The sequence below is a fragment of the Oceanipulchritudo coccoides genome (assembly GCF_010500615.1).
Classification (GTDB): domain Bacteria; phylum Verrucomicrobiota; class Verrucomicrobiia; order Opitutales; family Oceanipulchritudinaceae; genus Oceanipulchritudo; species Oceanipulchritudo coccoides.
In genome coordinates this window covers 861762-1035443 of record NZ_JAAGNX010000002.1, presented here as the reverse complement: position 1 = coordinate 1035443, position 173682 = coordinate 861762, and the positions used below count along the sequence as shown (strand labels likewise).

The 173682-nt window shown below is 54.4% G+C and carries 162 protein-coding genes and 2 tRNA genes (1 of these 164 cut by a window edge); 69 read left to right on the top strand and 95 right to left on the bottom strand.

Annotated features, from left to right (window positions below; translation table 11 throughout):
* Nucleotides 1-62 precede the first annotated feature (62 nt).
* The gene (locus tag G0Q06_RS10140; RefSeq protein WP_163965334.1) at nucleotides 63-422 is read left to right on the top strand and encodes a DUF4212 domain-containing protein; all 360 of its coding nucleotides are present in this window, start codon (nucleotides 63-65) and stop codon (nucleotides 420-422) included.
* An 18-nt stretch (nucleotides 423-440) separates the two neighbouring features.
* On the top strand, nucleotides 441-2279 hold the full coding sequence (locus G0Q06_RS10135; RefSeq protein ID WP_163965331.1) for a sodium:solute symporter family protein: 1839 nt from the start codon (nucleotides 441-443) through the stop codon (nucleotides 2277-2279).
* A 23-nt stretch (nucleotides 2280-2302) separates the two neighbouring features.
* On the opposite strand, the gene G0Q06_RS10130 is transcribed toward G0Q06_RS10135, so the two are convergent.
* From G0Q06_RS10130 to G0Q06_RS10110, 5 genes are all read right to left on the bottom strand, one after another.
* On the bottom strand, nucleotides 2303-4483 hold the full coding sequence (locus tag G0Q06_RS10130; protein WP_338045126.1) for a TIM-barrel domain-containing protein: 2181 nt from the start codon (nucleotides 4481-4483) through the stop codon (nucleotides 2303-2305).
* 21 nt (nucleotides 4484-4504) lie between these two features.
* The gene (locus G0Q06_RS10125; RefSeq protein WP_238710479.1) at nucleotides 4505-8092 is read right to left on the bottom strand and encodes a TonB-dependent receptor plug domain-containing protein; all 3588 of its coding nucleotides are present in this window, start codon (nucleotides 8090-8092) and stop codon (nucleotides 4505-4507) included.
* 209 nt (nucleotides 8093-8301) lie between these two features.
* The gene (locus G0Q06_RS10120) at nucleotides 8302-9063 is read right to left on the bottom strand and encodes a hypothetical protein (RefSeq protein ID WP_163965327.1); all 762 of its coding nucleotides are present in this window, start codon (nucleotides 9061-9063) and stop codon (nucleotides 8302-8304) included.
* A gap of 152 nt (nucleotides 9064-9215) precedes the next feature.
* Complete coding sequence (locus tag G0Q06_RS10115) at nucleotides 9216-11504, bottom strand: hypothetical protein (protein ID WP_163965325.1); 2289 nt, start codon at nucleotides 11502-11504, stop codon at nucleotides 9216-9218.
* Nucleotides 11505-11691: 187 nt separating this feature from the next.
* Nucleotides 11692-12783, bottom strand: coding sequence for a LacI family DNA-binding transcriptional regulator (locus G0Q06_RS10110; RefSeq protein WP_163965322.1), 1092 nt, complete (start codon nucleotides 12781-12783; stop codon nucleotides 11692-11694).
* Nucleotides 12784-12906: 123 nt separating this feature from the next.
* On the opposite strand from G0Q06_RS10110, the gene G0Q06_RS10105 reads away from it, so the two are divergent.
* The 3 genes from G0Q06_RS10105 to G0Q06_RS10095 are packed head-to-tail and all read left to right on the top strand — an operon-like array spanning nucleotide 12907 to nucleotide 20290.
* Complete coding sequence (locus G0Q06_RS10105) at nucleotides 12907-14373, top strand: MFS transporter (protein WP_163965320.1); 1467 nt, start codon at nucleotides 12907-12909, stop codon at nucleotides 14371-14373.
* A gap of 48 nt (nucleotides 14374-14421) precedes the next feature.
* On the top strand, nucleotides 14422-17697 hold the full coding sequence (locus G0Q06_RS10100; protein ID WP_163965317.1) for a right-handed parallel beta-helix repeat-containing protein: 3276 nt from the start codon (nucleotides 14422-14424) through the stop codon (nucleotides 17695-17697).
* A 13-nt stretch (nucleotides 17698-17710) separates the two neighbouring features.
* Nucleotides 17711-20290 (top strand): right-handed parallel beta-helix repeat-containing protein, encoded by a 2580-nt coding sequence (locus G0Q06_RS10095; RefSeq protein WP_163965314.1) that lies wholly within the window; start codon nucleotides 17711-17713, stop codon nucleotides 20288-20290.
* Between the two features lie 26 nt (nucleotides 20291-20316).
* On the opposite strand, the gene G0Q06_RS10090 is transcribed toward G0Q06_RS10095, so the two are convergent.
* Nucleotides 20317-21180, bottom strand: a complete 864-nt coding sequence (locus G0Q06_RS10090; RefSeq protein ID WP_163965312.1) for a hypothetical protein — start codon at nucleotides 21178-21180, stop codon at nucleotides 20317-20319.
* Between the two features lie 171 nt (nucleotides 21181-21351).
* Here G0Q06_RS10090 and G0Q06_RS10085 point away from each other — a divergent pair, with 171 nt between their 5' ends.
* On the top strand, nucleotides 21352-23607 hold the full coding sequence (locus G0Q06_RS10085) for an endo-1,3-alpha-glucanase family glycosylhydrolase (RefSeq protein ID WP_163965308.1): 2256 nt from the start codon (nucleotides 21352-21354) through the stop codon (nucleotides 23605-23607).
* Nucleotides 23608-23612: 5 nt separating this feature from the next.
* Here G0Q06_RS10085 and G0Q06_RS10080 read toward each other — a convergent pair whose 3' ends face one another.
* The 5 genes from G0Q06_RS10080 to pgmB form a co-directional block, all read right to left on the bottom strand.
* Nucleotides 23613-26585, bottom strand: coding sequence for an SGNH/GDSL hydrolase family protein (locus G0Q06_RS10080; protein ID WP_163965305.1), 2973 nt, complete (start codon nucleotides 26583-26585; stop codon nucleotides 23613-23615).
* Nucleotides 26586-26765: 180 nt separating this feature from the next.
* Nucleotides 26766-27686, bottom strand: coding sequence for a hypothetical protein (locus G0Q06_RS10075; RefSeq protein ID WP_163965303.1), 921 nt, complete (start codon nucleotides 27684-27686; stop codon nucleotides 26766-26768).
* Between the two features lie 101 nt (nucleotides 27687-27787).
* The gene (locus G0Q06_RS10070) at nucleotides 27788-30103 is read right to left on the bottom strand and encodes a glycoside hydrolase family 65 protein (RefSeq protein ID WP_163965300.1); all 2316 of its coding nucleotides are present in this window, start codon (nucleotides 30101-30103) and stop codon (nucleotides 27788-27790) included.
* Between the two features lie 13 nt (nucleotides 30104-30116).
* The gene (locus G0Q06_RS10065; RefSeq protein ID WP_163965297.1) at nucleotides 30117-32462 is read right to left on the bottom strand and encodes a glycosyl hydrolase family 65 domain-containing protein; all 2346 of its coding nucleotides are present in this window, start codon (nucleotides 32460-32462) and stop codon (nucleotides 30117-30119) included.
* Nucleotides 32462-33136, bottom strand: coding sequence for a beta-phosphoglucomutase (gene pgmB / locus G0Q06_RS10060; RefSeq protein ID WP_163965294.1), 675 nt, complete (start codon nucleotides 33134-33136; stop codon nucleotides 32462-32464). The genes G0Q06_RS10065 and pgmB overlap by 1 nt, the downstream gene beginning before the upstream one ends.
* Nucleotides 33137-33272: 136 nt before the next feature.
* On the opposite strand from pgmB, the gene G0Q06_RS10055 reads away from it, so the two are divergent.
* Entirely contained in the window at nucleotides 33273-36629 is a 3357-nt protein-coding gene (locus G0Q06_RS10055; RefSeq protein WP_163965292.1) for an alpha-amylase family glycosyl hydrolase, read from the top strand.
* On the opposite strand, the gene G0Q06_RS10050 is transcribed toward G0Q06_RS10055, so the two are convergent.
* Entirely contained in the window at nucleotides 36623-37651 is a 1029-nt protein-coding gene (locus G0Q06_RS10050; RefSeq protein WP_163965668.1) for an NAD-dependent epimerase/dehydratase family protein, read from the bottom strand. The two genes, G0Q06_RS10055 and G0Q06_RS10050, sit on opposite strands and share 7 nt — an antisense overlap.
* A gap of 132 nt (nucleotides 37652-37783) precedes the next feature.
* Between G0Q06_RS10050 and G0Q06_RS10045 the strand changes: the two genes are divergently transcribed.
* Both G0Q06_RS10045 and G0Q06_RS10040 read left to right on the top strand, forming a co-directional pair.
* Nucleotides 37784-38128 carry a DoxX family protein gene (locus tag G0Q06_RS10045; protein WP_163965289.1) on the top strand — a complete coding sequence of 115 codons (345 nt, stop codon included), beginning with the start codon at nucleotides 37784-37786 and terminating at the stop codon, nucleotides 38126-38128.
* A 32-nt stretch (nucleotides 38129-38160) separates the two neighbouring features.
* A complete protein-coding gene (locus G0Q06_RS10040; protein ID WP_163965287.1) occupies nucleotides 38161-38523 on the top strand; it encodes a DoxX family protein in 363 nt (120 codons plus the stop codon).
* Nucleotides 38524-38539: 16 nt separating this feature from the next.
* On the opposite strand, the gene G0Q06_RS10035 is transcribed toward G0Q06_RS10040, so the two are convergent.
* Both G0Q06_RS10035 and G0Q06_RS10030 read right to left on the bottom strand, forming a co-directional pair.
* Nucleotides 38540-38971, bottom strand: coding sequence for a DUF5069 domain-containing protein (locus G0Q06_RS10035; RefSeq protein WP_163965285.1), 432 nt, complete (start codon nucleotides 38969-38971; stop codon nucleotides 38540-38542).
* 75 nt (nucleotides 38972-39046) lie between these two features.
* Nucleotides 39047-39133 (bottom strand) — tRNA-Tyr (locus tag G0Q06_RS10030).
* Between the two features lie 129 nt (nucleotides 39134-39262).
* Here G0Q06_RS10030 and G0Q06_RS10025 point away from each other — a divergent pair.
* The 4 genes from G0Q06_RS10025 to G0Q06_RS10010 are packed head-to-tail and all read left to right on the top strand — an operon-like array spanning nucleotide 39263 to nucleotide 44678.
* Complete coding sequence (locus G0Q06_RS10025; RefSeq protein ID WP_163965283.1) at nucleotides 39263-39955, top strand: ABC transporter ATP-binding protein; 693 nt, start codon at nucleotides 39263-39265, stop codon at nucleotides 39953-39955.
* A gap of 9 nt (nucleotides 39956-39964) precedes the next feature.
* On the top strand, nucleotides 39965-42583 hold the full coding sequence (locus G0Q06_RS10020; RefSeq protein WP_163965281.1) for an FtsX-like permease family protein: 2619 nt from the start codon (nucleotides 39965-39967) through the stop codon (nucleotides 42581-42583).
* Nucleotides 42583-43704 (top strand): lipocalin-like domain-containing protein, encoded by a 1122-nt coding sequence (locus G0Q06_RS10015; protein WP_163965279.1) that lies wholly within the window; start codon nucleotides 42583-42585, stop codon nucleotides 43702-43704. The genes G0Q06_RS10020 and G0Q06_RS10015 overlap by 1 nt, the downstream gene beginning before the upstream one ends.
* Entirely contained in the window at nucleotides 43704-44678 is a 975-nt protein-coding gene (locus G0Q06_RS10010) for a PfkB family carbohydrate kinase (protein WP_163965278.1), read from the top strand. Before G0Q06_RS10015 ends, G0Q06_RS10010 begins: the two co-directional genes overlap by 1 nt.
* Nucleotides 44679-44698: 20 nt before the next feature.
* Here G0Q06_RS10010 and acs read toward each other — a convergent pair whose 3' ends face one another.
* Nucleotides 44699-46660: an acetate--CoA ligase gene (gene acs / locus G0Q06_RS10005; protein WP_163965277.1), complete on the bottom strand. Its 1962-nt coding sequence runs from the start codon at nucleotides 46658-46660 to the stop codon at nucleotides 44699-44701.
* A 166-nt stretch (nucleotides 46661-46826) separates the two neighbouring features.
* On the opposite strand from acs, the gene queA reads away from it, so the two are divergent.
* Genes queA through G0Q06_RS09985 form a run of 4 tightly spaced genes read left to right on the top strand, consistent with a single transcriptional unit; the run spans nucleotide 46827 to nucleotide 49870 of the window.
* Entirely contained in the window at nucleotides 46827-47909 is a 1083-nt protein-coding gene (gene queA / locus G0Q06_RS10000; protein WP_163965275.1) for a tRNA preQ1(34) S-adenosylmethionine ribosyltransferase-isomerase QueA, read from the top strand.
* A gap of 6 nt (nucleotides 47910-47915) precedes the next feature.
* Nucleotides 47916-48422 (top strand): RNA polymerase sigma factor, encoded by a 507-nt coding sequence (locus G0Q06_RS09995; RefSeq protein ID WP_163965273.1) that lies wholly within the window; start codon nucleotides 47916-47918, stop codon nucleotides 48420-48422.
* 35 nt (nucleotides 48423-48457) lie between these two features.
* The gene (locus G0Q06_RS09990) at nucleotides 48458-49255 is read left to right on the top strand and encodes a hypothetical protein (protein WP_163965271.1); all 798 of its coding nucleotides are present in this window, start codon (nucleotides 48458-48460) and stop codon (nucleotides 49253-49255) included.
* Nucleotides 49256-49279: 24 nt separating this feature from the next.
* Entirely contained in the window at nucleotides 49280-49870 is a 591-nt protein-coding gene (locus G0Q06_RS09985) for a YceI family protein (RefSeq protein ID WP_163965268.1), read from the top strand.
* On the opposite strand, the gene G0Q06_RS09980 is transcribed toward G0Q06_RS09985, so the two are convergent.
* From G0Q06_RS09980 to rpsP, 6 genes are all read right to left on the bottom strand, one after another.
* A complete protein-coding gene (locus G0Q06_RS09980) occupies nucleotides 49864-50757 on the bottom strand; it encodes an aldo/keto reductase (RefSeq protein WP_163965264.1) in 894 nt (297 codons plus the stop codon). The two genes, G0Q06_RS09985 and G0Q06_RS09980, sit on opposite strands and share 7 nt — an antisense overlap.
* Before the next feature lie 50 nt (nucleotides 50758-50807).
* Nucleotides 50808-51272, bottom strand: coding sequence for a Fe-S cluster assembly sulfur transfer protein SufU (gene sufU, locus G0Q06_RS09975; protein WP_163965262.1), 465 nt, complete (start codon nucleotides 51270-51272; stop codon nucleotides 50808-50810).
* 58 nt (nucleotides 51273-51330) lie between these two features.
* Nucleotides 51331-51939, bottom strand: coding sequence for a hypothetical protein (locus tag G0Q06_RS09970; RefSeq protein ID WP_163965259.1), 609 nt, complete (start codon nucleotides 51937-51939; stop codon nucleotides 51331-51333).
* Nucleotides 51940-52014: 75 nt separating this feature from the next.
* Complete coding sequence (gene rplS / locus G0Q06_RS09965) at nucleotides 52015-52386, bottom strand: 50S ribosomal protein L19 (RefSeq protein ID WP_163965256.1); 372 nt, start codon at nucleotides 52384-52386, stop codon at nucleotides 52015-52017.
* Between the two features lies 1 nt (nucleotide 52387).
* A complete protein-coding gene (gene trmD, locus G0Q06_RS09960; RefSeq protein WP_163965253.1) occupies nucleotides 52388-53068 on the bottom strand; it encodes a tRNA (guanosine(37)-N1)-methyltransferase TrmD in 681 nt (226 codons plus the stop codon).
* Between the two features lie 78 nt (nucleotides 53069-53146).
* Complete coding sequence (gene rpsP, locus G0Q06_RS14635) at nucleotides 53147-53518, bottom strand: 30S ribosomal protein S16 (protein WP_163965250.1); 372 nt, start codon at nucleotides 53516-53518, stop codon at nucleotides 53147-53149.
* A gap of 220 nt (nucleotides 53519-53738) precedes the next feature.
* Here rpsP and G0Q06_RS09950 point away from each other — a divergent pair, with 220 nt between their 5' ends.
* Nucleotides 53739-54125, top strand: coding sequence for a hypothetical protein (locus G0Q06_RS09950; RefSeq protein WP_163965247.1), 387 nt, complete (start codon nucleotides 53739-53741; stop codon nucleotides 54123-54125).
* Between the two features lie 30 nt (nucleotides 54126-54155).
* Nucleotides 54156-54467: a helix-turn-helix transcriptional regulator gene (locus G0Q06_RS09945; RefSeq protein WP_163965245.1), complete on the top strand. Its 312-nt coding sequence runs from the start codon at nucleotides 54156-54158 to the stop codon at nucleotides 54465-54467.
* A 15-nt stretch (nucleotides 54468-54482) separates the two neighbouring features.
* On the opposite strand, the gene kdsB is transcribed toward G0Q06_RS09945, so the two are convergent.
* The 7 genes from kdsB to aspS all read right to left on the bottom strand — a co-directional run bounded on the left by kdsB (nucleotide 54483) and on the right by aspS (nucleotide 63346).
* Complete coding sequence (gene kdsB / locus G0Q06_RS09940; RefSeq protein WP_163965242.1) at nucleotides 54483-55217, bottom strand: 3-deoxy-manno-octulosonate cytidylyltransferase; 735 nt, start codon at nucleotides 55215-55217, stop codon at nucleotides 54483-54485.
* Nucleotides 55218-55290: 73 nt separating this feature from the next.
* A complete protein-coding gene (locus G0Q06_RS09935) occupies nucleotides 55291-56211 on the bottom strand; it encodes an amidohydrolase family protein (protein ID WP_163965239.1) in 921 nt (306 codons plus the stop codon).
* 125 nt (nucleotides 56212-56336) lie between these two features.
* Nucleotides 56337-56630 (bottom strand): hypothetical protein, encoded by a 294-nt coding sequence (locus tag G0Q06_RS09930; protein ID WP_163965236.1) that lies wholly within the window; start codon nucleotides 56628-56630, stop codon nucleotides 56337-56339.
* A gap of 88 nt (nucleotides 56631-56718) precedes the next feature.
* Nucleotides 56719-59481 carry a valine--tRNA ligase gene (locus G0Q06_RS09925; RefSeq protein ID WP_163965233.1) on the bottom strand — a complete coding sequence of 921 codons (2763 nt, stop codon included), beginning with the start codon at nucleotides 59479-59481 and terminating at the stop codon, nucleotides 56719-56721.
* A gap of 124 nt (nucleotides 59482-59605) precedes the next feature.
* The gene (locus G0Q06_RS09920) at nucleotides 59606-59944 is read right to left on the bottom strand and encodes a P-II family nitrogen regulator (protein WP_163965217.1); all 339 of its coding nucleotides are present in this window, start codon (nucleotides 59942-59944) and stop codon (nucleotides 59606-59608) included.
* Nucleotides 59945-60009: 65 nt separating this feature from the next.
* The gene (locus G0Q06_RS09915) at nucleotides 60010-61365 is read right to left on the bottom strand and encodes an ammonium transporter (protein WP_163965215.1); all 1356 of its coding nucleotides are present in this window, start codon (nucleotides 61363-61365) and stop codon (nucleotides 60010-60012) included.
* A 190-nt stretch (nucleotides 61366-61555) separates the two neighbouring features.
* Entirely contained in the window at nucleotides 61556-63346 is a 1791-nt protein-coding gene (gene aspS / locus G0Q06_RS09910; RefSeq protein ID WP_238710474.1) for an aspartate--tRNA ligase, read from the bottom strand.
* A gap of 131 nt (nucleotides 63347-63477) precedes the next feature.
* Here aspS and G0Q06_RS09905 point away from each other — a divergent pair, with 131 nt between their 5' ends.
* The 4 genes from G0Q06_RS09905 to G0Q06_RS09890 all read left to right on the top strand — a co-directional run bounded on the left by G0Q06_RS09905 (nucleotide 63478) and on the right by G0Q06_RS09890 (nucleotide 65178).
* Entirely contained in the window at nucleotides 63478-63792 is a 315-nt protein-coding gene (locus tag G0Q06_RS09905) for a hypothetical protein (RefSeq protein ID WP_163965211.1), read from the top strand.
* A gap of 23 nt (nucleotides 63793-63815) precedes the next feature.
* A complete protein-coding gene (gene mnmM / locus G0Q06_RS09900; RefSeq protein WP_163965208.1) occupies nucleotides 63816-64403 on the top strand; it encodes a tRNA 5-(aminomethyl)-2-thiouridylate-methyltransferase MnmM in 588 nt (195 codons plus the stop codon).
* 71 nt (nucleotides 64404-64474) lie between these two features.
* Complete coding sequence (locus G0Q06_RS09895; RefSeq protein ID WP_163965204.1) at nucleotides 64475-64750, top strand: antitoxin; 276 nt, start codon at nucleotides 64475-64477, stop codon at nucleotides 64748-64750.
* Nucleotides 64747-65178 (top strand): TA system VapC family ribonuclease toxin, encoded by a 432-nt coding sequence (locus G0Q06_RS09890; protein WP_163965200.1) that lies wholly within the window; start codon nucleotides 64747-64749, stop codon nucleotides 65176-65178. The genes G0Q06_RS09895 and G0Q06_RS09890 overlap by 4 nt, the downstream gene beginning before the upstream one ends.
* A 21-nt stretch (nucleotides 65179-65199) precedes the next feature.
* Here the strand turns inward: G0Q06_RS09890 and G0Q06_RS09885 are convergent, their stop codons facing one another.
* The 4 genes from G0Q06_RS09885 to G0Q06_RS09870 all read right to left on the bottom strand — a co-directional run bounded on the left by G0Q06_RS09885 (nucleotide 65200) and on the right by G0Q06_RS09870 (nucleotide 70023).
* Complete coding sequence (locus tag G0Q06_RS09885) at nucleotides 65200-66513, bottom strand: ABC transporter permease (protein WP_163965197.1); 1314 nt, start codon at nucleotides 66511-66513, stop codon at nucleotides 65200-65202.
* The gene (locus G0Q06_RS09880; RefSeq protein WP_163965193.1) at nucleotides 66506-67438 is read right to left on the bottom strand and encodes an ABC transporter ATP-binding protein; all 933 of its coding nucleotides are present in this window, start codon (nucleotides 67436-67438) and stop codon (nucleotides 66506-66508) included. Before G0Q06_RS09880 ends, G0Q06_RS09885 begins: the two co-directional genes overlap by 8 nt.
* Before the next feature lie 25 nt (nucleotides 67439-67463).
* On the bottom strand, nucleotides 67464-68054 hold the full coding sequence (locus G0Q06_RS09875) for a thioredoxin family protein (protein WP_163965191.1): 591 nt from the start codon (nucleotides 68052-68054) through the stop codon (nucleotides 67464-67466).
* Between the two features lie 88 nt (nucleotides 68055-68142).
* Nucleotides 68143-70023 carry an alpha/beta hydrolase family protein gene (locus tag G0Q06_RS09870; RefSeq protein WP_163965190.1) on the bottom strand — a complete coding sequence of 627 codons (1881 nt, stop codon included), beginning with the start codon at nucleotides 70021-70023 and terminating at the stop codon, nucleotides 68143-68145.
* A 104-nt stretch (nucleotides 70024-70127) separates the two neighbouring features.
* Between G0Q06_RS09870 and cysE the strand changes: the two genes are divergently transcribed.
* From cysE to pdxH, 12 genes are read left to right on the top strand one after another with little or no spacing between them, the layout of a single operon-like run.
* Nucleotides 70128-70922, top strand: coding sequence for a serine O-acetyltransferase (gene cysE, locus G0Q06_RS09865; RefSeq protein ID WP_163965188.1), 795 nt, complete (start codon nucleotides 70128-70130; stop codon nucleotides 70920-70922).
* Between the two features lie 52 nt (nucleotides 70923-70974).
* The gene (gene uppS / locus G0Q06_RS09860) at nucleotides 70975-71736 is read left to right on the top strand and encodes a polyprenyl diphosphate synthase (RefSeq protein ID WP_163965186.1); all 762 of its coding nucleotides are present in this window, start codon (nucleotides 70975-70977) and stop codon (nucleotides 71734-71736) included.
* Nucleotides 71733-72539: a phosphatidate cytidylyltransferase gene (locus tag G0Q06_RS09855; protein ID WP_163965184.1), complete on the top strand. Its 807-nt coding sequence runs from the start codon at nucleotides 71733-71735 to the stop codon at nucleotides 72537-72539. The genes uppS and G0Q06_RS09855 overlap by 4 nt, the downstream gene beginning before the upstream one ends.
* A gap of 6 nt (nucleotides 72540-72545) precedes the next feature.
* Complete coding sequence (gene dxr / locus G0Q06_RS09850; protein ID WP_163965181.1) at nucleotides 72546-73664, top strand: 1-deoxy-D-xylulose-5-phosphate reductoisomerase; 1119 nt, start codon at nucleotides 72546-72548, stop codon at nucleotides 73662-73664.
* Between the two features lie 19 nt (nucleotides 73665-73683).
* Nucleotides 73684-75165 (top strand): RIP metalloprotease RseP, encoded by a 1482-nt coding sequence (gene rseP, locus G0Q06_RS09845; RefSeq protein WP_163965178.1) that lies wholly within the window; start codon nucleotides 73684-73686, stop codon nucleotides 75163-75165.
* Between the two features lie 10 nt (nucleotides 75166-75175).
* On the top strand, nucleotides 75176-77233 hold the full coding sequence (gene ispG, locus G0Q06_RS09840; RefSeq protein WP_163965175.1) for a (E)-4-hydroxy-3-methylbut-2-enyl-diphosphate synthase: 2058 nt from the start codon (nucleotides 75176-75178) through the stop codon (nucleotides 77231-77233).
* 17 nt (nucleotides 77234-77250) lie between these two features.
* Complete coding sequence (locus G0Q06_RS09835) at nucleotides 77251-78009, top strand: ABC transporter ATP-binding protein (RefSeq protein ID WP_163965172.1); 759 nt, start codon at nucleotides 77251-77253, stop codon at nucleotides 78007-78009.
* Entirely contained in the window at nucleotides 77981-78790 is an 810-nt protein-coding gene (locus G0Q06_RS09830; RefSeq protein ID WP_163965169.1) for an ABC transporter permease, read from the top strand. Before G0Q06_RS09835 ends, G0Q06_RS09830 begins: the two co-directional genes overlap by 29 nt.
* On the top strand, nucleotides 78791-80119 hold the full coding sequence (locus G0Q06_RS09825; RefSeq protein WP_163965166.1) for an MFS transporter: 1329 nt from the start codon (nucleotides 78791-78793) through the stop codon (nucleotides 80117-80119).
* A gap of 33 nt (nucleotides 80120-80152) precedes the next feature.
* Nucleotides 80153-80401: a hypothetical protein gene (locus G0Q06_RS09820; protein WP_163965164.1), complete on the top strand. Its 249-nt coding sequence runs from the start codon at nucleotides 80153-80155 to the stop codon at nucleotides 80399-80401.
* A 48-nt stretch (nucleotides 80402-80449) separates the two neighbouring features.
* Nucleotides 80450-81454: an undecaprenyl-diphosphate phosphatase gene (locus tag G0Q06_RS09815; protein WP_238710472.1), complete on the top strand. Its 1005-nt coding sequence runs from the start codon at nucleotides 80450-80452 to the stop codon at nucleotides 81452-81454.
* A gap of 11 nt (nucleotides 81455-81465) precedes the next feature.
* The gene (pdxH, locus tag G0Q06_RS09810) at nucleotides 81466-82101 is read left to right on the top strand and encodes a pyridoxamine 5'-phosphate oxidase (protein WP_163965161.1); all 636 of its coding nucleotides are present in this window, start codon (nucleotides 81466-81468) and stop codon (nucleotides 82099-82101) included.
* Between the two features lie 97 nt (nucleotides 82102-82198).
* Here the strand turns inward: pdxH and G0Q06_RS09805 are convergent, their stop codons facing one another.
* Nucleotides 82199-83314: a DegT/DnrJ/EryC1/StrS family aminotransferase gene (locus G0Q06_RS09805; protein ID WP_163965159.1), complete on the bottom strand. Its 1116-nt coding sequence runs from the start codon at nucleotides 83312-83314 to the stop codon at nucleotides 82199-82201.
* Nucleotides 83315-83422: 108 nt separating this feature from the next.
* Here G0Q06_RS09805 and G0Q06_RS09800 point away from each other — a divergent pair, with 108 nt between their 5' ends.
* The 4 genes from G0Q06_RS09800 (at nucleotide 83423) to G0Q06_RS09785 (ending at nucleotide 87873) form a co-directional block, all read left to right on the top strand.
* On the top strand, nucleotides 83423-84334 hold the full coding sequence (locus G0Q06_RS09800) for an enolase C-terminal domain-like protein (RefSeq protein WP_163965156.1): 912 nt from the start codon (nucleotides 83423-83425) through the stop codon (nucleotides 84332-84334).
* Nucleotides 84310-85416, top strand: a complete 1107-nt coding sequence (locus tag G0Q06_RS09795) for an AMP-binding protein (RefSeq protein ID WP_163965153.1) — start codon at nucleotides 84310-84312, stop codon at nucleotides 85414-85416. Before G0Q06_RS09800 ends, G0Q06_RS09795 begins: the two co-directional genes overlap by 25 nt.
* 11 nt (nucleotides 85417-85427) lie before the next feature.
* The gene (locus G0Q06_RS09790) at nucleotides 85428-87008 is read left to right on the top strand and encodes a hypothetical protein (protein WP_163965151.1); all 1581 of its coding nucleotides are present in this window, start codon (nucleotides 85428-85430) and stop codon (nucleotides 87006-87008) included.
* A 160-nt stretch (nucleotides 87009-87168) separates the two neighbouring features.
* The gene (locus G0Q06_RS09785) at nucleotides 87169-87873 is read left to right on the top strand and encodes a hypothetical protein (protein ID WP_163965148.1); all 705 of its coding nucleotides are present in this window, start codon (nucleotides 87169-87171) and stop codon (nucleotides 87871-87873) included.
* Nucleotides 87874-87979: 106 nt separating this feature from the next.
* On the opposite strand, the gene G0Q06_RS09780 is transcribed toward G0Q06_RS09785, so the two are convergent.
* Entirely contained in the window at nucleotides 87980-88492 is a 513-nt protein-coding gene (locus tag G0Q06_RS09780) for a fasciclin domain-containing protein (RefSeq protein WP_425496123.1), read from the bottom strand.
* Between the two features lie 203 nt (nucleotides 88493-88695).
* On the opposite strand from G0Q06_RS09780, the gene guaB reads away from it, so the two are divergent.
* Nucleotides 88696-90273, top strand: coding sequence for an IMP dehydrogenase (gene guaB / locus G0Q06_RS09775; RefSeq protein ID WP_163965143.1), 1578 nt, complete (start codon nucleotides 88696-88698; stop codon nucleotides 90271-90273).
* A gap of 49 nt (nucleotides 90274-90322) precedes the next feature.
* The gene (ispH, locus tag G0Q06_RS09770) at nucleotides 90323-91216 is read left to right on the top strand and encodes a 4-hydroxy-3-methylbut-2-enyl diphosphate reductase (protein ID WP_163965141.1); all 894 of its coding nucleotides are present in this window, start codon (nucleotides 90323-90325) and stop codon (nucleotides 91214-91216) included.
* Nucleotides 91217-91220: 4 nt separating this feature from the next.
* Here ispH and rdgB read toward each other — a convergent pair whose 3' ends face one another.
* From rdgB to G0Q06_RS09755, 3 genes are read right to left on the bottom strand one after another with little or no spacing between them, the layout of a single operon-like run.
* On the bottom strand, nucleotides 91221-91823 hold the full coding sequence (gene rdgB / locus G0Q06_RS09765; RefSeq protein ID WP_163965138.1) for an RdgB/HAM1 family non-canonical purine NTP pyrophosphatase: 603 nt from the start codon (nucleotides 91821-91823) through the stop codon (nucleotides 91221-91223).
* Nucleotides 91824-91845: 22 nt separating this feature from the next.
* Nucleotides 91846-92967: a bifunctional diaminohydroxyphosphoribosylaminopyrimidine deaminase/5-amino-6-(5-phosphoribosylamino)uracil reductase RibD gene (gene ribD, locus G0Q06_RS09760; RefSeq protein ID WP_163965136.1), complete on the bottom strand. Its 1122-nt coding sequence runs from the start codon at nucleotides 92965-92967 to the stop codon at nucleotides 91846-91848.
* 7 nt (nucleotides 92968-92974) lie between these two features.
* Nucleotides 92975-93613 carry an MBL fold metallo-hydrolase gene (locus tag G0Q06_RS09755; protein ID WP_163965134.1) on the bottom strand — a complete coding sequence of 213 codons (639 nt, stop codon included), beginning with the start codon at nucleotides 93611-93613 and terminating at the stop codon, nucleotides 92975-92977.
* A 142-nt stretch (nucleotides 93614-93755) separates the two neighbouring features.
* On the opposite strand from G0Q06_RS09755, the gene thrS reads away from it, so the two are divergent.
* The 4 genes from thrS to nspC all read left to right on the top strand — a co-directional run bounded on the left by thrS (nucleotide 93756) and on the right by nspC (nucleotide 99938).
* Complete coding sequence (gene thrS / locus G0Q06_RS09750) at nucleotides 93756-95597, top strand: threonine--tRNA ligase (protein WP_163965130.1); 1842 nt, start codon at nucleotides 93756-93758, stop codon at nucleotides 95595-95597.
* Complete coding sequence (gene speA, locus G0Q06_RS09745) at nucleotides 95598-97529, top strand: biosynthetic arginine decarboxylase (RefSeq protein ID WP_163965127.1); 1932 nt, start codon at nucleotides 95598-95600, stop codon at nucleotides 97527-97529.
* A 97-nt stretch (nucleotides 97530-97626) separates the two neighbouring features.
* The gene (locus G0Q06_RS09740; protein WP_163965124.1) at nucleotides 97627-98805 is read left to right on the top strand and encodes a saccharopine dehydrogenase family protein; all 1179 of its coding nucleotides are present in this window, start codon (nucleotides 97627-97629) and stop codon (nucleotides 98803-98805) included.
* Nucleotides 98784-99938: a carboxynorspermidine decarboxylase gene (gene nspC / locus G0Q06_RS09735; RefSeq protein WP_163965121.1), complete on the top strand. Its 1155-nt coding sequence runs from the start codon at nucleotides 98784-98786 to the stop codon at nucleotides 99936-99938. Before G0Q06_RS09740 ends, nspC begins: the two co-directional genes overlap by 22 nt.
* Before the next feature lie 9 nt (nucleotides 99939-99947).
* Here the strand turns inward: nspC and G0Q06_RS09730 are convergent, their stop codons facing one another.
* The 4 genes from G0Q06_RS09730 to pspF are packed head-to-tail and all read right to left on the bottom strand — an operon-like array spanning nucleotide 99948 to nucleotide 104290.
* The gene (locus G0Q06_RS09730; RefSeq protein WP_163965119.1) at nucleotides 99948-100799 is read right to left on the bottom strand and encodes an aldehyde dehydrogenase family protein; all 852 of its coding nucleotides are present in this window, start codon (nucleotides 100797-100799) and stop codon (nucleotides 99948-99950) included.
* Nucleotides 100800-100831: 32 nt separating this feature from the next.
* Nucleotides 100832-102283 (bottom strand): aldehyde dehydrogenase family protein, encoded by a 1452-nt coding sequence (locus G0Q06_RS09725; protein ID WP_163965116.1) that lies wholly within the window; start codon nucleotides 102281-102283, stop codon nucleotides 100832-100834.
* 56 nt (nucleotides 102284-102339) lie between these two features.
* Nucleotides 102340-103239 carry a deoxyribose-phosphate aldolase gene (gene deoC, locus G0Q06_RS09720; RefSeq protein ID WP_163965112.1) on the bottom strand — a complete coding sequence of 300 codons (900 nt, stop codon included), beginning with the start codon at nucleotides 103237-103239 and terminating at the stop codon, nucleotides 102340-102342.
* Nucleotides 103226-104290, bottom strand: a complete 1065-nt coding sequence (pspF, locus tag G0Q06_RS09715) for a phage shock protein operon transcriptional activator (protein WP_163965110.1) — start codon at nucleotides 104288-104290, stop codon at nucleotides 103226-103228. The genes deoC and pspF overlap by 14 nt, the downstream gene beginning before the upstream one ends.
* A 217-nt stretch (nucleotides 104291-104507) precedes the next feature.
* Between pspF and pspA the strand changes: the two genes are divergently transcribed.
* The 4 genes from pspA (at nucleotide 104508) to G0Q06_RS09695 (ending at nucleotide 107077) form a co-directional block, all read left to right on the top strand.
* Nucleotides 104508-105179, top strand: a complete 672-nt coding sequence (gene pspA / locus G0Q06_RS09710; RefSeq protein ID WP_163965107.1) for a phage shock protein PspA — start codon at nucleotides 104508-104510, stop codon at nucleotides 105177-105179.
* Between the two features lie 55 nt (nucleotides 105180-105234).
* A complete protein-coding gene (locus G0Q06_RS09705; protein ID WP_163965104.1) occupies nucleotides 105235-105492 on the top strand; it encodes a hypothetical protein in 258 nt (85 codons plus the stop codon).
* A gap of 12 nt (nucleotides 105493-105504) precedes the next feature.
* A complete protein-coding gene (gene pspC, locus G0Q06_RS09700) occupies nucleotides 105505-105891 on the top strand; it encodes an envelope stress response membrane protein PspC (protein ID WP_163965101.1) in 387 nt (128 codons plus the stop codon).
* A 91-nt stretch (nucleotides 105892-105982) separates the two neighbouring features.
* Complete coding sequence (locus tag G0Q06_RS09695; protein ID WP_163965099.1) at nucleotides 105983-107077, top strand: ATP-binding protein; 1095 nt, start codon at nucleotides 105983-105985, stop codon at nucleotides 107075-107077.
* Nucleotides 107078-107097: 20 nt separating this feature from the next.
* Here the strand turns inward: G0Q06_RS09695 and G0Q06_RS09690 are convergent, their stop codons facing one another.
* A complete protein-coding gene (locus G0Q06_RS09690) occupies nucleotides 107098-112203 on the bottom strand; it encodes a hypothetical protein (protein ID WP_163965096.1) in 5106 nt (1701 codons plus the stop codon).
* 129 nt (nucleotides 112204-112332) lie between these two features.
* Here G0Q06_RS09690 and G0Q06_RS09685 point away from each other — a divergent pair, with 129 nt between their 5' ends.
* Nucleotides 112333-112800: a transcription elongation factor GreAB gene (locus tag G0Q06_RS09685; protein WP_163965094.1), complete on the top strand. Its 468-nt coding sequence runs from the start codon at nucleotides 112333-112335 to the stop codon at nucleotides 112798-112800.
* Between the two features lie 42 nt (nucleotides 112801-112842).
* Here G0Q06_RS09685 and G0Q06_RS09680 read toward each other — a convergent pair whose 3' ends face one another.
* Genes G0Q06_RS09680 through G0Q06_RS09655 form a run of 6 tightly spaced genes read right to left on the bottom strand, consistent with a single transcriptional unit; the run spans nucleotide 112843 to nucleotide 117843 of the window.
* Nucleotides 112843-113139: a hypothetical protein gene (locus G0Q06_RS09680; RefSeq protein WP_163965092.1), complete on the bottom strand. Its 297-nt coding sequence runs from the start codon at nucleotides 113137-113139 to the stop codon at nucleotides 112843-112845.
* Nucleotides 113120-113398 carry a BrnT family toxin gene (locus G0Q06_RS09675; protein ID WP_163965090.1) on the bottom strand — a complete coding sequence of 93 codons (279 nt, stop codon included), beginning with the start codon at nucleotides 113396-113398 and terminating at the stop codon, nucleotides 113120-113122. The genes G0Q06_RS09680 and G0Q06_RS09675 overlap by 20 nt, the downstream gene beginning before the upstream one ends.
* 41 nt (nucleotides 113399-113439) lie before the next feature.
* The gene (locus G0Q06_RS09670) at nucleotides 113440-115374 is read right to left on the bottom strand and encodes a type II secretion system protein GspD (protein WP_163965087.1); all 1935 of its coding nucleotides are present in this window, start codon (nucleotides 115372-115374) and stop codon (nucleotides 113440-113442) included.
* Between the two features lie 11 nt (nucleotides 115375-115385).
* Nucleotides 115386-115904, bottom strand: coding sequence for a hypothetical protein (locus G0Q06_RS09665; protein WP_163965085.1), 519 nt, complete (start codon nucleotides 115902-115904; stop codon nucleotides 115386-115388).
* Nucleotides 115901-116554, bottom strand: a complete 654-nt coding sequence (locus G0Q06_RS09660) for a hypothetical protein (RefSeq protein WP_163965082.1) — start codon at nucleotides 116552-116554, stop codon at nucleotides 115901-115903. Before G0Q06_RS09660 ends, G0Q06_RS09665 begins: the two co-directional genes overlap by 4 nt.
* On the bottom strand, nucleotides 116551-117843 hold the full coding sequence (locus tag G0Q06_RS09655) for a hypothetical protein (RefSeq protein WP_163965079.1): 1293 nt from the start codon (nucleotides 117841-117843) through the stop codon (nucleotides 116551-116553). The genes G0Q06_RS09660 and G0Q06_RS09655 overlap by 4 nt, the downstream gene beginning before the upstream one ends.
* Nucleotides 117844-117921: 78 nt before the next feature.
* On the opposite strand from G0Q06_RS09655, the gene G0Q06_RS09650 reads away from it, so the two are divergent.
* The 4 genes from G0Q06_RS09650 to G0Q06_RS09635 all read left to right on the top strand — a co-directional run bounded on the left by G0Q06_RS09650 (nucleotide 117922) and on the right by G0Q06_RS09635 (nucleotide 122098).
* On the top strand, nucleotides 117922-118449 hold the full coding sequence (locus G0Q06_RS09650) for an NUDIX hydrolase (protein ID WP_338045123.1): 528 nt from the start codon (nucleotides 117922-117924) through the stop codon (nucleotides 118447-118449).
* Between the two features lie 131 nt (nucleotides 118450-118580).
* Complete coding sequence (gene pdhA, locus G0Q06_RS09645) at nucleotides 118581-119720, top strand: pyruvate dehydrogenase (acetyl-transferring) E1 component subunit alpha (protein WP_338045122.1); 1140 nt, start codon at nucleotides 118581-118583, stop codon at nucleotides 119718-119720.
* A 43-nt stretch (nucleotides 119721-119763) separates the two neighbouring features.
* On the top strand, nucleotides 119764-120753 hold the full coding sequence (locus G0Q06_RS09640; protein WP_163965074.1) for an alpha-ketoacid dehydrogenase subunit beta: 990 nt from the start codon (nucleotides 119764-119766) through the stop codon (nucleotides 120751-120753).
* A gap of 34 nt (nucleotides 120754-120787) precedes the next feature.
* Complete coding sequence (locus G0Q06_RS09635; RefSeq protein ID WP_163965071.1) at nucleotides 120788-122098, top strand: dihydrolipoamide acetyltransferase family protein; 1311 nt, start codon at nucleotides 120788-120790, stop codon at nucleotides 122096-122098.
* Between the two features lie 15 nt (nucleotides 122099-122113).
* Here the strand turns inward: G0Q06_RS09635 and panC are convergent, their stop codons facing one another.
* Nucleotides 122114-122959 carry a pantoate--beta-alanine ligase gene (gene panC, locus G0Q06_RS09630; RefSeq protein WP_163965068.1) on the bottom strand — a complete coding sequence of 282 codons (846 nt, stop codon included), beginning with the start codon at nucleotides 122957-122959 and terminating at the stop codon, nucleotides 122114-122116.
* A 131-nt stretch (nucleotides 122960-123090) separates the two neighbouring features.
* On the opposite strand from panC, the gene G0Q06_RS09625 reads away from it, so the two are divergent.
* Nucleotides 123091-124317 carry an LL-diaminopimelate aminotransferase gene (locus G0Q06_RS09625; RefSeq protein ID WP_163965066.1) on the top strand — a complete coding sequence of 409 codons (1227 nt, stop codon included), beginning with the start codon at nucleotides 123091-123093 and terminating at the stop codon, nucleotides 124315-124317.
* A gap of 5 nt (nucleotides 124318-124322) precedes the next feature.
* Here the strand turns inward: G0Q06_RS09625 and G0Q06_RS09620 are convergent, their stop codons facing one another.
* Complete coding sequence (locus G0Q06_RS09620) at nucleotides 124323-125024, bottom strand: arylesterase (RefSeq protein WP_338045121.1); 702 nt, start codon at nucleotides 125022-125024, stop codon at nucleotides 124323-124325.
* Between the two features lie 12 nt (nucleotides 125025-125036).
* Between G0Q06_RS09620 and G0Q06_RS09615 the strand changes: the two genes are divergently transcribed.
* Complete coding sequence (locus G0Q06_RS09615; RefSeq protein WP_163965063.1) at nucleotides 125037-125705, top strand: ABC transporter ATP-binding protein; 669 nt, start codon at nucleotides 125037-125039, stop codon at nucleotides 125703-125705.
* Nucleotide 125706: 1 nt separating this feature from the next.
* Complete coding sequence (locus G0Q06_RS09610; protein ID WP_163965060.1) at nucleotides 125707-128274, top strand: ABC transporter permease; 2568 nt, start codon at nucleotides 125707-125709, stop codon at nucleotides 128272-128274.
* A gap of 2 nt (nucleotides 128275-128276) precedes the next feature.
* Here the strand turns inward: G0Q06_RS09610 and G0Q06_RS09605 are convergent, their stop codons facing one another.
* From G0Q06_RS09605 to G0Q06_RS09580, 6 genes are read right to left on the bottom strand one after another with little or no spacing between them, the layout of a single operon-like run.
* Nucleotides 128277-130484 carry a glycosyltransferase family 39 protein gene (locus G0Q06_RS09605; protein ID WP_163965058.1) on the bottom strand — a complete coding sequence of 736 codons (2208 nt, stop codon included), beginning with the start codon at nucleotides 130482-130484 and terminating at the stop codon, nucleotides 128277-128279.
* A gap of 58 nt (nucleotides 130485-130542) precedes the next feature.
* Complete coding sequence (locus tag G0Q06_RS09600) at nucleotides 130543-131283, bottom strand: class I SAM-dependent methyltransferase (RefSeq protein WP_163965055.1); 741 nt, start codon at nucleotides 131281-131283, stop codon at nucleotides 130543-130545.
* Nucleotides 131273-132265, bottom strand: a complete 993-nt coding sequence (locus G0Q06_RS09595) for a glycosyltransferase family 2 protein (protein WP_163965053.1) — start codon at nucleotides 132263-132265, stop codon at nucleotides 131273-131275. Before G0Q06_RS09595 ends, G0Q06_RS09600 begins: the two co-directional genes overlap by 11 nt.
* 28 nt (nucleotides 132266-132293) lie before the next feature.
* Complete coding sequence (locus tag G0Q06_RS09590; protein WP_163965051.1) at nucleotides 132294-132479, bottom strand: hypothetical protein; 186 nt, start codon at nucleotides 132477-132479, stop codon at nucleotides 132294-132296.
* A gap of 13 nt (nucleotides 132480-132492) precedes the next feature.
* Nucleotides 132493-132864 (bottom strand): MazG-like family protein, encoded by a 372-nt coding sequence (locus G0Q06_RS09585; RefSeq protein WP_238710469.1) that lies wholly within the window; start codon nucleotides 132862-132864, stop codon nucleotides 132493-132495.
* Entirely contained in the window at nucleotides 132864-134603 is a 1740-nt protein-coding gene (locus tag G0Q06_RS09580; RefSeq protein ID WP_163965050.1) for a hypothetical protein, read from the bottom strand. Before G0Q06_RS09580 ends, G0Q06_RS09585 begins: the two co-directional genes overlap by 1 nt.
* Nucleotides 134604-134759: 156 nt before the next feature.
* On the opposite strand from G0Q06_RS09580, the gene G0Q06_RS09575 reads away from it, so the two are divergent.
* Nucleotides 134760-134844: transfer RNA gene (locus G0Q06_RS09575), tRNA-Leu, on the top strand.
* A 57-nt stretch (nucleotides 134845-134901) separates the two neighbouring features.
* A complete protein-coding gene (locus G0Q06_RS09570) occupies nucleotides 134902-136458 on the top strand; it encodes an adenylosuccinate synthetase (RefSeq protein WP_163965047.1) in 1557 nt (518 codons plus the stop codon).
* 8 nt (nucleotides 136459-136466) lie between these two features.
* Here the strand turns inward: G0Q06_RS09570 and G0Q06_RS09565 are convergent, their stop codons facing one another.
* Genes G0Q06_RS09565 through G0Q06_RS09550 form a run of 4 tightly spaced genes read right to left on the bottom strand, consistent with a single transcriptional unit; the run spans nucleotide 136467 to nucleotide 140506 of the window.
* Complete coding sequence (locus tag G0Q06_RS09565; protein WP_163965044.1) at nucleotides 136467-136784, bottom strand: hypothetical protein; 318 nt, start codon at nucleotides 136782-136784, stop codon at nucleotides 136467-136469.
* Nucleotides 136781-138745: a phospho-sugar mutase gene (locus tag G0Q06_RS09560; protein WP_163965041.1), complete on the bottom strand. Its 1965-nt coding sequence runs from the start codon at nucleotides 138743-138745 to the stop codon at nucleotides 136781-136783. Before G0Q06_RS09560 ends, G0Q06_RS09565 begins: the two co-directional genes overlap by 4 nt.
* A 22-nt stretch (nucleotides 138746-138767) precedes the next feature.
* Nucleotides 138768-140198 carry a UTP--glucose-1-phosphate uridylyltransferase gene (locus G0Q06_RS09555; RefSeq protein ID WP_163965038.1) on the bottom strand — a complete coding sequence of 477 codons (1431 nt, stop codon included), beginning with the start codon at nucleotides 140196-140198 and terminating at the stop codon, nucleotides 138768-138770.
* Nucleotides 140199-140251: 53 nt separating this feature from the next.
* Nucleotides 140252-140506, bottom strand: a complete 255-nt coding sequence (locus G0Q06_RS09550; RefSeq protein ID WP_163965035.1) for an FtsB family cell division protein — start codon at nucleotides 140504-140506, stop codon at nucleotides 140252-140254.
* A gap of 129 nt (nucleotides 140507-140635) precedes the next feature.
* Here G0Q06_RS09550 and G0Q06_RS09545 point away from each other — a divergent pair, with 129 nt between their 5' ends.
* The 4 genes from G0Q06_RS09545 to G0Q06_RS09530 are packed head-to-tail and all read left to right on the top strand — an operon-like array spanning nucleotide 140636 to nucleotide 144181.
* Nucleotides 140636-141445 (top strand): ExeA family protein, encoded by an 810-nt coding sequence (locus G0Q06_RS09545; protein ID WP_163965032.1) that lies wholly within the window; start codon nucleotides 140636-140638, stop codon nucleotides 141443-141445.
* Nucleotides 141442-142110 carry a hypothetical protein gene (locus tag G0Q06_RS09540; protein ID WP_163965030.1) on the top strand — a complete coding sequence of 223 codons (669 nt, stop codon included), beginning with the start codon at nucleotides 141442-141444 and terminating at the stop codon, nucleotides 142108-142110. Before G0Q06_RS09545 ends, G0Q06_RS09540 begins: the two co-directional genes overlap by 4 nt.
* Nucleotides 142079-142870, top strand: a complete 792-nt coding sequence (locus G0Q06_RS09535) for a hypothetical protein (RefSeq protein ID WP_163965027.1) — start codon at nucleotides 142079-142081, stop codon at nucleotides 142868-142870. The genes G0Q06_RS09540 and G0Q06_RS09535 overlap by 32 nt, the downstream gene beginning before the upstream one ends.
* A gap of 27 nt (nucleotides 142871-142897) precedes the next feature.
* On the top strand, nucleotides 142898-144181 hold the full coding sequence (locus tag G0Q06_RS09530; RefSeq protein ID WP_163965024.1) for an MgtC/SapB family protein: 1284 nt from the start codon (nucleotides 142898-142900) through the stop codon (nucleotides 144179-144181).
* Between the two features lie 6 nt (nucleotides 144182-144187).
* Here G0Q06_RS09530 and G0Q06_RS09525 read toward each other — a convergent pair whose 3' ends face one another.
* From G0Q06_RS09525 to G0Q06_RS09510, 4 genes are read right to left on the bottom strand one after another with little or no spacing between them, the layout of a single operon-like run.
* Nucleotides 144188-145426: an anti-sigma factor gene (locus tag G0Q06_RS09525; protein WP_163965023.1), complete on the bottom strand. Its 1239-nt coding sequence runs from the start codon at nucleotides 145424-145426 to the stop codon at nucleotides 144188-144190.
* Nucleotides 145419-146006: an RNA polymerase sigma factor gene (locus tag G0Q06_RS09520; RefSeq protein WP_163965020.1), complete on the bottom strand. Its 588-nt coding sequence runs from the start codon at nucleotides 146004-146006 to the stop codon at nucleotides 145419-145421. Before G0Q06_RS09520 ends, G0Q06_RS09525 begins: the two co-directional genes overlap by 8 nt.
* Entirely contained in the window at nucleotides 146003-146410 is a 408-nt protein-coding gene (locus tag G0Q06_RS09515; protein ID WP_163965017.1) for a MauE/DoxX family redox-associated membrane protein, read from the bottom strand. Before G0Q06_RS09515 ends, G0Q06_RS09520 begins: the two co-directional genes overlap by 4 nt.
* Complete coding sequence (locus tag G0Q06_RS09510) at nucleotides 146407-146829, bottom strand: rhodanese-like domain-containing protein (RefSeq protein ID WP_163965014.1); 423 nt, start codon at nucleotides 146827-146829, stop codon at nucleotides 146407-146409. Before G0Q06_RS09510 ends, G0Q06_RS09515 begins: the two co-directional genes overlap by 4 nt.
* Before the next feature lie 178 nt (nucleotides 146830-147007).
* On the opposite strand from G0Q06_RS09510, the gene G0Q06_RS09505 reads away from it, so the two are divergent.
* The 5 genes from G0Q06_RS09505 (at nucleotide 147008) to G0Q06_RS09485 (ending at nucleotide 151507) form a co-directional block, all read left to right on the top strand.
* Complete coding sequence (locus G0Q06_RS09505) at nucleotides 147008-147562, top strand: RNA polymerase sigma factor (protein WP_163965011.1); 555 nt, start codon at nucleotides 147008-147010, stop codon at nucleotides 147560-147562.
* A 13-nt stretch (nucleotides 147563-147575) separates the two neighbouring features.
* Nucleotides 147576-148064 (top strand): hypothetical protein, encoded by a 489-nt coding sequence (locus G0Q06_RS09500; RefSeq protein ID WP_163965008.1) that lies wholly within the window; start codon nucleotides 147576-147578, stop codon nucleotides 148062-148064.
* 5 nt (nucleotides 148065-148069) lie between these two features.
* Nucleotides 148070-148681: a hypothetical protein gene (locus G0Q06_RS09495; RefSeq protein WP_163965005.1), complete on the top strand. Its 612-nt coding sequence runs from the start codon at nucleotides 148070-148072 to the stop codon at nucleotides 148679-148681.
* A gap of 319 nt (nucleotides 148682-149000) precedes the next feature.
* Nucleotides 149001-149888: an FKBP-type peptidyl-prolyl cis-trans isomerase gene (locus G0Q06_RS09490; protein ID WP_163965001.1), complete on the top strand. Its 888-nt coding sequence runs from the start codon at nucleotides 149001-149003 to the stop codon at nucleotides 149886-149888.
* A gap of 140 nt (nucleotides 149889-150028) precedes the next feature.
* On the top strand, nucleotides 150029-151507 hold the full coding sequence (locus G0Q06_RS09485; RefSeq protein ID WP_163964998.1) for a butyryl-CoA:acetate CoA transferase: 1479 nt from the start codon (nucleotides 150029-150031) through the stop codon (nucleotides 151505-151507).
* 49 nt (nucleotides 151508-151556) lie between these two features.
* Here G0Q06_RS09485 and G0Q06_RS09480 read toward each other — a convergent pair whose 3' ends face one another.
* Both G0Q06_RS09480 and G0Q06_RS09475 read right to left on the bottom strand, forming a co-directional pair.
* Nucleotides 151557-152735 carry a sensor histidine kinase gene (locus G0Q06_RS09480; RefSeq protein ID WP_163964995.1) on the bottom strand — a complete coding sequence of 393 codons (1179 nt, stop codon included), beginning with the start codon at nucleotides 152733-152735 and terminating at the stop codon, nucleotides 151557-151559.
* A complete protein-coding gene (locus tag G0Q06_RS09475) occupies nucleotides 152719-153420 on the bottom strand; it encodes a phosphopantothenoylcysteine decarboxylase domain-containing protein (RefSeq protein WP_163964992.1) in 702 nt (233 codons plus the stop codon). The genes G0Q06_RS09480 and G0Q06_RS09475 overlap by 17 nt, the downstream gene beginning before the upstream one ends.
* 30 nt (nucleotides 153421-153450) lie before the next feature.
* Here G0Q06_RS09475 and G0Q06_RS09470 point away from each other — a divergent pair, with 30 nt between their 5' ends.
* Nucleotides 153451-154188, top strand: a complete 738-nt coding sequence (locus tag G0Q06_RS09470) for a VC0807 family protein (RefSeq protein ID WP_163964989.1) — start codon at nucleotides 153451-153453, stop codon at nucleotides 154186-154188.
* 9 nt (nucleotides 154189-154197) lie between these two features.
* On the opposite strand, the gene G0Q06_RS09465 is transcribed toward G0Q06_RS09470, so the two are convergent.
* The 29 genes from G0Q06_RS09465 to rpsS form a co-directional block, all read right to left on the bottom strand.
* The gene (locus G0Q06_RS09465) at nucleotides 154198-155493 is read right to left on the bottom strand and encodes a citrate synthase (protein WP_163964987.1); all 1296 of its coding nucleotides are present in this window, start codon (nucleotides 155491-155493) and stop codon (nucleotides 154198-154200) included.
* Between the two features lie 51 nt (nucleotides 155494-155544).
* On the bottom strand, nucleotides 155545-156213 hold the full coding sequence (gene hisH / locus G0Q06_RS09460; protein ID WP_238710465.1) for an imidazole glycerol phosphate synthase subunit HisH: 669 nt from the start codon (nucleotides 156211-156213) through the stop codon (nucleotides 155545-155547).
* A gap of 48 nt (nucleotides 156214-156261) precedes the next feature.
* Entirely contained in the window at nucleotides 156262-156492 is a 231-nt protein-coding gene (locus tag G0Q06_RS09455; protein WP_163964974.1) for a hypothetical protein, read from the bottom strand.
* A gap of 59 nt (nucleotides 156493-156551) precedes the next feature.
* Nucleotides 156552-157151, bottom strand: coding sequence for an imidazoleglycerol-phosphate dehydratase HisB (gene hisB, locus G0Q06_RS09450; RefSeq protein WP_163964971.1), 600 nt, complete (start codon nucleotides 157149-157151; stop codon nucleotides 156552-156554).
* Entirely contained in the window at nucleotides 157133-158218 is a 1086-nt protein-coding gene (gene hisC, locus G0Q06_RS09445; RefSeq protein ID WP_163964968.1) for a histidinol-phosphate transaminase, read from the bottom strand. Before hisC ends, hisB begins: the two co-directional genes overlap by 19 nt.
* 1 nt (nucleotide 158219) lies before the next feature.
* Nucleotides 158220-159524, bottom strand: a complete 1305-nt coding sequence (hisD, locus tag G0Q06_RS09440; RefSeq protein ID WP_163964964.1) for a histidinol dehydrogenase — start codon at nucleotides 159522-159524, stop codon at nucleotides 158220-158222.
* A gap of 48 nt (nucleotides 159525-159572) precedes the next feature.
* Nucleotides 159573-161111, bottom strand: a complete 1539-nt coding sequence (guaA, locus tag G0Q06_RS09435; protein WP_163964961.1) for a glutamine-hydrolyzing GMP synthase — start codon at nucleotides 161109-161111, stop codon at nucleotides 159573-159575.
* 352 nt (nucleotides 161112-161463) lie between these two features.
* Nucleotides 161464-162027 carry a 50S ribosomal protein L17 gene (gene rplQ, locus G0Q06_RS09430; RefSeq protein WP_163964958.1) on the bottom strand — a complete coding sequence of 188 codons (564 nt, stop codon included), beginning with the start codon at nucleotides 162025-162027 and terminating at the stop codon, nucleotides 161464-161466.
* A gap of 38 nt (nucleotides 162028-162065) precedes the next feature.
* Nucleotides 162066-163067 (bottom strand): DNA-directed RNA polymerase subunit alpha, encoded by a 1002-nt coding sequence (locus G0Q06_RS09425; RefSeq protein WP_163964956.1) that lies wholly within the window; start codon nucleotides 163065-163067, stop codon nucleotides 162066-162068.
* 76 nt (nucleotides 163068-163143) lie between these two features.
* Nucleotides 163144-163752 carry a 30S ribosomal protein S4 gene (gene rpsD / locus G0Q06_RS09420; RefSeq protein WP_163964952.1) on the bottom strand — a complete coding sequence of 203 codons (609 nt, stop codon included), beginning with the start codon at nucleotides 163750-163752 and terminating at the stop codon, nucleotides 163144-163146.
* A gap of 39 nt (nucleotides 163753-163791) precedes the next feature.
* Nucleotides 163792-164346 (bottom strand): 30S ribosomal protein S11, encoded by a 555-nt coding sequence (gene rpsK / locus G0Q06_RS14520; protein ID WP_163964937.1) that lies wholly within the window; start codon nucleotides 164344-164346, stop codon nucleotides 163792-163794.
* 20 nt (nucleotides 164347-164366) lie between these two features.
* Complete coding sequence (rpsM, locus tag G0Q06_RS09410; protein ID WP_163964934.1) at nucleotides 164367-164738, bottom strand: 30S ribosomal protein S13; 372 nt, start codon at nucleotides 164736-164738, stop codon at nucleotides 164367-164369.
* 127 nt (nucleotides 164739-164865) lie between these two features.
* A complete protein-coding gene (map, locus tag G0Q06_RS09405) occupies nucleotides 164866-165639 on the bottom strand; it encodes a type I methionyl aminopeptidase (protein WP_163964931.1) in 774 nt (257 codons plus the stop codon).
* A gap of 101 nt (nucleotides 165640-165740) precedes the next feature.
* Nucleotides 165741-167243, bottom strand: coding sequence for a preprotein translocase subunit SecY (secY, locus tag G0Q06_RS09400; RefSeq protein WP_163964927.1), 1503 nt, complete (start codon nucleotides 167241-167243; stop codon nucleotides 165741-165743).
* A 60-nt stretch (nucleotides 167244-167303) separates the two neighbouring features.
* Nucleotides 167304-167780, bottom strand: a complete 477-nt coding sequence (gene rplO, locus G0Q06_RS09395) for a 50S ribosomal protein L15 (RefSeq protein ID WP_163964924.1) — start codon at nucleotides 167778-167780, stop codon at nucleotides 167304-167306.
* A 44-nt stretch (nucleotides 167781-167824) separates the two neighbouring features.
* On the bottom strand, nucleotides 167825-168520 hold the full coding sequence (gene rpsE, locus G0Q06_RS14515) for a 30S ribosomal protein S5 (RefSeq protein WP_163964921.1): 696 nt from the start codon (nucleotides 168518-168520) through the stop codon (nucleotides 167825-167827).
* Nucleotides 168521-168535: 15 nt separating this feature from the next.
* Entirely contained in the window at nucleotides 168536-168901 is a 366-nt protein-coding gene (rplR, locus tag G0Q06_RS09385; RefSeq protein ID WP_163964918.1) for a 50S ribosomal protein L18, read from the bottom strand.
* 62 nt (nucleotides 168902-168963) lie between these two features.
* Complete coding sequence (rplF, locus tag G0Q06_RS09380) at nucleotides 168964-169506, bottom strand: 50S ribosomal protein L6 (RefSeq protein WP_163964916.1); 543 nt, start codon at nucleotides 169504-169506, stop codon at nucleotides 168964-168966.
* Between the two features lie 15 nt (nucleotides 169507-169521).
* Complete coding sequence (rpsH, locus tag G0Q06_RS09375) at nucleotides 169522-169911, bottom strand: 30S ribosomal protein S8 (protein WP_163964913.1); 390 nt, start codon at nucleotides 169909-169911, stop codon at nucleotides 169522-169524.
* A 35-nt stretch (nucleotides 169912-169946) separates the two neighbouring features.
* Nucleotides 169947-170252 carry a 30S ribosomal protein S14 gene (gene rpsN / locus G0Q06_RS09370; protein WP_163964909.1) on the bottom strand — a complete coding sequence of 102 codons (306 nt, stop codon included), beginning with the start codon at nucleotides 170250-170252 and terminating at the stop codon, nucleotides 169947-169949.
* 16 nt (nucleotides 170253-170268) lie between these two features.
* Nucleotides 170269-170835, bottom strand: coding sequence for a 50S ribosomal protein L5 (gene rplE, locus G0Q06_RS09365; RefSeq protein ID WP_163964907.1), 567 nt, complete (start codon nucleotides 170833-170835; stop codon nucleotides 170269-170271).
* A gap of 69 nt (nucleotides 170836-170904) precedes the next feature.
* On the bottom strand, nucleotides 170905-171162 hold the full coding sequence (rplX, locus tag G0Q06_RS09360; RefSeq protein WP_163964904.1) for a 50S ribosomal protein L24: 258 nt from the start codon (nucleotides 171160-171162) through the stop codon (nucleotides 170905-170907).
* A complete protein-coding gene (gene rplN, locus G0Q06_RS09355; protein ID WP_163964901.1) occupies nucleotides 171162-171527 on the bottom strand; it encodes a 50S ribosomal protein L14 in 366 nt (121 codons plus the stop codon). Before rplN ends, rplX begins: the two co-directional genes overlap by 1 nt.
* 42 nt (nucleotides 171528-171569) lie before the next feature.
* Nucleotides 171570-171836: a 30S ribosomal protein S17 gene (gene rpsQ / locus G0Q06_RS09350; RefSeq protein WP_163964898.1), complete on the bottom strand. Its 267-nt coding sequence runs from the start codon at nucleotides 171834-171836 to the stop codon at nucleotides 171570-171572.
* A 34-nt stretch (nucleotides 171837-171870) separates the two neighbouring features.
* A complete protein-coding gene (gene rpmC, locus G0Q06_RS09345; RefSeq protein ID WP_238710463.1) occupies nucleotides 171871-172083 on the bottom strand; it encodes a 50S ribosomal protein L29 in 213 nt (70 codons plus the stop codon).
* 17 nt (nucleotides 172084-172100) lie between these two features.
* A complete protein-coding gene (rplP, locus tag G0Q06_RS09340) occupies nucleotides 172101-172514 on the bottom strand; it encodes a 50S ribosomal protein L16 (RefSeq protein ID WP_163964895.1) in 414 nt (137 codons plus the stop codon).
* Nucleotides 172515-172559: 45 nt separating this feature from the next.
* Nucleotides 172560-173198, bottom strand: a complete 639-nt coding sequence (gene rpsC, locus G0Q06_RS09335) for a 30S ribosomal protein S3 (protein ID WP_163964892.1) — start codon at nucleotides 173196-173198, stop codon at nucleotides 172560-172562.
* A 6-nt stretch (nucleotides 173199-173204) separates the two neighbouring features.
* Entirely contained in the window at nucleotides 173205-173543 is a 339-nt protein-coding gene (rplV, locus tag G0Q06_RS09330) for a 50S ribosomal protein L22 (protein WP_163964889.1), read from the bottom strand.
* Nucleotides 173544-173554: 11 nt separating this feature from the next.
* A protein-coding gene (gene rpsS / locus G0Q06_RS09325; RefSeq protein WP_163964886.1) for a 30S ribosomal protein S19 crosses the window boundary here: on the bottom strand, nucleotides 173555-173682 show its 3' portion. The gene runs 142 nt beyond the window's last position; the window shows 128 of its 270 coding nt (coding positions 143-270); its start codon lies off the right edge, out of view; it ends in the stop codon at nucleotides 173555-173557.

Below are 173682 nucleotides of genomic sequence, written 5' to 3'. Positions count from 1 at the left end.
CCGACTCACTGGCTCGATTACTTTTTATGTGACAAGGCGTCGATATCTTGCCAGAAGACGGTATGAGCACGGAAACGACTCCACTACCCCAATCAAAACTACAAACCCGTGAGCAGGCCATCCTGCGCAGCTATTGGCGGAGCAATTTACGCCTGATGTCGGTCCTTCTGGCAATCTGGGCCTTTGTTGGACTCGGCTGCGGGGTACTCTTTGCCGACGTGTTGAATCAATATACTCTCCCCGGGACCGGCTATCCGCTGGGTTTCTGGTTTGCGCAGCAGGGATCCATTGTGACCTTCGTAGTCCTGATTCTTGTTTATGCCTTGGCGATGAACCGTCTTGACCGGATCCACCACGAGGAACGGGCAGAGCTTGGTCCGGTCAAGCCGGAGGAGGAATCTTTCACAGGCGAAGGCATTTAACACCCGGAGAGCACTGACATGACCGTACAAATCTGGACTTATCTCTTTGTCGGAATGACTTTTGCGCTCTACCTGGGCATCGCCTGGTATAGCCGGGTCAAGGATACCGGCGGCTTTTACGTTGCCGGGCGTGGTGTCCCGGCCGCTGCAAACGGCATGGCCACCGCTGCCGACTGGATGAGCGCCGCCTCATTCATCTCCATGGCGGGGCTTATCTCAACGATGGGTTATGCCGGCGGCGTCTATCTGATGGGTTGGACCGGTGGGTTCGTGCTACTTTCGCTTCTTCTGGCCCCTTATTTGAGAAAGTTCGGGCATTACACGGTCCCGGATTTTGTCGGAGACCGCTACAACTCCCGCGTTGCCCGGCTGATTGCGGTCCTCTGCGCGCTCTTTATCAGTTTCACCTATGTGGCGGGCCAGATGCGCGGCGTCGGGGTTGTCTTCAGCCGGTTTCTGGAAGTCGACATTACCATCGGCGTCATCATCGGGATGATGATTGTCTTCATCTATGCGACGCTTGGCGGGATGAAGGGCATCACATGGACCCAGGTCGCGCAGTATTGGGTTCTCATTACAGCGTTTCTTGTTCCAGCCATCGCCATTTCATTGAAGCTGACCGGACACTTCATGCCGCAGGCAGGACTTGGTGCGGAACTGCACGGGGAATCCATCAGCCTGTTGGCAAAACTCGATGGAATCCAGAAGGAGTTTGGCTTTGGTCCCTACACGGATACGTTCACTGGAAAATGGGACAAGGTGAATGTTTTCTTTGTCGCTCTTGCATTGATGGTCGGGACAGCCGGCCTGCCGCATGTGATTGTTCGTTTCTACACAGTGAAAAGCCCGAAGGCGGCCCGTTGGAGCGGCTTCTGGGCGCTCTTCTTCATTGCCGGGCTCTACCTCACCGCACCGGCGGTCGGCGGCTTTGCCCGCTATTACATGCTCGAATCCCTCAACGGGGCGACGGAAGAGTCTATCCCGGACTGGTTCCAGAGCTGGGAAAAGACGGGCCTTATTCTCTGGTATGATGACGGTGACGGGATTCTTCGTTATACTGGTGATGAGAGGAACGAAATTTTCCGGGCTGGTAATCTTAGCCCTGTCGAGCAAACACAGATTGCCCGCGATCACCAACGCTGGCTCGATTCGGAAGGGCTTCAAGGAAAGGATGCCCGGGCGCTGTTGAGTGCGCGCGGCCTAAGCGGACCAGACCGGGACATCATTGTTCTTGCCACGCCCGAAATGGCCGAGCTGGCTGACTGGATAATCGCCTTTGTTGCCGCCGGTGGACTGGCGGCCGCCCTTTCCACGGCCAGCGGACTCCTTCTCGTCATCTCCTCAAGCGTTGCCCATGATTTATACTACAAGGTCCTGAATCCAAGGGCCTCGGAAAAGAAGCGACTCCTTGTCGGTCGGGCTACCATCGGCGTGGCGGTCATCATCGCCGGTCTCTTCGGGATTTATCCGCCCGCCTTTGTCGGGCAGGTCGTCGCATTTGCCTTCGGGCTCGCCGCAGCGAGCTTCTTCCCAGCCATTGTCTTGGGAATCTTCTGGAAGCGGGTCAGCATGATCCCGGCTGTCACGGGCATGCTCTGTGGAATCGGACTGACAGGATTCTACATCATCCAGGTCGTCTTCCTCGGCATGGACAAGTGGACCTTCGGGCTCAGCGACCAGGGAATCGATCCGCAGGGAATCGGTACCATCGGAATGTTTGTCAACTTTGCCGTGACGATGATCCTGACCCCGTTCTTCCCGGCCCCACCAGCCCGGATACAGGAGCTTGTCGACAAGGTCCGCGAACCGGAAGGCTGGTCACCAGCAGTCGATATCGAGGCCGGGCCGGAACACTAGTCTTTCTGGCACTGCCAAGGCGCCTATGGTTGGGAAAGCGGGATATTGATCCCCTCGGTGGGATTGCCGCTTGCCGAATAAACTCCCTTGTCCGTGATCAAACGGACCCATACCTCTCTTGATGAGTCAGGGAGAGCCCCGTGACGGAAACCCAGTTTTACCGTTACCGTATCACCGTTCGTTTGGGCTTCGAAGATACTGCGCAAAAACACTCCTTCCCTGTAAGCAAAGCCATCCCCATCATCCTCATACAGGGTGCCATCGGCCCGGCCCGATTCATCGAGTGAAACCACAAGAGTCAGGGAATCCGGTGCATATCCCTCCGTACTCTGCACGACGGGTCCAAGGGGCACGATCGCGCCAGGGCGGATACGCACAACCGGCTGGTAGGCGTCCCTTTCGCGATCACCATCAAGTAGCTGGATAACCCGCCAGTTGCCCTCCGGCAAGTCAGGGCTCTTCGCCCAAAGGGGAACCACAAGGAGATCCTCGCCGAACAGAAAAGCTTCCTGCTCGTCCCTCAAGTGGGGATCTGACGGATCAGCAAAAAAAAGTGGCTGCATCACAGGCATCCCGGTCCGTGAGGCTTCCTCCATGGCCGTGTAGATGTAGGGAAGAAGTCGATACCGTCGAAAAAGGGCAGTTTGGGCAACCCGCTCAATATCGGAACCGAACATCCATGGCTCGTTTCCCGGTGAATGATTGTCCGCATGTGCCCGGCTGAAGGGATAAAAGGCCCCGAGGGCAATCCAATGACCGTAGAGAACCGGATCCGGACCCCCGGAAAACCCACCAATGTCGGGTCCATTAAAGGGCTGGCCGGACAGGCCAAGGTTGAGGGACATGGGGACAGACATCTTGAGGTGCTCCCAAATGGCGCGGTTGTCTCCGGTCCATGTGGCGGCATATCGGTGCCCCCCGAGAAAGTTGGCCCGGGAAAGGACAAAGGGACGCTTCTGCGGACGGGCAGCCAGGATGCCCTCAAATGAGGCGCGTACCATGAGCATGCCGTAGACATTGTGGTAGCGTAAATGGGGACCCGGTGGCAGCGCATCACCGCCCCGGTGAAGGGCGTCGACTGGCATGGTCCCGTCGGGACCATCAAAGACCGCTGGCTCATTCATGTCGTTCCAAACACCATCGATCCCCGTGGCGAGAAAGTCCGTGTAGAGCCCGGCCCACCAGTCCCGGGCAGACGGTATCGTAAAATCCGGGAACACACAGGGCCCCGGCCAGACCTCGCCGATGAAAGGTTCGGTTCCCTCCGTACCACGGACCCAGACATCCGCGGCCGTCCCCGTGTCAAATACGGAATAGCCCGGCTCCGCCTTTACGCCCGGGTCGATCATCCAGATTGATTTGAATCCCTTTTCATGCAGATAACCGTTAGTTCCGGCGGGATCAGGAAAGCGGCTCTCATCAAAAGTGAAGATCCTGAATCCATCCATGTAGTCGATGTCCATCCAGATGACATCGCAGGGAAGCTCCCGTTCACGGAATTCATCGGCAATCTCACGGACACGCTGGTCAGGGAAATACGAGTACTTGCATTGATGGTACCCAAGCGCCCATGGAGGCGGCAGGGGCATGTGCCCGGTCAGCGAGGCAAGTGACTCCATCACGGCCTGCGGGGAATCCTGATCGATCACAAGGACCTGGAAGGGTGGCCCTTCGCTGGTGAAAACAATTTTCGTATCATGCGTTTCAAGGCTTGCACGCCAGGTTGAGTCGAAGATCACTCCGAATGAGCTCCCATCCTCACGCATCCCCATAACCCAGGGATGCGACTGGTAAAGGCGCTTGCCATCGTCGCGGTGATAGCCCCAGTTGTCGGTGTTCCAAAGTGTAATGACAGTATCATTACGTCGCAGCGGCCCAGTCACCTCGCCGGTTCCGTAAAGATCGGTTCCGGGGGGCAGATTAAGAATCGTCTGGAAATTGCCGTCCACGCTGGAAAACGAAGGAACGAGGCTCCAGTCGTCAGGAAGGGGTCCAATTTCCACGGGCAAAGCTTCGAGGGCGAGGGAGGGAAGATTCCCCTCGTCAACTCCCTCTGGAAGAAACCATGCAATCCCCTCCCCGACCAGGGCGGCACGTTCCAGCGGTACCGGTGAAGCAAGGAGCCCGCCCGCACACAGGACATGCCAGAACAATGCTATTGCCCCCGGAGCCCGGAATAGGCGATTCGCTCGATACCGCTTCACGATTTCAGCATGCTGAGAGGATTACCAGGTAAAGGTATTCGTGATGGTCCAGGTAGTGGCAGCCCCAAGACGCCACGCCCCGACTGTTCCATCGGGATGGGTATTGATCGGGATGAGATCCTTGTCGGCGAAGACGTTGCGGACGTTCAGCTGGACATGCCAGTCAAGCCAGTCGCCGATACGCTTGTAGTAACCGATCCAGAGATCGATGTTACTTTCCGAGGGACCGTAGTAGGGCTTGTCGAGGTTGTAGACCATGGAGGTCATTGACTCGTCCGTATACTCCGGCTCGAATCCGATGATGACCTTGTCCTGCCAGCGGTATCCGCCGCCAATATTGATCCCACTCAGGAAGCCGTCGACAAAGTGATAATTCGTCACAAGGTTGAACCGCCACTTGCGGATTTCGGGGGCGGGATTGCCTTCGAGCTGCTTCCGGAACTGGTAGTTGCCATTGAGGATTGAATTCCACTCGGTGAGCGCTGTCGGGGCGCTTGGCCAGCCTCCGTAAATTCGCAGCATTCCGGCATCTGTGTTATTCAGGTCATCATTGACCAGGTCAATGTAGCGGATGAGGGCCTCGTCGCCCCAGTTGGTGCGTGTGGACTCAACCTTGGAGGCGTTGAAGGTAATATCCCAGTCCTTTGTCGGACGCGCGGTGAATTCAAACTCCCAGCCCTCGGACTCGACATCCTCGGTGATCGTAAAGCCTGCTGGCTCAGTCACCGTGATACCATTGTAGGTCGTGTTCGAACGGTCCAGTTGATACGCTTGGTCGAATGCATCGGGATTACCCGTGAGCTCAGCCGAGAGGGCGCGCAGGTTTTCGATATGTTGTTTCCAGCCTTCGACCGCAGCGGCTTCCTCAGCCCGCGCATCCGCCTGTGTCTGTCCAGCACGGGGTGCGTAGGTATTGAAAATGGTCCGACCGGTACCGTCAGTTCCCTGGATCGTGTCGAGCTCGAAGATGTTCTTCCAGTTCTCGCCCCATGCCTGGAAGTTACCCAGGAACCACTGCCCGTAAAGGTAGTCGCTGGAAGCGTTGGTCACCTTTGTGGTGTAATGGGTGGCCTTCAGGCTGTATTTCCCGTCCTTGGTCTGGAGGAGGACCGAGCGGTCAACCGTATCGCCAATGGCCGGGTCGTGGGCCCGTCCAAAAAGATCGAGACGATTGGCGTTGGGCTGGAAATTCTCACTCTCGTTGTAGTAAAGGCTCACATTGATCGGGAGGATATCCATGAACCAAGGCAGGCGATGGAGATGGACCACCGCACTCCAACTGCTGGTCTCCTGCTCCCATTCATTGTTCGGTGACGACGGAAGGACCATTTTCTCAATTTCCGCACGCTGGGTAACAGGATTGATATATGCGTTTGTATTGTAGGCGCGCACTTCATCACGGCGCCACCCGTAGGTGCCGACCACTGCGCCGTCCCAAAAGTAGTTCTGCAGCACAAGCGCCTCGGAATCGACAATACCGCGGGTCAAGCTGCCGGCACGGGCCAGGGCTTCAGGGTTGCGCGGGCCAACCTTTTCGATGCTGAAGGAGCGCTCGTTCCAGCCTACGTAATTGGCCGGGTTTTCCGACTGGGTGGAGAGGTAGCCACCCGGATGTTGCCAGGAATCACCCGGGTTAACACTTGGCGCATTCCAGGTGTCATCCCAGAAGCGGATTGATACTTCATCGGGGATCTGGATTCGCGACTTGAGCGGCTGAATCTGCACGTCCGAGACGGAATCGGCGCCGATAACGGAAGGGCCGAGATACACCACCGGGCTGAAGGCATTGACGTTATCGACAATGCTCGGGTTACCCATGAAATCGCGGTAGTCCTGGCCCATGGCAAACATCTGCCATGACAGGTTCCGCGTCTCGGCCTCCTCGCGCGAAAGCAGGAAAGTCAGGTTCTGACGACCGAGCAGGCGATTCAGGAAGCTGTCCTTGTAGTCGTTGAAATCGTGCTCCGCAAACGCCGTGAATCGGGTCACATCACGGTCGCGCTCATAAGACCAGTTGCCGAACTGCCCACTGTCGGAAATGAACGGGCGCCCGACGTTGGGGTTGGGTGTCCCGTCGATCAGGGTCTCCGTGACATCAACCAGGATCGCCTGTCGGTCGTCGACCAGCAGGCGAGTGCTGTAGTTGTAGTAGCTCTGTTTGTCCTTGGACAACTCAAAGCCGAACTTGTTGTCCAGGAAGGTCTGCCTCCAGGAAATATTCAGGTTATCAAATTCCTGTCCCTCCTCCTTGTTCGGCCCGTCAAGGAGGTTGTTGTAGAAATCAAAAACAGAACGGTCGGTAAAGGTCTTCTGCTTGTACTGGCCAAACTCGGCAAAGGGCAAACCGGCTTTGCGGGCAAACTCGTTGAAGGTGTCGATACTCGACGGCTGCTCAAAGTAGTTCCCGTCAATCTTGCCGTCGATCTGCCCGTCCGGGCCCAAACCGTTCTTCTCACGGTACTGGAGGATCTGGCTGTTCGTCACGACCCCGGTTGCCGGGTCGGCGACAAAGCCCGCCGGCCCGCCGTAAACAGCGCCGAACGATCCGAGCGAGGGGATGTGATACGGGTTGGGCGAACCGTCCTCGTAGTAGGAATAAATTTGTCCCGCGTTCGGTGTCGGGGGCAGGCGGTTGTTCCACAATTGACTCGCGGTGAAAAACTGCCGGCCAACCCCACCCTCCGGATTGAAGGGGGAAGTCAGGTCGTTCTCCACCGTGCGAACAGGACGAAACCATGGGGAAATACGGTCGATCGGCGTGATCGTGCGCGGATAGTTCGAATCAATGCTACCGTCCTCGTAGTAGATGTTGAAGGTCGTGCGGGACCATTTCTTTTTCAGGAAATCCGGCTGCCACTCGGCGCCCGCCCAGATGCGTTCGTCATTTTCGAAAGCCGGATCCTGACGGAATTTTTCCCGCTCCTTCACGCCGGCCACCCGGACGGCCAGCTCGTTCTCAAGGATCACTTTGTTGAAATCAAAATTACCGCGTATGCTGTCGTTGCTGTCCGTCATCACCTGAATCTTGTACTTGTCTGCCATCTGCGGCTTGATCAAGCCGGTGTTGATGATCCCCGCAGGGCTCCCGAAGCCAAAGAGGATCGCGTTCGGCCCGCGCTGGATGTCCACGCGCTCGACGATGTAAACATCCCACGGAATGTCCGAGAGGAAGTAGTTGCGCGTGTTGTCCGCAGCAGCAAGACCGCGTACCCGTGTCTCGTTCGATGGATTACCAAAGCTTTCATACACCCCAGGACCGTCCCCCGCTCCGCCGAAATTTCCGTCCACGCCGCCCACTTCCGTGTTCGCGGTGTACTGCAGCAGCGACTGGTTGTCCGTCGCACCGGTATCCTCGAGGAAGTCCGCAGTGATTACCGAGACCGACGCCGCAACGTCCTCGAGTTGCGTCCGGATACGCGTGCCCCCTAGGGTCTGCGTTGCCGTGTAGCCAACATTGCCGTCCTCCTCCACCACAAAGGGACTCAAGTCGAAGACGTCATCGTCCGCTTCGTCTTCCACAACAGCGTCTTGTGCCGTCGTCACGTTTGTCGCCAAGACCAGGAGCGCCATCAAAAGCGGCAAGCTCAATCGGGGTAGTTCGGCTTTCATCTTCATTTGTTTTAATTTTGTTATGGGGTTTTACAAGTGATTAGCACCAGCTTCCAAGTACCTATGTGCCCAGTTTTCATTACATGTTCCCCCCTTACAGCACAATCAGGAGTTTACGTAAATTAGGGAGGCAGAGAAAAGGGCCCGGAGCAGATCACCCCGAGCCCATTGTTAATACCCTAATTACCCTAATCCAGGTGAGAAAAAAATCAGTCCTTGAGGCGGCGGCGGAAAAGAATCATCCCGAGGGCCAGGAAGCCCGCATACAGCGCGTAGGTCGACGGCTCGGGAACCTCGGTGATTTGCATCGCATTCAAATATCCGCTGTTACCCCCGGAACCGGCAAACTCAACATACAGAATATTACTCGTTTGGGGGGAAAGTCCTGTAAGGCTGGCCACCGTATCTTGATTGTGTAGCCAAGGGGAACCAGGTGTCTGCACGTTCAAACTCACAGAGGCAACTGACGTGGTGTAAGTGTTGTCTGTATACACAGTATAAACTGTGGCATCGTCCGTGCTAAATTTGTGTGACCCAAAAAACGCCAAATCATAGGTCTTGGTGGGATCGAGGCCCTGAATCTGGAAACGACCGCTTACATAATAGTCATACACGGCTTCATCCGCACCGAGGTCCCCTAATGCTGTCGCATTGTAAACCGTCGCCGTTGGATCCGCTGTGGAACCAGACGGACCGTTGAAATAATCGGTACCAGCCGGCGCTCCATCAAATCCAAAATCAATGGTAGTAGCAGAACCAGTGGAATCAACCATATTGGGATAGAAGGCTCCCGACCAGACGCTTGTCCAATAGTTGCCATTTTCATCAATGCCAGCACCTCCAGCATCCACACTCGCTCCGCGAAAGCTCGAGTCATTTCCAAAATCAACAAGCACAGTCACCTGTGCGCTGAGAATCGAGGCACCCAGCAAGGCACCGGCGAGAAGAAGGGTACGTGATGTGTTATTCATCGTGTTAATTAGAATTTAATTGAGATTTATTGGTCCGTTGAGAGCTGATAATTGAAATAGAAACGAGGTGAGGATAAACAGCATTCTCAGCCCGCCGGAAGGTGTTTTACGCTTTACGTAAAACACCCACCGGACGGGAGAAAAAAGGAAGATCAGGGAGCGGCAGTGGCCTCGACGCGATAAAAGGACTTGGCGCCGGAGGCGGGTGTACTGCGGGTGAAGTCCTGCGGGCCTCCATCGCCGGATTGTGGCGTGCCATCGTTACTCCATGAACCAACTCCAAGGGTAGTGCTGGACTGGAGCTGGTAATCAACCCCGGACTGGGAATTGTAGGCGATGGTGAGGGTACCCCCACTCTCGGAAATGGAAACCTCGGGGGCCACAACGGGTGCCGCCCCAACTGCCTCGATGGAGAGGGCATTGAGATAACCTTTTGTTGGATCGGTAGCGCCTTCCCATTGGATAAAGAACTGACCGGAAGCCGGAGCAAGGAGGGTCAACTGCCCGACGCTGGAGAGGTTCCCATAACCACTGCCATCCTCGTGGGTGACGGAGACCGTCCCAATCTGATTTGTGAAGGTATTGTCATCAAAGATGCGGACGAGGGTCTGTGTTTCGCCGCTGAACTGCTTGCTGCAGTAGAAGGACAATTCGTAGGACTGACCCGGAGTCACATCTTCAAGAGCGACGCGGCCAACCCCGCCGTTAGCGACATTGTTGGAATTAACAAAGTCGATGGCAGCCTGAGCCACGTTGAAGGTCGTTCCTGACAAGGAGCCAACCGTGTTGAGCAAATAATGAGCATTGTTGAGCTCGTCTGCGGTCAACGGGTTGGTTGTCCCGAATCCGAGGGAATTTGTGCTGTCGAATCCGCCTGTGCCATAGCCATTGCCAGACCAGTTGATTGGAGTGACATAGCCGTTTGAGTCGACAAGGTCTTCCACAAAACCTGCTCCCACACTGTTCCAGTGGTTTCCATTGATGTCCGGGCTGGGGGCAGTTGCGCTGCGGAAGTTGCTGTCGGAACCAATGTCAATCAAGACAAGTCCTGTCGGGAACTTGAATTTTTTGATGGACATGGCGTTGAGGATGCCGTCACCGGAAACTGTCGTTCCTTCGAAGCGGATGTAGATGGTATTGTCCGTGTTGGCCGGACCCGTGACGATGATCTGACCGACATTGGGAGTCGGCGTCCCCGATCCATCCCCTTGGGTAATCGTGGTCGAGCCGAGCAAATTGGTGAAGGTGGCATCATCGTACACCTGAACAAGTGTGGAATCGCCAGTAAATGCATGGGCGGCCAGGAATGAGAGTTCGTAAGTGGATCCTTCTTCCAATTGGCTGATCTTGAATTCGCCTTTGAAATAATCCGGGATATTGTCCGAATCGGTATCAATTGAGGAGTTGTAAAAGTCCATTGCAACCTCGGCGATATCGAAGTCCGTTCCACTGATTGAAGAGCCGTCGACAGCAGTCTGGACATCTGCAATCTCAAGAGCAGTCGGGGGATTCGAAGTAGTGAGCCCCCATGATCCCGAGCTACCGGTTCCCCAGAGGTTGAGGTCCTCAAAGTCGAGGGTGGTGGCACTGCCGTTGGAATCCACCATGTTGTTCAATGCGGAAAAGGCCGTGCTGTTCCAGATGTTGCCATTGGCGTCCGGGCTGGCTGGAGTTGCACCCTGGAATGTGCCGTCATTGCCAAAATCAATGAGTACCAAATCCGTCGGGGATGCGGGAATGGGGGGTGCCGGTACTTCCTCGATCGAAAAAGCATTCAGGTAACCACTGCTCGAGCCATCATCGGCTACCCAGCTCAGATAAACAGAACTGTCCAGACCGACTGTGATTGTGGCCACACGGTCTTCGTTGTGCTGCCACTCCGCTCCCGTTATCGGGTCATTGTTGACCGCCAAACTGGCTGAGCCCAGGACTTGTGCCCCGTTTGAATTGTCCAGTCCACCGGGGTTGTCAGCATAAATGGTATAAACCGTTGTACCCGGTACATTGAATTTGTGGGACCCATAGAGCGTGATCTTGTAGAACTTGTCCGGATCAAGGCCGCCTATCAGACAATACGAGTTCGTATAATAATCGTAAACCGCCTCGTTCACGCCAAGATCGCCAAGGGCTGTGGCGTTGTAGACTGTGGCAGTTGGATCCTGTGTCGCCCCGGAAGGACCATTGAAATAGTCGGAACCACCTGCAGCCGTAAATCCAAAGTCGATCGTTGTGGCGGTCCCAGTGGTGTCCACCATGTCGGCATAGAAGGCGCCCGACCAGACACTGTTCCAGTGATTGCCATTACCATCCGGGCTGGTCACACTCGCACCCCGAAAACTGGAGTCGTTGCCAATATCGATCAGGACTTTCGTTTGACCATGTACAAAGCTGCTACCAGAGAAAAGGGCAGCAAGCGTCAGGGTAAGGAGTAGCTTTTTCATAGGATTTAGATTCTGAGAAGATTGAGGTTTAGCAGGCCGCTCTCGACCTATACCCGAAACTTTTCAGGAAATTCCGCCCGAGTTGAAGCGCGCCCTGAGTTTACGTAAATCGCACATGCTGGATTGCGATTTCAAGCATTCAGGTTATCTAAAAACTCAGAAGGAACCCTCTATCTTTATGACAAAGCTACTTTTTTGACCTACTGGCAGGTTTACGCCGCGTGTTCGGTTTTTTTCTTTTTGGGGTCGAGGGGCCCAGCTTCCAGGTTCCCTCGACCTGCATGACGAAGGGGACCTCGGGTGCGCCGAGCTGGTTGCGGTTGAGGCTGGAAACCACAAGGTCGACGGCGGCCATGCCGAGCATGCCGGAATTCTGTACAATCCCGCTGATATGGCGGTGACTGGGATTATCAATATCCAGATCAAGATCCGCATAGGCGAGATCCTTGCCCATCTGCAATCCCATCTCTTGAAAGAACCGCGGCATGCGCAATTCCGCGCCGATGATCGCATCGAGCTGATTGTTATCGATCCATTCCTGAATGGCAGAGGCCGAGAGGTCGCGAACGATAAGGGGCTCAATCCGCTCAATTGGATGGTTGGCCCGGTAGACCCGGTAACCGGCCTGCCAGCGTTGATTAACCGTCAAGTCCATGTGCTCGGTCAGGCACAGGCCGATGCGTCGGTAACCCAGCTCGATCAACTTGTCCATCGCGGTTAGAATGGATGCGTAGTGGTCGTGGATCACCCTGTTCAATTCGGGCGAGGTAAGCATGTCCCCAATCGTCACTGCGGCAAACTTCTGCCAGTTGAAGGCGAGCTTCACATGCCTGATCTTACCCGTTAATGTCCGCACCATCGGAGGCACAATGATTCCCTTTACTCCACGGTTCCACAAAATGTCACTCAGCCGCCGCTCCGTCATCCGCGGTTCGTCCATCCAGTGCTCCTCGAGGTAATAGCCGTAGGTCTTAGCCCGGGCTGAGGCCCCGTCCCAATACGCCAGTTCAGTCGGTGAATTGCGCCAGAAACTCCGATTCTCCCCGGTCGTCACGTAAGCCAACGGCAAGCCCTGGTCATCCGAGGTGTCCTTGCGGATCGCGCTCATCAGTTGTGCCACTTCCGGGTTCGGCTTGTAGCCCAGCTCCCCCGCAACTTTCTTTACCCGTTCCTGCGTCGCACGTGGAATCCTTGGATGCTCGCGAAGGGCAAGCGACACGGTCATCTTCGATACACCGACTTTATCGGCGATCTGTTGCAGGCTGATACGTTTTGGCATGGGGCGTAAGGAAAGGGATTCAGAAAAGCGTCTAAAGTTTACGTAAACAATCAGGTCGATGGCAAGATTGCAAGGCATGAAAACACTCTTAAAACAGTTACCCAAAACAGCTACCCCCTCTAAATGAAAACCAACCCCCACCATCAGACCTCCCCGGAGGACCGCATCCCCCTGCCGCAGAAGATATTTTATGGGACCGGGCAGATCTCGAACATCATTCTGGCGCTGGCGATCGTGAATCTTGCGCCTTTCGTCCTGACAGTGGAATTAAAGGTGGACGCCTTTCTGGTTGGGTTGGCCCTTGGGCTTCCGCGGCTGTGGGATGCCTTCACGGACCCGGTGGTCGGGTACATGTCGGACAACTGGCGGTCACGCTGGGGCCGGCGCAAACCCTTTCTTCTACTTGGCTCGGTCTCGGTCGGGATCTGTCTGATGCTGATGTGGCAACTGCCGCAAGGTTGGAGCGAGATGGCCTACTTCTGGTTTTTCCTGGGGATGTCCCTGATATTCTATCTGGCCTACACGGTGTATGCGACGCCGTTTGTCGCGATGGGATACGAGTTGACACCGGACTACCATGAACGGACGCGCCTCATGGGGACGATGAACTTCATTGGCAGCTTGGCCGCCATCCCAATGGCCTGGTTGTTCGCGATCACGCAATGGGACATCTTTGAAGACGGGGTACAGGGGGCACGAGTGCTGGCATTGGGGCTTGGTGTGATGGTCATTGCCCTGGCCATGGTACCCATCACCCTGTTGAAGGACCCGACAAAGCACCGCTTTCTTAAAAAGGATCCTGATGCACGCACGCACGACGGAAAAGAGAAGCTGCAATTCTTTGCCGGACTAAAGACAACCTTGAAAAACCGTAATTTCCGGATGCTTTGTTTTGCGACATTTTCCTTCTTTCCGGGACTTATCCTTATCCAGAACTTCAGCTCCTTCCTCGTCATCTATTATGTATACGGAGGCGACAATGCAGCGGCATCCGTCCTGCTGGGCTGGTCCGGATCGCTGGCTGCCTTTCTCGGAGTTGTCTTTATCCCCTTGGTCACGTTCATGGGAACACACCTTGGCAAGCGTAAGGCCTTCATAGTTTGTGCCGGTCTGGCGCTGTTTGGGACCCTGATCAAGTGGTGGTGCTACCAACCATCCATGCCTTACGTGAATCTCATACCTGGTCCCTTTATCGGTATAGGATTCTCCGCCCTGTGGGTCTTGATGGGTTCCATGATGGCAGATGTTTGTGATGAGGATGAGCTTCACACAGGGGAACGGCGTGAAGGCACCTACAGCGCGGTCTTCTGGTGGATCGTCAAGCTTGGCCTCTCCGCTTCCCTCGCCACATCAGGCCTCCTCCTCAACGCGACCGGATTCAATGAGGATCTAGGTGCCTCGCAGGCGGACGGCGTCTATTTTGCCATGCGGATCTGTGACATTGTCTTCCCGGCCCTTTTCATCAGTGCGGCCATCTACTTTACCTGGAAATTCCCTCTCACGGAGGAACTTTCCTATCAGATCAAGGCGGAACTCGAAGCAAAGCGGGGCAAGGTTGCCATGTTACACGAGGAAGGCGCCCAAGCCTGATTTCCTTAACCAAGGATCATTCGGATCATACGAAATCATTTTTTAATCATGTCACAAAAAACTCGCTACATTTTTTACATAAATGTTTTTCTCCTTGCCGTAGCTTCTTTGACCGGTGCGGGAATCAGTGATTTTGTCGGAGAATTCGACACTGAGTACCTGCGTATGAAATGTGCCTGGAAGGGGAATTACCTATATGGGGACAATTCGACCAGTCTTGTGCGCTGGGAGGAAAGCCGGGATTTGCGCGAGCTCGACACGCACTGGTACCTTCAGGAATCCGGTACTGCCGGAGAGTACTGGATACGGAGCCGGCCAACCGGCCAGGCCATGCACGTGGCCGGCCAAACCGGGGAGGTACAATTCGGCTCGCTCAACACGGGTGATCCGGCCTATCGCTGGATCTTCGAGCAGGACGGCGGGATTTTCCGAATCCGAAGCGCCGAAATTGCCAATCAATACCTTTCCACCGAGATTGAGACCGATAACATTCTGGACTATGCAGGACTGGTTACAGGCTGGTTAAGCCAGCAATTTATTGTGGAACCTATTGATCGAGGAGCCACCCTGCCTTGGCTCAGCTACGATGAGGATAATTATTCGAGTCTTGTCGCACCGGCTTACATCGAGAGTGTCTCCTACGCCTCCGAGGCCGCTTTCAACCGAGACCTTGCCGCGTCCGAGGCACAAAAACTGGCGTGCATTGTTCTGGATGCCGAAGGGACGAGTGTCTCGTGGGTTATTCAGGAGAGTGCCAATGCCGCGGTCATCCGTTACAGTCTCCAGGACGGTGACGCGGGAAACATCACCCTCACGATCACGCCGGGCGGTGGCGGCGGCTCCACCAGTACCAATGTTCCTGTGACATCCGCCCAGACATGGGTCTATTTTGATGGCGGTACGGAGTACGACTCTCCTGCCCCAGGACGGATTCCAGCCAAGCGCTTCGCCGAGGCACGCGTCCTTCTCAGTACGCCCGTCGATGCGGGCGACACACTGACGATCTCCCGCGAAACGGGAGATGAGTTGATCTGGATTGACGTTGTCGAACTGGAAACCGCCAATGAGTTCATTCCGGCAAACCCGGGTGACTACTATTATGTGACCAGTTTCGGCGCCGTTCCCAATGACAGTGGAGATGACTACTACAATTTCCTGAATTGCCTGACGGCGGCTGATGCCGCGGGCAAGAAGGTCTATGTCCCCGCTGGGCGCTACAACCTGTCCGATCGACTCGAACTTCCATCCGGGGCACACCTTCAGGGTGCAGGAATGTGGTACACCGATCTTGTTTTCACCAGCACCACCCCGGGCGACGGAAACGGAGGTGTCTACGCAATGGGCGATAACCGTACCTTGAGCGATGTCTACATCACAGGTCCGCAAACAACCCGCGACGGTGGTTACAAGGGTATTCAGGGCTCATGGGGAACAGGATCACTGATTGAGAACGTCTGGGTGGAAAACACTGCCACTGGGGTGTGGACTGCAGACTTCAACGCGCCCATTCTGGTCACCGACGGACTCATTGTCCGGAATTCCCGCTTCCGCAACATCTATGCCGATGGTATCAACATGTCGAGCGGGACAATCAATAGCATCGTGGAAAACTGTCATTTCCGTAGCAACGGGGACGACGCCCTCGCCTCATGGGCGGCCGGGCAAACCAACGGAGCCGGCCCGACAACAAACCAGCAGTTTCGGTACAACACGATTGAGTGCATCTACAGGGCAGGAGGCATCGGGCTCTTCGGGGGTGGTGCCCACAAGGTTCACCACAATGTAGTGAGCGACCAATACACTGGTGCTGGAATCCGCCTGAACACAATCTTCATTTGGGTCGACGGCATCCAAAAGGGTTACCCGTTTAACTCAACCGGCGACCCAATCAGGATCTACGACAACACCCTCATTCGTACAGGCGCTCGTGGACTCTTCGGTGGTGAAATTGCTGCAATTGACATGGTTACCGAGGACGACGACATGATAAATGTCGAATTCAGGAATATCACAATTGACGGTTCACTCTTCAGCGGAATCCGATTCAATGGACAATTCTCGACCTATGCATCCAATCCGGTCTATTCCAATATCGTTCTGGAAAACATCATCATGGACAATGTTCCCGTTGGCACAGTGGCTTCGGGACTGGCCAACGGAACGGTCGATTACCTGAACGTGTCAGCACTTCTTCCCGCAACCGAGTTTAGCCTGGTGGGGGCTTTCTCCATCAATTACACAACAGCGACTGAGGCATGGCAGACAATATGGTTTGGAAGCCCAACCGCGCCAAATGCGGACCTTGCCTTGGATCCCAACCTGAATGGACTGGTCAACCTCCAGGAATTCGCATTCCTAAACGACCCAGTGACAGGCGGTCCACTTGCCGGCCTGTCGCCAGCATCATCAATTTATCAGTCTGGTGGACAATCCTACCTTCAAATGGACTATCGCCGGCGGGTTGGCGAAGGTCTTGGCAACGCTATCAATGGATACCATGTTGATGGGATCATTTATACACCGGAACTTTCTTCGACTCTTGAAGAAGGCAGCTGGCAGTCAGGCTCTGCGGCTTTCCAGCAAATCGGGAAGGCCCGGTGGAATGGTGACGGAACGGAATCCGTCACTATCCGCTCCGTCAGCCCCCTTTCAGGGGGGTCCAAATTCGCCCGTCTGAAGGTTGATCTGCTGGGAACAAATCCCCCGCCGCCACCTCCTGAATCTGTCACCCTCCTGATCGATTTCGGAAATGATTCCAGTTTCAGGGGAGCTTCTGTTTCCAGCCCTGACCTGAACGGAAATCACTGGACCAGCGTCTGGTCGGGTTCGTTTTATACCAACCTGGTCGACCTGAATGGAGATCCCAGCAGTATCGATCTTGGCTTCTCCACTGCCACGGGAACAGATTATTATAATGGCCCGTCAGGGGTCACCCAGGACCCGGCGGCCTGTGTATACGTGGCAAGCTCTCTTGGGGAGCTGGGCGTGGATGAGGCTGTTTACGATTATTATGTTTCCCCGGTATTCCAGATTCAGGGTTTGAATCCGGCCAAAACCTACGACCTCACATTCTTCGGTTCTCACAAGTTTAACTCAGCTGGAAATGATTCCACAGTATTTACCATCTATACCGATTCCAGCCTGACAACCGCAGTGGCTTCGACCAGCCTTCTGGTTGGCGCCGGGGCATCACACAATCAGGATACTGTAGTCACCCTTTCCGGGTTGTCCCCACAGACCGGCAACATCCTCTATGTTGAGGTTCTTGGCGCAAGTGGTGGGAATGGTTACCTGAATGCCTTGAAGATTACCGAGAATCCGTGATAGTGCAAAACCAATGCCGTTGAATATCAAGACCAAGGTTCTGGTAGTCCTGGCCCTGGTCCTTTGCCGGGCTCTTCCATCGGCGTTGGCGGATTCTGTCAGCTATTATCTCGGCGTACACGATCTTGAATACCTAAGAATTCAACGAGTTGTGGATTCTGCATTCATTTACGCAGATCAGGAGGGACATCTTAATTATGCCGTTGACGGTGGCGATGCCCGAGACCTTCGCTCCCATTGGTACCTGGAACCGGCCCTAGCGAGCGGCTCATACTGGATCCGCAACCGCCTGACCGGTGAAGCCTTGCAGGCGGACGGGCAAACTGGGCCGCTAAAGTCAACAGACCCCGCCCAGCGCTGGATCTTCGAGCCGGCTCCCCCGCATTTCCTGCTTCGCACAGCCTCGCAGTTACCCGAGCAGGCGCAAATTGTGGATCTGGATGCCCTGCCGCGCGGAGCCATGCTGCCCTGGATAAGCTACGATGAGGAGAACTACAACACGTTGACCGAGCCAGCGCACGTGGACAACACCTCTTACAATGCCGGTTTTGAACGCTTTTCCCCTGCAGCGGAAGCCCAGAAAAACGCCTGCATCGTGCTCAACGGCTTCGGCACACGGGTCGAATGGACGGTCAAGGAAACGGCGAATGCCCTCTCTATCCGCTACAGCGTGCAGGATGGTAGTGAAGGAACCATTACACTGACTCTTCGACCCCAGGGCGGCGGATCCGACCGGGTCATAAAGGTCCCGGTGACAAGCAATCAGGCGTGGGTTTACTTCGATGGTGGCACCGAGCATGACAATGACGCCCCCGGGCGCCTCCCCGCCAAGCGCTTTGCCGAGGCGCGCGTTCTGCTTGACGCCCCCGTGCAGGCGGGCGACACGCTTCGACTTTCCCGGGAGTCGGGCGACGAGCTTATCTGGATTGATGTGGTTGAGCTGGAAAGCACCACGGAGTTTATCCCTTCAGACATTTCCGGCTACTATGATGTGACAAGCAGTCCTTGGAACGCCAAGGGAGACGGCGTGAGCAACGATTACTTTGCCCTTGTGAACTGCCTGAACGATGCCGCCAACGCCGGAAAACAAGTCTACTTGCCTGCAGGCCGCTACAATATCCCATATGAGTTGATCCTGCCGGAGGGAACCGGGCTGCAGGGTGCGGGAATGTGGCATTCCGAGCTCTTCTTCTCCGGGGTCGGCGGCCAGACTTCCGGCGGCGTCCGTGCCGATGGCAACAACATGACTCTGAGGGATCTCTATATCGAAGGTTCCCAGACCACCCGCTCCAACGGCTACAAGGGGATCAAGGGGAATTGGGGAACGGGTTCATTAATTGAGAATGTTTGGATTGAAAACACCGAGACCGGGATGTGGATCGCCGATTACTACGGCCAGCCTGGCGTCACCGACGGCCTGGTGGTCCGCAATTGCCGCATCCGGAACACTTTTGCCGACGGAATCAACATGGCGGAGGGCACCGTCAACACGGTTGTGGAAAACTGCCACTTCCGCTCAACCGGGGACGACGCCCTTGCCTCATGGGCCTCCGGCAAGGAGCGTGGGTTCGGCCCCACCCAGAATCAGCGCTTCCGGTATAACACAATCGAGTGCGGTTATCGTGCCGGAGGCATCGGAATCTTCGGTGGCGGCGCACACAGGATCCACCACAATGTAGTGAGCGATCAGTACATTGCCGCGGGTATCCGACTCAACAGCGTCTTCATTTGGGTCAATGGCAGCGAGAAGGGTCACCCGTTCAACGAGTCCGGTGAGCCGATCCGCATCTACGACAACACCCTGATCCGCACAGGTGCACGCAGCCTCTTTAACGAGGAAACCGCCGCCATCGACCTGGTGATCAAGGACGCCGATGTGCAGAATATATGGTTTCGCAACATTGTCATCGATCAGTCCCAGTTCACCGGCATCCGTTTCGAAGGGTACTTTACACAAACCTCCCCGGCCCCCGAATTCCGCAACCTGTCCTTTGAAAACATCCAGATGAGGGAAGTCCCGTTCGGCACCCGCGCGACAAATAGTGCCAGGGGTTCGGCCAGTTACAGGGATGTCAGTGTCGCCACGGGAGTGAACGACCCCTCCCTGAACCGCAACTTCATATTAACCCAACACAACAGCCTTGAAGACTGGCAGGTGCTTCACTTCGGCAGCCCGGATTCTCCCGCGGCCGCCCTTGGCGCGGACCCCAATGGCAATGGCATTCCCAACCTCTTCGAGTTTGCCAGCGGAATGGATCCAAAGTCCGCTGTGACCGACAAGTCAAAACTCCCACAGGTGGAACTGGTGAGGAACGGGGAACAGACCTACATGCAGTTTTCCTTCCATGCCCGATCAGGCGGCGGAAACGGAGACGCCTTGAGTGGATACGCCATCGATGGCATTAGCTGGCTGCCACAGGTCTCCACCACCGCCTCTTTCGGCGATTGGACATCCGGCGGCAGTGTGATTCAACAGTTCGGGAGCCGGATCAACAACGGCGACGGGACAGAATCCATAACCTACCGACTGGCTGATCCTGATCCAGTCTCCGCCTTTGCCCGCCTTAAGGTCAAGGCTTCCACGGCCCCATAGCCGGTTCCCGAGCTGAGCAGGTGCCTCTATTTGATGACAAGCTTCAGCTGTTTGCCATCCTGCTTGATTTCAGCCCTTGAGCCCAGCCCCTCAATTTTGATCTCAGCCGGTTTCCCGACAATCTTATCAGCGATGATAAGCGGAAAGGTTTTGGCTTCGCCTTCATAACGGCCGCCGTCGATTATGATCTTCACACGGTCACCGTCTCCAAGATTGGCTTCCCCGCGAACGTAAATCGGCACGACGCCCGCCTCGGTGAGGATGTAGTTAATTTCCGCCGGTTGCCATTGGTCCGCCTTTCCGGCTTCGAAAGTGATCGAATCCGCAATCACCTTCGGCAAGGTCCCGAAAATCGTGAGACGGCTTTTGCGCTCATTCCTCAAATTAAACCGCAGCTTTCCAATCGCCGATTGTCCTGCCGCAAAAGTCGCCAGCAAGTAGCATTCCCCGGTCGGATTATTTGCCGGGTTTCCAATCTCAAATCCCAGTTCTTTCGTGTTGTCGATCTTGAGCATTCCCCCGGCCTGGATAAAAGTGCCACTGGCATTGGCAGCATCACCCACGACAATGAATTTCGCATTCAGGTATGACTGCTCAATCTGCAGGGTGGGCATTCCGCCTCCATCCGGTGTGCGGCTCAGGCGAACTCCATGGACTTCCCGCTTCGCTTTTTCCTTCATGGAAACTTTGGCAACATTCTGGATGTACACAGTGTCTTCACTGGAGGGCAAACCGTGACTCCAATCAGCTGAAACCCAGTCGGTCTCTCCTTCCAATACTTCCGTCACCCCCCAACCGTGGGTGGCGTTGTGGAAACAGCACAAGCTCAATGCCATGGGGATCAGCCACTTTGCGATGGCTCTGGAGCTGGGGGTGCAGTTCTTTTTCATTTCTCCAAGACCGTTGGTCTGCATAATACCATACTCAAGGCAGGCAAATGAAGAAGTCCACCCCCGCTAGAGGTTTACGTAAATTGTCAATGGGCCTTTACCTGACCTGCCATGGCGGGCCATATTAACAAGGTTAACCCTTTCTTGAACATCCCCTTGGATATCCAGCATATGAACAGTTCCTTTAAACACTCCCCCGGCATGGACTTCTCCACATCCCTCACGGGATCGTTACGCCTTGTTGGAGTACTAAGCTTGTTCAGCGTTGTTGCTTCGACAGGCTATTCGGCTGATCAGTCCTTCCTGGAATCCTTCGAGGACAGTGAATCGGCGATTGTCCCGCGATTCAGTGGCGGGCATGGGATTGCCCATCAGGAACTCTCGATCAGCCGGGAAAAATCCAAGCGTGGAGACGCCTCCTTGAAGTGTGAATTCTCCTTCAAGGAAAAAGGATGGATCATTTACCAGGCGGCCCGCTATTTGCCTGGTGGGGCATACCCGGGAAGCTTGAAGAAGGGCGATCGCCTGAGCTTTTACACCAACTCGGAACCCCTTCCGGCAATGGTCAATGTCCAGGTTGTTGATGCCAACGGGGAATTTTTCCAGCAGAATTTCGACCTGTCCAGCCACGGCTGGACCAAGCGCCGCCTCAAGCTGACTGAATCGGGACTACCCCACCACTGGAACGGGGATGGCAAACTGGACTTCCCGCTGAGCCAGATCAACCTCACCGTCAACATGGACCATGCAGGGTCCGGCCTGGTGTACATTGATGAATTTATGATTGAAGGAGACGACCTCACGAATGTCTGGCCCCCTGTTGACCACACCGCCGGTGGCAAGTACTCGCAGGAGCGTGTGGATGCGGCCCTCGCGCTGTTCAACCGTCCGATTCTGGATAAACCCCTTGTCGAGGGAAAGCACATCCTCGCACACAACATGGCGAGCCTGTTTGACGACCACACGCCAGACCTGGCCTTTCTTGTGCGGGAATATTATGACAAGGACGGCTCAACCGCGGAGCTTGGAGGATATATCCAGTATCTTCCATACATTGATTTCCGGGAAGGAAGTCCGTTGGGGCCGCGCAGCCCAAAGGAAGCGGCTAAATTCGAGATTGAGGCGGCGATTGCCTGCGGCCTCGACGGCTTCCAGTTTTACTATCCCTTCGGTGAGGAGGCCATGCTTGTGGACTATGTTCGCACCATCCGGGCACACTTCGACGCCCTTGAGGAAATGGACGTCGATTTCAAACTCACCCTTTGCTTTGCCAACGCCAATCACCCGATGAGTGAAAAGGACAAAATCACCCGTTGGGCAAAATATACGCGCGAGCTGATTGAATCCACTCCGGAAGAGTTCTGGCTGAAGACCCCGGATGGCCGGCATATCTTTTTCACCTGGATGGCGGACGGCCTCGCCGATGAAATCCCCAATTCCTGGGATGTGCAGTATAATCCGGCCCTCGTAAAGTTTTCCGCGCTTGCCATGGAAAACCTGACGGAAGCCCTCGGCGTGGAGGCCGCCTGGGTCTACTTCTTCCTCAAACTGGATGAGGGCGTGGATCCAGAATTCACCAGCGAGATGCTGAACTACTTCCCGGCGGTCTGGCCGTGGGCACAGTATGATTACCGGCACCACGAGAAAAATCTCTATGACGAATTTGCCCATTTAACTGAAAAGCGAAATCGTGGATTCTTCTATTCCTCCGCCCTTGATTTCTACTCGAGCAAGACCTATCCCACCGGGACATGGGACCTGATATTTGATATAGAGCAGGCCAAGCAACTTGGCGTGCACGGACAATACCGCCACTACATGGAAATGGAACTGACCCGTTCATTCCGCCAGACAATGGAACGCGGAATCAAGCAGGACGCGGGGATTATCAACGTTGTCACATGGAACGACTACGCGGAGGGCCATCACCTGGCACCCGGGGCCAACCGGAATTTTTCCTTTGCCATGATCCTCAACTACTATCGGGAAAAGTGGTTAAACCCGGATTATCAAGTCGAAGAGGACAAGGCGGCCGTCTTTTTCAAGAAGTACCGGCACGATGTGAAACCGGTCTTTGACTACGAGATGCATTCAGAAGGGCATGTCGACCTTTCCGCCGCCGATTTCATCGAGGTGGTCACCTTGCTGACGGAACCAGCTGATGTCTTTATCAATGGCACCCGTGCGGGAACGGCGAAGGCTGGCATTGACGCTGTGCGAATTCCCTCTGAAGTCGGTCCGGTGCGCGTTGAAGTGAAGCGCGCTGGTGAACAGGTTCTCGACCTGGTCGCGACCGAAGCCATCACGGACAAGCCGCATCGCACCGATCGGCACACCTACGGTTACTCCACTGTCGAAGAGGATTATATCCAGAAGGTGTTCGGGGATGATCGTCGTTCCATCCTCCCCTCGCAGGAATACAAATAGTCGGCTCAGTTGAAGGCGTACCAATCGAGGTCCGTCAGGTCAAAGTACCAGCCGCCGATGGAATCACTGGTCCATATCCACGAGGCGGTAGTAAAGGAGTAGGCGTAGAACCCATCCTTGGAGCTGACGCCGTCCTCATGGACAGCCAGCCAGCCATGGGCAGGTCCGTAGTGGTAGACGAACGGCCAGGCCGCGTCATTGATCGGGCCGATCCCGGTGCCCTTGGCACCGGGCACCGAAGGGTCCGCCGGAACATCCTTCCAGAAGGATTCAGAGACAGTCACGCCCGCCCCATTGTAAACCGCCTCGCTCCTGCTCTGGGCCCGGTTCTCCACCGGCTGACCATTGACGAAAGAAGAGTCGCTGAGCGGGGCAAGAATTTCCATGCTGGCATGCTGCAAGGTTCCGGCAGCCTGTGCTGCGGCCTCGTCCTCATTCCAGGCCGCCCGGTAGACGGCCCAATCCTGGACATCCGCCGAGGCGGGCGCGCTGGCTAAGTTATTCCCTCCGAGGACAAACTGATCCGGCTCCAAGTTCTCCCTTAACATTGCGACTTCAACGCCGTCTACAAACAACAAGGTTTGTTGCTGAGCATAGCGATGTGCAAGAGCGATATCATGCCACTCATTGTCCGCCACATCCACGGGGGCTGTCATCTCACGGCCATCCGCAGAGACGTAGGCGATTTCCCCGCTGCGGACTTCAACCGTTGCATACCGGTCAACCGCAGTGTCCACTGATACTTCCATGGCGCCCAGGTAGGCAAAACCACCGGCATCCGGGAGAATTTCAACGAATACTTCTCCGTTGGAACGCGGCGTGATACCGCTTACGAGGCCAATTCCACTGTCGTTTCCGTTGTAGACGCCGTCACTGCCAAGCCCCACACCCGAGGTCACAATATCCGCATACGGGCTAAAGTTGATTTCCGAAGTTGTTCCGGTCACACGGTAACGGGTCTCCCTCAAGTCGTTTGAGGCCCGGGTGCCGAAGAAACGGAAAGTGTACTGCTTTTCCGGATCTAGCCCGGTGATACGCAGCGTACTGGTTCCCGTACTGTAGAAATAATCCTCGGTGGCGGTAGCGACCGCAAAATGGCCCAGCAATTCCGGGTCGGGAGTGGTCAGGCCGCCATTCACGATCCCGTTGGTTCCGCCAAAGGCCGTCACTGTCTCCAGTCCGATGCTTGAGGCGCTTCCATCATACAGAGTGAGGTTTTCGAGCAGCGCACCAACCGGAACAGTTGTGCCGCCCTCGGAGGCTCGCCAATTGTTCCAATGCTGGCCAAGGGCATCGGGGCTTGCTGTGGCACGCCCGTCATCATCGTTGCTCGGACCAAAATCAACAAGGAAGAGCGGCTCATACTTAGCCCGAACTGCCGCCACGGTGCCCGCGGATTCTGTCCGAAGCTTGAAGGAATTGGTGTAGGACCGCATCTTGTCACCCGGCGTGAAAGTCAGGTTTTCAGCGGTTTCCCCATCGCTGACCAGCTGGAGAAACTCCTCTTCGACCGGATAGCTTGGCACTTCCCTTTTGCCGTCGAAATGGATGGCATCGAACAAGGTCGGGGGAATGGAGAGGTACATTTCCTCGTGCCCTTGGAAATTCGGGTGGCCCGGGTCGTAGACAAAGCCGTCCGCCCACTGCCCCATGCCGTTGTCAATTGCTCCGAGCAAGTTGATCGCCGTTACGCCCCAGGAGTTCATGAGCAGGTTCATCTGCTTCACGTATTCATACTTCTCAGGCGTGTAGTCCGCATGTGGATACACATAGGTAATCACCGGATAATATCCCTGATCCTCGCACTTCTGGATCAAGTTCTGCATGCCGTTCTTGAAGGAGTCGAAAACACTCTGTGGGTTGGATGTGAATACCAGGCCTTCATTGGCAAGGGAAAGCGCAATGATCACATATTCCGGCTCGGCATGCGTTACCTTCGGTGCAGCGTACTGGCGGGTCACGTCTGGATCAAAGCGGTTGTTCACAAGGGTTGTGTTGTCACCTGGAACAGACACGTTGACAAATTCCCAATCGGTTGTTGAACCACCGGGAACCTGTGGCTTTTCCGGGGCCGTCAGGGCAAGCCGCAACCGGCCCGCGTAACCATATATCCCATACGAGTAATCCCAATAGTCCTTGCCCGTGTCATTTTCCTGATCATAGTCATGACGATAGCTACCTGCAAGGGACGCGGCAAATCCAGCTGGGACGGATGATCCGGCAACGACCAGCTTGATCCCCTCATCCGGTTCCGGGTCGGGATCAGGGTCCGGACCGCCTCCACCGCCCTCTGTCGAAATCTCAAGACTGCTGATGTAGCCGCTGTTGGCTCCGTCAGCTCCGCCAAATTCCAGATAGAAGATGCCACTGGATGAGGGAGTCAAGTCTGCCAGGACAATCAGGTCCCGGGTATTGTGCACAGCACCACTTCCTACCTGCACCTCCCCGCTTGCAATCAGGTTTAGCCGGTCCGCATCGTCGTAGACATTGATCCGGGTGATGTCCGATGCGTTGTACTTGTGCGAACAGAAAAAAGTCAGTGTGTACTGGCTTGCGCTATCCAATCCCTGCAGTTGGAAATAGCCAGAGGCATCGCCCAGTTTCCCCACATGAAAATCAATCGCCGCCTCCGCGACCCCAAGGTTACCAAGCGCGACCTTGTCGATGTCCAGGGTCAGCAGCATGATTTCAGTAATACCACCGTCCGTCGGCCCGGCCGGGCCGTTGTAGCTGTCCGTACCGTGTGAACCCGGTCCAAAATCGATGTCCGTCACCGTGTTCGTAACATCCACAAGATTGGAGAAAAAGGCGCCTGGCTTGACGCTGTTCCAATAATTCCCGTTCTCGTCCGGATCCGGAACCGAGATGCCGCGGAAAGAGTCGCTGTTACCAAAATCAAGCAGTACCGTCTCAGCCTGCAATGTCGCTGCGCTAAATAAGACAAGAGCCAAGGGGAGTCGGAAAATCATGGGGTTCATTTTCATAAGTTAGGGGTTTTTCAGTGTTTATAAAACTATTTCCAAGTGCTTCAACTAGGCCAAGGCACGGCCCCGTTTACGTAAATCTGATTTCGGGAAAAGAACCGGCCCCTTAGACGGGGGCCGGCCTTTAATCAATAAGCAGAAAATACAAGTATATGTAAGGGGTAAGGAAATGAATTATCTCGGAGTATAGGACCATGCTCCGGAGCCAGAAACCAAGGCTTCAGGCAGGTAGATGTACTTTCCTTGATCGACGCTCCAGATGAAGTCCCCTGTCCCACGAACATAGATCCAACCGAGGAAGGATCCGGTGTTGACATACCCGTCGGGGCCGATCGGGTATCCCGCCCATGTGTCGGCAATAACCTCGTCGAAGCTGACAGACATACAGTTCAAGTAACCAGGCAGGCCGGAGATACTATCACCAAACTCAATGTAGAAAATACCAACATCCTCAGCTGGCGAAATGCCGGAAATAGTACCAACGAGGTTTTGGTTATGCTCGGCACCAATGCCACCAACTGACAGGTCAACAGTCCCAACCAGATTAGTGTAGTCTGGGTCATCATACACATTGTAGCGGGTGATGCCATCTGTGGCGATATCCATGTACTTCTTGCCACCATAGAACTTCAAGGTGTAGCTGACAGCCGGGTCGAGGCCCTGAATCTGAAAACGGCCATCACCTGTGTCGAGCCTGCCAACAATATAGTCGTAAACCGCCTCATCAGCCCCGAGATCGCCAAGGGCAAACGCATCGTACTCGCTGTCTTCTGGTAATTGGCCATCTCCAATCGCGAAATCCCCGTTCGGATCGGTGTTACCAGCGGGCCCATTATAGCTGTCCGTATTCATTGCCGGGGCGTCCGGACCAAAGGCAAGCGAGGTCACGGCACCGGTCTTGTCGACCAGGTCAGGGAAGAAATTTCCTGGGCCGACGCTGTTCCAGTCGTTGCCGTTTTCATCGGGATTAATGACAGAGACGCCTCGGAAAGTCGCGTCATAGCCGAAGTCAATCAATACAGTCGTTGCCTGCGATGTAACTGAAAATCCTGCCAGGGTAATGGCTGTTGTGAGGAGTGTAATCGTATTTTTCATAATTCTTTGAGGGTTTTAAGTCTTATTAGATTCAGGTTACCATGTGTTACAAACAAGCGCCAAATCTCCAGCGAGTTTACGTAAATTCAGCAAGGGAAGGGTCAGACAAAGGGAAGGGACAGCACCTGACCTGGCTGGCAGTGCTGAAGGGTTCCATCGAAGGCGCACGGAATTGGACTGGAATTGGTGGGATCTGCATGGACCTCTATGACATCATTATCAATTGAGACAGAGGCGAGCAGGCCCTGCCAGCAGAATGAGAAGCATAGCCCATTCCATTGTGACGGCAGGCGCGGGCGGAATCGCACCTGATCAGGGAGGAGGTTCAGACCCGCAAAACCCAGAACCGCAACCATCCACGCTCCACCATTGGCCGCAGGATGAGTTCCTCCGATATAGAGGGTTCCCACATGCTGTTTGGAATTTCCGTGAAGGTCGATCGTGGCTGTCTTGAGAAAATATTCATAGGCAAAATCGGGCTTACCGATCTCTGTTGCGACAAGAGAGTAGACACAGGCGCTCAGGCTGGAGCCGTGCTCGGTGCGCGGCTCGTAGAAATTCCAGTTGGCCTCTTTCTGGGCGGGAGAGAAGATGTCATCGAAAAGAAAGGTCGCAAGTACGGTATCGGCCTGTTTAAGAATACATGTTGTCGTGGCTAACCCACTACCACCACCCAAATACTCATTGGGGTCTATGATACGGCCCTTTAGTTGGTCAAGAGAGCAGTCCTCAAGTTGAAAGTAACCATCGAACTGTTCGATAATTCCATTCCTGGGATTTGGTTGTGGAAGATGAAGACGATCCGCAAAATCCTGAAGGCAGTCCCGCTCAGCATCATTGAAGCCAAGGGCTGAAGCAAGCTCACTAAATTTTTCCGGATCAGATTCAGCCATAATCCGTGCCGCCTCAAGCATTGCGCGGACGCAGTGGCGAACGAGATAGTTGGTGTAGGCATTATTATTGACACGCTCGTGATACTCATCGGGCCCGGTGACATCAAGCAGGACGAAGTGCTTGTCGTCGGATGTCCGATACGCCCATGAAAGAAAAAATCGGGCACACTCGAGCATGACCTCGAAACCTCCACTCCAAAGCAGGACATGGTCGCCGGTTACTTGAACATACCTCCAGACAGCCCATGCAACATCCCCGCTGATGTGGATCTGCTTGTCCCGGAAGTATGTGCGCATTGGACGATGCGTGAAGACGTCGGTAACGTTGAAAAGCGTGCATGCGTCAAAGCCACCCTCCTGCCCTTCCCATGGATAAAAAGCACCAACATGGCCGTACTCGCGGGCCTTTTCCTTTGCTCCGTCGAGGGTGTGAATCCTGTAGCGGACAAGGTTGCGTGCCACCTCGGGGAAGGTTGCCAGGAAGAACGGCAACATGAAAATCTCCGTATCCCAGAAGATGGCCCCCTTGTAGACCTGACCGGAAAGGGCGCGCGCAGGAATCGAAAGATGTTCAGAATGAAAGGGAGCTGCGGAAAGCAACTGGTAAATGCTGTAACGCAGTGCATTCTGCCCCTCCCGGTCACCGTCAATAGTGATGTCGGCACGATTCCATCGTTGCTCCCAGACCTCCCTGTGCGCCGCGTGGAGCTTTTTGTAACCTGCCTCGGAGGCAACCGCCAACTCCCTGCAGGCCAGTTCGTCAATATCTGTAACACCGTGTTGATCAAGGGACGTATGGACTGTGGCTACCTTCTCGAGAGCGAGCGAGACAGAACCATCCGCAGAAAACTGCCAGCGGCGCATTGAACCATCAACGGTTTCCGAGCCGACAGGGACCTTTGATTGCCACAGGGCACGCTCAGCGACAGCAACCGGCTCGCCTTTCTCGTGAGTGCTCGACTCAAGCAAAAGTGTGCCATCAACCTGCGAGGCGGAAAAGCCTTCCAGGTGAGGACCGTTCAGATCCCAGATCCGCTGGTCAATTCCGGTTTCGACGGTTACTTCGGCTTGTCCTTGGATTTCAATGACAAATTGCATTGCCATCAGATTCACCTTGTCGGCACTAAGAAAGCGTTCAGCGGACAACAAAACCCGGACCCCGTCCACAGTAAAACGGGTCAGGCGGCGGTGGGTGGCCGTCCTGAGATCAAGACTTTGCTGATGTGCGTCGGGCTTTATATCGAGAGGGTTGAGCCACTTCCCATTGATCGCGATACGCGTAAAGAGCGCATTGGGGGCGTTGACGGGTTCACGCCAGGCATCCCCCACCCTGTCATAAAGTCCAGGGATGAGGATACCGACTTTCTCGTCTGGTCCAAATTCCTCCAGGGTACCACGATAGCCCATACACCCGTTGCCGAGGAGAAAGAGGTTCCCGTGATGGGTCACTTTTTCCGGATCCCAGCCATTAACGGCAACTGTCCAGTCATCCGCGCCGGCGGATCGCTCCTCGGAAGTGTTCATTGAAAACAGTCCCTCAAAGGGTAATTTCGATGGTCTGGTCGGAGGCCAGCGCAAACATCTCCGTTCCCACACGAAGCTGAGCAGCTTCATGCCCCGTTCCACTGACCTTAATTTTCAGCGACCCGCTATCAGCAGTGACCTGCAATTTCCATCCGCGATACTCCACAGGGAAACGAACTTGTTTCCATACCTTTGGAAGAGAGGGTTGGAAAAACAAGTGGTCCTCCCGTATCCGCATACCCATGAAGCCAGCCAGTGCCATTTGCCAGACCCCTCCGAGGGCGGCGGCATGCAGGCCATCCTTGGTGGCGTTACGGAGGTTATCGAGGTCCAGTCCGGCAGCCCGGTGGAAATATTCGTAGGCCTCCTCATCGTGCCCGATAATGGCCGCTACAATGGAATGCGTGTTATAGCTGAGCGAGGAGACGTGCAACGTTCGCGGCTCGTAGAATTCGTAGCCGCACTTGATCTGCTCGCGCGTGAACTTGTCCTCCAGCAGGTACATCGCCAGGACAATATCCGCCTGCTTGATCACTTGTACCTCGCCACGGCGTTGCCAGAACTCGTCCACCGTCATATTGGAGAGATCTTCACGCTTGCGCTTGAGCAGGAAGGCATCCTGCAGGGGCACCCCGGGACACTCTTCCAGTTCCGGCATGCTGACAAGGGAGGCGATGGTTTGCCACTGGGCAATTTCATCAACGCCAAGCTCCAGCTTCGCTGCCATTTCCCTTGCAAGTTCAGGTGCCTCTTCCATTGCCTTTGCCCACCAGCGGGAGCTGATTTCAAGGCTGCGCTGCGCCATCATGCAGGTGTAGCCGTTGTCGGGACCATGCTCCTCCGCCTCATCCGGGCCGACAGTGCCGTCAAGATGATACTGGCCGTCTGCATCCAGCTCAAATTTCGATGCCCAGAAGCGTGCTGTTTCTGCCAACACCTCAAGGCCGTCATCGAAAATAAATCGGTTGTCCCCGGTACTGCGGGCATACTGGTCAAAGGCATAAATGATATCCGCATTCTGGTGCCAAAGATACTCGTAAAGCCCCCATGGTGCCTGTTCCTCTCCAAAATCCGCGTCGCCCTGCCAGGGAAAAATGGCCCCTTTGGCCCCGAGGAGTTGTGCATTGCGCCGCGCTCCGTCGATCGTCCCGCAACGGAACTTCAGCATGTTGCGGGCTACCTCCGGTTGGCAAGACTGGTAGAAGGGAAGGAGGAAAATTTCCCCGTCCCAGAAGTACAGGCCGTTGTAGCGATTATAGGCGTAGCACCTGGCGGGGACACTCAGGTTGTCAGCATGGAACGGCGCAACCTGCAGCAGGCTGAAAATTCCGAATCGGACCAAGGCCTGATCCCGGGCTGGACCGTCGATCTCAATATCCGCCTTGCGCCAACGGCTTTCCCATACGGTTTTTTGAGCGGTGAGAAGGGATTCATAGCCGGATTCAGCAGCGGTTTTCAGAATCCCCGTCACCGAGTTGGACGGATCCTTAACACCCGCATCACGTGTAGTTGAAATGGCTGTATAGCGAACAATTGAAACCTTGGTTCCGGCCTTCACACGTTCCCTGACAGATTGCGACAACAAGCTGTCTCCCTCCACCTGGCTGGCCGCCGGGCTGCCCACGAGGCGGCTGGCAATCCCAATTTTGTGGCCGGTTCCAACAGTCTGGACAAGGCCCGAGACCGTGTCTCCCTCGGCGTCTGCTTCCAGTATCTCAAAGTGGGAGCAATCGACATGCGCACGGGCTGGATCACCACAACGGAAAACGGTTCGCTGGCCGATATCGTAATCCCACCAGATTTCCGCCGGTCCGCTCCAATTGACCGGCTCAATGTCGATCTTATGCACCGCGAGGTTCGGAGTCGCGGCCGATAGAAAACGGGTAAAGCGCAGGCGCGTGCGATAGCCAGTGTCTGTATCCCACTCAATATTGCGCTCGAGAACACCGGACCGCATGTCCAGTTTCTGTCTGTAAGTCAGCAGCTTCCCGTCAGCAATGTTGAAGAGCTCGCCGTTCAGCATCACCAATGCACCGAAAATCTCCGGCAAGGAAACCATCTGGCGTGAATCCCATTCGTAGTCATGGATCACAAGCTTTCGCGCTACTGGTGGCAGCTTGGCAAACATTCCTGCAAGGTAGCCTTCCCGGATCGACGGAAAATGGTTGTCCAGTTCCTCCCGGTAGCCGCGGTAGCCCATATAGCCGTTGGCGAGTGAGAAAATTGTCTCGAAGTAAATATTTCGCTCCGGGTCCCATCGGTCCTGCTCCAACAGCCAGGAATCACCCTGGGCATACCAGTGCGGATCAATTGTTCCCTTTGCCTCGGTCGGGGTATCAACAAGGGTAGTGTCACTCATTACACAGGACTCCCCGTCAGCTGGTTATTGAGCAACGCATCAATATCGATCGTGCTGTAGTCAGTTATGGTGACAGGAGCCTCCGTCAGCAACTCTGGAGAGCCAACACCCACACAGGCCATGCCAGCCGCAAGCGCACCCGCCACACCGGAAGGCGCATCCTCAAAGACAACACAATTCTCGGGGGCAACTCCCACCCACTCGGCACCCAGAAGGAATATCTCCGGGTCCGGCTTCGCGTTCTTGATATCCGCGCCTGTGACAACCGCGTCAAAATAATCGCTGAGGCCGAGAGATTCGAGCACCAGAGGGGCATTCTTGCTGGATGAACAGAGGCCCGTCTTGACCCCTGTGGCGCGGATTTTCTTCAGGAATTCCACCGCACCAGGATAAACATCCTCCTCGTTGATGTCCTTCAACAACTCGACATAGTATGCATTCTTGCGAGTCGCCAGTTCCTCTTTTTCCGCCTCCGGCAATTCCACCCCGTTGTGACGCAGGATCACCTCCAGCGACTCCATCCGGGGAACCCCGCGGCAGCCGTTGTTCACCTCCTCGTCAAAGGCCCAGCCGTGCTCGTCTGCAAGCTTTTTCCAGCCAAGGTAATGATACCGGTCCGTGAAAACAATGACCCCGTCAAGGTCGAACAAAACTGCTTTAATTTGTTTCTCCATGGTGCTTACTGGAAAATGACAAAAGCCGCCCATCATACACGACACGACTCCGCCCGAGGTTTACGTAAATCCGGCGAGGGAATTGAAACGGGGGAAATCGGCCACATCGTAAACTACCAAGGAAACAAAACACCTGATGAGACTTCGATCCCCAACATTGTTAATCCCTATTAGCGCGTGTGTGGCTCTATGGGCTGATCTGGCGGGGGAAGCCGACCGGACCTTCCAGGATGAGGTCATTTACTTTGTCATGACCGACCGCTTTGACAACGGGGACCTGTCAAATGACACGGGTGGGCTCGATGCTGGACTGCACCGGACGATCCATGGGTACGATCCGACCGACGCGGAATTCTATCACGGCGGTGACATTGCTGGGCTTCGGCAGCGCCTTGACTACATCGAGGGGTTGGGGGCGACGGCCATCTGGGTGACGCCGGTGATGAAGAACAAACCGTACCAGTATCCTACTGCCGGGTATCACGGTTACTGGATGACAGATTTTCTCAATGTTGATCCCCACCTCGGGACGAACGAGGAATTCAGGCAATTCGTGAATGACGCCCATGCGCGTGGCATGCGGGTCATCCTGGACATTGTCATCAACCACACGGCCGATGTGATTTACTTTCAGGAAGGTCAATACTCCTATGTAAGCAAGACTTCCTCCCCATACAGGGATGCAAGCGGATATGTATTCGATGATATCGACTTTGCGGCAGACGGAATAAACAACCCGGTCTTTCCTGTGCTTTCTACAGGCACAAGCTTTCCATACACACCGCTGGTTGCTGCCCCAGAATCCAATGTCAAGAATCCGGCCTGGCTGAACAACCCTCTTTATTATCATAATCGCGGCAACAGCAGCTTCAGCGGGGAAAGCTCCGTCTACGGGGATTTCTACGGGTTGGACGACCTGTTCACCGAACACCCCGACGTGCTGGATGGAATGGTGGACGTATTCAGTCACTGGATACGCGAGTACCGGATCGACGGATTCCGGGTGGACACGGTGAAGCATGTCAACCTCAGCTTCTGGGAGACCTTTGGGGAGCGGATCCGTGTCGTGGCAAGGGATGAGGGCATTGATCACTTCTTTCTTTTTGGCGAAGTCTATGACGCGGATGTTCCCTTTGTGAGTGCCTTCACGACGACGGGCAGCCTGGATGCCAATCTTGATTTCGGTCTGGCCTTCCAACTGCGGGATTTCATTTCCCGTCAGTACTCCCCGGACGGCCTGAAGAACTACCTCGCTCAGGACGACCAGCACACAGATGCGGATTCAAGCGCCCTTGTTCAACCGACATTCCTTGGCAACCACGACATGGGTCGATGGGCTGGATTTCTCAGGCAAGACAACCCCACCCTCTCGGACCAGCCGCTGATCTCCCTGTGGAAGACCGGCTATGCCTTGCTCTTTTTCATGCGTGGCCAACCAGTGATCTACTATGGCGACGGACAAGGGTTCTACGGAACAGGTGGCTATTCAGCAGCGCGGGAAGACATGATGCCGAGCCAGACCCCGGCCTACATGGCCGCCAATCTCGTCGGCACCTATGCAACACCGGCCGCCAACAATTTCGACACCGCTCACCCGATGTACCTCGCTCTCGCGGAAATGGCGCAGCTTTACCATGCCGAGGAAACCCTGCGGCGGGGAGCATTCCAGATGCTCGAAGTCAGCGCCTCGATGACCATCGCCTTCAGGCGTTATAATGTGAACAACGGGGAGGAGTTTCTTGTTGTCGCCAATGCCAACCGGCGCGACAGCGTTCAAGTACAGCTGCCGGTCATGAGCGGGAACGAAAACAGCTCCTACAGGGTGGTGTATAATTCAGAAAGCACGCAACAGGAGACCTACACGGCCAATGGCGGAAACGTGAGCTTCAATGTGGGACCACAGCGGGTGGTGGTATTGAAGTCACTGGATCCGGTCCCGGGAACTCAAGCTTCCATCACTTCAATCGCATTTTCCGGTCTATCCGACGGGGACGCGCTCAAGGGACGTACACGTTCACGCGACGGCCAGACCTACCCGCTGCGTCCTGTTGTCGAAATCGATGTCACGGCCGACCGCAACCCATCCGTCAAACTTGAGTTGATCCAACCCGATGGTCAGCGGATGGATCTGGGCACCGACCGATCTCCACCCTACCGCTTCTACCCGGATCTCTCCGGTTTTGCCCTCGGGACCCGGTTCGCGCTGGAAGTGACCGCGAGTATTTCCAATACCGTCCAATCAGAAATTGTCCGGGATTTGCGGTGGAATCCCGAAGATCTTGCAGAAAATGTTGTCGTGCACTTTCAACCGGGCCTCTCCAGTATCGACGGATGGCGACTCACGGCAAAGGGCCCTGGACTGGCCGGCGGGGTGCCCCAGGAAGCCGAATTCATAATAGAGACGGATTTTGGCTGGGCGGCTTATCTTTCTCCGGAGGACATGAGCCAGCCACTACAGATACAGATCTCCAAGGGTGCCGGAACGACTGTTGGAATCGATCGGCAATTTCATGAGGGGCACACGATCATTCCTTCAGAGACCCCGCATGTTTATTCCGTTGAAAGCCAAGCAAGTCTGTTCTTCCACGAGGCCGAGGCGACCGGAGAATTCCAGTTCTTCCTGTCGGGTGTATCGGGGACACAAATACTCATGCAACTGCGCTTCGGGGATGGAACAGTTTCCGGTTGGACGAGCGCAAGGGAAAAAATTGGGAGCGAATGGCAGTTTGTTTTACCGGCCTCCCAGGAAGGAAGCCATGCCTATTGGAACGCGCCCTGCTCGATTGAGCTCCAGGTGGACGGGCAGCTGTTACCCGTCTCACGGAAGTTCGTCCCCGCCATAGCAGGCACGTGGTGGATCGATGCGGGAGCCGAGGGCGGCGTATTTCGTTCCCCACTTGAATCGGCCAACACGATGCGTATCCATTACCATCGGTCGGATGGCGATTACGGAAACTACGCCTCCTCCAACTTTGCTGACTACTGGGGACTGGATGTCTGGCAGGGTGCGGCCACCGATACTCCGTGGGATCAGCCACTCAAGCCGGCCGGTACGGATTCCTTCGGGGTGTATTTTGATATTCCACTGGCTAAAGGAGCCTACCTGCTGGCCTATGTCATTCACCGCGGGGAAAACAAGGATCCAGGCAACAACCAGTTTGTGCGATTCAGCGACTACGGCCACGAGGTCTGGCAAGTCAGTGGAACTGAAACAAGCAAGCCATACGTGCTGGACACCTCCCCTGTAAGGCCAACAGGCTATCCACTCTCGCTTGAAGACGCCCGTGCGAGACCTGTCAGTCTGTTACCCGCCCCTGACAGCATGGACCTGTCCATCGAAACCCTTCCAGGCCGGCTCTATAAACTGCAGTCATCTCCAGACTTGATAAACTGGACAGATGCCTCCAACCCCTTTGAGGGCGATGGCGAGATTCACTCATTACAGATTGACGGCAATCCAGAGGTAAACTGGCTGCGCTTCACGATTCAGTAGTCTAGAAGTTCTTTCATCTGCTCAAACATTTCGACCACCGATTCCTCCAACGGCCGGTATTCGATCCCCAGCTGCTCACGGCTCTTGCGGTTATTGAATCCGGCAGGGACCCCGACGTTCCGTGAAACCAGCCGGCGCGTCATTGACTTGTCGACCATCGGGGCGACCAGCCAGGTCAGCCATTTTGGCAAAGTACAGCAGGGGAATGGATGAGCCTTGCCGAAGTGGTTTTTCAGGATGGAGACAATTTCCGGCAAATCGGTATTGTGCCCGCTCAGGATGTAGCGACCACCCGCTACGGAAAAATCGGTTCCTGCTCGTAAATGGGCCTCGGCTACCTCTCGTACATCAACCGCTCCAAACGGATAGGAAGGGACGCCTGTCCTGAGTTTTCCACTACCAATATTGCCAATCAATTCAAACGACCCGGAAGAGCCATGTTGCCCAACCCCCGGGCCAAGGACGAGGGAGGGATTGATGGTCACAAGGTCCCAGCGGTCCTGAGCCCGGCACATTTCCCATGCGGCCTGCTCAGCGAGTGTCTTTGAATAGGAATACGGCTTGTGATCAAGGGAGGAAGTCGTGTTCCAGTCGTCCTCACTGAACTGATCGCCCTTCGCTTCTGCGATGTCGGCATTGTCCCCGTAAATGGCCGCACAGCTGCTTGTGATGACGACCCGTTGGACTGATGGCGTGGCATCGACCGACTGGAGGACGTTTCGTGTCCCACGCAGGGCAGGCTCAATGAGTTCCTTTTGTGGATCACGGAAATGCAGGAGGAATGGCGAGGCAGTATGGAAGACCGTTCCACATCCTTCCATTGCCTCAGAGTACGATCCTTCCTCAAGCAGATCAGCACGGAAAAAGGTGATTGTTCCCGGTCTTTGCAAGGCAAGCTCCCTCAAAGGCTCCACTTTCACATGATTATCCGGATCCCGCACGGCCGCATGAACATGAAAGCCTTCATCGAGAAGCCTGCGCACGATCCATCCAGCCACATATCCGGTTGCCCCGGTTACCATGACGGATGACTCCTTGTGTAATTCCGCTTTCACACAAGCAACTCTGTGAGCTTTTTAAAAATAGGCAAATCGTCGATTGCCGTCAGCACTTGACCCATCGGCAATCCAGAATATGCTTCTCCGAGCAAGCAGATGACGATTCTCAACCTACTCATTACCTTCTCCGGAGTCTCATTCCTTTTTTACGGGATTAGCTGCTTAGTCACACCGTACATGAAAAATGAATTTGCGCGGTATGGACTGGCTGACCACCGTGTCGTCACGGGCTTGCTTGAAATCGCCGGGGCTGCCGGGCTTTTTCTTGGACTTCTGTTTCCAATCATAGGGACACTGGCCTCTGGAGGGCTCAGCCTGCTCATGCTACTCGGCTTTCTCGTCCGTCTTAAAATCAAGGACGGCTTTATCCGCTCTTTCCCGGCACTCCTTTACATGGCCCTCAACCTCTACATTCTCATCTCCTTCTTGAATATGGAGTGATCCTGCCCTGCAAACATCCAATCCGAAACATCATGAACAGTATCAACATCATCCTACAAGTCATCATCGCCCTTGGGATCCTCAATGTCTGGTTCCTGCGCTTCAACACCGCTTCCGAATGGCGCGGCGGTAAGGCAAAAAACATGAGAGAAGAATTTGATGCCTACGGCTTGCCGGAAGCGGTCATGTACATTGTTGGATTCCTGAAAGTCTTGTGCGCAGTCCTGCTTCTTGTTGGAATCTGGGCACCGGCATTTGTCACTCCGGCCGCGGGAATCCTCGCCGTCCTAATGTTGGGCGCAATAGTCATGCATTTCAAAATCGGTGACCCGCCGAAAAAGTCCCTCCCCGCAGGTACGGTCCTCCTGCTCTGCCTGGTTCTGGCAATTCTATAAAAGGCCGGTATTTTTATCATCCGGGTCGGGGACGGTGGCCCTCCTCGATTTCGTACAAATCAAACAAGGTCTGGATCTCGTCACAATCGCCCAGACCAATGCTCTCCTTCTCCGCCTGCAAATAGGGCGTGTCATCATCGTTCCATCCGCGCTTCTGCATGAAAGCGTTCCAGATGAAGACTTCCTCATCAGTCGGGCGATACCCGTTCGCGTAGCACCACTCAAGGATCTCGTCATCTGACTTGCCCTCCGATACCAACCGCTTGATATCGCTGTACTCAACTTTCAGCAGACGACAACAGCGCCCGTCAAAGCCCGTCCCGATATACGCATGATAGGCTTCCGGAAGCACGCCCCGCTGCATCAGCCGCGCCTTGCTGCACATCCGAGCAAAATAGACCAATCGTTCCGTTTTCGCATAACCACCTACTGGGAATTCCTCGTTCATGCCTCAACTTTTTAAAGAAGGCAGGCCCATGGCAATGGGAAATCTCAGGACACTCACGACCAGCAAGTGGTAAAATGGTGGTGGGAGAAGGATTCGAACCTTCGAACCGATTACCGGAACAGATTTACAGTCTGCGTGCTTTGGCCGCTTGCATATCCCACCGTTTTCCAATCGGAAAGGGAGGAGGCAAAGGGATCGGAAGGGCTTTGCCAAGGCAAATTTTGCGGATTGAAGAGATTTTTGGGAGAGAGTTCCGGTTGCGGAATTGGTGAATGCGGATAGGCTGGCCATATGTCAGCAGGGAAAGCAGACGGGAGCCCGCTCCTGAGCATTGAGAAGGTCGATAAGTCCTATGGTAAGCAGCGCGTACTGGACTGCGTCAGCCTGTGTATTGAACGGGCTGAGCGGGTGGCGATCATGGGACCGTCAGGGTCAGGCAAGTCGACTCTCCTGAACTGCCTGGCGGGGCTGGAAGTCCCGGACAGCGGGAAAATCTCCTTTCTCGGCCGGGAGCTTTCCGAGCTGGGGGAGGCCGAGGTGACGCGCCTGCGCCGTGAGTCACTGACCTCGATTTTCCAGTTTTTCCATCTCTTGCCAACCCTGAGTGCGCGCGAGAACGTGGAGTTTCCCCTGCTCCTGCGAAAGGACCCGAAGAAGGAACGGGATGCCAAGGTGGAAGCGCTGCTTGAGGAGGTCGGGCTGGTCCATCGGGCGGAGGCCAGTCCCTCGGAACTCAGCGGCGGGGAAATGCAGCGGCTGGCCATTGCCCGGGCCCTGATCACCGAGCCGGCCCTGATCCTTGCCGACGAACCGACCGGCAGTCTCGATTCAAAGAACAGCGACCGTATCCTCGCCCTGTTGCAACAGCTCACTGAGCGCCACCAGACGGGCCTCTTGATGGTCACTCATGATGCGGACGCCTCGGGGATCTGCACACGGGTCCTGCAGATGCACGATGGCCAGCTGAAGGAAAACGATCTCTAGAGACCCTCCATGCCACCCCGTCGCTTCAGTCCATTTCGTTCATTGGGTCCCTTGCCGGTCCTCCTCTTCTGGCGACGCTTCAGCCTGCGGCATGCGCGCGATGAATGGCTGCAGACCCTGTTACTGCTCCTGATTCTCGGGCTCGGAGTCGGGACCTTTCTCTCAATCCGGATTGCCAACCGGGCCGCAGTCGAGGGCTTCCAGCTCTTCACAAATTCTCTTCGTGGTCCGAGCGACCTTGTAATTGAAAGCCCGAGCGGCATTCCAATTGAGGATTTGCCGGAAATCAGGAACCGGCTTGGAGCCATACCGGTCGACCTTTTCCCCGTGGTTGAGCAGACGCTCAATTTCCTCCCAAACGATCCCGCCAATCCGGACACCGTATCCAGTCCGGTACGACTCCTCGGGCTGGACCTTGTCCAGGTCCGTGCCCTGACAAGCGGCGGGATCGGTGATAATCCAGAGGAATTCTGGTCAACCATTGATGACCCACAGCACCTGTTCATTACGCAGACCGTGGCCAATGAATGGAAGGTCGGTGTTGATGATGTGATTGACCTCATTGTCAGCGGCAGGCGCGAAAGCTTTTCCATCCGCGGTATCCTTCCGGAATACCGCGACGAGACACCGCTTCCAAGAAACCTCGCCATCGTCGATATGGCTGCGCTCGTTAAGCGCCTCGACCTCTCGCTGGTCGACAGAGTCGAGCTGCTGGTTCCGGAAGGGAAATTCCGAAAAGCAACCATCGAACAAGCCGGGCAACGCCTCACGGAAGCCTTTGGGGAGCGGTGGAAAATCAGCACGCCGGCCGACCGCAGTGCCGAGGGCGAGTCCATGACCGCGGCCTTCCGATTGAACCTGACTGTGCTGTCCCTGATTGCCCTGCTCGTGGGCATGTATTTGATTGCCCAGACGCTCGACGCCACCGTGAGCCGTCGCCGCCGGGAAATTGCCACACTTCGCTCACTCGGCATCTCCCCGCGTGATATCTATCGCCTCTGGCTGTCCGAAGCGGTGCTGTATGGCATGGCCGCGGCCGTCGTCGGGCTCCTGATGGGCACTGTCATGGCCACCCTCACCGTGGAAGCCGTGACCACGACGGTCCGTGCCCTGTACAAGGATCCAGTCCAGACCGCCACTGGCCTCAACCTGACCGATGTTGGCCTGGCCTTTGCACTGGGACTGATTGGCAGCCTGGTCGCGGCATGGCTACCCGCTCGCGATGCCGCCTCCACCCCACCCGCCCAGTTCCTGCGCATGGGGAAGCGAATCCCGCCATTCCCGATATTCCAGCACCCGTGGATCGGTATGGCGGCCATCATCATCGGTGGCATGTTAATTTTCCTCCCGCCGTGGGAAATGCGACCGGGATCGACAATTCCCGTGGCTGGATACACCACCGCCTTCCTGTGGCTGGTGGGTGGGACACTGGTCACAGCTGGTGCCTTGAAGGGGATCGGGAGACTCCTCCACTGGCTGGCGCGGGATAACGCATCCGCCCGCCTTGCCGGTAGCCGCCTCAGGCAACCGACGAGTCGCCACCAGCTTGCCTTGTCGGGATTCTTTGTCGCCATCGGCATGGCCGCCGCCATGGCCTTCCTCATCAACAGTTTTGAACACACGGTCACGCGCTGGCTCGAGCAGCGCCTCCGGGCGGATCTGTTTGTCTCCAGCATCGGTTTCCAGGGGGCCGACTCCGGTCAGCGCATGCCCGGGGAAATCCTCGACCAAATCGCCGCCACCGAGGGAGTTGAAAGCTTGGACCGGTTCCGCTCGGTCAAAGTGGAGTTTGATGGCCTCACGGTTAACTTGGGCGGAGCACGTTTCAGCCTGCTTGGAAATCAGCAGGAATTGCTTTGGATAAATGGGCCCTTGCCCGATTCGCAGCGCCCGCCCGATGCCGATGCAACCGGCTACGCCAACGAGAATTTTGTCAACCGCAGCAAGGCAACGCTTGGGTCAGTCGTCACGATCAAGACTCCCGGGGGTGACAAGCAAATCTGGATTGGTGGCATCCATGCCGACTATTCGAGTGACAACGGGCTCATGCTCATCGATCTTCCCGTCTTGGAGACGTGGTATCGAATAAATGAATACGACACGGCATCCATCTTCCTTAAATCCGGCATCGACCCCGCCCGCGTCCAGGCGAAACTCCGGGAACAGTATCCCGGTCTCGCCATCCGCCAGAACGGGGAGCTCATGGAAGCAGCCTTGTTCATCTTCAACCAGACCTTTGCCGTGACCCGCGCCCTCCAGCTCATCGGACTGGTCGTGGCCATCACAGGGCTGGTCCTCAGCCTCCTGAGCCTCCTCCGGGAATCCGGCCGCGAACTTTCGCTCCAGAAGACCCTCGGCATGAGCCGTCGGGAAATTGCTGCGACCACCGCCATGGAGGGCCTCGGCATCGCCATTACCGGGTTGCTTGCCGGGATCGTGCTCAGCCTGGCCCTCGGGCTGGTCCTCGTCTACGTCATCAATCGCCAATCCTTCGGCTGGACACTCCAAACGGCTTATCCCTGGACCGACATCCTTATCCTTTCGACCAATGTCATCGTGTTGGGATTTTTAATCTCCTATGCCACCGGCTGGCTGTATTTAAGGAAATGGAAACAGGAGGCATTGTAATGAAGCGCTTATTGCCCACTTGCTTGCTCCTGCTCCTGGCGCTGACCGCCAGCGCCGGGGATCAACCCCCGCCCTTTACCTCCGAGGGGTACCGCGTTCCACAACCCGGCTCACAACTGGAATTCCCGCGCGCCCATGGCAGCCATCCTGATTACAAGATTGAGTGGTGGTATCTGACGGGCCACCTGTTTACCGAATCCGGGATGCGCTTCGGGTACCAGGCGACCTTCTTCCGGACCGCACTAAAGAAGCCGTCCGAACAGACTGTTTCAGAGTTTGGATCAAGCCAGTTGTATCTCACCCACATGGCCCTGACAGATATTGAGGGCGGCCAATTTTATTTTGAGGAGCGCTTGTCCCGCGAGGGTTGGGATGCGTGGGCCAGAACAGATCGCCTGGATGTCCGGAACGGTAATTGGTCACTTGTCGCAAAAACCGATGACGTATCCGAAATGCAACTACAGGCCTCTGTTGATTCAGATGTCAGGTGGCGCTTGTCCCTGCAGGCAGACAAGCCGCTTATCCGGTTTGGAGAGGATGGCACATCGCGCAAGGGCCCGGACCCCGAGGCGCGCAGTTACTACCTCTCCTTCACGCGGCTGAAAACAAGCGGGACTGTCTCCATTGAAGGGGAAGAGTACAAGGTGACAGGCCTCTCATGGATGGATCATGAAATTGCCTCAAACCAGCTCGACCCGGATTATGTCGGCTGGGATTGGATTGCCATCCAGCTGAATGACGGATGGGAAGTGAAGGCCTACCTGCTCCGCGAACGGGACGGCACCCCCTCATTCTACTCAGCGCTTATCTGGATCGCTCCAAATGGCAGCACGTATTACCGGACGGTATCCGGTTTTGAGTGGGTGAAACCATCTTTCTGGGAAAGTCCCGCTACCCAGGCACAATATCCCAACTCCCCACAAATCAAGACAACTCATCCGGTGACGGAAAAGCCTGTCACCCTCCAATTTGTCCCGCTTCTTGATGATCAGGAGCTCACCCTTCCCGGAACAACCTACTGGGAAGGTGCTGGGATAGTGCTCGACGCATCCGGAGAGGAAGTCGGGTCAGCCTATCTCGAGCTTGTCGGCTACGCGGGCGAGATCGAGGGCCTGCGATAGTGCCTGACAAACTCTTCATTGCCAAGGACCGCGCGACCCTCAAGGGTTCACAAATGGATGTGATCACATTGACCGGTAACCTCCTAGCAGAATGGACTTTTGAAACAAAAGCCCTCCAGCCAGGGACCACCCACCGCGCTGAAGCCATGACTTTCCAAGTTGGGGGAAAAGGTGTAAATGTCTCGCGCATCCTGAAGCGGCTTGGGAGCGATTCCCTGGCAATCGGATTCGCGGAAGGGCCAATGGCCAATCTCTGCTCGGAATGGCTCGAAAACAACTCAATCCCCCACAAGTTCTTTCCCCTTGAACAGGGTGTCCGTCCGGGTGTTGTGGTGAGGGAATTCAAGGGGACCCAACCGGAGACCACCTTTCTCGGCCAGGACTTGCCCCTTCCCGTTACATCATGGAAGGCCACCAGCCAATATGTGGAACAGGATCGGCCGAAATGGCTGGCCATCTGCGGAAGTATCCCGGGTTGGTCAGGATCATGGTCGCGGAATATCCGCCAGATTGCCGAGGCTGGCACGCGCGTTGCCGTCGACACCTACGGGCCTCCCCTGTCGGATCTGGTGAAGATTCCAGTTGATCTTGTTAAAGTGAACCGCAATGAGCTGGTCAGGATCTATCCGGAAGCCGAAAAACTTTCCCTTTTGGAAGCCATTACCCATGCGAAAAAATCCAGCCCGGTCCGTAACTGGATTGTCACCGATGGACCCCGGTCGATTGCCGCTGTATTTGAATCTGGTGACAAATTCGAGATTGTGCCGGCGAAAATCAAGGAAGTCTCCCCCACCGGTAGCGGGGATAGCTTTCTCGCGGCAATCCTTAACAAATGGCCTGCCAATGGCAAATATACGGATGCCCTCGCCTTCGCTTCCGCATGCGCCACTGCCAACGCCGCCAGCAGCGGGATCGGCGACTTCCCCCTACCTGTGCCGGAACGGTTCTTCCCGGAAATCAAGAAGCCCGATTGATTAACAAGGCAATCCGGCCCTCAGGAGCTGTACTTCTTCTTCAGGCTTTCAACCACGCTGGGATCGGCAAGGGTCGTGACATTGCCCAAGGCGTTACCGCAGGCAATGTCGCGCAACAGCCGGCGCATGATCTTTCCTGAGCGTGTCTTCGGCAAGTCTGCTGAAAAGATAATCTTCTCCGGACGGGCAAACTTTCCAATCTTTTCGGAGACCAAGTCATTCAATTCCTTGCGCAGGTCGTCGCTGCCATCGGCATCGGTTCCACGGAGGAGGACAAAGGCGACAAGTCCCTGCCCTTTCACCTCATGCGGGACCCCGATCACCGCACTCTCCGCTACCAGCGGATGCGCGACAAAAACGCTTTCCAGCTCGGCCGTGCCAATCCGGTGCCCGGAAACATTAACCACATCGTCCACGCGGCCGACTACCCAGAAGTAGCCGTCCTTGTCGCAACGCGCTCCGTCGCCCGGGAAATAATACTTCCCGTCCCAGTTGCACCAGTAGGTCTTCTTGAAACGGTCCGCATCGCCCCAGATGCCCCGCAGGATGCTGGGCCATGGTCGACGGATTGCCAACAGGCCAGTGTCGACTTCGTTGCCCGCAGGATCGAGAATTGCCGCATCGACACCGAAGAACGGCAGCGTTGCTGAGCCGGGCTTGGTCGGTGTGACCCCGGGCAAGGGGCTGAGGAGAATGCCGCCGGTCTCGGTCTGCCACCAGGTATCGACAATCGGGCATCGGCCCTTGCCGATCTTTTCATGATACCACATCCATGCCTCAGGGTTGATCGGTTCACCCACCGACCCCAGAAGGCGCAAGCTGCCTAGGTCATGTTTGTCGACCCATTCATCACCCCATTTCATGAAGGCGCGAATCGCCGTTGGCGCGGTATAAAAGATCGTCACCTTGTGCTTGTCGACAATCTCCCAGAAGCGGTCAGGCTGGGGATGATTGGGAGCGCCTTCGTACATCAATACGGTGGCCCCGTTCTGCATTGGACCATAAACGATGTATGAGTGGCCTGTGATCCAGCCGACATCGGCGGTGCACCAATAGATATCGTCTTCCTGCAGGTCGAAAATGTATTTGGAAGTCAAGTACGTGAAGACGCTGTAGCCGCCCACGGTGTGCATGATCCCCTTTGGCTTGCCGGTCGAGCCGCTGGTGTAGAGAAGAAAGAGCAGGTCCTCGGCATCCATCTCCTCGCAGGGGCATTCGTCGGAAACAGTCGCGGCCACTTCATCATACCAGAAGTCCCGGCCTTCCTGCATGTCACACTTCATGCGCTCACCACCAATGTTGCGCGGGACGACCAACACGCTCTCAATACAATCACACTCCGCAACGCCCTGGTCGACAACCGACTTCAGCGGGAGCACCGACCCTCTACGGAAACCACCGTCCCCGGTGATGACCATCTTGGATTTTCCATCGAGCACGCGATCCTTGATCGATTCAGCACTGAAACCCGCAAAAATGACGGAATGAACCGCCCCAATCCGCGCGCAGGCGAGAACAGCAATGGCCAGCTCAGGGGTCATCGGCAGGTAAAGAGCAATTGTATCTCCTTTTTGGATACCCAATTTCTTGAGAACATTGGCAAATCGGCTGACCTCCTTTTTCAATTGCGCATATGTCAACTCCCGCTGATCACCGGGCTCTCCCTCCCAGACGATCGCACGCTTGCCGGCCTTGGGGCCATCAGCCCATCGGTCCACCGCATTGTAACAAATGTTGGTTTTTCCACCCGCAAACCACTTGTAAAAGGGCGCTTCTGATTCATCGAGCACACGATCCCACTTTTTGAACCAGTGCAGATCATCGGCCACCTCAGCCCAATATCCCTCGGGATCCTCAAGGCTTCGCTTGTGCTCCGCCTTGTAGGCGTCCATCGAGTTGATGTGGGCGCTTTTGCGGAAGGTTTCAGGAGGGTTGAAAACCCGGTCCTCATGCATCACAGATTCCATTTGTTCGTCACTCATGGCATTTTCATTTTTTATGGGGTTACGGAATGCCCGATCGGCAGTCCGGGAGTCTATGAAAAACAGGTCGAATCGCGCCCCGGGTCAAATGTTTTTGAGGTTCAGCCCCTCCGAAATGCAGTGAAGTCTTGCCAGAAGTGCGAGAACCTCCATTTTTTCCCACAACGTGGAAGCGGCACAATTTGATTATCATTTACCGAAGGAATCCATCGCCCAGGTTCCTGCCGACCGGCGCGATCAGTCGCGACTGTTGCTGGTCAACCGGTCAACCGGCCAGGTGGCAGACCACCTCTTCCATGAAATTCCGGACATTTTCCCCCAGCCGGTTACCTGCTTTCGCAACACTGTTTCCGTGCTGAAAGCCCGGATTCACGGGGAAAGATCCGGTGGAGGATCAGTCGAGTGCCTCCTTCTCCATCCCGGTACCAGCGGCCAGGCAACCCGGTGGTGGTGCCTTCTGAAGCCCGGCAAGCGCTTGCCGGTCGACAGCTCATTCGCCATTGCGGATGTTTTCACAGCGAAAGTGCTGGAAAAGAAGGAGGATGGGACCGCTTTGGTGGATTTTGCGCTTAAAAAACATCATTCTGTGGCTGAACTGGCCGACCAAATCGGTGAAATGCCCCTGCCTCCCTATATTAAAAGGGAAGATGTTGATCCGCGCAAGGAGATGGACAACGAGCGCTACCAGACCATTTATGCGGATCCGGCCAAGCCTTACGCAGCTGCTGCACCGACCGCGGGCCTGCATTTCACGCCAGGCGTTGTGGAGCGTATGCTGGCCAGCGGCATCCGCTTTGAGGACATTGCCCTGCACGTCGGCCTCGGCACATTCAAGCCTATCCAGACCGACTTGGTCGAGTCTCACATCATGCACGAGGAATACTATGAGATTCCCCAACCTGCCCGACAGGCTTTGCAGGCCAAGGATAACCGGCTAAAGCTGGCCATCGGGACCACCTCCCTGCGCGCCATGGAGGATTTCTACCGGTACTCGAGAAAGAACGAAGTGCCCGCTGAGGGAACATTCGGAAAAAATGCCGATATCTTCATCTACCCACCGGATACCTTTGCGACAGATGCCCTCCTGACCAACTTTCACCTCCCCAGATCTACCCTGCTCTGCCTTGTCAGCGCTTTCCTGACTCCCGGGTCCACCGATGGGATTTCATGGCTCAAGCAGCTCTACAATGCCGCCCTCAAGCGTGGATATCGTTTTTACAGCTATGGCGATGCCATGCTGATCCTCTAAGCGCTCATGCCCGACCAAGCCGACAAAGCATTCGAGACGCTCGTTGCCACTTACTACCAGCCGCTCTACAAGTTTGCCTGGTCCCTGAGCAAGAAACAGGAGGATGCAAGCGATTTGACCCAGCAGACCTTTCTGATCTGGGCCGAAAAAGGCCACACCCTGCGCGATCCGGCCAAGGTTAAGTCATGGCTTTTCACATCACTGTACCGGGAATTCCTCCGGCAAAACCGCCGGGGACAAAAGGTCACTGCCATTGACCAGGAAGTGCTCGAGACCCATCACGATACCGATCTCGTCAGCAGTGTGCGTCAGATGGAGCGGGAAGAGGCTGTCCAGGCGTTGGAAACCCTTGACCCGGTCTACCGTGAGCCACTCATCCTTTTTTACATGGAGGATCTGACCTACAAAGAGATCGCCGAAGTGCTGGATATCCCGATGGGCACAGTGATGTCACGGTTGGCCCGGGCCAAGGGTCAGCTTAAAAAATTCCTTTCTGAAAAATCCCGGAAATAAAGATACTGCTTAAGGCCTCCTGTCTGAACAAGAACATGAATCGATCCCGCATCATTGAAATAATCGAATCCTACCGCCCCGGGGAAGGCCTTGAAGCCGATCCCGAGGTAAAGGAAGCGCTCGAGCTGGCCGCCAAGGATCCGGAGCTCGAAGCCTTGCGGCGGGATGTTCAGCTTTTCGATGAGGCCTTTGGGGAAATTGTACGGGACATTCCTGTTCCGGATTCCCTTTGCGCGGACATTCTTGCCAAGGCGGCCGAGGTGGGAACTCCCCGCCCGGCGGATTCAGGATCCCGGGGGAAAATCATTAACTGGTTCCATCCGTTTGCTTTTGCCGCGGCGGCCGCCATCGTCCTCCTACTTGCGCTGAGTTTTACTTTCTGGAATCCTCCGGAAGGTGGCCCTGTTCCCGCAGAGCTGGCGCAGTCTGATTCAGTGGCGGAGACCGCACAGGTCCTCTACGCAAACCTTAACCCGTCCTTCCGGAGCCGCAATGGCGAGAAAATCCGGGATTACCTGCAGAGCCAGGGAGGAATTCTTCCAGCAAGCATGCCTTCAGGCTTTGTCTGGGACAACTCGTTTGCCTGTGATGTGATTGAGATCGGTGACAAAAGGGTCTCCGTTGTTTGCTTCTCCGCCCCGGATGGATCAGACAAACTGCATCTTTTTACATTTTACCGGAATGACTTTCCCGGGACGCAAATTCCCCAGGTGCCTCTACTGCAGAGAGCTGGAAAGGCCTGTTCGGCAACATGGGGGGATGAAGAGCAGATCCATGTGCTATATGCTGACAGCGGGGATGAAGAAAATCTGCGCCGGTTGCTGGATATTTAAAGAGACTGCCATAGCTTAAACGCTATGAATAAAAAATCTTTAATCTTCCTTCTTGCGGGCCTACTTTCGGCCTTCTCTCTCAACGCTGAAAAGATCGTTTACAAGATTGATCCCGTGCACTCCGGAATCAGTTTCAAGATCCGCCACTTCATCAACAAGATTCCCGGTAATTTCGATAAATTCTCCGGGGAAATCCACTTCGACAAGGAAACGCCTGCCAACAGCAAGGCCGTGGCAACGATCGATGTGGCCAGCGTGGACACCCGTAATGAAGACCGTGATGCACACCTGCAGAACGAGGACTTCTTCAAGGCAACCGAATTTCCGCAGATCACCTTTACCAGCACCGAATGGGTAGCCATTGATGAGGATTCATTCGAGGTCACCGGTCTTCTCAGTATTCTGGGTGTGGAAAAGCCAGTGACCCTCAATGTCGAGTACCTTGGTGAGGTTGAAGGACGTGGAACCATCCGCTCAGGATGGGAAGGCACCACCACGATCAACCGCAAGGACTGGGGCATGGGCTACGGCAGCCCTGCCGTTGGCACTGAAGTCCAGATTGAGCTGAATATCCAAGCTCATCGGGTCGCAGAAGAAGAATCCCCAGCTCAGTGATTGAAGATATTCGTCGCTTCCGGTAATTCCGGAATCAAGCCATCGCTGATACGCGTCATCTCCTGAAGAATGGCGGGATCAATCGCTCCTTCAAAGGCAGCCGAATTCTCGGCCATTTGCCGGCGGTTGCGCGCACCAGCAAGGATACAGCTGACTCCCTCTCTGGACGCACTCCATTGAAGGGCCAAATGAGCCATCGGTCGACCTGCCTGCTTTGCCAAGGGGCGTAACGCCTCCACCGCCTCGTAGACTCTCGGCCAGACTTCTTCCTGAAAGTGGATGACCCGGGTCCGATGATCTCCGGCGGGAAATCGGAGCTGTCTCCCGAATTTGCCGGTCAGTATTCCCTGCCCGAGGGAACTGTAGGAAACAACCCGGATCCCGTTGTCCCGGCAAAACGGCAGGATGTCCTTTTCAATGTACCGCCAGAAGAGATGGTGGCCTGCTTGCAGGAAATCTATTGGGGCCACTTCCATCGCCAACTGGATTTGCTCGACTGAGTAATTGGAGACCCCGATCGACCCGATCAACCCCTCCTCACGGGCTTCTGCCAGCTCCTCGACCTGTTTCCGGATATCCATTCCTTCACGCGGCCAGTGGAGGTAATACAGGTCAATGCGGTCCGTGCACAGGTTCTCAAGGCTTCGATGGAGCGCCTCCCGGATACAACCGGGCTCTTGCCCGGGGTAGACCTTTGATGCCAGAAAAAATTTCCCGCGCTCGTTCCCGATAAACTTGCCCACCAGTTTTTCGGAACAACCATATCCTTGAGCTGTATCGAAATGGCGAATACCTCGGCGGTAAGCCTCTTCCATCACCTCAAGGGAATCCTTTTCAGATTGGCCTCCCCAGCCCTTACCCCCGAGGGCCCAACAACCAAGGGCCAAGGGTGTCCTTTGACATTGTTCAAGGTGCTCTCGGGTCCGTGTGTCCATACTCAGGCGGCGGGACCAATTTGCTCCGTCGAAACACGGTCGCCTCCATCAAGGGCACAGAGCAAGGCATGCCAGGCCAAGGTCGCGCATTTGACGCGGGCCGGGAATTTGCGCACACCGGAGAGCGCGGCAAGGTCACCGGCTTCCTCAAACTTGAGGCCCTCTTCACACGCCGTGATCCCTTCAATGACGGAACGAGCAAGGTAGCAGGCATCCTCCAGAGTCTTTCCCGCAATGGCCTCCGTCATCAGGGAGGCTGAAGCCTTGGAGATGGCGCACCCCTGCCCCTGGAACTGAATCTTCTCCACAAGCCCCTCAGACAGGCACAGGGACACCTTCAGCTCATCGCCACAAAGGGGATTATTGCCATCCGCCCGATGTGTTGCACCCGGCAGCGGCCCGAAGTTGCGCGGGTGCTTGTTGTGATCAAGGATTATTTCCTGATAGAGGTCTTCCAGCGAGGCCATACACTAATGATAGTTGAATCAGGTTTCGCGTGCCAAACGGAAAAAGCAGATCCTGCTTCTAGAGGGACTGCCGGGGTTCAGAGGATAGTAGCTTGATCCGCGGGAGGGCACGACCTCGACTGTCGGCCTGAATGATCTTCATGGAAACTGGAACCACGGTGTTTCCCGGCATGAGCACGCTGCCTTCGAGGAGGACTTCCGTCATGGAAACATCCCATCCGGTCGCTGCCAGCTTCTGCAAAACAAGCCCGGTGCGTTCTTCCCAGAAGCTCGCATCGGTGGAAATCCGTTTCAAGAAGGTCTGCCAGTCTTCCGAGGTCAGGTCGCCAACACGAAGCCGGCTGGCGTCCAGGTTGAAGCCCTTGATATGGCCTGATTCAATCTCGATGACGCCGGATGCGGGACTGAGCCAGAACGGTCCATCCACTTGGAGACTTGCGACCTCGATCCCGACCGGACCTTCCAGGACAAATATGTCGCTCGCTTCAACTCGCACCGGTCCAAGCCCCACTGTTCCAATCTGCCAGCGCCGCGCCTGGTCGTGGGAAAGGACCTCCTCGACCGCAGCTTTCTGCCACGACGGGACGAAGAAGAACAAAATCACAAAAGTCAGAGCGACCGCCAAGAACGCGATGAACAGTTTTGCAAGGAATTTCAACACCCGCATATCCTCATGATTGGAAATAAAAAACCGGTAGTCGATGCTAATCAACTACCGGTCAAAGTTTCACCTGAAAGGAGCCTACTTGTGCTTCGATGCCTCGAAGATGCGCTTTTCCTTCACCTTGTTGGCCGCCTTGCCAATCCGGTCACGGAGATAGTACATCCGGGCACGCATCGTGATGGACTCGCGATCGACTTCCACCTTGTCGATGCTTGGGCTGTGCACTGGAAAAACACGCTCAACACCTTCGCCAAAGCTGATACGGCGGACTGTGAAGGTCTCGTGGATGCCACTGCCCTTGCGGGCGATGACGATGCCAGCAAAAACCTGAATTCGCTCCTTGTTACCTTCCTTGACCCGGGTGTGTACCCGTACCCCGTCCCCGACTTTGAATTTCTCCCGTCCGGGTTGTAATTGTTCCTCAGTGATTTCGTTAATGACCGCGTTCATGTTAAGTATCCTTTGTTGAAAATAAATCTGGGCGGCGCTCCCTGGTTTTCTCAAGTGCCCGCTCTTCACGCCAGCGCTCGATCTCCTTGTGATTGCCTGATAAAAGTACCTCGGGAACCCGCATTCCATCGAATTCGACAGGCCGCGTGTATTGAGGAAAACCGAGGACATTGCGTTGGAAACTATCTTGCGTCAAGGACTTTTCCGCACCCAAAACACCCGGAATTTGCCGGACCACCGCATCAACCAGAACTGCCGCCGGAAGGGTCCCGTTGGTCAGCACGTAATCCCCGATACTCACCTCCCGGTCAATGCGACTTTCCCGGACCCGTTGATCGATTCCTTCGTAGTGCCCACTGACCAAAACCAAGTGAGATTCCTTGGACAAGGCCACTGCCATCTCATGGTTGAATGGTTCCCCGTCGGGAGTCAGGTAAATGGTCAATGATTCCTTCTTCCGGACCGAGTCAATGGCTTCGCAAAGCGGCTCCGGCTTGAGAAGCATCCCGGCACCTCCGCCAAAAGGCCGGTCGTCCGTTATCTGCCACTTCCCTTCTCCCCATTTTCGCAGATCGTGGGTCTCAATTTTCACTAGATCCTTTTCCTGGGCACGCCCCATCATGCTCTCCGATAAAAAACCGGTCAGCATGGCTGGGAAAAGGGTGATAATGTCGATCTGCATGACTCTCGAAGGGAAAAATCCGGACACAAAAAGGCCCGCGTCCGGATCAAACCGGCAACGCGGGCCAGATAAATTTATTTATTCAGCAGCTTTTTCGGCCGGTGCTTCAGCGGCAACCGTTTCAGCCACCTCGGCTGCTGGAGCTTCTGCCTTGGCAACCGGAGCAGCTTCTGCCTTGACTGCCGGAGCTTCCACTTCAACGGCACCCTTCCGCGCCTTCTTGATGAGTGAACGTACCGTGTCGGAAGGCTTGGCACCCACACTGACCCAGTAATCAATCCGCTCAAGATTGAGATTGATGTGCTTGCTCGCGTCCTTGTTTTTCGGGTCGTATGTACCGACCTTCTCCACAAATCGACCGTCCCGGGGGGAACGGCTATCGGTCACGACCACACGGTAATGCGGGTTATGCGTGGCACCGCCGCGCTGCATTCTGATTTTAACTGCCATTTGCTACTAGATTCCTGTCGTTTGAAGAAAAAAGGAAGAAGAAAGGTTACCGCTCTTACACTGTCAAGCGTCTTCGTCAGGAATACTGGCGTGCCATATTCACACATCCGATTTAAAGGCTTCGCAAAGTCAAATTTCCAATTTCCCTAATTCCACCCAGCCTTGGGACTTTTACTCCCGGATATAGTTCACAGCCTGAAAATACACCCTAATTCCTGCCGTGAATTCTCTTACCGAAGACCAGATCCTTGTTTCCATTCCCACACGGAACCTGCTCCGTTTTATCGCCCGGAGAACCGGTCAACCGGATCCCGTCAGGCATCTCCTCTCCCTCCTCCAAATCAATCCCGCCAACCCGCCCGACTGGCACCGCATCCTCCGTCAGGGCCTGCAAGGACATCTCCATATCAACCTCGGTATTCCCGGCATTGAAATCCCCGAACATCCCATTGAGGAAAATCCCGCCGCCCTCTACGCCGCCCTCGTCCTCCGCATTCAGGTAATCCCCGTCATCCTTTCAGGGGAAATCGATATTGCCTGCGAAGAGGCCCTTATTAGTGAAAATGCGCTGTCTAAGTTACGAAAAATAATTCGTGCATTAGATTGACTTAAATCCCGCTACGCCTTCAGTCGTCCTATGGAATCGGCTGAAAGTAAGCCGTCGGCGACCCCGACCTGGACATTTTTGACACACCATACGCACGTACTGATGTTGCTGTCGGAGGATCCGGACATGCGCCTTCGGGAATGCGCCTTGCGGATCGGGATCACTGAGCGTGCCGTGCAGACTATCGTTTCCGACCTGGAAAAAGTGGGGGCTTTGTCGCGCAAACGCGAAGGGCGTCGCAACCATTATGAAATCCATCGGAAGCAACCCCTGCCCAGCCCGATCGAATCCAAATGCGTGGTGGGAGACCTTCTGGTAATGTCGCTTGCGGACGCTGAGTAAGCGAATCCCAAGCGCTTACTGCTGCTTGGCGAGAAACTCTTCCAGCTGGACCAGATCCTCCGGTACATCGACCCCAATCGTCCGGCTGGCCGTAATTCCGACCCCGATCCGACCGCCATTTTCAAGGATCCGGAGCTGCTCCAGCTTCTCGGTCTGTTCGAGTGGACTGGCCTTCCACGCGAGAAACTTCTCGAGCACCTCGGCACTGTAGGCGTAAAGCCCAAGGTGCCAGTAAGCCTGTGGAGGCAAACCGCCCTTCACATCCCGGTCATAGGGGATGGGAGCACGCGAAAAGTAAAGGGCCTGGCCATTCTCCGCTACAACAGCTTTCACTTTATTGGGGTCGGCAAAATCCGCTGCCCTGTCAAACGGTGTGGCCAAAGTCGCGACATCCGGTCCGGATCGTAATACTGCCAGGAGCTGGCTGATATGTTCGGCGGCGAGAATGGGCTCATCCGCCTGGACATTGACGACCTGGCGGGCATTGACCTCACGGTTGGCAATGGCGATCCGGTCGGTCCCGCTGGGCAGGTCCGGATCCGTCATGATACAGGAATGTCCGGCCTTTTCGAGGGCACTTGCCAGCTCATCCTCGGCAACAGCGAAAAAGAGCGGAACATCCGGGGCAATTCTCAGCAGGTTGTCAGCCGTCCAAAGGATAAGGGGCTTCCCGTGGACCTCCTGCAGAAGCTTTCTTGGAAATCGCTGGGATCCCAAACGGGCCGGAACAACTATGGCGCAGTCAAGCATGCTCAAAGGTCATAGTCCGGGAACTCCGCAGGTCAAGAATGGGAAAAGCCGGAGACGGCGATATTGATCAAACTTACCCGAGCTTAAAGAGCCTGGCCATGTTATCCCGGCTGATAAGCCTTTGCTCATCAACGCTGAGTCCGCTCTGGCTAAATTCCTCGAGGAGCAAATCCCAGCTGGGAAGGGTTTGCTTGCGAGGATAAACCCGCAGGGGAAAATCTGATCCGAAAAGGATTCTTTCCGGTCCGATGAGATCGCATACGAGACGCCAAATACGGGAATCATATAAAAGGGGGCTTGCGGCAGTATCGAACCAGACATTCTTGAGGGCCTTTTTAACCCGTCGATTCAAGGAATGAAAGGGCAGGCCCCCACCCCAGTGCGCACAAAGCCACTTCTGAGCAGGATGCTTTTCAAAGAGGGCGACTGCTTCCATCAGAGGCGTCTCAACACGACCGGGATAGTCATGCCCGGCAGGCTCCGTCAAATGCAGGCAGAAGGGCCACCCCTGTGCAGTTGTCCACTCAAGGATTGTCTCCCATCCGGGATGCTTCCAACCATCCGGCGACTGAACCTGAGGCAGGCATTCGCCCACAGCGCAGGCGCCCCACTCTTTCGCGGATTGGAGGGCGCCTTCCAAGTCGTGTAGCCCTGGATGCAAGGCGGCGCAGGCGGCAAAACGGTCAGGATACCGTTGCATCCATTCCGCGTGCCACGAATTCTGTAACTCCGCTGTGCTGGGATTCTCCCAATACCATGCCTGAAGGAGCACCTTTTCCACGCTGGCGGCATCCATGGCGCGCAGGAGCCCCTCAGGATCGGCCCAGCCCTGCGGACCATCCGTCACCAGCCTCTCCCAATGCGGCTCGCCATGAGCACGCGCCCAGGCCACCGGATCAGCAATGACTTCGGGAGGATAGCAGTGGACATGAGTATCCCAAAAACTGATCCGCTCCTCCGGTCTTGCGGGACAAAGTTCTCCACCCTCGATCATGAGCCTAGTTTATACAGGCGACACCAGCCCTGAAAAGCAGGGAATGGAAGAATTTGCCCATAAAAAAAACCGGCTTCGCACAAGGCGAAACCGGTCGGTAAATAATGTAAGCGCTAAACCAGGCCTCAAGCAGGCTTGGCAGCCTTCTTGGCTGCACAGCAAGCACCGGCTTTGGTAGCGGCAGTGTCGTCAGCTGCTTTTTCAGCCTTTTCCTTGGCACAGCAGGACTTTTTGCATTCTGACTCGCACTTGGCCTTTTCCTTGCCACAGCACTCCTTGGCACACTCAGCCTTGCAAGCAGCCTTGTCGGCTTTGTCAGCATGGGCGGCATCGCCAGCACCACAGGCGCCACAGTGAGCGAAAGCGCTACCAGCGGCAAAGAATAATCCGAGAACAGTAATAAGAAGGAACTTTTTCATATATATGATTTGATTTGAATTTTAGCTATGGACTCATGAGAAGCGTAAACCCGCTTCTTTATTCCAAGAAATAATAAGATTCATCAATTCAGCTCATTGGCAAGTTCTTGAGGAGGTTTTGTATTTCCTCAAATCGCCCCTTGGTTGCCTGAAGCTGTTGCTTAGCCCCCGCGACAACGGCCTCCGGGGCATTATCGACAAACTTCGGGTTATTCAGCTTGGCTTCACCGGCCTTGATACCCTTTTCGAGCTTGGCCAATTCCTTCTCAAGCCGCTCCCGCTCAGCCGCGACATCAATCGAATGGGCCAGGTCCAGAAAGGCGGTTCCCAAGTGGGTTACGCCCGCCGGCATGCCTTCCGGGCGCGTTTCGACCACTTCAAGGGATTGGATCTGCGCCAGGGTGAGAATTGTTTCCGAGTGCCCGGAAATCACCTCACTGGCCGCTTTATCTGGAAGAATGAAGAAGGGAACATCCCGCCGGCTGGCGACGTTGTACTCGGCCTTCATTGCGCGAATGCGGGTTATCAATTCCTTTACGGCTTCAATTTCCTCGCTGGAGGACGATTCAAAGGCCCCGGCGGCAGCTTCAATCAAGTTCTTTAACTCGCTGGATTTCAGCAACTTGGAATCCTGCAAAAGGGCCGATTCAGCAGCAGCGTAGCCCAGTCCCTGCCACAGCTCCTCGGTGATAAAGGGAATAATCGGCTGTAGGAGCAAAAGCACCTGCCGCATGACGAGATCCTGCACGGCAAGGACTGTTCCCTTGGTGGCCTCGTCCTTCATCCGCGACTTGGAGGCTTCCACATACCAGTCGCAATAATCACTCCAGAAAAATTCATACAGGCCGTGCGGATAGGCGTGTATCTCGTATCGCTCAAAGCAGCGCTCAATTTCCGCGGTCACGTCCACCAACCGGCTCAGGATCCACTTGTCGTAAGCCGACAACCGTGCCGGTTCAATCCGCTTCAGAATCGCTGATTCCGATGAATTATCGGCAATTTCACCGCTCATCTGACGGAATCGGGCGGCATTCCAGAGCTTATTACAGAAATTGCGGCCGACTTCGATCCGGTCCTCACTGAAAAGGATGTCCTGTCCACTCGGAGCGATATTGACGATCCCGAAACGCATGCCATCGGCCCCGAAACGCTTGATCAAATCCAGCGGATCCGGCGAATTCCCAAGACTCTTGGACATTTTTCGCCCCTTCTCGTCGCGGATCAGGCCGGTGATGTAAACGTTGCTGAAGGGGATTCGCTCGGCGATTTCCTCATCGGTCAGGGACTCCTTGGAATCACCCATGAATTCAAGCCCCGCCATGACCATCCGGGCCACCCAGAGGAAAATAATGTCAAATCCTGTCACGAGGGTTTGCGTCGGATAAAAATAGGACAGTTCACGGGCTTTCTCCCCTTTGCCATCCGGCCAGCCAAAATTGGCGAAAGGCCAGAGCCACGAGGAGGCCCAGGTGTCCAGAACATCCTCTTCCTGTTCCCAGTTCTCCGAATCCGACGGACCCTCGACCGAGACGTGGACATGATCGGGATTCTCAAAATCCAGTTGATCGCGCGAAAGCCCCTTCCTGTACCACACGGGAATCCGGTGACCCCACCAGAGCTGGCGACTGATACACCAGTCAATCTTGTCCCGCTCCATCGTTTCCAGCCAGTGCAGGTAGGTCTTCTCCCAGCGTTTCGGATGGAATTTAATGTGGCCTTTCAGGACCGCCTGCTTGGCCTCCGCCACCTTCGGATAGCGCAGCCACCACTGCATCGTCAGGCGCGGTTCGACCGGGACATCCGCCCGCTCGGAATAGCCGACATTGTTCTCGTAGGGCTCAGTCTCAACAAGGTTGCCCTGCTCCTCGAGCATCTTGGCCGCGACCTTGCGCGCCTTGAAACGGTCCATGCCGACGAAGGGCTCACCGGCCAGTTCATTCAGGGTGCCATCGGGGTTGAAGACGTCCACGATCGGCAGATCATGGCGTTTACCAATATCAAAATCGACCGGATCATGTGCCGGGGTCACCTTCAAGGCGCCGGTTCCAAAGTCCTTTTCCACCGCCTCATCCGCGATGATCGGGATTTTCCCGCGCGGGAAGGGTCGCCACACATGCTTTCCAACCAGGTGGGCGTAGCGTTCATCATCCGGATGCACCGCAACCGCCACATCTCCCATGATTGTTTCCGGGCGGGTGGTCGAAATTTGTACATACTCGCCCGGGAGCTCCGCAATCTCGTAGCGCATCTTGTAGAAGAGGCCACGCTGGGGCTTCATGATCACCTCTTCATTGCTCAAAGCCGTCTGGCTGACAGGGCACCAATTGCTCATCCGCAGACCGCGATACAGGTAGCCCCGTTTGTAAAGCTCCACAAAGGATGTTAAAACAGCCTTTGAATAGTGCTCATCCAGGGTGAATGAGGTCCGGTCCCAGTCACAACTGGCTCCCAACTTCCTGAGCTGGCCCAGAATGATTCCCCCATGCTCGTCGCGCCACTTCCAGACTTCATCGACAAACTTTTCCCGGCCAAGGTCACGGCGGTGCAGGCCCTCCTCACGGAGCTTCTTCTCGACACGTGTCTGCGTGGCAATCCCGGCGTGGTCCGTCCCCGGAAACCAGAGCGCAGCCTTTCCTTCCAGACGGGCACGACGGATGAAAATATCCTGCAGGGTGTTGTTCAGGATATGCCCCATGTGCAGCATGCCGGTCACATTCGGGGGCGGAATCATTATACAATACGGATCGGCATCATCCCGCGCTTCCCCGCGAAATGCTCCACTTTCTTCCCAGCGCTTGTACCAGCGATCTTCCACACTGTGCGCATTATAGGCCTTATCAATTGTCGCCATGGTTCTGTAATTCGTTTGAAAAGCGGGTATTAGCAAGCCTCCACCCGCGCGGAGTCAAAAAAAAAGCCCCGGTCCCGCTCAAGCGGGATCGGGACTTGGATAAGATGATTCAGACTCGAGAGCCTTAGATGGCGCCTTCGCCGGCCTCGTCGGTCCGGATGCGCACGGCTTCTTCAATCGGAATGACGAAGATCTTGCCGTCGCCAATCTTGCCGGTCTTGGCGGCAGACTTGATGGCTTCGACAGTCTTGCCCACGAGCTCCTCGCCGACGGCTACGTCGACCATGACCTTCGGGAGAAAGTCCACCGTGTATTCACTACCGCGGTAGATTTCAGTATGACCTTTTTGGCGGCCAAATCCCTTGACCTCGGTCACTGTCATTCCTTCGACGCCGATCTCTGAGAGAGCTTCTTTTACTTCCTCGAGTTTGAAAGGCTTGATGATGGCTTTAACTAGTTTCATTAGTTCGCTTTGTTTTCAATTGTTTCAGTAATGGACTTAAATGGATTGCTCAAGCATAACTTGAATCAGCCTTTGCTGGCAACCTGGAAATCCGGATAAGCTTCCTGTCCGTGCTCGCCAATGTCGAGCCCTTCCACTTCTTCTTCCTCGCTGACGCGCAGACCGAAGATCAACTTCACGACTGTGAAGACGATGAAGCTGGTGACGAAGGCGAAAATCGAGATCGAAACGGTACCGATAATCTGCCAGAGAAGGCTTGCACCACCGAAGATACCAACGGCGATCGTGCCCCACATGCCGCACACACCGTGCACGGAGATAGCACCAACCGGGTCGTCAATCTTGATCTTGTCAAAGAAAAGGATGGCGAAGACCACGATTGCACCGGCAATGCCGCCGACGGCAACAGCAGCCCAAGGGCCCATTGAGTCGGCACCGGCAGTAATCCCTACCAGACCGGCGAGGATACCATTCAAGGCCATTGAAAGATCAGGCTTCTTGATAACAACCCAGCTCACGAGGATGGAAACAAGTCCACCGGCAGCAGCTGCAATGGCTGTCGTTACGAAAACCAAGGAAACCAGCTGTGGGTCTGCACTGAGGACGGAACCCCCATTGAAACCAAACCAACCCAGGAAGAGCAGGAAGACACCAATCGTTGCCAGAGGCATGCTGTGGCCAAGAATTGGACGAATCTTGCCACCAGCGAGATACTTGCCCTTACGAGCTCCGAGAATTATAACAGCGGCCAAAGCGGCAAAACCACCAAAGGCGTGCACCAGGGATGAACCGGCAAAATCGTAGAAGCCGTTCTCTGCGAGCCAGCCTCCGCCCCACTGCCAGCTACCCGTGATCGGATAACAGATAGTGACCAGAAGGGTTGCCCCGATCATGAAACTGCCAAGCTTGATACGCTCAGCAACCGCACCAGAAACGATGGTCGCGGCAGTTGCGGCAAACATCGCCTGGAAGATAAAGTCAGTCCAGTAAGTGTAGTCAGCGTACTCGCCGGTCATGTTGGCGACAACATCGGCTCCGCTAAAGCTGTTCGGAATCGGGGATCCCATGGCAAAGAAGCCATTGAAATCGCCCGGATACATTGAATTGAAACCCCAGACGGCGTAGGTCAGCACACCCATGCAGATGATGAAGACATTCTTGAAGAGAATATTCACCGTATTCTTGGACTGGGTGAGCCCGGACTCGAGCGTCGCAAAGCCAAGGTGCATAATAAACACCAGACCGGCGGCGATCAGAAGCCACAAATTGCTGACTGTAAAGAAGGCCGAAGCAGCCGTTCCCATGTAGGTCTCATAGGTGACTTCCGGCACCGCAAGCTCCTGCCCAAAAGCGGAACCCGCCATAAGGACCATCAACGCAGGCAGAAGAGCCCAAGTTGCAAGTTTTCGTTTGTTAATCATTTCCTTTACCTTGTTTCGTTTTATTTGGAGATACTTTGGTTGTTCGAAAAAAGAACACCCGAAATTAAGCAACGGGCATGCCAACTTCAGGCGAAGCTCCAAATCAGGATAAAAAAAACCGCCTCCCGCGAAGAATCCCTTGAATGGGACGGCAGGGAGCCGGCTAAATTGGAATCAGGCAGGTCTCAGTCTAGTCCTCGAGATCGTTGACCTCAATATGAAGGGCTCGCAACTGGGCCGGAGTGGCGGTGCTGGGAGCATCATTCATGAGATCCTGGCCGCGCTGGGTCTTCGGGAAAGCAATGACATCGCGGATATAGGGCCGATTGGTCAAGATACTGACAATCCGGTCCAAGCCAAGGGCAATGCCTCCGTGCGGCGGGGCGCCATACTTGAAGGACTTGAGCATGTAGCCAAAGCGCTCCTCTACAATATCCACCGGGATCTTCAAAATATCCTCAAAGACCTTCTTCTGGAGGGCTGGCTGATGGATACGAATGGATCCGCCGCCGATTTCCATCCCGTTGAGGACGCAATCGTAGTGCTGTCCGCGAACCGCCTTCGGATCGGAATCGAGAAGCTCGATATCCTCCGGAACCGGGGAGGTGAACGGATGGTGCGTCGCCATGTAGCGGCCTTCCTCCTCATCAAAGAGCATGAGCGGGAACTCGATCACCCAGAGGAAATTGTATTGGTCGTCCGGGATGGAAAGGCGTCCGCGCTTCTTGAGCAGCTGGGCTGCTTCCAGACGAATGCGGCCAAGAATGGCACAGGTGCGGTCCCATTCGGCAGCGCCAAAAAAGACCAAGTCGCCGTTTTCAATATTCAGGCGCTCCTGGAGCTCGGCTTTTTCCTCTTCGCTGAAAAACTTCAAAATCGGTGATTTCCATTCCCCCTCCTCGGTGATCCGGATGAAGGCCAACCCCTTTGCCCCAAGGCTCTTAGCCGTGTTTTCGAGCTCTCGCATTTCACCCTGGGTGGCGTCCGAGAGGCCTTTCGCATTGAAGGCCTTCACAACCCCGCCCGAGGCAATCGTGCCTTGGAAGACCTTGAAACCGCTCTTCTTGAAACAGTCTGAGAAATCCTCAATTTTCAGATCAAAGCGCGTATCGGGCTTATCGACACCGTACTGGTTCATGGCGTCCTCAAAGGACATCCGGGGAAACGGGGTCGGGATATCGACATTCAGGCAATCCTTCCAAATCCGCTTGAGGAGGCCTTCGATCAATTCATACATGTCCTCACGGTCGATAAAGGACATCTCGAGGTCGATCTGGGTAAATTCAGGCTGGCGGTCGGCCCGCAGGTCCTCGTCGCGGAAACAGCGGGCAAGCTGGTAATAGCGCTCCACACCTGCCACCATGAGCATTTGCTTGTACTGCTGCGGGCTCTGCGCAAGCGCGTAGAACTTGCCTGGATTGAGACGGCTGGGGACAAGAAACTCGCGCGCGCCTTCGGGGGTGCTCTTGAAAAGGCAGGGGGTCTCGATCTCAAGGAATTCCTGTTCGTCAAGAAAATCGCGGGTCGCCTTGGAGGCCTTGCTGCGCACAAACAAATTGTTGTACATACTTGGCCGGCGCAGGTCGAGGTAGCGGTAATGCAGGCGCAGGTCCTCGTTGACCTTGTCGGTCTTCTCGTCATCGAGAGGGAATGGCGGGGTCTCGGAGGTATTGTGAATGATCAGCGACTCCGCGCTGACCTCGATTTCACCGGTTGGCAATTTGGAATTGGTCTCGGCCTCCCCGCGGGCGGAAACGGTTCCACTGATCTCAATCACTGATTCGTGACGGAGGTGGTGCAAGTCTTCCTTCAAGGCGGCATGTTGCGGATCAAAGACAACCTGGGTCAGCCCGGTCCGGTCGCGCAGGTCGACAAACTGGATTCCGCCGTGGTCGCGCAATGTGTCGACCCAACCGATCAGGGTGACGGATTTACCGACATCGTTCTTCCTCAGGGCATTACAAGTATGTGTGCGTTTCATGATCCTTCGCTGTTCAAATGAAACGCCCGAAGATGAGTAAATTGCACAAGGGGGCAAGAATTTATCCAACGGCCGACACAAAAGCCTTTTGCAGTTGTCCTCAACCCGGGAAAGCCTAAGGTATTAAGTCAATGAAAGCTGTTTTAATTCTCCTGATTCTCCCACTCTTTCTAATTGGTTGCGCCTCTCCAAATCCCGAGGAGGAAACTCCACGCCGCAGTTCTCCCACGGGAGCCCTCCTGCGCGGTGAGCTTCAGGCCGATGAATATCTTGGCGCCGTCACTGAGGCCAACAAGCAAGCCCGCGCCGATGAACAATTTGAGCTGGATAAGGAGCCGACAAGGGCGTTCAACACGAAAACCCAGAAGATTGAGTATGTGCCCGAGGGCACATCCCAAAAGTGGAGCGAAAAAAACCAGCGCTGGGAGTTCACCCCGATTGATTAAAGGGACGGCCGCGAATGCCGCCCATGACTCCTCTCACTGAAATTGCCCAACAGGCATGGCTCTCCTACCTGCGTCCGGGCGCATGGGCTATCGACGCTACGGCTGGCAACGGGCTGGATACGGAATTCCTTGCCCGGGCGGTCTCTGAAACGGGGCGGGTCTTTGCCTATGATATTCAGGACGCCGCCATCAAGTCGACAGCTGGCAGGCTGGACAAGGCGGGCTTGCTGAGCCGGGTTACGCTCATTAAGGCGGATCACGCGGAACTTTCGGGACACTTGCCATGCAGTAGCCATTCGCGGATTGATCTGATTTGCTTCAATTTGGGATATCTCCCCAGTGGGGATCACTCTGTGACCACGCGACCCTTAACAACCCTGCGGGCCATCAAGGAATCCCTGAAATTATTGAAGCCCTCAGGAGCCCTCTCGATCATGGCCTATCGTGGACATGCCGGGGCCATGGAAGAGACCGAGGCAGTTGAGCATTTTGTCGCGACCTTGCCACAGCCCTGGACCTGCCGGCAATTTGTGGAAACCGGCAGCAAAGAGCGCCCGGGTCCCGTCTGGTGGCTGATTGCACAAGAGGAATTCACTCCTCGGTCAGTGTGAAGTTTCCTATTACACCCTGCAGGGTGATCAGACAGCTTGACAGCAATTTATTCTGATGTTTTGATGCCATAATGCGCACAACACTGACATTGGATCCGGATGTCGAACAGTACATTCGTGAGGCCTGCCATAAACGGAAGGCCAGTTTCAAGCGTGTTGTAAACGACGCCTTGCGAGCCTCTCTGAAACCGGTAACCGGCCCTGAGCCCACTCTCCTCAAGCCGCGTTCAATGGGACTGGCTCCTGGAATCGATCACAGGCGTTTGAGCGAGCTGGCTGACGAACTTGAATTGGAGGCACATCTGGCAGCGGAAGACCCAAAAGCGTACAATCGCGGGAAATCATGATAATCCCGGACGTCAACCTTCTGCTGTATACGGTCAACGTGGACAGTCCCGACCACGCAGCAGCTTACCGATGGTGGGAGGAATTGCTGCATAGCGGCGCTCCGATCGGCCTCTACTCAGGGGTTGCCTTCTCATTTGTTCGGTTATCCACGAATCGCCGGGTTTTCACACACCCTCTCATGGTTGGGGAAGCCTTTGCCTATATTCAGAACTGGCTGGAATTCTCAGTAGTCAACTGGGTGGATGCCACCTTGGAAGACCTGCCTGTCGCCGAAAATCTGCTACAAGTGGCGGGAACTGGCGGCAATCTGGTTAGCGATGCTCAGATTGCAGCCGCAGCAATCCGTCTCGGGGGAACAGTGTTCAGCGTCGATTCAGACTTCGGACGCTTTCCGAAAGTCAAGTGGCAGAATCCTCTGGGCAAGTAATTCCCGCGAAGGGACTTGTCCTCAATTACGCTGGAAAATCCAGCGGACCAGTTCCTTCCACGTAGGCGTCTTGCCCTGGGACAGGATCCCGATGCGGAACATCCGGCTGGAGGCCCAGACGACAAGGAAGGCAAAGGCCAAATTCAGTCCGAGAGAGAGAAAAATCTGCCATTCCGGTGGACCCGGCGGCACGGCAATCCGGGTCATCATGGCCATGATGGAAAAAGGCGGAATCAAGCTGAGGGAAACGGCAAAGGGTCCGTCAGGGCTCTCGATCGTCACCAGTGAAAGCATCATGGGAATGACCATGAGCAGGATAATCGGTCCGGCAAAATTCTGGGAATCCTTCAAATCCTGACACGCTGAGCTGACACCGGCAAAGAGTGACCCGAAAGCCAGCATCCCGGTCAGCAGGAACAGGAAGAACCAGAAATAGGTGCCTTGGGGAACCCATTCCATCCGCTCAAAATAGCGCAGGGACAAGGAGAGGCTGAGGACATAAACAGCGCTGAAAGTCAGCCCCACGGACACGCCGGCGATGAGTTTGCCAGCAAGCAATTGAAAGGGAGATAAGCTCGACAGGAGGACTTCGGCGATGCGCTGCATCTTTTCCTCAATGACCGAATTCAAGAGAATCGGGGTAGTCATCTGAATCGAGATAAAGATGAGCATCACAAGCCCGAAGGGAATGAGGAACGCAGCAAGAGGATTTTCTTCCTTGGGTTCGGTAATGTTCCCCTCCTCGTCGACTTCCGCGAGGCTGAAGCGCTCAATCCCATTGTGGCTGGTCAGCAAGTTGATCTCACGCGCATCATAGCCAGCCTCAAGGAAACGGCTTTCCTCGACGATTTCCCGGGTCGTGCGGGAAAGCCAGTTGGGGAGGCGACTGAAAGTCGGGCTGTCTGAATAATACTGGAGCAGATCATCGTCTCCCCCTTCAACGGCCAGGTAGTCACTCCCGATCAGGGCAAAGGCGAATATATCCCCGTCCCGGACTTGGTCGCTCAGCTCCACGAGTAGCTGGCGCGTATCGCTCAAGAGCTCACCTTCATAAACCTGAATGACAAAACGCGGGCCCACCTGCTTGCCATCCTGCAAAACGGCATCGCTAAGATTGCGTTCCTCATTCGCAGTAATGAGACCCTCCGTGATCGCCTCTGTACGGTCTGCCACAACAAGGACCCGGTCACGAAGATCGGTCTTGTCACCGACCAGTGCGCTGAGGACAAAGACCCCTCCATAAATGATGAGCGGGAACAGGAGACTGACCAGAAAGGATTTGGTGAGGACAACCTGCTTGTATTCAGTTTTCGCTACAGCAAGAATCTTACGCATCGGATACCTCCTGCTTTATTGTAGCTTCTTCCGGCAAATCAGCAGGCTGGGCTATCCGCACAAAGATATCATGCAAGGATGGATGGACGACCTCAAAGTGGTCTACCCTGCCAACCTGCATGGCGGCCTGAAGGGCGTCGTGCGGATCACCGGCATAGCGCATTTCCCAGAAGCGCCCGGTGTAACGAACTCCGCTTGCGCCGGGAATCTGACCTTCCTCAAGCCCGGTGCCGCTCCTGAAGTGGAGCCGTAAAGTGTCCTGGCCATACTTGGATTGAATAGACTCCAAGGAACCGTCCAAAACCTTCTGTCCCTTGTAGATCATGCAAATGTGATCACAGAGCTGTTCCGCAATGTGCATGTCATGGGTCGAGAAGATAACTGTCGTCCCGGACTTCCGCATCTCGAGAAGCGCATCGCGGAGGACTTCCAGATTCACCGGATCCAGGCCGGAAAAGGGTTCGTCCAGTATGAGCAGACGCGGCTTGCCCAAAACAGTCGCGATAAACTGGATTTTCTGGCTCATTCCCTTGGAAAGGGTTTCCAGTTTTTTATCCTTCCACTCAAGAAGGTTAAGACGCTCCAACCACTCCAGCGCGGCCGCCTTGGCCGCCCGGTTTGTCAATCCCTTGAGATTGCCGAAATACATCAGCTGGCGCAAAACCGTCATCTTGCGATACAATCCACGCTCCTCGGGAAGGTACCCGATGGCGTCGTTCGCCGATGAATGATGGGGCTCACCCATCACGCTAATTGATCCGGAATCCTGCTCAATAATGCGGAGGATCATCCGCAAAGTTGTCGTCTTACCCGAACCGTTGGGTCCAATAAAGCCGAACAAAGCCCCTTCCGGAACCTCCAGATCAAATGAGTCGACCGCGAGATGCTCGCGAAAGCGCTTCGTTACATTTTCCAGCTTAACCATTCCAATTCCAACCGAACGGAATTGGTTAATACTTAACCGAGCAACCGTAAGGACGCGTCTGAGCGTCGGAGACAGGCTCCCCTGCGTCAAGCGCCTTGAGCGCATCCATGACATAATTGGTCGCCCCGGCAATACTGGAGGGTTTCGCGTCGCGAACACTGTCAATGGCACCCTGATAGGCAATTTTGCCCTCAGCATCGATGATAAACATGTGCGGAGTGGTTCGGGCACCGTAGGCCTGGCCGACCTTGCCATCAGAATCCACCAACCATGTGGCAGCGAAGCCGTGCTCGGAGGCCCAACTTGCAGCGGCGGCATTTGTCAGGTAATCCTTGTGCCCGGGATTGGTTGAGTTGATGGAGAGCCAAACAACACCCATTTCGGCAGCGGCCTTCTGGAAGGCAGGCATATCCTGGTTATCGTAAAACTTCCGGACAAACGGGCAACCGGGATTGACCCACTCAAGGACAACTGTTTTGCCAGCGAACTCACTCAGTGACACGGTATTACCCTCAATATCTTCCAACGTGAAGGCCGGTGCAACCTGGCCAGTTTCAACAGCGGCAAAGAGAGGAATCGAGAGGAGAGAAACAATAACAAATGTGATAAATTTCATAATATATTTTTAGATTTAGCTCCTAAGATTGCACAGCTCGCACGTTCCGCAAGATTTCGCAGAAGAAATCCCGGAAAACAATTCCGGCTCACATGTGCTCGTCTAGAAAACTGATTATCTTCAAGAAAAACTTCTTACGATATTTTTCCTCAGGCAATCCGTGAACCCCCCAGCCAATGAAAAGCGAATCCACCTGCTTGTCCTCTTTTTTAAGGGCCCGAATCATGCTCTTTGCCTGCGAGACTCTTACTCGCTGATCGTTTTTTCCATGAATAATCAATACGGGCGCTTCCATGCCTGCCGCCAGGTGAACAGGGGAAAGGCTGGAATAAAGATCCTCATCATAATCCACAAAAAAATCATCGACCCAATTAAAATCCCGTCGGGAGTCCTGCTTGTACAATGCATTCAGGTCGTACACACCAGCATACCCAATGACCGCACTCCAAAGCGATGGTTCACGGGCCGCAGCAGCAAGACTGATAAAACCACCGAAACTTCCCCCCATTATGGCCAGTCGTTCCGGGTCGGCAACGCCTTCCTCAATCATCCACTTAGCGCCTTGAATCACATCCTCGACCGAGAGGGCGGCTACCTCGCCCAAAGAAGAAAGCGCATGATCACTGCCGTATCCAGCCGAGCCACGGTAGTTGACCTGCATGACAGCATAGCCGTTGAGCGCAAAAAATTGAACCTCGGGATTAAAGCCCCAGGTGTCACGAACATGTGGACCACCGTGAATCAGCATGACGGTGGGATGCGGACCCGGTCCCTCCGGCAAGGTCAAGTAACCATGGATTAACGGACCATCTTGCCCACTGCGGAAACTGACTGGTTGCATTGGGCGGAAATCAAGACCAGTGGCCTCCGGAAACTGGTTATACACTCTGGCGAATTTCCCGGCTTGTAGATCGACTTGGAAAATTGCCGGGGGAAGTGTGTCACTGGAAATCGTATAATAGACACATTGTGACTGTGGATTGTAACCCAGAAACTGAAGGTTGTGATCCGGGAAGGCATAAGCAATCAGGCTCTCGATTTCACGTGGTTTCTGGTCAAACCAGAAATTCCCCGGTTTTTCCCGATGGTAGTGCAAGCCGATGACATACCCATTCATGTTGTCAATAATCGGGGAAGAACTCCCACCTAACAGATCGTATCCGGGCATGAAACGCGGGGCATTGGGAAATTCACCCGTTTTCAAGTCGAGGAGATTCACCCCCCTAAAACCCTCCCCGTTAGTCAACTCTGTCAAAAGATAGCGGTTGCCGGGAAGCATATCGACAGGTTTGAATTCTTCATTGAATGAATCCGTCAACTGCCAGCCTTCGCCTTCATTAGATTGTAGGACAAACGGCTTCCTATCCACCCAACCAAGGGCAAAAAGCGGGTTGCCATCCTCATCGACAATGTAGCGACTTACCTCACCCGGATTGTCAGCCATTTTCCGGAGGCTCAGAGAAATGGGGTTCATCACATACAGATCCGGAGGTTTCGTGTAATGGCCTTTTGTGATTTTTAAAGCGAATTTGTCTTTGTGATGAACCATCGGATCCACAACACCCCGGTAGAGTAATCCAGACTCATATGGATCCAGAATCTTTTGCGCACGCCGTTTGCTCACCGAGTAGATATAAATACCCTTGGTATAAATCTCCCACTTCGCTACATGGTAAATGAAGTGATCTTCATCGATCCACTGGAAACTGCTGACATCATCCCCTCTACTTACCGTGACACCGTTTATTTCCTTCGTGTTCAGATCCAGTACGAGGACACTTCGTTTTCCCCGGTAATGTGAGAGAGAGGCCAGGTATTGACCATTTGGGGAGAGCTGGGCATAAAGGAACTGGGGATTGGAAAAAAGGGCATCAATGAGATCTTCCTGATCGGTATCACTGGAACCAAACAAATTTAGCCCTACTGAAACAAGAAGAAACAAGCATACAACTTCGTAAAAACGCCTCATGTATCGTGAGTTTTAAAGCGTAATTTTTAATGGCAAAAGATTTCTGTAAAAGATTTTTGCCAATAATTCTGAAAGCCAGATACTGTGGAAAAAGACTTAAGATAATGGCAATTCCATCCGCAACCAACACCGCTGATGACCCTGTATGGGCACAATTACTCCAGGAGGCCCGGGTGGCCGCTGAGTCTGAGCCTGTACTCTCAGAGCTTATTCATGAAAGTATCCTGGATTGCGACAGCCTCGAGGCCAGTCTGGCTCACCGGATTTCCCGCAAGCTCGGTCACCATGCAGTCTCCGAGCCCTATCTACACGACCTGTTTGAGGAAACCTTGAAAGCCAACCCGGAGATCGGACAACAGGCTCGAAAGGATATTGTTGCGATTGATGAGCGCGATCCTGCCTCAAGGGGCTACCTGTCCCCGGTCCTCTATTTCAAGGGTTTCCAGGCCCTAACGGCCTACCGGATTGCCCACCAGCTCTGGAAAAACAACCGCAGGGAGATGTCTTTGTATCTGCAAAGCATTATCTCTCAAGTCTTTGCAGTCGACATCCACCCGGCCGCCCGCATCGGTTCCGGTATCCTTTTCGACCACGCAACTAGCATTGTCATTGGGGAAACCGCGGTCATCGACGATCACGTCTCCATTCTGCATGAGGTGACACTTGGCGGAACGGGGAAGGCCCGGGGCGACCGTCACCCGAAGGTGCGGCAGGGTGTGCTCATCGGGGCCGGGGCAAAGATTCTCGGCAATGTCGTCATCGGCGAATGCGCCCGCGTCGGAGCGGGGAGCGTCGTCCTGGAAAACGTGCCAGCTCACATGACGGTTGCCGGCGTGCCGGCGAAGGTTGTCGGGGTTGCCGCTGAAGATCCCGCTGGCTGTATGGACCATAACATCTAAATCCGTTGCCTTGCCTTTGCGGGCGCTTTTGCTACACCCCGCATACCAATCCATGTTAAAACGGAAAAAACAGCCAACCGAACCGAGCAAGCCCATGCCGCTCCATGTCGCCGTGATCATGGACGGAAACGGCCGCTGGGCAAAGGCGCGCGGTTTGCCCCGCGAGGAAGGGCATCGGCAAGGGGTCGAGAATGTCAAAAAAATCGTCGAATGTGCCCAGTCTCTGGATCTGCGCTACCTCACACTCTACGCCTTTTCGGTCGAAAACTGGAACCGCCCGAAGCATGAAGTGAATGCCCTGATGCGGTTGCTTGAGAGCTTTCTCAAATCACAGGCCACGGATTTAGTGGAAAAGAAGATTCGTTTCCGGGTCATCGGGCGCCTTCAGGACATGCCCAAACGGGTTGGTAAACTTCTTGAGAAGACAATCGAGGAAACAAAGGACTTTGATCAGTGGACCCTCTCGCTCGCCTTGAATTATGGGTCGCGTACGGAAATGCTGGATGCCGTTCAAAGCTACGCCAAGGCGGTGCAAAGAGGAAGTGAAGATCCCGATGCACTCAATTGGGAGACCCTGCAATCCTACCTTTACACCGGGAACATGCCCGATCCGGACCTTGTCATACGGACCTCCGGCGAGCACCGGATTTCCAATTTTCTTCTCATGCAAAGTGCCTACGCGGAATACTACTTCGCCCGGGAAAACTGGCCTGATTTCGGCCCGGAATGCTTCCGCCGGGCTATCGACGCCTACTGCGCCCGGGAGCGCCGCTTCGGCCTGACCGGTGAACAAATCCAATCCCCGTCATCATGAAACAACGCATCATCGCTACCGCCATCCTCTGGGCAATTGTCATTACCCTGCCGCTACTTCTGGGTAAATGGGGGGCTTTCATTCTAATCGCCGCCTTCGGAACCGGGGCTTTTTATGAGCTGCTTGAGCTACTGCGGCAGGCCGGCCGGCCGGTGGACCGCAATGTCGCCCTACCCGCTTTTGTGGTCATTCTTCTGGCCGCTATCCTGATCCCTCCATGGATATTGCCACCGGTGGCGATTCTCGCTGCCGGGTTGGCCATCACCTTTATCGCAAGCCTTTTCAAGACTGGTGTCGGGAGCTTTGGTTCCGTCGCCATGATTACTGTCGGCGCACTTATCCTCATGCTGATGCCGTTTTTCACCGCCGCCCTGATGGTCCATGAATCTGGCATCATCCTCGCGGTCTGGGTCGTTGCCGTCGCCAAGTTTGGCGATGTGGGTGCCTTGCTGACCGGCCTCTGGATCGGAAAGACAAAAATGGCGCCAGCATTCAGCCCCAAGAAAACCTGGGAGGGACTGGCCGGAGGAGTTGTTTTATCCGTCTTGGTCAGCGTCGGCTTTGTCCTCATGGCCAAGGATTCCCTGCCCGCGGGACTGACCATTTTAACCGCGGCTATTTCAGGGGTATTGATCTGCCTGGCCGGCGTAATCGGGGACCTGATTGAGAGCGCCTTCAAGCGTGAAGCAAAGGTGAAGGATTCCGGCACCATCATTCGGGGTATCGGCGGCGTTTTTGATTTGGCCGACAGCCTGATTCTTGCCTTCCCGACTGCCTACTTCATCAACTGGCTTCTTTTTTAACACAGTATGGCTGAACTTAGAAAAGTCGTCCTCCTTGGAGCCACCGGTTCGATCGGGGAAAGCACCCTCGCCGTTATTCGGAATAATCCGGAGCGATTCCAATTGATCGGGATCGCCGCCAACCAGAATTCGGAGGCCATTGAGGCTATCAAAGAAGAGTTCAAGGTGGCGCACAGTGCGCTTTACAAGAAAGACGGTCTTGATGGATTAATGGCGCTGGCAACTCTCCCGGAGGCCGATGTGGTCGTTGTCGCCACCACGGGAACGGTCGGGGTTAGACCCACGATTGCCGCTCTTGAAGCCGGCAAGACAGTTGGCCTCGCCAACAAGGAGACCCTTGTCCTTGCCGGGAAATTCGTGATGGAAGCCGCGGCCCGATCCAAGGGCTGCATCCTTCCCGTTGATTCCGAGCATAATGCCATCTTCCAGTGCCTTGAGGGATTGAAGGACCGCACCAACCTGAAACGGATTTTGCTGACTGCCTCCGGCGGCCCCTTCCTCCACCACACGAAGCGCGAGCTGGAGGAAGTCACGCTTGAGCAGGCATTGGACCATCCCAATTGGGACATGGGCCCGAAGGTGACTATCGACTCGGCCACAATGGCCAACAAGGGGCTGGAGATGATCGAGGCAAAATGGCTCTTTGGCCTGCAACCCGGACAAATCGATGTCGTTATCCATCCGCAGAGCATCATTCACAGCATGACCGAATTTCGTGATGGATCCGTCATGGCCCAGCTTGCGCCGCCGTCGATGACCTTCCCCATCCAGCACGTTCTTGCCTGGCCCGACAAGGTTGAGCCCTGCCAAGAGGGACTGGACTTCACCAAAATTCACAATCTTGAGCTTCGGCCGCCGGATCTGGATAAATTTCCCTGCCTCGCCCTGGCTCGCGAAGCCCTGCAACAGGGCGGAATCGCCCCGGCTGTCTACAATTCTGCCAACCAAGCCGCAGTAGATGCCTTCCTTGAAAAAAAACTGGGCTTTCTTGCCATTCCCAAAGTGATCAGGCATTGTCTGGAGTCTGCGTCATTCAAGGAACCCGGTTCCCTGGAGGAGCTGCTTGATCTCGAAAATGAGCTGTTGCAATTTGCCGGGGCTCAAATCGAGAAGATCGCTGACTGAGTAATTTCAACTAACTGATATGTTTCTAAGAATCCTTTCAGATCCCTTTGCGATCGTCCTGGTAGTCCTGTTTTTCGGGGCCTCTATCTTTATCCACGAATACGGACACTACATTGCGGCCCGGTGGCGCAAACTGAAGATCGAGCGCTTCTCGATCGGATTTGGGCCACGCTTGTTCGGATGGAAGGACAAGCAGGGTGTGGACTGGCGCGTCTCCCTGTTCCCGCTGGGCGGATATGTCGCCCTTCCACAGCTTGCGGACCTGCGTGGCATTGAGGGGGCGCCGGACGATGAAGCTGATCCGCTTCCACCAATTTCCTACGCCGACAAAATGATCGTCGCTGCTGCCGGGGCCTTTTTCAATATCCTCTTTGCCCTTGGGCTCGGAAGCATTCTCTGGGTCACGGGTATTCCTGTCTCAGAGCAATATGAGTCCACGACCGTCGGATATGTCTCCAGCCAGTTGGTTGACTCGGATGGCATGGAACGCGAGGGACCGGCCATCCGGGCGGGCATCCAACCGGGCGACACAATCCTGGCGATTGATGACCAACCTATTTCAAACTGGGAGGACATCACCTATGCAATCACAACCGGAGTCCGCCGTTCCGCATCGGGAAATCCCAAAACGGACATCCTTGTCGAGCGTGCAGGCGAGCAATTGAATCTCGAAGTCTTCCCCATCCTTGATGAGTTCGAGAATATCCGGCGGATTGGCATGGCCCCGGCAAATTCGCTCCTCATCGGCGATGTCATGGAAAACTCCCCGGCAGAACGAGCAGGTCTCGGGAAAGGCGATGAGATCAAGGCCGTCAATGGGGAACCGGTTTTTCATACAGTTGCCCTCAGTCGGCTCATTCGGGATAATCCGGAAAAGGAACTGCAACTCACAATTGAAAATGACGGGAATGAGCGCGTAATAAGTCTGACTCCGGAGCAAGTCATCTACAACAAGGCGGGTGACACCACGCCGATGATCGGGGTGCGCTGGCAGCAAGTTCTCGATACCCGTCACTACAATCCGGTCGCTCAGGTTGTCGATGCGGTCAAAGTCACTTTTCGCGTTCTTGGAGCCTTGATACATCCGCAATCGGATGTCGGTATCCGCAATCTATCGGGACCGGTCGGCATCAGCTACACGCTCTACGTCATATCCCAAATCGGAATCCTCGAGGTGCTCTCCATCGTTGTCCTCATCAACGTGAACCTGGCCATCCTCAACTTGCTCCCCATTCCCGTGCTGGATGGCGGGCACATGGCCTTCGCGACCATCGCCAAGATCCGCAGGAAGGCGATCCCTGCCAATGTCATCGCATCGGCACAAGGCGCCTTCATGCTGATCTTCCTGATGATCTTCATTTATGTGACTTTCTTCGATGTGGGACGAGTGAGACGTAATGAATCTGCCATTACAGAAGGTGAGCAATCGATGGACGAGCGCGTTCCTATCCAGTTTAGAGGGCCGGTCGAAAAGACAATTGAGGATCAACCTGAACAATAGTTGAACCAGAATGCCGTCATCCACGACTAATCCACTGCCTTATTGCCAATCCCGGTTCCAGACGGTGCGGCGGGCCAGCCGCGAGGTACGGGTCGGGGATATTGTGATCGGGGGAAAGCACCCGCTCGTGGTCCAGTCAATGACCACAACGCCCACGCAGGACGTGGCGGCTACCGTGAAGCAGAGCATTGATCTCGCGGAGGCGGGATGTGAAGTCGTCCGTATCACGGCCCAGAACGTCAAGGCGGCGGAAGCGCTGGGGGAGATCCGCAAGCAATTCACCGCGGCCGGTTTTGGGAAAACTCCCCTCGTGGCGGACATCCACTTTCTTCCGCAGGCCGCCATGGAGGCGGTAAAGCATGTGGAAAAGGTCCGGATCAATCCGGGCAACTACGCCGACAAGAAAAAGTTTCAAGTCAAGGAGTATTCAGATTCTGAGTACGATTCCGAAATCCAGCGCTTGCACGAATCCTTCTCGCCAATTGTCAAGCGGTGCAAGGAGCTCGGTCGGGCCATGCGAATCGGGACCAACCACGGCAGCCTTTCCGACCGCATAATGAACCGCTACGGGGATACGCCGCTTGGCATGTGTGAGAGCGCCCTTGAATTTATCCGTATCGCCGAGTCGCACGGCTTCCACGACATCATCCTCTCCATGAAGGCTTCCAACCCGAAGGTGATGATACAGGCATACCGTTTGATGGTCGCCAAAATGCTCGAGGAAAATATGCATTACCCCCTTCATCTGGGAGTGACTGAAGCCGGTGATGGAGATGATGCCCGCATCAAGAGTGCGATCGGTATCGGGTCCTTGCTTTATGATGGCTTGGGTGACACGATCCGGGTCTCCCTCACGGAGGATCCGGTAGCGGAAGTCCCGGTGGCGCAAGCGCTCGCCGACAAGGCAATGGCGCTGTGGGAGGAATCAGCAGAGCGCACCAGCCCGGACCCTGTCGATCCATACACTTACAAGCGCCGCGCCGTTGAGGAAGGCTCTCTCGGGACATCCTGTAAGCTTGGTCCACTCGAGCCACCGCTTGTCATACAACCGGGTCCGCCACCGGAATCAGTTCCTTCCATGGAGGCATACATCGACGGCCTGAACTCCGCCCAGCAAGCGCTCAAGGATGCCCGCATTGAAGGCCTCCTCCTGAAACTGACGCCTGAATTGCTTGGTGATTTGGCAGATTGGCGGAATAAGTTGTCCGGCGTAGTTGAATTCATGGTCTGGGACAGCAGCGGATTGGAATACGAATCTTCATGGATACAATCCCTGAAAGCGGGAACCCGTCCCGGCGATGTATGGATGACCACCTACACCGACAGGGGTGAATGGATTTCCTTCTGTACTGAAGCGGCAGAGGCCAAGGCACGGGTAGCGCTCGCCATCTCGCCCGAGAGCTTGACCAAATTGTTTCCCGGTGACTTGGATGCCGCCGGATCGCCGGCCATAGTCACTTTACCGGACTCAGCGATCGTACATGCCAAGCCGCACGCCCTCGGCCGCTACCGGCAACTTGCGGAGGTTGTCTCGGCATTGGACAGTCGCAATCCCGTCTGGATCAGGAACAGTTCCGCGACTTCGATCGACCGGGAAAAAGATCACTTTGGTGACCGGCTTCTCGAGGCAAGCATGCTCAGCGGCGCACTCCTGTGTGACGGCATTGGCGATATGATCAGTGTGGAAACGGTGCCTTCGATCCGTCAGTCAACCACGCTGGCCTACGATATTCTTCAAGGAGCCCGGACCCGTTCGACTAAAACTGAGTACGTTGCCTGCCCGAGCTGTGGGCGCACCTTGTTTGACCTCCAATCCACCACCCAGCGAATCCGGGAGGCGACAGGTCACCTCAAGGGCGTCACAATTGCTGTCATGGGGTGTATCGTCAATGGGCCCGGCGAAATGGCCGATGCCGACTTTGGTTATGTCGGTGGTGCCCCGGGCAAGGTGAATCTTTATGTTGGCAAGGAATGCGTCCAATACCACATTCCTGCAGCGGAAGCTGTGGACGCACTCATCGCATTGATCAAGAAACACGACAAGTGGACTGACCCCGAACAGGATTAACTTTTTCTCCAAGACTCATGCATTCTGGACCAGCCATCGCCCTCACCGAGATCAGCAAACGGTTTGGCGATGGACCCCTTGTCCTCGACCATGTTTCCCTGTCCGCCCAGCCCGGTGAAATTGTCGCCATTGTCGGGCCTTCGGGATGCGGGAAGTCGACGCTTTTGCGCCTTGTTGCCGGTTTGCTGAAGGCGAGCAATGGCTCCATTGAACAGGCCGGACCGGAGATTAACCCGGCTTTCATCTTTCAGGATGCCACCCTCCTGCCTTGGGCCACCGTCGAACAGAACATCGCCCTGCCCCTGCGCTTGAAAGGACATTCGCGGAAGAAGCAGGAAAAAGTTGCCAGGCACTGGGCCGGACGTGTCGGACTGGAAGAGGTTCTGCACTACTATCCGCGCCAACTCAGTGGCGGCATGCAAATGCGGGTCTCCATTGCGCGTGCCCTGAGCCTCTCCCCCAACCTGCTCCTTCTCGATGAACCGTTTGGCGCATTGGATGCCATCACGCGCAACCGGCTCAATGAAGAGCTTCTAGATTTGCACCGGGACACGGACTGGACGGCCTTTTTCGTGACGCATTCGGTCAACGAGGCGGTCTTCCTGTCCAACCGGATCATCATCCTCGGCAGGAATCCGGGAAGGGTGAGTGCTGTCATTGAAAATCCGCTACAATTCCCCCGTGATTCCCATACACGGGAATCGCTTGAATTCCAACAACGGGTGGCTGAAACCACTGCCCGCTTACATGAGGTCCTTGGCTGTGAAAGCGCGTAACGACAGGATAAGCCGGATCGTCCTTCCGGTCATTACAGGATGCCTGTTACTCGCCCTCTGGTACTGGATCAAGGGGCATTGGAACCTCCATGACTTCATCCTGCCCGCACCGCACGATGTCCTGATCGCCTTTGCCAGCGAGCGGGAAACACTCTTCAGGGCCACCGGGGTGACCTTCATGGGGGCCATGATTGGCTTTATCGCCGCAATCAGTATCGGCTTTGCCATCAGCCTTGCCATGGCCTCTATCCGCATCCTCCGGTACAGCCTGTATCCATTTGTCATTTTCATGCAGATGATTCCCATCCTTGCGATGGCGGCAATCGTGGTCATATTTTTCGATGTCGGGCTCCAGAGCGTCGCCCTCATTGCCTTCCTGATCGGGTTTTTTCCCGTTGTTGCAAGTACACTTCAGGGATTGATGTCCGTTCCCGAGGGTCAACGCGAGATGTTCAGGATCTACAAGGCAAGCCCATGGCAGGAATTGTTTCTCCTCCGGGTTCCTTACAGCCTGCCCTACTTTTTCACCGGGGCGAAAATTGCCGCCACCCTTGCCGTGATCGGTTCGGTTACCGGGGAGATTTTTGCGGGCTCCACGAACCGGGCTGGCGGGCTCGGCTTCATGATCATGATCTACAAGTCGGAATTGAAGATTTCCGCCATCTATGCGGCCACGTTGCTTTGCTGCCTGCTTGGGTTCTGCTTTGTCGCGGTTGTCCTTTACTTTCGTCAACTTGCCTTGCGCAAGTGGCACGAATCCTCCTTTCCCGAGCAAAACTAAATGGGAATTTCAAAAACACCATGGGATCCCCGGATCCCCTTTGATCCGGCGAAGTTCCCTGTCTTCTACGGCTGGGTTATTGTCGCGGCCTCAACAATCGGCATCATTGCCAGCATCCCTGGCCAGACAATGGGGGTGAGCGTTTACACCGACACCTATATCGAGGCCCTTGGTCTGGACCGTGTGCAGATGACGACTGCCTATCTGGTTGGCACCGGCCTGAGCGGGTTTCTGGTTTCCACAGGAGGTGTGCTTTTTGACAAGCTGGGGGCGAGGAAGTTCTTTGTTGTCTCCGTGATGCTCTTCGGGGTGGCCCTTGCCTACATGAGCCAGATGGACCGCATTATCAGCCTCTTCGGAATGACGGGGTCAACTGTCTTCGCGCTTGCCGTGGCTTCACTCGGCTTCACGGGCATTCGCTTTTTCGGACAGGGAATGGTCACCCTTGGTTCCCGTTCAATGCTCTCCAAATGGTGGAATTTGAGACGCGGGAGGATGGTCGCCATCAGTGGATGTTTTGTCGCCTTCGGATTCTCGCTCGCCCCGCGTGTCCTCGATTGGCAGATACAGCTCTTCGGCTGGAGGGGAAGCCTCCTTGTCAATGGTGGCTTGCTGTTTTTTGGTCTCTCGGCCCTGGCCTGGGTCTTCTTCCGCGACAACCCGGAGGAATGCGGGTTGGAAATGGACAATGGCTGGCGCCCGGAAAAGCGTCATGAAAATCCAGACACCTTGCTTTTGAAGGAATTCACACGGGGTGAGGCGATGAAGACCTATTCCTTCTGGATTATCACGATTTCCCTCTCCTTTCATGGTCTGTTCACCACGGCCTACACTTTCCACGTCATTGACCTTGCGCGCAGTTTCAAAGTCCCGCGTGAGACCATTCTGAACTTTTTCATCTATTCCAGTTTCCTCTCAGTCACCGCAAATTTTGTTGTCGGTTACATAACTGACCGGATCCGGCTGCGCTTTGTCATTACCGTTTTCTGCCTGGGCGGATTTGTCTTTTGTGGCAGTCTGCTAATGCTTCCCACCCAAATTGGAATGATCGTTCTTGTCATTGGAATGGGCATCAGCTGGGGCATCTTCCCAATCCTCAGCACCGTTGGCTATGCACGCTATTTTGGACGGGCCCATATTGGCGCGATCAACGGTGCCTCCATGGCCTGGCTGGTCTGGGGAAGTGCCGTGGGACCCTTGTTTTTCAGTCTCAGCAAAGACTATATGGGAGGCTATGAGGCGGCCATTTACGGGAGCATGGCAATCTATCTCCTTCTTGCCATCGGCAGTGTTTTCTCCCAGAACCCGTCCAAGCAAGCACAAGCTTGACCGGTCGCCACGGTCCTCTCCAATCTCAGCCCAATGACAACTCCACAGGAACAGAATTTCGAAGACTACAAAAAGGCGGAGGCCAAGGCGATGGAACTGCTAGCCGAAATGAAGGCCGTCAGCCCGAAGAAGGTGGATATTGAGCTGGCCCTGATTACCGCTGTCTTTGAGCTCCACAAGGGGCTTCTTCCAGCAGCAACCGTTGGGAAAATCGTGCAGGGCCATCTCGAAACACTCGTCCCTTTCTACGAACAGCAACCCAGTCCTCCCTCTGACAACTAAGATACCCGCTGCCATACCCGCCAATATTTGGATCAACCCATCACATACATGAATCGTTTTAATCTTAGCCGGCTTTGTCGCCTTTCGTGTCTATCGATTAGTCTCCTTGTTGCCGCTGGATCAATCCATGGCGAGGACGGCACTGCCCCGGTTGCAGAGCCACCGGCTGAGCTGGGCTGGACGGATGCGGTCATCCTCGGGCTTGTCGAAGGCATCACTGAATACCTGCCCATTTCCTCCACAGGTCACTTATTGATCACCAATGAGGTCCTCAAACTGAATTCAGAAGTCCCCATGTTGGACGAATCCGGGGCGCCTCTCATGACGCCCGACGGAGAGGCTGTGACGCTGAAGACCGCTGCCGATGCCTATGCCATCGTCATCCAGGCCGGTGCCATTCTGGCCGTCTTGTTCTTGTATTGGAGTCGCGTTTGGCAAGTCATTCTCGGGGTGCTCGGATTGAGTCCCAACGGACGGCTCCTGGCCCGGAACCTGATTGTCGCATTTCTTCCGGCCGCAGTCCTCGGCCTACTGCTTGATGACTGGATTGAGTCCATGCTCTTCGCTCCCTTGCCCATCGCCATCGCCCTGATCGTTGGCGGCTTCCTTATGCTGGCCGTGGAATCCTGGCGCAAGCATCAGCTTCCCGATGATGATGACATTGTGGACCTGCACACCCTCGGTGTTCGGCAATCCCTCTTTATCGGATTCATGCAATGTATCGCCATGTGGCCGGGAACAAGCCGCTCCATGATGACCATTGTCGGCGGGTATGTTGCCGGCCTGCGCCCCACCAAAGCGGCTGAGTTCAGCTTTCTTCTCGGGCTCATTACCTTGACCGCAGCGGCGGGCTACAAGGCCGTCAGCAGCGGGCCGGCCCTCTTTCTGGCGATCGACATGGGCCCGCTTTTGCTCGGAATTTTCGTGGCCTTCGTCTCTGCGGCCCTGGCCGTCAAATGGCTCGTTTCTTACCTGACCCGCCACGGACTGGCGATATTTGCCTGGTACCGTTTTGTCCTGGCCGGCCTTGTCATTTTCTTCCTTGTCCGCTAACACTACTCTCAATGGACGTCACGCATCTCAGAGAGGAATACCGCCGCGAGGCACTCAACCAGGAGACCCTCCATGCCGACCCCATGGAGCAATTCAAGTTCTGGTTTGGACAGGCGCGGGAATCCGAAATCAAGGAACCCAACGCCATGGTGCTTTCAACCGTCGATTCCGATGGCCAGCCATGGACACGCACCGTGCTCCTCAAGAAACTCGATCCCAGCGGGCTGATTTTCTTCACCAATTTCGAGAGCCGTAAGGCCAGGCATATCCAGCACAATGGCAAGGTCTCCATTCTCTTTCTCTGGCTCGATCTTGAGCGCCAGATCAGCATCAACGGTACCGCCGAGAAAATCCCAACCAGCGAGTCACTCGCCTACTTTGTCACACGTCCGCTGGGCAGCCGCCTCGGTGCATGGACTTCCCAACAGTCTTCGGTCATCAAGTCGCGTTCACTTCTCGAGGCGAAACTTGAAGAGATGAAGCGCAAATTTGCCGATGGAAAGATTCCCCTGCCCTCCTTCTGGGGAGGTTACCGGATCGTTCCCGAGTCCTACGAATTCTGGCAGGGCCGCCAAAGCCGCCTGCACGACCGGTTCATGTATTCAAAATCCGGTGACACCTGGCAGGTCGAGCGGCTCCAGCCCTGAGACTTTTCTTCCCTCGACCAATCCCAAAACCTCGGCCCCGGCATGCGAAGGAAGTGGGCGCTGTTTAGCGCGGCAAAGATATTTCAAACTCAAGAAATCACTTTGCGTAGCCAAAGTCCCAGACTGCCTTGAGGACTTCCTCCCGCTCATCCACGGTCATTTCCGGGAAGCAGGGGATACTGACAACTTCCTTGGCGAGCATCGGAGTGACAGTCAGGCTTTCCCCGCCGCGGCCGATTCCCTGAAAGCATTCCTGGTCATGGAGTCCCAACGGATAGTAAATGTCATTTCCGATTCCCCGGTCGGAAAGAAATTCACGGAAGGCATCGCGCTTGCCGTCCAGGATCCTGAGTGTGTATTGGTTCCAGACGGATTGCGCCTTGGGAATGATTCGCGGGCAGAGGACCCCGGAGTGGCCGGCAAGTCTTTCGGTGTAAGCCTCCGCATTAGCCCGCCTTGCTGTGTGGTAGCTTTCCAAGTGTGGCAGCTTGACGCGCAGGAGAGCTGCCTGGAGTGAATCGAGACGGAAGTTTCCGCCAATGTACTTGTGATAGTACTTCGGATTCATGCCATGGTTGCGAAGCCAGACGGCCTTCTCGGCAAGTTCGGCATCGTTGGTCACCAGCATGCCGCCATCACCAAAGCCACCAAGGTTCTTGGTCGGGTAAAAGCTCAGCGCTCCGAAGTCGCCGAAGCTCCCCACTTTTCGCCCGCCATAGGTCGCCCCAATCGCCTGGGCGACATCCTCAATAATCTTAACTCCAAATTTCCTGGCAAAGGCCTGCACACATTCCATCTCGGCAGACTGTCCATAGAGATGCACCGGCATGATGGCCTTGGTCTTGTCTGTCACCTTGTCGATGGCGTCTGCCAGATCGATATTGAAGGTATCTGGCAGCACGTCCACCCATACAGGCACAGCACCCAAGCGCGCAATGCTTCCGGCAGTCCCGAAAAAGGTGAATGACGGACAGAGCACCTCATCACCGGGGCCAATTCCCAAGGCCATCAGGGCAACCAGCAGGGCATCGGTTCCCGAGCTCAATCCGACCGCATGCGAACAATCACAGTAGCTCGCAATCTCTTCTTCAAGAGCCTTCACATCCGGGCCAAGGACAAAGGCATTGCTTTTGAAGACCCGTTCAAAGACTGCCTTGAATTCATCCTCAAGAGGAGTGTGCTGGCGAGTCAGGTCAAGTAATGGTACTGGCATACTCCTCTTTCAACAGGTTTGGCGGGGAATTTCAACAAGAACCATCATCCGTGCGGAGCTTCCCATCAAACCCTTGCGGAAGACTGAAAATGGACTATTTGTTACGCTGTGTCTGATTGTATTCACAAAGGAGAATTTTCCTCACTCTTCTACAAGCGGCCTTTTTCAAGGCCGCTCAAGGCGGCGTGGGGCACGTGGGCCGTACGGGATGGGTTGATTCTACGCCATCAAGATTCAGCGACCGGTTCATTTGTCTTTTCGGAAATTGCACCCTTGCCCCCGGCGACACCCGAGATTCCACTCATTCCTTCTATTCCTTCCCCCACCCCTGCCGCATCTCCCACGGCTCGCACGGCTGCCCTGCTCTCGCTTTCCGAATCCACTCCAGAGGCCGTGGCCAATCTCCGAGAAGCAGGATACCGCACCTTCAAGCTGAAGGTCGGTCTGAACAAGCCAGATGATGAATGGGACTTTCTCCAGAAAGTTGTCCTCAGCCTCAAAGCCGGAGATAAGCTCCGTCTGGATCCCAACCGCTCATGGGACACGGGGACCTGGTCTTTCTGGAAGCCCCGTTTGAACGGAATCTCCCAATCGATCGAATTTATCGAGGAACCCTTCAAGGAACAATTATCCTCTGATGACATGCTCCGTCAGGCTGAATCCTCCCCTGTGCCTTTGGCCCTTGATGAGTCCCTTGCCGGCGCAGGGTTAGTGGACTGGCTGGACAAGGGCTGGACAGGTTACTGGGTCATCAAGCCGACAATTCTCGAGGATCCGGAAGTCTGGTGGAAGCGGCTTCTCGACGCAAAGAGCCGGGTCGTCATCTCTTCTGTCTTTGAAACAGGAATCGGCTTAAGCTCTCTCATCCATCTGGCTCAAGCTTTTCCTGAAACTGATCACGGGCTGAGAACGCAGGCATTTTTTGATGATGACTTCGGGGTTCCCCAACAGGGTCCCGTCTTGAATGCCCTGACCATTGAAGAACAGGAGGACCTGTGGAAGCGTTTGCCCGAAAGCTGAAGACCGCTCTGGAAAACCGGGAATTTCTCGCCTTGGAGGATCCTCACTGGCCCGGGGACTGGAAGGATGCCCTTTCAGGAATTGCTGCCCAATATAAAGCCGAACATCCACCCGCCATCCTGATTCCCACCAGTGGTACGACCGGGGTTCCCAAATATTGTATTCATACTTCCGATACACTTTTCTGCTCCGCACGTGGATTTGCTGAAAGATTTGGCAAGCAAGGCATTGTTCACGCGGTCAATGTCCTTCCCGGCCACCATGTGGGCGGGTTGATGCCGATAATCCGGTCGATGGAATGTTCCGGACGCCTCCATTACGCTGATTACCGTAATAGTGACGGCTTCCAGTCGGCACCGTTCCCGCTTGAGGAGGCCAGTATTTCCTTGGTTCCCACCCAACTTCGCCGCATGCTGGCCAGCCAACGCGGAACCCGGGTTTTACGGCGTTTCGGACTAATCCTCGTGGGGGGTGCGGCCTGTCCTCCCGACCTGCTTGAAATTTCCCGCAGGGAAGAAATCCGCCTGTGCCCCTGCTACGGTTCAACCGAGACTGCTGCGATGGTCACGGCCCTGGATCCGGAGGAGTTCCTCGCAGGCCAAACGGGAGTCGGGACCGCCCTTCCTCATGCGGAGATATCCATTGATTCAACAGGGCGAATCCTTGTCCGGTCTGGATCAATTGCAATGGGCTACATTCCTACGAATGAACTTTTTTCTCGGGACCCCTTTCCCACGGGAGATCTTGGAGCCATGAATGAGACAGGCCACCTTCATATCGGCGGCAGGGCCGACCGGGTCATCATTACCGGCGGGGAAAATGTCCACCCCGAACAAATTGAAGCAGCAGCTGTAGCGACTGGTTTGATACAGAGCGCGCTTTGCCGGGGCGTTCCTGACCCGGATTGGGGCACGCGTGTCGAGCTTGAGGTCGTGATGAAACCCGAGGCCAGTGGTTCCATGGGCAGCCTCAGAGCGGAGCTCCAAGAACGACTTCCCCATTACGCAGTCCCGAAAGCGATCCATCCGGTCAAAAGCCTGCCCCCGGGCAAAGGCATTGACGCGCAGGAGTCCGGTTCCTAAACCCTTTCCCTATGATGCGCCCACAGCAACGAGCAAGTCTGGGGATTCGCGTTGGTACTATCGGCGCGCTGGTCCTCATACCAGCACTTTTCTGGATGATCACGGGCCAGGTCTGGGAGGATTTCCTGATAACCTTCCGCCAAGCGGCAAACCTTATTCAGGGGAACGGACTGACCTACCATGAGGGGGAATTGCTTCACAGCTTTACCTCGCCCTTAAATGTTCTTGTGCCGGCCTTCATGGCTTGGGTAACCGGTTCGGTGGACTATACCATTCCCCTACTCCTGTACAATGTGGTTTCGATCAGTTGTTTCGCTGCAGGGGGAATCCTGACAGTGCAATTTCTCATCAAGCAAGGAGAGACTGAAACCCCTTCCTGGACGGTGCTCTGTTTCCCTCTGATCCTTGTCTTGTGTGTCCGGGTCACTGCCTTCACTGTGAACGGGCAGGAGGCCGGCTTCTGGGTGCTCTTCCTCTCCATTTCCTTCATCGCCGCGTTCCGTGGATACGGCTCAAGTTGGATTCTCGCGGGTCTTGGATGGGGTGGACTCATGATGACCCGACCGGACTCCCCTCTGCATATCACGCTCTTCGGATTACTAGCCCTCATGATTCCCATCCACTCCCGCAAGGCCGAGCTGATCGGGATCCTCAAGGCAGGTGTGACGTGCACGGTTGTTTACCTGCCGTGGTTCAGTTGGACCTGGTGGTATTATGGAAGCCCGATTCCCCATACGGTGATGGCCAAGTCGGGCGCTTACAGAGGCTTGCTCGATTTTGGTCTAACGCCCGTTGAGTGGATACAAAAAGGTCTCGGCATACTCGGGGCGCCTTTCCTTCCGCTTTACTACGAACCATTTGACTGGCCAGCGGTCCTCGGCATATTTTTTGCCGGCTGCTCGCTGGTCATCATTCTCTCCCCCGTTTTCATAAAAGACCGTCTTGTGCGGCTCAGCTCGTTCCTCTTCAGCGGATCCCTGGTGTATCTTGAATTTATGGAACTAACAGCCCGGTCATTTCCGTGGTACTATATTCCACCGGCCTACTTTGGGGCGCTGTCCCTTGCCCGGATATTCCAACTGCAGTCCCCGGACAGCCATCCGGCTAAGCGCTTTCTTCCAGTTGCCTTAATTATTGCGTTGTTAATCAGCTTTGCCGCCTCGGTGCGTCAGATTGAATTTCAACAGCGAGTGGTCGAGAACGGCGTCCGGCGTGAAGTCGGGCTATACCTCAAGGAGAACGTCCAAGCCGGTGAGCGCGTGTATCTTGAGCCCATGGGATACATCGGTTACTTCAGCGGGGCACGCATCCTGGATTTCCCCGGGTTGGTGGCCCCGGAGACCGTTGCGGCAAGGGAGACCTATTCGGTTGGCTTCATCGACGCTCCTAAATATCTGAAGCCTGAATGGATGGTCCTCCGACCTCATGAATGGGAGGCGATGCGCAAGTCTCCGGAGATAGATCGACACTACACAGCATTTGCGATCATTGACCGGCGCGAAGAAGTCCGCTCAGAGCCATTTTTGCCGGGTCGAAGCTACCCGTTCACGGATTCGGCTTTCTATATTCTCAAACGACAGGACTCTCCCTGATTGAATCAGCTCTGTCAGATTCATCGAAAGGCTGACTCGATTCGCGACAATAGCCGCCCAGGATCAAATCCCCAAGACGTTCCAGAAGCTGGGGCAAAAATCACTTTGCTTGCCAAATTTTCCATGCCCATTGCTTGACCCAGCGCCCGCAGCGTGAAGCATGATCCTTTCCATGCTACATACCTCGATAAAGGTCCTGCTCCGACCCGCCGCCCAGGCACTCCGCATTTACTGGCCTCCAATTCTGGTTATTCAGGCGTTTGCCTTGATCGTAGTGGTGTGTTACTACAAGCTTGAGGCCACGGCCGATTTCTTCGCCATAATTGCAGAGGTCAAGGCCAATGGCGGGCTGATTTTTGTGGCGGTGAGCACGATCATCAGCGGAGGGATCGTTCCCGAAATCCTTAAACGGATCTTTCGCCCGGCTGGGGTCACTCCTTCCAGCCCCGGCGAACTGGCCAACCAATTCGCCATGTGGGCCGGGCTCGGGATTTTGATCGATCAAATCTACCAGCTGCAAAGCAATCTCTTTGGTGATGGTACCGAATTTGTGATACTGCTCCAAAAGGTTTTCGTGGATCAGGGCCTGTTTGCGCCCTTTATCACTCAACCTTACATTGTTGCGTGCTTTCTCCTCCACGAAACCGCATATCGGCCCGCAAACTGGATCAGCGTAGTCTTTTCGAAGACGATGGTCCGCCGCGTACTGACCTTGTATGCAACCTGCCTTACATTCTGGCCCGTCATGCTGTTGGTCATCTATTCCCTGCCTCAGGGCCTCCAGTTTCCCCTCTTCCTCTTCGCTAATGCGGCTTACAGCATCCTCATGATCTTTATCGCAAGGCAACAGGCCGGGACTGCATAAACCGGCGATTCAACGCCTTTGCCCCAAAACCCAAAACGCCCTGGTCGCACAAATGTGTGACCAGGACGCGTAAGTTGGTTAAATTATAGAATCGAGTCTGCGGACTTTAGGGAAGAATCACGGAATCGATCACGTGAATGACCCCATTGGATGCCTTAATGTCAGTCTTGATGACCTTGGCGTTGTCCACATAGACACTACCACCCATGACCTTGATATCGATGTCGCTACCTTGTACGGAAGTTGCTGAAGTCAATTCGACAACATCCTTTGCCTTCACCTTACCGGCGACAACATGGTATGTCAGGACCGCAACGAGCTTATCCTTGTTTTCAGGCTTCAACAAATCTTCGACCGTACCAGCCGGCAACTTGGCAAATGCCTCGTCGGTTGGGGCGAAAACCGTAAAAGGGCCTTCGCCTTTCAAGGTGTCAACAAGACCAGCAGCTTGAAGCGCAGCGGCCAAAGTATTGAAGCTGCCTGCGGCAACTGCGGTTTCGACAATATCCTTGCCATGCTTTTCGTGACCCGCACAGCAAGCACCACAGTGGGCTTGGACGAGCACAGGTGCTGAGATTAAACTGCAAATGAGAAGAATTGATTTAATATGTTTCATAATTGTTTTTAATTTCGCTCATACAATCCCACAAAACCCGGAAAACTGTCCGACAATTAATTTTGAAGGTGGCTAATCGGATTCGACGGGTCCTCATCCTGTTGAGCGGTTGATCGTACGATTAGTGAAAGTCTCCAAGGCTGGCTTTTGCTCAAAAGGGTCACTTTCTGCTTGATTCAAGCATAGCGCCTTCTTTCAACTGGACAATGGCGCACGCAACCCACCACGAGGATACGGATTCCCAATTCTACAAGAACGCTGACACGTTTTTCAGCGACAACGCGCGGGTCGGTCTGACTTTCGATGACATCACGCTGGCCACCCGGTACAGCGAGATCCTGCCGCGCCTGACCAAGGTGGACATGCGTCTTTCCGAGCAGCTGGTCCTCAATATCCCGCTTATTTCGGCTGATATGGATACCGTCACCGAGGCAGAGATGGCGGCTGCCATGGCCCGCAACGGCGGATTGGGAATCATCCATTACAATATGCCCGAGAAGCGGCAGATACGGGAAGTGGCCAAGGTCAAAAACGATGTTCATGGGCTAATTCAGGAACCAATCGCCATCAGCCCGGAAAGCCACATCGCGGATGTTCTGGAAATGATTGAGATCCGCGGCTTCAAATTCCACACCTTCCCGGTTGTTGATATCCAGAACAAACTCGTTGGATTGCTTCGAGGCCGGGTTGTCAAAAGCCGCTACCGCGGCGTCAAGGTGGCGGATGCGATGACCCCGCTAGAACAGGTTTTCACCATCCAGGAAAGCGATATTGCCGACGACCCAATCGGGGCAGCAGACCGATTTTTCAATGACCATATGGGAATTCATAAGCTGATTGTTCTCGATAAGGGGGGGCATCTGAAGGGCCTTTTCACGATGTCAGATATTGAGCGCATCCGCGAAGAGGAGAGCCGTGATGTCAAACCGTCCCGCGATGCCAGCTTTCAACTGGTCTGTGGAGCCGCCATATCCGCCACACGCACTCCCGCTGGGGAGCTCGATCGGGACCGGATTCTCGAGCATGCGAGCAACCTTGTCAGCGAAGGAATCGATGCCCTTGCCGTCTCGACTGCCCATGGCCATTCAGCTGGGGTGGGAGATGTGGTAAAGCTCCTGCGCGGCGAGTTCAAGGATTTGTCCCTGATCGCGGGCAATGTGACGAGCGCTGAAGGCGTTGAATATCTTTCAAAATGCGGAGCGGACGCCGTTAAGGTCGGCCAGGGCCCGGGATCAATCTGTACGACCCGTATCGTCGCCGGCGTCGGCATTCCCCAGTTGACCGCCCTTTATGTCTGCTCAAAAGCTGCAGAAAAGACGGGCACGGCCATTATCGCTGACGGTGGCATTACCAAGAGCGGGGACATCGTCAAGGCGCTCACCCTGGGCAATGCGGTCATGTGCGGTAGTCTCTTTGCCGGTTGCCGGGAGGCTCCGGGGAGTATCCTGGAAATTAACGGCAAGCTCTTCAAGCAATACCGCGGCATGGGGAGCCTTACGGCGATGAAGGCAGGCTCGGCCGCTCGCTACGGCCATGAATCCCACGCCAAAAAATCCGACAAGGTGGCAGCCGAAGGCATTGAGGCCTTGAAGGAGGTTTCAGGAAGCCTTGACGACACCCTTCGGCAGCTGGTTGGCGGCCTCCAAAGCGGGATGGGCTACCTCGGAGCCAGCAACCTGGCCGAATTGCGCTCACGCGCCCGCTACATCCGCGTATCGCCCGCCGGACAAAGGGAATCCTCCCCCCACGATGTCGTCGAGCTCAAGACGACCAAGGAGGACTAATTGTCCCTTCCATCTTTGACAATCGGAGGAATTCACCAACCTTTGAACCATGCAAGTCATTCGGGCACAGAGCGCAGGATTCTGCTGGGGCGTTGAGCGGGCGATCGACATCGCGCGCGATTTTGCCACCAAAGGTCGGCGTCCGGTCTACACGGATGGCCCCCTGATCCACAATAGCCAGATGATGGATCGTCTGCAATCGGACGGCATTCGTGAGGTCGGGGATTACCAGAGCTCCAGCAACCTCGATCTCAAGGCGGACCCGGAGGAAAATGCCGTGCTCGTGGTTCGCGCCCATGGTATTTCTCCTGAAAGACGTAAATACCTCAAAAGCATTGGGATCGATTTCAAGGATGCGACTTGCCCGGATGTGGGGATCGTTGCCGGAAAAATCCGCATGCACGCCAAAAAGGGCTACTCGACCGTCATTTTTGGAGATGAGAAGCACCCGGAAGTCATTGGCCTCATGGGCTATACCGAAGGCAAGGGACATCCAGTCCAATCCGAGGAGGACATCGACGCGCTCCCCGACCTCGGGGAAAAAGTTGTCATGGTTTCACAAACGACCATGTTTACAGATGATTTCCGCCGGTTAGCGGACCATCTGAAGACCCGCTTCCCCAATACTTTGATCTTCGACACAATTTGCGGGGCGACCAAGGACCGGCAGGGGGATATTGCTGTCTTGTTCGAGCAGGAAGTTGAAGCCTTTGTCGTCATTGGTGGACATCACTCTGCCAACACCTGCAAACTCGCCCTCCTGGCACGGAAGACAAACTTGCCTGTGTACCACATTGAGACAGCGAAGGAAATTGATCAGGATGTGATGCGCCGCTACGCCAAGGTCGGGGTCACAGCCGGTGCCTCAACACCGGAATTCCTGATTAGTGAGGTTTGCAACCAGCTCGCTGCAATCGATCACGATCCGGGACAGAAGTCCTGATCGCCTATTCCGCGGATTTCAGGAATTTAACCCATTCGGAAATTGCCTGTCCCCTGTGGGAGAGACTGTTTTTCTGGGCACTTCCCAGCTCCGCGAAGGACTTATCATATCCCAGCGGTTGAAATAGCGGATCGTAGCCGAAGCCCATCTCTCCCGTAGGAGCAAGAAGGATATGTCCTTCGCAGGAGCCGCTGAAGAAGTGGCAGGGGCCTCCCTTCTGCTTGAAGCACAAGACGCATTTGAACCGGGCTGTTCGCTCCTCCCCGGGAACACCCCTGAGCTCATTCAAGAGTTTGATGTTATTGGCAACTGCATTGCATGCGGGTCCGGCATACCTTGAGGAATGCACACCAGGTTGACCATTGAGTGCATCCACCATCAAGCCACTGTCATCGGCCAAGGCCCATGCGTCGAGGGGAAGCAATTCCTCCAGCGCTTCCGCCTTGATACGGGCGTTTTCCTCAAAAACGCTTCCGGTCTCCTCAACCTCCGGCATGCCTCCAAAGACTTCCGCGGAATGAAAATTTATCTTTAGACCGTCTTGCGGAAGAATTGCGACGAACTCCTCAAACTTGTGTGGATTCCCGCTGGCCAGAAAGATGTCCATAATTGAAAAGCGTAGCCAATCCCTAACTTGGGTAAACAACAAAACCTCGCATTAGCTGGTCATCGCCAAAAGACGCGTGCCGCACCGTTTTCAACCCAACCGTTTCCTGCATGGAGGCGGGCTCCTCCCCGGAAAACGGGGAAAGGCCACTGGAATCAGCCAGCAGCTTGGGCGCCCTGTAGGCGAAGATGTATTGGATAAGTCGATACTTCAGGAAGGCACTCAAGACATGCGCCCCACCCTCAATATAGACTCCCGAAATCCCCTCCTCCCGGCAACGTGAGGTAAATTCCCCGAGACCCTCATCGTTGGTGGAATCCTCGATTTCCCAGAACCGCAATCCATGCATGTCCTCCAGCTGCCTTAGCCGGGATGAATGGTTGTTGCTGGTAATAATGATCGTCCGATCCTTGAATTTGTCCGAATAAAGATTTGGTAGTCTGTCCTTGAAGCTGACCAGGTTGCGGTCAAAGACAAAACGGATCGGGCACCATTCCGCATCACCCTCCAAGCGTGCTGTAAGGGATGGGTTGTCGGCAAGAACAGTCCCGGCGCCAACGGCTATGGCCGGAAAATAACGACGCCACCGGTGCACATCAGCCCGCGCCGCTTCACCGGTGATCCATTTTGATAATCCATTGCGGGTTGCCATCCGCCCGTCCAGTGTCGTTGCCACCTTCGCGGCAATAAACGGCGTCCCGTGGGCCATTTGCCAATTGAAGATCAGGTTGAGATCCTCGCAATCGTCCTTGAGAACGCCCTCGGTCACACGAATACCAGCTTCGCGCAGGCGTTCGAAGCCCGTGCCGGAATGGCTTGGATTCGGATCAATTGTTCCTGACACGACCTCCGGGATACCGGCAGCGATTATTGCGTCCGTACAAGCCCCTGTGCGGCCGGTGGTTGAACATGGCTCCATCGTGACGACGAGCCTGGTTGACTCATCGGCCCGGAACCCGGCCTTCTGAAAGGCCTTGAGCGCCTGCACTTCCGCATGATCCTGGCCGGCAGGTTGTGTAAATCCGGTCGCAACAACTTTATCCTGATGGCAAATAACCGCCCCCACTGCCGGATTCGGATGCGTGCGCCCGAGCGCTTTGCCCGCCTCGAGAATAGCCAACTGCATGAGCGCTTCGTTTTTCATCAGGAAATCACCTTGCCACAAATGGGTTATCGCTGGCTTCCACTCCAACCGTGGTTTCCGGTCCATGGCCCGGATAAATGATTGTTTCCCCGGGAAGGGAATAGATTTGTTTCCGGATAGATTGGGCCAGCTGGTCAAAGGAACAACCGGGAAAGTCAGTCCGGCCGATACTCCCGTTAAAAAGAGCATCACCGCTAACCGCAAATTTGTCCTCAGAAAACCAATACAAAATACTACCCGGACTGTGTCCCGGAACATGCCGCACCTCGACAGGCCGTCCGGCAATTTCAATCGATTGACCTGCCTCCAGCCATGTCTGGATTTTCACCGCCGGCATCGGTAATCCGGGAATGGAATAGGAGGCCATGCTTTCGGGATTCTCAAAGAACTCCCGGTCGTCAGCATGCGCAAAGGCAGGAATCCCCTCCATATTGAAACGGGCACCGTCGAGCGTGTGGTCCCAATGGCCATGCGTGAAATACAAGCCTTCAAGGCGGTATCCTGTCTCAACCGCAAGGCGTTCCATCGTGGCATAGGCATTCAAAGGGGCATCAAAGACGGCAAAAACCCCTTTTGCAGGGTTGATGACGGTATAACACTGTGTGCCGATCGGGGGGAGCTCAAAACTGCGGATTTCCACTTCCATTGACATTGTAAGGTAGGAACTGGACAAAAATGGGCAAATCATCTCCTTGGTTTTTTGCAAGGGCTCGCCCCATCCTTGACTCTAGGGCTCGAAAAGCTCTTAACGGAAGCTTTGCAATCCAGACCTGTTCCCCCAATTTAACATGAAAGAAATGACACCACTTGAGGAAATCCGTCACTCGGCTTCACACGTTCTGGCTACCGCGGTCCTGCGCCTGTTTCCAGAGGCCAAGCTCGATATTGGCCCGCCGACCGATTCGGGATTTTACTATGATTTCGACCTCGACCATGCATTCACCGGGGAGGATCTGGAGAAGATCGAGGGAGAGATGGTAAAGGTCATTAAGGAGAACCAGCGTTTTGAGCGCTTCGAGACCACCCGCGAGGAAGCCGTGGAACTGATCAAGGAACGGGGTCAGGAAGCCTATAAACTGGGCCGCTTGGAGGACATTCCGGAGGGAGACGCCATTAGCTTCTACCGGAACGGGGAATTTGTCGACCTCTGCGCGGGGACACACGTCAACTACACCAAGAAGATCAAGGCCTTCAAGCTGCTTTCCGTAGCCGGTGCCTACCATCGGGGAGACGAGAAAAACAAACAGCTTCAGCGGATTTACGGAACGGCCTACCCTTCAAAGACCGAGCTCGCCGAGCACATGGAACGGCTGGAGGAAGCCAAGAAGCGGGATCACCGCAAACTTGGCCGCGAACTCCAACTCTTCCACATTGATGAAGCCGTGGGACAAGGCCTTGTCCTTTGGACCCAGAAAGGTTCGGTGATCCGGCAGGAACTTCAGGATTTCATCGCTGAAGAGCTTCGCAAGCAGGGCTATTCCCAAGTCTTCACACCACATATTGGAAAACTGGGCCTGTATCGGACCAGCGGGCATTTCCCCTATTACAAGGAATCACAGTTTTCACCGGTCATTGAACGGGAATCCATGCAGGCCCTGTCCGACGAGGGATGCTCCTGTGCCGAGTTGAGCAACAAGGTCGATGAGGGGGAAGTCGACGGGTTTCTCCTGAAGCCGATGAATTGCCCCATGCACATCAAGATTTTTGATTCACAGCCACACAGCTACCGTGATCTTCCCGTGCGCCTGGCGGAATTCGGGACTGTCTATCGTTGGGAGCAGTCCGGCGAGCTGAGCGGAATGACCCGAGTGCGCGGATTCACCCAGGATGATGCCCACATCTTCTGTACCGAAGATCAGGTAGAGCAGGAAATCAAGGGATGCCTCGATTTGGTCAAGACCGTCTTCTCCACGCTCGGCATGTCGGATTACCGCGTGCGCATTGGCCTCCGGGATCCGGATTCCTCAAAGTACACCGGTGATGCAGCCCTTTGGGACAAGGCTGAAGCTGCCCTGAGGCACGTCGCCAAGGGACTCGATGTCCCCTATTCTGAGGAACCCGGGGAAGCCGCCTTTTACGGGCCCAAAATTGACTTTGTTGTCAAGGATGTGATCGGTCGCGAATGGCAACTGGGTACCGTCCAAGTGGATTACAACCTGCCCAACCGATTTGACCTGAGCTACATTGGCGCCGACAACCAGGAGCACAGGCCGGTGATGATCCACCGGGCGCCATTTGGCTCCCTTGAACGCTTCACCGGCGTTCTCATTGAGCACTTTGCCGGGAACTTCCCCGTCTGGCTGGCTCCCGAGCAGGTCCGTATCCTCCCAATTACCGACGATCAAATTCCCGTCGCGAAGGAGATAGAGGCCAAATTGAAAGCGGCCAGGGTGCGTTGCTCGATTGATTCGCACTCGGACAAGTTTGGGGCCAAGATTCGGCGCGCTGAGATGGACCGGGTGCCCTACATGTTTGTTCTCGGAAAGAATGAAATCGCTGAGGGCAATGTCACAATTCGTTCACGGGCTGACAAGGCGGATGAAGGAACCCTGTCTCAAGCCGAGGCGATTGACAGGATTCTCACACGCATTGCCAACAAGGCACTCCCATCTTCAGGAGAAAAGGCATAAATGAGCAGTTTCCAGCAAATCCACAACAAGTGGACGCTTAAGGATGCCGAGGACACCTACGGCATCGACGCATGGGGCAATGGCTACTTCCATATTGATAAAAACGGGGAAGTCATCGTCACACCGAGCGGGGAAAAAGGCGGGTCCAAGGTCAGCATGATGCAAATCATGCAAGACATCCGGGAGCGCGGATGGTCGTTGCCTGTCCTGTTGCGATTTGAAGGTATCCTCTACTCGCGGATAAAGGCCATCAACGAAAGCTTTCGAAAGGCCATCAAGGAATATAAATACACGGGTGACTACCGTGGGGTATACCCGATCAAGGTTAACCAGCAGCAGCAGGTCATCGAAGAACTGAGCACCTACGGGAAGGAGTTCCATCATGGTCTTGAGGCGGGCAGTAAGCCCGAGCTGATCGCGGCCATGGCCTTTCTCAACGATCCAGAGGCCCTGCTTATCTGCAACGGCTACAAGGATGAGGAATTCATCGACCTGGGGCTCTCCGCGCGAAAGCTGGGTATCAACTGTATTTTTGTCATTGAGACCGTTCAGGAAGTTCAGCTCATCCTAAAGAGGTCCGAGAAGTTGGGAATCCGCCCGGTTCTCGGCTTACGGATGAAACTTTCCAGCAGTGGAAGCGGCCATTGGAAGGAATCCGGCGGTGACAGAAGTGTCTTTGGTCTCAACACCTACCAAGTCATGCAGGTTGTGGATGACCTCAAGGCGGAAAATGCCTTGGACTGCCTGCAGCTTCTTCATTTCCACCTCGGGTCACAGTTGCCCAATATCCGCGATATACGAAACGCGGCGACGGAGGCATGCCGGGTTTACTGTGGACTTGCGCAGGAGGGAGCCCCCATGTCGATGCTGGATCTCGGTGGCGGGCTGGCCGTCGATTACGATGGCTCACACACAAATTCAAACAGTTCATGCAACTACACGCTCGATGAGTATGCCCGCGATATGGTGGAGATCATCAAGGGCGTCGTCGATGAGGCAGAACTCAAACATCCAAGAATTATCACCGAGTCTGGAAGGGCCACCGTCGCCTACTATTCAGTCCTGCTCTTCAACATTCTCGAAGTCAGCAAATTCTCAGTTGCTGGCGACTTGCCGGAAGTGGAAGAGAACTCCCACGAGCTGACTTCCAATATTCACTACACGGCAAAGTCCATCACTGCAAAGAACCTGCAGGAATCATTTCACGACGCAATTTATTACCGGGATGAGATCCGGACCCTATTCCGACACGGACAGATCGGCATTCGCGAGCGAGCGACTGTCGAGGAAATTTTCTGGTATACGATGCTGAAGATTCGCGAAAGGATGGGAAAACTGCGCCAGCCTCCTCGTGATCTTGAGGATCTTGAGTCCGCTCTTTCCGACATTTATTACGGAAATCTGAGTGTCTTCCAATCCATCCCTGATTCTTGGGCAATTGACCAGTTGTTCCCCTTGATGCCGATCCACCGTTTGAACGAAGCCCCGACCCGGAACGGCATCATAGCCGACATCACGTGTGATTGTGATGGCAAGATTGACCGCTTTATCGACAAAACCGATGTGAGCCCTACGCTCCCCCTGCACGAACTGAAAGATGGGGAAGATTACATTCTGGGAGCCTTTCTGGTTGGCGCCTATCAGGAGACCCTTGGCGACCTGCACAACCTTTTTGGTGACACGAATGTTGTCGGGATACGATTTGATGAGGACGGAGAGCTCGAGTATTTCCATGAACTGGAAGGAGATACTGTCGCGGATGTTCTCGAATATGTTGAATATGATCCAAAGGATCTCGTTCGCCGCTTTCGAGAAATGGCGGAGAGAGCCGTCAAGAAACAGGTCATTTCAGGCCCTGAGCGGAAATCCATCATGGCCCTCTACCAGGAAGGCCTGCGCGGATATACTTATCACGAACCCGAAAACGCATAGAGACTACGAATGGCACGAATCAAAACAAATTCAAAGTTGATGCATGAATTGGTGTGATTCGTGCCATTCGTAGTTAAAAAACTGAACGATTAGACCTATGAAACACGTACTCATCATCGGAGCTGGCGGTGTCGGCAGCGTTGTTACCCACAAGTGCGCCCAAGCCAGGGACATCTTTTCAAAGATCACGCTGGCCAGCCGGAGGGAGGAAAAGTGCAAGGCCATTGCTGCGCAAATAGATTACCCGATTGAAACGGCCCAGGTGGATGCAGACAACGTGGAGGAGACTGTCGCCCTCTTGAAGCGGATCAAACCGGACCTCGTTCTCAATGTTGCCCTTCCCTACCAGGACCTTCCCTTGATGGATGCCTGCCTTGAGGCGGGTATCGACTATCTGGATACAGCCAATTATGAACCTCCGGAAACCGCCAAGTTCGAATATTCATGGCAATGGGCTTATCAGGACCGTTTCAAGAAAAAGGGATTGATGGCCCTCTTAGGCAGCGGGTTTGATCCCGGTGTGACCAATGTGTTCACAGCATGGATCGCCAAGCATGAACTTGATGAGATCCACGAGCTCGATATCATTGATGCCAACGCAGGAGACCATGGCCAACCTTTCGCGACAAATTTCAACCCGGAGATCAACATTCGTGAAGTGACCGCCAAGGGTCGCTTCTGGGAAAATGGTGACTGGCAGGAAACCGATCCGTTGAGCGTCAACAAGTCTTTCGATTTTCCGGCAGGCATTGGGCCAAAACAGATTTATCTCATGTATCACGAGGAGCTGGAATCACTCGTGAAGAACTTCCCCTCGATCCAGCGAGCCCGTTTTTGGATGACCTTCTCGGACAATTACCTCAAGCACCTTGAAGTGTTACAGAATGTCGGCATGACACGTATCGATCCGGTCATGTTTGAAGGAAAGGAAATTATTCCCCTCCAATTCCTGAAGGCACTCCTCCCCGACCCTGCTTCACTTGGTCCCCTGACGAAGGGAAAGACCTGTATCGGATGTGTTGCCAAGGGAACCAAGGATGGCAAGGAGAAGACAGTGTACGTCTACAACATCTGCGATCATGAAGCGTGCTACAAGGAAGTTAAGTCACAGGCTATTTCCTATACGACCGGTGTTCCGGCAATGATCGGGGCATTGATGATGCTGACCGGCACCTGGCGCGGAGAAGGAGTTTTCAATATGGAGGAGTTTGATCCGGATCCATTCATGGACGCACTCAACAAATATGGCCTTCCATGGAACGTGACCACATTGTAAGTATCCTGCGTCAAAGCCCGAGTCCGGCCTATGTCGTTCATCTCGGGCAACTGGAGAAAAACCTGAAGATTCTCCAGGAGGTCCAGGAGCAAAGCGGGGCCACCATTCTGCTCGCCCTGAAGGGCTTTGCCATGTTCGGGGTTTTCCCGCTTGTCCGGCAATACCTCAGCGGGATTTGCGCAAGCGGGCCGCAGGAGGCTCGACTGGGCGCTGAGGAGTTTGGCGGACAGGTTCATACATTCGCCCCGGCCTTCAGTCAGGCCGACTTGGAGGAGTGCCTGAAGCATAGCCATCATATTGTCTTTAATTCATTTTCCCAGTGGAGGAAATTCCGACCGCTTATCAATCAATCCGGAAAACCTGTTTCGGTTGGTCTACGCGTCAATCCAGAGGTCAGTACCGGAGCCGTCGCTCTCTACGATCCGTGCGCCCCTAATTCGCGTCTCGGTATCCTCCGCAGCGAGTTTGATGGACAGTCCATGGAAGGCATTGAAGGGCTCCACTTCCATACACTCTGCGAACAGAACAGCGATGCGCTGGAAGCAACCCTTGAAGGGTTTGAAAGGAAATTCGGTGAATTCCTTCCCGGGCTCAAGTGGGTCAATTTCGGAGGGGGGCACCACATTACACGGGAAGATTATGACCGCGACCTGCTGGTTCGCCTGATCCGTCACTTCCGGGAAACATACGACCTGAAGGTTTTTCTCGAACCGGGGGAAGCCGTCGCCCTCAACACGGGACTGCTCGTCACAGAGGTCATGGATATCCTTCCCAGAAAAAAGCACATCGCCATTCTGGACACTTCCGTCACCGCCCACATGCCCGATGTATTGGAAATGCCATACCGGCCGGGAATCATCGATGGATTTGAGCCAGGCGAAAAAGCTTATACTTACCAACTTGGCGGTATGACATGCCTCGCCGGGGATGTCATCGGGGACTGGTCTTTTGAAGTTCCATTGAAGCCCGGGGACCGCCTCGCTTTCACCGACATGGCCCATTACACAATGGTCAAGAATACCACCTTCAATGGGATAAAGCTCCCTGATATCGCGGTATACGATCCGCAGTCCGACAGCTTGGAAGTCCTCCGCAAGTTTGGCTACGAGGATTACCGGAACCGGTTGGGATAAAGATCTGGATCAAACTCCAACAGGGTGCCAGGTAGTCTTCATTTCAAGAAAATCCTGGATCGCATATGGAGAACCTTCCGGAATGCCAGCCGCTTCAAAGCGCAAGCGCTTGAGTGAATCCGATGCGGCCTCCTGAATTGACTTTTCCAATTCCGCCTCGAGTCCTACGCCTAGAATCCCGTCAACTGAACGATGGCTGGAAACTGTCGAGGACAAGTCAGATACCGGACCGGTGAGAATGTTAAGCACGCCCGCAGGCAGGTCGCTGGTTTGCCAGACCTCACCCATCGTGGAAGCCGTCAGCGGGATTGTGTTCCCGGAAACAAGGATTGCTGAATTACCACCGGCAAGAACTCGTCCAACCGCCTCGGTTAATTCAGAAAACCCGACTCCCTCACCCAACAGAATGGCAATCACCCCTGTTGGCTCCGGCACGGTGAAGCAAAAATGCGGGCTCGCCACGGGATTAACCGAGGAAAACAGCTGCACCGCCTTATCCGTCCACCCGGCATAATAAATCAGCCGGTCGATCGAGGACTGCACCTCTTTCCTGGCTGCTGATTTACTCAATCCTTGTAGCTGTAATTCCTCTACAAACTGGGCGGATCTTCCTTCGAGCATTTCAGCTGCGCGGTATAGAATTTGGCCACGGAGATAGGGGGTTGCCTTTTTCCATGCCTTCGCACCGCTTGCAGCCGCCAGAACAGCATCCCGGAAATCCTTCCGGCTGGCCTTGCAACAGGAAGCAATGACATTTCCCTTGCGATCCTTGACCGCCAAGGTGGCCCCGCTTTCAGAGCGGGGAAATTTCCCGCCCACATAGAGTTTGTAAGTCTTTTTAACCGAAATTCGCTCTGCCATAATTCAATTCCTCAAATGGTTCATCCCTGTTTCTAGCTCAACTTCACATATGAATCCAGTCCATGCATCCCGCCCTCTCGACCGAGACCACTCTCCTTGAACCCTCCAAACGGGGCGGTTGGATCAAACTTGTTGAAGGTGTTGGCCCAGAGCACTCCTGCCTGAATGTTGCTTGTCGCACTGAAGATCTTGGAGCCCTTGTCTGTCCAGACGCCTCCGCTCAGGCCATAACGGGTATTGTTGGCTTTTTCGATTGCCTCATCCGGCGTGCGGAAGGTCTGCACCGTGAGGACAGGTCCGAAGACCTCCTCCCGGACGATCCGGCTACTCTGCGGAGCGTCTTTCACAAAGGTCGGGGCACACCAGTAACCTTGCTCCGGCACCGATTGTCCTCCGTCGACAACTTCGAGACCTTCCTCCCTCGCTTCGTCCAGATAGGTCCCGATTTTCTCGAGTTGTGGGGCATTGTTGATCGCCCCAATATCCGTGTTCTTGTCGAGCGGATCACCGAGAACCAGGGTTTTCATGCGATGCTCCAGTTTCCTGTAGAAATCCTGGGCAATCCCTTCCTGCACCAGTAGCCTCGAACCCGCACAGCAGACATGGCCCTGATTGAAGAAGATCCCGTTCACGACGCCTTCGACAGCTTGGTCAATTGCTGCGTCTTCAAAAACGATATGGGCGGCCTTCCCGCCAAGCTCCAGCGTGTAGGGTTTTCCCGTTCCCGCCAATGAAGATTGTATCGATTTACCCACGACAGTAGATCCGGTAAAAGCGACCTTATCAACATCAGGATGCTCAACCAGGGCCTTCCCGGCCGCGGAACCGCCCGTGACAAAATTCACAACTCCCGGAGGGAAATCCGCCTCCGCGACCAACTCAGCAAGCTTTAATGCCGTGAGCGGGGTGTATTCAGCCGGCTTGAGGACAACGGTATTCCCGCATGCCACCGCCGGGGCAATTTTCCATGCCGCCATCAACAGGGGAAAGTTCCAGGGAATGATCTGTCCAGCCACCCCGTGTGGACTCACCCGTCGATTTGGGAAAGCATAAGCCAGTTTATCGGCCCAGCCGGCATAGTAGAAAAAGTAAGCTGCAACGAGCGGGATATCAATGTCACGAGACTCCCGGATTGGCTTTCCTCCATCCATGGACTCAAGAACTGCCAACTCGCGGGAATGTTCCTGAATCAGGCGAGCCAAGCGGTAGAGATATTTACCCCGCTCCGCCGGAATCAATTTTGACCAGGTCTTATCGTAGGCGCGTCTGGCTGCGCGCACTGCTTTATCAACATCCGCCACGGAGCCCTCAGCAATTCGGGAAAGGACTTTCCCGCTTGACGGATTGATCGTCTCGCGGGTCGCCCCGTCCTCCGAGTCAATAAACTGGTTATCGATAAAGTGCCCGTAAGAGTCGCGAATCCCGACCGGCGTTGACTCAGGTGCCGGTGCATAAGGCTCATTGATGAATGGGTTGTCGCTCATAGAATATCTTTCTCTTAAATTATCCCTGGTTCCAGATTCCCTTCCAGGACTGCAGTTTAATCCTTGGTGAAGTCCTCAGAATTTGAATACATTCCCTGTTTCTGTTTCCGGACCTGCATGAGGATATCATTTGCCAGGCTGCTTGCCCCGAAGCGGAACAGATCGGGCGTCAGCCATTCCGGCCCGAGCGTTTCACGCAGCATGACAAGGTAATGCACGGCCTGCTTTGCAGTACGGATACCACCCGCTGGTTTCATCCCGATCTTTTTGCCCGTGCGCCAATAAAAGTCCCGAATAGCCTCAAGCATGACAAGGGTCACTTCCATGTTTGCCGCCTGCCCTATTTTCCCGGTGCTGGTCTTGATAAAATCCGCACCGGCTTCCATGGCAATGTCGCTGGCCAACCGGATCCGGTCGAGTGTGCCCAGCTCACCCGTTTCGAGGATGACCTTCAGGTGAGCCTCGCCACAAGCTTCCTTGAAGGCAGCCACTTCACTTGAAAGGCGGTCGTTGTCTCCGGCAAGAAAAGCGCCACGGCTGATGACCATGTCGATTTCGTCAGCACCTTGCTCGACACAATACCTGACCTCCTCAAGCCGCAGCTCCATCGGCGCATGGCCGCTGGGAAAGGCCGTCGCCACACTGGCCAGATGAACACCCGTCCCCTTGAGGACTTCATACGCCGCGGGAACCATCGTGGGATACACGCAAATCGCGGCCACCCGCGGGAGAGTGGGATCTGAAGGATCAGGCAACAATGCCTTGCGACACAATTGGCGTACCTTACCCGGGGTATCCGACCCCTCGAGAGTGGTCAGGTCCACCATCGACAAGGCCAACTTCAATGCCCCCATCTTGCTCTCTTTTTTAATGCTTCTGGACTGAAAGCGCTTCGTTCGCTCAGCCACTCCGACTGCATCAATCGGCACTTTTAACTGGATTTCACTTCTGGGCATTCGATTCCTTGTCTATTACGTCTCTGTGCTTCCTGAATAATCCCCGAAACTGGTGATAGGTCAAGCCGAGTAGCTTGGCCGCCTCCCCCTGGTGGAACTTTGCCGATTCAAGGGCCGCCTTGAGGGCCGTGACCTCAAGCTCACGCACCATCTCCTCAAGTGAACTCTCCCCGGGAATGAATTGCACCGCCGAGCTCTCCGTACCGCCGTTCTCCTGTCCATCTGATTCAATTTCCAATGGCCCTTTGGCGAAGGGGTTGTCGAAGGGATCAAAATTCACTGAATCGATACTCACCCCGTCACTCGCATAGACAGCCCTCTCGACTACATTCTTCAGCTCGCGGATGTTACCGGGCCACCTGTATGTGTGGAGTGAGTCCATAGCATTGTCTGAAAATTCCGGGGTTTCTCTCCAACCCAGTTCCATTGCCATGCGCGTTGCAAAATTACGGGCAAGCAATTCGATATCTTCCCGACGCTCTCGAAGAGGTGGTAAAAAAAGGACTTCAAAACTCAGGCGGTCCAGCAGGTCACGCTTGAACTTACCCTGTGAGGCCAAACCGGGTAAATCGGCATTCGTCGCCCCGATGATCCGCACATCCACGCGCACAGGGTGACTCCCTCCAACGCGCTCAAACTGGCGGTACTCCACTACACGAAGGATTTTCTCCTGAATTGTCACGGGGACCAAGCCTACCTCATCGAGAAAAAGAGTCCCTTCGTTGGCCGCCTCAAATCGTCCCAGTCGCTGCTTTGCAGCTCCGGTAAAGGCCCCTGCCTCATGCCCGAACAATTCCGACTCGAGCACTGTCGGGGACAAGGCAGCGCAATTCAGCGCCACCAGCGGTCCCTGCCACCGGCGCGACAGGTAATGCAAGCGTGAAACGGCCAATTCCTTTCCCGTTCCCCGCTCGCCCACGATCAATACCGGCCGGTCCACTTGCGCAACGCGTGAAAGGCGTTCTTGAAAGTCAACAAATGCCTCGGACTCCCCGAGTGCCTCCATCTTGCCCACACTTCCCTCGAAAGGGCCCTCTGTATTGCTTCGCATCCTTGGTATATCTCACCAGAAGTTGGTCGGGTCCACTAAAATCGTATTGTGGATAATTTACCTGTCCCTATTAATATATTCTTAAATCATTGTTTATCTACTGTTTAGGATTTCACTCTAAAAAGTTGGCACGCTTAATGATTAAGCAATGGCAGTCAATTTAGACATAACGCCTAAAACCTTAATCACATAACATCGAAAATAGAGGAAACAAATCATGGGAATCTTCTCACGCTTCAGAGATATAATTAACTCCAACCTTAACGCCATGTTGGAAAAGGCGGAGGATCCGGAAAAGCTGATCAAGCTGATGATCCAGGAAATGGAGGACACACTGGTCGAGCTGAAGGCTTCCTGCGCGGGGGCCATGGCCAACCGGACCCGGGTCAGCCGGGCTCACGAAGCCGCGGCCGGGAATGTCGATAAATGGGAAAAGAAGGCTCGCCTGGCGATTGAAAAGGGACGCGAGGATCTTGCCCGGGAGGCGCTTCTGGAAAAGCGTGCCTGCCAGGAAGAGGCCACCAACCGGGAAAAGGAAGTCGAGCACTTCGACAACCTGATCACCCAATACCAGAAGGATATCCAGCAGTTGGAAGACAAGCTGGAGACCGCCCGCAACAAGCACCGGATCCTCGTCCAGCGCCACATTCATGCCGGGCACCGCAAAACCGCCCAGAGCAAGATTCGCCATGCGGACAGTTCTGATGCCTTTGTTCGCTTTGAGCAGTTTGAAAGCCGGATTGACCGGATGGAGGCTGACGCCGACCTGATCAATTACCGGGGCTCCAACCTTGAGGATGAATTCAGCAAGATGGAAACGGATGAACTGATTGAAAAGGAACTCGAATCGATGAAGGAATCGATGAAGGAAAAAGGAGACAACGCCTAAGGAGCTTGCTCCAACGGCTTAATGCTCACACCATAATTTCCAACCAAATCCAGTCATGCCACCAGAATTCCTAGTTCCCGTTCTCATCGTTTTCATCGTCGTCGGTTTGCCCATTATGAGTGGCACCCTCATCAAACTGGCAAGAATCATGAAAGGGGATCACGGCGGTAACAGCGACCCAAAAGCAAAGTCTGGATCGAGCCGCGAAGAAGCGGAAATCATGCAGGAAATCCACAAAACCCTCTCGCGCCTCGAAAAACGCATCGATTCACTGGAAACGATCGTCCTCGATAACCCACAATCAAAATCCTAAACTTTCATGCACATGCCTAACTATTCACAAAGTTCACGAACACTATACCGCTCCCGCCAGGGTTGGATCTTCGGGGTCTGCCAAGGGCTCGCCGAATATGGTGACATCCCCGTCTTCTGGGTCCGCATCGCCACCTTTCTCGCCTGCCTCTTTACGGGCTTCTGGCCAATGGTCCTCATCTATATCGTGGCCGCCATCTTCCTGAAGCCGGCCCCGGTGATTGAATTCACAAGCGACGAGGACTGGGATTTCTACCAGGCTTACACCGCTGACCGCAAAAGGGCCCTGATGCGGTTGCGTAAACGCTGTGAAGTTCTCGACCGCCGGACCCGCCGTATGGAGAATGTGGTCACCAACCGAGAATTCAACTGGGACCGCCGCTTTCAGTCCGGCACCTGATTTTTCCCTCGACGGTTGATAGAAGCCTGATTTAAACAATAACCGATACGGTGTATAAAGCGCTGTATCGGTTTTTTTATTGAGCAGGGCCATGGAGTTACAAGCACACCCGTTTTTCAAACAGATGGACAAGGAGAGTGTCGAGTCGTTGACGCGCTCCGCCCTCATTCAAAAGTTGCCCCGCGGGACAGTGATTTTCGAGGAGAATGACATCTCTGATTCGCTCTACCTGATTCTGGAAGGCACCATCGGATTCGGGAAAAAGGTGCGCAACCGTGGCCATATTGGCATTAGCCAGAGCCAGAAAGGCGAGTTTTTCGGCGAAATCGGTGTCCTGACAAACGATCGGCGCGCCCTTCGTGCCGAGGCCAAGACCGATTGTAGCATCGCCTGTATCCCGGGCGCCTCGGTGGTCAATTACCTGCGAAAAATGCCGGGCCCCGTGCAGGGACTCCTGCAGTCGATTATTGCACACCTGAAGGGCACCACCCGGCAGTTTATCGATGACCGCGTACACCAGGAGAAGATGGCCCTGATCGGAAACATGACGAACACGATCATCCATGATTTCAAAAACCCGTTTTGCCTGATCAGCCTGAGCGCACAGTTGCTAAGGCAGCGTCACCGCGACGACGAATCCATGAAGCTCTGCCAGAATATCGAAAAGCAGGTGGACCGGATGGTCAGCATGGTGACAGAGCTGGCCGAATATTCACGCGGGGAGCACAGCATCGTCAAAGCCAAGATTCGCTTGAAGGAGCTATTCGACGAATTCCGCTCCTTGAACAACCCCTACTTCGACTCAACGAAGGTGGAAGTTTCCATCGATGTACCGGACGCGGTTATTCTGGGAGCCAAGGCCAAGCTTTTCCGAGTCCTGCAAAACCTCATTGGGAATGCCATTGAAGCTTTTGAGGATAAAGAAGGGCTGGTTAAGATTACCGGGGCCGTGGTTCATTCGGAGAACCAGGTACAGATTTTCATTGAGGATAATGCGGGAGGGATCCCGGAGTCCATTCGGGACCGCCTCTTTGAGCCCTTTGTCTCGCATGGCAAACGGGAAGGCACTGGTTTGGGGACCGCTATCGCCCGTTCGATTATTGAGGCACACGGAGGCTTCCTGACTTTCCGGACCGAAACCGGCCGCGGAACGATCTTCACGATCACACTCCCGCTCGGAAAGTAATTCGCCCGATCCGGGGATCATTAATACTTCGGCGGAAATATCTGAATTTGCCGGGCACCAAGGAGCTCGAAAGTTTCCCCTGTGCGCGGGTTGATCACCCGGCATTCCGGCCAGTCGAAGGTACCTGCCCATAGAGCTCGGTAAGACAAGCTAAACAAGTGCCGCCCGGCTGGAAGTGGCCCGATGGAAAGAGTCTGTGTGCGGGAGGGCTGAGATTCACGAAGAAGTTTTGCAATCGGCAAATCCAGCGACTCGGTTTCGGGGAGGGCCTCCCAAACATGGCCGATACTGTCGGCACTGAGTTGCATGCCACCCGGAACGGGAAAGACAAGACGGGTCAATGCCTGCGGCTCGGAAAGATCAATTGAAAAGGCAATCCGAAGAGTGTCCCCCACATGGATTCCGCTTAATTCCTCATCCAGCTCGACAGAGCGAATCCGTGTCCCTTGTAAAAGCGTATTTTCATAAAACTCCCTGGAGAACTGCCTCGATCCTGTTTCCATGGACCGTAGTACCGGTTCCTTTTCCGAAGAGTGGCCAATAGCGGCCACAAGGACAGGGCTCAGCGCAGAATTCATATCCAAGTTAAAGTTGGCCTGCCCGTCCATAAGCTCTCCCGGCTCGAATGGGGTTTTTAGAATTGGCTCGCCCCCGATATCCGGATTCAGGGATAGCTTGCCCTCAAATCCACTCGGAAGGCTGACGGATACTTCCCCGTCGGCAAAGAAATCACCATTCCAGTAATAGGCCACAAGCAGGTTAAGGAAGCCAGCCAACTGCTCCCAGCTCGGGGCAGGCCCTCTTTCAGAAATGGCCATAAGGGCCTGCAAAAGTCGCTCGTGGCTTCCTGATGTGTCATCCAGGGCCAGGTAAACGAGACTGGCAGGCCAGAAGCGCAGACCCTTCAACCGACGATTGACCAGCTCGGTCGTTAATAGGGCAACCTCCTGCTTGAATTGATACGCCTTCGCAACCTGCAGGAGAATGGCCACATGAGCATCAGACAATTCATTCTGCTGGTGGAGATAATCAAGAAAGGTTCTGGCCTGAATCCTTGAAGGGCGGACGTCATCCGAGTGGAAAGCTGGCATGGCAAGCGCGCGAAGGGCAAACAAGCGGCTCTCCAAGTCAACGGATTCATCGATCAACACGGTTTCCAGATACTCGTGGCCCCGCTCAAGGACCGCCTGATACGCGGGTTCCTCAACTTCCGGGAACAGCCCCAAGGTCCATGTAATACACGCGCTCAACCAGGGATCAGGCTTGCCATCCGGGAACCAGCCCCACCCTCCTGATTCAAGTTGCTGCTCCTCGAGAATAACGGCGAGGGCCTCATCACTGATTGAGAGTGCGTCCAACGACAATTCTCCATGATGAAGGAGCACATGCTCCATTGCCCACTCGCATAGCTTGGTCAACAACTCGTCCGAGGGATCCTGAATGCTGCCAATTGCAGGCCAAATCTCCGGTAAGAGCGCTCCAATCCCGGGAGCAACGATTAGGTCTGCATCGGACCATCCCGGCAATTCAAAGGAACTCTCAATCACCAAGCCATCGGGCGGAAAAAGTTTAAAGGCAAAGACATCTCTCGGAAGGGACTGAATGACTTCAAGCGAATGGACCGCTTCGCTGGAAAGGCCCGGCCCATCGACCTGGATATCCAAGCTGTCAACCCCCACCCCGGTGGCCAGGATTTCCAACTGCACCTTGTCCGTTTTGCCCGCATTTAAAGCAATTTTGGGAGCCCCCAGCGGAGTAGCTTGGATGACATCCGAAGCAAGAGCTTTCAGTTCCAGGGTGACTGCTCGCTCCGTTGTGTTCTGAAGCGTAAGCGGGAGCATGGACCGGTCACCAAGACGGAGGATCTCCGGGCCATTAATGCTGCTTCGAATAGGAAGCTCCGTCGAAATCAGCCATGATTCGACTTTTAAATCATGGTGGCCGACGGCGCTCAAGAGAGTGAGGTTCCATCGACCAGCGGTTGAAGGGAAGTTACCGCTGATTTCAAATTCACCGGTTCCCTCAACCTCCCTGACCTGTTTGAAAGGTCCGAGGGGCTTAAGGGTAATGGGAAAACGGTTTACTTCGGGAAAAACACTTAAGAACAGATCCGGATCTCCCAGAGAACTGGCAATGGAATCCTCCTTGGAAGACTCGCTTGAAGACTCCAGCTCAAACGGGTTAGCGAAAGGAAGCCAACGGCTTGAAAAAGTTGCTGCAGTCTGGGGATGGTGGTGGTCTGAAGACTGCCGGTCTTTTTGCCAGCGCAGACGCGCAGGGGAAAGGGAATTGGAATTGTCAGTGTAAAAGCCCCACAAGGACGGGCCTTTGCTCGGGATCTCGTCCCCAAGGACCCTCCAGCTGAATTCAACACCCGGATTCAGCCCAAAGAGACTTTCTGTGGAAAGCACCCAATCCTCGTGTGATTTCGCAACGGCCGTTCCAGAAAGAAAGTTGGTCTGCCGGTCTCCGACAATCAGTGCCCGGACAGCAGAAAGCCCGCAGTCCTCAGGCTGTTCCAATTCGAGGTACAAAGCCGGATGATCTGGCTTGGTGACTTTTGTGAAAGTCGTTCCATCTTCTCGCTCAAGGTCCATCAGCACAACTGCATTGGACCGGTCAAGCAGGATAAGGATCTGGAGAAAACCGTCTGGACCACTCTCCATGACCAAACGGGGTTGCTCGCTGCGAAAGGTCCGGAGGTCACCTGAATCGGGCACTACCCAAAGTTCAAGCGGCCCCTCGGGGTAGCTTGCCACTGTGTCAACCTCGCGACCGGAGAACTCAATATTGTAGTAGCCGGATTGTTCAAGTTGCACGGCAACTGTGTTTATCCCGTCACTGATTTCAACCGGTATCCGCTGCATCTCCTCCCGGATAAACCCTTCCTCCAAAAGGCGGTAATCCGTCTTGGCGGCCCCAAGAAGTGACCGGTCAGGAAGGGCCTGGTATTCGCTCTCCGACAAGGGGGTCCCACGTCTGCGATGAATGTAGCGATTTTGCCATGTCTCACGATAGACAACAAGATCGCCCTCTGTAGATCGCCTGTCGGATTGATCAGGGTTTTTCTGGACAAGGGAAATGACTGGCGCGGTCCCCGCATCAACAATCTGTTCGCTCAAGCTCAGCTCGACCAGACGACGGTAAGGGACCAATCCAATAACAGCTTCGGCAAGTGGTTCGGCACTATCGAGAGGCAGAACTTCAATTTTCAAAGGTTGAATCATCTTGCCCGAGAAAAGATCCGGCAGCTCGACAAAGTTCTCCTTTTGCGAGCGGGCATCAAAAGGGAGGATGCTCTCGTAAAGCAAATCCGGTAAGGGCTGGAGTGATTCCTGCCTTTGAAGAACCGGATCCCGCCGGAGCTGCATGACCCGGAGACGGATAAAATCCGGCAATACAGCCTGCGTGCCAAAGACGGGGTTGATGGAAACGCCCAAGGGAGAGGAGGCATGATACAGGTTGGCTGTTCCCGAAAGCTGTTCTCCCGATACCTCCAGATCGAGCGAATACGCCCGATTCAACCGAACATGGCCCGCGAAAATGCGGATTTCGGGGGAAAGATCTACATAGATGGGGCCACCATTTGTCAGTCCTGTGGGAACTTGCAATGAGCCGCTTAGCCAACCGGGACCCTCGGCAACTGGTTCCGCTTGAATTTTGATACCGCCGGGCAAATGAAACACTGGGCCAGCCTCAAAGGCCTGCAAAATCGAAGGGTCAATCCCAAGAAGAGCCCAATGGAAGGTTCCCCCGGGCTGGATTTCAGATGGATTGGTGACAATCCAGGGAATTTGGGACTCGGGCTCGGGGAGATCCACACGGCGTAAGTGAGCCGGGTTGGGGCCCGCCATGAAATGAACTTCCTGCCAATCTTCCAAGCCTTCAGAATCGAGTTTGATGATTCCGTCCAATGTGGAAACTGCGCTTGCAAGAATGCTACCGTCCGAGGCAAGCACGGATGCAGAAGCTCCCGGAACCGGCTGCCCGGTCTCCCCATCGGAAACCCATAATAGAAGGCCACCATCCTGCCTTGGGAAAGCTCCTACCTCGAGTGGACTTATCAACAGCAGGTCATCGATTGCAATGCCCCCCCCTTCCAGGCGAATACCATACCAGCCACCGACAAGGTTCGAATCGAGTCGAATTTCCCGCTCTCTCCAGTCGTGCGTAAAACGTCCGCGAGTGGAAAAGGTCTTCTCAAAGCGGATCTGTGTCGGATCCGGATCAATGGCGAGCACTTGCCGCAACCCCTCAAGCGCACGGGGAATCCACTCCTCCCCGGCGGGCATGGCGATAAGGCTCACGGTTACCGACTCAAGATTTCGGCTCCGCATGACAAGGCGGACATCGTCACCAGGCAGAAACCGCTGGTTGAGCTTGATCTCGAGTTGCGGCTGAAGCAAGACCGACAAGGCCTCGGTCGCAGCCTCCTTGAAATAGGCCCGGGCAAAGGCCATTCCGGTGACCAACTCGAAATGGCTGACAGCCTTGGAAAGGAATACAGCCCCTTCGGAGGCAGCTCTGGCGGCATCGATACCGGCTCCCAGGCGCTGATACAATTGCCCAAGACGAAAATGGACTGCGTCCAGCGGGGGCTCATTTTCCAGAAGGATAACCGACTGCTGAAGGAGTGACTCGGCGCGCCTCAGCAAGGCAGTTGAAACTGAGGAAGACCGGATCCATGACTCTGCGACAAAAAGCAGAAAAGCGCCCTCTTCGGCATTTGTTTCGGAGAGCGAAAGCGCACGCTGCAAAAAGCTCCTCAAAGCCGGTTCATCGGGGACTTCAAGATCGGGACCTTCCGCCTTCAGGCAGACGGCCTTGATCAAGGAGACGTAGGAATCGCGGGCCTCCTGAATATCGGCAGAAGTCTCCCATTGCTCAAGAACCTCCGCAATGAGCCCCCACAATTCCTCATTTACTGGAAAATCCGCCGAGATCGCCTCCTTGAGTAGCCGTGTCTGCTCGATTAATTGACCTGAAGAGCTCAGGTCCTCCTGGGCTGAAATATCCTCCCATGACCTCAACCACTCATCGTAGGAAACCCCGAAGCAAGCAGTCGGCAGAAGGACCGGTAAACAAAACAGCAGGAAGGAGACAGATCGGGAAAGTCGTTGCATCATAGATTGAGCCATAAAACTCAACCTCCATGAAATAGCCGAAACCCCCATGGGGACAATAAAATTTCAGGAACCTTCCGCGAAACAATGTGCCGGGTTGAATTTGCGGGCATTCCAATCATATTTCTGCCCATGGACAAGCAGCTCATCCTAAAATCCATTCTGGCAGAGCTGGAGGCAGAGCTGCACCGCCAGCAAAACGCAAACCAGCAGGCAGCCGCAAACGCCACCGACGAGGAAGCACGCGCTGAATCCAAGTGGGATACTCAAGGGCTCGAGAGCTCCTATCTGGCACGCGGCTACGCCCAGCAGTTTGCCCTCTTGTCCACTCAGGCCAAATCCCTTCAAAGCCTCGAGTTGGTCTCCTATATTGACCAGCCCATTGCGGTCGGCGCCCTCGTTGAATGCGACTTTTCGGGCGAAACATCACATGTCTTTCTCCTGCCCTGCTGCGGTGGCGTCGACCTCACCCTTGATGGCGCCGAAATCACCGTCGTCACGCCCGAATCTCCGCTCGGAGCGGCCCTGCTCAGAAAACGCGCCGGCCAGCCTTTCGCCATCCCCGGTGGAGTCTCGGGGACCATCCGGCGGGTGGAATAATTGGAGAAGAGGTTCTCACTCCTTATCCCCTTGCCAATTCCCTCACAACTGTTCGAGGGCGGCCTCCACTAACTCCACTTGGGTGCGACCGGTCTGTTTTGCCTTGCGGCGAAGCTTTTCCCGCAGATCAGGCCGTATCCGAACTTCGAGCCGAACGGCCTCCTTGCGCTTGCGGCCGGCGCCGGGCCGCGCACCGCCACGCTGTCCCTTTGTCAAATCTATGAACTGGTCGATTTCATCCGAACCCGAATCGGCTATGCGGTCGAATTCCTCCAAGGATATAAACCGCTTCCCATCCAAACTCCAAACACCGCCCCTGCTACTCAACTTCTTTTTCATATGCCATTACCTCGCTACTTCGCGCCCGTCTTACACTGATTAAACGAATCTTATACCTCCGGACAGTGTAAACGGCATACCAGATCTTTCCCAATGCTGATCCTACTAGTGCAAATCTTTGTTCCTTGAAAGAATTACCCTTGAATCGCAATCGTCTCGGATCCTGCCATATTAACTGTGCCTGATTGAAGTCGATCCCGTGCTTCTCAAGATTGGATCTGGATTTCGAGGGATCATACTCAAACCGGGATGAAAGCATCGAGAAAGGATTTTGAAAAGACAAGGGTTTAATTCAAAACCCTACTCATCTCGCTGACTGAGGCCACCGGGGGTACTGATGCGGGGGACCTGAAACAAGGAATTTGGCTCAACCCCGGGGAGGCGCTGGAATGACGGGGAGCCGCCGGGGCTGACCAGGTTGGCGGTGACAAAGATGAGCAGGTTGCGTTTCTGGGTGCTCTCGCCCTCCGATCGGAACAGCCGGCCGATGAGGGGAATGTCGCCGAGGATGGGGACGCGGTCATTGATGCGAACGGACTGCTCGCGCGTTAAGCCGCCCATCACAACGGTTGCCCCGTCCCAGATAGTGACCTCCGTCTGGATCTTGCGGATACTGAAGACCGGCTGGTAAAATCCGCTCGGTACGGTGACGGTGGTATCGGAGGCAATAGCCACCGACGTGCCGCCGTATTCAACGAAGCCTTCAAACTCGGTCACCTTTGGCTTCAACAACAGACTGATCGAATTATCTTCCTCGACGGTGGGGGTGACTTCCATCTCCACCCCCACATTGCGGGTTGTGAATGAGCGCGGCGTACCAGCAGTAATCGCCACTCCAGCCGAGCCGCTGCTACTGTCGCCCTTGCCCACTTCCGCATTGGTATCGCCATACATTTCCGGATACCGGAATTCCTCGGCGACGACAATCTCGGCTGTCTTGCCGCTCAGGACGGTTATTTTGGGTGCGCTGAGAAGATCGTTACCGGACTGGCGCTCAAGCGCCCGGATGACCAGATCAAGATCAACCCCGCCTCCAAGCGCTGTGGCATAGTGTGCCAAATTTCCCGCATCCTCAGCCAAGTCAACGGATATGGGAAGAACCGGAGCGCCTTGGGCGATGGCTGGCAAGTCCACACCGGACCGGTCGATGACAATGCGACTCTCATCCCCTCCGACCGTGAAGGCGTTGGCCAGATTCCGCGCAGGAGCAGTGGTCACCCGATCCTGTCCATTCCCGAGGAGAGTCCATTCGAATCCAAGCTCCTCAAGGTTTCGTTCCTGAACCTCGAGGAAGCGCGCCTCGATTTCCACCTGCTTGATTTCCCGGTAACGTTGCAGGAGGCTTCGAAGCTTCTCGTGATTACGCGCAGTCTGCGTGACGATGAGCTGGCCGTCCGCCAGAGCCAGATTTGCCCCTGTTACTGCGTCAAACGGAATTCCCGCCCGTTCAAGAAATCCCTTCAAGGCTCCTTCCGCGTCCGCTCGCCGATCGACAGAATCGCCCGGTGCTTCCGCAAAGGGATCCTGCATGACATTTGAGATGACCAATTCCTCCACTTCATGAATTCCGGTCAAGCGAATCAATGTTGATCTGCTGACGGGATAGAACGCTGTCTCAAGGCCAAAGCCGGGCCCCTGTCCGGGGCGGATCACCACCGCATCATTCTGGAGATCGTATTCATAGGCCACGGACTCGACCACAAAGTCGAGGACCCGCTTCAGGCTGAGTCGTCGCAGAATAATCGATACAAATGGATCGCGACCTTCAGGATCAATCAAGACGATATTGAGGCTGCCCTGCTGTGGCGAATCCCTGACCAGCAATTCCGAAAGTGTCTCGACAACTTCACTCAGGGGCACCTGCCGAAACTCGACCTTTGGAATGAATATTTCTTCCAGCCGGTGACGGATGAGCTCCTGGTCGACAACCTTGCCAGGATCAACGCCACGGCCGGAGACTTCCGGACGGGCCCAGACATGATCTACTTCATCCAGAAGACGCGTGCGAGTCTCCTCGCGAATACTCAATCCCAGCGATTCCTCCGGAGAAGTAGTTTCAATATCTTTCGTCAAAGACCCTGCCTCAGGACCGGGAGATTCGACAGGACCGTAGACTCCTTCCACTCCGCCGTTTTCCCGAAGCCATAAGCTCTCCGCCTCAAGATTTGCCGGAGTTACCCCACCAAGGGCATCGAGGAACAAGAAGGACAAGAAGAGGCAGAAGGAGGGTTTCATAAAGGCCAAGGTTAACGTTCTTCGGTGACCAGCACAGGGCTTCTCTGCCCCGGGGAAATCATGTATTGGGAGCCAGTAGAAAGATTCACCATACGAAGGGCTTCACCGTCTCCAGACTGGAGAGCCAGCTTTCGGTCGGGATCCACCTCACCTGGCGACAAGCGGAACCACTTGTTGTTCTCTGTATCCAGAAAAAAGTACACAACTGACTCTCCATGTCCGACATGCCCGTGCAATTCTATCGGGATGGCAGTATCCACATGCAATATGGGGTCAGGATCCGGTAGTGTTGCCACCGGGTGGACCGGACTCGCTGAAATCACTCTTGGCTGAAGACTTTCCCATCCGCGTAAAGGCCTTTCGACGGAGACCATCGTCGCGGGAAGAGCCAGGCAGGCCCAACCAACCGGTGAATCTACAGCGGGCGTGTCCATCAGATGGCGAATGACAAATGCCGCCGGGACAACCAGAGGCAGGACCCAGAAGCAGAAGAGGGAAAAGGTTCTTACAAAGCCGGTCGGAACAATCACAATTGTTCTCCCTCGAAAACAAAACTCCCCCGCAACCACCAGGAATCATCCTCCGCCGATTTCATCAAATCGAGCTCCTTTAATTGCCATTCCGGAAAGCGATCCTCATAGTCGATTAGAAAGGAGCCCAGATCAAAGGCGGATCCACTCATCTCAAAGGAAAGGCATGGATAGTCGGAGGATATTTCAGGATTTAGAAAACTGCGTTCAAGGGAGATGTGCGGGGCAGATGAGGAGCAAGTCTCCATCCAGCCCTTCAGACCGGCCAGGTAGCTCGAGATGCCGGAGTGATTCCCTTTTGAAGCACCTTGACCGGACGAGGCATTGAACCACCGGGAAAGCTCCTTGGTAATGAGGTATTCACCGCCTGAATTGCCCAATGTTTGTTCCAGATCCCGTAACTCCAGCATAAACTGCTCACGGTCAAGAAGGCTCTCGGGTTTGCCGGTGGAAATTTCAACCGGGTTTAGCGTATAATAAACGGCGTCCTTCCAAACCTCACGCGTCTCGGAAACCAACTCGTAGAGCCCTTCGGATGCTTCAACTGCTAGAGGTTGGATAACCGGTACGGGGGTTTTACTGCTTACAAATGTGATTAACTGTCCCAGAAGGAGCAGCACTAAAAGAAGAATCCAGAAAATACGCATCATTGCCTCCCTTTCAACCCGGTTGATCCCTGTAATAGAAAATGGATACGTTTTTCACTGCGCTCGAACCGGAGATTCTCAATCCTATCAAGATCAATTGCATCGCGTAGGCCATCAACCCAGCCTCGGAATCCGGCGGTTGGCTCCTTGGCTTCCAAGGCTCCCTTGACAGTCACCGTGAACGTTCCGGGAACTTTTCCAGCGGCCCTCGCGAGCTGGATTCTCTCCAATTCAACTGCTTCCGGTTTGGATCGAGCAATTATTCCCACCAGGCGGTAGGGAAGCCTTCTCCCGGTTTCGTAGTTCTTGATCTTCTGCCAGCGTTTCTCATAGCCCTCAACCTCAGTTTGGAAGGCTGCCAGTCTATCCTCTCCCATCGCTGATGGAGAAGCGGCTACAGAATGCCGACACGCCCCCAGCAGCAGAAAGCTCCACCCGCCAAGCAGGAGGCAGGACCCAATTTTGAGACGGCGGTCCCATGTCTGGGTGTGACGACGCTTCTCCAAGATGGGCAGGTGAATCCGGCACGCTGGCTCACGCGCTCCGTTAAAGGCGCTCAAGTGCAGAAATCGGAGCCCGTCATCGAGCGCCTCATCGCACAATGAAGCCCATGCGGGTGGCTTGAGACTTGGAATTATCTCAAGGGACTTCTCATTTTCCCATGAAAAATGGCACTCCCTTCCCTGGGGAATGTAGACCTTGCGCAAAGCCGTGCCGGTCCGGTTCCTGAAGAGGAGACGGGTCTGCAACAGCCACTCGCGGCTGACATAATTTTCGTCGGCAGGGCCGGCCAAACCCTTTCGGGATAGGCGATAATACCGCCTCCCATTCCCCTGCCCGAGAAATAAAATTCTTTGCGCGATCCGCAGGCAAAGGCCAGTTCCCGAGGACTGGAATTCCGGCCACTCATTCAAAGCGCATTCCAGGGACTGTCTCCCCATAAGAATTACCCTTGGAATCTCACTCAATTCAAGGCCCTCCCAGCAACGTGCTATCCATCCGGGGATTACCGGCTGGCAATCCATTTCGGATCCCTCATGCGGAAAGCTCTCCGAGAGGATGACCCAGTGCACTTTGGCCTTGGATCCGCTGGCGCTTTCCAAAAACTCATGGAGGTTCTCCTGGTAAGTTCGTGCCGATATCGACACCGCCTCCATAAAGTGGCCCTTCCGGTACTCGCGGATCCCACCCGGCCGTTGCGCCCACTGAACGAACGAGACTCCATTGTCCGCCCAGCAAATCGTGATTTCACCCGAAGGCTTCCTTCCCCGCCAATGCTTCATGCGCTTCATTGGCTAATGATTATACCGTTAGTCCGTCGGGATTTCCATACCTAAATTCAGGCAAGTGGAGCAGTCTTGCACAATCAGATGTTTCGGACAGGATCTCCTCAAATGGATTCGCTGCCGTATAAAATCAGTTCACTGATCTATTTGAGAAATCCCGAAGGGGACCTTCTTCTCATGAAAAGAAATAAATCCCCGAACAAGGGACTCTGGAGCCCGATCGGTGGGAAGCTGGAAATGGGGACAGGTGAATCTCCACATGAGGCGGCGGTGCGGGAAGTCGGCGAAGAGGCCGGACTCACGATCACGCCTGCAGATTTGCACTTGTTTGCGATGATCGCCGAGAAAAACTACGAGGACCGATGCCATTGGCTGATGTTTCTCTTCGACTGCCACAAACCTTTGGAAGCCCTTCCTCCGCCCATTTCCGAGGGCAACTTTGCCTTCTTCAAGGAATCCGATATCGACGGGTTGGACCTCCCGGAGACGGATCGCCAGTCACTCTGGAAAATCTACTTCAAGTCGCACAAGGACTTTGTTGCCCTGCGGGCGGATTGCCGGAGCGACCGGCCAATGATTGTCGAAACTGATGAAATAATGCGGCTGGGCTGAGAAGAAGCGCAGGCGGCGGTTTACAATCACGGGAATTACCCTATATTTCCCCACAATTCGGTGATCCATACTTTTTGCTTGGATTACCGGGGATAATTGACTGCATTGGGCAATTTAATCAAGGAGAGCTTGTGAGCACTGAAGCACCGGAAACACACGATTTTAACAAGGGTAAATCCCGCGAACTGAGCAAGGATGACCTCTTTGCCTTCGCTGATGAACCGATCAACAAGGCGATGACCAGTGAGGCAAAGATCAAATGCTTCACTGACATGGTCCGCATACGCAAATTCGAGCAGGCTGCCCTGCAGGCCTACCAGAAGGGGAAAATGGGGGGATTCCTCCACCTTTACATCGGTCAGGAAGCGACTGCGGTGGGAACGGTTTCGGTCATGAACGAGAACGACCACATCATCACGGCCTACCGTGACCACGGGCATGCCCTCGCGGTTGGGATGGGCATGAATGAATGCATGGCGGAAATGTACGGCAAGTTCACCGGCTGTTCGAAGGGCAAAGGCGGCTCAATGCACTTTTTCGCGCCGGACAAGAACTTCTGGGGAGGCCACGGGATTGTCGCCGGCCAGACCCCTTTGGGACTCGGACTGGCTTACGCGCTCAAGTACAAAGGGATCAAAGGATGCGCCATTTGTTATCTCGGTGACGGCGCGGTCAATCAGGGGGTCTTTCACGAATCCCTCAACATCGCCAGCCTCTGGGATGTGCCGATTGTCTACATCATTGAGAACAACGGCTACTCGATGGGCACCAGCCAGGTACGCTCAAGTGTCTTCCCGGACGCCGGTCTCGCCTCCCGCGCGGAAGCCTACAAGATTGATTGGGACACCGTCCACGGGGAAAACCTTTACGAGGTGCGGGCAAAGACGCATGCCGCGATTGAGCGTGCTCACGAAAAAAGCCGCCCGACTGTGATGGAAGTCTTTACTTACCGATACTACGGTCACTCCATCGCCGATGCAAATCACCAGCGCTACCGGACCAAGGAGGAGATTCGTCACTATCAGGAAAAGAAAGATCCCCTCAATGTGTGGGAGCAGATCCTACTTGAGGAAAAGGTGATCTCCGTCGAACAGGTCAAGGAAATCGACAAGGCCGCCAAAGAGGAGGCCAAGGAGTCCGTTCGCTTTGCCGAGGAATCTCCATTCCCGCCCCCGCAGGAAATCCTCTCGGACGTCTACCATTCGGTGGACAACCCCGGAACCCACAACAACGAAGGGGAAATCTTCTTTAATGACCGGCTCCCGTTTTAGGGACAAGGTGTACGGTCTTGGAAATTAGGATCAGGAAAGAAAAATGGCAGTAATTACTTACAGACAGGCATTGAAGGACGCGCTCGCCGAAGAAATCGAACGGGACGAGAACGTCTTCATCATGGGCGAAGAAGTCGCCCAATACAACGGCGCCTACAAGGTCACCGAGGGTCTCTGGAAACGCTTTGGGGACAAGCGGCTGGTTGACGCCCCGATCTCTGAAGCCGGCTTCATCGGCTTGGGAATCGGTGCCTCCTTCCTGGGTTTGCGACCGGTGATTGAGATGATGTTTTTCTCATTCGTCTACGTGGCATGGGACCAGGCGGTCAACAATGCCTCCAGCCTCCGTTACATGTCAGGCGGCAAGATCAATTGTCCAATTGTCATCCGCGGCCCCGCAAACGCCGGTACAAATGTGGGCGCAACCCACTCGCACACCCCGGAGAATCTGGCGGCCAACTTTCCCGGTCTGAAGGTCGTCGTCCCGGCAACCCCGGCGGACGCCAAGGGCCTGCTCAAGAGTTCGATCCGCGACAACGATCCGGTTTTCTTCATGGAAAGCACCCTTCTCTACGGCAACGAGGGGGAGGTTCCCGATGATCCGGATTTCACCATTCCACTCGGCAAGGCCGAAGTGAAACTTGAAGGCAGTGACATCACCCTGGTCGCCCATGGCGCCATGGTCCTTGAAGCACTCAAGGCGGCCAAGATTCTCAAGAAGGAGCAGAATATCGACGCGGAAGTGGTCGACCTGCGCAGTATCCGTCCGCTCGACAAGGAAACCATCCTCAAATCAGTCAAGAAGACCAATAAAGTCCTGCTTGTTGAGGAGAATAAACCCTTCTGTGGCGTTGGTGCCCAGATCTCCCACTTGATCCAGCGTGAGGCATTCGATTACCTCGACTCGCCTGTCCACCGGATCAGTGCCGTTGATGCACCGGCCTTCTACAGCCCGCCGGTGGAAAAAATCCAAGTCCCGAGTGCCGATGTCGTTGTTCGCGAAGTCCGGCACATGTTTCAAATCAAAGCTTAACAAATTCCTGTTTTCACCTTAACCAATCGATCCCATGGCCGAAATCATTGAAATGCCCAAACTGAGCGATACCATGACAACCGGTACGCTTATCAAATGGCTCAAGCAGGAGGGCGATGAAATCTCCTCCGGTGACATGATCGCCGAAGTCGAGACCGACAAGGCCACGATGGAAGTGGAGGTCTTCGAGGATGGTCGCTTGCTAAAGCAGTATGTCCAGGAAGGTGACTCGGTAGCTATTGGTAGCCCAATCTGCGCGATCGGGGAAGAGGGTGAAGAGGCCCCGGAGGTTGAAGTCGAGACAGCGGCGCCCCCCGAGGAATCTGATTCGGATGAATCCGATGGCACCAACGAGGAAGAAGAGCCTGAGACGGATGATGCGGAACCTGTAGCAGAAGAGAATGAGAGTGTGTCTGCACCGGCTCCCGCTCCCAGCGTGAAATCGACCACTGATGACGGACGCGTCAAGGCCTCCCCGCTGGCACGCAAAGTCGCGGAGGAAATGGGAGTCGACCTGAGTCGGGTCCAGGGAACGGGTCCCGGCGGCCGAATCGTCAAGGCGGATGTGGAGCAGGCTTCACAATCACCGCAAACGCCTGGAGCTGGAACCTCCGGCCCCTCATTCACTTTCGGATCAATCGAGGAAAAGACCGAGAAGGTCAGCAACATGCGCGCCACCATTGCCAAGGCCTTGGTGAAATCCAAAACCGAAGCTCCGCACTTCTATTTGCAGAGCGAAGTCGATGCGGAAGCCCTGGCCAATATCCGTCAGGACTTGAACAGCTTTCTCGCGGAACTCCCCGCACAGGATGGCGGGATTAAGTTCACCGTGAACGATTTGATCCTGAAGGCTGCCGCGATGGCAGCTGTTCAGGTCCCCGGGATCAACCGCTCATGGCAGAAGGATACGATCAAGCAGTATGGATCGGTTCATCTTGCCTTCGGAGTGGCGATTGATGACGGACTCGTCACGCCTGTCATTCGCGATGCCCAGAATAAATCCTTGCGGGAAATTTCCACGGAGGCCCGTGAGCTGATCAAGAAGGCCCGCGACCGTAAGCTCAAGCCGGACGAGATGTCAGGAAGCACCTTGACGGTCACCAACCTGGGCATGTTTGGCATCACTGACTTCTACGGGATCATTAATCCAAACAACGCCGCCATCCTCAGCGTGGGTGCCACCATTAAACAGCCGGTGGTCAACGCCCATGACCAGATCGTTGTCGGTTACCGCATGAAGGTCGGCCTGAGCGGAGATCACCGTGTCATTGATGGGGCCGTTGGGGCACAATATCTGGATGCACTGAGAAAGCTGCTCGAAAAACCGTCAATCCTGGTAGTCTAGGACCGGGCCCACCCGTCAAAGCACGATATTGTCTATCAGGCGGACCTCGTCGCACCAGACCGCGGTCAAGACAAGAGTCTTGCCGGGAACAATCTCACTCCGCACCGGTTCCATCGTAACGGGGGAAACCGCAGCCACATAAATCACCCGCAAGCGGCGCACCTGGGAGATGTGGTGTGTGACTTCGGCAAGGACTCGGTCCACGTTGCTGATGCCCTGATCGACAAGTTTTTTGCCTTCGCAGAGGGCCTTGTGCAGGGTGGCCGCATCACGGCGCTGAAAATCATTGAGGTAGGCGTTTCTCGAATTGAAGGGGAGCCCGTCGGTGTCCCGGACAATCTCTTCAACAAAGATGGTTATTGGAAAATGCAGCTCGTCGACCAGTTTTCGGATGACGCTGACCTTCTGCGGATCACGCATCCCAAGGACAACATGGTCCGGGCGGACCAGATTAAAGAGCATCGCATGCAGGGTGCAAACGCCACTGAAGTAATTCGGACGGGAGACGCCGCACAGCGTTCCGCTGATACATGTTTCGGACACGTTTAAGGAAAAACTCTCCGGGAAAAGCTCCTTCACGGAAGGACGGAAAATGATGTCCACGCCCTCCTTTTCGCAAAACTCAGCGTCTCCCGAACTATTCCTTGGATAACGTTGGTAATCCTCATTGGGTCCGAATTCGAGCGGATTGACAATTGTCGAGACAATCACGACATCGGCCTCTTCCCTGGCCCGCCGGATCAAGGCGGCATGGCCGGCGTGCAAGGCGCCACTGGTCGAGACAAGGGCAATCAGCTTGCCGCTGGACCGCAATCCGATGGCGGTTTCCTGCATCTTGTTGAGGTCTTCTATAATCTGCATATCAATCGCTCCACCTTACCTTATACAATTGCCCCGAATAGCTGATCCCTCAAGGCATTTCATACATTTTAAGGTGGCAAATGGATTTTGTCGCTTGTCTCAGTGCGCAATCCTTATTCCTGTAGCTTCATATGGCACAGATTAACGAAAACTATTCCAAGCTTCAGGCATCCTATCTTTTCAGCGATATCGCCAAACGCGTGAACCGCTTTGCCGAGGAAAACCCGGACCAACCGATCATCAAGATGGGGATTGGAGATGTCACCGAACCCCTCCCGGAAGTCTGCCGCAAGGCCATTCATGATGCCGTGGATGAAATGGGGACACGCACTGGATTCCATGGCTATGGTCCCGAGCAGGGTTATGCTTTTCTCAGGGAAGCCATTGCTGAAAATGACTACTCCCCGCGCGGATGCGAAATCAAGCCTTCGGAGATCTTTGTCTCGGACGGATCGAAGTGTGACAGCGGAAACATTCAGGAAATTTTCTCCGAATCCGCGAAAGTCGCCATTCCAGATCCGGTCTATCCCGTCTATGTGGATACCAACGTCATGGGCGGACGGACCGGCCAGAACGTCAACGGGCGCTATGAGGGGCTCGTCTACCTCGAATCAACCCCCGATAATGGTTATGTGCCATCTCCACCGGAGGAAGCGGTTGACCTGATTTACCTGTGCTTTCCCAATAACCCGACAGGCGCCTGCGCGACGCGCGAACAGCTCCAGGAGTGGGTTGATTACGCGCGCCGGAACAAGGCGATCATCCTGTACGATGCTGCCTATGTGGCGTTTATCCGTGATCCTGAAGTCCCGCACTCGATTTATGAAATTGGCGGCGCCCGCGAGTGCGCCATCGAGTTCCGCTCTTTCTCAAAAAACGCCGGCTTCACAGGAACCCGATGCGCTTTCACCGTGGTCCCCGAAGAACTCTTCGCCTACGACAGCGCCGGCGAAAAGGTGAGCATCAACAAGCTCTGGAACCGTCGCCACACGACAAAGTTCAATGGAGTTTCCTATCCGGTTCAGCGTGGGGCCGCCGCAATCTACTCACCAGAGGGCAAGAAGGAAGTCAAAACCCTCACCGATTTCTACATGGAAAATGCGGCTATCATCCACAAGACCATGACCGAGCTCGGGTTTTCCTGCGTGGGTGGAACAAACGCTCCCTACGTCTGGATCAAGATTGATGGATCCTCATGGGACTTTTTCGACGAGCTTCTACACAAGACTGGAATCGTCTGCACCCCAGGTGCTGGATTTGGCACGTGTGGAGAGGGGCACTTTCGCCTGAGCGCGTTCAACACGCGCGAAAATGTCGAGAAGGCGATGACCTTGATCAAGGAACACTTCGGGAAATAATCCTTCTACCGCTTCTTCAAAAACTTGAGGACGGCCCGGGCGATCCGGCGGTGTCCCTCGATGTTCGGATGGACACCGTCTGCAAGATTGAGTGACGGTTCACCCGCTACGCCTTCAAGAAGAAATGGAAGCAGTTCCACGGACTCGGACTTTGCCAAAGCGGGGTAGATCCGATTGAAAGCCCTCTGGTATGGTTTGCCCATGTTTGGCGGCGCCAGCATACCGGCTAGGATGATCCGGGCCTTCGGATGCTTGTCGCGAACTTTGCGTATGATCCCCTGCAGGTTTTTTTTGGCCGATTCAACGGGAAGCCCGCGCAAGGCATCATTTGCCCCGAGGGCGACGACAAACACATCAATTGGCTGGCGAAGAATCCAATCCACTCGCTGCAATCCGCCTGCTGTGGTGTCCCCGCTTAATCCGGCATTGATCACAGTCACTTCCGGATCATCAGCCTGCAATGCCGTTTCAACCAACTTGGGATAGGCATTTTCAGGATCCAGTCCATATCCTGCCGTAAGGCTGTCACCGAGGAAGACAATCCGCTCCCCGACCAGTGATGCCGGAAGAAAAAGCAGGCACAGAATGGAAATTAAAGCCCGAATGAGCATACTGTTAAGCTGGAAGGCTGAAACCGACATGAGCCAATAATATCTACCCGAATCTGGTGTCAGGTCAAACTGCCGGCGACGTTGTTCAACATCCACACACATCCATTTATGTTAAAACTCAAGGACATTCACAAATCTTACCTCAGCGGGGGGCACCCGCTTGAGGTGCTTGGAGGTATCAGTACCTCTGTCGAGGCTGGCGAATCGCTCGCCATTGTCGGTCCATCGGGTAGCGGCAAGACAACCCTGCTTGGAATCTGTGCCGGACTGGATACCCCGAGTAGCGGCTCTGTTCATCTGATGGAAGAACCGCTGTCCGAACTCAGTGAGGATCACCGGGCCAGAATCCGAAATCAGCATGTGGGGTTTGTTTTTCAAAATTTTCAGTTGATCCCGACCTTGACCGCCCTCGAAAACGTGTGCATCCCGCTTGAATTGAAAGGCCAGCGGAATGTCCACAAAAAGGCCATGTCCTGGCTGGAAAGAGTCGGCCTCGCCCAGCGAAGCGACCACTACCCCGTCCAGTTGTCGGGTGGAGAACAGCAACGGGTGGCGATTGCCAGGGCCAGTGTTTCAGAACCGGCCGTCCTCTTCGCCGATGAGCCAACCGGCAACCTCGATGAAGAGACAAGTGGACAAATCGAAGAGCTGCTGTTCTCAACGCACCGGGAAACGGGAAACACCCTCATCCTGGTCACACACGACACGGAACTTGCTGCCCACATGGACCGCGTCCTGCGCCTGCGCAATGGTATGGTTGAAATGGCTCAGGCATAGCATGAGCCAAAAAATTAAACTATCAGGCAAGGCGCGGGCTGGATGGATTGCCCGGATGGCCTGGCGCGACAGCCGGGGTAAGCGTCTCCTCCTTTTGCTCTTTACCTCCAGTGTGGTCTTCGGGATCGGAGCTATTGTAGCAATCCATTCACTACGCGAAAATTTGAAGCGTATCGTGGACGAACAGGCACGATCCCTTCTCGGGTCGGACATTGTCCTGCAAACGCGCCAGATGCCATCAAGTGAACTGACCCGCTTCATCGCTTCCTTACCCGGTGAAAAAGTCAATGAGCGCCGGTTCAGGTCGATGGCGTTCTTTCCAACTGCCGGGGAGTCCCGCTTTGTCCAAGTGCGCGCCGTGGATGGGGCCCTTCCCTTCTATGGGGAAATGGAAACGATCCCTGAAGGTGTTCAATCGCAACGGGCTCCAAAGCCCGGGCACGCCATTATCGAGGAAAGCCTATCCCTTCAAATGGGTCTTCTGCCCGGTGACACCGTTGTCCTTGGCTCCAAAGAGTATACGATTGAGGCAGCCCTCCTGCGGATGGCAGGGGAATCTGAACTGACTGGATTCTTCGCCCCGCGCATCTATATCCCGCTCGAGGGAATCGAGGAAACCGGATTGATCCAGGAAGGATCCATCGTCCGCTACCGCACCGCGATCGGTATCGACTCGGAGGAGCTGCCTCGATTGCTAAGTCGGATAGAGGCCGAGAAGAATACTTTTTTCGTGGATGAATCCGTGCGGGTCGAAACGGTCGAGGATCGGCGCCAAGGCATTGAGTCGGTCCTGAACAACCTCCTCGACTTCCTCAACTTGATCGGCTTCGTCGCCCTCCTGCTTGGCGGAGTGGGAATTGTCGGAGCTGTGAATGTCTATCTTCAGGGCAAACGCGAAACCATTGCTATCCTTCGCTGCCTTGGCTCCAGTTCCAAGTCCGCATTCTCCATCTATCTGGGGCAGATGATGACATTCGGGCTGATCGGTGCGAGTATGGGTACGGTCCTCGGGATTGGGGCTCAGTTTATCATTCCATCGCTACTTCAGTCTTTCCTCCCCTTCCCCATTGAAATGCGCTTGAGCTATCCCGCCATCCTCACGGGTCTCTTGTTTGGCTGGCTAATCGTCTTTTTCTCAGCGCTTATACCCCTTCTCGGGATCAGGAAAATCAGTCCCCTGAGCGCCATTCGGTCCAGTGTCGAATCCTCCGGGAGCAGCTTCAGGGATCCGCTTGCCTGGCTCGCCGCGGGCATCCTCCTATCCAGCCTGCTGGCGTTTACCCTTCAGCAATCCCGACAGCCCATCACCGGATTATACTTTTTTGGCGGACTGCTCGTTTCACTCGGGTTGCTGTCCGCTCTTGCGTGGTCCTTGCGGGCTGCCCTGCGCCGTTTGCGGATGGCCTCCATGCCGTATGCCTACCGGACCGCGCTTGGCAACCTGTACCGGCCCAACAACCGCACGCTCCTCATGGTCGTTACCCTGGGAATGGGTGTGCTCCTGATCAACACCTTGCTACTTGTGCGCGACGGTTTGCTGGGACAAGTGAATATTGAGTCATCCGATGATGCCGCCAACGTCATCCTGCTCGATGTCCAGTCCAACCAGCGGGATGAAGTCATCGGCCTCCTCTCCGATACGGGACTCCCAGCCCGGGATATTCTTCCCGTAATCACGATGCGGGTTGATAGGATCAAGGGAAAGCCGATGCGGGAATGGAAGACCACACCGGATTCGCCAGTCTCGGATTGGGTCTACACCTGGGAATTCCGCAATACCTACAGGGACCATGTGCTCGATAATGCTGAAGTGATAGCGGGTAGTTTTGTTCCACGATACGACGGAGGGGAGCCCTACCCGGTTTCCCTCTCCGAAAATGTCATAGAAGACTTTGGCGTGGATATTGGCGACCAAATCACTTGGAACGTGCAGGGGGTCGAGGTGGAAACGGTTGTCAGCAGCATACGGCGGGTCCGGTGGCAGGCAGGCCGGCAGAACTTCAATATTGTCTTTCCCCTGGACACGATTGAGGCGGCCCCGACCGTCTACGCAATCAGTGTGAAGTCGCCCAGCAGGTTGGAGACTGCCAACCTCCAACAGTCACTCACAAAGCAATTTCCCAATGTCAGCCTGATCGACCTGTCTCTTGTTTTCAAGTCGCTTGAGGAGATCCTCAACAAGGCGACGTTTGTTATCAAGTTCATGGCAGGGTTCACCATCGCGACGGGCCTTCTTGTCCTTGCCGGAGCAGTTATCAGCAGCCGCTACCAGAGAATCAGGGAAAGCGTTCTTTTCCGCACCTTGGGCGCCTCAACCCGCTTTATCCGGACTGTTCTCACTTTGGAGTTTCTACTCCTTGGGCTTATCTCAGGGCTGGCCGGACTGGCCTTGTCTGTAGCAGCCTCCTGGGCTCTCTTGCGCTTTGTTTTCTCGATTCCTTTTTCAATTCATCCATTTCAAACAGGGACAGTTCTCGTAGCGGTCATATTCCTGACCTGGGTGACGGGATGGCTCACATCGCGGGGAATTGCCACACAAGCTCCCTTGGCTGTCCTCCGCAAGGAGTGAAATTAAAGAATGAAATCGTCCGGCCTGCGCGTGTGGCGGGTCAGGAGCCTTTTCGGCTTGACCGGGGGCAAACAGCGTCGGTCATCTTCAGCCGTTTCCTTTTGTAGCGTATTTTTCAATACACTTGTAATCCCTCCAAGGGCAGACACCCAGATAACCGCGTCGAGGGTCTGCAGCTCAGCCCCGAGAATATGCATCTGCGACATGTGGTAAACAATGAGCAGGAAGAACGGTGAGATAAAGGCTGTTGCGAGATACTTCCGCTCGGAAACAGCCAGCGTCCAACCAACCAATGAAATAATCAGCAAGACACGGTAAAGCCACGGATAAACGAGGACAATTGAGTGGTTGTAGAGGTAAACCCAAGGATCCGAGTTGGCCTTGATCAGGCGGATTGGAAGGTCTGTTCCGGAAGCGACAAGCGATAGCTCACCTTGTATTGCTTCAGCAATCTCCATGTCCGCAAAGGCATGAGGCACTTCGTATGACGGCGTAATCGGTTCCAACGAGAAGGCAGTCTTCTGCGGGGCGGCAAAGGCCCATCCCCCAATTCGCCCGATGACAGCAAGCTTGGCTGGAAAGGAAATCCTGCCTTCATTGGATTCAACAAATTCCGAAGTTCGCATCTGCAGGGCTTCGACCCGTTGAGCCAGGCTCATCCCGTCAGGGCTTTCCAATCGGGCCAGCAGGTGTTGGCGAAGGGACCATCCACCGAAGGCGTACCCTGCATCATTCCGGGCCTTTATAAAACTGGCATACTCATCATCGTCTCCAATTGCCCTGACATCCAGAAAGCCTGAACTGAAGGGTGCACTGGCCTGATGGATGTCCGTCAGTCCGTTCATGCCGGAATATGTCCCGTCAAGGGACTTGACCGTGTTGATTGAGAAATAGGTCATCAACACAATCGCGAAAGGAATGGCCACTTGCCCAACCGTTGACCAGAAAACCGGGATTTTCCAAAAATTCCTGCCGCGATTGGAATAACTCCACCAGAGCGCACCGATAAATAGAAAGGTCGGAAGAGCCAGCAGGATGAAGCCGGACGATTGCGTACAGGCTGCGCCAGTCGCCGCCAAGCTGAAAAGGATCCAACCGGTCAAACGAAGTAATCCGGACCGTTGCCAAAGAAAAATGAATGCCGCAATCGCAAGGACCCAAAAACTTGCGGAGAAAGAAGTAGGCTCAATGTGGCGACTGGCCCATACACCAAATGGAGAAACAAGAATCAAGAACGCGACAAGTCCAATCAGATACCCGTGGACAAGCCGCCTTAAACTGAGGGCAAGCAGAAGAATTGATACACTGTACACGATTCCCTGAACCAGGATGAAGGCATTGATGTCCCCGTTCAGAAGCTGCAGTCCAAAGCGCAACAAGAGTGGATACAATGGCAAGGGACTGGCAAAATACGACAGGGCTTCCGGGGCTTGGGAGGAAACGGGTGACCCCACCAGCGCTGCCATCAGATAGGCTGTGGCATCTCCGGAAATATACCCGGGTACAGCATGTTTGAGCAAATGAAGATGAATGGCCGTGCCGGCAACAACCCCGATTATCAAGGCAGCTGTTTCATAGACCGGAACAAGACGTTTTCGAGGCTCGATTGCATTTGGGAACCTGAGTGCAGTCACAAATAACAGAAGCCCCATTCCACTGAATAAAAGGTAGCCCCAAGTAGCGGCTACCCAATCCTTGAACCATGCCAAAGAAGGCTGTTCCAGGGATCCCTGCGGAAGTTCAAAACTCCCGCCCGGACGAGCTAGAACGCCCCAACCGTCCCCGAGTTTGCGGATCCGGACATTATCCTTTGGCGTATCCACCAATTCACTCAGGTCCAGGGAGACATCCCCCTCATTGGGATGGAGATTCAGAACGGTAACTTCCTTGAGGATCACCTCACCATTTGTCCCTTTCGGAAATTCAAGTCGAAGGTCATACTGCTTCTTGGGAGGCAATTCAGTCGCCCAATTCCAGTGGAAAGAGGTTACCTTCCCCGCCGGAATAAACAAAAGCTCCTCATCATGGGCGGAAAACCCAAGCCGGATTTCCGTATTTTTATTTGCCCCGACAGTAAGGAGGACCGGATGATTGGAAGCCTGCCACCAAGGGAATGCCACCAGCATGAGGAAAACGTAAAGCAAAGACGCAAAAATACCGTAAGCGAGTAGAAAGCGCCTTAGAACGTCGCGTTGTGGCAGACTTGTCATGAATACCTATTACAGCGATAGCGATACCGACCAATCTGGCAACGCCAGAATTTCCCATTCAGCGTTTGGGACGCTGGCAAATCGAAAGGAGGGAAACCCCAAAAGGAAAACTCAACATTGAAAGTAAAAAACGCTCACTGGAGAATACTTTCTCGAGTATAAGGTTGAGCCAGGGTGCAGGAAGACCCTCCTCATCACTGTGTTTGGAATGTACCAATTTCTTGATACAACGAACCATCGCCACAACGGGAAAAAGGAAGGAATTAAAATAGGTAATTCGCTTTATCTGCAGGCCGGCCTGCTGCAGCTGCCCGCGCAAACCGGGCCTGCGATACCGGCGGAAATGATGGTGTTTCTCATCATGCCCGCTCCACAAGAAAGGAAACGCTGGAACTGTGAGAACAAGGATTCCGCCCGGTTCAAGCAGGGCAGCAAGCGATGACAGCGACTCCTGGTCAGCCTCGACATGCTCAAGAACGTCAAAGAGAACGATCAAGTCAAAACGATCGTCAACGAACGGATGGTCTGATGGAAGGCGGCCTTCCCGGACCTCAAACCCGCGGGAGCGCGTTATTTGACAAGCAGTCTTGTCCAACTCGAATGCGGAAACCTGGCCAAAACGGCTGAGCATTTCCAAATTACCCCCCGTACCCGATCCAGCCTCAAGAATCTTCAACTTACCGAAGCGGGAAGGATCGGCATATTTCTCGATCAGGGATTGCAGGATTCGCCGCCGGGCACGAAACCACCAATGCCGGTTCTCCTGCTCCGCCATTCGCTGGAATACTTCAGCTTCCATTGCCCCGCAGATCCTCGTCGAATCCATGTACCTTGTGAACAAGATAGAGTGGACGCTCCTTGACCTCGATAAAGACACGACCGATATATTCGCCGACAACGCCAATGCCGATCAACTGGATACCACCTAGAAAGAGAATCACAACCATGATGGAGGCATACCCGGGAACATCCCGACCGAGGAACAGTGTCCGGATGACAAGAAGGGAGGCATACAGAAAACTCAGCGAGGCGACGGCGAGGCCAATATAATTGAAAAGCCGTAGAGGAAATGTGCTGAAGGCAGTGACTCCGCCAACCGCAAAATTAAAGAGCTTCCAGTAATTCCATTTGCTTTCACCTGTTGCCCGGGCCGGGCGTTCATAGGTGATTTCCGTGGTCCGGTAACCAACCCACGCAAAAAGCCCTTTCATGAATCGATCCCTTTCCGGCATGCAGCGCAAGGCCTCAACCACTTCACGGTCCATCAACCTGAAGTCCCCCGTGTTTTCTGGAATTGGTGTCTCACTGATCGCATTGAAAACCTTGTAGAACAGCTTGGCTGTGTTCCGTTTCATCCAGGAGTCACTGATCCGCTCAGCCCGGTGCGCATTGACAACCTGATAGCCATCACGCCAGCGCGAGACCAGATGGGGAATCAATCGAGGTGGATCCTGCAAGTCCGCGTCCATGGGAATCACGGCCTGCCCGCGGGCATGGTCAAGTCCAGCGGTCAAAGCTACCTCCTTGCCGAAATTACGGCTCAACTGGATAATCCGGACGCGTCGGTTTGATTCGCGGGCTTTCAAGAGCGCAGGCAGGGTCAAGTCAGAGCTGCCGTCGTCGACACAAATAATTTCATAATCAAGGCCTTCACCAATAAGCACCTCTGTCAGCTCCGCCATAAAACGCTCAACCCCCGATGCCTCATTATAAAAAGGGGTGATGACAGAAATCTCGGGCCGGGGGGCCTGGCCTTTGCTTGACTTTGTCGATTTAGCCATGTCCAGAATTTCAGGAAATACCAGTTGCTCATTCACCGGGATCGAGGGCTTTCATTCCCGCATAAAGTCCAAGGGCTCCAATGATTAATAGGGCCCCTCCAATAAAGGCCGAATTGACCGACAAAGCCCCCATAAGGATCACCACCGGTCCAAGAAGCAAGGACATGACCGAGCAAACAAGAAGAATCAGAAGTGTGTTGCGGGAGTGGTTCATTACGCGTGCTAAATCACAAGTCAGTATACTTCAATGCATTACCCCGGGCTTTCTCCACGGGATACTTCTCAGCATTCTTGGCCATCTTGTTCTCAATGGCTTTGGACAAGTCGATTCCGGTTATGTTGGCAAACTCAATTGCATAAATGACAATATCCGCGAGCTCGTCCGCAACAGCCTCATTCTCCGCCCGTTCAATACTGGCCTCTGGCGTGTCCCAGAGAAAATGCTCCATCAGTTCAGCTGCCTCCGCAGCAAGTGCCATGGATAGGTTTTTCGGACTGTGAAACCGCTCCCAATCACGCACCCGGACAAATTCCAGGACCCTTGATTTAATCTCAAGCAGCGTCGTCTCCCGATCGCTCATGGTCCCTTCGGATTTCATTACTCGGTCTTTTCTGGCTTGGGTGGAGTGGCCTCGTCAGGGCTTGCAGGAGCGTCTGGGGATTCAGGTATTTCAGGTGGCTCGGGTTTTGCGGGCGCTTCAACCTTTTCAGCGCTTGGCTCCGGTTCCACTTCCTCGACCGCTTCTACTTTCTCGGGTTCTGCTACCTTTTCGGGTTCTTCCGCCTTTTCGGGTTCTGCAGCCTTCTCGGGCGCTTCCGCCTTTTCCTCCGGCTTTGGTGGTTCCTCAGTCGGTTGAAGTTTTTCCTGCTTTTCCTTCTCGGAATGCCGGATCTCATCTTCCCGGATGGGCGGAACGAACAGACGGCCATCGCTGAATTCAGTCACATAGCCTTCAGAGACAAGGTAATGCAGATCAATTTTCAGTTGCTTCAGGGCGGATTGTTCTGCCTCGGACACCTCTTTTTTCGCCACAGGGGCTGGTACCGGGACTTCCGGTTCCCCGATTTCCTTTGCCACCTCTTCCGCTACATCCTTGGCCGCCTCCGCGGCTGAAGAATCAGGCTTATGAGCCGGATCAATGCCGAGGAAAGCCTTGGGCAAATCCTTGAGCGGAAAATTCGGATGGGCTTCAAGAAAATCGATCAGCTCTTGTAGATTGTCAGCCAGGACCTCGTCGGGTTTCCTGAACCGGCGTTTGACGGCGCAAACATATGAAATGCCCTTTGACCCGCGCTTGTAGACGGCAAAATGCATGCGACGAAGGCGACCCCTCAGGTGGTTCGCCGTATCGAGAGGAAATCTCCTCTGGCCCTCCGCAAGATACTCAACCGAGCGGCGAATGGGATCCTGCGGGTTCAACAAGGCCAGCGCCTTGCCCGAAAATCGAGCTGAATAAGCCGGCCGGACCAGTTTATCCCTGGCCTCAGTGACCAGATAAAGACGGGCATCCTCACGATTATTGAAAACGATTTCAGAGTTTTCCTTCCAGGTGAAGCGCGTCTGCGTTTTCATCTGCTCGAGCCATTTCTGAATGTCTTCCTCTTCCCTGGAGCTTTCGATGGACTGCTCAAATTTCGAGTAGGAGACATGGGCCAGTTTGGAAGCATGGTGCTCACGGCAGATCGCCTGGTACCGGTGATAATTCGGTGGTGCGAGCAACTCACCAGTCATGCCGCATTTGTGCACAACCTGAAAAGCACCCGAAGGGGCTTCCCCCTCCACTTCTTCCAGATTGAAAAATTCGCCCATGTAATGGCGAACAGCATGGCTAAGGGCCTCCTCCTCGGACTTGAAAGGCAGGCCATCGGGAACCGACGCATGAAGGAGAGCCGTCTCGCCTTCCTTTTGGGCAGGATCCCGCACCACGCAAACAAAGCGGTCCGGTTTTTCAAGAATCAGCCGGGCAATCTCAAACAGTTCAAAGGTCCGGTATGAATTACGGATTGCCTGCCCTAATACTTTAAACGGTTCCTCCTCAGGATAAAAGTCCGCGGCAATGACCGGCTCAAATGGTTGAGCTCGTTCAGGCCGTTCATAGCGCCCGCCGGACTCCTGACGATCGGGCCGTCGGAAAGCGGCTCCCCGGCGATCCTTCCGAGGTTCGCGGGAGGGACCACGCTGTGGCCGCGAACGGCCCTGATCCCTGTTTTCACGTGGTAATGCGGTACTACGTTTTTTCCCACTGACCCAATCAGGGCCGAGGGAGATTGAGGAAAGCCCGCTCAGATCGAGACTTGATTCCTCAGTTTTTTTATTTTGGTCACTTGATTCGGCCATAATTATGCGCGAGAGAAGGCGTATTCACGAAAAAATAGGTAATCAGGTCAAGCACACTTCAAACAGGTCTGCGGAATCCTCCTCAGGAAAATCCCAAAAAAATCTTGCACTCCGGGAGAAGGGTTCCAAATTGCTGTCTCTTCCAAGGAAATAAATGCTCAGGTGGTGGAATTGGTAGACACGCACGCTTGAGGGGCGTGTGCCGAAAGGTGTATGGGTTCAAGTCCCATCCTGAGCACCATTACCAAAGATATCCTTGCCTCCATCAGCGGGGCTGATTCCCTCAGCCTTTTTAGACATGGCACTGACACCTTTTGAGAGTCGCATTCTATTGGACACGGGCATCAGCATGGGGGATGAAGGCAAAGGCCGCCTCATTCCGGAGCTGATCCGGGAACTGGTCACGCAGACACGAACACCTGATCCGGTTGGGGTCGTTGTGAAGGTCAATGGAGGGGCCAACGCCGGCCACACCAGCGGCGGGCTTAAACTGAACCTTTTCCCTGCCGGAGTTGTTGAACGCAGCGTCGGCTGCCTTGCAGTGGGAAGCGGCGTGGTCGCTGATCCTCACAAGTTTATCTGGGAAAGCGCCTATATTGAACATAATGGCTATGATGTCCGCAGCCGCCTGTTGATAGATCAACGCACCATGGTGAGCGACCTTTCACACCGGCTCCTGGACCTCGGATGGGAATGGTACAGGGTCAATGTCCTGGGGCAGGAAAAGCGCGGCTCCACCGGCCGGGGCATTTCTCCCTCATATTCCGACGAGACAGCCCACTTTCCGGTTTACTACTACGAGTTCCTTCTGGACCGGGAAACATTTTCCGCCCGCATACGCGCCCGGATGGACCGTGCCCTTCGCACACTCCAACATGTCTGCCGGGTACCCGAGGAAGAATTGTCATTATTTTTCGATACACTGACTGCGGCTGAGACTCGGGCCAACCGCGGGCTCATCGATGCAGGCCTTTTCAAGGAATCAGACTTTGATTTCAGCCGCTTCCGTGGCGAAACACCCTACTCCGTGGACATGGAAGAACTGGTCGAGGCCTACTGGAGCGCAGGGCAGACCCTTCGCGAACAGATTGGAGACGTCCGCGAGAAGCTGCATGAGACACTTGCCGCTGGCAAATACATCATTGGTGAATTTGGACAGGCCTTCTGGCTGGACAAACGATTCGGGTTTCCGCCGAACGTGACAGCCTCCCACACGCTTCCCGCGGAATTCTTTCTGAGTTCGGGCATGCCGCTCCAGCCGGCGCACACACTGGGTGTGTGCAAGGCTTATGACACAAAGGTAGGAACGCATATCTTTCTATGCCAGTTCCCGGAAGATCATCCACTCGGAAAAAAACTTTCCAAGCTTGAGTATGGAACAACCACCGGCCGCCAGCGCATGGTCGGTTGGTATGACGCGGTTGAAAAAGGAGATGCCATCCGGTATGGCGGATGTACGGATATTAACATCAATAAGATCGACGCTCTCTCCTACGAAGGCGACTGGTTGCCCGGCGGGGAACTCCTCATCTGTACGGGTTATCGCAAACCGGACGGCAGCGTTATCAAGCATGTCCCACGGGACATGGAAACGCATCGCTCCCTGAAACCTGTTTACATACAGGTCCCCGGTTGGGAAGAGGACATATCAAAGGTACGAACCTTCGACAACCTGCCCTTGAACGCCAAAAGATACGTCGCCGCAATGGTGAAAGCGACTTTGGAAGTTGCCATTGGTGATCTCGAGAAAACCCAGGCGGACCTTCCAAACCTCCGCTATCTCGGTGTTGGTCCGGATCCAGACCAGATTATCCGTGACATCCCGGCAACCCGCGACCTGATCAAGCTGGCTTGAACGCTGGACTAGTCGATTTTCACGTTTAAGGGAACCAGGGTCACGGTGCTTTCATCGGTCCGCTCATAGCGAAATAGCTGAGTCCGCTGCACATCGACGAGTGAGCACAATTGCGGCAGACATTCGCTCGAAACATCATGCAGGACGAGAAAAGGGTCCTCCTTGAAGAGAAGCAGGCGGGAAGACAGGGACTTGATTCCGAACTGCCCTTCCAGATACAGGGCAAGCTGCTCTCCGAGAGATTCCGGCAACGGCTGACTGAGATCCACTTTTGATTTGTCGACCAGGGCGAACAAGGGAATTGCGAATTGATCTGTTTTGCTCATTCGCCTGCCCTGCCGCGCGCGTCCGCTTCAATCGCCTGCTTGATCTTTTCAATTGTCCGGGCTGCCGCCGCCTTGGCAGGGGCGAGGTCACCGGGCTGGGTGACTTCCTCGTGTGCGAAGATGTAGAACTTGATCTTGGGTTCCGTTCCGCTTCCGCGACCCGCAAAACTGTAGCCGTTGTCCAGTTCGATAAAGTAGAAGTCCTGCTTGGGAATTTCTTTTCCGTCAGCGTCGTGCAAGGTCTGTGTCCCGAAATCCTTCCATCCAGTCACGCGAAAGCCGGCAATCTCCGAGGGCGGATTGCTCCGGTATGACTTCAGGATATTCGAGATGCGGGAAGCACCGCTGGCTCCCTCGTAGTAAATGTTAATTACATCTTCAAGATAGTATCCATATCTCAAATACACCTCATCAAGATAATCAAGGATGGTCTTCCCCTCCGCCTGCAGGGTGGCTGCCATCTCCGCGAACATCAGCACCGCGGCGTTGGCATCCTTGTCGCGTACAAGGTCGGAGGCCATGTACCCATAGCTTTCCTCGCCACCGAACACGTAGAATGTGCTATGCTCCAGCAGCAGCCTGCGGCGCTCCTCAAGCGGTGCATTGTCGTAGTCAAAGACCCTTCCCTCGGCGGCCAGAACTTTCTCCTTCAAGGCTTCCTCGTAATGCAGGAGCTTCTCCCCGATCCATTTGAAACCAGTAAGCGTGTCGATTACCTTGAGCCCGTTTTTGGCAGCAATAGCAGACTGTAACGGCGTGGTGACAAAAGTCTTGATCAGGGCAGCGCGTTGCGTGCCAGCCTCTGGAATTATTCCCATGGCCTTCATCTTCTCAATCCGGAAGGCTGCCATGAGCGACCCGATCATATTTCCGCTCAAGAGTTCCAGTTCCCCATCAGCGTTTCGCACCGCGACGCCCATGCGATCAGCATCCGGATCCGTAGCCATAACGATATCGGCTCCAGTTTCCCTTGCCTGCTCAATAGCCATGTTAAGGGCCTCAGCGTTTTCCGGATTGGGGGATTTGACCGTAGGGAATCGCCCGTCCTGCACCATTTGCTCAGCCACCGTATCCACCTTCAGGCCGACTGATTCGAGTGCGACCGGTGCGGAAATACCGCCCGTCCCGTGAATCGGACTGAAGACAATTTTCGGCGAGGCCTGCTTGAAAACAGTCGGGTCGAGCAGACTCTCCTTCAGAACCTTCATATAGGCGGCGTCCTCAACCTCACCCATCACCTCAACGGTAGAGATGTCCACTTCAAGGAATGCCGGAGTCTCGTCCATCTTGACCTGATAAACCTCGTTGATAATTCCTTCCGCATGCGGGAAGACGACTTGTGCCCCGTCCTCAAAATAGACCTTGTATCCATTATCATGTGATGGATTGTGACTCGCCGTAATGACAATCCCGGCAGTGGCTTTTTTGTTACGGACCGTGAAGCTGAGCTGTGGCGTCGATCGCGGGCCGTCAAAGATCAATGCCTCACCGCCTAGGCGCGTCCATGTGGAGGCAGTCAACTCGCAGAAATAACGGGAAAAGTGGCGTACATCGTGGGCGATGACCAAGCGTGGCGGTGCTGCCTCGTTTCTCTCCTTCAGGACCCGATCACAATAACGGTATAAACCGACTGTTGCCCGGATGATATTAAAGTCATTCAACACGGCGGTCCCGACAGCAGGATGGCTGGGAGTGCCCATTTCATTTGGCGTGCCACGCTCGCTCCCAGTCACGTAATTGCCGATCGTACGGTTGCGCATCCCTCCTGTCCCGAAGGCGAGGAATTGGTAAAACCGGTCGTTCAATTCGTCCCATTGCTCTTCCTTTACCAGTTCCTCAATACTATCGAGGGCCCAATCCGGAAGAAAGTCGCCGGTCGTCCAATCAAGAAGGTTCTTAACGCTTGTCTCGAGCAACTTGCCTTCGGCGCCAGCCGCTTTGATCATTTCCACGGTATTCATAGTTCGGTTCTTTCGAGTTGGATTAAGCCAGCACGGTACCGGCGACAATTTCAGGTTTATCCGCGATAGCGGACCACTTTTCCAAAAATGCTTGTTCCGAATCAGCAAAGAGTGGACTGATTTCAAAGACAATTTCCGGCAGTCCGCTTGAGTCTGCCGGCAAAACGATGCCTGCGGCCTTGAGCCAGCGCGTCCATTGGCGCAGTTGGTCATCCCGGCAAGACTCCGCGGAATCAATCCCACTGGCATTCTTCACTGGACTGAAATCATCCTCACGAAGCGTTTCAATAATCACCGGATTACTGGCGAACGGCAAAGCATCAAAGACAAACATTTCAAACTTCACCCCGTTCGGCTTGTCCGGAGCAATGACATTTCCATCGGCATCAACCGTCTGGATTTTCTTGTCCGCACGATGAAAGGGAAGCCCTACCCCGGCTTTTCCTCCACCGATTCTTTCGACAAACCCCACATCCAAGATATGAATTGCAATACTTCCCGACAGAAAGCGCAGCTGACCGGAACTGTCCCGCTCTTCCTGCATTGCCTCAGGCATGTCTGAATATTCGACGACCAGGGTCCTACCGTTCTGGACACAGAAGTGGCCCACTTTTTCCCCGGGATATGCCTTTGGAATCATCTTGCTCGACATCTCAGAGCCATGATCCATGTGAAACCCGATAAAGGCCGGATCGATGACCTGCACAAGCGGATTGTCCACCTGAAAGTAACTGATGGCCTCAATCCCTCGCTCCTTCATGTCCGCAATGGCCCCACTCCGGACCAAAGCCCGCAGCGACCCGCCGTGCCCGTCAGGGCTCATGGCGACGGTATCCTTCCCGGACAGGAGGATCTTGCCTTCAAAATCGACTGCTGGCATCCGGCCCTGGGAGAAAAATTTGACTTGGTCACGCTCAAGACCAAAAAAGCCGGCCTCCTCAAATGCCTGCACGGTCGCTTCATGGTTAATTGAGCTCGTCATGATGTACCATGGAATAGCGACTCCATAACGGTTACCAGCCGCGAGAAGCTTCTCAGCGAACACCTGGAAAAGCGGCCTCTTTCGGATTGGTGTCACGGGGAAGGTTCCTTTGGGCCCATCGTATCCCAGACGGGTTCCCTGCCCTCCCGCGACAGTGAAAGCCGCTACCTTTCCAGCTCGCAAGGCCGCTTCACCGCTGGCTCTTGCCCTGTCCCATTCAGCCTTGTCCCCACCGTGCACAGGATGCGAAATATACGGTGCCGGCTCCAGCCCTTCGAAGGAAATGGCCTCGGTGCCATGGTTGCGGACCAGAGTATCCACCAAAGACTCAATCTCATCCAGATCGATCAATTGCGTATCCGCGCAGAGCTTTTCCTGCCCGACTGAATCCAATGATGCCGCATGGGCAAAGACCTGGCCCTGTCCACGCTCCTCGAATCGCTTCCTCTCTGATTGGTACAATTGCGTCATAAGCCGGACATCTTGCGAAGAGCTTCGACGATGAAAAGAAATTTCCCAACCAATCAGGGATTTTCGAATCGAAAGACAATTTCCCCGGGGGCGATGTACCCCATGCGCTCACGGATGACGCGCTCGACAAAGTCAGGCTCGCTGAGGAATGCCCGTAGGTAAGCCTCCTTGGCTTCTCGCTCCTCACGCAGGGCTGTCAGGCGCAATTCCGCCTCAGCACGCCGCTGTTCGAAATTTGCATACTCTCGCCGGGTCTGGGACCAGACGAGAAAAAGGGCGGTCGTCACTCCAGACAAAATAACAATCAAAAGTATAAGAAGAATTCTTGAGGCCCAGCGTAGCATACTGCAGAATGACAATTAAAGTATCGCTTAAATTAGCGTCCAATGAAAACGTAAGCATAACTGTGATGTCTCAAAGCAAATCTGTAAAGGATCATGTATAAGGAGTTCTACGGCCTGAAGGAAATGCCCTTCAATATTACGCCCGATCCCCATTTCCTGTTCTTTTCGCCAAGACATCAGGAGGCCATCCAGCATCTCCGATACGGGATCAACGAAAAGAAGGGATTTATCGTCCTGACCGGCGAGGTAGGATGTGGAAAGACGACACTGTGCCGCTACCTGCTCAATGAGATTGAAAACCGGCCCATTGAAACGGCATTGATCCTGAATCCACGTGTCTCGGAAACGCAGCTTTTGCAGGCGATCCTGAGGGAATTGGGAGTGGAAAAAGTGAAGCAATCCCGGCAGGAATGCCTCGAGCAGCTCAATGCACTCCTTCTCAAGTTGATTGATCAAGGCAAGGACATCGTCGTTATAATTGATGAGTCCCAGAACATGACCTTTCAGGCCCTGGAGCACATCCGGCTCCTTTCCAATCTTGAGACAAATACCCAGAAACTGCTGCAAATCATCCTCATCGGGCAACCCGAGCTAAAGGAAAAACTTCAGCACAAGAGCCTGCGCCAACTTCGCCAGCGCATCCTCGTCCACTACGACCTGCAGCCCCTTGCGCGGGATGAGATGGAACAATATATCCGCTACAGGCTCATTATTGCCGGCGCAAATGGACGACCTGAATTTACCAAGGCGGCGATGGGAAAACTTTTCAAACACTCGAAGGGCATCCCCAGAATAATCAACAATCTCTGCGATAAATCCCTTCTTTCTGCCTTTGTCAGGTCCAAGGACATGGTGACTTGGTGGGATGTGCGTCGCGCGGTCAAAGATATTAAAAAGCTATGAGTCTGATTAATGAAGCATTGAAAAAGGCACAGGGTGAGCGCCCCACGGAAGGAGCGTCAAATCCCCCAGGGACAACTCCCTCCGAGAATCCGGGGCATTATGTTCCTCCGCCGCAGAAGGACCGAAAGAGCTTTATCTGGGGCTTCATCCTAGCCGTTTTCGTGGTTGGCACGTTCACCATCCTTCTGAGCACCTATTTTGTCTGGCAAATCCTGGGCCCGACAGAAGAGAAGCCCGAAAATGTCACTCCGCAGGTGGCAGAATCTGCAGAACCCGAGGCAGCACTGCCCGACCCAAAGGAACTGGCCCAAGCAGGATCCCCATCAGAAGAGGCTACGCCCGCTGAAGCAATAGCACCCGCCGAGGCAATTGCGCCTGCCAAAGTGGCCCAAACGGAACCAGAGCCAATTGAAGAACCCGAGCCCCAGCAGCCGCCAAGACCACCCGACCCGGCGGTCATTGCACGCCTGATGGAACTCGAAATCAGGGGAATCATGTCCGGAGGGACACGTGTCCTCATTTACGACCAATCAGCGCAGCGGAACAAAACCTACCGTGCCGGGGATTCCCTTGAGGGGCCGATGGGACTTGTGGTTGAAAATATCTCAAATTCCTCCATAAAATTTAAAGATTATGCCGGACAAATCCATACCAAGTCCTTCTGACCACGAAAATTCCGATTCTGACTCTTCCAAAGGCACTCCCATTGATGAGAGCCAAGCGAGGAAGCTTAAACTGAAGCGGGTTGTCATTGAGGATACCGAGATTAAGCCCAGTGAGGACAAAGATTGGGCACCGGCACCGGAAGCACAACCGTATCAGGAGCCGGAAGAAGAGCCCGTGCCAGTTGAGCCCATTCCACTGACTCCCGAGCAAATCGGGGAAATGCCCCCTGAAGATTTCGGCGATGAGTCGGACGACTTTGATGACGAGGAGGAGGAGGATGAGGAAGATGAGGAGGAAAAACGCCGCCTTTCACCAGCTGCCCGCTTAGCTATTATCATCGTCCCCGCTGCAATTATCTGTGCCGCCATGATCTTCCTGTTGAGGACCTACGATCCCTTTGGTGATGACCTGAATCGTATTGCCCCACGAGATATTCCTGTGAACCTTCTGGCAAAGGGTGCAGGAACGGATACCGAAGCTGCTAAAACCGAAACCAGCCTTGAAGGGACAAGCCTCGAAGCATCCCGAACAAGCCTGCAGCAATTCCTGAGCGCCCTTCAGGAACAACCCCTTACCGCTTCAACAAACCCAAGGGGAGTTTTTATTGATTCCGTCTTCATTCCCGAGGGATCCGCCCTGAATAAACAGATCGGCGTGCTCTTCTCCGATTTGTTGATAGAAGACGGCAAAGCCTTGGTGGTCATAACCTCCCCTGACGGGACGAAGCTGACCTTGCCAGCTGCGATCAATTCAAGATAAGATTAATCCCTTGGCGGATTACAGTCTATGGAAGTTGAGCAATTTAGTCTGACTTTTCTGCACTCGCTTGTTGTCGGGGTGAGCGTTGGCGCATTAATCGGCCTGATCAGGCAATGGTCAGATACGCACATTGAGGAACCCGTTGAATCAAGTGCGGGCCTTCGGACTTTTTCCCTGTGGTCACTAGTCGGATTTCTTTCCGCCTACGTACATGATGTGCACGCCCCATTTTTCTTTCCGGTTTCCTTCGCCACTTTCGGGATATTCCTCATCGCTGCAAACACCCTGGACAAGGGCTCTCATCGCGGGCTTGGACTGACCAGTTACAGCGCGGCAATCCTCACTTTCCTCGTCGGGGCCCTTATTTTCTGGCAGCAATTGCAGGCTGCCATGGCGATTGCTGTGACTATTGGCATTCTTCTCGCGTCAAAACCCTTTGTTCATCGGTGGACGAGCAACCTCACCAATGAAGATATCCTCAGCCTCCTCCAATTCCTTGCCGTCACTGGGCTGATCCTGCCACTTGTTCCCAATCAGGGCTTTGGCCCGCTGGACGCCTTTAATCCATATAAAATCTGGCTCATGGTGGTCTTGATCAGCGGGCTTGGCTTTGTCGGGTATGTTGCCGTCCGCCTGCTGGGCACCCGGGCAGGTATTACAGTAACCGGACTTGCCGGAGGGCTGGCCTCGTCAACCGCCACCACCCTTGCGCTGACCCGGAACAGCCGCGACACCCCGGAAATTGCGCACACCCTCGCCTTCGGTATCATCATTGCCAACACCGTCATGATCGGGCGCGTCGCCCTGATTATCCTTGCCCTGAACCAGCAGCTTTTCTGGGAAATTTTGACGCCGATGACCATCATGGCATTGCCAACCACGGCTTTGCTTCTCTGGCGGACCCTTCCCTCGAGGAAGCGGCAGGAGGAAGTGGATTTGCCTGAATTGAGCAATCCGCTTTCCATGAAGCTCGCAATCAAGTTCGCGTTATTGTACGGTCTCATTGTATTCCTCATCAAAGCCGTCAGCGGCTGGGGTGAAGGTTCCGGTTTTTACCCTGTGGCTTTCATTTCCGGTCTGACGGACATGGATGCCATTGCCCTGACTTTGACCAATGAGCAATCGGAGGGCGCACTGACGCTGGTGCGTGCGGCGAAGGGTATTCTTATCGGGGCGATCGCCAATACCATTTTCAAAACGGGCTTTGCCCTTTGGCTGGGCGATAAAAAGCTTCGAAAACCGCTACTGACCGGCATGATCCCGATGATCCTTGCCGGACTGATCGGCTTGGCCTCAATCGGGCTGTTCTAGGCCCCCTCAGGGACCCCGCAAGATAACCGTATTCCCAGGCTCTGATCCGGCCGCCCCTGCTTCCTCAGAAGTAATGAGGATTTCCGTCGGGGTAAAATTCGGCTCGTCAACTGAATAGAAGATGGAGCCTGTTCCGTTATCCAGCTGTGGAACCACACCAACCGGGACATAGGGATCCAGTTCACTCGAACGCACCCACAAGTAAGCCTCTTGTCCTTCATCCAATTCGGGTAAGTTGTATAAATCGAGGAAGCCTTTCTGCTCGTCATCTCTCCAAACGGTAAATCCTGTGGGTTCCTCGTTCAGCACAGCAGCCTGGGGTGCTTCAGGACCCATCGCAGTGTCGGGAAGCGCCGGACTGTCCGCCATTACTGTGGGGGTCCCCCTGGCAATCGGGGTTAGCCCGGGTTGAGTGGGATCCGCGGTGGCGGAGAGGATACCTGCCCCTTCGACGACTGGCCCCACAAATTCCTCGGTCCCGACACCGGCAATGTTACCTTCCCCTGTCAGGAAACGGCCCGCCAGATCAGCAAACCCACGCCTTGGAAGATCATTTGCAAAGGCTTCACTATCCACCATTTCAATCACCGTGAACCGCCCAAGCCCGTCATTTGGCTCAAAAAATGGCAGAATTCGCGCTGCCAGACGGGCGTATTCCTGCTGCCATTCCGCATTGTAGCGACTGACCTCAGACTCCCTCTCTCCCGCTTTCTCCAGTTCACTCAGGTACAAGTCGGCGTTCTCCTCGCTGGAGGCCAGATCCTGTTCAAGCCGGGCAATCCGTGCTTCAAGAATCGTGCGCTCCTCTTCTGATAATCCCAACTCACCGGAGATCTCGCCTGCTGGATCCGTGTAGTCACGCTCACCGCCAGCGACAAGATCATCAGGACGAATCGCGGCCTGATCCCTGACAAGGAACAAAAGAAGCAAATTCATTCCAAGGAGAATCAACGCGGCCACGGCCCAGATATAGGTCCAGGGAACTGGAGCGGGGTCGCTTTTGGTGGAAGATACAACGGTGTCGTCCTTCACGGAAATCTTGCGGACAACCTTTTCGAGGAGATCAGGCCGGACAGGTGTCCTGACTTTCATTAAAGGGTCATAAAGTGCTGCGGACAATTCATTCACCAACTGCTGGAGCTCAGCGGATTCCTTAAGCTCCTTTTCAAACAGGACCCGGTCCTCTCCCTCAAGCAGGTCGAGCACGTAGAGTGAAGCCCTTTCCTCTGTTTGCTGGTTAATCATTCTCTCCCAAGTAGTCTTTTCTCAGCTGCAAAAGGCCCCGACGCAAATCGGATTTAACCGTTCCCAATGGTTTGCCCAGAATTTGGGCAATTTCACTATGTGTATGCCCCTGCAGGAAAGCCATCCGGAGAACCTGTCCCTGGCCCTCGGGTAACCTCTCAAGATGCTCCGCAATGAGGCGAAGCTCCATTTGCTGATGTGGATGGTTTTCATTCGCTGCAAAGATTTTGTCAGCATCCCGCTCGGGTTGTTCCCTCTCAAGATCGACAATTCCCGGACGTCTCTGTTTTTTGCGAAGCCAGTCGATTGCCATGCGCCTGGCAATTGTCGCCAACCACGGAAAGGGCGCTCCCAGATCTGAGTCATAACGTCCCGCATCCCGGTAAGCCCGGACAAACACATCCTGAAGGATTTCCTCAGCTCCACCCGAGTCGCCCATGACCGAATGGATCAAAGACAGTAAAGGTCGATGATACAGCGTATAAAGGGCCTTCAAACATTCCACATCACGATTAGCCATTCCTCCCAGATAGTCGGAAGCTGCCTCATCTTCAGGACTGAAACCACCCGGGGTTTTCATGTTGTCGAAGGCCTTCTCAGCATGACCAGTAATATTGCCCCAAGAAGGAAAAAATTACGAATGAACGAAAACAACACCCCGGACTCGACCTCCGTGCCAAAGCAGCCACACGAGATATCCAGCCCGCGAAGCAAGGCACTTAGCAGGGCAATTTGAAAAACCCCCATCATGCCAATCAGGAGGGCAAGGGAAGGGAGTCGCCAATTCCTGCTCCAGAGGGTGGCAGCCAACATGCATTCCAACCAGGGAAGCCAAAGGGCTATCGCCCAGGACAGCGTTCCACCGACGAGTTGGTACCGCTCGATGGCCATTGAAAAGGCCGCCGGATCAAGCAGCTTCGAGATGCCCGAAAAGAAGAAAAACAGGCTGATGAAGCCCTGCACCACCCAGATCAAGCGGCTCATTCCAGCACGCCTTTCTCGCTTTCAAGCGCTTCCCACCCGCCTCTTAGCCAATAGGCGGGCTCCAGACCCAGCTCGGAACGTATCCGGTAAGCCAGCTCCCGGCTGGCAGAGCAGCTGCTGCCATCACAATAAACAATAATGCTCTCCCCGGGATCCCAGGCTTCCAGCAGAAGGCCTACCCCCTCCATCCAGTTATCCATGTTGATATTGTAGGCCCCCGGATAATGCCCAATTGCAAATGCCTCAGGCGAGCGGGCGTCGACCCATAAGGCAGACCCCAACCCAATCGCTTCATCAACTTCCAGTCCGTGCTTTGCCAGGGCATGGGAAGACCCGCTGCTCCCCACAATCAACCCATGCACACCAGCTAGCAGGCCAGCGCCCAGAAGCAATAGACTGACTTGAATAACAAACTTCACTGGACAAGAGTAGGAATAATTAACCATCGCAAGTTAGGCATCCGACAATCGGGCGTCAAATCCCGAGGGAGACTTATCGCAAATCCGAACAAGGGATTTGCCCGACATTACCTTTTCCCTTGAAACATTCACTGATCGATAGCGTTCTTATTGGGTATGACCTTCCCCGATACCCTTAATGGCGGCTAATCCTCCAAAGGACGACCCGAGCGTGGAGTTGATGCTAAGACTCCGGGATGGGAACGAGGCAGCTTTCGATCAGATTGTCGAACGCTGGCAATCCTCGTTGATCAACTTCTTCTACCGCTCGCTCAAATCCTACGAGCAATCGGAAGACCTGACCCAGATGGTCTTTGTCCGCGTCTACCGGGCTGCCCCGAAATATGAACCGCGGGCCAAATTCAGTACCTACCTTTTCCAAATTGCGAGGCGGCTCCTCATCAACGAATACCGTCGAAGCCAGGCCAAGCCCCTTGAATCATGGGATCCCGCAGACCTGCACGCAATCTCCAGCGACAGGGAGGATCGGCGCTATTCCGAGCTCGAGGAAGCCTTTGAGCAGGTCCTGCACAAGCTTCCGGAAAAGCAGCGGACGGCGATTCTCCTTCTGAAGCAACAGGAGCTCAGCTATCAGGAAATTGCCAATGTCATGGAAGCCAATGAGAGCGCCGTGAAGACCTGGATTTTCAGGGCACGACAATTTTTGAAACAAGAGCTTAAAGATCTGGTTTAACCAAGTAGATTCAATGAAACAAGCACCCGAAGATCATTCACAGCATTTGCAGGCCTTTGAGCAGTGGCTCTCGGAAAGCCGAATCCAAGCCAGGCCCGGCATGCTGAGCCGTATCCGTAACAGAATTGCGGCGCAGGATACGGAGTTTGAGCAAAGGATCGACTCATTGTTTGCCCAGGATCCAACACTCGGGGATCCACAGATGGTGGCAAAGGTCCGGGCACGAATCGAACCAAAGCAGGATCAGGAAAAGATCATCTGGTTCCAGTGGCTCACCCCTGTGGCTGCGGCATTAGTCCTCGGGATCGCCTTCTTCAGCTTTCAGAACAAGGCCCCGCAAGCGCCAATGCCTCAAGAGGCACAAGTCGTCATTTCGAGCCCTGCAGCGCTTTCCGACGACCCGGAAATTACCCGGATCTTCGCCTTGGCGGCCAATTTGCAAGGCGCCTCGGACATGTCTCGCTTGCAGTCGGTCGATGATCTGGCTTTCCTTTTTGAGTAATACTCATGGGGTGCCCTTTCCTTAAAATTCCTTCCTTGATTCTCTCTGCTGCCCTCTTGGGATCGGGCCTCGCCTCGATCGCTCAAGAGAAACCCGCCCCCCTGCAAGCTCCACCACCCCTTCCACCGGAAATACTCAACAATCCGCCCCCGCAGCCCCCACCCAACCTGCCGGATCCGTCTGAGTTGATCGCACAGCTCAAACAGCTGGAGGAACTGCTGTCCCTCAGCCCGGAGAAGTTGCAGAAGCTCCGGCAGACCGTCGAATTTATCGAGAAAATGTCTGAAGCGGAGCGGGAAGCCATGCGAATCAGAATTTCACAGGTGACGCAAATGACGGATGAGCTGCGTCAGGAAATTGAGACTTTGTGCCGACTCGTTCCCGGGATCCACAAACCGGATGTTTCCCAGTTCTGGCTCGCCGAAAGGAAAGTGGATCGAGACCGGAAACGAAGCGCCTTGGCTGATTTGTCCGCCCCTGATCAATCCAAGCTCCTTAGAGAATGGATCACCGATTTTGTCGAGAAACGCGAAGAAGTCTTCAAGGAGATGAAAGAGGCTCTGGAGGCGAAAAAGGCTGGGCTCGGTAAGCGTTCGGGCCAACCCGCGACTCCCTGAATTACAATGGGTTAAGTTTTTTTACAAATCTTGTGATCTTGTAAAAAAAGTATTAAAAACAAGTGCTTTCCCCTTGCTCGAAATGCTAAATTTTGGGCATTCTATGCACAGAAATTTTGGCAAGCGATAGGCCAATGGGTCCGAAAGGATCCTGAGTTAAGACAGCGACAGAGATAGGGCATGATTTAACAGCATCACGCCCAAAAGCCACCTCCCATTGGGGGGTGGCTTTTCTTTAATCTGCATCGATTTTGAATCAGGAATTGACCCCGCGAAAAGGAGCGATATCTCTTTTTCTTCTATGATGAAAAAATCGTATATGCGACCCACTTCGCTCCTGGCGATTTCGGTAGTCTCCCTAGTCGCATGGACTCCTGTTTCTGCTGAGGAAGCAGTTGCCCCAGCTCCGGCACCGGCACCTGTTGACACCTCTGCAGCATTCAAGTCCATGGGATACGCAATGGCCTCCCAACTCCGACTGAACATCGGGTTCTCGGACGAAGAAATGGAACAGATCTTCGATGGGATGCGCCTCGCCGCCAATGGAGAGACTGAACCGGAAGGCTTTAAGGAAGCGATTGCCCAAGCCCAGCAAATCTACATGGCCAAAATGCAGGAGTTCCAGCAAGCGGAACAAGAGCGCGCCAAGTTGGTTGCTGAGGAAAACAAAGCTGAGGCAGCTGCCTTTTTTGCTTCCCTGGATGAAAAGGAAGGCATACTGAAGACCGAAAGCGGCTTGTATTATGAGCTGATTGAGGCAGGTGAAGGTGAAGCCCCGAAGGAAACCGATCGCGTCAAAGTCAACTACCGCGGTGTCCTCATCGATGGTCGTGAATTTGATGCAAATGAAAATGCGGAATTCATGGTGAATCGTGTCGTTCCTGGTTTCTCGGAAGGTCTCCAACTCCTCAAGAAGGGTGGAAAGATTAAGCTCTATATTCCTTCCGAGCTTGGTTATGGCGATCGCCCGTCACAGCCTGGCCGTCTTATCGAGCCTGGTGATGCCCTCATTTTTGACGTGGAGCTGCTTGAGATCATGGAAGCCCCGACTCCGCCGAAAGGCCTCGGGTCCCCTCCCCCGCTTCCCCCCAATATGAAACCGCCGAGCGGACCTCCTCCAGGCCCTCCGCCGGGACCTCCGCCAGGCCCACCGCCAAGCAATGTTCCTCCGACGAGTCCCCCAAAGGAAATTCCAACGAAGGACTAATCCCCTCACAGGGCAGACTAATTTAACATCAGCGACACTTGAGAAATCAGGTGTCGCTTCTTTTTCTCCAGAAGGGCTTGCCACATTAATTTAAATTTCCCTAATAGCAGTATCCTAACCATTAAGCATATCTAATAGAAATGTCATTGCCATTCCCGGAACTGACTGCCCAAGAAGCAGCATCCCTCATTAAAGACGGACAAACAATTGGATTCAGCGGATTTACTCCAGCTGGGGCCGCTAAAGTCATCCCCCGTGCATTGGCGGAGCGGGCCAAGGAAGAGCATGCCGCAGGCCGCCCATTCCGGATTGGTGTTGTCACTGGGGCTTCGACTGGAGATTCCCTCGACGGTTCTTTGGCAGATGCGGAGGCCGTGGCCTGGCGCACCCCCTACCAGTCCAATGTCTCGATGCGGAAAGCCATCAACTCTGGAAAGACCCATTTTTTCGACATGCACTTGTCTCTCCTGCAACAGTGGGTGAGATACGGTTTTCTGGGCAAGATCCACGCCGCGGTCGTCGAGGCGGCGGAGGTGACTCCCGATGGGCAAATTACCCTGACAACGAGCGTTGGCGCCGCCAATACGTTCCTTCATCAGGCGGACAAGATCATTCTTGAGATCAACAGCCACCACCCGACTGAGCTTTACGGGTTCCATGACATCTATGAACCGGAGGATCCGCCCCACCGCCGTGAAATTCCAATCTACTCCACTCACCAGAGGTGCGGTGAGGCCGTGGTACGTGTCGACCCCTCACGCATAGCAGGAATTGTCTTTTCCGATGAGGAGGACGAAGTGGGCACTTTCAAGGATCCTGATGCGGTGACCAACAAAATTGGTGAGAACGTGGCGGATTTCCTTGCCGCGGAAATCCGAAGCGGTCGCATTCCCAAATCCTTTCTACCCATCCAGAGTGGTGTTGGAAACATCGCCAACGCGGTCCTTGGAGCAATGGGAGTGCACCCTGAGATTCCAGCCTTTGAAATGTATTCGGAAGTGATTCAGGACAGTGTCATTTCCCTCATGGAGAATGAACGACTGCAGTTTGCCAGTGGCACTTCATTGACTGTGAATCCGGCCATTCTGGACAAGATTTATTCCAATCTCGACTTCTTCCGCCGGCGAATGGTCCTCCGTCCGCAGGAAATCACCAATAATCCTGAAGTGGTCCGGCGATTGGGGATTGTTTCCATCAATACAGCCATCGAGGTCGACATCTTTGGCAATGTGAATTCCACACACATCATGGGGAGCAACATGATGAACGGTATTGGCGGTAGTGGCGACTTCACCCGCAATGCCTACATCTCAATCTTCACGTGTCCCAGTGTTGCCAAGGGAGGCAAGATCAGCCCGATCGTTCCTCTCTGCAGCCACCTTGACCACAGTGAACACTCAGTCCAGGTCGTTGTGACCGAGCAAGGCATCGCTGATCTCCGGGGCAAGGATCCACTTGAACGCGCCCGGGAAATTGTCGGGAATTGTTCCCATCCGGATTATCGCGAGGAACTCAATCTACATTTGAAGGACGTGATCGGTGGCCATACGCCACAGTCGCTGAACCGGGCCTTCAACATGCACCAGCGATTCCTCGAAACCGGGTCCATGCAGGGTTGAGGTCCCTCTGGAAGCCTTGGGAAAGAAAGGACTCCATTTGCGGAGCCTGCTAGCTGTCCTTGAGCAACCGGATTCTGCGGTGCTTTTGCGGAAATTGAAGTGTCACCAGGGTTCCCACGGATGCGCGGCTGTCCAGCCCGATCTGCCCGCCATGGTCGCGCATGATCCGCTCGACAATCATCATGCCCAAGCCGTGCCCTTCTTTCTTTGTCGTGTAGTAGGGCTGGAAGACTTTTGAAAGATTCTCCTGGGAGATACCCTCTCCCGTATCGCCAATCTGGACATAGACAAACTCATCATCACTGGATGCCCGGATCCTGATAATTCCGCCTTCCTGCATGGCCTGCCGGGCATTCTTGATCAGATTGAAAAACACTTGTTTGATCTGGTCCCTGTCTCCCTGAACAACCGGCAGACTGCTCGCCAATTCGATATCAACACGAATGCCGGCTCCCTCCAGTTCCGGTCCCAGAAATTCAATTGATTCCTCAAGGGGGGAAATCAAATCGAGATCATGCAACTGGGGTTCACGCGGCCGGACCGCCTCAAGAAAGTGAGTGATGATGCTGTCCAGCCGCTCCACTTCACCGCTGCAAATAGCCAGTGATTTCTCCAGCTTCTCAACATCATGGGAACCCTTCATCCGGTCTAATTTCCGCTGCATAACCTGGAGATGGATATTGAGGGAATTCAAGGGATTTCCCAATTCGTGAGCCACCCCTGCCGATAACTCCAGAATGGATTTAACCCGTTCATTTTCAATTTCCTGCCGGGTTTTTACGTGTTCCTTCGTGATATCTGAAAGGATGACGGCATAACGGGCAATCTGCACATCTTGAACCGTTTCCTCAATTGGAACCAGGTAAAGCCTCACGATACGCCTCTCGGGATAGCTCAACTCCAGTTCCCGGGAAACGCTTGCATCTTCCTTGAGAAAGCCTTTGCGGGAGAGATTCAGGGTCCGGGCCAGGTCCGGGACTGCGCGCCACAGGGTGATCTCGCTCAAGTCGCGATCGTTTAATCCCAGCATGTCACATGCAGAGGGGTTGGCATATTCTATTTTCCCAGAGGGCTCGAGAACGATAACCCCCTCCCGCAGCGTGGAAATAACCGTGTTCATGAGCTGCCGTTCACGGGCAAGACGCGAAATCAAATTGACCCGACTGGCGGCATCCAATTCATCCACCCGCTCGACAAGACTGTCCAATGGATCATGACGCTTCTGCATTTGTTCCCCCTGGATCAGCAGATTTAGACGCCACCTTTCGTATCAGCTCCGGCTCAAACAAATCCAAAAGTTCTCCGGCAAGAGCCACTTTGGTTAACGGGCCGAGAGCGATGGTCTGTCCGTTTTTTCGTAGGACAAGAACCTTGTTCGAATCCTTTTCAAATGCGCCGGCCGGCCCTCCAATCAGATTCGCCACGACAAAATCAGCCTTTTTGTTCTCAAGTTTCTTGGTGGCATATTCCTCAAGATGATCTGTTTCAGCAGCAAACCCAACTATCAACTGATTTATCTTCCGCCTCGCAACAGTCGCCAGAACATCAATGACCGGTTCCATTTCTATGAGCATTTCCAGCTCGAATTTCTTGATCTTGTGATCAGCGATGGACTTGGGGCGGTAGTCCATAATGGCGGCCGTCATGATGAGGATATCACATGCATCAAAACGCTCACTGACAGCATTGTACATTTCCTGACCAGTGACCACCCGTGTCAGTTCGACTCCCTCAGGAACAGGAAGACTGACTGGGCCACTGACCAGATCCACATGCCAGCCACGCTTTGAAGCAGCACTTGCAAGGGCGTACCCCATTTTGCCGCTGGAGGGATTGCTGAGGAACCTCACAGGATCAAAATGCTCCCGGGTCGGTCCGGCCGAAACGAGACAGCGGATGGGGCTTGCGTTCATGATCAAATCTTAAACCATCCGAATCCGCCTATGGGAAGCGAAAAGCCTGAAATTAAGAAACGTGAGAACAGCTTTCACAGCTTGCTCTTCAACATTCTGATCCCCGTTATTCTACTAACGCAGGGGGATCGGCTCATATCGAGCCCGGCCTCCGTCCTGGTTCTTGCGCTCGCCTTTCCAGTGAGCTACTTCCTCTGGGATTTCCAGAGGAGAAAACGGCCAAACTTCATCTCCATCCTTGGATTTGTCAGTATTCTCCTGACCGGAGGCGTCGGGCTGATGCAGCTTCCCAGATTCTGGTTCATCATAAAGGAAACCGCAATCCCCGCCATAATCGGACTTGCCGTCATTGGCTCGCTCTTCACCCGCTACCCGTTGATCCGGCTTCTCGTCTTTTCAAAGGAGCTCTTTGATGTGGATCACATCCAAACAGCGCTCAAGGAAAGAGGCCGTGAAGAAGCGATGGAAAAGCTACTTTCCCGTGCAACCCTGCTCCTCTCCATTTCCTTTTTTATCAGTGCGATCCTGAATTTTTTTCTCGCAAGCCACTTCATCCAGACCGAACCCACAATCGATGCGGCTCAGTTTAATGCGGAAGTGGGCGCCATGACCGGATGGTCATTTGTCGTCATTGCGCTTCCCAGTACATTGTTTTTATTCGGCATCCTGTACATGGTGGCCCACGGCATCAAGAAACACGCCGGCTTGGGCTTCGAGGAAGCTCTCTCCCCGCACTTGCGTGAAGAAGAGAAAAAAAACGAGGATTGAATCAGCAGGCTAACCGCGATCGGCCATTGGAACGTAATCGCGCTTTGTGTAGCCGGTATAAATCTGGCGGGGACGATGAATCTTGTTTGAAGTTTCCGCAATTTCCTTCCAGTTGGCGATCCATCCCGGCATGCGCCCAATGGCAAACATGACGGTGAACATTTCCACCGGGATACCAATCGCCTTGAGGACGATGCCACTGTAGAAATCCACATTGGGATAGAGTTTACGCTCAATGAAATAATCGTCCTTGAGAGCGGCCTGCTCGAGATGGTGAGCAATGTCGAGTAATGGATCTTCCCGCCCAAGGGCCTTGAGGACACGTTCAGCCGCCTCCCCGAAAATCTTGGCTCGCGGGTCGTAGTTCTTGTAGACGCGGTGACCAAACCCCATCAGCCGCGCTTTCCCATTCTTGGCGGCCATGATAAACCGGCTCCCGTCGTCGCCACTGGCATGGATTTCCTCGAGCATGCGAACTACAGCCGAGTTGGCTCCGCCATGCAACGGCCCCCAAAGTGCACCTACGCCGGCCGAGACCGAGGCGAACAAGTTAGCGCCACCACTGGCGACCATCCGAACGGTCGAGGTGGAGCAATTCTGCTCATGGTCCGCGTGAAGAAGCAGGAAAAGGTCAAGGGCATCTGCCACTTCCTGTGAGACCTCGTACTCATCATAAGGCTCAGTGAACATCATGTGCAGGAAATTCTCCACATAACGCATATCCTTGCGCGGGAAATTAAAGGGAAGCCCGAGAGACATCCGGTAGGTCATGGCGGCAATCGTCCGGACCTTCGAAATCAGAAGAGCAGCCGCGTCGTCAAAGAGCTCCAGATCCTGTTCCCGGTTGTTACTGGACATTTCCGGATAGTAGCATCCGAGCGAATTCAACATCGAGCTCAGCACAGCCATGGGATGGGCCTTGGACGGGAAGCCCTCAAAGTGGTGACGGAAATTCTCGTGAAGCCGGGCTGCTCCAGCCACCTTGCTGCGAAAGGCGTTTAGCTGAGTCTCTGTCGGCAATTCGCCGTAAATGATCAGATAGGCACTGCAGAGGAAGGTGGACTGCTCAGCAAGCTGCTCAATGGGAATTCCCCGGTAGCGAAGAATCCCTTTTTCTCCGTCGATGAAGGTAATATTACTTTTGCAGGAGCCTGTATTCCCGTACCCCTCATCAAATGTGATGTAGCCTGTCTCTTTCCGAAGCTTCCTGAGATCTATCGCCTTTTCATCCTCAGTCCCTACCATGACAGGGTACGGATGCTCTTTTCCATCAATGATGACTTTTGCCACTGGTTCGTTACTCATATCCAATATTGGTGATGAGTTTTCGACTTTTTGGCAACAGCCAAAAACCGTTTAGAGCGGAGAATCCGGTTCAGAGACTGAATTTACGAAGTTCCGGTAGAGCTGAAGGCCCCTTGACTGCGATTTCTCCGGATGAAACTGGGTGGCGATGAGATTACCACGCCGGATTGCACTGCAGAAGGACAAGTCCCCGTAGTCAGTTGTGGACCAGATTAATTCCTTGGATTCCGGGACCACATAGTAGCTGTGAACAAAATAATACTGGTCCGTATCCAATGAGAGCCCTTTCTGGAGAGTCCCTTCCAAACTTCTGAATCGGACCGAATTCCAGCCCATGTGGGGAATTTTGAGACCAGACTCAAGGGGAAAGGAGAACCGCTTTACTACACCGGGGAAAACGCCCAGTCCTTTGGTGTTTCCCTCCTCCGAGAAGTCAAAAAGCGCCTGAAGACCCAGACAAATCCCGAAAAAAGGACGATCCTGCCGGATCCAGTCGCAAATGAAGCGATCCCATCCCCTTTCCTTGAGAAGACGCATTGTATCGACGATCGCACCTTGTCCCGGAAAAACCAGGGCATCGGCCCTCTCTGCTTCGGAGGGCTGCTCAACAATTCGGGCTTTCGCACCCACGGCCAGAAATGCCCGGTGCACACTGCGCAAATTGCCCATTCCATAATCCAAAATAGCCACAACTGGGCCCTCTCCGGCATCCATCATCATATTGCAGCATACTGTGATCGGGGCATATTGAAGGGCAAGCCTTCTTGGTTATTCACCGATTTCCGGATCCCAATGAGGCTCCTTCGGATGAAGGCGCAGGCTGTGCCAATAACCCAAGGCAAAGAAAACGGGCCCGACGGCAAAAAAACAAATCAGGAGCAACCAGCCACTCATCAGGAACAGCGTATCCTCACTGGGAGCTTGCATGGTCATCCAGACGATACTCGCGAGCATGAAAAGACAAACAGCACAAAGGGAATAGACGAATCCGCGCAACATGCCTTAGCTTTGCGGATTGAGAAGCGGCGGGCAAGCCTTAAGGCATGATGCCGTTTGCCTTATTCGAGCATGCCCTTGGTCGAAGGAACCATTCCTTCTCTCCTGGGATCCCGCTCAACGCAAACAGCAAGCGTCCGGCCGAAGCCCTTGAAAATCGACTCAGCAATATGGTGCGGTTCATCACCGTAGAGCAACTCGATGTGCACATTGGCCGCAGCGCTATTGGCATAGGCCTGGAAAAACTCCCGCACCAGCACGATATTGAAATCCCGAACAAAGCTTTGTTCAGAACTTACCTTGTATGCCAGATGGGCCCGTCCGCCCAAATCCATCACAAAGCGGCACAGGCACTCGTCCATCGGAAGAAGGAAAAACCCATAACGACGGATGCCGCTCTTGTCCCCGGAGGCCTTGCGGACAGCTTCACCCAATACGATACCGACATCTTCGACAGTATGGTGGTAGTCCACGCTGAGGTCGCCCTTGGCACTCAACTCAAGATCGAATAATCCATGGTGGGCGAACAATTCCAACATGTGGTCGAAAAAGGGAATTCCCGTGCTGATCTTCGTTTTGCCAGACCCATCAAGGTTCAGCTTGAGGCTGATTGCTGTCTCTTTGGTTTCGCGGGTTAGTTTTGCTATGCGCTTCTTGTCCATGTCCTGACCTCTTCAAGAAATTGATCCATTTCAGAATTTGAGCCGATGCTGATGCGTAAATATGAGGCTGTCAATGGATGCTTGGGGAAGTAACGAACAAGGATCCGATGATCTTCAAGGTGCTTGAAGAGAGAGCTGGCAATCTCCGGACCACCTGCGCCAGAAGAGTTGACCGGTGCCCCAAAAAGGAAATTTGCCTTGGACGGGTAAATCTTCCAACCCAATTCCGCCAAAGTTTCACGTACCCGTTCACGGGTTTCACAAATCTCAAGAATGCAGGCATCGTAGAACCCACGGGATTTTACGGCCGCAACGGCTCCCGCCTGACTGAGACGATTCACATTGTAACTGTCTCGCACGCGATCGAGGACCGAAATAACGGCCGCTGAAGCGATGGCATAACCAACCCGTAATCCGGCCAATCCGTAGGCCTTGGAGAAGGTCCGCGTGATGACGACATTTTCATGCTGATGAACGAGCTTCATTGCCGATTCACCGGAAAACTCCGCATAAGCCTCATCAATCACAAGGATTCCCTCATGCTCCGAGGCGAGCCTGTTAAGGTCGGACTGAGGAAACCGGATTCCCGTCGGGGCGTTCGGGCAAGTTAAAAACAATAAGTCAGCACCTGCTGAAAGAAGTGCCTCAATCGGTAATTCAAAGTTTTCGTTGAATTCGATCGAATGGATCGTACCGCCGGCAATGGCCGTGATGACCGGGTAGAGCGAGTAGCTGGGGAAAGTCTCAAGCGTCTTGCGACCAGCCCCGCCAAAGGAACGGGCGAGTAAATTCAACAAGTCATCGGACCCATTCCCGACGATAACCTGGTTTAGCTTAAATCCATGAAAATCGGCCAGGACCTCACGCAGTTGCTCGCTCCGCGGATTCGGATATCGGGCCAGAAGGCCCAACTCCTCTTGAATCGCCTGCTGGACTGAATCCGGGGGAGAAAAAGGCAACTCGTTGGTATTCAACTTGATCCATCCTTTACCTGTTGGTTGGACTCCCGGTGTATAGGCTTCCAGCGTACGGAGATGGCCCTGGATCAGCTCTTCGATGGACTTCATTCTAGGAGCTCTCAGGAAAGCGGATTTCCATGGATTGGCCATGAGCATCAAGGGCCTCCAGTTCTGAAAAAACGCGCACGCCATTGCGGGCTTTCTTCAAGGAATCCTGATCATACTGTACAATACTGCTCCGCCGCATGAAGTCCGTTATCTTAAGCCCACTGAAAAAGCGGCCCGTTCGTGAAGTGGGCAAGGTATGGCTTGGCCCGGCGGTGAAATCCCCGATAACGGTCGGTGTGTCATGACCACAAAGAATTGCCCCTGCTGTTTGAATATCCTGCAACAATCGGGGCAGAAGGACTTTATCCACGTGAAGCTCAAGGTGCTCCGGGGCAATGAAATTCGCTACCTCAATCGCCTGTGAAATATTTGAGACCTTTATGAAGCACGTGCGCGTCTTCCATATCTTCCGGACAGCCTCAGCGTGGCCAAGGGTCGGAATCATGCGCTCCGCCTCTGCTTCCACTTTCCGGGCCTGCGCCTCATTCGTGTAGACAAAATAGACCCGCTCCCGGCCACTGCCATGCTCAGCCTGGGCAAGTAGATCCGCAGCGAGATAATGTGGCTTGGCCGTTCCGTCAGCGATGGCAAGTGCCTCACTTGGCCCCGGAAGCAAATCAATTCCCACTTGACCAAAAACCTGACGCTGCGCTTCCGCAACATAGGCGTTGCCCGGACCCATGATCTTGAGCACCGGTTCGATGGTCTTTGTTCCAAAGGCCATTGCGGCAATTGCCTGGGCCCCTCCAATGCGATAGACTTCGCTCACCCCGCATAGAGACAAGCCAGCCAGCATTTGCTGGCTGATCTTACCTTCGCGATTGGCCGGGGTGGAGACCGCTATCGACTTCACACCGGCCAAACGGGCAAGCGTTGTTGTCATGACTGCCGTGGATACCAATGGAACATTTCCTGCCGGGATATAAATGCCCACCCGGCTGATCGGATACCAGCGTTCACCCACCCTTGCACCGTGAGGATTCTTCGCCATCCAGTTGCTTGGAAGCCCCTTCTTGTGGAAATCCCGGACACATCGGATAGCCGACCGGATTTCCTTGCGTTGTGCTGGCGATAGGGCTGATTCAGCAGCCTTCAAGGAACTAGGATCGACTTTAAGGCCCTGGGCAGTACTCCGGAAACCGTCAAACTTCCTGGTATATTCAAGGACTGCGGAATCCCCGCGTTGGCGCACCTGTTCGAGGACTTCCTTGACCGTTGCCTCTAGCTCGCCCCGCTGCTTCTCATCTGCCGCGAATTGACCAAGTTTCCTGTAGAAGGCGGGATCGCTGGCAATCAACTTTTTCATGACAATAAAATAAACGAAAGGGAGGAAGTCACAAGTCCTCCTCCGGGATTACTCCCACTCGATTGTGCTGGGCGGTTTGGAGGAAATGTCGAGGACAACCCGGTTCACACCTTGGACTTCATTGATAATCCGGTTGGAGACTTTCTGCAGGAACTCGTGAGGCAGGCGAGCCCAGTCAGCGGTCATGGCATCAATGCTTTCCACGATCCGCAACGCAATGACGAAGTCATAAGTCCGTTCATCGCCCATCACTCCGACTGATTGAACGGGAAGAAAGACGGCAAAACTCTGCCAAACCTTGTAGTAGTAATCCTCCGCCTTCATCTCTTCCATAAGGATGGCATCCGCCTCACGGACAATTCTGAGCCGCTCTGGAGTAATGTCGCCAATGATCCTCACAGCCAGTCCGGGTCCAGGAAACGGTTGACGCCAGACAACGCTCTTGGGCAGGCCGAGTTCCTCACCGAGTCGGCGGACCTCATCCTTGAACAGCTGGTTTAGCGGCTCGAGAATCTTCAGCTTCATCCTTTCGGGCAACCCTCCCACATTATGATGACTCTTGATCAGTGCGGCAGGATTTCCTCCGATGGGAACCGATTCGATGACATCCGGATAAATTGTCCCTTGAGCAAGGAAATCCACTTCACCAATTTTCTCCACCTCCTGTTCAAAGACTTCGACAAAGGTGTTTCCGATTATTTTGCGCTTCCTTTCCGGATCAGTGACGCCAACCAATTTATCAAGGAACAGGTCAGCGGTTCTGGAAACCACCAGATTCATGTGGAAATTGTCCCCGAACAGTTTCTCCACAGCCTGCACCTCATCCTTGCGCAAGAGACCATTATCGACGAAAACACAGGTCAATTGCTCTCCGATTGCCCGATGGATGAGTGCTGCTGCGACCGAGCTGTCCACTCCACCACTGAGCCCGAGAATAACATGCCGGTCACCCACCGTCTTGCGGATTTTTTCGACGGACATCTCAATATAGCCGGCCATCGTCCAGTCACCTTTGCACTGGCAAATATCGATGAGGAAATTCCGGATAATATCGGTGCCCCGCTCTGTATGAAAAACCTCCGGATGGAACTGCAGGCCGAAAATCCGCCGATCACGGTTTTCGATCGCGGCAAAATCCGAATTCTCGGTCTTGCCAATTGTCATGAATCCAGCGGGCAGCTCGATTAAGCGGTCACCATGGGAATTCCAGACCTGGATCTCATCGGGAAGATCCTTGAAGAGTGCACTCTTGTTGAGGATATTCAGGGTTCCGCGGCCGTATTCACGCTCCGTGCTCTTCTCGACTTTCCCGCCAAGGATACGTCCCAGCAACTGCAGACCATAGCAGATTCCCAGCACAGGCACTTCGAGAGAGAACAAGTCAGGATCCGGCATCGGGGCTGACTCCGAAAAAACGCTGCTCGGACCACCGGACAGAATGATGCCGTTTACCCCATCCGCCTTCAGCTCACTGGCCGGAGTATCAAACCGATACACCTTGGAATAGACATGAAATTCGCGAAGCCTTCGCGCAATCACTTGCGTATATTGGCTTCCAAAGTCGAGAACTGCTATTGTTTCAGGCATCGTATTCAGTAAATGTGTAGTGAGAAATTTGGCCAATGGATTGGCAAGTTAGAATCGCAGGGAAGAGTTTTTAAAGCCGCAGGCGGGACAATCCGCCACTTGGTCACCCGCTGTCGATGTATAAAGCTTCCCGCACTTTACGCAGTGATGAACATTACGTAAGCGCTGACGGTCGTAGTACTGGCGATCACGGCGATCATAGTAAAGCCAGATAACCGTGAAAAAAATCAATCCGGTTACCAGGAATACCGAGACAAAACTGTCAATTCCAACCGAAATCATCCTTCGAAAACAAGCAGGGACGCTCACCGATTGGTGTAGCGTCCCCACTGGTAAAAGGTTGCGAAAGCATTTACTCCTTCTTTTCGCCTTCGTCCGCTGCCTCAGCTACAGGCTCAGCGGTCTCGCTGGTCTCTGCTTCCGAATCACTGGCTTCTTCGGCGACCGGCTCTTCGACGGGAGTTTCCTCCTTTGCCGCTGCAGGCTTCTCTGCCTTTGACGGGCGGGCCTTGCGGGGCTTCTTGGCGTATCCTTCATCCTCGGCAGGGATCAGCTGAATGACCGCCATTTCTGCGGCATCACCGATCCGGTTCCCAAGTTTATAAATACGGGTGTAACCACCGGGACGATTACTGAAAAAGCTGGCCTTCTCGTTGAACAGGATGCCCACGGCCTCCTTGTCACGAACCCGGGATGCCGCCAGACGGCGATAATGAAGAGCCTTCTCCGGAGATGCTCCATCTGCCTTCTTGGCAAGGGTGATGATCTTCTCGATGAAAGGACGGAGAGCCTTGGCCTTTGGAAGCGTTGTCTGAATTCTTCCATGGCGCAGGAGGGCTGCCCCAAGGTTGCTCATAGTGGCAATACGGTGCTCCTTTTTCCGGCCTAATTGAAAACGATGTTTAAGGTGACGCATGGTTCTTTCCTAAATTGATATCCTGTTAATTAAATACTTTAAAAATCACTGCGGGCTTCCAGTAACCGCTCATCAATCTTCATGCCGAGGCTGAGACCCAACTGCTCAAGCTTGGCCTTGATTTCATTGAGCGACTTCTTACCAAAATTCCGGTATTTGAGCATTTCCTGTTCACTCTTCATCGCAAGCTCACCCACAGTAGTGATGTTCGCGTTGTTGAGGCAGTTTGCTGCACGGACCGATAGCTCAATTTCATTAACGGACATGTTCAAGAGCTTACGGAGCTTGTTCTGCTCTTCACTCACTTCAACTTGCTCGCTTTCAAACTCAATCGAGTCATCCGAAACATTGTCGAAGACATCAAGATGATGCTTCAAAATTGCAGCTGCATGTTTCAGACAGTCATCAGGAGTGATCCGCCCATCTGTCCAGATTTCGAGAATGAGTTTGTCGAAATCCGTCATCTGGCCGACACGGGTGTTCTCGACTGAGTATTTAACGAGCTTTACTGGACTGTAGAGAGAGTCGATTGCAATAACGCCTATCGACTGCTCCAGTTCCTTGTTATCCTCGCCTGAAACATAACCACGCCCCACCTTGATTTCCAACTCGGCCTGGAAGCGCTGCTCGTTGTCGAGTGTGCAAATGATCTGTTCCGGATTGATAACCTTGATGTTGGAATCTGCCTGAATGTCACCGGCTGTCACCTCGCCTTTGCGAGTTACATCGATCATCAAGTGAACAGGTTCGCTTTTCTCCGAGACGACGAGGATCTTCTTCAGGTTCAGGATAATGTCCGTCACATCCTCGACAACCCCATCAATGCTCTGGAATTCATGCTGCACTCCCTCAATCTTGATGGAGGAAATGGCCGCTCCTTCGATGGAGCTCAATAGAACCCGGCGAAAGCTGTTACCAATCGTGTGGCCATAGCCGCTTTCGAAAGGCTCGGCAACATACTTGCCGTACGAATCATTGGAGACCTCCTCATCCTTGATGAGACGGTTTGGTATATGAAATTTGCTCAAACGTGTAGCCATGATCTGCTCTAAGTAATGGTTGGATACGTGATGGTGATGTGTATGCGGATTTGCTGAACCAGGTTGCCGGACAAAATTAACGGGAATAGAATTCAACAATCAGCTGAACATTAATTCCGGTTTCAATATCATCGGCGGTTGGTTCGCGACTGACGCTGGCGGTCAGGGCGTCTTCATTGCGCGTGAGCCACAGTGGCACGGTGCGAATGCGGGTGTCCTCAAGGGCGCGGGTGGCCAATTGACGACTGGAAGTAGCTTCCTTGACTTCAACGACGTCACCTGAGGATACCGAGAAACTAGGAATATCCACCTTGTGACCGTTGACCTTCACGTGGCCGTGAGTCACAAACTGCCGTGCCTGGCGCCGAGTCTTGGCAAACCCGATGCTGTAAATAACCGCATCAAGCCGCTTTTCGAGCATTTGCACAAAAACTTCACCGGTAACGCCACGCTTGCTCTTGGCTTTTTCAAAAGTGCTACGGAACTGCTTCTCAGTCAGGCCGTAAAGATACCGAAGCTTCTGCTTCTCGTTCAAGCCGATCGAGTAATCAGAAAGTTTCCGGCGGAGTCGCGGGCCATGCTGACCGGGAGGGTGCGGCTTGCGGTCTTGCGCCTTGTTCGGCGGGAAGATAGACATGCCAAAGCGGCGATTGATACGGGTCGTGGGTCCAGTGTAACGGGCCATAGCTTTAAATAATTTCTAGGTTAAAGAGGAAAGTTCTGATTAGACGCGGCGGCGCTTCTTGGGGCGGCAGCCATTGTGCGGTACAGGAGTGACATCGATAATGGCACTCACCGTCATTCCGAGGGATTGTACTGCCCGGATGGCTGAATCACGTCCCATACCAGGGCCCTTGACCCGGATTTCGACTTCCTTCATACCATGGGAAAGGGCAACCTTCCCGGCATCCTGCGTCACCACCTGAGCGGCATATGCTGTACTCTTCCTCGAACCGCGGAAATTCATCTTACCGGCACTGGACCAGGAAATTACATTTCCCTTCATGTCGGAAAAAGTGACCTTCGTGTTATTAAAAGTGGCCAGAATGGTAACAATGCCGCTTGTGACATTCTTACTTCCCTTGGCTTTGCGAACCGTGAGGTCCACTTCACTCTTTAAGAGATCAGCAGCGGTTGGCTGGCCTGACTTCTTTTCCTCTTCGGCTGTTTCAGCACCTTCCGCGGCTTCTGCCTCGGGGGCGGTCGCGGTGCCGGACTTTTCAGTTTCCGCGACGGGAGTCTTTTCTTCGAGTTGCTCCTTCTTTTCTTCTTCGCTCATATTATTCAGTTTTTAAAAAATTACTTCTTGCCCTGACTGATTGTCTTGCGGCGTCCCTTGCGGGTCCGGGCATTGCACTGGGTGCGCTGACCACGAACGGGTAAACCACGACGGTGGCGGATTCCCCGGTAGCTTTGAATGGCCTGGAGGCGCTTCAGATTGGCACTCACCTCTCGGCGCAAATCCCCTTCGACGAGGATGCCTTCACTGACGATTGCTTCAGAGATTTTGTTAAGCTGCTCCTCATTCAATTCATGGGCCCGGACGTCCGGATCCAAACCGGCATCCTTAACCAGACGGTCGGCCAAAGTTGGCCCGATACCGTAGATGTAGCGGAGAGCGTATGGGATTTTTTTATTCCCGGGAATGTCGACACCCAATAAACGTGGCATAATTACAGATCGTGTTGATGTTAAAGTCGTTAGAAAAGAAATAACCGGACAGGAGTTTCGTCACGGCAGAAAAAGAGTTGACGCAATGTAGATGGGAAAGCCTTGTCAAGACTTTCCGAGAAAAAGCTTACAGCTGGGGATCAGGAACAGTGAGGATTTCTGGCTCTCCGGCAGTCACGAGAACAGTGTGCTCGAAATGTGCTGAGGGAGAGCCGTCGATCGTCAGGGCAGTCCACCCGTCATCCGCCATAACGACCTGGGAGCGTCCCAGGGAAATCATGGGCTCGATGGCGAGGGTCATACCGGGTTTCAGGCGCTCACCTCGATGCCGAGACCCGAAATTCGGAATCTGCGGAGGTTCATGCATGGACCGGCCGACACCATGTCCGACAAAGTCCCGGATAATACCGTATCCAAAAGGCCGAATGTAGCGTTCGACGGCATTGGAAATCGCACCAACCCGGTTGGCCGGACGAGCTTCATGGATTCCCTTGTAGAGGGCCTCTTCAGAGCGCTCAAGGAGAGCCCTGTTTTCATCAGAAATGGCCCCGACCCCGATGGTGCGGGCATTGTCGCCGATAAATCCCTCGTGTTCCACACAGACGTCCACCGAAATCAGATCTCCCTCGCGCAGAATGCGCCGCAGGTCCCCGATCCCGTGGACAATTTCGTCATTCACGGAAAGGCAGGTATGCGCGGGAAATCGCTTATTTCCGACTTGGTAACCGAAGCAGGCGCTGCGGGCATTCATGCTAGCCAGCAGTTTTCGGCCTTCCTGATCCAAGTCATAGGTGTTGACGCCAGGAGCAACAATCCGACAAAGCTTGTCCAAGACCGTAGCCGCGATGCGGCAGGCGGACCTCATGGACCTGATATCGGATTCGGATTTAATCGGAATCATAAGACTTCCGAAGACTCCACTGTCTTGATTAGTCCCGGAGAAACCCCGGGAGGCGATGTAAGCTGTGTGAAAGAACAATCGACCGACATTTTAATCAGCCGCTAGAACAAATAAAGGTTTAAGCCCCATGCGATGAGACCAACCGCGAAAAGAATAATTAGCCAACGCCAGAGGGTTTTTCCCTCTTGCAGGCCAGTGGTGTCGACCAGTTGACGGGTCCGTCCCTGACTGCGGCCCTTGATCCGCCCCTTTTTCAAGAAGCCGTCATAATGGCGCTGGAGCAGGTAGGTTTCAATCTGACGGAGAAAATCAAGCAACACCCCGACAATAATCAGGAGACCCGTACCACCAAAGAACTGAGCGGCTTGATAGGGAACACCCGTTGTGAAAAGAATTCCATCAGGAATGATCGCAATAAGGGTCAGGAAAGCGGCCCCGGCGAGGGTCAGGCGGGTCATTGTGAAGTCAAGGTAGCGAGCGGTCGGTTCCCCTGGGCGAACCCCGGGAACGTAGCCCCCGTACTTCTTGAGATCATCAGCAATCTGAACGGGCTTGAACATCACCGATACCCAGAAATAACTGAACCCGAAGATGAGAATGCCGAAAATGATGTAGTAGCTCAACTGGCCGTGCTGGAAAAAGAATCCGGAATCGCGCAGCCAGTTAGCTCCGAGTGCGGCACCCAACTGGGAAAGGACCGTCGTGAAGAACATCATGATCGCGGATGCAAAAATGATCGGCATCACACCCGAGTAATTCACCTTGAGCGGAAGATAGCTGCTTTGTCCGCCGAAAACCTTTCGCCCGACAACGCGCTTGGCATACTGCACCGGAATCTTCCGGGTAGCCTGGGTCACCATGATGACACCCGCGATGATCAGGAAGAGGAACAACAGCATGAGAATCCCCTCGCCCAATCCGAGCTGGGCGGTCTCACCGACAGGGGCGGTAAAGAGTTGGTAAGTGAGCGCAAAGGCGGCAGGAATATCAGCGAGGATACCAACCGTGATCAGGATGGAAATACCATTGCCGATTCCGCGGCTGGTGATCTGCTCCCCGATCCACATCAGCAACATCGTGCCGCTTGTCAGGAAAATGACAGAGGTGATCATGAACCATCCGTGCCCAAGGAGAATGATTTCACCGTATCGGCTGACATCGTAGTCAGGGAAAATCCGCTGGGGATTCTGAAGGGTCAAAATCAAGAGGACCGACTGGACAAGACAAATAACCAGTGTGGCGTACCGCGTGTACTGGGTGATCTTCTGGCGCCCGACTTCGCCTTCCTGCTGCAGTCTCGCCAGGGTCGGGATCACGGCTGTAAGCAACTGGAATACGATGGAGGCACTGATATACGGCATGATCCCCAAGGCAAAAATTGCCCCACGAAGAAGCGCTCCACCTGTGAACATGTTGTAGAGTCCCAGCAGGCTCCCACCTCCGGAACGACTCTGTGCTTCAAAGAAATCCTGTAGTGGCGTGGGATCAATACCGGGCAAGGGAATGTTGGCGCCCACCCGTGCAATAAAAAGCAACAGGAGGGTGAACAAAATCTTGTCCCTCAGTTCGGGAATCTTAAAGCAATTTACGAAGGCGGAAATCATGGTAGATCAAAGGTCCGGGGATTGTTCGGAGATGTAGAAAGAGCTGACCTCTACAATTCCTTATTCAGCAGGTGCTTCAGAAGAATCTGCTGCTGCAGGTTCATTTACAACAACAGTGCCACCCGCCTTTTCAATCTTCTCCTTGGCGCTGGCAGAAAATTTATCCGCCTGCACAGTGAACGCTTTTGTCACTTCGCCTTCGCCGAGGATCTTGATCAGCTTGGAACTGGATCGTGCAAGCCCAAAGCGGACCAAAACATCACGGTCAATACTTCCAGCTTCCAGACGATCCAAATCACCAACATTGATGATCGAATATTCCGTGCGGAACTTGAAATTGCTGAAACCGCGCTTTGGAAGTTTGCGGTAAAGAGGCACGTGACCGGATTCAAAACCCGGACGCAGGCTGGAACCGCTTCGTGAGCGCTGCCCTTTATGACCCCGTCCAGAAGTTTTACCACGGCCGGATCCTTCACCGCGCCCAACGCGTTTGCGATCCTTGCGGCCTCCACTCTTAATCAAATTATGTAATCTCATGGGTTTTATTCCTAATGCTTGAGAAGTCTTCGAAGTTAATATCCTCAGGCCTTGCGAATGGCTTGGATCATCTCACGTGTACGTAGCTGGTTCAAGGCATCCAATGTCGCAAAAACCATTGCCCCGGGATTGTTGGACCGGAGGCTCTTGCTAAGAACGTCCTTGATACCGGCAGCCTCAAGGACTGCCCGCACACCACCACCGGCGATAACACCCGTTCCTGGAACAGCTGGACGCAACATGATGCGGCCTCCGTCGTGCTCTCCGAGTACTTCGTGTGGAATTGTGTTATTCTTCACGGCAACAGGAGCCATGTTTTTCTTGGCCTGTTCTGTTCCCTTGCGAATACATTCAGGCACTTCCTTCGCCTTGCCGTAACCAACTCCGACGTTGCCTTCCTTGTCACCGACAACCACGAGTGCTGAAAAGCTGAAGCGACGTCCGCCAGCGACAACCTTTGCACAACGGTTGATGTGAACCACCTTTTCAAAGAGGCCACTATCTTCTTCCTCGCGCTTCTGTGCACCAAACCGTGACCGGTTACCACCGCGGCGATGTCCGCCCCGACGGTTGGAAGGTGGAGGCGTTGGACGATCCACCTTGCCGATGACAGCGCTCTGGCGCTCTTTTGATCCGGGTTTAGAGGCAACAATGTCCTCGGGACTGCTCTCTTCAATTGAAGGAACCGAAATCTGTGGGGCTTCCTGCTCAGGAGTAGCTTTGTTTTCTTCTTCGCTCATGTAAAATTCCTATCCTTAAAATTGAATTCCGCCTTCGCGCACGGCTTCCGCAAATTCCTTGACGCGACCGTGGTACGGACGGCCATGACGGTCAAAGACAACCTGGCTCACACCGGCCGCCTTCGCCTTTTCAGCGAATGCCTTGCCGATTCGTACTGCACTCTCGCGATTGGCACTGAGTTTCTCGCCTTTCAGGTCCTTCCCCAGGGAAGAGATTGTGACAAGGCTCTTGCCTGCCTCGTCATCAATTGCCTGCGCGTAGATATGCTTGTTGGTAAAAGAGACGCAGAGCCGCGGCCGTTCGGCGGTTCCGGAAACCTTTTTTCGGATGCGCCAGACTCGCTTCTGACGCAACATTATCTTTTGTTTCACTGTTTTCATTTTTCGTACTGATTTTTGGATACTTGCGGAAGAGGAAGGCCCTTCCTCGCATTATATCAGGATTAGCCCGCCTTCTTGCCTTCCTTGCGGCGAACATACTCACCATCGATAGAAACACCTTTGCCCTTGTAAGGTTCTGCCGGGAAGAATTTTTTCACCCGTGCGGCAAATTCGCCTACGACCTGCTTGTCGTAGCCAACAACCTTGACCTTGGTCTGGTCCTGCACTGTCACCGTCAAGCCCTCTGGAATCGGGTGCTTGATCGGGTGCGAGTAGCCAAGCGCCAAGTCGAGCTTGTTGCCTTCGACATTCGCTTTAAAGCCAACGCCACTGATCGTCAGATTCTTCTCGAACCCTTTTGTAACACCCTCAACCATTCCGTTGATCAAGCTGCGGGCGGTCCCATACATGGCTCGCGCCTCGCGGGACTTGCTGACAGGCTCAACTACAATGGAGCCATCGCTTTCCTTGATGGAAATAACTTTGGGGTTGAAAGACTTGGTCAGCGATCCCTTGGGGCCCTTGACCTGAATGGTCGACCCGTTTTCGATCTTAACTTCGACCTTCTCGGGAATCGTTACCGGTAATTTTCCTATACGGCTCATTGTTCGTTCTTTCTTCTACCAAATTGCACAAATCATTTCTCCGCCGACGTTCTGGCGTCGGGCATCACGGTCCTTTAGGATTCCGCGCGAAGTCGTCAGGATACCAACGCCGAGTCCGCCCAAGGTCCGCGGAATATCTCGTGACTGGAAATATAAACGACGGCCCGGGGTACTCACGCGCTTGATGCCCGTGACTGCCGGGGTCTCATCGACGTACTTCAAGGACAGGCGGATATACTGCTTTCCGTCCTCATCGATCTTTTCGACATTCCGAAGATAACCCTCTTCCTTGAGGATTTCAGCGATACTGAGGTGGATCTTCGAGTAACGGGTATCACAAGTTTCCTTGTTGGCCCTGTAAGCGTTACGGATGACAGTTAAAAAATTACTAATAGGATCAGACATTTGACTCTCCTTTTTCTAATATGGATGGAACGTGTCTACCAGGATGACTTAGTCACACCGGGGATCTTTCCTTGGGTTGCCAGTTCACGGAAAGTAATCCGGCTCACACCATACTTTCTCAAATACGCGCGGGGGCGTCCAGTTACGCTGCAGCGGTTCCGCAGGCGGATCGGATTGGAGTTCTTCGGAAGTTTTGTTAGTTTCCTCTGAGCTACATAAAATTCATCATCGGAGGTACCCGGATCAGAAAGGATCCGCTTCAACTCAGCGCGCTTGGCAGCGTATTGGGCAACCATGCGTTCGCGCTTCTTGTTTCGTTCAATCATTGCTTTTTTAGCCATTATCGTATCCTCAAAATTAAGCGTTAGCGGTGGCGGCGGTTGAGCGCTTGCGGAAGGGCATTCCGAGCATGCTGAGCAGCTCACGACCCTCTTCATCCGAACCAGCGGTTGTGGTGATGCAAATATCCATGCCAATGGTGTACTTGGAACCATCCCCGTGGATCTCTGGAAAGATGGAGTGGTCGGTGATACCAAGGGTGTAGTTGCCGTTTCCATCCAGGCGATCCCTCACCCCTCGGAAGTCACGGATACCCGGTAGCGCCACCGCAAGCAGGCGGTAAAGAAACTCGTACATCTGGCGGCCACGGAGTGTCACCATCACGCCAACAGGCATGCCTTCGCGCAACTTGAAGTTACTGACACTCTTCCTGGCCTTTGTAACGACAACTTTTTGCCCACTGATCGTAGTGATGTCCCGAACGATCTCCTCAATCTGGCCTTTTTCCGCAGTCGCGGAGAAACCTGAATTGATGACAATCTTCTCGATCTGTGGAACCTGGTGAACATTCGTGTATCCCCGACTCTTCATCAGATCGGGTACCACCTTATCGGTGTAATACTGCTGTAAGTATGCTTTTTCCATTTTTCGTGTGCCCTGCGGTTTCCTCACTACGGACTAATCCGCCGTGCAAAGACCTCCAGGGCTGTTAAATTATTTATTCTTGCCCTCGACTTTTTCTGAATAACGCGACGCTGGCATCACGTTGGAAATGTGAATCGGATTTTCCCGCTCTGTGATTGCTCCCTCAGGGTTTTCCTGGGTTTTGCGCTCGTGATGCTTGCGCTTGTTCACACCTTCCACGAGGACACGTCCCGCCTTGGGATAAACCTGCATCACCTTCCCGCGCGTACCGCGACCGTTGCCCGCGATGACAACAACTTCTTCTCCTGCTTTGATAAATGTCTTCATTATAGAACCTCTGGTGCGAGACTGATAATCTTCATGTACTTCTTTTGCCGTAGCTCGCGGGCAATCGGTCCATAGACGCGACTGCCGCGTGGTTGCCCTTCCGGGGTAATCAAAACAACGGCGTTACTGTCAAAACGAAGATAGCTACCATCCTTGCGACGGATGGGAGCACGAGTCCTGACGATGACCGCCCTGCAGACCGTTCCCTTCTTGACCGTGGCGTCCGGTGATGATTCCCGAATGTGTACGACAATCTCGTCGCCCACTCCGGCCGTCTTCTTGAGCTGACCCAGACGGCGAATCATTTTCGCTGTCTTGGCTCCTGTATTGTCGGCCACCTTGACCGCTGAAAGCATTTGTATCATGAGAGTTCTCTCCTGTCTTTAAAATAAACCCGTATTACCCGTTCAATCGATCACCGGTGCCTTGTGCAGCACTTTGACCACACGGAAGCGCTTGAGCTTGCTCAGCGGGCGGGTTTCCATGATGGAAATCCGGTCCCCGACAGCACACTCGTTTTGCTCGTCGTGTGCATGCACAACCGTCTTCTGCTTGATCTCCTTGTTATAAAGAGGGTGACGAATCTTGTAATCGTAGGTCACCTTGATCGACTTGTCGCCGGAGCGGCTTGTCACGGTACCTGTGATGTTTTTTCGTTGTTTACGATCTGACATTGCTAGAATTCCTGTAATTGATGGGTTTCATCCCTTAAGCGGATGCAACAGCTTCTTTTTTCTTGCTGGTGGCGAAGGTTTCCAAGCGAGCCACGTCGCGGCGGAGTTCCTTCAGTAAATGTGATTTTTCCAGCTGTCCGGTCTTCTTCCGGAGACGCAGTTCGAGAAGCTCATGCCGGGTATCCCGGATTTTCTTTTCGATTTCAGCGAGTGACAGCTCGGCGACTTCCTTTGCATTCAATGCCATTGTGATAGCTTCCTAATTTAAAGGTCCTTATGGATAAAACGACAGGTGATCGGCAGCTTACCGTCCGCGAGGCGCATGGCTTCACGGGCAGCAGTGATGCTGACACCGCTCAATTCGAACAAAACAGTTCCCGGCTTGATATTGGCGGCCCAGAATTCCACTGCACCCTTTCCTTTGCCTTGGCGTGTTTCAGCCGGCTTCTTGGTAATCGGCTTGTGCGGGAAGACCCGGATCCAGACCTTGCCTCGGCGACTGAGATAGCGATTAATGGCGACACGGGCTGCTTCAATCTGGCTGGCGGTCAAAAGACCACGGCCAAGGGCTTGGATTCCAAAATCGCCGAAAGCGAGCGTGTCACCACCTTTGGCGTTTCCCCGGTTACGGCGACGCTGGCTTTTCCGGTACTTGGTTCTGGATGGCATTAACGGCATGGTAAATATCTCCTGGCTTTAAAATTCAAATACAGTGCTTGAAACCTAGTTGAAGAGCTTTTCCTCGTCATCGAGGCAAATCCAACACTTCACTCCGATTTTCCCGTAGACCGTGCGGGCCTCGGAGAAACCATAATCAATATTGGCACGAAGGGTGTGCAGTGGCACCGAACCGGAACGGGCACTCTCAGTACGGGCAATATCGGCTCCACCGAGACGACCGGAAACCTGGAGACGAATTCCTTTGGCACCAATACTCATTGTGCTCTGGACAGCTTTCTTCATGGCCCGGCGGAATGAAATCCGGCGCTCCAACTGAAGGGCGACACTTTCGGCAACCAGCTTGGCCACCATGTCAGGCTTCTTCACTTCCTGGATGTCAAGAATCACGTCCTTCTTGATCAGCTTCCCCAGGGACTCCTTGATTTTTTCAAGCTCGGCACCCTTGCGCCCGATGACGATTCCCGGACGGGCAGTGTAGACCTTGATACGGACACGGTTACCGGCACGCTCAATCATGATGCGCGGCACAGCGGCGTAGCGGAACTTCTCTTCAAGGAAGGAGCGGATCTCATAGTCCTCCTTGAGGTTCGCACCAAATTCCTTCTTGTTCGAAAACCAGCGTGACTGCCAGTCACGGCGCACGGATAAGCGAAACCCAATTGGATTAACTTTCTGTCCCATAATAAATTAGTTGGATGATTCGGTGAGTACGATTCGAAGGTGACTTGTGCGCTTGCGGATTGGCTTCGCAGACCCACGGGCAGCTGGCTTGAAGCGGCGGAAAGCAGGGCCTTCCTCAACAATCGCTTCCTTGATAACCAGATCGTCTGAATTCAAGTTGTGATTATTCTCCGCATTGGCCACAGCACTGTGAAGTGTCTTGTGGATGAGCCGGGCAGCCTTGCGAGGGATGAACTTCAGCAATTCCAAAGCCTCGTTCGCGGGACGACCCCGGAGCTCGTTGGCAACCTCACGCGCCTTCTTGGGCGAGATCCGGCTGTATTTTGTGTAGGCAATAACTTCCATGATATACCTCTTTACTTCTTGGTATGTGGCTGGTGTCCCTTGAACGTCCGCGTCGGGGCAAATTCACCCATCCGGTGACCCACCATATTCTCGGTGATGTGCACAGGGGCAAATCCCTTGCCGTTATGAACCTCAAAGT

Bases quoted from the DNA above. Each gene is read 5' to 3' on its own strand.
- G0Q06_RS09725 (WP_163965116.1), bottom strand. From the start codon at position 102,283: ATGAGCGACAACCCATTCATCAATGAGCCTTATGCACCGGCACCTGAG.
- G0Q06_RS09970 (WP_163965259.1), bottom strand. From the start codon at position 51,939: ATGCGGGTGTTGAAATTCCTTGCAAAACTGTTCATCGCGTTCTTGGCG.
- G0Q06_RS10095 (WP_163965314.1), top strand. From the start codon at position 17,711: ATGCCGTTGAATATCAAGACCAAGGTTCTGGTAGTCCTGGCCCTGGTC.
- rpsC (WP_163964892.1), bottom strand. From the start codon at position 173,198: ATGGGACAGAAAGTTAATCCAATTGGGTTTCGCTTATCCGTGCGCCGT.
- G0Q06_RS10065 (WP_163965297.1), bottom strand. From the start codon at position 32,462: ATGAGTGACACTACCCTTGTTGATACCCCGACCGAGGCAAAGGGAACA.
- rpsQ (WP_163964898.1), bottom strand. From the start codon at position 171,836: ATGTCAGATCGTAAACAACGAAAAAACATCACAGGTACCGTGACAAGC.
- G0Q06_RS09995 (WP_163965273.1), top strand. From the start codon at position 47,916: ATGCCCGACCAAGCCGACAAAGCATTCGAGACGCTCGTTGCCACTTAC.
- G0Q06_RS10020 (WP_163965281.1), top strand. From the start codon at position 39,965: ATGCCACCCCGTCGCTTCAGTCCATTTCGTTCATTGGGTCCCTTGCCG.
- G0Q06_RS09585 (WP_238710469.1), bottom strand. From the start codon at position 132,864: ATGAAATCCGAAGGGACCATGAGCGATCGGGAGACGACGCTGCTTGAG.
- G0Q06_RS09540 (WP_163965030.1), top strand. From the start codon at position 141,442: ATGAGTCTGATTAATGAAGCATTGAAAAAGGCACAGGGTGAGCGCCCC.
- G0Q06_RS10040 (WP_163965287.1), top strand. From the start codon at position 38,161: ATGAACAGTATCAACATCATCCTACAAGTCATCATCGCCCTTGGGATC.
- uppS (WP_163965186.1), top strand. From the start codon at position 70,975: ATGTTAAAACGGAAAAAACAGCCAACCGAACCGAGCAAGCCCATGCCG.
- map (WP_163964931.1), bottom strand. From the start codon at position 165,639: ATGATTCCGATTAAATCCGAATCCGATATCAGGTCCATGAGGTCCGCC.
- G0Q06_RS09685 (WP_163965094.1), top strand. From the start codon at position 112,333: ATGGACAAGCAGCTCATCCTAAAATCCATTCTGGCAGAGCTGGAGGCA.
- G0Q06_RS10075 (WP_163965303.1), bottom strand. From the start codon at position 27,686: ATGAAAAATACGATTACACTCCTCACAACAGCCATTACCCTGGCAGGA.
- pdxH (WP_163965161.1), top strand. From the start codon at position 81,466: ATGGACGTCACGCATCTCAGAGAGGAATACCGCCGCGAGGCACTCAAC.
- G0Q06_RS09790 (WP_163965151.1), top strand. From the start codon at position 85,428: ATGATGCGCCCACAGCAACGAGCAAGTCTGGGGATTCGCGTTGGTACT.
- pspA (WP_163965107.1), top strand. From the start codon at position 104,508: ATGGGAATCTTCTCACGCTTCAGAGATATAATTAACTCCAACCTTAAC.
- G0Q06_RS09635 (WP_163965071.1), top strand. From the start codon at position 120,788: ATGGCCGAAATCATTGAAATGCCCAAACTGAGCGATACCATGACAACC.
- G0Q06_RS09560 (WP_163965041.1), bottom strand. From the start codon at position 138,745: ATGAATACCGTGGAAATGATCAAAGCGGCTGGCGCCGAAGGCAAGTTG.
- rpsN (WP_163964909.1), bottom strand. From the start codon at position 170,252: ATGGCTAAAAAAGCAATGATTGAACGAAACAAGAAGCGCGAACGCATG.
- G0Q06_RS09740 (WP_163965124.1), top strand. From the start codon at position 97,627: ATGAAACACGTACTCATCATCGGAGCTGGCGGTGTCGGCAGCGTTGTT.
- G0Q06_RS09815 (WP_238710472.1), top strand. From the start codon at position 80,450: ATGAATCGTTTTAATCTTAGCCGGCTTTGTCGCCTTTCGTGTCTATCG.
- G0Q06_RS09885 (WP_163965197.1), bottom strand. From the start codon at position 66,513: ATGCGTAAGATTCTTGCTGTAGCGAAAACTGAATACAAGCAGGTTGTC.
- rpsP (WP_163965250.1), bottom strand. From the start codon at position 53,518: ATGGCAGTTAAAATCAGAATGCAGCGCGGCGGTGCCACGCATAACCCG.
- G0Q06_RS09605 (WP_163965058.1), bottom strand. From the start codon at position 130,484: ATGACAAGTCTGCCACAACGCGACGTTCTAAGGCGCTTTCTACTCGCT.
- G0Q06_RS09660 (WP_163965082.1), bottom strand. From the start codon at position 116,554: ATGATGCGTATTTTCTGGATTCTTCTTTTAGTGCTGCTCCTTCTGGGA.
- rpsD (WP_163964952.1), bottom strand. From the start codon at position 163,752: ATGGCCCGTTACACTGGACCCACGACCCGTATCAATCGCCGCTTTGGC.
- G0Q06_RS09530 (WP_163965024.1), top strand. From the start codon at position 142,898: ATGGAAGTTGAGCAATTTAGTCTGACTTTTCTGCACTCGCTTGTTGTC.
- G0Q06_RS10025 (WP_163965283.1), top strand. From the start codon at position 39,263: ATGTCAGCAGGGAAAGCAGACGGGAGCCCGCTCCTGAGCATTGAGAAG.
- G0Q06_RS09490 (WP_163965001.1), top strand. From the start codon at position 149,001: ATGCGACCCACTTCGCTCCTGGCGATTTCGGTAGTCTCCCTAGTCGCA.
- sufU (WP_163965262.1), bottom strand. From the start codon at position 51,272: ATGGCCTCGCTGGAAGACCTCTATCAGGAAATAATCCTTGATCACAAC.
- rplR (WP_163964918.1), bottom strand. From the start codon at position 168,901: ATGAAAACAGTGAAACAAAAGATAATGTTGCGTCAGAAGCGAGTCTGG.
- G0Q06_RS09905 (WP_163965211.1), top strand. From the start codon at position 63,478: ATGAAAGCTGTTTTAATTCTCCTGATTCTCCCACTCTTTCTAATTGGT.
- G0Q06_RS09705 (WP_163965104.1), top strand. From the start codon at position 105,235: ATGCCACCAGAATTCCTAGTTCCCGTTCTCATCGTTTTCATCGTCGTC.
- G0Q06_RS09930 (WP_163965236.1), bottom strand. From the start codon at position 56,630: ATGAAAAAGTTCCTTCTTATTACTGTTCTCGGATTATTCTTTGCCGCT.
- G0Q06_RS09525 (WP_163965023.1), bottom strand. From the start codon at position 145,426: ATGATTAACCAGCAAACAGAGGAAAGGGCTTCACTCTACGTGCTCGAC.
- G0Q06_RS09475 (WP_163964992.1), bottom strand. From the start codon at position 153,420: ATGAACGCAAGCCCCATCCGCTGTCTCGTTTCGGCCGGACCGACCCGG.
- G0Q06_RS09830 (WP_163965169.1), top strand. From the start codon at position 77,981: ATGAGGTCCTTGGCTGTGAAAGCGCGTAACGACAGGATAAGCCGGATC.
- G0Q06_RS09755 (WP_163965134.1), bottom strand. From the start codon at position 93,613: ATGGAAGTGGAAATCCGCAGTTTTGAGCTCCCCCCGATCGGCACACAG.
- G0Q06_RS09610 (WP_163965060.1), top strand. From the start codon at position 125,707: ATGAGCCAAAAAATTAAACTATCAGGCAAGGCGCGGGCTGGATGGATT.
- G0Q06_RS10070 (WP_163965300.1), bottom strand. From the start codon at position 30,103: ATGAACACTTCCGAGGAGCGATCCGCCGGCGCGGATGACTGGACAGTT.
- dxr (WP_163965181.1), top strand. From the start codon at position 72,546: ATGGCTGAACTTAGAAAAGTCGTCCTCCTTGGAGCCACCGGTTCGATC.
- rplV (WP_163964889.1), bottom strand. From the start codon at position 173,543: ATGGAAGTTATTGCCTACACAAAATACAGCCGGATCTCGCCCAAGAAG.
- G0Q06_RS09695 (WP_163965099.1), top strand. From the start codon at position 105,983: ATGGAGTTACAAGCACACCCGTTTTTCAAACAGATGGACAAGGAGAGT.
- G0Q06_RS09880 (WP_163965193.1), bottom strand. From the start codon at position 67,438: ATGGTTAAGCTGGAAAATGTAACGAAGCGCTTTCGCGAGCATCTCGCG.
- G0Q06_RS10090 (WP_163965312.1), bottom strand. From the start codon at position 21,180: ATGAAAAAGAACTGCACCCCCAGCTCCAGAGCCATCGCAAAGTGGCTG.
- G0Q06_RS09935 (WP_163965239.1), bottom strand. From the start codon at position 56,211: ATGATCGAGGGTGGAGAACTTTGTCCCGCAAGACCGGAGGAGCGGATC.
- G0Q06_RS09425 (WP_163964956.1), bottom strand. From the start codon at position 163,067: ATGGCTACACGTTTGAGCAAATTTCATATACCAAACCGTCTCATCAAG.
- ispH (WP_163965141.1), top strand. From the start codon at position 90,323: ATGCAAGTCATTCGGGCACAGAGCGCAGGATTCTGCTGGGGCGTTGAG.
- rdgB (WP_163965138.1), bottom strand. From the start codon at position 91,823: ATGGACATCTTTCTGGCCAGCGGGAATCCACACAAGTTTGAGGAGTTC.
- G0Q06_RS10125 (WP_238710479.1), bottom strand. From the start codon at position 8,092: ATGAAAGCCGAACTACCCCGATTGAGCTTGCCGCTTTTGATGGCGCTC.
- acs (WP_163965277.1), bottom strand. From the start codon at position 46,660: ATGAGTGACGAACAAATGGAATCTGTGATGCATGAGGACCGGGTTTTC.
- G0Q06_RS09655 (WP_163965079.1), bottom strand. From the start codon at position 117,843: ATGAAGCGCATGAAGCATTGGCGGGGAAGGAAGCCTTCGGGTGAAATC.
- G0Q06_RS09640 (WP_163965074.1), top strand. From the start codon at position 119,764: ATGGCAGTAATTACTTACAGACAGGCATTGAAGGACGCGCTCGCCGAA.
- nspC (WP_163965121.1), top strand. From the start codon at position 98,784: ATGGAACGTGACCACATTGTAAGTATCCTGCGTCAAAGCCCGAGTCCG.
- G0Q06_RS09650 (WP_338045123.1), top strand. From the start codon at position 117,922: ATGTTTCGGACAGGATCTCCTCAAATGGATTCGCTGCCGTATAAAATC.
- G0Q06_RS10105 (WP_163965320.1), top strand. From the start codon at position 12,907: ATGAAAACCAACCCCCACCATCAGACCTCCCCGGAGGACCGCATCCCC.
- G0Q06_RS09485 (WP_163964998.1), top strand. From the start codon at position 150,029: ATGTCATTGCCATTCCCGGAACTGACTGCCCAAGAAGCAGCATCCCTC.
- G0Q06_RS09890 (WP_163965200.1), top strand. From the start codon at position 64,747: ATGATAATCCCGGACGTCAACCTTCTGCTGTATACGGTCAACGTGGAC.
- G0Q06_RS09895 (WP_163965204.1), top strand. From the start codon at position 64,475: ATGCGCACAACACTGACATTGGATCCGGATGTCGAACAGTACATTCGT.
- rplE (WP_163964907.1), bottom strand. From the start codon at position 170,835: ATGGAAAAAGCATACTTACAGCAGTATTACACCGATAAGGTGGTACCC.
- G0Q06_RS09520 (WP_163965020.1), bottom strand. From the start codon at position 146,006: ATGAAAACCCCGGGTGGTTTCAGTCCTGAAGATGAGGCAGCTTCCGAC.
- G0Q06_RS10135 (WP_163965331.1), top strand. From the start codon at position 441: ATGACCGTACAAATCTGGACTTATCTCTTTGTCGGAATGACTTTTGCG.
- G0Q06_RS09470 (WP_163964989.1), top strand. From the start codon at position 153,451: ATGGGAAGCGAAAAGCCTGAAATTAAGAAACGTGAGAACAGCTTTCAC.
- G0Q06_RS09820 (WP_163965164.1), top strand. From the start codon at position 80,153: ATGACAACTCCACAGGAACAGAATTTCGAAGACTACAAAAAGGCGGAG.
- G0Q06_RS09515 (WP_163965017.1), bottom strand. From the start codon at position 146,410: ATGAGCCGCTTGATCTGGGTGGTGCAGGGCTTCATCAGCCTGTTTTTC.
- G0Q06_RS10045 (WP_163965289.1), top strand. From the start codon at position 37,784: ATGACGATTCTCAACCTACTCATTACCTTCTCCGGAGTCTCATTCCTT.
- thrS (WP_163965130.1), top strand. From the start codon at position 93,756: ATGAAAGAAATGACACCACTTGAGGAAATCCGTCACTCGGCTTCACAC.
- G0Q06_RS09565 (WP_163965044.1), bottom strand. From the start codon at position 136,784: ATGAGCAAAACAGATCAATTCGCAATTCCCTTGTTCGCCCTGGTCGAC.
- ispG (WP_163965175.1), top strand. From the start codon at position 75,176: ATGCCGTCATCCACGACTAATCCACTGCCTTATTGCCAATCCCGGTTC.
- G0Q06_RS10080 (WP_163965305.1), bottom strand. From the start codon at position 26,585: ATGAACCCCATGATTTTCCGACTCCCCTTGGCTCTTGTCTTATTTAGC.
- pspF (WP_163965110.1), bottom strand. From the start codon at position 104,290: ATGCGAAGCAATACAGAGGGCCCTTTCGAGGGAAGTGTGGGCAAGATG.
- G0Q06_RS09875 (WP_163965191.1), bottom strand. From the start codon at position 68,054: ATGAAATTTATCACATTTGTTATTGTTTCTCTCCTCTCGATTCCTCTC.
- rplS (WP_163965256.1), bottom strand. From the start codon at position 52,386: ATGAACGCGGTCATTAACGAAATCACTGAGGAACAATTACAACCCGGA.
- G0Q06_RS09500 (WP_163965008.1), top strand. From the start codon at position 147,576: ATGAAACAAGCACCCGAAGATCATTCACAGCATTTGCAGGCCTTTGAG.
- G0Q06_RS09915 (WP_163965215.1), bottom strand. From the start codon at position 61,365: ATGATTAACAAACGAAAACTTGCAACTTGGGCTCTTCTGCCTGCGTTG.
- rplP (WP_163964895.1), bottom strand. From the start codon at position 172,514: ATGCCGTTAATGCCATCCAGAACCAAGTACCGGAAAAGCCAGCGTCGC.
- G0Q06_RS09675 (WP_163965090.1), bottom strand. From the start codon at position 113,398: ATGCTTTCATCCCGGTTTGAGTATGATCCCTCGAAATCCAGATCCAAT.
- pspC (WP_163965101.1), top strand. From the start codon at position 105,505: ATGCCTAACTATTCACAAAGTTCACGAACACTATACCGCTCCCGCCAG.
- G0Q06_RS09920 (WP_163965217.1), bottom strand. From the start codon at position 59,944: ATGAAACTAGTTAAAGCCATCATCAAGCCTTTCAAACTCGAGGAAGTA.
- G0Q06_RS10035 (WP_163965285.1), bottom strand. From the start codon at position 38,971: ATGAACGAGGAATTCCCAGTAGGTGGTTATGCGAAAACGGAACGATTG.
- G0Q06_RS09595 (WP_163965053.1), bottom strand. From the start codon at position 132,265: ATGGCTAAATCGACAAAGTCAAGCAAAGGCCAGGCCCCCCGGCCCGAG.
- hisH (WP_238710465.1), bottom strand. From the start codon at position 156,213: ATGATGATGGATGCCGGAGAGGGCCCAGTTGTGGCTATTTTGGATTAT.
- G0Q06_RS09625 (WP_163965066.1), top strand. From the start codon at position 123,091: ATGGCACAGATTAACGAAAACTATTCCAAGCTTCAGGCATCCTATCTT.
- ribD (WP_163965136.1), bottom strand. From the start codon at position 92,967: ATGAAAAACGAAGCGCTCATGCAGTTGGCTATTCTCGAGGCGGGCAAA.
- speA (WP_163965127.1), top strand. From the start codon at position 95,598: ATGAGCAGTTTCCAGCAAATCCACAACAAGTGGACGCTTAAGGATGCC.
- G0Q06_RS10100 (WP_163965317.1), top strand. From the start codon at position 14,422: ATGTCACAAAAAACTCGCTACATTTTTTACATAAATGTTTTTCTCCTT.
- G0Q06_RS09990 (WP_163965271.1), top strand. From the start codon at position 48,458: ATGAATCGATCCCGCATCATTGAAATAATCGAATCCTACCGCCCCGGG.
- G0Q06_RS09855 (WP_163965184.1), top strand. From the start codon at position 71,733: ATGAAACAACGCATCATCGCTACCGCCATCCTCTGGGCAATTGTCATT.
- G0Q06_RS10050 (WP_163965668.1), bottom strand. From the start codon at position 37,651: ATGGTAACCGGGGCAACCGGATATGTGGCTGGATGGATCGTGCGCAGG.
- G0Q06_RS09690 (WP_163965096.1), bottom strand. From the start codon at position 112,203: ATGATGCAACGACTTTCCCGATCTGTCTCCTTCCTGCTGTTTTGTTTA.
- G0Q06_RS09455 (WP_163964974.1), bottom strand. From the start codon at position 156,492: ATGTTGCGCGGATTCGTCTATTCCCTTTGTGCTGTTTGTCTTTTCATG.
- G0Q06_RS09925 (WP_163965233.1), bottom strand. From the start codon at position 59,481: ATGGCGACAATTGATAAGGCCTATAATGCGCACAGTGTGGAAGATCGC.
- G0Q06_RS09535 (WP_163965027.1), top strand. From the start codon at position 142,079: ATGCCGGACAAATCCATACCAAGTCCTTCTGACCACGAAAATTCCGAT.
- aspS (WP_238710474.1), bottom strand. From the start codon at position 63,346: ATGAAACGCACACATACTTGTAATGCCCTGAGGAAGAACGATGTCGGT.
- G0Q06_RS09670 (WP_163965087.1), bottom strand. From the start codon at position 115,374: ATGAAACCCTCCTTCTGCCTCTTCTTGTCCTTCTTGTTCCTCGATGCC.
- trmD (WP_163965253.1), bottom strand. From the start codon at position 53,068: ATGCAGATCGACATTATCACCCTTTTCCCAGCCATGCTGACCGGTTTT.
- guaB (WP_163965143.1), top strand. From the start codon at position 88,696: ATGGCGCACGCAACCCACCACGAGGATACGGATTCCCAATTCTACAAG.
- guaA (WP_163964961.1), bottom strand. From the start codon at position 161,111: ATGCCTGAAACAATAGCAGTTCTCGACTTTGGAAGCCAATATACGCAA.
- rpsE (WP_163964921.1), bottom strand. From the start codon at position 168,520: ATGAGCGAAGAAGAAAACAAAGCTACTCCTGAGCAGGAAGCCCCACAG.
- rseP (WP_163965178.1), top strand. From the start codon at position 73,684: ATGTTTCTAAGAATCCTTTCAGATCCCTTTGCGATCGTCCTGGTAGTC.
- G0Q06_RS10015 (WP_163965279.1), top strand. From the start codon at position 42,583: ATGAAGCGCTTATTGCCCACTTGCTTGCTCCTGCTCCTGGCGCTGACC.
- panC (WP_163965068.1), bottom strand. From the start codon at position 122,959: ATGCAGATTATAGAAGACCTCAACAAGATGCAGGAAACCGCCATCGGA.
- G0Q06_RS09945 (WP_163965245.1), top strand. From the start codon at position 54,156: ATGGAATCGGCTGAAAGTAAGCCGTCGGCGACCCCGACCTGGACATTT.
- rpsK (WP_163964937.1), bottom strand. From the start codon at position 164,346: ATGAGCGAAGAAGAAAAGAAGGAGCAACTCGAAGAAAAGACTCCCGTC.
- G0Q06_RS09680 (WP_163965092.1), bottom strand. From the start codon at position 113,139: ATGAAAAAGAAGTTGAGTAGCAGGGGCGGTGTTTGGAGTTTGGATGGG.
- G0Q06_RS09615 (WP_163965063.1), top strand. From the start codon at position 125,037: ATGTTAAAACTCAAGGACATTCACAAATCTTACCTCAGCGGGGGGCAC.
- G0Q06_RS09480 (WP_163964995.1), bottom strand. From the start codon at position 152,735: ATGCAGAAGCGTCATGATCCATTGGACAGTCTTGTCGAGCGGGTGGAT.
- cysE (WP_163965188.1), top strand. From the start codon at position 70,128: ATGGCAATTCCATCCGCAACCAACACCGCTGATGACCCTGTATGGGCA.
- G0Q06_RS09495 (WP_163965005.1), top strand. From the start codon at position 148,070: ATGGGGTGCCCTTTCCTTAAAATTCCTTCCTTGATTCTCTCTGCTGCC.
- rpsM (WP_163964934.1), bottom strand. From the start codon at position 164,738: ATGCCACGTTTATTGGGTGTCGACATTCCCGGGAATAAAAAAATCCCA.
- G0Q06_RS09465 (WP_163964987.1), bottom strand. From the start codon at position 155,493: ATGAGTAACGAACCAGTGGCAAAAGTCATCATTGATGGAAAAGAGCAT.
- rpmC (WP_238710463.1), bottom strand. From the start codon at position 172,083: ATGGCATTGAATGCAAAGGAAGTCGCCGAGCTGTCACTCGCTGAAATC.
- G0Q06_RS10115 (WP_163965325.1), bottom strand. From the start codon at position 11,504: ATGAAAAAGCTACTCCTTACCCTGACGCTTGCTGCCCTTTTCTCTGGT.
- G0Q06_RS09805 (WP_163965159.1), bottom strand. From the start codon at position 83,314: ATGCCAGTACCATTACTTGACCTGACTCGCCAGCACACTCCTCTTGAG.
- G0Q06_RS09730 (WP_163965119.1), bottom strand. From the start codon at position 100,799: ATGGCAGAGCGAATTTCGGTTAAAAAGACTTACAAACTCTATGTGGGC.
- hisB (WP_163964971.1), bottom strand. From the start codon at position 157,151: ATGGACAAGAAGCGCATAGCAAAACTAACCCGCGAAACCAAAGAGACA.
- G0Q06_RS09545 (WP_163965032.1), top strand. From the start codon at position 140,636: ATGTATAAGGAGTTCTACGGCCTGAAGGAAATGCCCTTCAATATTACG.
- G0Q06_RS10120 (WP_163965327.1), bottom strand. From the start codon at position 9,063: ATGAATAACACATCACGTACCCTTCTTCTCGCCGGTGCCTTGCTGGGT.
- G0Q06_RS09580 (WP_163965050.1), bottom strand. From the start codon at position 134,603: ATGGCCGAATCAAGTGACCAAAATAAAAAAACTGAGGAATCAAGTCTC.
- mnmM (WP_163965208.1), top strand. From the start codon at position 63,816: ATGACTCCTCTCACTGAAATTGCCCAACAGGCATGGCTCTCCTACCTG.
- G0Q06_RS09570 (WP_163965047.1), top strand. From the start codon at position 134,902: ATGGCACTGACACCTTTTGAGAGTCGCATTCTATTGGACACGGGCATC.
- kdsB (WP_163965242.1), bottom strand. From the start codon at position 55,217: ATGCTTGACTGCGCCATAGTTGTTCCGGCCCGTTTGGGATCCCAGCGA.
- rplF (WP_163964916.1), bottom strand. From the start codon at position 169,506: ATGAGCCGTATAGGAAAATTACCGGTAACGATTCCCGAGAAGGTCGAA.
- G0Q06_RS09785 (WP_163965148.1), top strand. From the start codon at position 87,169: ATGATCCTTTCCATGCTACATACCTCGATAAAGGTCCTGCTCCGACCC.
- G0Q06_RS09835 (WP_163965172.1), top strand. From the start codon at position 77,251: ATGCATTCTGGACCAGCCATCGCCCTCACCGAGATCAGCAAACGGTTT.
- pgmB (WP_163965294.1), bottom strand. From the start codon at position 33,136: ATGGAGAAACAAATTAAAGCAGTTTTGTTCGACCTTGACGGGGTCATT.
- G0Q06_RS09985 (WP_163965268.1), top strand. From the start codon at position 49,280: ATGAATAAAAAATCTTTAATCTTCCTTCTTGCGGGCCTACTTTCGGCC.
- G0Q06_RS10140 (WP_163965334.1), top strand. From the start codon at position 63: ATGAGCACGGAAACGACTCCACTACCCCAATCAAAACTACAAACCCGT.
- G0Q06_RS09825 (WP_163965166.1), top strand. From the start codon at position 78,791: ATGGGAATTTCAAAAACACCATGGGATCCCCGGATCCCCTTTGATCCG.
- G0Q06_RS10085 (WP_163965308.1), top strand. From the start codon at position 21,352: ATGAACAGTTCCTTTAAACACTCCCCCGGCATGGACTTCTCCACATCC.
- rpsH (WP_163964913.1), bottom strand. From the start codon at position 169,911: ATGTCTGATCCTATTAGTAATTTTTTAACTGTCATCCGTAACGCTTAC.
- G0Q06_RS09555 (WP_163965038.1), bottom strand. From the start codon at position 140,198: ATGACGCAATTGTACCAATCAGAGAGGAAGCGATTCGAGGAGCGTGGA.
- hisC (WP_163964968.1), bottom strand. From the start codon at position 158,218: ATGAAGTCCATCGAAGAGCTGATCCAGGGCCATCTCCGTACGCTGGAA.
- G0Q06_RS10110 (WP_163965322.1), bottom strand. From the start codon at position 12,783: ATGCCAAAACGTATCAGCCTGCAACAGATCGCCGATAAAGTCGGTGTA.
- rplQ (WP_163964958.1), bottom strand. From the start codon at position 162,027: ATGCGTCACCTTAAACATCGTTTTCAATTAGGCCGGAAAAAGGAGCAC.
- rplN (WP_163964901.1), bottom strand. From the start codon at position 171,527: ATGATACAAATGCTTTCAGCGGTCAAGGTGGCCGACAATACAGGAGCC.
- deoC (WP_163965112.1), bottom strand. From the start codon at position 103,239: ATGCCCAGAAGTGAAATCCAGTTAAAAGTGCCGATTGATGCAGTCGGA.
- hisD (WP_163964964.1), bottom strand. From the start codon at position 159,524: ATGAAAAAGTTGATTGCCAGCGATCCCGCCTTCTACAGGAAACTTGGT.
- G0Q06_RS09590 (WP_163965051.1), bottom strand. From the start codon at position 132,479: ATGAACCACTCCCGCAACACACTTCTGATTCTTCTTGTTTGCTCGGTC.
- secY (WP_163964927.1), bottom strand. From the start codon at position 167,243: ATGATTTCCGCCTTCGTAAATTGCTTTAAGATTCCCGAACTGAGGGAC.
- G0Q06_RS10055 (WP_163965292.1), top strand. From the start codon at position 33,273: ATGAGACTTCGATCCCCAACATTGTTAATCCCTATTAGCGCGTGTGTG.
- rplX (WP_163964904.1), bottom strand. From the start codon at position 171,162: ATGAAGACATTTATCAAAGCAGGAGAAGAAGTTGTTGTCATCGCGGGC.
- G0Q06_RS09870 (WP_163965190.1), bottom strand. From the start codon at position 70,023: ATGAGGCGTTTTTACGAAGTTGTATGCTTGTTTCTTCTTGTTTCAGTA.
- rplO (WP_163964924.1), bottom strand. From the start codon at position 167,780: ATGAGATTACATAATTTGATTAAGAGTGGAGGCCGCAAGGATCGCAAA.
- G0Q06_RS09505 (WP_163965011.1), top strand. From the start codon at position 147,008: ATGGCGGCTAATCCTCCAAAGGACGACCCGAGCGTGGAGTTGATGCTA.
- G0Q06_RS09600 (WP_163965055.1), bottom strand. From the start codon at position 131,283: ATGGAAGCTGAAGTATTCCAGCGAATGGCGGAGCAGGAGAACCGGCAT.